We start from the raw sequence: 230686 nt of genomic DNA on the forward strand, positions 1-230686 counted from the left end.
CAAGAGTTATTTTTGATTCATTTGAAGCATCTTTAATTTTAAGATTAAATCCATCCATTAAAATTCTAAAATTACTTGGATCGTTTCTAAGAGAAATGTTTGTATTTCATGTATTAATATTTTGTTCAAGTTTGATTTTAATTTGATCTAAATGTTTTTCTTGAATATTTGATTGAGTTGGTCTATCATTTCAAGTAACAAAAACAGTTTCTGGCGGAGGCATATGATCAATGTAATTTACTTCAAAAAGTTCTGAAAATGTCATATCAAACTTATTTGTATTTTTATTAATACTTAGTGTTCTAAAATACATTTCAGTTGATAAAATTTTTGTTTCAGGTCCAGCAACTATGAAATATTTATTTTTTTCAAATAACGTTAAATCATTAAACATTCTTCTATTTCAATCTGTTGAATATTTAAAATCAGATTTAAAACGATATTCATTAAAATAAACTGTTATTTTTTTCTTGCTTGGAGCAGCGGTTAAGTTTTTAAAACCAATTTTTTTCAATTCATTCAAATTGTAATATTTTGCAGGCATATTAATTTGATAAGGTTTAATAGAATCGTTATCAGAATAAAACGCATTCGAACCTATTACGAAAACACTATCAGGAATATAAAGACTTTGAATAGAAGAATTTTGAAATGCTCCTTCTTGTATTTTTTGAATTTTAGTATCTTTTAAATTAACTGTTTTAAGTTTAGTTCCTGAAAAGGCATAAATACCAATATTTATTAAATTAGGTTGTAATTTTATATATTCTAAACCTGAATTTTTGAACATATCATTTTGAATATAACCAATATTAAGACGATCAAAATTTATGACTTTTTTTAATTTTTTACAATTTTCAAAAATAGCATTTCCTAAACCATCAATATAATAAGTTTTATTTTTATCAAAAAAAACTTCTCTTAATTCTTGTAATCCATTAAAAACTTTATGATTAATGTTTTTTAATCCTGCGGTCTGCGTAAAATCAACTCTAATTATTTTGTTATTGGCGTTAACATATAAATCGCCTTCTATAGAATGCATATGGGCCATATTACTAGAAACAGAAGTGAATGCACCAATTTCAATGTCTGTTACATGAGAGGGTATCATTACATTAACATAAAAATTTTTTCTGGTAGATCATTTTTTAGCAGCAGATTTTTTAAATCCCATAAGACTATTTGTATTATGACTTCCATTAATTTCATATTCTGCTGCAAATGGAGTATAAATGGTACTCATTACACCATTTATCATAGTTTGTATTTCTTGCCCTTCTGCAGGTCAAGAAATATTCTCAAAAGAATCTCTGGTGAATTGTTTTTTCAACACTTTATTCTTCTGAGTAGCATTTAAATTAATAGCAACAGTTGAAGCCAAAACTCCAGTTGTTAATAATAAAGCACTAGTTATTAAAATTATTTTGTTGTATTTTTTCAAAATTTTCCCTTTATTTTTTAAGAAATTACAAATTATATTTTAATATTTTATTTATTTTTCTTATTGTAATAAATATCAAAAAATAATTTCAATAAAAAAATAAAAGATATATATTTTGACAAATATCATCAAAAAATCATCACTTGAATTTTTTAATTTCTTGTGATGATTTTTTAAAAAAATAAATTTTGATTAATAATTTTTATTTGTTTTTTCTTCTTCTTAAGAAGAAAATAATCAAACCAACAATAATTGCAATAACGATGATTGTGCCCACCGTTCCTCCGGCAATTGCAGCAGTATTATTATTTTTTGTTGTTTCTAAATTTTCTTCAGGTTGTTCTGGTCCTGGAGGTGTTGTATTATTGTCTCCACCTTGATCTGGGTTTTGGTTATCTCCTCCACCTTGATCTGGTCCTGGAGGTACTGGATCTGGGTTTTGGTTATCTCCTCCACCTTGATCTGGGTTTTGGTTATCTCCTCCACCTTGATCTGGTCCTGGAGGAACTGGATCTGGGGTTGTAGGGCTAAATTTAAGAACAAAAGGTATAGTTCCAATTGTTTGTACAACCAATTCTTGTAAATAAATTGAAGGGTTTTTTGTCGCTTTGATTTCAAAATTTATTAAAAGATTATCATTATTTGGTTTTTCTACTTTTTCTAATCTAACATCTCAATTAATATCAGTAATTGATAATTTTAAAGCTTTTAAAATTTTGAAATTAGCAAATGGGTCATTTAGATCAATTGTTTTTTGACTCATTTTCTCATTAAAATAAGTAATTTCGGAATTCAATTCACTATTGAAAATTGTTACTTTGTATTCATCATAATTTCCACCGTCAAGTTGATTATTTGTTAAGTTAGAAATTAATGTCATATTTGGAATTAAATTAACACTGCTAGTTGCGGTTAATTTTCCATTAGCAATACTGTTAACAACAGCATTGCTTAATGTAAATGTAGCTGAAACAGTAGATGAATTGATTTTTTCAAAGGTGTCAAGAGTTATTTTTGATTCATTTGATGCATCTTTAATTTTAAGATTAAATACGTCCACTAACATTTTAAAGTTACTTGGATCATTTCTAGAAGCAGGGTTCGCATTTCAAAAATCAATTTCTTTAATAAGTTGTGCTTCGATTTTCAAGTAATTTTTTTCTTGAATTTGAGTTTGAGTTGAAATTTGATTATTAAGTTCAAAAATAGTTTCTGCTGGCGGCATTTGAGCAAAATAATCAATATTATAATTATGTGCAGGTGTGATTGAAGGGAAATCAGATATATCATTCATAACTGCATTTCTAATGTAAGCTTCTCCTGGTAAAGTTTTTGCATCAGGTCCCGCTAATATAAAATATTTAGCTTTTTCTGACATTGATAAAGAATTAAAATTATCTCTAAAATCAACTCCTAGTCCAAAATCAGTTTTAAATTTATTCTTGTTGAAATATACTTTTATTCTTTTTCTAGAAGAAACAGTAGGCTTAAGACCAATAAATTCTAAAAAATCACTCCTATAATTATTTGCTTCCATATTTACTTTGTAAGCATCTAATTTGTTTTTATTTTTATAGAAAGCATTTTTTTCAATATGAACTCAATCAGGAATTCAAGCTGCTTTAATATTAGAATTATAAAAAGCACCTTCTTTAATTCTTTCTATTTTAGTATTGCTTAAATCGGCTGTTTGAAGATTGGTTCCATCAAAGGCGTAAATTCCTATGGTTTTTAAATTAGAAGGAAATTTTATATGTTCTAATTTAACAGCATATTTAAACATGTCATTTGAAATTTCATCAGATTGAAAATTATCAAAGTTAAAAACCTTTCTTAAAGAACGACATTCTCTAAAAATAGCATTTCCCAATCATGTAATATTATATGTTGCATTTTTAGCAAAATAAACTAATTCGAGATTTTGAAGACCATTAAAAGCATTATTATTAATTGCTGATAAATTTTTTGAATTTGTAAAATCAACTCTTAATATTTTATCATTAGAAAGAATATAATTATTTGAATCTGTTTTATGATTATTAGGTAATAATTGATAATTAGAAGTAAATGCTCCTTCATCAATTATTGTAATGTTAGAAGGGATTTCCACATTAATATAATAATTTTTTTCGTTACTAATTCTTTTAATAAATTCGGTTGTAAAACCTTTTAAAGTATTACGATGACCATAAAGCTCAATATCGTAATCTGATATAAATGGAGTATAAATAGTACTCATAACACCGTTTATTTCGGTTTGAATGCTTTTCCCTCTTTTTGGTCATTTAAAATTATTAGAATCTATCGAAGTAAAATTCTTTTTAGTGTTTTTTTGTTTTTTGTTAACATTAGAGTTTAATGTGGTTGTTAAAGTTATAACTGAAATTCCAGTTGACAAAATTAAAAGATTGCCAATTCAAAACTTTTTGTTTATTTTTTTCATTTTTAGATATCCTTGATTTTTAATTTTTAAAATTAATTTAAAGTGAAATTAAAAAGTTATTAAAAATGAAATTATAAAATTATTTTAGCAATTATTATTATTATTTGTTTGTTATCTTTATTTAAAAAAACTATCGGTTAAGAACATAAATATTTTTTATCCGATAGTTTTATATAAATAATTTTAATTAATTTTGATTGTTTTTTCTTCTTCTTAATAAGAAAATTATTAAACCAACAATAACTGCAATAATAATTGCACCTATTGTACCACCAGCAATTGCAGCAGTGTTATTGTTTTTTGTTGCTCCTTCATTATTATCAGGCGTTGGAGGTACTGGGTCTGGGTTTTGGTTATCTCCGCCATCTTGATCTGGTCCTGGAGGAACTGGATTTGGGTTTTGGTTATCTCCTCCACCTGGGTCAGGTGTTGGAGGTACTGGATCTGGGTTTTGGTTATCTCCGCCACCTTGATCTGGGTTTTGGTTATCTCCGCCACCTTGATCTGGTCCTGGAGGAACTGGATCTGGTGTTATAGGACTAAATTTAAGAGCAAAAGGTATAGTTCCAATTGTTTTAATAGTTACTGCTGGTGAATAAGTTAATGATACTAATAATGTTCTAATTTCAAAATTAAATAAAGAAGTATCTGTGTTTGTTTTTTCTACTTTTTCTAATCTAATATCTCAATTAATATCAGTAATTGATAATTTCAAAGCTTTTAAAATTTTGAAATTAGCAAACGGATCATTTAAAATAATTGATTTTTTAGAGATTTTTTCATTGAAAGAAGCAATTTCAGAATTTAATTCTTTTTTAAAAGCCGTTACTTTAGATTCAGCATATTCTCCGCCATTAAGTTGATGATTTGCTAAATTAGAAGTGAATGTTATATTTGGAATTAAATTAATTTCACTAGTTGCAGTTAATTTTCCGTTGGCAATACCATTAACAACAGCATTGCTTAATGATAAAGTTGCAGTTACAGTATTTGAATCACTAGCTTTCACAAAAGAATCAATCGCTAATTGCGCATTTGCAGGAGCATATTTAATATTAAAACCGAATCCATACATTAACATCAGAAAGTTATTTTGATCAGCTCTTGAAGCAACATCTGTGTTTCATTTTTGTATTTCTTTTTCAAGTTGAACTTTTACTTCATTTCAATCTTTTATTTGAAGATTAATTTGAGTTGTTTGTTGATTATGACGCTCGAATATTGTTTCACTAGGTGGCATCTTATAAACAAAATTATTTGCATAATTAAATGATGAAATAAAAGTCGATATATTTTGTTGATGAGTTTCTTGTCATTCTGCAGGTCAAGTTATATTTTCAATAGAATTTGTAGCAAATTGATTTTTAGTCGTTTTTTTATTTTTAGTAGTGTTTAAATTAGTAACAAGAACTGAAGTTAAAGCTCCAGTTGTTAATATTAAAGCACTAGTCATTAAAACTAATTTATTATATTTTTTCAAATTTTATCCTTTATAGTTTATACAAAATAACAATTATATTTTAACATTTTTTTACATACACATATTATATATTTATGTAAAAGTAATATTAAAATTAAAAACTATCACTTGATAAGCAAAGCTTTGCAGGTGATAGTTTTTATTAAAAAATGAATTTTGATTAATTAATTTTAATTGCTTTTTCTTCTTCTTAATAAGAAAATTATTAAACCAACAATAACTGCAATAATAAGAATTGCACCTATTGTACCACCAGCAATTGCAGCAGTATTATTGTTTTTTGTTGCTTCTAAATTTTCTTCGGGTTGTTCTGGTCCTGGAGGTGTTGTATTATTGTCTCCACCTTGATCTGGGTTTTGGTTATCTCCGCCGCCTTGATCTGGTCCTGGAGGAACTGGATTTGGGTTTTGGTTATCTCCTCCACCTTGATCTGGGTTTTGGTTATCTCCTCCACCTTGATCTGGTCCTGGAGGAACTGGATCTGGTGTTATAGGACTAAATTTAAGAACAAAAGGTATAGTTCCAATTGTTTTAACAGTTCCTTCTGGTAAATAAGTTGATGAATTTTCTAATAATGTTTTAATTTCAAAATTAAATAAAGAAGTATCTGTGTTTGTTTTTTCTACTTTTTCTAATCTAATATCTGAATTAATATCAGTAATTGATAATTTCAAAGCTTTTAAAATTTTAAAATTAGCAAATGGGTCATTTAGATCAATTGCTTTTTGAGCCATTTTTTCATTGAAAGAAGCAATTTCAGAATTTAATTCTGTATTAAAATCCGTTACTTTAGATTCGGAATATTCTCCACCATTAAGTTGGTGGTTTGCTAAATTAGAAGTGAATGTCATATTTGGAATTAAACTAACTTCACTAGTTGCAGTTAATTTTCCGTTAGCAATGCTATTAACAACAGCATTACTTAATGATAAAGTTGCAGTTACAGTATTTGAATCATTAGTTTTCACAAAAGAATCAATCGCTAATTGCGCATTATCAGGAGCATATTTAATATCAAAACTAAATCCATACATTAACATAGGGAAGTTTTTTTGATCAGCTCTAGAAGGAACATTTGTATTTCATTTTTGTATTTCTTTTTCAAGTTGAACTTTTACTTCATTTGAATCTTTTATTTGAAGATTAATTTGAGTTGCTTGTTGATTATGACGCTCGAATATTGTTTCACTAGGTGGCATCTTATCAACATAATTAATTTCATAATTAAATGATGAAATAAAAGTCAATATATTTTGTTGATCGAATTCTATATTTCTAAAATAAATATCAGCTGATAAAGTTTTTGTTTCTGGACCAGCCAGTATAAAGTATTTAGCTTTTTCTGACATTGATAAAGAATTAAATTTTGTCGAAGCTGCTGATTGAGAACCCGGGAAATCAAATCTAAATTGATTTGTATTAAAGTAAACTGTAATATTTTTTGCTTTTGTTGGCGCACTTTCTTTAATGCCAATGAAATTTAATTTTTCATCTGTAAAGTATTCCTGTGGCAAGTTTGCATAGTAAGGATTTAGAGAATTAGCAGTAGTAGAAAAAGCGTTTGATTCTATTATTACATTATCAGGAACAAAAACTTTTTGAATTGAAGAATTTTCAAAAGCTGATGCTTTTATTTCTTTCAATCTAGTATTACTTAAATCGATTGAATTAATTTTGGATTCTGCAAAAGCATAATTATCTATAGTTTGCAAAGTGATTGGGAAATCAATAGATTCTAATGCTGTAAATTTAAACATATCTGTTGAAATGTTTGTTGACATAACATTATCAAAATTTAAAACTCTTTTTAGAGAACCACAATTAGTAAAAATACTTGGTTCAAAAGAATTAATTCAATAGTCGCTATATTCATCAAATACGACTTCTTCCAAACTAGAAATTTCACGGAAAGAATTTACTTCCACTGTTGTTAAATTAGTAGAATTTGAAAAATCAGCTCTAATTATTTTATTATTAACAACTGTATATTTATCATTATATGAGCTATGCATATGGGACATATGAGCAGTGTTTGAAGCAAATGCACCGTACATAATAACTGTTGTGCTAGCTGGGATTACCATATTAATATAAAAATTTTTTCTACCATATCACTCTTTAACTTTTTTTATTTTAAGCCCCATTAATGAGTGAACATTACCACTTACGTTGATTTCAAAATCTGATTCAAGCGTAGTATAAATAGTGCTCATTACACCATTTATCATTGCTTGAGTTTCTTGTCCTTCTGCAGGTCAAGTTATATTTTCAAGAGAATTTGTAGCAAATTGATTTTTAGTCGTTTTTTTATTTTGAGTAGTGTTTAAATTAGTAACAAGAACTGAAGTTAAAGCTCCAGTTGTTAATATTAAAGCACTAGTCATTAAAACTATTTTGTTATATTTTTTCAAATTTTATCCTTTATATTTATAAAAATTAACAATTATATTATAACTTTTTTTTACATACATATATTGTATATGTATGTAAAAAGTAATATTAAAATTAAAAACTATCACTTGACAAGCAAAGCTTCACATGTGATAGTTTTTATTAAAAAAATAAATTTTGATTAATTAATCTTAATTGTTTTTTCTTCTTCTTAATAAGAAAATTATTAAACCAACAATAACTGCAATAATAATAATTGCACCTATTGTACCACCAGCAATTGCAGCAGTGTTATTGTTTTTTGTTGCTCCTAAATTTTCTTCAGGTTGTTCTGGTGCTGGAGGTGTTGTATTATTGTCTCCACCTTGATCTGGGTTTTGGTTATCTCCGCCACCTTGATCTGGTCCTGGAGGAACTGGTTCTGGTGTTATAGTACTAAATTTAAGAGCAAAAGGTATAGTTCCAATTGTTTTAACAGTTCCTTCTGGTAAATAAGTTGATGAATTTTCTAATAATGTTTTAATTTCAAAATTAAATAAAGAAGTATCTGTGTTTGTTTTTTCTACTTTTTCTAATCTAATATCTGAATTAATATCAGTAATTGATAATTTCAAAGCTTTTAAAATTTTAAAATTAGCAAATGGGTCATTTAGATCAATTGCTTTTTGAGCCATTTTTTCATTGAAAGAAGTAATTTCAGAATTTAATTCTGTATTAAAAGCTGTTACTTTAGATTCAGCATATTCTCCGCCATCAAGTTGGTGATTTGCTAAATTAGAAGTGAATGTCATATTTGGAATTAAACTAACTTCACTAGTTGCAGTTAATTTTCCGTCAGCAATACTATTAACAACAGCATTACTTAATGATAAAGTTGCAGTTACAGTATTTGAATCATTAGCTTTCACAAAAGAATCAATCGCTAATTGCGCATTATCAGGAGCATATTTAATATCAAAACTGAATCCATACATTAACATCGGGAAGTTTTTTTGATCAGCTCTTGAAGCAACATCTGTGTTTCATTTTTGTATTTCTTTTTCAAGTTGAACTTTTACGTCATTTGAATCTTTTATTTGAAGATTAATTTGGTTTGTTTGTTGATTATGACGCTCGAATTTTGTTTCACTAGGTGGCATATTATTAACATAATTAATTTCATAACTAAATGCTGGAGATATAACCATTTTGTTTGTTTGATCTATTGTTGCATTTCTAAGATATATTGCCGGTGATAAAGTTTTTGCATCAGGTCCAGCCAATATAAAGTATCTAGCTTTCTCACCAAGCATCAAACGATTAAAACCATCTCTAATTAAATTTATATCTCCTGGGAAATCAAAATCAAATTTATTTTTATTAAAATAAACTGTAATGTTTTTCTTTGTTGTAGGTAAATTTTTATTAATACCAATATAATTTAATTTTTCAGTTGTATTGTATTCTTGTGGCAAGTTTATTAAGTATGGATCAATTGAATTGTTTAAAGTTTGAAAAGCATTTTGACCTATTGTTACATTGTCAGGAACATAAAATCTTTCAATAGTAGAATTTTTAAAAGCATTAAATTTTATATCTTTAAGTTTTGTGTTTTCAAAATTAATTGTTTTAAGCTTAGTTCCTTCAAATGCTGAGACATTTACTGTTTCGAAATTAGGTGGTAATTTTATATGTTCCAATGCAGTGTTTCTGAACATATACATAGGAACATAAGTTACTTCAACTCTATCAAAATTTCAAACGTTTTTCAAAGATGTACAATTTTCGAAAGTTGATTGGCCGATTGAATTAACGAGATAATTAGCACGTTTGTTAAATTCAACATCTATTAGTTGACTTGCAGATTCAAAAGCATAGTGACCAATTGTTTTTAATCTTGTTGAATTTTTGAAATCTACTCTAATAATTTTATTATTTACATTAGAACGAAGAGATTTATTTGTACTATTAGATGGCATATGAGCTTCATTAGAAGTAAATGATCCATCATGAATGTCAGTTATAGATGAAGGGATTACTGCATTAATGTAAAAATTTTCTTTAGTAGATCATTTTGTAATAGCTTCAGAAGTAAATCCAAATAAATTATCAATATGAGAAGCACCATAATTATCTTTATCGTATTCTGATACAAGTGGAGTATAAATAGTGCTCATTACACCATTTATCATTGCTTGAGTTTCTTGTCCTTCTGCAGGTCAAGTTATATTTTCAAGAGAATTTGTAGCAAATTGATTTTTAGTCGTTTTTTTATTTTGAGTAGTGTTTAAATTAGTAACAAGAACTGAAGTTAAAGCTCCAGTTGTTAATATTAGAGCACTAGTCATTAAAACTATTTTGTTATATTTTTTCAAATTTTATCCTTTATATTTATAAAAATTAACAATATATTATAACATTTTTTTACTTACATATATTATATATTTATGTAAAAGTAATATTAAAATTAGAAACTATCACTTGATAAGCAAAGCTTTGCAGGTGATAGTTTTTATTAAAAAATGAATTTTGATTAATTAATTTTAATTGCTTTTTCTTCTTCTTAATAAGAAAATTATTAAACCAACAATAACTGCAATAATAAGAATTGTACCTATTGTACCACCAGCAATTGCAGCAGTGTTATTGTTTTTTGTTGCTTCTAAATTTTCTTCAGGTTGTTCTGGTCCTGGAGGTGTTGTATTATTGTCTCCGCCTTGATCAGGTGTAGGAGGTGTTGTATTATTGTCTCCGCCTTGATCAGGTGTAGGAGGAACTGGATCTGGACTTTGGTTATCTCCGCCACCTTGATCTGGTCCTGGAGGAACTGGATCTGGTGTTATAGTACTAAATTTAAGAGCAAAAGGTATAGTTCCAATTGTTTTAACAGTTCCTTCTGGTAAATAAGTTGATGAATTTTCTAATAATGTTTTAATTTCAAAATTAAATAAAGAAGTATCTGTGTTTGTTTTTTCTACTTTTTCTAATCTAATATCTGAATTAATATCAGTAATTGATAATTTCAAAGCTTTTAAAATTTTAAAATTAGCAAATGGGTCATTTAGATCAATTGCTTTTTGAGCCATTTTTTCATTGAAAGAAGTAATTTCAGAATTTAATTCTGTATTAAAAGCCGTTACTTTAGATTCAGCATATTCTCCGCCATCAAGTTGGTGATTTGCTAAATTAGAAGTGAATGTCATATTTGGAATTAAACTAACTTCACTAGTTGCAGTTAATTTTCCGTTAGCAATGCTATTAACAACAGCATTACTTAATGATAAAGTTGCAGTTACAGTATTTGAATCATTAGTTTTCACAAAAGAATCAATCGCTAATTGCGCATTATCAGGAGCATATTTAATATCAAAACTGAATCCATACATTAACATCGGGAAGTTTTTTTGATCAGTTCTAGAAGGAACGTTTTTATTTCATTTTTGTATTTCTTTTTCAAGTTGAACTTTTACGTCATTTGAATCTTTTATTTGAAGATTAATTTGGTTTGTTTGTTGATTATGACGCTCGAATGTTGTTTCACTAGGTGGCATCTTATCAACAAAATTAATTGCATAATTAAATGATGAAATAAAAGTCAATATATTTTGTTGATCGAATTCTATATTTCTAAAATAAATATCAGCTGATAAAGTTTTTGTTTCTGGACCAGCCAGTATAAAGTATTTAGCTTTTTCTGACATTGATAAAGAATTAAATTTTGTCGCAGCTGCTGATTGAGAACCTGGAAAATCAAATCTAAATTGATCTTTATTAAAGTAAACTGTAATATTTTTTTCTTTTGTTGGCGCACTTTCTTTAATGCCAATGAAATTTAATTTTTCATCTGTAAAGTATTCCTGTGGCAAGTTTGCATAGTAAGGGTTTAGAGAATTAGCAGTAGTAGAAAAAGCGTTTGATTCTATTATTACATTATCAGGAACAAAAACTTTTTGAATTGAAGAATTTTCAAAAGCTGATGCTTTTATTTCTTTCAATCTAGTATTACTTAAATCGATTGAATTAATTTTAGATTCTGCAAAAGCATAATTATCTATAGTTTGCAAAGTGATTGGGAAATCAATAGATTCTAATGCTGTAAATTTAAACATATCTGTTGAAATGTTTGTTGACATAACATTATCAAAATTTAAAACTCTTTTTAGAGAACTGCAATTAGTAAAAATACTTGGTTCAAAAGAATTAATTCAATAGTAGCTATATTCATCAAATACGACTTCTTCCAAACTAGAAATTTCACGGAAAGAATTTGCTTCCACTGTTGTTAAATTAGTAGCATTTGAAAAATCAGCTCTAATTATTTTATTATTAACAATTGTATATTTGTCATTATATGAGCTGTGCATATTGGTCATATGAGCAGTGTTTGAAGCAAATGCACCATACTTAATAACTGTCGTGCTAGCTGGGATTACCATATTAATATAAAAATTTTTTCTACCATATCACTCTTTAACTTTTTTTATTTTAAGCCCCATTAATGAGTGAACATTACCACTTACGTTGATTTCAAAATCTGATTCAAGCGTAGTATAAATAGTGCTCATTACACCATTTATCATTGCTTGAGTTTCTTGTCCTTCTGCAGGTCAAGTTATATTTTCAAGAGAATTTGTAGCAAATTGATTTTTAGTCGTTTTTTTATTTTGAGTAGTGTTTAAATTAGCAACAAGAACTGAAGTTAAAGCTCCAGTTGTTAATATTAAAGCACTAGTCATTAAAACTATTTTGTTATATTTTTTCAAATTTTATCCTTTATATTTATAAAAATTAACAATTATATTATAACATTTTTTACATATATATATATATATATATATATGTAAAAAGTAATATTAAAATTAAAAACTATCACTTGATAAGCAAGGCTTCACATGTGATAGTTTTTATTAAAAAATGAATTTTGATTAATTAATTTTGATTGCTTTTTCTTCTTCTTAATAAGAAAATTATTAAACCAACAATAACTGCAATAATAATAATTGCACCTATTGTACCACCAGCAATTGCAACAGTGTTATTGTTTTTTGTTGCTCCTTCATTATTATCAGGCGTTGGAGGTACTGGGTCTGGGTTTTGGTTATCTCCGCCACCTTGGTCGGGTGGAGGAGGAACTGGATCTGGGTTTTGGTTATCTCCGCCACCTTGGTCGGGTGGAGGAGGAACTGGATCTGGTGATATAGTACTAAATTTAAGAGCAAAAGGTATAGTTCCAATTGTTTTAACAGTTCCTTCTGGTAAATAAGTTGATGAATTTTCTAATAATGTTTTAATTTCAAAATTAAATAAAGAAGTATCTGTGTTTGTTTTTTCTACTTTTTCTAATCTAATATCTGAATTAATATCAGTAATTGATAATTTCAAAGCTTTTAAAATTTTAAAATTAGCAAATGGGTCATTTAGATCAATTGCTTTTTGAGCCATTTTTTCATTGAAAGAAGTAATTTCAGAATTTAATTCTGTATTAAAAGCCGTTACTTTAGATTCAGCATATTCTCCGCCATCAAGTTGGTGATTTGCTAAATTAGAAGTGAATGTCATATTTGGAATTAAATTAATTTCACTAGTTGCAGTTAATTTTCCGTTAGCAATACTATTAACAACAGCATTACTTAATGATAAAGTTGCAGTTACAGTATTTGAATCATTAGTTTTCACAAAAGAATCAATCGCTAATTGCGCATTATCAGGAGCGTATTTAATATCAAAACTAAATCCATCCATTAACATCGGGAAATTTTTTTGATCAGCTCTTGAAGCAACATCTGTGTTTCATTTTTGTATTTCTTTTTCAAGTTGAACTTTTACGTCATTTGAATCTTTTATTTGAAGATTAATTTGGTTTGTTTGTTGATTATGACGTTTGAATGTTGTTTCAGTAGGCGGCATATTATTAACAAAATTAATTTCATAACTAAATGCTGGAGATATAATCATTTTGTTTGTTTGATCTATTGTTGCATTTCTAAGATATATTGCCGGTGATAAAGTTTTTGCATCGGGTCCAGCCAATATAAAGTATTTAGCTTTCTCACCAAGCGTTAAACCATTAAAACTATCTCTAATTAAATTTATATCTCCTGGGAAATCAAAATCGAATTGTTTTTTATTAAAATAAACTGTAATGTTTTTCTTTGTTGTAGGTAAATTTTTATTAATACCAATATAATTTAATTTTTCAGTTGTATTGTATTCTTGTGGCAAGTTTATTAAGTATGGATCAATTGAATTGTTTAAAGTTTGAAAAGCATTTTGACCTATTGTTACATTGTCAGGAACATAAAATCTTTCAATAGTAGAATTTTTAAAAGCATTAAATTTTATATCTTTAAGTTTTGTATTTTCAAAATTAATTGTTTTAAGTTTAGTTCCTTCAAATGCTGAGATATTTACTGTTTCGAAATTAGGTGGTAATTTTATATGTTCCAATGCGGAGTTTTTGAACATATACATAGGAACATAAGTTACTTCAACTTTATCAAAATTTCAAACGTTTTTCAAAGATGTACAATTTTCAAAAGTTGATTGACCGATTGAATTAACGGGATAATTAGCCGCATTATTAAATTCAACATCCATTAGCTGACTTGCAGATTCAAAAGCATAGTGACCAATTGATCTTAATTTTGTTGATTTTTTGAAATCTACTCTAATAATTTTATTATTTACATTAGAACGAAGAGATTTATTTGTACTATTAGATGGCATATAAGCTTCATTAGAAGTAAATGATCCATCATGAATGTCAGTTATAGATGAGGGGATTACTGCATTAATGTAAAAATTTTCTTTAGCAGATCATTTTGCAATAGCTTCAGAAGTAAATCCATATAAATTATCAACATGAGAAGCACCAAAATTATTTTTTTCATATTCTGATTCAAGTGGAGTATAAATAGTGCTCAATTCACCATTTACCCGCACGTTGTGAATTTCTTGTCCTTCTGCAGGTCAAGTTATATATTTAGGAGAAATTGTAGCAAATTGATTTTTAGTAGTTTTCTTATTTTGAGTAGTGTTTAAATTAGTAACAAGAACTGAAGTTAAAGCTCCAGTTGTTAATATTAAAGCACTTGTCGTTAAAATTACTTTGTTATATTTTTTCAAAATTTTATCCTTTATATTAAAATTTATAAAATTTATTTTAGCATATTTTAAAGCTGTTACAATTTTTCCATGAAATTTTTAAAAAAAATATTCTTAATTAAAATATTTGTTTTTCATCTCAATATATAAGTCTAATATTTGATCAACGACATCACAAGGTTCTAACATAGAACTATCTATTTCAATAGCATCTTTCGCTTTTATTAAAGGGGCAATTTTTCTATTTTTATCTCTATAATCTCTGTCAATTATTTCTTTATGAATTTCTTCATAAGAAATCTTATCATTGGATTCTTTTAATTCTTCGAATCTTCTTTTTGCTCTAGTTTCTGAAGAAGCGGTCAAAAATATTTTAATATCAGCATTTTTTAAAATAACCGTTCCAATGTCTCTTCCGTCCATTATTACATTATTTTTATTTGCAAGATCTTGTTGTCTTTTTATAAGATAATTTCTAACTTCTGGGATATTAGCTATTTTTGAAGAAAAAATAGACACTTCTTCTGTTCTTAATTCATTAGAAAGAATTACTTTATTTTTATTGTGAGTTAATATAACATTATTTTCATCAAGTTCAATTTTTATTAAATTTTTTGACAAATAATCTATTATTTTGTCTTCTGGTATTTTATTAATTATTAAATGATAAGCAAGCGCTCTATAAAACAGGCCTGTACTAATATACACAAACCCATTTACAAGAATAGTAAATTTTTTAGCAATAGTGGATTTACCAGATCCTGCTGGACCGTCTATTGCTATACTTCAAAATTTATTCTTCATTTTTTTCCTTTATAGCTATTGAGCTAGCAATTATATAATTATGTTCAATGCTAAGAGAAAGCATTAATTTAATATTTTTTAGATTACAAATAGGCGCTCTATTGTGTTCTAATAATATTTCGATTTCAGAGAAAATATATTTATGATTTACAGACTTAATAATTGCTTCTTTTAAAGACCAAATAGAAGCTAAATATATTTTTTTCTTATTCTGTTCTTTGATTTCCAAAAAAATATTATATTCTTTTTTTGTCATAAATCTTTTTGAAAATGAAAGATTTTTTAATTCTTTTCTTGTAAGGTCTATGATATCTATACCGTGTCCAATTATCAACATTTATTTTCTCTCTTATTATTTGAATTATAATCATAAGCAATATGAATACTATAAGTTTAATTTTAACCAATGAAGAAATTAAAAAATATAAAAGTACTTATAAAGATTTTTTAATTTCTAACAAAAATCCAAATGTAAATTTTATTTTGAAAATTAACAATGTAACAATAACGTTTTATTTTTCGAATAAAGTTGTTTTTCAAGGTAAAGACGCCGAAAGGGTCTCTTTTAATTATTTTAATACAAAACAAGAATCAAACAAAACAAAAAACAAAAAAGATTTAAATAATTTTGATTATTTTGTTGGAAGTGACGAGGTCGGTGTTGGAGATTACTTTGGAGGCTTGGTTGTTTGTGCTGTTCTTGTTAATAAAGAGCAAATAAATTTTTTACAAGAATTAGGAATTGATGATTCGAAAAATTTAACTGATAAAAAGATGTTGGAAATATATGAATCTATTAAAAATAAGATAACTCATATGGTTTGTGAATTTGATTCAGAGCAATATAATAAATTTTTTGATAAATATAAAAATTCTCATATGTCTAAAACATTTTTACATCATCAGGCTTTGTCTGCTTTAATAAATAAAAAACCAAATGCTTTTTCTGTTATTGATCAGTATGTTAATGAAGATAAATTCAATGATTATTTAAATAGAATGAATTTGTCATCAATCAATATTAGTGAATTCACTCCAAAAGCTGAGAGTGAATACATTTTCGTAGCAGCGGCTTCTATTATTGCAAGAATACATTTTTTAAAACAAATAGAAAAAATAGAAAAAAAACTTGATGTGCGAATTCCTTTAGGGGCTTGAAATTCAAAAATAGAATCAACTTGTAAAAATATAATTAATAAATATGGTTTTGATAAATTAAAAGAAAATGTGAAACAACATTTTTCGAATACTGAAAAATTAATTAAATAATAAACATATGTAAAGTATTATATATATGTATTTATTTTGCTCAGATGGCGGAATGGCAGACGCAGCTGACTCAAAATCAGCCGGTTAATACCTTGTGGGTTCAAGTCCCATTCTGAGTACCATTTAAAAACCTCTTGATTCAAGAGGTTTTTTTTATTTTATTTTGATTATTTTATTTAAACTTTTTTTGAGTTCTTTTGAATCTAAAATTATATTTTTAGAAAAATTTGTCCAATTAATATCTTTATTATTTGAATTTCTAGCCAAATAATATTCATTCATTGTTTTGTCATATTCTTCAACTTCTGTTTTAACTAATTGAAGATCATACTTTTCATCATAAATTTTATTAAGTTTTGGCTTGATATCAGAATCTTCTTTTGAATGTCCAATGGCTACTGCAATTATTGGAACTATATTATCATTAAGATTCAATACGTCTTTTATAATTTTATTATTTCTGTTAATAGAATAATTAAATCCATAAGATAATTCTAAATAAGAAGCCATAGTAGTAAGATTGTTTATTGATATTCCAATATTTAATAAAGACATTGAGTATTTATCAAATTCAGACATACCTTTAACTTCAACTCTATTCACATCTATACAAAACACAACTAATAAAGAACAAGAAGTAATCATATCATTAGTGCTTATTTTTTCTTTTGTTTTTTTGTCAGTTACAAATATTGCACTAAAGTTATGTAAATTAAACGAAGTTGGTGATAAATTGATTGATTGTTTTAATTCATCAATCATCTCTTTATTTAATTCAATATCCTTAAATAATCTTGAACTTTTTCTTTTTTCTAGTATATTTAAAAATTTCATTTTGTTTTAGTTGCTTTTTTCTCCATAAATTAAATAATATTCTATACTATTATATGTGATATTAAGGAGATAAATTATGAATAAAAGCACTAAAATTCTAACTACCAAAAATGCTTTGTTATTTAGTATATTTGTGTTTTCAATAATGGCAATAGCCGGCATAGTTTTTTATTTTATAGTTAAAGACACTTCAATATTATTTGATGCGGTTTATTCTTGCATCATGATAGTTGGTAGTTTTGTTTCATATTGAATTAAATTTAAATGAAAACCAAAAAGTTCTAAATATCCTTTAGGTGTATTAATAGCAGAAAATCTTTTTGTTTTCTTTAAAATAATAATTTTAACAATATTAAGTTTATATTTTATTTACGATGCAATTATGGAACTTATTTCTGCTATTAATACAGTAAACATTGAAACTCCACCAAAATTTGAATATTATTTAGGTTACACAATCACTTTAGTTCTAATATGTAGTCTTAATGCAATATTTCTTCATATCGGGGCAAAGAAAAATAACAATTCTTCATTGCTTATAATTGAAAGAAACTCAGCCATTGTAGACATGTTGTTTTCATTAACAATAGGTATTGCTCTAACATCAACTTCTTTAGCTTTGAGGGGTATGGAAATAGCTTATATTAATAAAATAAGAGTTATCATTGATAAATCATTATTATTAGTAATAATAATATTAGTTACTCCGCTTTCAATTAGACCTTTATTCCAGGTTATAAATGTTTTATTATTTAGAAAAACTAACAAAGAAATCGAAAGAGAAAATAAGATTAGAGAATTAATAACAATAAATCCTGATAATTTACACATTTATAATTTTTCGGGTGGTATTAAAATATTTGTTTCATTAGATAAAACAAAATTTAAAGATCTTACAGACAAAAAAATAAGAGAAGTAGAATTTTTAATTGAAAAAGAATTTAAAACGTATGTAGAAATTACATATATATTACAACAATAATTAAAAATAAAAAAGACCATTAACAGGTCTTTTTTTATTTTGTAGATACAGCACTTGAAGGTTCTATTTTTTGAATTTTGAAGTATGTTCATAAGAATATTAATAAGAATATAATTCCAACTATTCCAAACATTCCTAAGAATGATCATCAAGGAGCAATAGGATTAATAATAATATTAAATCCTGAAAATACTAATGATGAGAATAGAGATAATATTCCAAATGTAACACCAACTGAAATTGCTAAACCTAATACTAATACAAATAAATAAACTAGCATAAATGAAATAGTGTTTTGTAAGTTATTTAAACCTAATACTTTTAATAAAGCAATTAATCTATTAGCTTCAGAAACTATCATAGTTCCTAACATAACAATAATAATTAACAATGTAGGAATTAAAGCAATAGTTACAAAGGTCATAATATTTGAAACTGTTGAATCAATAGTAGAACCCAGTAAATTATTAACAAATGTAGCATCAACTGATTGAATAGAAATTAATAAAGGACGATCGCTACCAAATGTATCTATTAATCTTCCCATAACTACACCAGCTGATAAATTGACTCTTGATTGAAGACCCTTAGTAATATCAAAACCAACAATTCCGTTAAGTTTGTCCCAATTATTATAAATTTGTTGAGTCGTATCGCCACTTGTTACATCTCTACCTCAAAGTCCAGTTGCTGGACTTAATCCTGAGGGTGAATAAATACTACCAAAATTTGAAACCATTGAAGGAGAAGTTGCCTTTGTGAAATAACCATTAAATGGAACGTATCCTGGTTGTTGTTTTTCTTCTTCTGGAGTTAAAGTATAACCCAATATTTTGTTTGCATATTTTTGATTAGTATAATATTGATTTTCAGATTTTGATGTAGTTATTCCAACTATTTGGAAATTAGCATTAACAAACTGATTTTCATTAGGATGATTGTATTTAGTAATAAATCTATCATATGAATTATAAACATTTGTTGAAAGTCTGTCCCCAACTTTTAATCCATATTTTTTGGCAACAACTTCATTAATGATCATAGGATAGTACTCTTGAGCATTATATATAGTTGGTTCTTTATTTAATAAGTTGTTCATGCTTTCATTTTTATTATTATAAAGAATTAAAAAGTTTGAATTACTCTTAACACCTTGTATATTTGCATTTATTAATTCATTAGTTTTTTCAGAATTAATTTTATCAATGCTTGATTTTAAATAAGTGTAAGTTTCATATTGATTTTCAACAGCAACCACATTCATTCCGATGAAATAATTGTAATTAGTAACTTTACCAAAATTATTTATTGATCAATTTCTAAACAATGGATTTTGATAAAGATTAAACAATTGAACCAATAACGAAACGGCTCTCTTATTAAATTGGAAAGTAGGAGCCCCTAATAATGATTTTTGATTTAATGTTCAAATATATTTTTGTGTTGAAGGATTTATGGTTCTTGAAAATATTCAATTATCATGAGGTTTATTTAAAGTTTCACTTGAAGTGTCTTTAATGTTGTTTCCATCTAATGTTCAAGGTTGACTAATTACTCCTGGTAAATATGATTGGAATAAATTATTTTTTTGAACGTATACAAAGAAATTAAATGCTTGTGTCAATAATTGTTGAGCATAATAATCACTTAAAGAAATAATAGAAGAAGGAGCATAATTTTTAGCAAAATCTCAAGGATTAATATATGAACCTGCAAAGTTAACATTAGAATCTAAAGCCAATTTAGTAAATATTTTATTGTTAAAGAATCTAAGTTTACCTTGTATGTCAGAAACAATATTAGAATTTAATAAGAATAAGTTGTTGTAACTTAAATTGCTATCAAATGGGTATTTTAAAGCTTCTGTATAATCAGAACCATACATAGTTGAATTAGAATTTGGACCATATAAAGGAGTTAAGAATCCTTGGGTTGTTCCTAGTTGAGAAGTAGGAATTACTGAATAATAACCACCTTGCTTAGTAGGTGAATAAAGATTAAAACTATATGTGTATTCTTTATTTCTTTGAGTATAAGAAAGGGCATTACTAAATGAGTTAAGACTTCCTATAATTGTTGAAGTTAATGTAATGAATGCGGTTACTATTCCAGTAAGAATTAAAAACCTTGTAATGTTACCCATCATAAATGTTAGTCTAAATGAGTTAAGACTTCCGGTCTTAGTTGTAATTTTATTAATCATCATTACAAATGCATTCATTCTAAATTCAGAAGATACTGACATAATGTCAGTTGTTTTCTTTCTAAATGTTCAGAACATAACACCAACCAAAACTGAAAACAATATTATGAACAAAATAACAGGCATTATAAAGAACATAAATCACTGTAATGAAGATTCATTTAATGGAGAAGCTCAATAATCAGAAACGATGTTAGTAATTACTGGCGACGTAAAGTATGCAGCTATATACCCTAATACTCCAGCAATTACCGCTGGGAATAAAGCAAAGCAGAAGAACGACATAGATATTTTAAATTTATTAATACCGTTAGCTAATATAATTCCAAAGGTTTGTCTATTTTGTTTAATAATAGATCTTAGTAATGTAGAAACGAAGAATAAAGATAAGAAAGCAATTATTAAACCAACAATCAATGTAACTATAAGAATTATTGTTCTTAAGTCATTAGAGAAATTCATTCTTGTATAAAGTAATTTATTAGGAAGATTTGAATCATCTGTTTTATAAATTAATTTTTTTCCATAATTTTTTAATGTAAAAGCATTAAGCTCATTAATAATATTATTCTCAGTTATTAATGATGTTCCGGGTTCAAAATTCATTAAATAATATTTATTGATTTCAGCACTTGAACTATTTTCGATTCTACTTAAACCAGAACCATTAACATACATTACTCCACTTTTTTTATTATCAAGCAATAATTGCTCGCTAGATAAAGCGGGATATAAAAACTCAGGACTTAATCCATCTCCAATAATTACATATTTAAGAGAGTTAACACTTACTGTATATTTTTCAGGAAGATCGTTCATTCACTCTTTAAAACTTCTATAAAAAGTTGTTTTTCCTGTTTTTAAGGATTTAATAAAATGAGATTTGTATTTTTCTTTGTTAGATGAGTTATTTACTTCTTCTAGATTTAAAGTTTGATTTGAATATGGCAAAAGCATTGCTTGTTCTAAAATATTTTTAGGAACTATTACTTTGTTATTTTTATTGGCCTTCATATAGTTAGAAGATAAAACCGTTAAGAAAGAAGATTTATCTGCATAATCTATCTGAAAAGGAACACCATTAACACCACCAACAGCTTTTATTAAATTAATGGCATTTATAGTGTAACCAAATCCATTGAAATTTATGTTTTGAATAAACATTTTCTGATTTGCTTCATGTAATGTAGGAATATAAAGATTAGAAAATTCTTCAAACGATTTTGGAGGAGTTGCAAGTATTTTATATAATCTTGGAGCATTCATTTTTTCGACATCAAATATATTTCAAAAAGCCTCTGAAGCTATTTTATAAATTCTTGAAAAATCATATTTAATTCAATCATCATAAAACTTTTGTCTTACAGTAGGTTTGCTCATTGAGTTGTTGTATTGATTTATCATTTCATAATTTCATCCAGATAATCTAATATTAGTATCTTCAGAAATAAAATTTGTTATGTCTTTCGAAGGAACGCCCATTCCTTTATTAATAACAACTTTACTAACAGGATTCTGATTAGAGTTTGAAACCAAATTTGCTTTTGAAATAATAAATTTCGAATTATCAACAGAATTAGAATAAACTCCATTTTCTGATTCAACTCAATTTAAATTATGTTTATTGAATTGAACAGTTAAATCATATTCATTTTTATATTCAGTTTCAAAACTAGGATATTTAGTAAATATATTATCTTTAATTTCCTGTGTAATCATATTTTGTAATTTATTAACAGTTTCATTAACTATAGATTTAATATTTGCAGAATTAGGCTTGCCGTTTTTATTCAAAGTATAATTTTCTATAGCTGGTATAGAAATAGTTCCATCGAAATAATTTAAATATTTGCTTTTTAGTTCTGGTAATTCATTAACTTTTTTATATAAAAAATTAACTAAATTATTTTTTGAATTTTTAAAATCTAATTGATATTTTATATTAAAAGTTTTAACTTGTTTTTTATAATCAACAGAAGATAATTTAGTATTAATTTTATTTAGTTCAGGAATGAAAAGATTAGCATCCATATTGTTTTTTATGAACGTCATCATTTTTTCGCCATATGTTTTTATAATTGATGAAGGATCTGTTGGAATAGCATCATCAACACCAAACATAAAATTATCACTAGGATTGAAAAGTTCATTTGATGATAATTTCAATTGACCATATCCATTCGGGATTGTTGAAGTTAAATTTAATGAGTTTTTATTAGTTGTGGGAATAATACCATTTGCTTTTGCACCTTCTTCTGTTAAATAAACAGGAGAATGAAATAAGTGATAATTAGTATTAATAAGATTGACCCCTTCAACTCTAGCAGAACCAAAATTAGAAACACCGATTATTTTTCCTGTTGTGTTATATACAAAACTGTAAGGGTTTGTAGTATAAGAATAAGGATCGGCTATTTTTAATTGCAATTCTTCTGGTGAATATGGTGCTTGACCAACTGTATACAATGAACCATTTTTAAATAATGAAAATAAATCAAAAATGTTAGGACTTGGGTTTGTTGTGTTTTCAACAACAGAAACCGGACTATTGTTTTTATTTTTAATTAAAGAACTTATTACGTAAAATCCTTTTAGATTAAAATTGGGTGTTCCGTTATTTAAATTTATATTAGACATAGCCATTGGATTCATAATATCCATTAGTTTGCCTGTTGGTTTTAAATTTTCAATATTAAGATTTTCTAAAGTTGAGAATGTATTAGTTTGATTATCATTATATACATAATCAACCAAAGTTTCAGAATTTGGAATAGCAGAATAAAGTTTTGGACTATTACCATTTTCTACTATGTTATCATATGATTTTTTTAATTCTATATTTGAAAACGATATAGTTCCTAAAACAAGAATAGACAGAAAAACCAAAGATATTAATTGTATTAATAATATCTTTGTTTTTTTCATCACACGAAGTGAACTTAGAACTAATAATTTAAAAATGTTCATATATCAACTCTTTTTTTATTTTTTTAATTCTAATCTAATTTAAAAAAATCAATTCTCAGCATCTATTTAGAAAATTAACTATTATTAATTATAAATCTTTTTTCTTTATTATTTAATTAAACTTGGGGATTTAAATAATGTATCTTTGGCATTATTGTTCTTTGGAAAAGCAATGCACTCTTTTATTCCATTTAAATCTAACATTATTTGAACTAACCTATCGATTCCTAATGCAATTCCACAATGAGGTGGAACTCCATACTTAAATGCATCTAACAAAAATCCAAATTTAGTTTCATATTCACTTTTAGATAATCCAACAGATTCAAACATCTTTACTTGTTGATCATAATTATCTATTCTAAGACTACCGCCACCAAGTTCTATTCCATTAAGAACGATGTCATAAGAACATGATCTTGCAATTTCTAAATGTTCATCAAAATTTTTCTCAAATTCTTTTGAAGGCTTTGTAAATGGATGATGGGCAGCTTTATATCTTTTATCTTCTTCTGAATATTCAAATAATGGTCAATTTACAATTCATAAAAATTTAAATTCATTAGGATCTGTTAATTTAAACATAGAACCTAATTCATTTCTAACTGCGCCCAATGATTGATTTACTATTTCTTTTTCATCAGCTACTATAAAGACAGTTCCGTTTTTTAAATTTTTAAAATTAAATAAATCATTAATTTCTTCTTCTGAAAGTAATTTTGAAACAGAACCTGACACCTTATTATCTTTTAATTGTAATCAAGCCAATCCTTTGGCTTGATTATCTTTTGCAATTTTTTCTAAATATTTAATTTGTTTTGAATCACAAAAATTATTTTCCAAATACAAGGCTTTAACAGTTTTATTTTTAAAAATATTGGCTTTTGTGTTTTTAAAAATATTTTGAATATTAGTTAATAACATTTCAAATCTAATATCAGGCTTGTCTACACCATAATTTTCTATAGCATAATCAAATTCCATTTTTTGGATAGGTAATTTAATATCTATATTTTTTAATTTTTTAAATATATGTTTTATTAATTGTTCTGTTAATTCTTGTACTTCTTCTTCAGAACTGAAGGCCATTTCAATATCAAGTTGAGTGAATTCTGGTTGTCTATCTTTTCTTAGATTTTCATTTCTAAAACATCTTGCAATTTGAAAATATTTTTCAAAACCTCCAAACATTAAAAATTGTTTAAACAATTGGGGAGATTGAGGAAGAGCATAATAATGACCTTCTTCTTTTTCAAAATTAACTAAATAATCTGCTGATCCTTCAGGAGTTGGTTTAGAAAGAATTGGAGTTTCTATATTAATAAAATCCTTTTTGATTAAAAAATTACTTATTTCATTAATTAATAAGCTTCTAAATTTAAAAATCGATGCAATATTTTCTCTTCTCAAATCTAAGAATCTATTTTTAAATCTAACTTCTTCAAGAGCATCAGTGTTAATGTCAATAATCATAGGAGTTTGTTCAGCAATTGAATATATTTCTAATTCATTGGCTATTATTTCATATTTTCCAGTTAGTATTTTTTCGTTTATGCTTTTTCTTACTTGTAGAACGCCTTTAATACAAACAGTAGACTCTTTAGTTAATTTTAAAGCCTTTTTAAAATTAGGATTTTCTGAATCAAATACAACTTGAACATAATTAAAAGTATCTCTAACATCTAGAAATAATAAATTTCCTAATTTTCTTCTAGTTTTAATTCAACCTTTAATTAATATTTCTTTTTCAATCAAAGAATCATTAATTTCATTTGTATATGTTCTTTTCATTTTAAATTCTTTCTTTAAAGAAATCAATTAATTGATTTCTTTTAATGTTTTCAGTTGTTTTTTCTTTCAGATTTTTAATAGTGAGTTGATTTTCATTAACAAAAACCAAATAATCATATTTTGCTTTTTGAGCAGATTTGAAATGTTTATTTTTATCATTTAAACTAAAATCATTTTCAACTACAAAATTATTTGTTCTTAATAAAGATAATATTTCTAATTCTTCTTTTTTATTATTGGTTTCAGAAGCAACGTAAATAATTTTGTTGTTTACATTAAAAAAATCATTGTTGTTTTCTTTAAGTAACATAATAAATCTTTCAATACCTATAGCAAAACCAAGTCCTTCATTATCAGGGCCTCCTGTTTGTGAAATAAGTTTTGCATATCTTCCACCAGCTAGTATTGTTTCTTTTGATTTTAGTATGTCATTTGTAGAGACAAATTCAAATACTAAACCACTATAATAATCTAATCCTCTGACTAAAAATTCATCAATTTCATAATCAATATTGAATTCATTTAATAAATTACAAATTTCATTAAAATTTTTAATTTCTTCTGTTGAAAGAAATTGGTTTAATTTTGGAGCGTTTTTAACAAACTCCTTCTTAGAATCTACTTTATCATCTAGTATTCTTAATGGGTTTTTTTGTAATCTCTTAATCGAATCTTCACTTAATTCGTTTTTATATTTTGAAAAATATTCTTTTAAAGATTGAACTCATTTATTTCTACTTTCAAAATTTCCTAGATTATTTATTTTTAATTTATAATCACGAATTTTGAAATCGTCAAGAATATTTTTTGCAAACATAATAATTTCAACATCATCATAAATCGAAGATGTTTTTAAGTACTCAACTCCAAATTGATGAAATTCTCTTAATCTTCCGGTTTGTGGTCTTTCATATCTAAACATATTCATTAAATAAAAAAACTTAATAACTTTTGATTGATTTCCGAACATTTTGTTTTCTACATAAGATCTAACAACACTAGCGGTTCCTTCAGGTCTTAAACACATTAATCTATTTGATTTGTCTTCAAATGTATATAGTTCTTTTGAAACTATATCACTAGTTTCACCAACCGCTTTATTAAAAAGATTTGAAGATTCAAAAGTAGGAGTTTTAATTTCACTAAAAGAATAGTTCTTAGCTATTGTTTTTAATTTATTAACGACTAACTCGAACTCTTTGACTTCTTTTCCAAATCAATCGTTAGTTCCTCTTGGTTTTTTGAATTCCATAATAATCCTTATTTATTATTCAACGCTTTATTAAATAATAGTAAATATAGTAAGTTTGGTTTCATAGGTCTAGAAGTAAATTCTGGATTAAAATTAACTGAACAAAATAAATCATTCTTTGAATGTGAAATGATTTCAACAAATTCTCCAGTTTTTCCAATAACTTTAAAATCTTTTGCTTTAAAATCTTCTTCTTTAACTATGAAATTTTTAGTTCTTCTTTCTTTGTTGTATTCAAGGTTTGATTCTTTTTTAGATTCATCTGTTAATTCAATTTTAGCAGAACCTGGATTTAGATCTGTATTGCTATTAATTTTAATTTTTAAATAATTTAAAACATTAAAATGACCTTCAGAATATGAAAGTACTTTAAAGTTGTTTTTTAAAGCAATGTCTATAAATAATTCCGCTTTCTTTTTGAAATCAGAACTTGCAAATCCACCAAATATAAAGATGTCAACATCATCATATTTCTTTTTAAAATCTTTATTAATATCATCAGCTGAAATTCAAACAATTTTTGATTTTATTTTTAATTCATAAGAAGTTAAATTAATAGATTCTAAAACTGAAAAATATGCATCATGCAATGAAACATATTCTCCAACTATAGCAACTTTAAGTTCACTAGTTGGTTTAGTTTTAATAGTTTTAACAAACTTATCTCATTCTTTCATTGGTTTTGTTTTGATATCAATTTTGAAATGAGAAAGAATTTTAGAATGAAAATTTTGATTATAAAATTCAGTTGGTAGAAAATAAGTTGATTCTAAATCCTTAGCAACTAAAATATGTTCTTTGTCAATAGCAGACAAATAACTTATTTTTTCAATAATATCTTTTGGAACATCAAAAGAAGATCTAAGTATTAAGAAGTCTGGTTGAACACCCAAACTTCTTAAATTATTAATAGAGTGTTGTGCTGGTTTTGTTTTTAATTCACCATTAACTACATTCAATGCAATTAAAGGAACACAGTGAGCAAATAGTACATTATTCTTTCCATATTTATGAGCAAATATAGAAAGCGTTTCAAAGAAAGGTATTGATTCAATATCTCCAACTGTTCCACCGATTTCAACAATTATAAAATCAGCTTGAGTTTCTTCAGCTAATTTATAAAACTTATCAATTATATGATTAGTTATTGTAGGAACAACTTGTATAGTTTGTTGTTTATAAACATTATTCTTTTCATTCTCTAGAACTTCTGAATAAATTCTTCCAAATGATAGAGAAGAAGATTTAGTCAAATCCTCATCGATAAATCTTTCATAGTTTCCTAAATCAAGATCAACTGCTCTTCCATCTTTAGTTATATAAATTTCTCCATGTTGCAGGGGAGACAAAAATAAAGGATTAGCATTTAGATATGGATCAAGCTTTTGAATAGCCACTTTAAATCCTTGTTCTTTAAGTAATCTTCCCATACTTGAAGCAGATATTCCTTTACCTAATGAAGAGTAAACTCCACCAGTAACGAATATAAATTTTGTTTTGTCAACTTTCATATCTTTACCTATATATGTATTGAATCATTAAATAGTAATTTTAACACATTATTTAAGAAAATTTGGTTCTTCAACAAAAACTAAATGATTAAATATTCTTTGATATCAAGTTTTAAGAATTGCAAAATTTCTAACTGATAAATTAATATGAACAGATGTGGTTTTTCCATCTTCTTCTCTATCAATTTTTAATAAATTAGTTAACATGCTAAGGTTTTTTTGTTCATTAATTAAAATCTTAGAAAGAGATGAAGTTCATTCAACCTTAAAATCTATTTTGAATTCAAATAAAGCATAATTTCTCATTAATTTTTCATTGTCTCATTCTAGATTGATTGTTTTTCATTTTTTAAAATCTATAAATGAACATTTAACATTGTGAATTTCAATAGAATTTTTAGTAACAATACCTACTATGTTCATTCCTGGAATTTTAATACAACAAGTTGGCATTTTAATAGTTTCAATAATTATTTCTTCTGGATATTTAAAGTATTTCTCACTAAATAATCATTGAGAGAAAAACATTAATAATGATAAGTGAGTTCTCTTAACTTCTTTTTCATCCTTATTAAATAAACCAGCAAAAAATAAATTATTTTTTTTACTAAATTCAACAAAATTCAAAAATTCATCAAAAGAAGAAATTCCAAATAATTCTTTAATTACTTCCAGCGCCCTTTCTTCGCCTACTCATTTATTTTCTAAATGATTCTTAATTTGTAAAAAGAAATTAACAATATTATTTTTAGCAACTTTGTCAACTGAAGTTTGAAATTCAGAAATGAATTTTCTGGCTTTTGTCGTTTTAACAGAACTTATTCAACTTTTACTAATTGTAATAACTTCAGCTTTTGAATATTGAAATTTAAGGCTATCTCCTTGTTCTAAAGTCGAATCAAAAGGACATTGCACACCATTTCTTAATATTCCATTAAGATATATAAACTTATTAGAATCATAAGCAAATGCTTGATCTAAAGCAGTTGTAAACTTGTCAGTAATTACTGACGTCCCATTATTTAATATAAAAATATCAAAAATTTTTCTCTTAGTTTGTTTTTTAATTTCTTCAAAATTTTGTGTAGTTAAATTAAATAAATCACCAAGTTTAACAGAAACCGCATCTGAAATACTTTCGGTTGATAACTCTTTATAATATCAGTGAGCAGCCAAACCTGAGTTGGCAAATCTATCCATTTTTTGTGTTCTAATTTGTATTTCAAGAAAAGTTGAGTTTTCCACCAAAGTAGTATGAATAGACTGATATAAATTAAGTTTTGGATTAGAAATATAATCCTTAAAGGCTTTAGGCAAATATTTAAAATTCAAATGCAATAATCCCAAAACTTTATAACAATGTAAAGGAGAATCAACAATAAGTCTAATGGCATAAATATCATGAATTTCATCGATGTTGTGTGATTTTTGTAATTTCACAAAAGTGGAGTGTATTCCTTTTGTTCTAGAAACCACTTCATATTGAATATCATAAGAAGTTAAAATATCTGAAACCTTATTAGTCATTTCATCTCATTTAACTTGTTTTCTGTTTATTAAACCTTGAATAGTTTTTTTTGTTTTATTGTAATTTTTATTATCTAATACTTCAAAACACAAATCAAGCATTTTAGTTTTAACAGTGTACATACCTAATCTGCCAGCAATATTAGCATAAAGACTAATAGTTTCTTCTGCTATTCTTATTTGTTTCTCTTCTCTTAAATAATGAATAGTTTTAAGATTATGAAGTCTATCTGCTAATTTAACAATCATTGCTCTTAAATCTTTTGTCATAGACATGAAAACTTTAATACCATATTCATTAGATGGTATTATTTGTTTTTCATTTCTGTTTTTTCTTGCAAAATTAGAAACTTTACTCACATAATCAACTAATTTTGTAATAGTTTTTCCAAAAAGATTAGTTAATTCTTCTTCAGAAGTATCTGTATCTTCTATAACATCGTGTAATATGCCAGCTAGTATAGTTTCTGCGTCCATATTTCATTCAATTAAACTCAAAGCAGTTTCAAATGGATGAATTATAAAAGGTTCTCCAGATTTTCTTTTTTGACCAGAGTGTTTTTTATCTGCATAATCAATGGCGAAAGAAATTTTTTCTTCCTCCATTTTTGTTAATTCTAATTTTTTAATATTTTTTAATATTTTGTCTTTATAAATTTGTATTTCTTTTGTCATATTAATTTAATTATAAACTTATTTGTTAGTTAATTGATTTTGGGATAACAAAATTCAAATTATAGAGATTAATAATAAAAAGCAAGTTTATTATTGAAATATTTTGTCTAATCCGCTTATATTGTATTTTTCAATTGTGTCTTTTAGTAATTTCTTATTTGGTTTTTTAAACTTAAAATCATCTGAAGAATATTCTGAAAATATATCAGTTTCAATAGTGGCTAATTCTTTACAAAGGAATGCCATTTCTTTCGAATCATTAAATTTCTTTTGAATAGAAGAACTTAAATCTGTTAAATGATTATAAATATTTTCTATTGAACCATATTCACTAATTAACTTTAGTCCTGTTTTTTCTCCAATGCCCTTAACTCCTACTAAGTTATCAGAAGCATCTCCAACTATTCCCTTGAAATCAGTTATTTGTGAAGGTTTCATATTATTTAATTCTTCAAAATTATCAGAATTGTTTATTTGAATTTGAGTTAATCCTTTTTTAATAAGATGAACTTCTACATCTTTATCAACCAGTTGAAGCATATCTTTATCAGAACTAAAAACAGAAGTTTTTATGTTTTCTTTTTTCATTATTTTGCAAAAAGAACCTATTAGATCATCGGCTTCTTTTGAATTGATACTTAATATATTAAATCCCAAATGATTTAAGTTCTCTTTAATTAATTCTAATTGAGAAACCAATGCTTCTGGCATTGGTTTTCTTCCTGCTTTATAATCATTCAATAATTTGTGTCTAAAATTTTTCTTTTGATGATCAAAAGCTATTAAACAATAATCATAATTATCGTTTTTAAATTTATAAGCAAAATTAAGCATTAATTTTAAAGCATTAACTGGTTGAAGATTATGTTCTATTGAAAATTCAGCTTGAGATAAAGTAGCATAAAATGCTCTATATACTAATGAATTTCCATCTATTACTATTGCTTTTTTCATTATTTCTTAATTTCTAATTTAGATTTAATTGAATCAAAATCTAAAGTATATTTTTTATTTTTCATTATTTCATTTTTAATGATCATTTTAGCTAAATCATTTTCTATATTTTTTTGTATTCATCTACTTAAAGGTCTAGCACCATATTCTCTGCTATAAGCTCTGTTTTTAACTATTTTAGAAACTTCATCAGTGAACTTAATTTCATATCCTTCACTATATGCTCTTAGTTCTAGATCTGTTAATAATTTTTTAGCAATTAATATAATTGATTCTTCTTCAAGTGGATTAAATAATATAACTTCATCAAATCTATTAATAAGTTCTGGTTTTAATCTAAGTTTTAAAGCATCAATAGCTTCTGCCTTTTTGTTTTCTAATATAAGTTCAGAACCTATATTTGATGTCATTATTATTATTGTGTTTTTGAAATTTATTCTTTTTCCTTGAGAATCTTTAATATGTCCTTCATCCAATATTTGTAAGAATAAATTTAAAATTTTTGGATTTGCTTTTTCTATTTCATCAAATAATAAAACAGAATATGGTTTTCTTCTAACGGCTTCTGTTAAATCACCAGCTTGTTCATAACCAACATATCCAGGAGGAGCGCCAATAAGTTTAGAAACAGAATGAGCTTCCATGTATTCAGACATATCAAATCTTATTAATGAGTTTTCATCATCAAATAAGTTTTGAGCTAATGCTTTTGCAATTTCTGTTTTACCAACACCAGTAGAACCCAAGAATAAGAAAGAACCTATTGGCTTATTTGGATTATTAATTCCAGCTCTTCCTCTTAAAACAGCATCTGAAACTAACTTAATAGCTTCATCTTGACCTTTAACTCTTGATTGAATTTGACTCTCAAGATTAAGTAATTTTTCTTGTTCTGATAATACTATTTTATTAAGTGGTATTCCTGTAGCTTTTGAAATAACCTCTCCTATTTCTTTATCTGTAACAGTATCTGATATTAAGTTATTTGAAGAATTAGTTTTTTTAATATGATTTTCAGCATCTTCTAATTTTTTAGAAAGTTCTGGAATTTTGTAATATAAAATTTCAGAAGCTTTAGCATAATCACCTGATATTTGTAATGTTTCAACTTTATTTTTATATTCATCTATTTGATTTTTTAAAACTTTAACTTTTTCTGCTTCTGATTTTTCTTTTAATCATGTTTTGTTTAATTTTTCTTCTTCTGATGTTAAATTGTTAATCTTTTTCTTTATTTCTTCTAATCTTTTTAAAGATTTTTCATCAGTTTCAGATTTTAAAGCAGCTTCTTCGGTTCTTAAATGAATAAGATTTCTTTTAAGATCATCAAGTTCTTCAGGCATTGAGTGCATTTCGGTTTGAACTTTAGCACATGCTTCGTCAATTAGGTCTATAGCTTTATCAGGCAAAAATCTATCAGATATATATCTTTGACTTAATTCAACAGCTTCTATAAGAGCAGAATCTGCTATTTTTACACCATGATATATTTCTCATTTATTTTTTAACCCTCTCATGATAGTTAAAGCCTCTTGTTTTGAAGGTTCAAGAACTAATATTTTAGACATTCTTCTTTCAAGCGCAGCGTCTTTTTCGATATTTTCTCTATATTCTTTAAGAGTAGTAGCACCAATAAGTTTTAGTTCCCCTCTGGCCATCATTGGTTTAAGAATGTTAGCAGCATCCATTGAAGATTGGTTTTTACCCATACCTACAATTTGATGAATTTCATCAATAAACAGAATTATATTTCCATTAGATTTTTTAACTTCTTTAATTATTTGATTTAATCTTTCTTCAAATTGTCCTTGAAAAGAAGCTCCAGCTATTAAAGAAGATAACGTAATTTCTCAAATTTCCTTATCTAATAAATTATCAGGAACATCCTTATTGACAATTCTTTGTGCTAAACCTTCAACAATTGCAGTTTTACCAACTCCTGGTTCTCCAATTAAAACGGGGTTGTTTTTGCTTTTTCTACTTAGAATCTCTATAATTCTTCTTATTTCAGCATCTCTACCAATTACAGGATCCATCTTATTGTTTTTAACTTCTTCGTTAAGATTTCTTCCATAAGCTTCAAGTGGTTTAAATCCTTGACCACCGGTTTGTTTAAATTCCATATTGAATCCTTTCTATTGATTGTGTTAGTTTAAATATATCATATTTTTTATAAAATTAGCACTCTTTTAAAAAAGTGCTAATTATATTTTTTTGATGTTTGTTGAGAATAAAAAGTTGAAATTTGAGTGCTTAATTTTTTTATTTAAATAAATGATTTAAAATTTAAAATTGTAATGCTTTACATAAGGAGAGCACAATGAATAAAAACCAAAAATTAGAATCTTACTATGAAGAACTTAAAAAGTACAACACTGTACAGTTAGTTTGTATTTTCATATTTTTCTTAATAATCCCTATTTTTGTAGCAGTAATATACAACATTATTGCTTCTATTAAGATTATGACTAACCAATATGATGTAAGAGAGTTAGATAATCAAAAAATAGTTTGAGGGATTCTTTCGTTATTATTATTGGGAATAATTGCAACTTTTGTATTTCAAATTAAAATTAAAAATCACTTGAATGATGAATCAAATAATGTTGTTTCAAATTCAAAAGAAGAAACAAATGATAAAGATGATTCTCAGAAACAATTAGAAGGTTAATTAAAAGAAGAAGAATCAAAAAAATAAAAGATTTAATAATACATTTTTTGATTTAATTAATCAATTAATGTATTTTTTTATATATAATTAATTACTAATTACAAAATAGAGGTATTAAATGTCTAGACAAATATTTAGAGCAGAATTTGCTCAGTCTCAATCAAGATTATTAGGCAAATCTTTCATAGTAAGTGGTTTGGGTTTCTTATTGGTTGCTGCAATAGCTGCTCTTGTTAGTTATTTTTTAAGCCATGGCAATATTATTACTTCTATTAATTCTAAAGGGTTCTATTTAGGTGGTTCTCTATTATTAATAGTTGGAATAGTTTGTTACATAATATGAAATTTTAAAAGAAATCCATTAGAAGCTAGTTGAATTTTTATTATATTTACATATTCAACTTACATAATAGGTTTTGGAGTTGGATTTGGATTAATCTTTTCACAATTTAATGGATCACAACTTGCATTCTTATTTGGTTCTACAGGTTCTCTTATATTGTTTGCTGGATTAATTGGTAGATTTGGTAAAGAGAAATTTATGAACAGTTTAGGAAAACTTATTGGAATACTATCAATCTTCTTCTTACTTGTTTCAAGTGTAACAATATTAATAATGTTATTAACACCAATGTATAATTCATCAAGATCATGATGAATGATATTAATTACTATAATAGGAACTTTCTTATCTGTTGGTTATGTGGCATTTGATGTCTACATGATAAGAAAAAAAGAAGAATTTATTAATGCTCATGGAGCAGACATAAACATGAATAAAGCTGTTGCTTTCTTTGGATTTAGATTACTGACTGATTTCTTATATGTATTTACTAAAATGGCATATTGAGCAAGATTAGCTAGTTAATAATAAAAAGCAGATGTATGTCTGCTTTTTTATTTTTTTGAACTAAATTTAACACTACTAATAGCTACAAATAACAACAACATTATAGACATTATACAACCTGAAACTATTGTCATTAGAAATCCGGTTGTCATTTTATTAAAAACACTTAAATCGTTTTCTTCTGATGGTTTGTAATCAGGTTGATTTGGTTGAGGTTCTGGTTCGCTAGGTGGAGTTGGCGGAAGTGGTTTACCATCAGGAGATGGTTGCTGATTATCTGGTTCGCTAGGTGGAGTTGGTGGCTCTGGTGGAGGAACAGGGTTTGATGATGAATTATATACTATTTGCATGCTTATAAGTTTTATAGGTTTTTCAAAAATTATTTTCTGAAGTGCTAAATCAGAAAATCTTTTATCAATAAAATGTGGAAAAAACATGTGAAATGATTTAATCATAACGTCAAAATAAACTATATTTTTTTCAATTCTAAAATTGGCTATATCTGTAATTGCAATTCAATGACTTGAAAGATCATAAACAAATTTAGAAGCATATTCATTTTTAAAATATTCATTTAATTGAGAAGCATTTATTTCTGAAAGACCATTTTTATCATTTACATAATTAGAATTTAAAGAAGTTCCAGCATAAATTTTATTAACTAAATCACGACCTCCAGCCCTAATATCTTTAATATCTGGCACATTAACTTCTTTAAAATTACTTATTGTTAAATTTGTGCCTGACTGGTAAATATCAACAAAATGATTATTTTTATTTTCAACTACAGATAATTTCAATTTCATAGTTTGTCAATTTTGATATTCAACTGCTTTTATATCTAAAATACCAACTTTTATAGGTCGTTTTTGATTAATTTTGAAAAAGAATGGCAACAATGTAAAATCTAAATATTGCAAAATTGGAGTTTGATTTGAAGTTTTTTTATGTACATCTAAATAATTAAGTTCGTTTTTTAACAATTGAAGAAATTGATAATAGTTTATCTTGTTTTGAAGATCGATATTTTTTTTAGTAAAAGAAAAATAAAGACCACCATCAAATATTTCTTTACTAGCATTCTTTATAATTATTTTTTTAGGGCTAAAAATCAAAGAAGAAGAAATTGCAAACAGTGAACTAACTATAAAGAAAAAACATATAATTTTTTTAAAATTTAATTTCATTTTTAACAAACCAAATAAAATTACTTACCCTTCTAATTTTCTTTCAAAACGTCAATAAAGACATCTTGAGGAACATCAACCGCACCTATTGATTTAAGTCTTTTCTTTCCTTCTTTTTGTTGTTCTAATAATTTTCTTTTTCTAGTTATATCACCACCATAACATTTAGCAATAACGTCTTTTCTAAATGATTTAATGGTTTCTCTAGCAATAATTTTACTTCCAATAGCCGCTTGAACTGGAACTTCGAATTGCTGTCTTGGAATAAGTTCTTTAAGTCTTTGAGTGATTAGTTTGCCTTTTCTATATGCAAAATCTTGATGACTAATGAAACTTAAGGCATCTACTTTATTTCCATTAAGCATGATATCAATTTTTGATAACTTTTCAGACCTATAACCAATTAATTCATAATCAAGTGTTGCATAACCCTTAGACAATGATTTAAGTTTGTCAAAGAAAGAATACATAATTTCAGCTAATGGCATTTCATAAACAAGTTTTCTTCTATCGGCATCTATAACTTGTAAATCAATGTAAGTTCCTCTAAATTGATGACACAATTCCATTATCGAACCAACAAAATTATTAGGTAATACTATTTCAAGTTTGACAAAAGGTTCAAATATTTTATCAATATGATTTCTATCTGGTAATTTTGAAGGATTATCTATTCAAATAGTTTCTTTATTAGTTTTAAGAACTTCGTATTGAACACTAGGAGCAGTCATAATAAGTTCTATATTGAATTCTCTACTAATTCTTTCTTTAATAACGTCCATATGTAATAAACCCAAAAAACCACAACGAATACCAAACCCAAGAGCTTGTGAAGTTTCATATTCATATTCAAGAGCAGCATCTGATAAAACAATTTTAGTCATTGCTTCTTTAAGATCTTCGTATTTACTTGTGTCAATAGGATAAAGCCCACAAAAAACCATTGGTTGTATTTTTTTATAACCAGCAAGCGCATCAGTTGCAGAACGCTCGCTTAAAGTGATAGTATCACCAACGCTAACGTCTTTAACAGTTTTAATTGCAGCAGCTACTCATCCAACTTCACCAGCAACTAATTCTTTTTTATTAGTCAATTTAGGAGTTCTTACACCGACCTCGGTAACTATGAATTCTGAATTCAAAGCCATCATTTTTATTTTGTCGCCCGGCTTTAAAACACCATCAACAATTCTGACTAAACAAATAGCACCCTTATATGAATCATAATATGAATCAAATATTAAAGCTCTTAATGGTTTAGAATCGTCAGCTTCTTTTGGAGCAGGGATAACCTTAATAATTGATTCAAGAACATCTTGAACATTTAATCCTGTCTTTGCTGATATTAATGGAGCTTCTGAGCAATCAAGACCAATAGTGTTTTCTATTTCTTTTTTAACTTTTTCAACATCAGCAGATGGAAGATCAACTTTGTTGATTACAGGTATTATTTCTAAATCATTTTCAAGAGCCAAATAAACATTAGATAAAGTTTGAGCCTCAATACCTTGTGCTGCATCTACAACCAATATAGCACCTTCACAAGCAGCTAATGATCTACTAACTTCATAAGTAAAATCAACATGTCCTGGTGTATCTATAAGATGAAAAACATAGTTTTCACCAGCTAAAGAAGTATATTTTAATTGAACAGCATTCAATTTAATAGTTATTCCTCTTTCTCTTTCAATATCCATAGAATCTAGAATTTGGGCTTTCATTTCTCTTTTTTCAAGAGAATTAGTCATTTCTATAATACGATCACTTAAAGTTGATTTACCATGATCAATATGTGCTATGATGCTAAAGTTTCTAATTTTTGATTTATTATTCATTTTAAAGTCTCTTAATAATTTCTTCAATTTTATGAGAAATTGATTTTAAATTCTCATTAAATTGTTTTTCTGAAAATTGGGGATTAATAATACTGTCACTTATAAACTTAATAGCTATGAAATTTGTTTTATTTAAATAAGCAGTTTGAGCTAAAGAAGCAGATTCCATATCAAAAACATTAACTTTTTCAAGTTCTGAATATTTTTTATAATTTCTTTGATTAATAAAAGAATCAGAAGTTCCACAAATCCCTCTTAAAGAATTGCTTTCTACTTCTTTTAACGTTTCATAAATTTTATGAATTTGATTAAATTCAAATTCATAAAATTTATTCATTCTTGGTGTTTGATTAACTTCATAACCAAAATCAATAGCATCAACATCTAAAAATTGAAATTTGTTACATAAATATGCTGATTCTTTTTTATCATAACTACCAGCAGTTCCTATGTTTAATATAAATTCAATTTCATTGAATTTATATAATAAATTGGTTAAACAAATTGTTGCGTTTGTTTTAGAAACTCCACTAAAAGCCAATATTAAATCATCATTTAAATAATAAAAAAGAGTGCTGTTAGCATGATCTTTTTTATATTTGTTCAAATCTATATTTATTTCTTCTTTTAAAGCGATTATTATTATCTTCATATGGTTTTATTATATAAGTTCAATAAGAATTAACAAGAGTTTTTTTATTCTACTAATATTTTAAATTCATCATAAAATTTCTTTTCATAAAAATTCTCATAATCTCCATTAAGCCTTATTGATCATCAAACTTGAACATCTATTCACTTTCTTTCTCTATTGTAGTTAGTTTTAGTGTTCACAATTATCTTTTCTTTTGTAGAATCTTTTAAAAATAATTTAGCAATTAAATTCTTCATATATTCATATACAGCATTATCAATGTAATTTTCTTCTAGTGTTATTTTTTGTAAATTAAAATATTTTACATAGTTTATTAAACTTCTAAAAAAAGTTTTTTTATTAATCTTATCAACCAAATTATAATGAGAATATTTTTTATTGCTCACTACATCTGTTTTGTTTGAATTTGGATCATTTTTGTTGCTTATAGATTGTGATAATGAAAAACAAGACAATACAACCCCTGAACAAAATATCAGTGTAAAAAATCCTGTAGCTATTTTGAATACAACTTTTTTATTTATCATATTTATTTAGTCCTTATAATTGAAAATTTATTTAATAATAATGATTCTGGCAACAATTCTTCTGTGAAAATTAAACGAAAACTTCCAGTATAAGAAATATTTGATTTAATAATTTTTAATCTGACTTCACCAACAGTTTTTATTGGAAAATATATTCCCTCAATTCCTTTTTCACTTAATATTAATTCTTCTTTTTCATAGTCATAGAAAGTTTTCACTCCGAAACTTAAATCGGTGCTATTGTTATTAATAAATTCTGGTTTTTTATTAATAACTAATTTTTTAAATTGATTACTTGTTTCATAGTATATTTCTATATTAACTTCATCAAATGCTTGAAAAATACTTCCAGAAGCATTTGATTTATATAATTGATTTATTTTATCGAACTTAGTTTGCTTATCTTTCATAATTGGATGAAAATAATACATAGGTGGGTTGGTAGTATTATTTGCATAAGCCTTAAAATAATCAGAAGGCAATACTTTAAATTCCATTCCATAATATTTAGACTGAACATCTTTAAAAGTAAGTTCATCTAGCAAATAATTAGCATAATATGTGGACAATGAATAATTATTCATATTACAAAAAATAAACGCAAATCAATCAAGCAATAATTGGGAAATTTGTTTTAACAATTGGTTATAAACAACCATGTCGATAGTTGGTATAAAAGAATAAACAAATTTTTGATCTTTTGATTCATTAAAGACCTTAGAATTTGAAACATCTATTTGAAATTTAGCAACCAAATCATATACATCTCCAACATGTTTATCAATAATAAATGGTATGGATTCAACTGTTGCAAATTGACTCATGAATTTAAGATTAAGAAAATTCATAGGCAAATAAAAGTCTCCTTTTATTTTCAATCTGTATTCAAAATATAAATTTCTATTCACCAATTTAGACTTATAAGAAGAATCAACCAATTCCAAAACAGTTGTTTTGTTGTTTTTTCCAACAAATTGTTTTATATACATAAAAAAACCTTTCACTTATATATATGAAGGGTTTTTTAATTTATTTAATATTTTTTATTACAAATTTATCATTTCATTCTGAAAGATAAAATTTATTATTGTGTTTTTCATCTAATATTCTTTTTATAGTATTTAAATCAAAAACAAATACTTCTTGATTAATATCATTTTCTATTAAACAATTAACTATCAAGAAATCTTTTTTGCTTAAAGAAGTTTTTTTGATAACATTATTAATTTTTATATTTACTTGTTTGTTAATTAAAGTATCAATTCTAGATTTAGTAATAATTATAGGCAACAAATCAGTTTCTCATTTAATATAATCTTCTTTGTTTTCGATTATTTGTTCATTAAGATTCAATTTAATATTATTTAATTCGTTCTTAGAAACAAATGGAATGGAAAGAATTTTATCAAGATTATGTAATAAAAAACTTCTTCTACTTTCTATTTCATCAAAAGCACCTGCTTTTATTAGATTTTCAATAACAACCTTAGATACTGATTTAGATTTAAGAGCAACTATTATTAATATAGGATTATTAAAGTTCTTTAATTCATCTTTTATTTTCATTATTTTTAATATTGTTTCTTTTCCAACAGAAACTATAGAAGATAATGGAAGAATAATGTTATTTCCTTCTAAAGAAAAACTATCAAAATTATTTTTAATACTTGGATTTTTAATATTTATTTTTTGTTCTTTTGTTTCTTTTAAATAGGCTTTGATTTCTGAATTATTAAATTGGTTATAACTCAAAAATATACAAAGCGCTTCTAAACTATAAAAGGCCTTCAAATAAGCCATTTTATAAGAAATAAGAGCATAAGCAATAGAATGGGAATGATTAAATCCATATTTAGCAAATTGAAGCATAGTTTCAAATATTTCATTAGCGGTTTCTTCTTTATAATTATTAACTATAGAAGATTTAATAAAATTTTGTTTTAATTTATTAACTTCTTTAATTTCTTTTTTAGAAATAGCTCTTCTGAAGTTATCTGAAGAAACAGAATCAAACATTGCAATAGTTTTGGTAAGCTTGATAATTTGTTCTTGATAAACAATAACTCCATAAGTAGTATCTAGAATTTCTTTAATTTCATTATTAAAATATTTAATTTTAGTTTTATCTTTTTTGTTTCTAACAAGTTCATCAATAAAACTAGAAGCCCCAGGTCTAAATAAAGCAGAAGTTAAAGAAAGATCCTCTATATTGTTAGGTTCTATTTTTTTTAGTAAATTTCTCATTCCATGAGATTCAAACTGGAATATTCCAGTTGTTTGTGCTTTTTTAAATATGGAAAAAACTTTTTCTTCATTAAGATTTATATTGTCAAGTTTTTTCGAATATCTCATTTCAACTAACTTAATAATTTTATTAATAATAGTAAGATTTCTTAAAGCTAAAATATCAATTTTAATAAGACCGAAATTTTCTAAATATTCCATAGAATATTGAACAAGTTTCTCTCCATTTGGTCCTTTTGTAGTCGGAACTCTGTTTCATATATCATCTTTAGAAATAACAATACCAGCAGCATGTATAGATATTTGTCTTGGATTATTAAGAATTTTTAAAACATATTCAAATAAATATGGATAATCATAATTTATTGAAGAAAAGAATTGATCGTTTTCAATCAATTCAATAAGTTCTTCTCTATTATCAATAGAAATTTTTTTAGAAATAAGATCGATTATTTTTTTATCAATATCAAAAATTCTTCCTACATCTCTAATAGCAGATTTTATTTTAATAGTTGAAAAAGTGATTATGTAAGAAGTTTTGTTTTCTCCATATTTTTTAAAAACAAAATTCAACAAATCATTTCTTTTTTCATCCATCACATCGATATCGATATCAGGCATTGACACTCTATCTTTGTTAAGAAATCTTTCAAATAATAAATTATATTTAATTGGATCAACTTCTGTAATTTCCAAACAAAAAGAAACTAAAGAACCAGAAGCGCTTCCTCTTCCTGGGCCTATTGTAATGTCATTTTTCTTAGCATATTTAACAAAATCACTAACTATTAAAAAATAATCAGAAAAATTTTTTTCAAAAATTACATTTAGTTCATAATCTAATCTATCTAAATATTTTTTATTATTTAATTTGTTTTCATTTAAAAAATCTAAACATAATCTTTTAATAACTATCTTTTCATCCATTTTTAAAAATGTTTTAGAAAATTGAAAAATATTTTTATCAAATTTTGGAAATTCAAAATTGATCTCTGAGATCATATTAATAAAGTTCTTTTTAGAAATTTCATCATAAGAATTTAATTCTTCTTCTGTTAAAAAACGATTTGTATTATTTATATTTTCAAGATCATCTAATAAAATTTTTTTAGCATCTCTTATGCTGTTTAAAATTTTTAAAGTTTTAGAATCATTAAAGTTTTCATATCTAACTTCATTACAAATTATATTTTTCATATGGTTGTTTTGACATACATAAAAATTATTATTATCACACTCAAAATTACCTTTTGTTCTTATGAAAAATATATTTTGCGAATCTAATATCATATTAATTGAAAAATCGATTTCTTCATTAATATGAGAAGAAATTTTAACAACTTCTTGATATCCCTTAAAGTTCTTAGCTATTAATACAAATTTGTTATTTTCTATCTCAACTTCAATTCCTACTATTGGTTTTAAATTGTTTTGAATAGCTTTTTTATAAAATTCAGCAACTCCAAACATAACATTATCATCAATTAATGAAACATATTTTTGATTATGTTTTAAAGCATAATTAATAATGTCATCAATAGATAATGTTGAATTTAAAATTGAATAATAAGATTTAACATTAAGATTAAATAATTTCATCTATATTAACCTTTCTAATTCTTTAATAACTTTTTTAAAATCTTTTCTTTCTTCTAATTTATATCCAGAAGCAAATTTATGGCCGCCTCCATTAAATTTGACAGCAACTGAGTTTACATCATATTCTCTACTTCTTAAAGAGCCTTTTCAGAAATTAGAATCTTCATCAAAATAAAGAATCGTTCAAATTTTTATCTCTTTATATCCAGCCATTAAATTTACTTTGTCACCAAATTTTTTAAGTTTGAATTTTTTGTTATCTTTTTTATTTAAAAAAATATATCCGACTCCTTTTTTGGTAATTCTTATTTTTTTAAATATTTTGTTGTTCAAAACAGATTCTTTATAAGATTTAGTATAAAGATCATTATGTACTTTTTCTTTATTAAGTCCTCTTTGCAACATTCAAGATATTGTTAAAAAAGTTTTAGAATTTACATTTGAATACATAAATCTATTTGTGTCTGTTAAGATTCCATAATATAAAATATTTAATATATTTTCATCTATTTCTAGACCTCAAAACTTAATTAAATTAACAACCATTTCTGTAGCAGAAGAGGTTTGTGGTTCGATTCATTCAATGTCACAAAACTCTTCTACTTGCAGATGATGATCAATTCTTATTGTTTTTTTACATAATCTATTTTTTTTAGAGTAAACTCTTTCTTCGTTAGCAGTATCTACAATAATTCCTAACGAATTTTTTAGAAATTTATCTACAGTTTTTTTAGTTTCTAAATTTCTAAATGTTTCTAAAAAAACATCTTCTCTAACGTCATCATAATCACAAACAATAACTTCTTTACTTTTAAAGTTTTTTTCAATAAAAAGTTTTAATCCAAAAGCAGAAGATAATGCATCTAAATCCGGGTTCGCATGAAAAAATAAAGTGATTTTGTCATGTCTTTGTATTTCATTAATAATAGTATTAAATATCTTCATCAAACACTCCTTTAAACACTTCTATTTTATTCTCTAAAGTGTTATTAAATACAGTTTCTACAAAGTCCAAACTTTCTTCTAATTTAATAGCAGTTTCTAATTTAGGTTTTGTTGTCGGTTTTTTTGGAGCAAATAAAGAACATGAATCATCGTATGGAAGAATAGATAAATCATATAAACCATATTTTCTAGACATTGTAATTATGTCTTCTTTATTAATAGCAACTAAGGGTCTTAAAACTAAATAATTTTCTATTGAAGAATTAATAACTTGCATGCTTTCAATAGTTTGTGAAGCCACTTGTCCTAAAGATTCACCAGTGGCTATAGCATCATAACCGTATTTAATACTAATTTCCTTAGCTATTCTAAAGAAATATCTTCTCATTAAAGTAATTCGATAACTTTCTTTTTCAATATGTCTTATTTCGTCTTGCAATGTGGAGAAATTGCATATAAACAATTTGTTTTTTTGTAATTTTTCATTCATAGTAATATGACTAGCGATTTTTTTAACTTTGTCTAAGGCTTTTTCAGAAGTATGAGGAGGTGTTATAAAAGTTAAAAAATCAACTTTAAGTCCTCTTTTCATCAATAATTTTGCAGCTATTGGAGAATCAATCCCTCCACTTAATAACATTAGAATCCTACCATTAGATCCTATTGGCAAACCTTTTTCACAGATTATTTTATTTGTAAAAATTATAATATTATCTTTTGAAACTTCAATATTAATTAAAAGTTCAGGATTCTTAACATCAACTTTGATTTCTTTGTTTTTTAAAATAACAGCAGCCAGTTGCAACTTAATATCAACAGATGTTAATTCAAATTCTTTAAAGCTTCTTTTTGATTCCACTTTAAAGGATTTAAAGTTATCAAAATTACAAGTTTCAAATATTTCAGATTTCAATAATTCAAAATCATTAATATCATATTCATAAGCTTCTGTTAAATATTGAATGCCAGGAACAAATTTCAATATATTTATGATTTCTTTATCATTTTTAAAATTGTATATCTTAATAAAATCATAAGTATATTTAAGTTTATAATCAAACCCATCTAGAGAATTATTAACATTTTTAACTAATGATTTAATGAATTCATTTCTATTTTTCTTTTTTAAAGTCAATTCAGAATATTTAATATATAAAATTTTATTTCTCATTCTCTAATTCTTTCATAAATCATTCAAGATCTTCTTTTGACAACTCAGGACTAATTCCGTTTTCTATAAATTTCTTATATCATTGTTCAGCTTCTTGAATTAATGGTTTGAAATTTTCTAAATTAATTGTAAAATCAACTAATTGAATTTCTCTATCTTTTATATTACATTTTCTTGGATTGATATAATCTTCTCTTTCAAGAAAAGCAATAGCAAATAAACCCTTTGTTATATTTCTTAAATAACAATAAAGACCAAGTTGCATTTTATATTCATCAGGAACCAAAACATTTCCTTTTGAATCAAATCATTTTTCTTTTTTAGTTCCTTTTGATTTAACAATTGGATGACCTTGTTCATCTTTTTGTAATTCAAACAAATTACCAACTTTTTTGTATTTAAAACTATCGATAGAAGTTGTTTTGATTTCCAACATTGGTCATACAGCATAATCTACATCTCCATCAATATTTATAGGTTCTCCATCAGGAATGCCTCCAAATATTTTAGAAACTTCTTTAAAAACATCAAATTGAACTTTAAAAGGATCATATTGTTTGAATTGAATATCTGTTAATTCTTCAACTCTATTTTTAATTAATGGTTCAATAATGTTACCAGCATCAGCTATCATTTTCTCCATTGGTTCATTATAAATATTAACCATCATCGATCAAGTTTTAACAGGTGTTGAGAAATTATTCATTCCCATTACAGCAGCAAATCTTGAACCTGTAATTTTTTTGGGTTTAAGATTTTTTTTATATTCTTCAGAAAGAACTATTCTATTGTTTTCTAATTTGAAATCTTTATTATTTATTTTTGTAAATGGCATTTTATTTCCTATCTTTAATTTGAAAGTTTTACATTAATATCTATTATTTTTGTTTTTAATTTATATTTTTCTAACAATTTAGAAATATCATAACAAAAAGCTTTTTCTTCAGAATGACCAATATCAACAATAACAATATCGTTTTCTTTTGCATCAATATATTGATGTCAACCAACATCTCCTGTTAAAAAGCAATCTACATCTTTATCAATTAGTTTATAAAGATAATCAGAACCAGAACCGGCCAACAATATTATTTTTTTAACATTTTTATTATCAAAAGAAGAATCATATTTAATAAAATCAAATGATTTTCTTAAATCATCAATAAATGACTTAAGTTGTTTTGTTTCATCTAATTCAAATGAAACAGCATATCTATCTTCAGTTGGTTTTATATCAAAATCTTTTATTTTCTTACTTACATTATAAGATGTTCCAAATTTATAAGCATCATAACAAGTATGCAAAGAAATGTGAGTTATTTTGTGTTCTTTAAGCTTGTTGAATAATTCAATATTTTTTTTGTTTTTTTCTTCTGATTTAAACAAATTCAAAAACAAAGGGTGATGAGTTATTATCACATTAGAATTATTTAATATTGCTTCATTAACAAGATTAGATGTTAAATCTAAAGATATTAAGACATTTGAAACCTCTTCATTTAAATTATCAAATTCATTATTAATTCCACAAATATCTCAATCTTCTTTATTATCAAATTTATATAATTTGTCTAATAAATTAACAAGCTCTTTTTTAATCATTTTTAATTACCTATATTTAATATATGTATTATTATTAAATTTCTTTATATTAATTATATATTTATTTAATTTGTTAATAAATAATAGAACTTTTATTTATAGGATTACTAAAAGCAACACCTATCAATTGAACCTTATTTTTCTTTAAAGCAATACTCAATAAAGATGATGCTACATCGAATACATTGTCATACAAATGTATTTTTTTAGATTTGTTTATAGTTTGATTATGTTCATTTTTAAAATAAACATTTATAGTTTCATAAAACAAATTTTTATCTTTTGTTTTATATAAAAGAACATTTATTATTTCAAATAATTTTTCTTCTACTATTTCAAAACTTATTTGTAAGTTGCTAAATCTATGAGATATACCAACTTGTTTGTTAATAGAATCAGGTTCAATAATATTTGAACCTTGACCTTTAAGTTCTGATAATATTTTAAGAAATTTATTTCCTAAAATATTAGTTGATTTTGATAAATCTTTGAGAAGATCCTTAACATAAAATATGTTTTCGTCATTAAGAATCTTAATACTTTTCTTTCCTAAATATAAAAGTTTAGAAACATCCAAATTATAAACCTTTGCTTCTATCTCTTCTTTAAATAAAGTGCTTATAGAATTTGGTTTTTTAAGTTCGCTAGCGATTTTTGCTAAATACTTTGTGTTTGCTATTCCGATAGATAAGCTAAGTCCTAATCTTTTTTTAACAACCTCTTTAATCTTTGTAGCTAATAATACAGGATTGTCATGATGTTGTTTTAAGTGTTTAGTAACGTCAATAAAACATTCATCAATTGACATAGTTTCAATTTCGAAATTAAAATGCTCTCTTAAAAGATTAAAGAAGGAAATTGAAAACTGAGAATACAAATCATAATTAGGATTTACAATTCTAAGATCTTTACATAATTCTAATGCTTCTCCAACTTGCATGGCAGATTTGACATTATATTTTCTTGCTATGTAATTAGAAGTAGAGATGATGCTTGACTTGGAATTATCAGAAATGACAAATGGAATGTTTTTAAGTGATGGGTTTAGATTTTCTTCAACTGAGGCAAAAAAAGCATCTAAATCTAAATGCATTATTATTTTCATTTTTTAAAATAACCAAAATATTCTTGGTTTTCTTTCTTCTTACCTAAAACTTCTGTTTTGTAAGTATCTATAAGTTCTAAATTATATTCTTTAGATATATTAAAAATATTTTTAATAATTTTTTCTATATCTTTTTCATTTTTTATTTTTCCTTTGAAATTTTTTATTTTAATATTATCAATTTCAAATTGAGGTTTTATAAGAAATAAAAAATGTACATTTTCTTTAATAAGTTTTTTAACAGATTCAAATACATGTTTTAAGGAAATAAAAGAAACATCACACAGGACTATATTTATATCTTTATCAAACTCAATATTAGGAATTGTTTTTAAATTAGTGTTTGATAAATCTAATGTTCTTTTGTCATCTTTAATTTTTTTGTCTAGTTGATCAGTTCCTACATCTAAACAATAAACAAACAAAGCTCCGTTTTGTAAACTAAAATCACTAAAACCACCAGTTGAAGCTCCTATATCTAAAACAACATTATTTTTAAATTCAAATTTTAATAAATGTTTAATGCTATTTAATTTATCTCCAGCTCTTGATACAAATTCTGGTTTTTTTATTATTTCAACATTATCATTAGAACTAATTTCTTGATTAGACTTATTAACTACTTCATTATTAACAATCACAAGATTTCTTTTAATCAAATCTTGTGCTTGAGATCTACTTCTTGTTAAATTATTTGTAGTTAAATAAATATCTAATCTCATAAATTACCTTAATAAATTTAATAATGAATTAGTTTAATTTTATAATGTTAAATGGACAATGAGGAAATAATGAACAAACCCATCATAAACATAGTGTTATATGAACCAGAAATAGTAGGAAACACAGGAAACATCATAAGAAACTGTGTTGCTTTTGATTCACAATTACACCTTATAAGACCTTATGGTTTTTTATTAAAAGACAAGTTCATAAAAAGAAGTTCAACAAATCACTTAGACACTCATAGAATTCATGAGTATGATGATTGAACTGATTTTATGAAAAAAAATAAAAAGAAAAACAATCATTTTTTCTTTTATACTAAAAGAGCAAAAAAAGATCCTTCTAAATTCGATTATTCAAATTTAGAAGCCGACAATATATTTTTAGTGTTTGGTAAAGAGTCTACAGGAATTCCTAAAAGCATCTTAGAAGATAATAAAGATACTTTAGTTAGAATTCCTATGACTAAAGATATGATTAGTTTAAATATAAGCAATACAGTATCTATAGCCACTTATGAAGTTCTAAAACAATTTGATTTCTTTGATTTAGATAAAGAATATAAAAATGACAATGAAGAAGAAAAGATTTTCTAATTCATTGTTTTTTTATTATTTGGTCAAAAAAAATTATTTTAGTTCACAAAAAAAGTTAATTTATTAAAAACAAATTAACTTATTGAATATTTCTCTTAAAAAAATACAATATTTAACAGAAAGGAAAGTAAATCCTTGAATTTTATAGGATGATTATCATTTAATCAATAATTTGAAAATAATTATTCAGTTAAAAAATAAAAAACCTAAGTTGAAAGGATTTACTTTCTACATTTAATTTTATCATATAAAATATTTTTTTAAAAATAAATAATTGTAATATTATTTATTCATCTTAAAAAATTTTCAGAGTTTGAAATATAAATTAAAGAAAACATAATTTCTTACGTATTTAGTATATGAGGTTAGATACAAACATTTAATTTGTGTCTAGCCTCAAATAATAGAAGAAGATTATATTTAAGTCACTCATGCTCTTATTATTAATCAAATACAAACAAACTCCAAACAGCTAGATATAACCCATGATTTAAAAGATTGTGGGTTTTGTTTTTTCAATAAAGATTACATTAAAAAAACCATCTTAATGACGGTTTTTTATTTATATTATTTAGAAGGTCATTTAATTATATTTTGATCTACTCATTTAGTAAACTTAGAAGTTTCTAAATTTCTTTCATAGTATCTCTTTTGAACATTAAATAATTCTTCTTCTTTTTCAATAATTATTTCATCAATTTTTAGAGCTTCATCAGTATTTGATTTATTCTCTTTTTCAAATTTAATTAATTTATCATTTAATGAAATAATATCTTTATTTAGATTAATCATAAGTTCATAATCTGTTTTATTTTCTTCAGATAAATCTTTTGTTCTTAAGTAGAATTCTTTATTTTCATCTAAATCATATTGTTCCAGATTTTTATTTTCAATAAATGAATTTTCTTTAAGTTCTATATTCAGTTTTTTCAATCTTCTCTTGTTTACTTCATACAAGATAATTCCACCAGCTATTATTACTACAAATAGAGGTAAACATATCTCTAAGAATACATAATAAGCTTCTTGTCCCGGATATAATTCAGGAGCAGCTGGTAAATAAGTAGCAAATAATGCAAACAATGTAGAAGCTAATGCAAATCCAGCAATAAGAACTTGTAATCATTTTCATTTAACTTTGAATTCTTTTCTAAGATGTGAAGCTTTGAAAATGAATTTAAAGTATGAAAGTAAGAATATTGTATATCCAACAAAGTATGAAGATACTTGCATAACTACATTACTAATAAATGCAGTATTAGACATAGAAGCAGGAGTTCCTGAAGCCACTGGTTTGTAACCAGCAATTGTGACTATTTCATTCATCGCTTTGTTGTATTCTTCTGTAGTTGGAATTCTAGGAGGAATAACAGTACCATTTGCTTCAGTTGTACCATGTAATATATGATCGAATTTTTCGACAATTCCTGTTATTTGAATTCCTGCATTTGCATTTTGAGTTAAGACGCCAGTTTTTGGGTCTTTAATTCAACCTTGCATAGCATCTGCCATTGTCATGTTTTGATAAACTAATAATTTATCAGGAACAAATATAAATACAGCAAATAATATTATTAAGAATATTCCAACTACCATTGTTAGATTTACATAAACTCCGTTTTTATTTCTTCTTGTAATGAAGTTTGGAGCATGTACTTTTTCAACAGAATAAGCCAAATTAGTTTCTAAATTAGTTGTTCAAACACATGCTTCAACAAATGTTCCAATACCTAATAATAAACTAAAGAATCTTATTCCACCATATAAAGCGTTGTTTGATCCTTGTCCTACAAAACCACCAGTAACTGATGTTACACCAGCATTATCGCCAGCATATCCACTTGCATTAGAACCATTGACAAACATACTTAACATTACTTTAGCAGCATCAGGCCCAGTAGTAATACCCTGAGCGTTGCTTCCTAATATAGCCGTTAATTGTTCTGGTGTTGCATTGTTTAGTTGTTCATAAGCGTCTGCTAATGATTTAAAAGTATGTTGATTAACATGAACTTCACCCACAGACATACTAAACATCATGTATTGAATAATACCGCCAGTAAATGATAACGTTTCAGTTGGAACAGTCATGGATATAAAGATTGATCCAAATACAGCACATAGAAGAGCTACTCCAACAACTATACTAATACCTCTAGTATATGATTTTGAAGGGTTTTTCATTCTGTTAGCAGTTACGGCTGTTAGTTCAACACCATGAACAGAAAACATAAATGCCATAAATGAAGCCATTACAACAGCTGATTTGAATTGTTTAGATAATTCAAATGAAGAGCCAAATTGTTCTAAACTCAAGTGAGCATCTTTTTGAAAAGATTCACCAATTATTCCTAATGGGTTTTTCATTGTTGCTATTGTATAAACAGCAAATGCAGAAACTATAAAGAATGGTAATAATACACCTATTACAACCCCTATTTCTCCAAATCTATGAACTCTTTTTTGACCCAATAAAGATAATCCTAAAATAAGCACTAATGCTAAAACAGCAAACCCGAACATTCCGCCAGATCCTCTAGAATCTGTATAATGTGAAGATAGATTAACTGATGTTGGAGCATTCAATACTGTCCCTAACTTTAATGAGTTAAAAAAGTCATAACCGGCGTTTCCACCTAAAGCAAAACCTCAAGAGGTTAAACTAAATAAGATCATAGCTAAAAAGCCTATTGCTACTTGAAATTGTATTCAAGTAACTAGAAAACCTAATCTAGGTCCAACCATATTTCTAACTCAAGTAAAAATACCACCTTTAGTTCAACCCTTTACAGTGGCCATTTCGGCTGCTGCAATAGCTAAAGGTAAAAATCAACACATAGCAGTGACAAAAGCAAATATAATTGCTATTCATCCAGCAGTTGATAAAGAAGGATAAGTATAAAAAGCTACAATAGCAGAAGATGCTATTAATACAAAAGCAAAAGTAGAAATTTTTTTGTTTTTTGCTAGTTTTTTATTAATTAGTTTTTCTTTTAATTTTAAATCAACCATTTTTTCTCTCCTTTCGATTTTCATATAAAACATAAAATATTATATATTTAAAAATATTTAAAATTGTAAAAAAGACATTTTGATTTTTTTAAATAATTGTAGATATATTGTAATAATATATATACTTTATATTAGGTAAATAAAAAAGTGAGAAAAAATGGGTAGATTAAGACACGATAACACTGCAAAAGATTATTTATTAACTAAAAGCAAATATTTTTTAGATTTAGAAAAATCAAATTCAAAAATAAATAATTATTTCAAAAACAACAAAAAGCTTTTTATAGAAATAGGTATGGGCAAAGGAGACTTTATAATAAAGAACTCAATTGCTCATTCTGATATCAATTATGTAGGAATTGAAAAATTTGAAACTGTAATTGCAAAAGCCTCTAAAAAAATTGAAGAAAAAGAAATAAAAAATTTAATATTAACTAGCATGGATGCTAAGAATATAAATTCTTATTTTGATAATCATTCTGTTGATCATCTTTTCTTAAATTTTTCAGATCCATGACCAAAGAAAAAACATGAATCAAGAAGATTGGTTCATCCTATTTTTCTTAATAAATATTTTGATTTATTAAAGGAAAATTCTTTAATAGAATTTAAAACAGATAATGATAAATTATTTAACTGATTTATAGAAGAAATTGTTATCCAAAACAAAAGTAGTTTTGATATAAAATTTTTAACTACTGACTTATACAAAGAACTCGAAGAAAACCCCAATATAGAAAATTTTGCAACTGAATATGAAACTAGATTTGTTAATTTAAATAAGAATATTAATAAAATTAGTTTCATATATAAAAAGAAGATTAAAATCGATAAATAATCATAGTAAAATTTATATATAAGTATTAATAAATTTAACCCAAAAAATCTATTTTTAAAAATATATTAATTTTGTGGGTTTTAGTTTATAATATTTATTGTGTTCCAAAAGGAAGAGAAAAATTTGGTGCCATAGCCAAGCTGGTAAGGCCAGGAGCTGCAACCTCCTTATCGTCAGTTCGAGTCTGACTGGCACCTCCATTATGCATCCTTAGCTCAATTGGATAGAGCATCTGACTACGGATCAGAAGGTTAAGGGTTCGACTCCTTTAGGGTGCGCCAATATTCGGGAAGTAGCTTAGCTTGGCAGAGCGCTTGCTTTGGGAGCAAGAGGTCGCAGGTTCAAATCCTGTCTTCCCGACCATGGCTGGATAGCTCAATTGGTTAGAGCACTCGGCTCATACTCGAGAGGTTCGGAGTTCGACTCTCCGTCCCGCCACCACGCTTCCATAGCTCAATTTGGTTAGAGCCCCCGACTCATAATCGGTAGGTTACAGGTTCAAGTCCTGTTGGAAGCACCAAATTACCAAAAACATTAGGAAGATTACCCAAGTCCGGCTGAAGGGATCGGTCTTGAAAACCGAGAGGTGGGGAAACCCACGCGGGGGTTCGAATCCCTCATCTTCCGCCATTTATTTATAGCAATCTATTGATTGCTTTTCTCGCGGGTTAGAGCAGTTTGGTAGCTCGTCAGGCTCATAATCTGAAGGTCAGTGGTTCAAATCCATTACCCGCAACCATTAGGTCCTGTAGTGTAGTGATTAACATGCCTCTCTGTCACAGAGGAGATCGCGGGTTTGACTCCCGTCAGGACCGCCATTATAGGCTTCGTAGCTCAGTCGGTAGAGCAACGGTCTGAAGAACCGTGTGTCGGCAGTTCGATTCTGCCCGAAGCCACCATATATAATTTACCCGCCAATGGTGGGTTTTTATTTTGCTTTTATGAATATATATAGTAAAATATTAAAGTTATATGTATATAAAGATATTTATATATGTATAAGTATTACCGCATTTGGAAAGTTAACTATGTTTTATGCATAGTACTTATCTGAAGCGAGTTTCTAGAAAGGTTAAAAATGTTCGCAATTTTTCTAACTGGTGGAAAACAATATAAAGTCCAAAAAGGTGACATAATTTATGTTGAAAAACTAGATCAAGAAGCAGGCAAGGAAGTTACTTTTGATAAAGTATTAATGATTGATTCAGAAATTGGAAGTCCATACTTAAAATCAGCTAAAGTTGTAGCTGAAATTGAAAAACATGGAAAACAAAAGAAAATACGTGTTGTTAAATTCCAATCTAAAAAACATCATCATAAAAGACAAGGTCATAGACAACCTTACACAAAATTAGTTATCAAATCAATTAACAAATAATGATTAAAATTAATTTTTACAAAAATGGATTCCAAGTTTCTGGTCATGCTGAATTTGATGAATATGGAAAAGATATTTTATGTTCAGCAGTAAGTGCAATCATTATTGGTTCTCTTAATTGATTTGATACTGATAAAGTAAACATATCTGTTTTAAAAAACGAAATTAAATTGATATCTAATCTTGAAGATAATAATTCTTTACATTTAATTGAACTTGTAAAGGTTCAAATTAAATCATTAGATTTAATTAAACATAAGGATTACATAATGTTTAATGAATTTAAAGAAATAATTAGAAAGGACAAAAATGAAAAACAATAAATTAGTTTTTATAACTGACCTTCAATACTTTGCTTCTAAAAAAGGGGTTGGTTCAACTAAAAATGGTCGTGATTCAAACCCTAAATATTTAGGAGCTAAATTAGGTGATGGTCAAAGCACTAAAGCTGGTCAAATTATTTATCGTCAAAGAGGTAATAGAATTTACCCCGGCGAAAATGTAGGACAAGGTAAAGATCATACATTATTCGCTTTAAAAGATGGTGTTGTAAAATACACAAGATTTAAAGACGATAAAAGAAAAGTTAGTGTTATCACTACTAAATAATCATAAAGTGGCTTAAACCACTTTTTTTATTGCCTTAAACATAATCAATATTAATGAACATAATTAATTTTGATATTAAAAAAGAAGCCAAGAAGCTTCTTTTTTTAATGTGGATTAAAGTAATCATTTTACAAATACTACAAGAATAGCAAATAGAAGAAGACCCCCAATTGCATATCCTACAATTTCATTAAATTTTAATTTTTTTGATTGCCCTGAGTTTTGGCTATCATTATTACCTTGATCAGGTGTTGAAGTAGAGTTTTTAAAGTTTATTCCAAATTTAATTGTTTCATCTTTAAGTGTTCCATCTTCTGAACCAACAATATTTTTTAATGTAATGTTAAAAGATATTTTGTTTTTATTTGATGGATCAGCAGTTCAATGTTCAAATACTAATTGAGCACCTTCTGGTAAATTAGTAGCTGATAGTTTTAATTCAGAAAGAATAGAACCAGTTTTGAATGAAGTATCTTTTGAAGGGGCTTTATTTCAATCGGTAATATTATTAATTAATTCTTTTCAAAAATTTTTCTTATTAGTATCTAAAACTTTTCAATTTAATTGATGTGTGTTTGTTGCTGTATTATTTGCTATTGAAGTAGTGAATGTTGAAATGGCATTTTTAAAGTTTATTTCAAATTTAATTGTTTCATCTTTAAGTGTTCCATCTTCTGAACCAACAATATTTTTTAATGTAATGTTAAAAGATATTTTGTTTTTATTTGATGGATCAACAGTTCAATTTTCAAATACTAATTGAGCACCTTCTGGTAAATTAGTAGCTGATAGTTTTAATTCAGAAAGAATAGAACCAGTTTTGAATGAAGTATCTTTTGTTTCTGCATTGTTTCAAGCAGCAACATCTCTTATTAATTCAGATTTGAAAGTGTTAATATCAGTATCTAAAACTTTTCAATTTAATTGATGTGTGTTTGTTGCTGTGTTATTTGCTATTGAAGTAGTGAATGTTGAAATGGCATTTTTAAAGTTTATTTCAAATTTAATTGTTTCATCTTTAAGTGTTCCATCTTCTGAACCAACAATATTTTTTAATGTAATGTTAAAAGATATTTTGTTTTTATTTGATGGATCAGCAGTTCAATTTTCAAATACTAATTGAGCACCTTCTGGTAAATTAGTAGCTGATAGTTTTAATTCAGAAAGAATAGAACCAGTTTTGAATGATTCATCATTTGTTTCTGCATTGTTTCAAGCAGCAACATCTTTTGTTAATTCAGATTTGAAGGTGTTAATATCAGTATCTAAAACTTTTCAATTTAATTGATGTGTGTTTGTTGCTGTATTATTTGCTATTGAAGTAGTGAATGTTGAAATAGGAATTGGATTTGGTTTAGGAGGAATTGGTTTATTGTCTCCGCCTTGATCAGGTGTTGGAGGGATTGGTTCTGGTTCTGGAGTTGGAATTTCTGGTTCAATCGGAGGAACTGGATCTGGTTTAGGAGGTATAGAAGGAATGGGTGGTATCGGAATTCAAGGTCTACCTTTTATAAATGAATTAGCTTTATCATCAATTACAGTATATAAGCAAATTAGTTCTTTAAAATTATATTTAAATCTAATTTTATTCTTTGATGCTATATCTTTAACCAATTTGACATCACTTAAAACTTTATCAATTTTTATTGGAGAAGCTTTATATTCTTTTGCAGTAAACATTGAGATTTTCTCTGCTTTTGATAATGATTCAAAAGTTGAAATTGCTTCATCTATAGTAGGGGCGTTCCCAATTAAATTTGTTAAACGTGTTTCGTCAACAGATAGAATTATTTTTTTAACAGTTGGCATAAGATTTGAAGTTAATTCAAAAGAAGCAGGAGTAAAAAAATCAGATGTTATTACATCAACCTTAATATTTCCATTTTGTATTTCTGTTACTTTTAAATCTCTTACATAATTTATAGATTTAATTCTTTTGATTTCTTTTATTTTTGTACATTTATTAAGAAATCAACCCCACTTAGTTGGACCCATGTTCATGATTTTTGATTTGAATTCTTTGTATTTTTTAACTTTAGTTAATAAAAGAAATTCTTTTATTACCAAAGCAGATGGTTCAATTGTAATTTTCGTCTTAACAAAATCTTCATTAGTTCAAACCAAACCTGTTCCATCTTCTAATTTACCTATTCCCATTTCATTAAATGAATTTGCATTCATTAAAGCAGAAGGTAAATTATAAGTTGTTTTAGCTTGTTCTTTAGTCATAGAGCCGGTTTTCTGAATGAAGGCATCTTTATCTACTGAATTTAAAGTATCTGGTCCATAAAAAGATGTAGCGTTAATAAAACCATTAGAACCACCAAAATGAACTAATTTTGTGTCTTTAAAATTAATTTCTTTTCAATTTTGATATGGAAAGGCATCTAATCCAACATCAGTTAAACTTTGTGGAAAATTGACATTATCTTTTAATGTAGTATTAAAGAATGCATTAGCGCCTATGGTTGTTGTTTTAGTTTTTTCAAAGTTTGTTAATTTGTCTAATTTAGATTGACCATTAAAAGAATCATTTAATATAGAAACTAAATTAATAGATTTAGAGAAATCTATTTCAGTTATGCAATCAGGATGACCATTAATAGTAGAGAAAGCAGATTCACCTATTGAAGTAACACTATCTGGAATTATTAAACTAATCTTTCTTTTTTTTGTAGATAATTGTTCATCTAAAAAGGTTTTAGAAAATCCAATTAGTTTTCCGTTACTAATATCTAAATCAGTTAATTTCGTTTTATAAGTTCCAAATTTAGAATTTTGAGTTTTATTTATTGAAAATTCTTTTACACTTTTTTCGCTTCCATTTTTATTGCTTTCTACTTGAATAGCAATAGCAGACACAGATGCAGTAATAGCTGATATTACTAGTAATCCTATTGAAGCTTTTTTGAAATTATTTTTTTTCATTTTTCAACCTTATTCATACAATACATTAAAATAATTTTATAACTAAAAAAAATAAAAAGTAAAAAACAAGAATAAAAGAATAAAAAAAATTATTTTGATTATTTTAAATTTTTTATTTTCTTCCTTGTATAGAGAAAAAATAGCACAATCTATAAAAATTGCGCTATTTATTTTTTTTTAATATTATTTAATTTATATATTAGATATGTTGTTAATTTTAAATGTTTTTAATATTCTTTGTCTATTTTCAGGTTTAGAAAATTTAATCAATTCCTGAATTAAGAAAACTCCTAAAGCAAATAGATAAGGAACAACCAATATTCATGTAGAACTTCCTAAATGACTAACAGTAGACATATTAAACACTTCATCCACTTTTGGAACATAAGTTACTAAAGCAAGTGTCACATAAGAGATCAAGAAAGAACCGATAACATTCATTTGATCTTTGAACTTTTCAGCAAATACAGAACCTGTAGTTCTAAATGAAATAGCATTTGAAGACAAACATAAACCAAGTGTCATAAAAGCCATAGAACTGGCTGTTTTAATTTGAGCACCATAAATTAAATTGTGAACATTGTTTGGTGCAGTTTGAGAAATATTATGTCATATTCATTTGATGTTAAAAGCGTTCATAGAAGCTTCAATATTTGAAGAATATTGTAATGATGTTCCTAAACCAATGTAGAAAGCTAATAATGAGAATGATGTTATAAAGATTGATAATAATGAAATTTTAATCAACATCTTTTTATCTACTATATTAGCATTCATATGTCTAGGTTTAAATGTCATAAGATTTTCTCTAGATTTATTAACTCCAAGAGCTATTCCAGGAAGAGTTTCAGATACTATATTAATTCATAATATTTGCAATGAAGATAGTAAGTTAATACCAAAAACTATCATTCCTATAAATATTGTTAATAAACAAGACAGGTTAGTTGTTAACAATAACATAATAGTATTCTTTATGTTTTGTAAAACTTTTCTACCTTGCGCAACGGCTTCTACGATTGTTGAAAAATTGTCATCTGTCAATATCATATCAGCAGCATCTTTAGAAACTTCAGTTCCTGTTATACCCATGGCGCATCCTATATCTGCTGCTTTTAATGATGGAGCATCATTTACACCATCACCGGTCATACTTACAATCTTTTCTTTAGATTGTCACATTTTAACTATTCTAATTTTGTCTTCTGGATTAACTCTAGCATATACGCTATAGTTTTCAATTTTTTCACTAAACTCTTCATCACTCATCAAAGCAAGTTCAGAACCAGAGACAACTTCAGAATTATCATTTAATATACCAAGCTGTTTAGCAATATAAGAAGCAGTGTTCTTATGATCTCCAGTGATCATAATAGGTTTAATGCCCGCTCCTATACATTTTTCAATGGCTAATTTAGCTTCTGGTCTTATGGGATCCATAATACCAATTAAACCATTAAATGTTAAATCAGATTCTATAGTTTCAAAATCTATTTTTTTAGGTAAAGTATCAAGTCACTTATGAGCAACACCCAATACTCTTAAACCATTGTTTCCTAAATATGAATTTAATTCAACAGATTTATCAACCACTTTCTTATTAGTATCTTTTTTAATAATAGAAAGTATTTGATCAGGAGCTCCTTTAGTTACTACTAAATATTTATTTTTTGTTTTTAATATAACTGACATTAATTTTCTATCAGAATCAAATGGAAGTTCTTCTATTCTTTCATAATTCTTTGATAAGTCTTTTTTTGTAATATTAAGTTTTTGAAGTGCTTCTACTATTGAAGTTTCGGTAGGATCACCTATTAATTCTATTTGACCATCTTCTTTAATGTTGACAACGCCATCAGAACATAAAGTACCTAATGTTAATAATTCTTTATTAGATTTTAAATCTTCTGTTAGATCGGGTTGTTCAACATTTCATGTCTTAACAACAGTCATTTTGTTTTTAGTTAATGTACCTGTTTTATCACTACAAATAACACTAGCACTACCTAGAGTTTCTACTAAAGGAAGTTTTTTAACAATCGCTCCTTTTCTTGCCATATATTTAACTGAATTTGCAAGAATAACCATAACAATAGCTAACAATCCTTCTGGAACAGAAGCAATAGCTAATGCAATAGAGTTGTTTAAAGCCTTATCTCAATTGTCTCACATGCTACCATTGGCACCTACTGACAATATACCTATATATACAAATCATGAAATAATACATATAGCAACTACACCAATACCTATATATTTAGATAAATTGTGTATTTGTTTTTGTAATGGACTCATATATTCGTCTTCATTATCAATTAAAGAAGCGATTTTACCCATTTCGGTTTTCATACCAATTGCATATACTTGTGCGATCGCTCTACCATTAGTAACATTAGTTCCTGAGAACAATCTATTAGTTTGTTCTGCTAATGATGTTATGTTGTTATCTATTTCTTCATCAGATTTTGGAACAGGCAAGGTTTCACCTGTTAATAATGATTCATTAACTTCTAAAGAAGATGAATCAATTATTTTACAATCGGCCACTATTTTGTCTCCAGCATCTATTGACAAAATGTCTCCAACTAATACATTTTCTGAATCTATTTCTATTAATTTACCATTTCTTATAACTTTAGCAATGGTAGAAGACATGTTTTTTAATGTATTTAATGTTTTTTCTGTTTTTCCATCTTGAATTACTCCAAAAATAGCATTACCAAAAACAATTAATAATATAACTCCTACCTCAACAAACATTGTTGCCACTTCAACGGTTGTTCCTTCAGCACCTGAAGAATCAACAGTAAAGTTAATTGCTAAACCTAAAGATATTATTGCTGATATCAACAATAATATTACTAACGGATCTAGAAGTTGTTTTAAGAATTTAATAAAAAAACTTACTGGTTTTTTTGAAATTAAAGTATTCTTACCATATTTTTCTTTTGATTTATTTACTTGTTCTTCGTTAAGACCAAGAGATGAATCTATATCACTAAATTCATGATTGATTTCAAAGTTCTTTTCCTGGAACTCGTTGGAATCAGATTTATTGTTCATTTAATATTTCCTTAATAAAATTATTAGTATATAAATTATATAAGTAAATTTGATATTAAATACAAAATAATAAAATAAAAATAGTTTTGTTTTTCTAGTAAAGTATTATAGAATCTTTATGTGTTAAGCGCTTGTAGCTCAGTAGGATAGAGCATACGCCTTCTAAGCGTACGGTCAGGGGTTCGAATCCCTTCAAGCGTGCCATTTAAAAACCAACAACATGTTGGTTTTTTTTATATAATAAAGTTAATATATTGTTAATAATCTTTTTTTAAACAATATAATTAATATTTAAGTAAACTATCAATTATAAAATAAGGAAAAATATGAATAGTAATAAAAAACTAGATCATAGTTTAATTTCCAAGATTTTTCTTGGAATTTCTATAATACTTACATTAACTACTTTCATAATAATAAATCTTAATTTCTTTAGTAGATTTATTATTTCAAATAGTAATATTGTAGACAACACCATAATTGGCAACAACTATTTATGAAGTACATCAACTGCTAGTGGTAGTTTTCAAGGTATTAAAATTAACACATTTGGAATTTTAACTATTTTTTTAACTGTTGCATCTTTTGTATCTTCAATAGCAACAATAGGTTTATATTTAAGAACTGATAATAATAAGCTTGAAAGCTTTAAAAGAATTTCTCCTTTATTGATATTATTAGCTTTAGTATTAATTTCATTTTTTGCAATATTAGCAATATCTGTTAATAAACAATGATTTAAAACAAGTAATAATAACTTATATGAAAATTTATTCTTCTATAAATCAAAACCAATTTTAGGACGTTCATCAATAGATATTAATAGTTTTTCTAATATTGGTGCAATAACAACTAAAAACATTTGAACTAAAACAACTACAAGCGGCCAAATATATACAGGTATAACTGCATTAATGGTTGTTACAATATTGGTAGCAACTCCAATTATTCTATTTAATGTGTTTAAATTTAAAAGAAAGAACTAAACCTTAGTTCTTTCTTTTTTATATATATTTATATAAAAAAATTTTATATTGTTATAATTATTACAAAACTATTAAAAAATAAATAAAAGAGGTAATTTTGGCTAGTACAAAATTTATGATTGGAAAATCATTATTAGCTAGAACGTTTTTAACGCTTTCGCTATTATCATTAATTTTTGCATTTTTAATAATTAATTTAAATATTTTTAGTGGATTTATTCCAAGTTCTTGACCTAGTTTTTTAAATAATCAATATATTTTCGAACAATCAGTTGACGGAACTTTACAAAATTATTTAGGTGATTTTGGTTGAGCTAGTACTATATCAACCGGACTTTCATTATTATTAACTGCAACGACATTATTATTCTACAAAAGAGCAGCATATACTATCAACAAGTTTGATAAAATTCTTAAACCATTTTGAATTTTAATTTTTGTTGTGGTGTTATCATATTTTATGATTGTCGCTATTTCTATTCTTAAAAAATATGGATTTATAGACAATCTTGGTTATGAAAATCTGTTATTTGAAGGACCACATTCTTCTGTTCAACCACCGGTTGAATCACCAGTTAACCCACCGGTTGAACCACCGGTTGATCCTAATACCAAACCTCCATTAACTCGTGAAGTGCAAAATCCAGAAAATCCAGAAGTTCAATTATCATGATTAAGTATTATTCAATTTAAATTGAAAACACACGGAAACTGAATTAACCCAACAACTTATGGATGAATTTATATTGCTATTGTAATTATTATGTCAATTGGTATGATTGTTTCTACGGTTTTATTCGCTCTAAGAATATTGTTCAGTAGAAACTACATTGAAAAAATTTCTGAATACGCAGAACATCATTATGAATAATTAAAAAAATATGAGTTAGGTTTTATCCTTGCTCATATTTTTTGTTTTATTTATAATAAAAAAATATCTGATTAAACAGATATTTTTATGTATTACATTAAACGGTTGAATCATTCAACAATATAAGCTTCATTAATTTCAACGATTACTTCTTCTCTTTCAGGCAATCTTGTATAAGTTGCTTTTCTATCCTTAGATAAAGTTAAGAAAGGTGCAACATCAATTTTTGAAGCATTAACTAATGGTAAATTTTTTGATTTAGGAGCAATTGATATTACATCATCAATTGAGACTAGCATTGAAGGAATTGAAGCCTTTTTACCATTTAATAGAATATGTCCATGAGTTACTAATTGTCTAGCACCTCTTCTTGTAGGAGCGAATCCTGCTCTAAATACTAATGAATCTAAACGTGATTCCATAATTTGAACTAAGTTAAGAGTTGTAGCCCCTTTAGTCTTAGCAGCTATTGCAAATAAACGACGGAATTGACGATCATTTAAACCATATAGATACATCATTTTTTGTTTTTCTTGTAATTGTTGAGCATAGTTAGATAATTTAATTCTTTTAGCTCCGTGTTGTCCAGGTCTAGTTGTTCTTTGTTTACCAGTTGTAAACTCTTTATTGTTTTCTAATAAAGAGAAACCAAGACGACGAGATTTTTTATAAATACTTTTTGTGTAACGCATTTTTTCATCTTTTCTTTTATTTAAATTTTTAATTCGTACACTAAATAACTCTTATTAGAAATTTGATATTAAAGATTTCGAAATACAGCATTATTTACTATCTAAACAATTAAGTTATCAAATTCTTTTACTAATAATGATATTTTGCTGGCACGCAATAATTATTATATATAATAAAAATCAAATAATTAAAGATTTTATAGTTTAAACTGTAAAATAAAACTATATTCAAAAACAAGAAAGCCCAAAGACAAATGAATAGTCAATTTTTTTCTATACTTATATTTATATTACCAATTGGTCTTTTAATATATTTCTTTGTTAAAAAGAAAAAAGGTAATAATGAAAATTTAAAACCTAAAACAAAAGAAGAAGCAGATGAAGTATGATTAACTCTTAAAAGGTTTTTAAGAGATAAAGGTGAAAATGGGAAAGAAATAATAGATTCTTATGTTGTGAAGAGAGCAGATCCATATGATAGATCTACAATGACAAAAGAACAAAGAGCAGAAGCTAAAGTAAATGATCAAAAACTAAAAGATCTTAAAACCACAAATCCAGAAGAATGAAAAAAACAAACTGATTTCATTAAACAAGACAAAAAGAAAAAAAGACCAGAAATCTATGTTGTTTTGTTCACTACAAAAAATACTAAAACATTAGTAATAGATGAACCAAGAGCTATAGAGTGTGAAGTACAATTTAAAAAGATTTCTAAAAAAGAAAAAGAAAGAAACATAGTAATCAATAGAGTTCTTGATTATGACGAAGAGATGCTTTGAATTTCTCCTATTAAACAAAAAGACGATGAACAATTCCAAAAAGAATTAGACAAGAAAAACAAGAGACAAAAAAGTATTGAAAAAAGAAAACAAAAAGAACTTGAAAAATTAAACAAATCTTAATTTAAGAAGAACATTTAATTTTTGAATGTTCTTTTTTTATTTTCTTAAAATAGTATAATTTAAAGTAGTGTATTTTTATAAATGTAAATTGGAGAATCTATGGCAATCAAAAAAATAATTACTAAAAATTCGTTAGGAATTTCAGCATCCGGACAAACATTATCATTTGAAAAAAGTGACATTATTACAATAATAGGAATGAATGGTTCAGGTAAATCATTATTTTTAAAAAATTTAGCTGAGCAACTTTCTTATTTGGGTAGCAATTCAAAAAACGAGAATATTGAAGTAACTAAACTATTAACAAAAAACGATATCGATTCCATTATTGAAGAAATTTTAAACGAAGAAAGTGTTAAATCCAAATCTAATTTGAAGAAGGAAATACAAAATTTCAGAAAAAAACTTGGAAAAAAAGATAAAACAGAAGAAGAATTTATAAAAGAATTAGAATATTACTTTTTTCAAAAAATTGAAAAAAAAATAAATAACAATAAAGATGATTTTGATGACAACATTTTCAAAAAAATATCTTCTATCATTAAAGAAGAAAAGAATTTTTCTAATAAAACTCAAGAAATAGAAAATGAACTAAATTCTCAAGGAAATGGGGATGTTGTTTGATTCAGAAACTATATTTCCTTATTTAATGAAATGAAGAAATTGATGTCTGATAAAATAGGAAGTATTGTAACCACTTATTTAAATTTATTGGAAAATCATAGTGAGGTTTATTTTAGTGGAAATTTGCAAACTAATAATTACAATTATTACAATCACACAAGAGTTTCTGCTATTTCGTTTCAAAATTTCAAAATTTTATATAATTTTCTTTCAAATTCGACTTGTAAACCAAAAGAATTTATAAAACTGACACCCGATAAAATATTGAAATTAAATAACGATAAAAAATTTCAAGAATCGTTTAAAAGTTGAATTGAATCCTTTATTTCTCAAAAACTTATTTTTTCAATAATTTTTACAAGCAATTATGGAGGAATTTATGCTGATATAAAAATACAAGATTTTTATAGCAAACAAGAGCTAGCATTTGAGGACCTGTCAAGCGGAACAAAAGTTATTTTTCAAATAATGAATCAAATTTCAAAAATTGATAACCAATCTATAATTATTTTAGATGATCCTGAAGTTGGAATGCACCCAATGATGCAAATTAAATTTAGAGCATATCTAGAAGACATTTCTAATAAAACAAAATCAAAATTTATTGTTGCCACTCATTCTATGTTCATGCTTAATAATGGAGATAACACATATGGATTATTAATTTGTGAAAGAAGCGGCAAAAAAGGGGAATCGAAATTAAAAACGAAAGATGAATATTTTAAATCAGGAAATGTATCTGATGATATTCAAATATTTGAAACAATAGAATATATTCCATTTGGCACAAATATCCAATATTCAAACAAAGGTTCTAATATAATCGTGGAAGGAAAAACTGATGTTTTATACATCAAAAAAATGGCTAAATTATTAGAAATAAAAATTCCTCAACAATTACAAGTGATTGAAACAACATCAAGACCATCAGGATTTCAAGGGATGCTTAAAACTAGAGAACATCTTGAATTAAATTATAACTTAAAAAACATTTATCTATGCCCCGATGCAGATGTTGAAGTTAAAGACGAAGATTGATGAAGAAAATTTGAAAAAAAAGATAATTTTGTTCCGATAGGAAAAAACAAAGAATCCATTGAAAGTTATTTTGAAGGAGAAGATGCCAAAAAATACAATGAAAAAAATAAATATAAAAAAGCAAGTACATTTTGAAGAGAAGCTGAACTAGAGAATTTAGATAAAAAAACAATTCAAAATTTCAAAAATTTTTTTAAAAAAATAAATATAAAAATAGGATAGTAAAATGCAAGAAAAATTAATGATAACAAATGGAGAAATAGTACACAATAGAAGATATGAAATAGTTGGTAATGTTTCTATCACTGCTAGTTTAAATACAATAGTTGTAAATTTATATTCAAAAGGTGCAACATTACATTTCGAAATTAAAATTGAAAATAGACAATGACAAGGATTTGGTAAAAAGAATAAAAACATGACATGAAAATGCGTGTACACTAAACTTACAAACCTTACATCAAATTTTTTTAAAGAAGATTCAAAATCAATTTTAGATTCTATAAAAATGTCTTTAATTAGTTTCCCACCATCTGTGTATTCACATTCACAAGACAAACTAATACCGGATTTAGTTGCTTTTGAAATTATTAAAATGATTTCAAATAATGGAGCTTTTGATTTAGTAACTAATTGAACTTCATCAGCCCAAAAAGAAGTTCATAATGATAATGTTTTTTATTCAAACTACAATATGTTCTTTACTGGAACTTTATGTAAATTAAATTAATATTATTAATATTCAAAAATAAGCATTTTGTTTATAATAAACAAAACTTTAATAATATGAAAAAAATAAACAGAATACTATTATCATCTTTATTAATACCAATGATAATTGGTTCTTTTGTTATTTTTATGACAACTGATTATAAATTAACAAAATTCCACAATAAAAAAGCAAAGGTTGGAAATTCTGATAAGTATTTTTCAATTAGCAAAACAAGAGTTGATCTTGGTAATAAAATTAAACCTTTGCAACTTACGTATAAATTTGGTGATGAGTTAATTAATGCAAACAAAACTGGCATTAATGCAACTGATACTCCAATACTTAATCATATTGGACTTAATATATTACCTGCTATTAATTCAAATCCAAATTTAAAAATAGGGATAAGAGAATTAAGAGTAAAAGATTTTCAGAAATGAGATGAAATAGGAATTAAATTCGGAGTTTATGACGGATATACATTAGACTCTCCAAACTATGTTGCAACTTCAGATATAGAAGTAGTTTTTACAAATATAATTCCATTTAAGATAAATGTTAGATTAGGAAGGGCCTGTCCTGGATATATTGATTCTGTCGAAGTTAGAGAATTGGGGCAAGATGAATATATTAATAACATACTTGGACCAAAACCCGTAAGAGAAGAACAAATAAATAATTTGCTTTACAAACAATATGATTATTTTATTAACGGCGTGGGTGCTGAGAGAAATTTTTCATATGAAACTCAAGTAACTGAAATGGAAAAATCAAAGAATACAATTTCTTTCAAATATAGTGTTATAGGTTTTTATGAAATACCATGAAAAGATACCTGATTTGGATATATGGGTCTTTATCACATTAAATTAGACACTCCGGTTCAACCAGTGCCTGGCATACCAAGAAGTACTCTAATATATGATGTTAGATGAATTCCACCAAAACCAGATCCAGTGCCTCCTCCAGAACCTCCTATTATTCCTGAGAATTCACAACCAGCAGATCCCGAAGCGCCAGATAAACCTTCAACAAACCCCGATCTCAATCCTGAACCCTCTCCTACTCCTACTCCAAACCCCGACGATTCTCCAAAACCAACACCAGGAGACGGAGAAAACCCTCTCCCTTCTGAAGGAGAAGGCAGTGGTCAAGGACCCAAACCAGATGATCAAATAAAACCTCCTGTTTTTGGCCCAGATGATGGTCCGACAGCAGATAATTCATTCTCAACAAGCGAAACCATGACTTCAGGTTTTATTATGAGTTTAGTAGCAGCTTGCATTATGTTGTTAATGATAATGTTATTTGTATGCGTTATATGCACTCCATTTGGAAACAAAAAAAGAAGATAATGAATTTTCATTATCTTCTTTTTTAAATGGCGGAAGCATAGAGATTCGAACTCTAGCGCCGATTGCTCGGCCTAACACCTTAGCAGGGTGCCCTCTTAACCACTTGAGTATACTTCCTTGTTTTTATTAACATTGAGATTATAACATATATAAAATTTAAAAAAATAATTCAATTTAGGCAAATTTTCCATAGTATTTATGTATATTTTGATATAAAATAATATTGTCATTGCAATTTAGTTATATGAACCGTGTCAGGCCAGAAATGGAGCAGCACCAGTATCAACGAGATGTGCAATGGCTTTTTTAATTAATTTATATGAAAAATACAGAAAAAATATTACTAATAGACGGAAACAATTCACTAACAAACAACTTTTTTGGTGTAAAAAAAGAACTTAGAGATAAATTTGAAAAAACAAACACACCTCTAACTTTACACATTAGTACAACATTACAAAGATGAATCAATGTAATTAGAGAAGAAAACTATAAAAAAGTTATTGTTGTTTTTGATTCTAAAGAAAAAACTATATATAAGAAAAATATATATACCGATTACAAAAAGAAATCTGAAAAGAAACCACTTTTAGATCAAAGTATTTTACCAACAAAACAAATATTGTCTTGTTTAGGTATTTATAACTTATCAGTTCCTGGTCATGAATCAGATGATGTCATATCTTCTATTATTCGAAATTATAGACACACCAATATCCATATTGATGTATGAAGTGATGATAAAGATTTATATCAATTGGTAAATGACAAAGTTAGTATAGTTCAATATAATAAGAAATCAAAAAAGCTTAAAACCATAAACATTAATGATGTGGAAGATGAAATGGGATTAACACCAAAAGAATACTTAGAATACAAATTTTTGTTCGGTGATAAATCCAATTGTGTTCCAGGAATTCCATTTTTATTTAGAATAGACATTGTTAAAAGTTTAATAAAAAAATATCAAACAATTGAAAATTTACTAGAAGCAAATTCAGAGTTCTCTAAAGAAGAAAGAGACATTATTAGAACAATTTCAAACTATAAAGACATATATGCCTTAAATAAGGAATTGGTAACTTTAATAAGTGATATTAAATATAGAAACTACATTAACAATACTTCTTATAATTTAAATAAATTATATGCTTTATGTAAAGAAAATAAAATAAGCTACAATACAACTAATTCATTAATGAATTATGTATCCGATAAAAAAAAGAAATAATTTAATAAAAAAACACTTTATCTAATAAGGTGTTTTTTTTCATGTCTTTTTAAAAAAATTCTTTATCTCATTTTGAACATTTTACTTTTTGTGAGTGATAAAATTTTATTGTAAAATACTAGATTTTTTAAAAAGAAAGATAAAAATGAAAAAGCAAACAAAAAAAGCATTTTTAATTTCAACATTTTTTTTAAGTACAATAGCAACCTCTGGTTTTTTGCTAAATACTTGAAAAAACACTCAAATTAAAAATGTTAAAATTAATAAAAATACAAAAAATATCGAGCTTGATCTTTCTGTTGCTGTTGACTCAGAAAAATGAAAAAATGATTTCATTGGAACAGAACAGCAAAGAGCAAATAAATTCAATGCTCTATCTATAAAAACAAGATGTAAATATTTAAAAATTATAGGTCATGATCCCAAAATATTCAAAAGCGAAATTTTTGTTAATGAATTTCAATACATAAAAAAACCCATATCATCTGATGTAAATTTTCTTAAAGTTCCATGATCAAATGAATGGGGTTTTAGATTATATCAGACTTATTTTACTAATCCAGACACTGGTGAAATAACGGGTCCAACTATTGATGGACAAGGATATCGTTTAACTTGATTTTATTTTGAATCACAATTACCACAAGACACAGTAATAGAACCAAAAGAAAAGAATTTCAATGATCCTAATACTAATCATTTTCTTATTCAAGCTAAATATGCAAATGAATTAAAAAAGATATTGGAGAAGGAAATTCTTGAATGAAATGGAAATAAACAAATTTCAGAAATAACTGATAAAAAATTCCCATTGTTAAATTTTGGTTTCAATATTGATATAAGAAATTTCACTTCAGATTCTAAACTTAAAATATTAGATTGAAAACTGAAAAACAATAAAGAAATATATGTTCAATTAGAATTAACAGATATTAACAAATGACTTCAAAGAGAGAAAAATGCCTCTATTCAAACATGATCTGTCATTAAATTAGCAGATGATATAAGTTTAAATTCTAACGCAAATCAGATCGATTTACTAAATCAAACTGAATACAATGTTAACACTTTCAAAATGGCTTTACAAAATGAAATTGATAAATTTAATACAATGATGAAAGAATATAAAAGTTATACATATGAATTACCTACATTCAATGTTAATGACTTTCCAATTTTCAAAAAATTAAATTTTAAAATTAATAACATGAACAAAAGAACAAGAATTAATAAATTCTTGAATTATTCATTTGATGAAAAAACAAGCACCCTTAATTTTCAATTAACTGTTGAGAATGTACACAAAACAAATACTAATAACAATTACAAATGAATTAATAAAATAGGAACTTTGGATTATCAAATTAAATTACCCAAATCTACAGATTCTATACTTTCTTCATATTTCCCAACTAATAACGAAGGCATTCGTTTAATGAGTTTTAAAAATATTACTGAAGAAAATTTAAATAAAATAGAGACTCAATTAATAAATGAAATAAAAGAATGGAATTTAAATCCTACTAATAGTTTTAATTCATCGTTATTAAAAGAGTTTGAACTTAAATCAAAAAATATTAAAAAAACTAATGAATTAGTTCTTTCAAATTTTATTTTAGATAAAGAAAAAAAAGTAATTGATTTAAGCATTTTATTGAAAAATAAAAATTCAAAAGAAGAAATTTTATTTCCTATAAAATTCCAAATTGCTTATACAATCATTGAAAATAATCCTGTAAATCCTACACCTCCAAACCCAGTTCCTCCTTCACCTGATCAAGGCGGAGACAATAACACAACCCCTCCAGCACCTGATCAAGGTGGCGGTGACAATCAAACACCAGATCCTGATAATAACGAAGAAACAATAAAGAGAAATAAAACAATTGCTTTTTTTGGAATTGCAACAGGAGCAATTGTCTTTATTGTTATTGTTATACTTCTTTTAATTACGATATTCAGAAGAAGGAAGATGTAAACTATGAAAAATAAAAAAATAACATTCATTTCATCTATAACTGGGCTTTTTGCTATTTCTTTATTGGCAACAACTCCATTTATATATAAAAATAATGAAAAACCAACGATAGTTAAAAATAACACTAATGTAAGTCATGATAATTGAATACATGACAGCTTCATTTATTCAGAACCCTCAAGAGAAAACAATTTAAATAAACCGAATTTAAATAAATTTCCAATTGAGGCAAAATATGCAAATCAATTAAAAGCAATTCTGCAAAAAGAATTAGACGATTGAAATCAAAGTTCTGATTTTTATAGATCTAAACCACATAGATTTCCTTTATCAAGTTATGGTTTTAAATTTAGAATATCAAATTGATTACCAAAATCATCATTACACATTGCAGATTGAAGAATTGAAAACGGTTCAGAAATATATGTAAAAATTGAATATAGATATATTTGAATAAATAATCAAATAAAAGAATTTGATTCTTTATATGCTTGATCTTCTCTAAAATTAAATAACGACATGAACTTTACAACTAATTTGACAAATAATACTTTAGTTGTAAATTATGAAAATAATTATGAATTAAATAATTTAATTGAAGATTACAAATTTAAAATATTAGAAGAACTTAGAAATTATCAAGTCGCTTTTGATGTTTTATCTGATAACGATTCAATGCCTATTTTTGTTGAAAAACAATTTCCTTTATTCGAACAATTAAAATTTAAAATTTCAAACAATAATCAAGCCACAAGAATAAAATTAATAAATGATTTCATGTTTGATAAAGTAACAGATACATTGAATTTTTCATTAAAGGCTTATAACACTTATACTCCAGATTTGAATTTCTCTAGAGAATGAATAAAAAACATAGGAACTCTTGATTTCAAAATTAAATTTAATTTAACAAAAAAAGAAGCTGGTATTAAATCAGAGATTAATACACTTGAAGGTTCATACCATATTTTGAATTTAAATTCAATGACCGATGTTCAACTTGATCAATTCCGTGATGAATTACAAAAAGAAATAGACAAATGAAATGAAATGAAACCTAATTCATTTGATTCTCCAATTCTTAAAAATTTGAAATTAAAATTATCAACAAGTAATTCAAACAATGCGTTAAATATTGTTGATTACAAATTAAACAAAGAAAGCAAGTTTATTACTTTTAAAATTAAAAGTTCAAATCCAAAATTTGAAAATGACAAGTTTAAAGATGAATATGTTTTCTTTAAGGCCTATTATAAAAATAGCAAACCTGAAGTAGTTTCACATTCAAAAAACAAGACATCTATTGAAAAATCATCTTCATTAAAAACTATTACTATTATTACGTTATCAACTATTGTGAGTACAATTTTCATAGGATTATCATTATTCTTAACAATTAACGCAATTAAAAAGAAAAACAATTAATTTTATATTAATAGATAACAACAAAAAACACTCTATATTAAGTAGAGTGTTTTTTTTGTTGCTTAGTGTTTTTTGGCTTTTTCGTAGTGAGATATAGTTATTTCTTTGAATGTTTTAGAAAGACTTAATATGTGAGTTTCTAAGAACATTTCTATTAACATTAAAATAATGTTTTTCAAAGTAGAGAATTTCTTGTTTGCAGAAATGTTAGTTCCTTCACTAGAACTTAAAAATTCTTTATCATTTTCGAATTTTTCAATTGATGCATTAACATGATCATGAATAAGACTAAATCTATTTTTTATAGCAGAAACATCGTTTTCAATTTTTTCTATACTAGAAATAGCATTTGTATAATATGTATCTAAATATCTTTTTTCAAATTCAGCGTCATTTGATGAATAGTGAGGCAATAAATTAATTCTTAAAGCTCTTAATTGTAAGTTTTCAACTGTTTTAAGAAGAGTTCTTACATTGCCTGTGAACATTGTTCTAATTTCTTTCATTGTTTTAACTAATGCAAGATAATCTGGAGCGTTTTTATTTTCAACTCTTGACATTGTTTCACTTAATTCCTGTAAAAGTGAATTAATGTATTCATATGATGGATTGTTTTCATAATATGAATAGAATGTTTTGTCTAAAGTTATAATATCTGCTGATTCTCCAGAATTTGTTGGGTTTATTATAGTAACTTTTAAAAAGTTTGTGTTTGATTGAAATAAAATTTCATTATCTAAATATGCATAATTAGTAGAAATTATTTCTTGAACTTCTTTTTCTTTCTTAATTGCTTTTATGTCTGCAAAAGCATATTGTTTAAGATCAATATTATTTTTCAAACAATATCTTCAAGTAGATTTATTATGAATTATTAGTTTCAATTCCGGTTCTACTTCATTTAAAGTGCTTTCGTTTCATTTCGCTTTTATGATTTTTAACATTATGTGTTCCTAATTCTGTTATTTTGTTTTATATGTTAACAAAAATTTTTTGTTTGTTGATTTTTTTGATATTTTAAAATTGCTTAAAATCATCTTTTCAACTATTTCTTCTATAAATTTTTTCTCATTTTTTATTAGAAGTCATTCGTTGGTTTTAATATTAAATAAATTTATTTCTTTCACATCACTAAAAATGGTTGTATTGTTTTTTCTTTCTTCTTCTGTTATTAAAGAAGTATATTTTTTATCAGTAGATAATTCTTTAATGATATTTATTAAATACAAATAAAAGATAGATTGAAAAATATGTTCTATTTTTAGTTCATTAACACATTTCAATTCGAATATATTTTTTCCATTTATGAAATCAATTCTTCCAACATATTTAATTGAATGAATTTTGTTAGAAGCTTTGTTTTCTAATTTTTTAATATATTCTTTAATTCACACAGAATTACGAAGCAATTGAGAATCAACACCTAGCGATATCTCTAATAATAAAGATTTGTTGAAGTCTATTACTTCAGTGAATCTTTTATCAATAGTTTTATAGTTCTTGAATTTATCCATTCAATCATAATCTTTAATATTTAGATTAGTAATATTATTGTGTAAACCTTCACGTCTTGAAATGTTAAGGTTTGCGGTCATTAATTTTTTATGAACTATATCTGTCTCTTGGTTTTTGGATTTTCTTAATACTCTTTCTAAATTGTTTTTATCATTTAACAATTCAAATCTTATTCATTTTTCGTTTTTTATTGAAATATTTTCTCATATAGATTTATTAATTTTGCTATTTCTTGCTAGGAATTCAAAAAATAAATAATCAGCATTTAAAGCAGATAAACTAACAGTCATCATTCCCGAAAAGTTCAATCCTCTTGTCCTTAAGGTTTCTTTTACTGAAATTTTTCTTTCAGGCTCTTTTAAAACCTTAATTAAATCATATTTATTAATAAGATTTCTTATTTCATGAATAGTTTTTGATTTAACATTTTTCATAAAACTTGTTGCTTCAGTATTTATTGTAATATTATTTTTTATATTGAACAATGGTAAATTTTCAAAATTAATATCAAAAGGATTGTAAAAAATAATATTTTTATCTTTTTTTATCTTTTCAATAAAGTCATTTCCAAGATAAGGCAATATAGGACTAAAACTTTCGACTGGTTGCTGACAAATAAGAATTTCTTTTTTAACTCTTGTTAATCCAACGTAATGAGTATTAGGAAATTCTAAAGGATCTGAATTTTTAGCGAAAAATTTAAAATAATTAGAAGAAAAATCAAGAATAACAACATAATCTCTTTCTCTTCCTTTAGCTTGATGAAATGTAGAAAAAACAATTTTATTTTCTATTTCTTCATCCTTTAAAGCATAAGTATCACTACTAGGATAAAAACACTTATAACCAATTTCACATAATTTGTTTTCTAGTAATTTTGAAGGAGTCTTCTTATTAATGCTTTTAGTAGAAGCGGTCAATATGAAAAAATCTTCGTCTTTTGCCCCTTTTGTTTCTTTAATAATTTTAATTCATTCGATGACAAAATCAAGATCAGTAAAGGAATTCTTAAGAGCACAATAGTGTAATGCTCCTTTATTTTTGTTTATTGAACTTGGTTTAATATATTCTTCTTTAAAACAATACTTATTAATAAAATCACAAACATCCGACGGAACTCTTTGAGACTCAGTTAATTTCAAATTAACGCATTCTTCACCAAGAAGTTGATCAAACATTGTTAAAAATCTTTCATCTGCATCATTATATTCATATATTTTTTGTTTTACATCACCCAAAACTAATCATTTACAATTTTTAGGCTTGGTTTTTTTAATCAATTCAAAATAATATGGAATACAATCTTGCATTTCGTCATATACATATATATCAGCAAATAGTTCTTTAAAATCATCATTTTCTAAACAATCAATCATCTTTTGATCATTGTTTATTTCTCCAATTTTATTAAAAACATAACCAGTATAAGCATGGAAAGTAAATATTTTAATATTTTCTAATCCCATTTCTTTTATTCTAATAGTTGTTTCAACTTGCAATTTTTTGTTGTATGTTAAAACTACTATTTTTTTATTTGGATTTTGTTTAGCTAAAAATAAAATAGTAGTAGTTTTTCCACTGCCAGCTACAGCGTTAACTATTACATTTTTATTATCCTTAACTAAAGCATCAATTATTGCTTGTTGTTCATTAGTCGGTGATATTAACAGTTCTTTTTTCATTAATTTTTTCAGTTTGTTTTTGTGTTTCTAAATATTCAAAATATTTCTTTTCATATATTAGATTTGTTTTTCTTCAATTTATAAGATCATAAACTAAAAATCCAAAGTTGACACATATGAAAGCAGTAGCTAATGATTTGAATCCTTCAAATGGATTTGGATTGTAAGCTTCAAAACCAAACTTAAGACCAATAAATATAATCATTAAACTACCCATTTTAATCAACCCTATAAAAATAGGTTTTAATCAATTTAAATATTTAGTAAATTTCCCTTTATAAGGTTTTTTTGGTAATATAGACAATTTGCTTGAAGCACTTATAGAAGAGAACATCACAGCAAATGACATTATTAAATAAGTTCAATTATCTGATGTTTTAGAAAATAACATATTTTCTTTTACTCCTTGTCATGAAGCCAAATCAGAACGTCCACCAATATAATAATTAAATAGTGGTTCTGCAGTAAATCTAAATATTAATATAGATAAAAGAGTAACAGAAAACACAATTAACATAAGAATTCAATTACTTCTATAAGTAGAATAGAAAACTTCAGGTTTTGATTTATATTTACCTTTTAAATAAGTCAATATTTGAGCAGTCCCAGCAGAGAAGAATGGAATAGGATAAAGTATATAAATATATATTAATTTCGCTAATAAGTAATTATTATGATTCACATTATCAGGATTTGCAGTTTTGGCTGTATATCCCACTAAGAATATAATGATTGTCTTAAAAATCAAAGCAAAAAGACTTACAAATGAAAATCTCAACATTTTTGCAAAGACTTTAAACAATTCTTTAAAATCATGCAAAATATATTTAATACTATATCTGATTTTCAAATATGACGCTATAAACAAGACTAATATTAAATTTAAAACATCACCTACTAATAAACCAATAGTATAACTATAAATACCTATTCCATTAATAGAAGAAGTTGTTAATCCAATAGCAGCAATCATAACAACACTTATTATGTATTGTGCTAATGCAATTAGTGTAGTTTTTCAATTTTTAATTCTATAAAAAATAGTAAATAAAACGGTAGAATTCAGAAGAACTAATAATACAGTTGGAGAAGAACCATATATAAATTGACGTCCAATTTCAGATATTTGATCGTTTTTAATTGAATATGATAAATAAGCATATGACAACCCTATAAAACATGGTATCAATACAATACCAACTAATAAAGAACTTAATAGTTGATATCCAAGTATGTGCTTTTCTTCTAAACTATTAAAATGATTATTTTTCTTTTTAAGAGAAATTAACATTGTTAATAATGTAGTGGTGAACAAGAAACCTATTTGATAAAAAGTGACTAAAAAAGAAGTTATAACACCTAAAGAAATAATTGCATATAAATTAAATTCTTTTGAGATAGGACTTGATGCAATTATCAATGTAATCATTAATGGAAAAGTGCAATTAAAAAAACTAAAAAACAAAAAGAAATAATTTTTAAAGAATAACTTTAAAAATATATTTTTTTTAGGCAGAAAATTTTTAGATTTGTTAACTATATATTTTCTAGAATTATTTAAAACATTCATAAATATCTGATCTCACTAATTATCTTTGATTATTAATATCATAATATCACATTACTAACTTTTAAAATTCTTATTTAATACATAAATTCATTTTATCGAAAAAGGTTATTAGAATAAAAAAATTATTATTTATAATAACTCTTAAAAAGATATAAACTTTACTAATATTTGTGTATAATTTTTATGTTTTTATGGCGATTATGGTGAAGCTGGTTAACACGCCTGATTGTGGTTCAGGTATTTCGCGGGTTCGAGCCCCGTTAGTCGCCCCATATTAAAAAGAAGTTCTTTTAGAACTTCTTTTTTTTATTTATAATAAAGTTCAAGGTTAAAATATGAATAATAAAAATTATGATTCTTCTTCTTTAATGCTTTGTGGAATCTTTTTAAGTTTGACTCTCATTGCAAGAATGATATTTATCAATATTAATATTATTGGTGGATATAGCCCTCAAATACAAATAGTGTTTTATATTTTGGGTCTTGTGTTTATTAACAATTATAAATATAAATTTATGTTTTTTATAATAGCACCTATTAGTTGATTGATGTTTGGATTCTCAGGAAACCCAATATTTGATTATTTATTTTTTGCTTGAGCTTGTTGACCTTTTATTTTTTTAAAAGTTAAATCGAAATGAAATATAATAAATATTATGGTGTTTATGTTGTTAACACAAGCCCAAATGTTTCTTTGAAACATTGTATCTGGTGTCGCTTTTTATAAAGTAACTTGAATGGCTAGTTTTATTATTAATATGCCTTTTAACATTACAAATTTGATCTTGAATACTATATTGGTTTACTCCATATTTTTTTCAGTCAAAGAAAGATTAATAAATGAAAAAAGTAAATTCTTATAAAAAATCTATTGATGTTGGTGATAGATTAATGGTTCATGCTTATAAATATAACGGTTGATTATATAGAATATGAGAATATCCTATCGTGTTAGAAAAAACAGAGGATATGGTTATATTGGCTTTAGAAAAAACTTATGTTATTTCTTCTGAAGAAAAATCGATTAGAACCTTTAATTCAAAAATTGATTATCCCAAATTTTGATTTTTCATTAAAGATGCATGATTTAATGTTCTTGCTTCTGTAGAAAACGAAGGAGTTAAATTATATATTAATTTAGCTAGTCCGTTCATATATGAAGAAGGAGCCATAAAATATTATGATTTTGATTTAGATTTCAAAATTTTTCCCAACAAAAATTGAAAAGAAGTTGATATTAATGAGTTTTTTGAAAATCAAAGAAAATATAAATATAGTAAAAAACTAATCGAAGTTATAACAATGGTAGAAAAAGAAATAGAAACAAAGATAAAATCGAAATATTTTGAAGAAAATTTCAGTAGAAATAAAATACAAGAATTAGAATTAAAATTTTCTACATTCTTAAGAAAGAAAATGTAATATGGAAAATAAATTCTCTCCTCTTAATACTAATAATGATGAAATTAAAAAATATTATGACTCTATAAAAGAAAAAGCTATTTCTTTATTTTCAAATAAAGAGACAAAAGAAAAAGCTATTTCTTTAATAGAAGAAGAATTAGATCAACCCTACATGCCTAATGAAATATTTGAAGATTATAATAATTTATTAAATGAATTTGAATCTTCAATGAAACTAGATAAATTAAAAGAATTACAAAGCAACTATACTGTTCAAAATTTGTTGCAAGATGCAATAATGGGCAAGCAATTTGACTTAGTAATATTCGAACATATCGCTACATCAAACCCCGATGAAATTACTAATTGTATTAACGAGTTAAAGTTATTTTTTATTAACAATAAAATAAAAACTTTTAATAAAATATTTGTTTTAGAAATTCTTAATAGATATGCTGTATATGAAGACTTTGAATTTTTAAATATTCATACAAACAAACTTATTAAATTAAACTCTAAAAACTTTTTAGATATATTTAATAAAAAAGAATACATAGATACATTGAACAACATTAATGATTTAACCCTAAAAGAACCAACAATTACAAATTTTGCAACTGATGTACTTTTACATATCAATAGTTATTTTTTTCCAGAATTTGAATTCAATTCTATAGATCAATTAGGAACTAAAATAATCAATAAAATAATGATTATGATGGGAAATGAAGATTATAAATTTACTGAAGATGAAGATGATAAAAAAATTGATTTAGTTATATCCTCATTATCAGAAGATAAGTAATATTCAAACTTAATTTTTCTTTAATTATTTATATTAACAATTAAAAAATCATCCTTTGTGGATGATTTTTTTATTTTTTTTAATTATTAAAATTATTTATTTTTTGATAATTTCTTTGCAACAAAGACTATTAAGATAATTATTAATAATAACAACATTAAGAAACCGAATGCAATTCCAACAATTTGGGCTTCTGAAAACTTTGAACCGTTAGAATCAGTTGAAGTGTTTTGATTAAGTAAAATTCCATATTCAATCGAAACAGGGGTTTGATTTCCATTTTTTAAAATAATTTCAAATTTATATAAATTTTTATTTTTTGGATCAACAGTAATATTAGTAACTTCTAATTGTGGTTTTTCAGATAAGTTAGTTGCTGAAAGACCTAATTTAGAAAGAACAGACCCTTTATCAAATGTTGAAGTCGAAGTTGCTGATTTGTTTCATTTAGCAATATCAGATTTTAAAAGTTCTTCAAATTTTACTAATTCTTCTTTTGACATGTTTCAATTATCAATAGCAGGATTAATTTTAGTATCTAAAGTGGGTTCACTTGGAACTATAGGATTAAATTTGATTCCAAATTTAATTGTTTTAGATTTAGTGCCGTTTTCAAAATTAGCATTATTTAATGAAATTTCAAATGTATACTTACTTTTATCTGTTTGATCTGGAGTGAAGTTCGTAAATGATAATTTAGCACCGTCAGGTATGTTAACTCCAGACAATTTTAATTTTGATAAAATTGAACCAAAAGTGAAGTTTTCATCTTTATGATTTGTTTTATTTCATTTATCAATATCAGATTTTAAAAGTTCTTCAAATCTACTAATTTTAGTATCTTTCACATCTCAATTTAATTCAAAAATATCTGAATTGGCATTTGAAACATATCCGGTTTGGAATGAAGTATTCAAAGCAGAAGTTTCAAAAATAATTCCAAATACAAGTTTTTCTATAAGTGTTGATGAATTATTTAAAGAAATATCAAATGTAACTCTGTTGGGATTAGTTTGATCTTGAGTAAAGTTAATCGCTAATACAGCACTATCAGGAATATTAGTTCCTTCTAAACCTAATTTAGAAAGAATAGAACCAATTTGAAAATAAGTAGTGTCCTTTGGAGAAGAAACATTTCAAGCATTTATGTCTTTTGTTAATTCTGTTTTAAAGGTTTCAATATTTTTATCAGAAACTTTTCAACTTAGTTCATGAATTCCAGTTGTTTGATCTTTATGTTGTTTAGATGTGAATATTGGTTTAGTTACTTCTGGAGACGATTTGAATGTTATCTCAAAAGGAAGTTTTTTTATAAGTGTTGATGAATTATTTAAAGAAATATCAAACGTTATTTTATTTTTATCTATTGTATCAACAATTCAATTATCAAATACCAATTCAGCGTTTGCTGGTAAATTAGTAGCTGATAGTTTTAATTTAGAAAGAATAGAACCAGTTTTAAAAGTAGCATCTTTTTGAGAAGCAGCGTTTCAAGCATTTATGTCTTTTGTTAATTCTGCTTTAAAGTTTTCAATATTAGTATTTAAAACTTCTCAAGTTAATTTATGATTCGATGTAGTTTGATCAATTAATATGTCTGTTTTAAATGTCGGAACTTGTTGTACAGGAGTTTTAGGTTTAAAGGCAAAAGCATATTCTCCAACTATAATATCTGTTGCATCGTTGTTTAAAGTAACATTTCTTAATGCGCCCATTGCGTTAATTGGTCTTTTTAATCAATCATTAACTGTTATATATTTAGTTTTTTCAAAATTTGTTAATCCATCAAAAATAACTTTTAATTCTGCAGGTTGTTTGTTAGGATAATCAGCTTTTAATTTTTCAGAATGAAAAATTGTTTTAACAGGAGTCTTTTTATCAATTTCACTTTGAGAAGTGAAATCAATTCCATCATCGTTAAATATAGATCAAGCTTTAAAATTTTCAAGAGTAGCTAATGAAGGAGATAAATTAATGTAATGATAATTAAATATAGTTTCAAATGTTCCACTTTTAAATGCATCTGTTTTAAAATTATCTGGAAAATAGAAAGCTGTTTTTACAGACGGATTTGAAAAAGTTTCATTAGTAAAGTTTTTTAAGTTAGTAACATTAGTAAAATCTACAGATGCATTTGCATTTTCAATTTTAGGAATACCACCTATATCAAAATTAGTAATTGTAGAAGGCAAAGTTATATTTATCACATTTGTTCCAAAGAATCCCAATTGATCAGATATAGTAGTTACTTTAGTTTTTTCAAAATCAACTAATTTAGTAAGTTTTGGACAATTTTTAAAATTTCAAGCACCCAAATTAGTTAGAACATCATTAAATTTAACTTCATTTAAAAGAGATAAATCAATAAAACTATTTTGAGGAATTGTTGTTCATTTTGTTGAAGATAAATCAATTCTGATTATTTTCTTTATTGATTCAATATTTGGATTAGAAGTGTTTTTATCACTAAAAACATCTCCCAATATACTTTGAGAATTTGCTGGTAATTTTAAATTAATATATTCTCCAGCATGATTAGTTGCAAAATCAGCAACAAATCCTGTTATAGTTGTTGGAGAGTTAACATCAAAGACAAAATCAGTAGCAGCCGTTGTATAAATTGTGTGTTCTACATTGTTTACTTTTTCCACTTTTTTTTGACCAGGTTCTGGAAATATAAAATCAGTAGCAGGAGCAACAGTTGTAACTTTTGCTGAAGAATATGTATTATTTATTTTTTTAAAATTATGATTTGAGATAGTAGTTGTAGTTATACCAACAGAAGCTGATATTACAGCAGAAAACAAAAAACCTAACGTAAGTGTTTGTTTATTTATTTTTTTCATTTAATTCCTTATTTTATTTATCGATCCACACGACCGATAAAAATTTTTACTTATATTATTCAATATTTAAAATTTCGAAATCTAATTTTAAATAAAAGTATAAAAAATATTATTTAAAATTAATATAAAATTGATTAATAATGATTACCATATTATTTTATATTAAGAAAACAATAATACTTAAAAGAATATTATTTTCTTAATATAAACAAATAAAAATTATGAGTTGAAACGAGAAATTTTCAACTCATAATTAATATTTAAATTATTCTCCAGCAATTGTTCTTAATTTTTTGAAAAGGCCCTTCTTTTCAAGTTTTTTTGCTGTTCTTGTTAATTCTTTGTAAGCGTTTTCTGTTGTTCAATCAAATTCTTTTTTTTCTGCACTGAACTTAAGACCTCAATCTTTTCCATATTTAGGTATAACATGCAAATGAAAATGGTTTATTTCTTGTCCTGCAACATGACCTTGATTAGATAAATAATTAATTCCTCAAGGATCTAATGAAGAGCTTTCTAAAATATAAGAAACTGATTTAGCTAATTCGGAAACGGCTGATAAATATTCAGAAGCACAAACAGCTCAATCGCTATAATGCTTCTTGGGGATAACTAATACATGTCCATCACTTATTGGATTATTATCCATAAAAGCTATGGCATATTTATTTTCCACAATAATATTAGCTTCAATCTCTTTATTTACAATCTTACAAAAAATACAATCCATCTTAGTTTTCCATTTCTTTTAATGCTTTGTTGATTTTGGCAAGTTTAACATCTAGTTCTTCTTTGGCATCAATAATTAAATAATTGATTCCATAATCTTCACAAACACCGACTAAATAGTTTTTGTAAATAGATAATAAGTTTTTGAAATACAATTCGTTTTTTTCAAAATTATCAATTTCAACTTTTCTATTTCTTTGATGAATTCTTTTCTTAAATAATTCTCAATCACCATCAAGTATTACATAAAGTTTTGGTACACCATGATGATATATTAATTCTTTACAAACTGAATCTCATAGACTATTGTAATATAGAAACACACTTGCTTTATCAATGTTAAGTTTTGCAAACAATCAATCTTCAAATATACTTCTATCAAAAATTGTTAAATTTTTATCATTACAGTTATTTTTGAAATTTTCAAATCTATTTAAAACAAAATAAAGTTGAAATAATGAACCGAATAAATTATTATTTGATCTTTCATACATTTTTTCTAATAAAAGCATCATTAAATCATCTTTGTCATCTAATTCAAAAATAATTCTTGAGTCTTTTATTTGAGAATTCAAAGCTTCTGCGATAGTAGATTTACCAAAGGCAATCATACCACCAATAACTATTGAATTCGAAACCTTTATTTTTTTAAAATCAGGTTTAAAATTATCGTTCGTATTATCCATCCTACTCCTTAAAATAATTTTATTTATTATATTCTAATTATTTTTTGTGGAAATATTAATGTAATTGTGTTTTTTTGCATTATTTTCTAAAAGATTTTTATCAAATATTGTTATATCTATAATAGGATTTTTTCTTTTATGTTTTCAAACATGCTGTTGTGTAATGGTTTTAGCTGTTTTAATAAAATCTTCTTCATTATATTTTTCAAGAATCTTCTTTGATAAAGAATACATAAGATTGTTAATAATTTTACTTAATAAATATCCAGATTCTTTTGCATAGAAACAACCTCTTGTAGAAATAGTAGAAACATTTATTTTTTTATTTTGCTTATCAACAGAAATAACTATATTTAAAATACCGTCGTTAGAAAGCGATTTTCTTTCGTCATGAACTTTTTTAGTATTTAAGCTTAATTGTTTTCCGTTAATGTATAAAGCATCAGCATTAATGATCTTATCAGTTTTAGTTAACTCTCCATTTAATAAACTAAGCATTTCACCATTCTTAGAAATAAGAATTTGGTCTGGGTGATATCCTGAATCTACTGCATTCTTTTTAAGACATCTAAGCATTTTATATTCACCATGAATTGGAAATATATATTTAGCCCCAACAGCTTTAAACATTAATTGTTGTTCACTTCTAGTTGCGTGACCAGATGCATGAAGTTTAAATTCGGGTTTATTTTCATAAACACGAATTCCCATCTTATAAATATTGTTTATCATATTTTCAACAGCAGCATAGTTTCCAGGAATAGGATTAGAACTTAATATAACAGTATCTGATGGTTTTAAAGATAATTTAGAATGATTACCTGAAGATAATACATTCATAGCTGCTAATTCTTCACCTTGTGAACCAGTTAGAAGAACTAATATTTCATTATCTTCGTAATTACCAACATCCTTAGCCTGAATAAAGGCACTATCTTTAACTTTTAAATACCCTAATTTTCTACTAATTTTAATATTATTTTCCATAGATCTACCTAGTAGACATATTTTTTTACCAATATTAATTCCGTGAGCAATTAATTGTTCAATTCTATTTAAATTAGAAGCAAAAGTAGATAAGAATATTCTTCCCTTTGCAGAATCCATTAATTCTAATACATTAGAAATAATATATTTTTCTGATTCACTAAATCCAGGAACTTCAGCTGATGTTGATTCACATAATAAAACATCAACACCATCTTTACATAAATTTCTTAATGATATAAAGTCTGTTTCATCACCGTCAGTTGCAAAATCAAATCTAAAATCACCAGTTGAAACAACTCTTCCATTTGGGGTATCTATAACCAAACCAAATGAATCAGGAATAGAGTGACACACTCTAAAGGGACTTATAGTTTTGTTTCCTAATTTAAATGTTTCATTATCACCATAAGAAATGATTTTAGGAGCTTTAACATCTTTATGTTCTGTTAATCTTTTTTCTATTAATTTTGCAGCTAAATGTGGAGCGATAATAACTGGAATGTTAAGATTTCTTAAATAATGAGGAATAGCTCCGATGTGGTCTTCATGACCATGAGTTATAACCATTCCTTTTATTTTGTGCTCTTTAGATTTTAATTCACCATAATTAGCAATTATTCCATCTACACCAAGCATAGTGCTATCAGCAAATTTGATACCAGCATCAATAATAAGAAGATCATCTTTGTCTTCTATTACATAGGTATTCTTTCCAACTTCTTCAAGCCCGCCAAGAGCATATATTAAAGTAGGGTCCTTATTCATAATTTTTATTACCTTTCAATATATATTTATATATTTTTTAATCGATTAGGAAAAACCTGTTGTTGTTATTATATAAAATATATATTTTATTTAAAAAATTTACTTCAATTAAATAAAAAAAATCTGCAAAAGCAGATTTAAAGCATCATTTCATTTTTCAAAGAATCAACAGATTCTGTTTCTTCTAAAAAGTCAGCTACAACAAATGCAAAATCAGTCATAGAAGAAAAACCTCTAACACTTATAACATTATTAGATTTAAGAAGTTCGTCTTCTGCTTTTTTCTTAATAGAAAAATCTTTTTCTCTACCAGCTATTTGATGATCTTGTAATAATCCCATATTCTCTAGGAATTGAGAACTTTCACAAGTTGCAAGAATGAACTTATCTTTTTCAGTTAAGAATTTAGATATATGATGAACAAATTTATTGATTTGTTCTTTATCTTTTGTTGGTCAATTTTCAAACTTAAGTCTTTCAATTCCAGGACCACCTGGGACATAAATAGCATGATATTGTGATAAATTAATTTTATCAAATGTTGAATAACAGCTTATTTTTGAACCAGTTTCTAATATGATTGAGTTTTTCTTTTCAATAGAGATTAAATCAACTGTTATGCCTAATTTTCTTCAAATATAAGTTGGAATGAATATTTCATATTCGTTCATTTCATTAGTTACTATAATAGCAATTTTCTTCATGTAATTTTTTTCCTAAACACTAAATTTTTTATCCATCTCTCTTTTCAAAAAGTTAAAAAGATTTCTTGAATGACTTTTGGTTGGTATCGGTTTTGTTTTTTTCTTTACTTCTTCAGGATGAATAGACTTATAAGATAAAATATATCAACCTTCTTTTGTACCTTTAACTTGAAAGTGATATTTTTGATTTTTAACAAAGAATTTGCTAGGTGTTGTGCTAAAGTCTGTTGTATCTTTCATATAGCATTTTCCAATCATATCTTTGTTAATATCTACTTCAACATGATCATCAAGAAAATTTATAATTTTGCCTGCTGCAATTTCAAATTTTCTATTAGAAATATTTTTTATTTTTTGTTCAAATTTTTTTTTGTATATTTTCATAAATAAATTGTATGGATTACTTTATTAATTATATTATTTATATATACAAAATAAATATTAAAAACAAAAAATTACAAAAGGGAGAAAAATATGAAGCTTTCTGTAATAATAGAAATTCCAAAAAATTCAAAAATTAAATATGAATATGATAGAGAAACTAAAAGAATTGTAGTCGACAGAATTCTTTATGGTTCTACAATGTATCCACAAAATTATGGATTCATTGAAGAAGCATTAGATTGAGATGGAGATGAATTAGATATTCTAGTATTATCTGATCAATCATTTATGCCAGGAGTGCAAGTTCCTACTAGAATAATTGGTGCTATGGAAATGATAGATGATGGTGAAACAGATACTAAATTAATTGGAGTGATTGATTGTGATCCTAGATTTGAACACATTAATGATCTTAAAGAGGTTTCACCACATGTGTTAAAAGAAATAAAAGATTTCTTTGCAATTTATAAAAACCTACAAAACAAAAAAGTAGAAGTTAAAGATTTCAAAGACAAAAATTGAGCAATAAAAGAATATAAAGAATGTGTTCAACTTATGAATGAATATGGAAAAATGAAAAAAGATGATTTTATTAAATCAATGAAGAAAAAACATCCAGAAAAGTATACTAATTAATGATTAATTTAATTATAGAATATTGACAAAATAATGAATTTTTGAATAAATCATTTTTCGATAACAAATTAAAAAAAATAGATAATCTAACTTTAAAAAACTATATTATTGAATATTTTAAATTCAAATATATTTTTACAAAATTATTATTATTAATCTTATCTGGTGTTTTAATTTTTGCTCTCGGATTTGGTTTAAGAGAATTTTTCATTAATTATAGACCAGGAGAAATTGTAGTTAATTATGGAGTTGCCTTTTCAATAGCAGATAGTCAAAATCCAGCTTTTGTTTATACAATACAATCTATACCTGTAATATTTTCATTCATTGGCATCATTGTATTTAAAAACCCACTTAATTATATAGGCCTAAGTTGAATGTTTTTTGGTGGACTTATGAACATAATAGATAGATCTATTTCAACTCCAGCAATCGTCAATGGAAGCAGCACAATTAATGGTGTAATAGATTATTTTCATGCTCCTGGATCTGTTTTTAATATTGCAGACGTATTTATAGTCTCTGGAGTAATAATAGCTATTGTATTAATTGTTACAAATTTAATAATTGCATTCTTAAAAGAAAGAAAACAAGATATAGAAGATGAAAAAGACTTTTTTAAAATTGACAAATAAAGAATATGTTAATAAAAGACTTGACAAATTCTTATCTGATGAATTAAAAATAAGTAGAACAAAATTAAATCAATTTTTTGAAAATGATTTAATTTTTCTTAACTCTAAAATAGCAAAAAAGAAATCCACTTTATCTCTTAATGATGAAATAACGATAAATGAATTAATAGAAGAAAACAATGACAAAAAAGAAATAGAGTTTAAAGAATGAAAAGAAGATCTTAATATTGTTCATGAGGAAGAAAATTTTATTATTGTATATAAAGAAAGTGGAATATTAACTCATACAACTAATTATGAAAATAATAAAACATTAGCTAATAAAATTTATTATCATTTTTTAAAAAACAATATTGAAATTTATGACGATAAATCAAGATTAGGCATTGTTAATAGATTAGATAAAGATACATCTGGATTAATAATAGTAGCAAAAAATAAATTAGCTCTTAAAAAATTATCTGAACTTTTTAAAGAAAATAAGGTTATAAGAAAATATTTTGCAATAGTTCTTAATAATTTTAAAACTAATAATAAAATGTTAATCAATAAACCTATTGGTTATAGAAGAGACTCAAAACTCAAATTAACTACTAATGAACCAAAAAATCCAAAAGAAGCAAGAACTCTTATTGAATTTTCTGAAGATATTAATAATCAATATTCTAAAATAATATGTTCTCTAGAAACTGGAAGAACTCATCAAATAAGAGTTCATTTGCAATCTATAAATCATCCAATATATAATGATCCTATATATAACAATAAAAAGCATCATTCTTCATATGGTCAATTTTTGCAAAATTTCTATTTAGAGTTTATTAATCCTTTTAATAACAAAAATATAAAAATAGAAATAGATATAGACAAAGAAATAAAAGGATTTTTAACTAAAAATGAAATTTAATTTATATATAGATACTACTAACAAAACTTGTATGTTCTCATTATTTGATTTAAAAATGAATTTAATATCTGAATCTTTAACTCCTACTAATAATGATTTAGTTGATAAGGCAATTGAAATATTAGATTCATTCCTAATAGAGAATAAAGCTTCTTATGAAAATATTATTAATATTTATTTAAATTTAGGACCGGGGAGTTTTACTGGTGTTAGAGTCGGTGTTAATATTGCTAAAACTATATGAATGATACACAATAATATAAATATATTAACCTCTAACAATTTAGAAATAATTAGCGAATTCAATAATTTTGTTTTCTTAGATGCAAAATCTAAAAAGCACTATATTGCTAAATACGAAAATAACAAAATAATTATGGAACCTAAAATGATTTCTTCAGATGAACTTAATGAATTTAAGAAAAAAAATAAAATGATTAATGGCGATTTAATTTCTGATGTTGATAAATTTAGAAATAGTTATAAACTATTAAATAAATTTAAAAAAGAAAAACAGTCAGAAATTAAACCACTATATATAAAACCAGCAGTGATTTAGGAATAATATGTTTAAAACAATATTTGATTTTAATAAATATGAAAAAGAATTAAAAAAATACGAAAAAGACTTCTTAAGCATTAATGAGGTTGTTTACAATAAGATGAATTTAAAAAATGAAATAATTTTTGACTGTTCTTTTATATCCTCAAATGAAATAAGAGAAATAAACAAAAACAATAGAAAAAAAGATTATGTCACTGATGTTATTTCTTTTGCTTTTTGAGACAAAGGAATTAAAACACCTTTATTAGGTGAATTGTTCATATGTTATGAAAAAGTTGTTGAACAAGCAAAAGAATATAAACACTCTTTAAGAAGAGAAATATGTTTCTTATACTTACATGGTTTATTACACTTATTAGGTTATGATCATATAGTTAAAGAAGAAGAAGAAATTATGTTTTCATTACAAGATGAAATATTAACTTTACTTCAAATAGAAAGATAAAAAATAATGAACAAATTAAAAATAGGTTATGTAAGTATTATTGGTAAACCAAATGTTGGTAAATCGACTTTATTAAACACTATATTCAATAAGAAAATTTCAATAATAAATAAAAAACCACAAACAACTAGAAATCAAATCGAATCTGTATACAATGATGAAGAATCACAAATAATATTTGTAGATACTCCTGGATTTCACATACCTAAAAATCAACTTGATCATTTTTTAAATAGAGAAATTAGAGATAGTTATAAAAAAACAGATGTTGTTTGTTTTTTAACAGACATTACAAGAAAAATAGATAACGAAGATTTAGAACTTCTAGAAAAATTAAACAAATCAAAAGATGAAGATCTAAAAGTAATTCTTGTAATATCAAAAGCCGAAATGGCAAAACATCAAGAAGTAATTGATGAAAGAACAAATTTTCTAAAGAAAAAATTTAACTTTGATGATATTGTAATGATTTCTGGAAAAGAAAAAATAAATGTTAATAAATTTTTATCTAAAATAAAGCAATTTTTAAAAGAAGATATAGTTTTATACTCAAGAGAACTTAATGGTTCATTAGAAGAAGATGATTTCTTTATAAAAGAGATAATAAGAGAAAAGTGTTTAGACAACCTAAGACAAGAAATACCTTATGGAGTAGCTATTAATATAGATGAAGAAAAATATGAAGAAGAAAAAAATCTATATACTATTAAAGCGACAATCATAGTTGAAAAAGAAAGTCAAAAATCTATAGTTATTGGTAAGAGTGGTTCAATGATTAAAAAAATAGGAATAGCTGCTAGAAAAGAATTATTAAGTATTTATGATTCTAGAATAGATTTACAGTTGTTTGTTAAAATTGAACCAGATTGAAGAAATAGTAGATTAAAACTTAAAGAATTTGGATATTAATATTTAATGGCATTAGAAATATTAAATGGTTATTTAATAAGCAAGAATGATTATGATTTATTTGATGAAATCTTAGTATTTTTAACTAAAACTAAAAAGCTTGTTTTATACTCACAAGGTTCTAGAAAAATAAACTCTAAAAATGCAAGAAATTTAATGTATATGGATTTTTTGGAAATTGAGTGCTTTGTTTCTTCTGATCCTAATAAAATGGGAAAACTTAAAAAAGTGACATCCGTAAGTTCGTTTGAATTTCAAAATTGAAATACTAAAAATTTTTATTTTTTAAATTCCTTAATTAATAAACTTAATATTACTAATGAAAATATTTTTTATTTTTATCAAGAATCATTAAGTTTAATAATTAACAAAAAGAATGATGAACATGTATATATTTATATTCTTATTAATTTTATAAAAAATATAAACTATAAACTTAATTTTGATCAATGTTCCTTATGTCATCAAAATCAGATATTAATTTCTTTCGGTTTAAAAGAAAAAGGCGTAATTTGTATAGATTGTATAACAATCAAAAACACTATATTTGAACCAGAAGAATTAGATTTATTATATAAAATATATTCAAAAAAATTTTATGACGATTCATTAGAAGAAAAATATAATTTGAGGGGGTTATTTTTAAAAATTAAAAAAATATATATAGAATTTATAAAATCAAATAAAGAATTTATTTAAATTATAAAGAAAAAGCAAGCATAATGATGCTTGCTTTTTAATTGTTAATTTATAAAATTAAATACTAGTTATTTCTATTTTCTTTTTTTTCTTTTGAATAAGAAAGAAAATAAAGAAATGATTATCATAAGAACAATAACAACACCAATAATACTAATTATAAATTTAGTAGTATTATTATTTTTAGTTTTATTAACTACAATATCATCACCTGTATTTTCGCCATTCTCTGGTTGTTGAGGATTTGGTTTATTTTCGTTTCCTGTGTCTTGGTTTGGAGGAGTTGGTTTGTCTCCGCCTTGATCAGGTGTTGGAGGAGTTGGTTCTGGTTCTGGAGGGGTTGCATTATTGTCTCCGCCTTGATCAGGTGTTGGAGGAGTTGGTTCTGGTTCTGGAGGGGTTGTGTTATCGCCAGGACCTTGATTATCAGGTGTTGGTGGAATTGGATCAAGTTCTGGAGGGGTTGGGTTATCGCCAGGACCTTGATTATCAGGTTTTGGTGGAATTGGATCAAGTTCTGGAGGGGTTGTATTATTGTCTCCGCCTTGGTCAGGTGTTGGAGGAACTGGATCTGGTTCTGGATTTTTAAAGTTTATTGCAAATTTAATTGTTTTACTTCCCATGCTTCCATCTGATGAATTAACAATATTTCTTAAAATCATGTTGAACGTATATCTATTTGAAGTATCACTAGTTCAAGAATCAAATAGCAATTCAGCGCTTGCAGGTAAATTAGTAGCTGATAGTTTTAATTCAGAAAGAATAGCACCAGTACCAAACGATTCATCTTTTGTTCCTGCATTATTTCAAGCAGTAACATCTTTTGTTAATTCATTTTTAAATGCATCAATATTAGTATTTAAAACATCTCAATTTAATTCGTGAGTGTTTGTTGCTGTATTATTTGCTATTGAAGTAGTGAATGTTGAAACAGGAACTGGATTTTTAAAGTTTATTGCAAATTTAATTGTTTCATTTTTAAGTGTTCCATCTTCTGAACCAACAATATTTTTCAATGTGATATTGAATGATATTTTGTTTGAATCTGTTGAATCAGCAGTTCAATTTTCAAATGCTAATTGAGCACCTGATGGCAAATTAGTAGCTGATAGTTTTAATTCAGAAAGAATAGCACCAGTACCAAACGATTCATCATTTGTTCCTGCATTATTTCAAGCAGTAACATTATCAATTAATTCATTTTTAAATGCATCAATATTAGTATTTAAAACATTTCAATTTAATTCATGAGTGTTTGTTGCTGTATTATTTGCTATTGAAGTAGTGAATGTTGAAACAAGAATTGGGTTTTTAAAGTTTATTGCAAATTTAATTGTTTCATTTTTAAGTGTTCCATCTTCTGAACCAACAATATTTTTCAATGTGATATTGAATGATATTTTGTTTGAATCTGTTGAATCAGCAGTTCAATTTTCAAATGCTAATTGAGCACCTGATGGTAAATTAGTAGCTGATAGTTTTAATTCAGAAAGAATAGCACCAGTTCTGAATGAAGTATCTTTTGTTGTGGCATTATTTCAAGCAGTAACATTATCAATTAATTCACTTCCAAAGGTATCAATATTTGTATTTAAAACATCTCAATTTAATTCATGAGTGTTTGTTGCTGTATTATTTGCTATTGAAGTAGTGAATGTTGAAACAGGAACTGGATTTTTAAAGTTTATTGCAAATTTAATTGTTTCATTTTTAAGTGTTCCATCTTCTGAACCAACAATATTTTTCAATGTGATATCGAATGATATTTTGTTTGAATCTGTTGAATCAGCAGTTCAATTTTCAAATGCTAATTGAGCACCTGATGGTAAATTAGTAGCTAATAGTTTTAATTCAGAAAGAATAGCACCAGTTCTGAATGAAGTATCTTTTGTTGTGGCATCATTTCAAGCAGTAACATCTTTTGTTAATTCGGATTTGAAAGTATTGATATCAGCATTTAAAACATTTCAATTTAATTCGTGAGTGTTTGTTGCTGTATTATTTGCTATTGAAGTAGTGAATGTTGAAACAGAAACAGCAATTGGTGGAAACAATGTTATTTTGTTATTAGAACATTCATATAAACTATTCATTTCAACTTCAAGATATAATTCTTGATTTATTGGATTAATAAAGGCCTTAACTTCTCTTGTCACATCTTCTATTAAAATATCTGAGCTATTAGAAATATAATTTCAGTTAAGGAAACTTCTTCTTTCTGTAGACGATTTATTATTGAAAGTGTTCATTAATGTTTGTCTATCACTATTTGTTGCCTTAAATTTATCAACTAGAGTTTTATCAAATAATCCTTCAGTAATGTTTAATGTTGTAAGTTTTAAATCTTCAGAAGAGAAAAAACCTCCATTTGGCTTTTTAAATCCAATTTTTGCTAATTTAGCAGGATTATTAAAATTTTTCGGTAAATTAAAATAGGCTAAGTTTGAAAAATTTTGCAAATCAGCAAAAGCATTAGCTCCTATTTTTGTTATTGAATCAGGAATATAAAATCCTTCAAATGCAGTATTTCTAAATGCTTCATCAGGAATTTCTGTTATTTGAGTATCCATTAAATTAGTTAAAGTACTCAATGAAGTACAATTTTTAAATGCGCCTCTACCTAAAGAACTTATTCTATTTGGTATATCTAATTCTTCTAATTTTGGAAGATTAGACAATTTTTCAATATGAGTTAAATTAGTGGCTTCTGATAAATCAATTCCCACAAGTTTTTCAAAAAATGGATCATTAAGACCATCAATGCTTATCATTGATGTATTTGTGGGAGCAATAATGTAAAAAAATTGGTTTGGTTTTGTAATATAATCCTTTATTGTTGGACTATTTAAATCAACAACCAATTGTCCATTAGAAGACAATAATTCGTTATCTAATGGAGTATAAATCGAAACATTACCTTTAGGAGTAGAAACAACTCGATTTACGCCCTTTATATAGCCTCCATTATTGTCTCCCTGGTCAGGACCAACTCCCCCTTCTGGAGGAATTGGGTTAGGTGTTGGAATATTTTTTGCAACACTGTTTTTAACAACTATTTGGTTTTTTGCATTTAATACAGTTGCCACACTTGCAACTGAAATTAATGCGACTCCTATTAATCCTGTTAAGATTAACTTAGATTTTATCTTTTTCATTAATTTTATCCTCATTAAATTTAAAAATAGAAATTTTCTATTTTATAAATATAATATTAAATTTTATTGAAAAAAAAATTTTATTTTATTTTTTTATTTTTTTATGTTATCTATATTAATTATAAATTCAATAATTAAATTTTAATGAATTCAACACTTCATAACTTAATTTGGGAATATATAATCATTTTAAAAAGAAGCAAAGTCTGCTTCTTTTTTTGTTTTATTTATTGTTTTTTCATTTTTTCTTGAAGATTAATCAAAGAACAGCAATTATTAATGCAAAAATTGTTATTCCACCAATAGTTCCACCAATAATTGTGGCATTGTTATTGTTTTTCTTTGTGTCTTGATCTGGTGTTTGGCTGTCACCGCCACCTTGGTCGGGTGATGGAAGAGTTGTATTATTATCTCCGCCTAGGCCGGGTGAAGGAGGAACTGGGCCTGGTGTTTGGCTGTCACCGCCACCTTGGTCAGGTGTTGGAGGAACTGGATTTGGATTTTTATTTAAATCAATTGATAGTATTTTTTTATTAGTTGAATATAAGCTATTCATTTCGATTTCAAAATCTAATTTATTGGTTGTAGCATTAAAAGTAGCTATAACATTTCTCATAACATTATCTGGAAAATAAATATCTGAATTACTAAAATTTTCTATTTCGAAAAAATTTACTTTATCTTGAAAAATATAATTATTAAAATTTGATTCTAATATTTTAGGGTCATTGTTTTCGCTAAGAAATTTATTAATTTTATCTAATCTAAAACTAATTTCAAAATTTAATATAGCTAAATCAAAATCATCAAAATAAGAACCAGTTGGTTTCCTCAATCCAATTTTGGCAAATTCAGAAGGTTTATTAAATTTCTCAGGAAGATTAATTGTAACTCTAGATAAAGATGTTCCTAAAAAAGCATTAGTTCCTATTTCGGTTATTTTATCTGGAATAAAAATTCTATAGATATCAGTGTTTTCAAAAGCATTAGATGGTATTTTTGTAATTTTAGTTTTTGATAAATTTGAGATATCTATAAGTGAGTAATTGTTTTTAAAAACTGCAGTTCCAAGTGACTCTAAAGAATTAGGTAAGAAAACATATTGTAAATTTGGTAAATATGACAAACTATCTATATGTTTTAAATTAATAGAATTTGATAAATCAATTCTACATAGTTTATTATAAAATCCACCAGTAGATCCATTAACGCTCAACATTGTTGTTGAAGAAGATGAAATTACATTAAAAAATTGATTTTCGTTTTGGAGTTTTTTTGAAATATTTTCATTATTTGAATCTATAGTTAGAGTTTTTAAATCTAAGAACTCATTATCGAGAGGAGTATAAATTCAAAATTGGCCATTAGGAGTAGAAAACTTTTTATTTTTGCCCTTTTCAAATTTAAATGAATCGTTGTTATAATTATTTAAATATTTAATTTTAGATTGTTTTTGATTATTAAAAATCATTGGAAAAAAAGCAATTGAAATCAATGATATTCCAACTATTCCGATTAAAATTAACTTTGAATTAATTTTTTTCATTTTTATCCTCTATTAAATTTAAAAATTAATTTTATTTATTAAATATTATATCATATTCGTTTGAAAATAAAAAAAAACAACTATATTATAGTTGTTTTTCTTTTTTTAAATTATCACATTCTTTTTTTGTGGAATGATTTATACAATACTGTAATTATTAAAATAATCAATATAAGTGCTCCAATAGAGGCAGAAATGATAAATATCATTTTATATTTTTCTTTTGGAGATTTCAAAGATAATTCTATATTTTTTTGTGAAAGAAATACGTCATTTGCAGGGATAAGATCAAATATAAATTTATCGCCTTTTGTAGAAATTTTAATATCAGTTAATATTGGTTTATTATTAGTTCCTGTGATATCAAAAAAAGCTAATTTTTTCTCTAAAGTTAATTTATTAAAATTGTCAACAACAGCATCAACATTTTCAAATTTAATATATGAATTTTTAAATTTTTCTTTATTTATATTTATTTGTATTGGTTCTGGTGGAACAGGGTCTGGATCTGGTTTTGGTGGAACAGGATCTGGCGTTGGAGGAACAGGGTCTGGATCTGGTTTTGGTGGAACTGGGTCTGGATCTGGTTTTGGTGGAATTGGGTCGGGTGGAGGAGGGGTTGTATTATTGTCTCCGCCTTGGTCAGGTGAAGGAGGAACTGGATTTGGTTGAGGACTTACATATTTCCCATCAAGATTTATCATGGATTTGCTAGATTTAAATAATTTATTGAATGTTGCTTTTAAAACAACTTCGTTATTTTCTAAAATAGCATTAACATCTCTAAGCGTGTTATTTGAAGCATAATAACCATTAGGACTTGTTGGTTCATCTATGTATCATGCAGCAAACATCATTCTATCGCTTAAACTTAATTTATTAAATTTAGATATCAATTCTTGGTTAGATAAAGAAAGATTTTGGTTTTTGAAATCTGAAACCGCAGCTGAATCAAATTCAAAGTTAATTTCTTGTGGTTGGAAATCAGCTTCAGTGAAAGGCCCCGTGCTTCAATTCTTAATTTGTAAACGATTAAAATTTTCTAGATTAACAAATTTATCTGGTAAATTAATTCCAAATCTAGTAAAGGTCGCTCCTGCAAATGCGCCATCTCCAATGTTAGTTAATGAATTCGGTGCAATAAATATTGAAAGCGAAGAATTTGCAGCAAATGCGTTATTTCCAATTGTATTTACTTGGGTATTAAATAAATCAATTGTTTCTAAATTTGCATTCTCAAAAGCTGATTCTGGAATTTCAACAAAAGATTCTAAATTTGATATTGATTTTAATTTTCTTGAATTTTTAAAGGCTCCAATTTCCATTGCACTTCCAGTTCCTGATGGAAAGACAACTTCAGATAAGTTTTTTAAACCTTGAAAACTGCCTATATTTACACCAGTTGCTTGTGAAAAATCAAATCTACAAATTTGATTTGTAATTTGAGTTGGAATTGCAGTAGTTGATTTTGTTTCCTTAGGAGCTAAAATATTAAAAAAAGTATTTTTTTGACCGATTCTACTTTTAATTTTTTGTGATTCTAAATTTATTGTTAAATTAGTAGGATTACTAAAATCACTAGCTTCTAGTGTGTAGATAATATATGTTTGTCCAGCATTCTCAAAATTTTGATCTATTCCAGGTTGAAATTGTCCTGGAAAATTTCTTTTGTTAGTTGTATCAATGTTTTTTGATTCTAATAAAGTGACTGGTTTTGTTTGGTTTTTTGCATTTAATACAGTTGCTACACTTGTCATTGAAACTAATGCTACACCAGTTAATCCCGCTAGGACTAGTTTAGAATTTATCTTTTTCATTAATTTTTATCCTTGTATTTTGTTTCATAAACTTTATATATTTATTTTATAAATCTAAATTATATTTTACTATATTTTTATTTTTTTCTTCTTTTAAATAACAATATTACAATAAGAATAATTAAAAGTAAAATTATTACTCCAAGAAATCCAGCAATTATTACATAAATATTATTAGTTTTTTTGTTATTCTCCTCCGGGATTGAAGGAGTTGGTTTATCTCCACCTTGGTCAGGTGCTGGAGGAACTGGATTTGGTTGAGGGCTTACATATTTCCCATCAAGAGTTATTGAAGTTTTATTGCTTTTAAATAATGAAGATAATGTCGCTTTTAAAACAACTTTGTTATTTTCTAATGGAAACGCTTCAACATTTCTAGCTATTTGATATGAATCATAAGATTGTTCTATGAAAAAAGGCATAGAATAATTTACTCTTTCTTGTAAAGGAAGATTATTAAATTTCATTGCTAATTCTAATGCACTTAAAGGTCTTTGACCTTCAACAGTAGCTCTGAATTTTTTAACTGCTTCTACATCAAATTCAAATCTAGATTCTTCTTTTGGAACAAATTGAGAATCATGATATGCTCCATTTTCTCAATTACGGATTCCCATTCTTACAAAATCATTTAAATTATTTAAATGATTAGGTAAATTGATACCTTCTCTTCTAAATCTAACACCTTTAAATGCATCGTCTCCAACATAACCTAATGAGTCAGGACCAACAAATTGAACTAAATTATAATTATTTAAAAATGCTTGTCTATCAATTGTTTGAATTGTTGTATCTAATAAATTAACATATTCAAAACCACAATCTTGGAAAGCAAATGGTGGAATTCTTTTAATAGATTCATTTAAATTTTTTATAGTTTTTAATTTTCTTGAATATCTAAAAGCCCCTTCTGCCATTATGCTCCCAGTTCCTGATGGAAAGACAACTTCAGATAAGTTTGATAGAGATTCAAAATTACCAATATTTACACCAGTTGCTTGTGAAAAATCAATTATATAAATCTTGTCTTTAAGTCCTTGTGGAATAGGAGTTGTTGATTTTGTTTCCTTAGGAGCCAAAATATTAAACAAGCAATTTGGTTGATTAATATATTTTTGAATATTTACTGAATTTAAATTGATTGTTAAATTAGTTTGATCTGAAAAATCATTTGATTCAAGTGTATAAACAGTATGTGAAACACCATCAATAATTATATTATTAGTGCTTCCTGGTACATATGCGCCTTGATTATTTTCAGTTGTTCCATTATTTCCATTATTTCCTTCATCAGGAACAATTTCTCCTGGAGGAATTGGGTTAGGTGTTGGAATATATTTTGCAACACTATTTTTAACAACTATTTGGTTTTTTGCATTTAATACAGTTGCCACACTTGTCATTGAAACTAATGCTACACCAGTTAATCCTGCTAGGACTAGTTTAGAATTTATCTTTTTCATTAATTTTTATCCTTGTATTTTTGTTTCATAAACTTAATATATTTATATTATAAATCTAAACTATATTTTACTATATTTTTTATATAAAGAAAAAAAACAACCTTTATTGGTCGTTTTTTATTAATATTTAAAAAATCTAATATATTAGTAATCTGTGTTTCTAATTTTTTTTCTTCTTAATAATAAGAATACTAAAAGAACAACTAAAGCTATTACAATTACTGTACCAACAGTACTAGCAGCAATTGCCGCTGTTTGACTATTACTTAAAGTTTTAGGTGGCACTCCAATATAAATACCATCAAGAGTTATTGAAGCTTTATTGCTTTTAAATAATGAAGATAAAGTCGCTTTTAAAACAACTTTGTTATTTTCTAATACAAACGCTTCAACATTTCTAGCTATTTGATATAAATCATAAGATTGTTCTGTGAAAAAAGGCATAGAATAATTTACTCTTTCTTCTAAAGGAAGATTATTAAATGCATTTACTAATTCTACTGCACTTAAAGGCCTTTGGTCTTCAACAGTAGCTCTGAATTTTTTAACTGCTTCTACATCAAATTCAAATCTAGATTCTTCTTTTGGAACAAATTGAGAATCATTATATGCTCCATTTTCTCAATTACGGATTCCCATTCTTACAAAATCATTTAAATTATTTAAATGATTAGGTAAATTGATACCTTCTCTTCTAAATCTAGCACCTTTAAATGCATCGTCTCCAACATAACCTAATGAGTCAGGACCAACAAATTGAACTAAATTATAATTATTTAAAAATGCTTGTCTATCAATTGTTTGAATTGTTGTATCTAATAAATTAACATATTCAAAACCACAATCTTGGAAAGCAAATGGTGGAATTCTTTTAATAGATTCATTTAAATTTCTTATAGTTTTTAATTTTCTTGAATATCTAAAAGCCCCTTCTGCCATTATGCTCCCAGTTCCTGATGGAAAGACAACTTCAGATAAGTTTGATAGAGATTCAAAATTACCAATATTTACACCGGTTGCTTGTGAAAAATCAATTATATAAATCTTATCTTTAAGTTCTTGTGGAATAGGAGTTGTTGATTTTGTTTCCTTAGGAGCTAAAATATTAAACAAGCAATTTGGTTGATTAATATATTTTTGAATATTTGCTGAATTTAAATTGATTGTTAAATTAGTTTGATTTGAAAAGTCATTTGGTTCAAGTGTATAAACAGTATGTGAAACACCATCAGTAATTATATTAGTAGTGGTTCCTGGTACATATACGCCTTGATTATTTTCAGTTGTTCCATTATTTCCATTATTTCCTTCATCAGGAACAATTTCTCCTGGAGGAATTGGGTTAGGTGTTGGAATATATTTTGCAACACTATTTTTAACAACTGTTTGGTTTTTTGCATTTAACACAGTTGCCACACTTGCTACTGAAACTAATGCTATACCAGTTAATCCCGCTAGGACTAGTTTAGAATTTATCTTTTTCATTAATTTTTATCCTTCATTTTATTTTTACCAATTTATTATATAACTTTAAAACATAAAATATATTTTATTTCCCCTTTTTGTTATATTTAAAAAATAAAATAAAATAAAAATCTTTATTTCTATTCTTTATTAAATAATAAAGAATACTAAAAGAGCATTAAAACTATTAAAAAACCGCACTAGCAAACCATTATAAATTACAGCTATTTCATTATGATTTAAGACCAATTGAAGTATATAAACTTTAAAATAACAAACCCAGTATTGTTGTTTCTAATGGCTTTTTTTCTACATTAATTTTATTCAATACATTTAATAAATTTTAAATCTAAAATTTTATGAAAATATTTCAATTTATTGTATTATTTTAATTTCTTAAAATCTAATATTCATAATTTATTATGTTAGATTAAAATATATTTAGTTATTAAACTTATTCAAAAGAAAATGTAAATTATGAAAAAAATAGAACAAAAGGATTTAACAAATCATTTAAAAAATACTGGGTTTGTTTATCAATCAAGCGAAATATATAATGGATTATCAAACTCATGAGATTATGGACCATTAGGAGTTTTATTAAAAAATAATCTTAAAAAATTATGATGAAAAAACTTTGTTACAAAACAATACAATGTTGTAGGAATAGATAGTTCAATAATAATTAATCCAAATGTCTGAAAAGCTAGTGGTCATTTAGATAATTTTTCTGATCCGTTAATAGATTGCAAAGAATGCAAATCTCGTTTTAGAGCTGACAAATTGATTGAAGAATTTAGCAATATTAGTGTCAATGAAAGCACTACTAACGAAGAATTCCAAAAAATCCTTAAATCAGAAAAAATTTCTTGTCCAAAATGTAAAAAAAATAACTGAACAGATATTAGATCTTTCAACCTAATGTTTAAAACATTCCAAGGTGTTGTAGAAAACAGCACAAGCGAATTATATTTAAGACCAGAAACTGCTCAAGGCATTTTTATTAATTTTAAAAATGTACAAAGAACCTCAAGACAAAAAATACCATTTGGTATAGCTCAAATTGGCAAATCATTCAGAAACGAAATTACACCAGGAAATTTCATTTTTAGGACAAGAGAATTTGAACAAATGGAAATTGAATTCTTTATTCATCCAAATGATTATGAAAAAGAATTCAATAATTATCAAAACAAGATAAAAGATTTTTTAATTAACGAATGTTGATTAAAAGAATCAAACATTAATATATATAACCATTCAAAAGAAGAGCTTAGTCATTATTCTGAAAAAACAATTGATTTTGAATATAACTTTATTCATGGTAAATCTGAATTATGAGGCTTAGCTTATAGAACCGATTTTGATCTTACTACCCATGCAGAACATTCAAAAAAAGATTTGAGTTATTTAGATCCCATTACTAATGAAAAATATATACCTCATGTAATAGAACCATCTGTTGGTTTAGAAAGATTAATGTATGCAATATTAACAGAATCTTATGAAGAGCAAACATTGGAAGACGAATCAGAAAGAATAGTTTTAAAACTTCCTTATTCATTAACACCATTCAAAGCTTGTGTTATTCCTTTAACTAATAAATTAAAAGATGAAGCTTTTAATTTATATAAAGATCTTCTAGACTTAGATATAGATATTAATTTTGAGTCAGGTTCTTCAATAGGAAAAAACTATAGAAGACAAGATGCAATTGGAACTTATTATTGTATTACTTTTGATTTTGAATCAAAAGACAATAACACGTTCACTATTAGAAATAGAGATACTATGGAACAAATAAGAGTATCAAAAGAAGAATTAAAGGAAATATTACTAAATAAAAGAAAATAAAGGGCGTAAATAATATTAAATGAGCATTTATACAATAAAACAGAAAATATTATCAACAATTAATATTGTTGATTTAATAAGAAATTTCTTAAGTATAGAAAAAAAAGGATCAAATTATCAAGCAATTTGTCCTTTTCATTCTGATACAAAACCTTCTTTAGTAATATCTGAAGAAAAACAAATATTTACTTGTTTTGCTTGTTCTGTTTCTGGTAATGCTATTAAATTTATTACTAAGTTTAAAAAACTTAATAATGAATTAGAAGCTCTTGAAGAAATTGCTAAAATATTTAATCTTGAAAATCTTTTAATTGATTTAGATAAAACTAAATCTAATTTTGATAAAAACGAATTAAGATTTTATGAAATAAACAACTTGGTTGCTGATTGATTTAATTTCTTTTTATCACAAGATGATGAAGCGTCTAATTATTTAAAATCGAGAAACATAAGCGAAGAAATAATTAAAGAATTCAATTTAGGTTATTCTAAAAAAGAAAGAAACTATTTATCTAATAACTTAACAAATGCAAATGGAGATAGAATAGTTTCTGAAAATGATAGAACAATCTTTAACATTAAAGAAGTTATAGATTCAAAATTAGTCACTATTGATAATTCTTCTAACATGTATGATTTTTTTAGAAACAGATTGATGTTTCCAATTAGAGATATAAACAAGAATGTCGTTGCTTTTAGTGCAAGGACATTAACTAATGAAAATCCTAAATATTTAAATTCTCCAACTTCTAAATATTTCAAAAAAGATGAAATATTATTTAATGAAGATAAAGCTTTTGAAAACATAAAAAACGAGACACTATATATAGTAGAAGGTTTTATGGATGTTTTTTCTCTTTATCATATAGGAATAAAAAACGTGGTTGCCACAATGGGAACGTCGTTTAGTGAAAAACATTTAAAAAAAATAATAAATACCAAAAAAGTAAAATCAATAATATTAGCCCTTGATAATGATGAGGCTGGAAACAGTGCTAATGAAAAAATAGCAAACATTATTAAAAACAAACTCGATCTTTATATTCTTAAAGATTGAGAAACTGAACTTAAAGATTTTGATGATGTTTTATGAAAAGAAGGAGAAGATAAACTTAAAAAAATAATAAACAACAATCTTGATTATTGTTTTAAGCTTATTTTTGAACTATCTAATGATTATGATAAGAATAATAAATCTCAAGAGAAATCTTATAAACAAAAACTTAAAAAAATAATTCTTGATTTTGGTATTGTTGATTATTATGATCAATATTTAAAAACTATAAAAAGTTTTTTTGATATTGAATTAAATTTAGATTCTAAAGTTTCAAACAAAAGAGAAGTTATAAGTTCTTCTGATGATACTCTTTCATATATAGAGAACGATTTAACTGAACTTTATCAAAACTTAGCTGAAAGATTATTGTTTTGATATTTTGCTTTTGATAAAACAGATGAAATATTAAAGAAAAACAATTTAAGTCATTTCTTAAAAATTTATGAAAAAGAATTAAATTTAATTATTAAATTACAAAATAATTTCAAAGGTGATTCAATATTAGATATTGAGACTTCTAAAATTATTGAATTTTTAAATTCTTTAAATGTAACAAAAGAAACAATAAAATTTATTTCTTGATTACATGAAAAAATATTATTTGAGTTTTCAATAAATAAACCTTCTATAACAGAATTAAACAAAGTTATTAAAAGATTAAAAGAATTCGAAAAAAAATGAAAAAAATATAATAGTTTAGAGTTGTTAACAAGCTCTAAACCGAAAACAAAAGAAGAGAAACTAAAACTATGAAAAGTTATAATATCTTAATTTTAGCAATCTTTTAAAAGAGTGCTAATTTTTGTGTTAAAATGATTTCATAGTTAAACAAGCGAGGACTTAATTATGAAAAAAGCTTTATTAATTGCAAGAAACATAGTTCCTTTACCAAAAATGGGACTTTCTCCCATTGTTGTTGGAAGAGAAGTTTCTAAACAAGCAATAAATTACGCCCTTGAACAAGACAATGGAAACATTGTGGTTGCTGTTCAATATGATCTTGACCAAGAAGATTGTGTATATGAGAACATCACACCAACAGGTGTACTATGTAAAATAGTAAAAAAAGAAGAAAACCCAGATAAAGATTACATTGTATATTTAGAAACAATTGAAAGAGTTCATTTAGATTTTTCAAATTTAAATTCTCTAAAATCAATTGTTGAACCATTAATAAATATAACTAAATTTAAATCTACAAATGAAAAGCCAAAAGAAAAAGATATAGAAAATTTTATTGACTATGTAGAAGCTATTAATGAAAACAAAATACCAATAAATGAAAATCTTTTCAAAATAGCTATTGAAAAATTAGAAGAATACAAAACTGATAAAAAAGATTTCTCATATGTAGTAGATTTATTAGGTTGTGCTTTAACAGAAAATAATTATGAAGTTAGAGCTTCGTTGTTGAAATACGACTCAATATCAGAAAGATTAAGAAGTATTTCAACGATTATCTTCTCAAGCCTAAGAACAGATAAAGGCGAAATAGAAACAGATAATGAAATAACTAAAGAATTAAATGCGAACTTACAAAAACAACAAAAAGAATTTTATTTACGTGAACGTTTAAAATTAGTAAAAGAAAAATTAGGTGATATCACTAAAAAAGATGATGATTCAGAAGCCATAAGAGCTGCTATAAAATCTCTTCCTTATCCACAAAACATTAAAGAAAAAGTATTAAAAGAATTAAGTAAATTCGAGACTTCAATGAACTCTAATGAAGCTGGTATAACTAAAACATATATTGATTGCATAATGGAACTTCCATGATGACAAGAATCTGAAGATAATTATGACATTAATGATCTTCAAGCAAAATTAGAAAAAAATCATTATGGTATTAAAAAAGTTAAAGAAAGAATAATAGAATATTTAGCTGCTAAAATAGCAAATCCAGATTCTAAATCTCCTATAATTTGTTTAATGGGCCCTCCAGGAGTTGGTAAAACAAGTCTTGTTAATTCAATAGCAGAAGCTTTAAATAAAAAACTACTAAAAGTTTCTCTTGGTGGAGTTAAAGATGAATCTGAAATTAGAGGACATAGAAGAACTTATCTTGGAGCAATGCCTGGTAGATTAATACAAGGTATGAGAAAAGCAAAAGTTATTAATCCTCTAATATTATTAGATGAAATCGATAAAATGTCTAGTGACCAAAGAGGCGATCCTGCAAGTGCTATGTTAGAAGTTCTTGATCCAGAACAAAATAAGAACTTTAGAGACAATTACTTAGAAGAAGATTACGATTTAAGTAAAGCATTGTTTATAGCAACTGCTAATTACTATGATCAAATCCCTCATGCTTTACTTGATAGAATGGAAATTATTGAATTATCAAGTTATACACTGCACGAAAAAAGAGAAATAGCTATATCTCACTTATTACCAACAGCTCTTAAAGAATCTAATTTACCAAATGATTTTTTAAAAATTAACGGTGAAACATTTGAATACATAATTAACTATTACACTAGAGAGGCTGGTGTTAGAGAATTAACTAGACTAATTCAAAAAATAATCAGAAAAATTCTTGTTCTTAAAATGAAAAAAGAAAAATATGATACTACTATAACTCCTGATAATGTTTCTAAATTCCTAGACAAGAAGATTTATGAAATAACATTAAAAGATGAAAATACAATTCCTGGAATTGTTAATGGAATGGCATATACTTCAGCCGGTGGAGATCTTCTGCCTATTGAAGCAACATTATTTAGTGGTAAAGGTGATTTAATAATCACAGGTAATTTAGAAAAGACAATGTCAGAATCTGTTTCTGTAGCATTAGGATATGTTAAAGCTAATGCTTCTAAGTTTAAAATAAATGAACAACTTTTAAAAGATTCAGATATCCATATTCATGTACCGGCTGGCGGGATTCCAAAAGATGGTCCAAGTGCTGGTGTTGCATTAACTACTGCTTTAATTTCTGCTTTAACTAATAAACAAATTTCAACAAAAATCAGTATGACTGGCGAAATTACTTTAAGAGGAAAAGTAGGAATCATTGGTGGAGTTAAGGAAAAAGTAATATCAGCTCACAGAGCCGGTGTTAGAGAAATTTTCTTACCAATAGATGATGAAAGATTCTTATCTGATATTCCTAAAGAAATATTAGATGAAGTTAAAATTCATTTAGTTTCTGAATATTCAGAAATTTACAACGAAATATTCAAATAATTAATAATTAAAAACTCTTTCTATAAGAGTTTTTTATAATTTAAAAAGAACCTTAATAATGCATATTGAAAAGAATTAATAATGTCAAAAGAAATACTATTAATAAACAAACCAAAACATTGAACATCAAATGACGTAGTTAGAAAAATCAAAGGTATTTTAAAAGTCAAAAAAGTTGGTCATGCTGGAACTCTTGATCCTTTGGCTGAAGGATTATTAATTCTTGGAATAAACGAGGGCACTAAAAAACTAAATGATTTATTAACAAACAATAAAATCTATAGAGCAAATATACACTTCGGATATTACACCTCTTCTTATGATTTAGAATCTGAAGAAGTGTATTTCAAAAATAAGTTCCCGACTCTTAAAGAAATTGAAGAAACATTAAAAAGCTTTCTAGGTGAAATTGAACAATTTCCACCCAAGTTCAGTGCTATAAAAATTAATGGAAAAAGAGCACATGAACTTGCTAGAAACAATATAGATTTTGAAATAAAAGCAAAAAAAGTTTCATTAGAAAATTATAAAATTATTGATTTTAAAAACAATGAACTTATAATTGATATTAAGGTATCTAAAGGATTCTATGTAAGAAGCTTTGCTTATGATCTAGGAATCAAGCTAAACACTTATGGTTGCTTAGCAAAATTAGTTAGAACCCAAATAGGTGAATATAAACTAAACAATAGTTTAGAAATTGGAGAAGTTTATGATTATTGAACTAAATAATAATTTTGATTTAATCCCTGAAAAGACAGAAAAGCTAGCCATTGGTTTTTTTGATGGTCTTCATAAAGGACATATGCTTTTATTTAAAGAAGATGTCGCAAACACTTCAGTATTAACATTTACTAATTTACCCAATAAAGAAAATTATCTATATGATCTTAAAGAAAGAATCAAACAACTTAAAAAAATAGGAACTAAAAATATATTTGTTTATGATGTAGCACAAAACAACATGTCTGCTGATGAATTCATAAATAAAATATTAAAAAAAATAAATCCTAATGAAATAGTAATAGGTGATGATTTCCAATTTGGAAATGATTTAAAAAATGCTAGTTATCTTTCAGATTTCTTTAATGTAAAAATAATAGAGAGAAATAATGAACATTCTTCAACTAGAATTAAATCTTTATTAACAAGCAAAAGAATTCAAGAAGCTAATAGATCTCTTATTTGACCTTATTATCGAAGAGGTGAGGTTTTTAAAAGAAATCAAAAAGGGAGAGAGATAGGCTTCAAAACTGCAAACACAAAAATTGATCCTAAATTAATTGCTCTTCCTTTTGGTTCTTATGTAACAGAAACAATTTTAGATGAAGAATATTATCAATCAGTTACATACATTGGAATGTCTGAAACCGTTGATAATAATAAAATAGCAGACATAGAAACTCATTTAATCAATGTTGAAAAAGAAGATTTCTACAAAGAAAATATTAAGATTAATTTTTACAAATGACTAGCTCCATCTAAAAAATTTAGATCTCTATCAAATCTTGCTTACAAAATTGATTCTTTAATAGAAGAAGCAAAAATATATTTTAAAAATAAATAAAAGAAAATCATTTTATAAACGTATCTAATTAACAGAGGTACTTATAAAATGATTTTTTGTTTTAAATCCAAAATTATAAAAAAAATAAATAAAAATATATTATTAGTAAATATTAACTCGACAAATGTTTTAGTTTGAAACAATCAATTGAAAGATCTAAACAAAAACATAGAATATGAATTCTATTGTTTTGAATTTTTAAAAATAAACAACAAGAATATAATAAACAAATCTTATTATTGTTTTATTGATTTAAACTCTGCTCAGTTTTTTTCAGACTTGTTGGAATTAAATTCGATAGGAATAAAGACAGCAGAAAAAATATTATTAAATTATAAAAACAATAAACTGGAAAAAACTTCATTAAATTTAAATAACAAACAAAAAGATTCATTAGAAAAATATTTAAATATTAAATTCAAAGAGAGAAACAATCAATTTGAAGAAATAGAAAAAGATTTATTGAAATTAGGTTATGAAAAGAAAACAATAACAAATATATTAATTAAAGAATGAGACTCCGTAAAATCAAAATCAAAAAATGAAAAACTTACTTTCTTTATAAAGAGAATAGCTAATGAAATGAAATCAAATAAGACCAAGTAATTTAAATGAATTCATATCTAATGAAGATATTAAAGAAAATCTTTTAATCTATATGAATTCATGTTTAAAAAGAAATGATTCATTAGATCATATTCTTTTATATGGTCAACCAGGCGTTGGCAAGACAAGTCTGGCTTCTGTTATTGCTAATGAATTAAATAGAAAAATCGAATTTGTTCAAGGCGCCTCTATTCAAACACCAAAAGACATATTAAATTTATTTTCTTTGGTTACCAAAAATTCAATTATATTTATAGATGAATTTCATGAAATAAATTCATCATGTCATGAATTATTATTACTAATTCTTGAAGATTTTGTAATAGATATGCAAATTGGCAAGGATATGAATACAAAGAACATAAGAATGAATGTCCCAAAGTTTACTCTAATTGTTAGTACTAATTATTTAAATAAACTTTCAAATGCTTTAATTGATAGATTTTCTATTCAATTTTTTTTAAAAGAATATGAAACTAAAGATATATTTCTAATTATTAAAAATTTATCAATTAGACAAAAATTAAGTTTTGATGAAAAAGAATTAAGAAGAATATCAGAAATTTCTAAAGGTATACCGAGAATAGCTATTAATACATTAAAAAGATTTTATGACTATAAATTATTTAATAATGAAATAACCATTGACTATTTTTTGAAAAAGAACAATATATATAAATACGGACTTAATGAAATGGATCTTATATATTTAAATAGTTTAGATGAAAACAAACCAATAGGTTTAAATACAATAAGTCAAATAACTAATATAAATAAAAAAATAATAGAACTAAAAATAGAGCCCTTCTTATTAAAAATGAAATTAATTAAAAAACTAAACAATGGAAGAAAAATTACTAATAAAGCTATTAGACTCATTAAAGAAACAAAAGACAATAAATGCTAGTAAAATAATATATAAGATAATAAAAAACTTAATAACATTACTAGGAAATGTATATGTCAAAAGAACTTACTAAACAAACTAATGAAAATCAAAAATCATTTATTAACAATAAAGAATTTTTAAAAAAATTAAAATTACTAGAAAAAAGAATTAAAATTTCTATTAACAATTCAATATCTAATTATCAAATCGTCTTTAAACTTTATGATTATGGTTATGATATGTTTGTAGAAAATGATTATATTATTAAAAATATTTTTCTTGATTTTGAACTTTTATTAGATGAATATAATTGTAAAAAAGAACACTTCACTGAAAAAATTCAGAAAAGATGAGTTCATGTATTTACATCTGAAAAACAAGAAATAGAAAATCTTAATGAATCTAAAATAGAAGCTTTTTCATGAACTTACATTTTATTAGAAATGTACATCATTACTTCTCACATATTAGCAGTTTCATTAAATATAAATGACAAAACTACTTATTCAAAATTACAATGAAAATATTCACTTAAATTTGTTAGAAGTTTAAGAATATTAAACAAATGAGTTGAATCTGAAGAAATAATAGACAGAAAAACAATAGAAGACCAAAAGAAACCTCCTCTTTGTTCTACAACTTATAACAAATTACACAAATCATTTAAATCCGTTATAAATGATCATTATCTTTTAGTTTGTGAACAAGATATATCAAAATACCTTTCAAAAGGAAATAACATATTTATGATTATAGCTTTTGTTGTATTAATGATATGTATAACAATTGCAATAATTATTTATTGTACTACACAGCTAAAATAAGCAATTCTAAGCAACTTTATCACATAATTAATATTAAGCACCCAACAATAAAAAGTAAGGTGCTTTTTTATACTTTATGAAAATAAAAAATAGAGCCATAAAATGGCGCTATTTTTAATCTAGTTTAAATTATAAAAATTTCTTGATTTTTTCACAAAGTTCATTTGTGTTATTAATTCATTCATGTTGTTCAACAACAAAAATAGGGAACCCTCTATCTTGAATAAAGAAGTATGTATCAATTTTTTCAACAGCATCAATAACATCGTCAACTTTGCTAAAAGTATTACCAATTATAATTGCAAGTTTAACATTTTTGTTTGATTGATCATAAATTGCAAAATCAATAATTGAACTACCGATATCAAGATTTTTCTTAATAATGTAATTGCCTTTTTTGTTTTCTAATATTTCTTCTAATTTTTCTAGTATAGAAGTACCTAGAGGACTAGGTAAGAATTTCTTAACTGAATCTGAGTTCTTTTCATTTTGTTTATTAATAGTATCACAATAAGTAATAAATGATTTGAATACTAAAGCATTAGGGTTGTTTGTGTTAATTGAGATTTCATCTGAATGAATAGATTTAATAATGATAAGTTTTTTCTTAGCTCTAGTAATAGCAACGTTTAATCTATTTGAACCACCATAAGTAATTAATGGACCGAAGTTAGTTCTTAATTGACCATCTGGATTCTTAGCATATGAAACTGATAAAATAACTAAATCACTTTCATTACCTTGAACATTTTCAAGATTAGTTAATACTATATTGCCTTTAATGAATTTTTCATATAGATCTGGTTTTGATTCTACAGAGTTAAATAATAATTGTTCAATGTATTCTGATTGTTTAATACCAAATGTAACAACAATAATCTTTTCATATTGATCTTTGTATTTAATAATTTGTTTAATAACAGTTTCGGCTTCTTTTTTATTAACATCATCTCAAACACCGTCTACATCAATTACTTCAATACCTGAATCTTTAATTCCGTTATAAGTAGCAAATTTAAGTTGATTATTATAAATATGTTTATTACTAAAAGCAATTAAATCTTTATGTGATGATCTATAGTGATTTTTAAGATTAAATGTATTTCATAATGACACTCTTGCTCTATCTAACAATGAATCAACTTGATCCATATCTGATAGTTTGTAATCTTCGTCATCAACTTTTGCTTTATTAGCAAAGAATGATGTAGGTTTCAATTGTTTATCATCTCCAGCAACTATAACTTTATCAGCTCTATATACTAATGGGTATGAACGTTCTAAGAACATTTGAGAAGCTTCATCGAAAATACCATAATCAAATACTGATCTTTCTAAAGGAATCACTTCTGCAATGATTTCGGGTTTTGAAATTCAAATAGGGAATAATAATCTTAATTCTTTTAAGTATTCAACAACAAATTTTTGAATAGGAGGAAGTAGTCTTCCTTCATTATTAGAAATTTGAAGAATTTCTTTAATTTTTTTCTTACTTGCTTCGTCTGCTTGTGAAACTTTAATTTTAATTGCTTCATAATATTTATCGACAATTAATTCTTCAATTTTAGCTATAAGTTTTTTATTTTTATCTTTTAGTTCATTAATTAATAAGTTGATGTCTGTTTGAAGAACGCCTTGTTCTTGTTGATCTAATACTTTGTTTTCGAAGTCTAGAATTCTTTTAATAACATTAAAGTCTTTGTCATTAATGTTAATGTTAGATAATTGAGCAAATGATTTGTGATCAAAGAAGATTAAATCTTTTTCAAATAATTCTTTCATATGGTTAGCTAATAATCATTCATTAAAGAATAATTTAACGTATTTACCAGCTAAGAAATCTTGATCTTGACTTAGATCATGATATTTAATTGAAGGCAGTTTATTAATCTCTATGAATTTTTTAATAACTTCATATATTTTTAGTTGTTCTTGATCTAAATGTTCATCTTTAGATTTAAGTAATTTAATTTTAACTTCACCAGTTTTAATGAAATGAATTATTGTATGAGCATCAGCTTTCTTTTCATAAGCAGCAATTAATTTTTCTAAATCATGACCGGCTTTTTGTAATTTAGATAATAAGTTGTTTTTACTTAAAATTAAAGAATGTTCTGCAAAGAAATTAGCAAATACTTTTCTATCATCTCAAAGAATATTATTATCTTTTCTTAATGATTCCATTAATTCTTCATCATTTATTATTCCTGATTCTTCGATAAATTTAGATAGGTTTCTATGATGAATTTTGAAGTCTTCATAATTAGTAAAGAAATGATTAATAAAGTTGTCTTCAACTTGTCATTGAACTAAGTTAATTTTTTCTTGCATTAATTGTTTTTCAATATTTTTAATATCTGTTAAATTAAATGATGCTAAGAAGTTTTTATAGTTTTCTAATTTAGTAAATAATTCTTGAACATTAGAAATATTGTATTTAGTATTTGTGAATTCAATATCAGCTAAGAAATCTGTACTTCTTGCAAAGTTTAGAATTTGTTTTTCAATGGATAATACATTTTCAACATATTCTGAATATGTATCATTACTTAATGATTTAAGTTTATAAAAATCAATAATAGTTTCTGAAATATTCTTGATTTTATTTCTTAATTTGTTGAATTCAACAAATTCTTTAGTATTCATGATTTCTTTTCTAATATCAATTTCTTCAGTTTTTGTTTTAGAGTTGAAAACATATCTACTTACTTTTTCACCAAGCTCTTTAATTTTTTCATAGAATTTTTCTTTTTTATCAAGATCATATAGGAATAAAGCAAATTTACCAATTTCTCCTAATCTTTCATAAAGAACATCAAGAGCGGCTTTTTTCTCTGAGATTACTAATGTATTTTTTTGTCTAATAAGAATATTAGCAATGATGTTAGATATAACTTCAGATTTACCAGTTCCTGGAGGACCAAATATAACTGTGTTTTCTTCTAGTGAAGATCTAACAGCATATCTTTGATAAATATTTAATGGATTACCAATTTCAAATAAAGGTTCTTTATTAATTTCGTCTTCAACAAAATTAACATTTTTATGATTTAAAGGTAAATTGAAAGGGTTTATATTTTTTTCAATTAATCTATTTAAATCTGATTTTAATTTTCCACCTAACGGTTCAAAAATACCAACAACAGTTTGATTTTTAACAACAAAACTATCTTCTATAGTAACATCGTCATTCCCAAAATGTTCATATTGAGAAAATTGTTTATCAACATCAATGTCAATACCAAATAATTCTTTAAATTTATCTTTAATCTCTTTTATTGTTTTTAATGAAAGAATTTCTTTATCATCGAATTTTTTATGTAATTCTCTTTTTAAATAAGAAATTAATTTTTCATTAACTATTATTTCTCTATTTTTCTTTTTAAGATAAATACCTGAGTTTTCTTCAACAATTTCAACAGGATAAAAAACTAGAGGAGCAAAGAATGAACCTGTTTCTAATTTAGATTGAAAAATTCAAGTACCAAGAAATAAGGTTCAAGTACTTCTGTCGTTATTAATTTCTTTAGCTTTTTGAGAAATTTTAATTAACTTTTTACTATTTGAAAGAACTTTTTTTGCTAATTTAGCAATAATAATTTTTTTAGCATGTTCTAAATCTTTAACAATTAAATCGAACAACTCTTTATTAATTTGTAAAGATTCAGATTCTAAAGTACTTAAAACTTCTTCTGGATTTCTTGATTCTTTTATTCTAGAAACAAAATCATTTTTACTTAATTTTGTACTAAAAGAAAGATCAGATTTATTTTCTATGAAATTTTTAACTTCTTCTTCAGTAAAGAATTGGAATAAATCAAAATGATTTTTTCCAATTTTTGTTCTAATACAATAATCTCTAGGATTTATTCTTAATAAGTTGGATAATTTATCTTTAATAGCTTTAACATCATTACTTTCCTCAATAAATTCTTTATTTTTACTCATTTGTATACCGCTTTCACTTAATTTTCTTATGTAATATGTGTTTATATATTTTTCTTAACTAATTTATAGTTTTAATTATTACAATAAAAGTAATTATAAAAGAAAAATTTAAAATCAAACCATGAAACAACAAATTTATTTAGGAATTGAGACAAGTTGCGACGAAACTAGCATGAGCTTAGTAAAAAATGGACAAATTTTGAGTCATGTCACTTACTCTTCATCCGATGTTCAATCGACATTTGGTGGAGTGGTTCCTGAGGTCGCAAGTAGAAAACATCTTGAAAGCATTCATGAAGTTTTTTTGAACACAGTTAAAGAAGCTAATTTAAAACCAAATAACATTACTAATATAGTTTACACATCTCATCCAGGTTTAATTGGATGTTTGCATGTTGGTATATTATTTGCTAAATTATTAGCAAAATTAATAAAAGCAGATATCAAGGGTGTGAATCATTTATATGGTCATATATTTTCTGCTTTTATTGATCAAAATCCAAATTTTGAATTTCCATTCTTAGGACTTGTGGTTTCTGGTGGTCACACTTCAACATATTTAGTCAATAGCTTTACAGATATAAAAGCACTAAATGAAACTAAAGATGATGCAATTGGTGAAGTGTATGACAAGGTAGCCAGAAAATTAGGATGAGAATATCCTGGTGGACCAAAGATTGATAATGCATATGATGAGAAGAAAACAAATATTAACTTTCTTAAAAATAATATGTATAAATATGAGTTTAGTTATTCAGGTCTTAAAACATCAGTAATTAACTATATACATAACAAAACTCAAAAAAATATTGAATTTGATAAATTAGAAGTTGCTTCTAGTTTTCAAAAACAAATAATTGATGATTTGATTAAAAAAGTTAATATTGATTTATCAAAACATAAATTAAATAAAATAGTTTTAGGTGGCGGAGTTTCAGCCAATAAATATTTAAGAAGTAAAATAATTGAAATATCTGATAAATCTAATATTCCATTGTTAAAATATACAGGAGACAATGGGGCAATGATTGCCTACTATGGCTATTATAGGAGCAAGTATGAAAAGCAATAAATTATTATTCACTAGTGAATCTGTTGGACCAGGTCATCCAGATAAAATTTGTGATCAGATTTCAGATGCAATATTAGATAAATGTTTAGAAGAAGATCCAAATTCAAGAGTAGCTTGTGAAGTGTTTGCTTCTAATAGATTAATAGTTATTGGTGGTGAAATAACAACCAAAGCTTATATTGATGTTGTTAAGGTTGCTTGAAGCGTTATTGAACCACTAGGATATGGTTCAAATGATTTCACAATAATATCTAATATTAACAGCCAAAGTCCTGATATCTCTAATAGTGTTTCACTAGGAGAAGATATAGGAGCCGGAGATCAAGGTATTGTATTTGGATACGCTTCAAAAGAAACTAAAGAATATTTACCATTAGCAATTGTTCTTGCTCATGAAATTTTAAAAAAACTTAATGTTTTGAGAACCAAAAAAGAATATTCATTCTTAAAAGCAGATATGAAATCACAAGTAACAATTGATTACACTGATGCCAACAATTTAAAAATAGATAATTTCTTAGTTTCTATTCAACACTCTGAAGAAGCAACTAAAGAACAAATACATAACATAGTTTCTAAAACTATGTTAGAAGTTGCAAAAGAAAACAACTTAAATACAGACTTCTTACAAATCATTAATCCATCAGGCAGGTTTGTAATTGGTGGACCAATCGGAGACACAGGATTAACTGGAAGAAAAATAATAGTAGATACATATGGTTCTAAAGCAAGACACGGTGGTGGTTGTTTTAGTGGTAAAGATCCTACTAAAGTAGATAGATCAGGATCTTACTTAGCTAGATATATAGCTAAAAACATAGTAGCAGCTGACATTGCTAAAGAATGTGAAGTTCAAATAGCATTTGGTATTGGTATGCCAGAACCAACTGCTTTATATGTAAATACTTTTAATAGTTCTAAATACTCAGATTTTGAAATCAAAGAAATGATTAGCAAAATTTTTGATTTAAAAGTTAAATCATTTATTGATTATCTGAATCTTAAAGAGACTAAATATTTAAAAACAGCAGTTTTTGGTCACTTTGGAAAAGATTCAAAATTATTCAGTTGAGAAAGATTAGATAAAGTTGATAAAATCAAGAAATACTTTAAGGATAAATAATGGATGTAAGACATATATATAATAATTTTGAATCTTTAATTAATAAAGAAATTCAATTAGTTGGTTTTGTTAAATCTAATAGATTTAATGGAAAAATTGGTTTCATAGAAATTACAGATGGAACTGATATAAGAACAATTCAATTAATTTATAAACCAGAAGTTTCTAAAGATATTGAAAAAATATCTTCAGTTAATACTGGTGATTCAATTTCAATTAAAGGAATTGTTATTAAAACACCTGAAGGAAAACTTCAAAAATTTGAAGTTCAATTATCTGAACTTTCATTATTAAAAGGATGTGATTCTGATTATCCTTTACAAAAGAAAAGACATGGTGTTGAATTCTTAAGAGAAATTGCACATATTAGACCAAGATCTAATATGTTCCAATCAGTCATGAGAGTTAGATCTGAAATTGCTTTTGCTATTCATTCTTTCTTTAAACAAAATAACTTTGTTTGAGTTTCTAGTCCTATCATTACTTCTAATGATGGTGAAGGAGCTGGAGAAGCTTTTAACATATTAGCTGACAATAAAGAATTCTTCAACCAAAAAGCTTCTTTATCAGTTACTGGTCAACTACAAGCCGAAGCTTATGCACAAGCTTTTAAAAAGGTTTATACATTCGGTCCAACGTTTAGAGCAGAAAAATCACATACTTCAAAACATGCTGCTGAGTTCTGAATGTTAGAACCTGAAATTGCTTTTTCTGATTTAGATGAAATGATTAAATTAATAAGTGATATGTTAATTTTCATTATTAATTATTATCAAGAAAACTGTTCTCATGAAATTGCTTATTTTGAAAAAATAATTGATTCTTCTATAACTGAAAGATTAAACAAAATCAAAGAAGTTGGTTTTACAAAAATGAGTTATGAAGAAGCAATTGATATACTAACTAAAGAAGTTAATAAAAACAAAAAGCAATTTGAAGATAACAACATTCACTTTGGTATGGATCTTGGAACAGAACATGAAAGATTCATTAGTGAAAAAGTAATTAATGGTCCTGTCTTCATTTACAACTATCCTAAAGAAATTAAAGCTTTCTATATGAAAGAAAATGAAGACAAGAGAACAGTAGCTGCTACTGACTTATTAGTTCCAGGAATTGGAGAACTAATTGGTGGTTCTCAAAGAGAAGATGATTATGAAAAAATAATCAATGTATGTAAAGAAAGAGGAATGTCTACAGAAGAACTTTCTTGATATATTGATTTAAGAAGATTTGGTTATTACAAATCTTCTGGATTTGGATTAGGTTTTGAAAGACTTCTAATGTATTTAACAGGTGTTGATAACATTAGAGATGTAATACCATTCCCAAGAACTCACGGAGCATTAAAATTCTAATGATTGATAAAAAAGTTTTTAGAAAAGAAAACATTCCTAATTTCTTAACAATCTTTAGAATATTATGTATTCCTATAATTATTACATTAGTGTTAATTCAGACTAGTCCAATAATTTATAAATTTCCTGATGGTTGACCAAATGTAAAAATTAGTGCTTGTCACTTATCTGCATCAATTATATTTGTGATAGCATGTATTACAGACTTTGTAGATGGTTATGTTGCTAGAAAATATAATTGAGTTTCAAAATTTGGTAAATTTTGAGATCCAATAGCAGATAAAGTATTAACCACTTCTATGTTAATAGCATTAACATATTTAGAATTAATTCCAATATATCTAGTCTTAATATTAATAGTTAGAGATTTATTAATGAGTGGAATAAGAATGATGGCAGCAAATGAAAATGTTGTTATACCAGCTAACATTTGAGGAAAAGCTAAAACTTTTGTTCTAATGATAGGAATAATAATTGTTCTATTTATTGGTGGATGAGGAAATGATTGATATTATTATGCAATACAAAACATTTTAATTTTCATTTCAGCAGCATTGTCTGTTATTTCATTAATAATATATGGATATCAATATCTAAAAAGAGGAAAGTTGAAAAATGAACAAATATAGTTTTTTTATAGGTAAAAAAGAATACACAGTTGAAAACACACCAAGAAACTTAGAAGTTAAAAGTCCTATTGACAACAAAACAATTGGGGTTTTACCTCTTCTTGAAGTTTCTGAGATCGATTATGCTTTTAAAACAGCTAGAGAAGCTTTTAAAACATGAAGAAATGTTGATTTTAAAGTAAAGAAAGACTTATTAATCAAGTTTGCAGAATTATTAAAATCAAACACTGAAGAACTTGCTGAACTTTTGAGTCTTGAAATCTCTAAATCAATTAGTGGTTCAAGATCAGAAATTATCAGAACTGTTGATATGGTTTATGATCTTATTAAGGTTTATGAAGATAATTTCTTAACTCCTGATATTTATGATCAAAAAGTTCATGGTAATAAAAATAAGGTTGCTGAGTTCTATTATGAACCTGTTGGTGTAGTTCTTGCAGTGTCTCCATTTAATTACCCAATTAACTTATTAATATCTAAATTAGTACCAGCAATTATGTCTGGAAACACAGCAGTATTTAAACCTGCTTCTCAAGGAGCAATGGTTAGTGTTTATTTAACTAATCTATTTAGAGAAGCCGGTTTTCCTGAAGGGGTTATTAATTGTTTAGTATTAAAGGGTTCAGAAATTGGAAACAAACTATGAGCTCATAAAGATGCTGATGTTATTAACTTCACTGGAAGTACAAATGTTGGTCTTAAAATAGCTGATCATTTCAAAAATAAAACTCTTATTCTTGAAATGGGTGGTAAAGATGCAGCTATTGTTCTTCCAGATGCTGATATAGAAAAAACAGCAGATCAAATAGTTAAAGGTGCTTTTTCATTTAATGGACAAAGATGTACAGCCATTAAAAGAGTATTAGTACATAAAGATGTACATCAAAAACTAGTTTCATTACTAAATGAAAAAGTATCAAATCTTTCTGTTGGACACCCATTAGAAGACACTTACATAACTCCTGTAATTAGCAAACATACTGCTGATAAATACAACAGACTTATAGAAGATGCTTTTAGCAAAAAAGCAACTTCTGTACATAAAGTGAATACTAATGGTTTATTGTTAAGTCCTATTGTTTTAGACAACGTTACTGTAGATATGGATATAGCATGAGAAGAACAGTTTGCTCCTGTTCTTCCTATACTAGAATATGAAAATATTGAGGATGCTATAAGAATAGCTGAAGAAAGTGATTATGGTCTTCAATCATCAGTGTTCTGTAAGAATAAAGAAGACTTTATTAAGATTGCAAAACAATTAACAACAGGAAGTGTTAATTGAAATGCAAGTTCTTCTAGAAGCCCAGACATATTACCTTTCTTAGGTGTTAAGAATTCTGGTTTTAATGTTCAAGGTCTTGTTGATAGTATTAAAACAGTAACTAGATTAAAGGGTTATGTTTTTAATAAATAGTTCAAAATAAAATGATCTCTAGGAGATCATTTTTTGTTTTAATAGAGTGATTTTCAAATTTTTAAAACATGTTTTTTTCATTCTTCTTCTGTTTCAAATTCGCTTCATTTAGCATATAAATCAAATGCTTCTTTCTGCTCCTTTGTTGCATCTAATTTCACAACTTCAAAAATTTTCAAATTTTTTTCCAGCTCATTTAAAAGCCTTTTTAAAGAATTGAAAATTTCTGTGCATTCCAATTTACATTGATCGTGTTGTGTTTTTTTAAAATTCTTTATGTGAATTTTTAAATCATTTAAAATTTTTTCGATTTTTCTTGGTTTGTATAATAAATTATTTAGTTCTTTGTTTTCTTTCAAATTTTGTATAAAACATGAAAATTCAATTAAATTATCAACATCATTATGATTTGAGACATTATTTTTTTTGTTGTAAATATCGCTTACAATTTTTAAAAAATTTTTTGTATCAATTTTAGAAACAATTACTGCTTCGACTCATTGCAAAACTTCTGTTATTTTTTTAAGAATGTATTGTTCTTCATCTAAATTAAAATGTTTTATAGAAAGTATAAAATTTTCAAGATAACTTTTATCGTTTTCCTTATTACATGAATACACAATTCTGTCAAGCTCTCTGATGCTCGGCTTTTTAGTAACAATATTTCCATTGTAAATATCAGAAACAATGCTCTCGAAATAAAATAATGATTGATTTTGGTATTTAATAGGAACACAAGTTCAGATATATTCTCAAGAAAAAGATTGTAAATCAATAAATTTTGTTAATGGAAATTCATCATTATTATCATTTGGTTCAAATTTATTTTTATTCATTGGAAATATAAATATAAAATTATTAATTTGCGAAAAAACAGATAAAAATTTTAATATTTTTCAATTATTATTTTCTAGTCTCTCAATATTATCAATAATAACTAAAACCAATCTGTCTTCTAATGATTTTTCTATTCAATTTAAATATTCTTTTATTTGTTCATTTATATTTTTATCTTTTATTTTTTCAACATTCAAATTTAATAATCGCAAAATTGGAACGAATTGTTTGTTTCAGATTTTTTTTATTTTTTTTCTTGTTAAAAGATCATCAATGTTTTTGTTTTTGTTTTCAATGTTTTCTTCAATATTTCATCTTATTTTTTTTAAAAATTTTTTAAATGTTTTCTTTATTGTTTTGATTAAATGTCTTAAATATCTTGAAAAATTATTATAAAAAAAATCATTTATGGAATTTTTTAAAAACAGTCAAGAATCAAATTGATTTATTCATTTCTGGAATTTATTTTTTCTTACTTTTTTAATATCTATAAAATTAAATAATTTAGAAAATAATTCAGAACAAAAATTATATATTAAATTTTCATCGGTATCAAAAACAAAAGAATCAATATAAATTACATTGTCAAAAAATATTTTAGATTTTTCAATTTTTGACGATTTTGAATCTTTTAATCACCTTCTTCTCTTTTCTATTTCTTTTAATATTTCTATATTGGTAGAATCTTCTATTTTCTTTATTTTATTTTTCAATAATTTAATTTTTCGATCTTTAATTCATTTTCTTTTTTTCCTACAAATTCCTTTAACATCAGAGTTTTTTTTGTCATCCAAAAATTTTTCAAATTTTTCAATTTTACTTTGCAATTCATTTTCTTTTGTTTCATCAAAATATTCAACGAATTTTTCTATAAAATAAGTTTTTCCACTTCCTCATTCGCCGTCAATTATTGTTCAAGGTGATTTTTTATATAATTTTTCAAAATTACATGAAACAAAGGAATGTGGATTGTTTAGTCATTCAAATTCTTTTTTTTCTTCTTCCTTTCTTTTTTCAAAATCAAGATAAGATTTTTCTAAGTATTTAAGAAATTTTATGAATTCTCTTTCAAAGTCTTCTTTTATATGAGCAAATAATCTAATGCTATTATTCATTTATTGATTTCTTTCTTTTAATTAATGGATTTGAATCAAAGTTTTCTGCGTGCAATTCTTCTTCATTAAATCTATCTCAAAATTCTAAAAGATACTTATCAAGCGAATTTTTTATATCGGCTATTTCTATCAAATTATTAAAAAGATTCATTAAAATAGGATTTTCTTTATTGTATTCTTCTTTACTATTTTTTAATTCGTCTAAAATTCTATTTAGTTCATTATAAAAATCTATCAATTCAATCTGAATAAGATTTCATTCATTTTGTCCGTATAATTGTTTAAAATCTTCTGTAAATTTATTGTTTTTTGAAGAAATTTTTTCATATATTGGTTTTAATTGTTCTTTCAATTTTTCTGTATTTCTTAAATTTAGAAAAAACAAATCTTCATTGTATGGATCGTAAATATTTTTTGATGAGTCCATGAATGTAAATCATTCGGTGGATAATTCATTTCTAAGTGAAAAATATCTAACTTCCTTTGCAAAATAATGAGCCAAAGCTTTGATTAAATTCAAATCAGGTTCTATGTTTTTTACTATATTATTTAATTTTTCGTTTATTATTGTGACAAACAACTCTTTGCTGCCTTTAACTTGTTTCATAAAACTACAAACGTTAATTAAAAAATCTTGATTTTGGGGATTCTTGTAATGATCAAGTTTTTTGACAAGTTCTCTAGTAGATAAATTCTTTTCATTTTTTAATCTTGTATTTAAAATTTCTAAATATAAGTCTAATTCATTTGAAATTAATATTTCTTTATAGTTTTGAAGCACGCCTGTATAATCTGATTCTAGTTTAAAACTTACTAAATCAGTAAATTTAGTTAATGGAAATTCGTTATCGTTTTCGTGTTCAAATTTATTTTTATTCATCGGAAATACAAATATAAAATTTTTTATATGAGAAAAAAATGATAAGAATTTAATTATTTTTCATTTATCATTTTCTAATCTTTCTGTATTATCAATAAATATTAATATTATTTTATTTCCTAAATTTTCTTCAATTTTGAGCAAATTTTCTTTTATTTTTAAATTATTTTCTGAAGAGAAAGTTGGCAATTTCATATTTAAAAAATCAAATGATGGTTTAATAATGCATTTATATATTTCTGTTAATGTTTCTTTTATTTCTTCTTTTTTTTGTTCAGATTTATCAAAAAATTTAAACAAATGCTGAAACAATTCCTGACAAAAATTAAAAGTTAAATCTTCATTTCAATTTAACGTTCATGAATCTATATAAATTATATGATCAAAGAAAATAGATTCTTCTTCTTTTTTCGATTTGTTCTCTAATTCTTCATTTTTAACATCAACAAAATATTTTATTAATTCTTCTACAAAATGAGTTTTACCTATTCCTCATCCGCCATCAATAATTGTTCATGGAGATCTTTTATAAGTTTTTTCAAAACAACCTGAAATTAAAGTTTTGTGATTTTCAAAAAAACCATTATCTTGTTTTTCAAGATTCTTTTTAAAAACTTTATAAGACGTTTCAAGAACTTTTATAAATTCTCTTGAAACGTTTTTAAAACTTTCTTCGTTTGTAATTTGTAGTTTATGTATATCTTTCATAATTTCCTTTTTGTAAATTAATTGTAATAATGGTGTTCTATTGTTTTTGATTTAGTTTTACATATTAAATTATACTAAATAAGAAATTCGTTTATTTGTTTAATCTTATTTAGTTAACAAAAAAAATCTCTTAAAATTTTAAGAGATTTTTATTTAATTTCGAAAATTAATAATTATTCAATTCCGAAAAACTTTTTATTGTTTTCTTGAAGTGATGCAAAGAATTTTTTAACTTTTTCTTCTGATCAACCTTGGTTTTTAAAAGCTTCTAATTTTTCTTCAGTTAAAGTAGCAAATTCTTTTCTTTCTTTATCTGTAATAGTAAAGTTTTCATTTTCGATTTTTAATTCTTTATTTTTGTTTTTAAACATAATATAAACTCCTAATTTTGATTATCTAAGAATATAAAAAATTAACTTAATATTTAATTTTTATATTATTGTAAAACAAAAAAAGATTATTAAATTAAAAGTAGTCAAAAAAAGATAAAAAATAATTTAAATAATGGATATAGCACTATATTAATCGTCTAATATATCTTTAAGAGATTCTTTGACTGAATTGTTTTTCTTGAAAACAGATTTTTCTTCATCATAATAATGAAATTGATGCATTTCAATTTTCTCGTTTGTTGGTTTCTGATATTTAAATAAAACAATTTTAATATTTTCATATTTGTTACATTTCATATATTTTTCATAAGCAATTAAAAGATTATTTGTTTTTTCTTCATTATAATCTTGATCTAATGATTTAACCTCTACAAGAATAGTTTTGTTGTTTTTAACAATTACAAAGTCGACAAATGATTTTTTAATTTCGCCATTATTATCTGTATATTCTAAAAAATGTTCTGATCCTAAAGAAGGGAGTCTTGAAAAAAATTGTATATTTTCTTTTTTATCTTTTTTTATTATATCAATCAAAATTTCGCCAAATTTTTGTTCAGGAGCAGAATCTAAATATTGTATATTTTCTTCTTTTTTATTATTCAATTCATCTACTAGTTGAATATATCCATAATTTTCAAGGTTTTCGGTAATTATTTTTTTGGGGTTTTCTTTTTTATCTATTCATACTTCGTAATATTTAGATAACGAAGCTATCTTGTCTAATTTGTAATTAGTTCCTTCATTTTTTCATTTTTCAACAGATGCTTTTTTAAATTCTTCAAGCTTTGCTCTATGAAATTTCATTAAAGTATATTTAACTTTTTCAAAATTAATTTGAAGTTTTTTAGAAACTTCAATCAATACTTCATCAAGTTGAGAAATTAGAAAGATTTTTTCAAGTTCTGATTGCTTATTTATATTTCATATTTTAAGATCAATATAAGTCAACATATAATCTGCAATTGTTGAAGAATCTATTTCAATTTCAGAATATTTAAAACTTTTAGAATTCAAATCTTTTAAAGAAGAAATAAATTCCCCGTTTTCATTAGTAATATATTTTTTAACTTGCTTAATATATTCATTATTAGATTGAATTATAACTTGGCTAGTTTTATCAATTGTTCCTTTATATAATTTTAAATCTTTAAACTTGTCTTTTAAAATATATGTTCTTGAATTTCTTGATGGCATTTGATAACTAGAATATATTCAGTATTTATTAGTTATTTCGTTTCAGGTTTTATCCGGCATCGGATTTCTTAATATTCTTCCTACTGTTTGTTTATTCAAATCTTCAGACGAAATATTCCTCAATTGTAATATCATATTAGCTCTTGGAATATCTCATCCCGTTGCTGGTCCAACTTTGAAAATAATTACATCTATAAGGCTGTCAATTTTACTTGCATATTTAAGAGTTGCTGGTCCAACTTTACTACTTATACTTGGATTGCTGTCTAAATATTTGAGATAAACTAAATCAGCATTTCTTAATTTTTTTTCTAGTAAATTTAAGGTCTTAATATATAACTCTTTTTTAAGTCTTATATTAGAATCATTTGAAACCTGTATTAACAGTGCTGGTCTAATTGTGAATTTTTTTAATTTTCTATATTCTTTTTGAGATTCCTTAAATTTTGCAATTGCAAGATCAATTAATTTTTCTTCAGAATATTCTCCAGATAAATCAGTGGACTCTCTTTCTGGACTCTTGAGAAGTTTTTCATCATCCAAATTCATCATATCCGGAGTTAATTCAATAAGTTTTTTTCTTGAACTCTTAGGTGTTGCAGTCATATCAATTGTGAAAGAAGAGCTTGTTCTCATCAAAGAATCAAAATGCATTAAATCTTCTTTCGTTGCCAATTTAGTTCCTATATGCGCTTCGTCTCTTATAAAAATAATTTGATAATTCCCGTTTTTAGCTCTTTGCAAAAAATTGTTTAAAGTTCCATCTTGCGAATAAAGAGTTTTTTTACCAAAAGAAGAAGTTCCAAAAACAAGAACTTTTCTATCTTTTAAATCAAAATCTTTAATATCTTCTGTTTTTTTTGAAGCAGATCTAGCAGAAGAAGCGGAAACAACATGGTCAATTTCATAATTTTTAAAATCATGATATTTTTTATAATCATTTAATTTTTCTGCAAATTGTTTTGGTAAATCTGCACATGAAACAGTAGCTACAACAACAACGGTTTTCAATTTATTAAAATTATGTTGAAAAATTTTAGAGATAACTTCAGAGATCATGAATGTTTTTCCGGAACCAGTAGGGGCTTTAAAATAAATTCCATTTTTATCAATATCTTCTATATCTTTTGGATATGAAGTTATTTCTATAAATGATTCAACAATTCTTTTAATTGCTTTTTCTTGCGATTTAGTTGCTCTCATTTTTTTCCTCATCAAATTCTTCTAAAGGATTCATTGCTGATAAATCATAATAAAAATCAAGTTCTGATTTATTTTCATCATAACCCAAATATTTAAGTCCATTAAGAGCCTTTTTTTTAAAATTTAAATCAATTTCTTCATCTAATGAAATTTGAGTTGAGTCATCTAAATTTATAACTCTAAGAGAAACATTTTCAAAAATTTTATTTTTTTCAAGTCATTTAAAATCTTTAACTCCATTAGTTCCCTCGCCATTTATTATTCTATATAATCTTTCATATGTCACATCATAAGCGATTTCATTTTCATTGTTTGTACAAAGAATGAATTTCCTATTTCCACCATCTTCTCTATTAAGTTCCATTACTGCTTGTCCGGTCGTTCCAGAACCCGCAAAAAAATCTAGAATTAAACTGTTTTTAGTGGTATGCAAATCAATTAAATATTTTATCAATTTTATTGGTTTAGGAAAGTCAAAAATTTCTTTGGCTCCAAATATTCTTGTTAATTCCTCTGTTCCGTTTTGAGAAATACCTACATCTTCTTTTCTTAAAACACTTATAGGAGAAACCCCATTTTTTACTTCACTTAAAAACATTTTCCTTCTAAGCATTTTTCCTTCTGGATAAACCCTATTATCGGAAATTAAATTTAATAGTTTTTCTTTTGAAAACATTCAAGAATGTCCTTTGCTGGGTTTATAACTTTTTCCTAAATAATGAATTTCATAATCATTTTTAGGATTATATCTGGGCGATAAAAGTCCAATTCTTTGTCAAGGACCTCTGGGATCATTATCTTTATTTTGATATTGTGATAATTGTTCTTTGTTTCTTTTATCAAGATTAACAATAAATTTCTCAGAATTTTTCGCATATGTTAATATGTAATCATGATTTGTAGAAATAGATGTAGAATTGTTTTTTGGTCCTGACATTTTTTGTCAAATTAGATTAGAAACAAAATTTTCTTCACCAAATATATCATCCATTAAAATTTTCAAATAAGCCTGTTCGTTATCATCGATAGAAACAAAAATTACACCATCATCAGCTAGCAATTCATGAGCTAACTTAAGTCTATCCTTCATCATCGTCAATCAACCAGATCTTCCAAATTTATCTTTATATCTAAATTTAGAAGATTTTCCTTCTTTTGAGGAAACATTTCCTTCAGTTTTTGCGGCTTCTGTATTATATGGAGGATCGATATAAATTACATCAATTTTGTTTTCATGTGTTACTTTTAATGCTTGTAAAGCATTATAATTCTCTCCAATTAGCAGTTTGTTTTCATCGTCATAATTAGAATTGTCGTTTGAAACATTAAAACTTCTTTTATTGTCTTCAATTAAAGTAATTAATCTTCCTTTTGCTATTTCAGGAGAATGATCAAAATTAAATCCTCTTTTCTTTTTCATTACCAAAAAATCATATCATGCTTGTGTTTCTTTTTCGGGTGAAGCATTTAATATTTTTTTTATTATTTCTTTTTGGTCTTGATTAAAATATTTTGAATCGTATTCATTTATTTTTTTTAATAATTGTTCTTTTTTAGTCATTTTTTTATTCCGTTAATTATTTTCATAATAATTTTAACAAAATTTAATCTTCAAAATTTAAAATCCATTTTAATTAATTCAAAAAAATTGAATATTTTTTAATAAGTATTTTTGTAAATTTATATTACAAAAGAAAAACCCAGTTAACTGGGTTTATTCTTAATACTAGATTATTTCTTTTCTTTAGTTGATTCTTCTGTATAGTCAGCTTCTTTTTCTTTGTTTTCATCTTTATTTTTTTGCATGTTTTGTGCCATTTGAGATGCTTGAGCAAAAGCTTGTTCTATTTCTGAAACTTTTTTCTCTAGTTCTGCATAGTTTTTATCAGCTAAAAGTTTTCTGATTTCATCTAATTGTTTTTGTAGAGGTTCTTTTTGGTCTGCTGGAAGTTTATCTTCTGATAAAGCTGATTCTAAGTCTAGAGTTATTTTTTCTGCTCTATTTCTTAGTTCTACTTCTTTTTTAAGTTCTTCATCTTTAGATTTGTTTTCTTCAGCTTCTTTTACCATTTTTTCAATGTCATCATCACTTAAACCTTGTGAGTCTGAAATAGTAATACTGTTTTCTTTATTAGTTTTTAGATCTTTTGCTTTAACAGACATAATACCATTAGCATCGATACTAAAACTAATTTCGATTTGAGGTTGTCCAGCAGGAGCTGGGTCGATGCCTGATAATTGGAAGTTACCTAATAACTTATTATCATTAGCCATTGAACGTTCACCTTGAACAACTTTAATGTCAACACTTGGTTGGTTGGCAACTGCTGTTGAGAAGACTTGTGATTTAGTTACAGGGATAGTTGTATTTCTTTTAATTAAAGGAGTTGCTATACCACCCATTGTTTCTATAGAAAGAGTTAATGGTGTAACGTCAATCAATAAGATATCATCAACTTCACCAGATAATACACCACCCTGAATTGCAGCACCCATAGCTACTACTTCATCAGGATTAATTGTATGATTAGGTGTTTTAGAAGTAAGTTCTTGAACCAAATCTTGAACAGCTGGAATTCTAGTTGAACCACCAACTAATAGAACTTGATTAATTTCTGATTTTGATATTTTAGATTCTTTAATAGCATCTTCTACTGGTTTTCTTAATCTATTAACAAGTTCTTTAGTTAGTTCGTTGAATTTAGCTCTTGTAAGTTCTTTTTCAACATTAACTGGACCTGCAGGAGAAATTGAAATGAAAGGTAATAAAATTTGTGTAGACAATTGTCCTGATAATTCAATTTTAGCTTTTTCGGCTGCGTCTTTTAATCTTTGCATAGCCATTTTATCTTTTGATAAATCAATTGAATTATCTTGGTTAATTTCTTTTAACAATCAATCAATAATTGCTTGATCAAAGTCATCACCACCTAAAGCATTATCTCCACTTGTAGAAAGAACTTCAAAAGTTCCTTCTGACATATCTAGAATAGAAACATCAAAAGTACCACCACCAAGGTCAAATACTAAGATTTTCTCTTCTTTGTTTGCTTTTTCTAAACCATAAGCTAGAGCAGCAGCTGTTGGTTCATTAATAATTCTTTCAACTTTTAAACCGGCAATAGTACCAGCATTTTTAGTTGCATTTCTTTGGGCATCATTAAAGTATGCTGGTACTGTAATTACAGCTTTAGAAATTTTTTGTCCTAATTTCTTTTCAGCGAATGATTTAATATAAGATAAGATTTTTGCACTTAATTCTTCTGGTGTTAAATCTTTACCATTTATTTTTGTAGTGTGTTTTGTACCCATGTGTCTTTTAATAGATACTATAGTATTTGGATTAGTGATCATTTGACGTTTAGCAATGTCACCAACTAACACTTCTTCATTTTTAAATGAAATTATAGAAGGTGTAGTTCTTTTCCCTTCTGGATTTTCTAATATAATTGGTTTTTTACCATCCATAACAGCTACAGCTGAATTGGTAGTACCAAGGTCAATACCTAATATGATTTCTTTTGCCATATTACTTTCCTTATTTATCATTTTGTCTTAAAGATATATTAAGTATAACACAAAAATTAGCACTCTTTTAAAAGATTGCTAAAAATTAATTCATCTTATGTAAATCTTTAATGTTTATTCTTCTTATAATAGTTATTAATATGACTAATAAAGAATTTCAAGAATCGTTATTAAAATTAAATAAAAAGAACAACGAAGTTCTATGTTTTATTAATTTTAATAATGAAATTATTTTCATTACATCTAAATTGGAATTTGTTAAAAATTCAAATTTTAATACACTATTAGAAGAAACAAATAGTATTAAACTAGTAAATGAACTATTATTAGATTCTTATATAAAACATAAACCTAAATACAATATTCAGTATTTAGATAAATTGAAGTTTCAATACTTAAAAATTACTGATTCAAATAGTTTAGAAATCAAAACTTCAACTTATTTAAAAAAATATTCAAATTATTATATAGGTTCATTTTCTAACAATGTTTATAAGAGAAATAAACATTATGATAATGAACTAATGAAAAAATATTTAAATAACAAAGAAGAAGTTATCAAAAAATTAATGCTTCTTGAGAAAGAACAAACAGAAAACCTTAATTTCGAAGAAGCTAATAATTATTTCAAACTTATAAATGTTTTAAAAGAAAACTCAGAACAAGAAGAAGCATTCTTTGAAAACATTTATATAAAAGAATTTAATATATTAGTTATTAACTTTTTCATACTCAAAGACAACAAAATAATTTCTATTTATAATTCTTTACATAATGTACTATCTAATGTCGAAGATGAAATATTAATCATTAAAAAATTATTTTTGTCTAACAACAACAATATCAAAAGAATTATACATACCAACAAACAATCAGAAGATCTTATATCTTATTGAGAACAACTATATCTTGTTTCTAAAAAAGAACTAGATAGAACAATAAGAGCTAATAGAGAACTAGAAAAAATATTAAATATTAAAAATATAAATACTATTAATGTTTTTGATATTTCTAATATTAATTTAGAAAATCCAGTAGCTGGTATGGTATCTTATAAGAATTCTATAAAAGACAAATCACAATATAGAAAATACCATTTAACTCCAACATACAATGATAGTGATTATCATTTCATGAAAGAAGTTATTTTTAGAAGATATTCTAAAGAAGAAAATAGAAATATTGACCTCATCATAGTAGATGGTGCAAAATTACAAATACTTGCCGCAAAAGAAAGTCTAGAAAAACTTGGTATATGAAATGATATAAATATCATAGGACTTAAAAAAGACGATAATCATAAAACTCATTCAATAGTTACTAAAGAATTAAAAGAAATAGAATTAGATAAGAAATCGGATTTATTTTATTTTTTAGAAAACATTCAAGATGAGGTACACAGATTTGCAATTAACTTTTTTAAAAAAACTAATTTAAAAAACAAGTTTGTTTCGAAATTTGATTCAATCAAGAATTTAAGAAAAAATCAAAAAGAAGAACTTATAAAAAAATATGTTTCATTTGATAATCTTTTAAATTCTTCTAATGAAGAATTAAAAAATATATTATCAGACAAACAAATAAAACAAATTAACGAATTAAAAAAACACTCTAATTAACTTAAAGTGTTTTTTTATTAATATTTTTTTTATCTCAAACTGAAACTTGAACTTCTGAAATATGTTCTTTATTTAATAAGTACATTATTAATCTACTTTTTCCAATACCACCACCAATAGTTAGTGGTAATTTATTTTTTAATAATAAATCATGATATTTAGAATTAGGAAGCATATTCTTTTTATTAAGCTGATGATTTAATCCTTCAGAATTAACTCTTATGCCCATAGAAGATATTTCAAAAGAAGCATTTAAAATGTCATTTCAAAATAACAAATCTCCGTTTAATGATCAATCATCATATTCAGCTGATCTTGATTCATGAATATATCCTTCATCATCAAAATCTCCTATTCCTATGATAAAGACAGATTTCTTTTCTTTTGTTATCTTATCTTCTCTTTGTTTTACATTTAGTTTAGGATACATTCTTTTTAACTCTAATGCAGTTATAAAGAATAGTTCATTAGGCAATTGATTATTTTTATATGTATCTTTGTTTAAAATAGATTGAGTTTCTAAAATACATTTATAGAGTTTTGAAACTATTTCTTTTAGAAACTCTATGTTTCTATTTTCATTAGTGATTATTAATTCTCAATCTCATTGATCAACATGATAAGAATGAGTAGAATCTAATACTTCATCTTGTCTAATTGCTATCATGTTTGTGTAAATGCCTTCATTTACTTTAAAATTAAATTTATTTAAAGCATATCTTTTTCATTTAGCTAAAGATTGAGCAATTTCTAATTTCTTATTATTAATGACAAACGATAATTCTGAATTTGAATCATTTAAATAATCATTCAAGAAATTACTTTCAAGAATTAAAGGAGCTGGAGATTCTATAAGGTTTAGTTTAGACTCTAATTCTGATTCAAATTTGTTACTAATTTTCTTTATTAATAAGAAGTCTTTTTTAAAGTTCATGATTATCTATTTCATTTAATTTCTGAATTAAATCACTAGTTGTTTTTCTATTTGAATAAGAAGATTGAGCTCTAAATCACGATGGATGATTTTTAAATCTTAAAAGCATATCACCACTACCAGATAAATAGAATGGAGTCGAATTACCTGTTAACTCAATACTTTGTTGAATTGTATCTGTTTTAAGAATTATATCAACTCCTGCTAATTCTCTATATTCTTGCATAATTTTAAAGTCTTGCTCAGAAGTTAGTATAAAGTTAAAACCAAACTTGCTTGATTTTTCTAATAATAATTTAAATAATCTTATTTGAGATTCTGAACTTTTCTCTAAATATTTATTAAAATCATTGATTAATATAAGCTTAGTTCTGATCTTATCTTCATTTAATGAGTTATAAGTTAATACATCTTCTGCTTTTGCATTAATTAATTTCTTTTTAAGAAATTTCATTTCAGATTTAAGAACTTCTAAGTAATTATTTAATTCTTCAACTGACGAAAGTTTGTTTTTTAAATGTTTGTAATCATAAAATTGTTTGAAGTTTTTTGATTCTTCTTCAAAAACAATTAATTCTAATTCTTTTGGAGAATAAGTTAATAAAGCAGAAAGAATTAATTGAGAAATTAACACAACTCTACCTGAACCGTGTTGTCCAAGAATAACTTGTGTAGGATTTTTATATGTATTAATAAACACATCTTGTCTATTAACTGTTTTACCAACTGCAAGTTCTAAGAAATGATTCTTAGGTTTATTTACTAATAATTCTTTAATAGATATTATTCCTTTTTTTGCAAAGATAATATTAAATTCTAAAAGACCATTTTCTTTTGGATTAATTTCTAATTTTGATATTAAGTCATTGAATTTAATTACATTTTCAAATAAAAGAGTGCTTTCAATTATAAGATCCTGATTAGTTTTGTTTAAAACATTAAATTCAATATTAGAACTTTGAAAACCTATAACAAGACCATTAAAAGCGACATTAGAAACTAATTGTTTTAAAATATTCTCTATCTTAATTTTTAGATTATCTGTAACTTCTTTAAGAGCCATAGCATCATCAGAAGAATTATCTTCTAATGAGTTAATGTCATAATAAGTTGGAAGTGGTTCTAATATGTTTGAGTTTTCTTTTGGTTCTTTAGTTTCTTCATTAGAATCTTTTGATTCTTCTTCTTTTGTTGTATTAAGTTCTTCATTTGAAGAAAGCTTAATAAACTTAGATTGTATAAAAGATTTGAATTTAGAATTACGTTTTCAAAGGTATAACATAATTCCAATAGAAATAATAAATACTATTATTATTACAGGAATAATATAAGTAGAAACAGAAACAACAAATATACCTATTAACCCACCTCATGCACTTATAGTAGGATTAAATAAATCAGCATAACTAGTTATATTTTTATAATTGACTAATTGATTAGTTCATATATCAGAATGTCAATCTGATATGTAACCTAAACTATTAGTAGATTTATTTATATAGAATTGATCAAAACTTAAATTTCAAGAAGTATTGTAATAAACCGAAATCGCTGATAAACAAATTGATAAAGATAAAACAAGTAAAAAGAAATAAATGACATAATCTTTTTTAAATATTTTTTGTCTTCATCCCACAAAATTAATAGATAAACAAAATACCATTAAGAATAAATATATTAAGTATTTTGTTCATCCGAATGGAAATGAAAATAAAATACTATCTAAAAATACTCCAACGTATGGAACTTTAAAAAATGAAATAAACAAAAACAATAAAGCAATAGCTGAAAATATGTGCTTTAATATTTGTTTTTCTTTATCACCGAATGTGAATTTCTTTTTATTTTTGTTAGTGTTTTTCATAATCTTATTTTAATTCTAAAACTGAAGGTAAAACAATAGGTCTTTTGTTTAATTTTTTCTCAAACATTTTTGCGAATTGCTTTCTAAAGTTAATTTTTGTTTCTTTCAAATTAATTCTATTTTTTTCAATAATTATTAATTTTGGCATCATATTTATAAATTCTTTTTCAATTTCAGAAATAACAGAATTAGTTTTTTCTGATTCATGAATAATTCCAAAATATCTGAATTTAACATCATTTAAAAATTTTTGATCTTTTTTAGAAATAGCAAATGTTAATAATGCAATACCGTTATTAGCCATTTGTTTTCTTTCATAAATGATGCTTCCACCAGTATCTTCTGATCCTGATCTATTAATTGTTTTTTCTTCTAAAGCAATGGTGTATCTTTTGTCCTTTATTTCACCATTGATTATTTCAAAACCTTCACCATTCTCTAAAAAGATTGTGTCTTTTTTAACATGTTTGGCTTTTTTAATAACTTCATTGTAATTAACTCAATTTTTATATAAACATTGAGTAGCAAAAATGTTTTTTGGTTTTAATAAATTGATTAAGAATTTTTGATCTTCATCTGAAGCTCTTAAAGACATAATAGTTTTTGGCATTACTGCGTTTTCAATGTCTAATTTTGAAACTAAATCTAATAACTTAGCATTCATAGATTCATAGCCAGGAATGATTTCAATTCCCATAATAATAAGATCAGTTTCTTTTGGTTTAATAGTTTCTATTTTGTTTTCAGCATAATAGAACATTTTTTGGAATAGCTGATCTTGATTTTCAGCCATTATTACTATAGCATTTTCTGATTTATCAATTTCAGATACAGGTAAAGTATTCAAGCCTTTAGGATTAAACAATTTATTTTTTATCAATATTTGAAATACATTAATAAAAGTGTTGCTATGAATGATAAATGGCCTTTGCAACTTTTTAGCAATATTAGCTAAAGTAATAATTGAATAAACATCGTTACTATTACACGCAACAATAGTTCTTCCTTTATTTGATTTAATCATTCCTTCATAAAACGATTTGTTTGAATGATTAGGAGTAGTAAATCCTTTGTGGATTCCGGCGTTACCAACTGGCGCTATTAAAGCCAAAGTGTTTTTCTTTACCAATGATGGCAATGAATTCATATCTGAATTAAATGCTAATGTCTTGTCATTATTAACAATGAAATCATCAATATGTACAATAGCACCATCAGGAGTATTAAGAACTCATCCTAATGCATCAGGTATTGAACATGATACTTTAAATGGAGTAATTGATATATCTTTAGAGAACTTAATTTCTTCTAAAGGTTTAACAACTTTAATTTCAGGTAGTTTAGATTTAAGTTGTTTAACTTTCTTATCAAAATAAGTTTTAATAATTGATTTACCGATTTCTGATGTATATAAAACTATAGGAGTTTTTATTTCAAGTAATAAATAAGATAAACCCGCTAAATTTTCAAATGATGGATATCCAATGAATAATCCTTTTATTTGATTTTGTTCTTTTTTAAGAATAGAAAAATCAGGAGCCATCATATTAATTTCTAATGTTTCATGAACAGGAACCTTAATTCCTGAATTAAATAAGAATATAGAAGTATCGACTTGAGTCATAATACAATTCTTACCACGTTCATCTTGCCCACCTAGAGCAAAGATTTTAATTTTAGACATATTATATTTTCCTTGTATTTATAAATAAATATTTTGAATTTGTTTTAAACAGTTGTGTTTATTATATTTTATTATTGAATTGTATTAATAATAATTTAACATATTCTAGAAAATCTATATAATACATAAAAAAAAATTGACCTATAAAAGTCAATCTTTTTTTATATGTTTTATATTAAATAATTATTATTTAACAATTTCAGTAACTGATCCAGCACCAATAGTTCTACCACCTTCACGGATTGAGAATTTTGATCCTTTTTCAATAGCAACTGGTGAAATTAATTCAACAGTAATTGAAGTGTTGTCTCCAGGCATAACCATATCAACACCAGCTTTTAATTCAATAGCTCCAGTAACATCTGTAGTTCTGAAGTAGAATTGTGGACGGTATTTAGTTAAGATTGGAGTATGACGTCCACCTTCTTCTTTTTTAAGTAAGTAAACTTCAGCAGTAAATTTAGTATGAGGTGTAATTGAACCTGTTTTACATAGAACTTGTCCACGTTCAACATCTTCTTTTTTAGTACCACGTAATAAGATACCTGCATTATCACCAGCTTCAGCTGTTTCTAATTGTTTTCTGAACATTTCAATTCCAGTAACAACAGTTTTTTGAGTATCTCTAATACCAACAATTTCAACTTCTTCGTTAATTTTTAGAACACCACGTTCTACACGTCCTGTAACAACAGTACCACGACCTGAAATTGTGAATACATCTTCAATAGCTAATAAGAATGGTTTGTCAACATCACGAGCTGGAGTTGGAATGTATGAATCAACGTTTGCCATTAATTCTTCAACTTTAGCAACTCATTCTGCTTCACCTTGTAAAGCTTTAAGAGCTGATCCTTTAATAACTGGTGTGTTGTCTCCATCAAAACCGTATGAACTTAATAATTCACGGATTTCCATTTCAACTAATTCTTGCATTTCTGCATCGTTCATAATGTCGCATTTGTTTAAGAATACAACCATTTTTGGAACACCAACTTGACGAGCAAGTAAGATATGTTCACGAGTTTGAGCCATAGGTCCATCTGTAGCAGCAATAACTAAGATAGCACCATCCATTTGTGCGGCCCCAGTAATCATGTTTTTAACGTAGTCAGCATGACCTGGACAGTCAACGTGAGCGTAGTGACGTGATTCTGTTTCATATTCAACGTGAGATGTATTAATTGTAATACCACGTTCTCTTTCTTCAGGAGCACTATCGATTGCAGCGTAATCTTTAGCTTCTCCTCCACCATTTTTTGATAAAACAGTACAAATTGCAGCTGTTAAAGTGGTTTTACCATGGTCAACGTGTCCAATAGTAACAATGTTGACATGGGGTTTAGAACGGTCAAATTTTTCTTTTGCCATTTTATTCTCCTAATTTTTTAGATTCAAAATAATTTTATTTGTATTAATTATAAATTACAATATTTAAAATTTTCACCAGAATTGATTAAATTTATCAATTTTAAACAGCAATAAGTTTAAACTGGTGTTTTTTCTGCTGTTTAATAACTATTATTTTTTAGCTCTTGAAGCTACAATTTCTTCTGTAACTGATTTTGGAGCTTGGTCATAATGACTAAATTGCATTACATATTGACCACGACCTTGTGAGAAAGATCTTAAATCGGTTGCATAACCGAACATTTCGCTTAATGGAACTTTTGATTTAATAGTTTGAACCATTCCTCTTTGTTCAGTTCCTTCAATAGAACCTCTTCTAGAAGAAATGTCTCCCATTGCATCACCGAAGTATTCATCAGGAACTGTCACATCAACTGACATGATAGGTTCTAATAATACGATTCCACATGTTTTAGCAGCTTCTTTTAAAGCTAAAGAAGCAGCGATGTTGTAAGCCATACCAGATGAGTCAACATCATGATATGAACCATCAAATAATGTTGCTTTAACATCAATAATTGGATAACCAGCTAATGGTCCAGCTTCCATAGCGTGTTTTAGACCATTTTCAACTTCTTTGATGTATTCTTTAGGGATTTTACCACCAACAATAGCATCAACAAATTCAAAATCTTTATCTTTAGCAGGTTCGAATTTAATCTTAACGTGACCATATTGTCCACGACCACCAGATTGTTTAATGTATTTACCTTCAGCTTCATTTTCAATAGTGAATGTTTCTCTATATGAAACTTGAGGAGCACCAACATTTACATTAACTGAGAATTCTCTTTTTAGTCTATCAACTAAAACGTCTAAGTGTAATTCACCCATACCAGCAATAATTGTTTGACCAGTCTCTTCATTAGAATATGTTTTGAATGTTGGATCTTCTTCAGCTAGTTTTGATAAAGCCAAACTCATCTTTTCTTGATCAGATTTAGATTTAGGTTCAACAGCTAAAGAAATTACAGGTTCAGCAAATTGCATTTTTTCTAAAATAACTTTGTTTTTTTCTTCACAAAGTGTATCACCTGTTGTTGAGTTTTTAAGACCAATAATAGCAGCTATATCACCTGCACCGATTTCATCGATTTCAGTTCTATTATTTGAGTGCATTTTAACAAGTCTTGAAACTCTTTCTTTAACACCTTTAGATGAGTTATAAATATAACTACCTTTTTTAAGTATTCCTGAATAAACTCTAACGTAAGTAATTCTACCAACGAATGGATCAGTTGCAACTTTAAAAGCTAGACCTGCAAAGTTTGCATTGTCATCAGTTTCAATAGTAACTTCTTTGTCATTGTCATCAGTAGCTGTAATAGCAGGAACATCAATTGGACAAGGCAAGTAATCAATAACAGCGTCAAGTAATTTCTTAACACCTTTGTTTTTAAAAGCTGTACCACATAAAACAGGATATATATCTGTGTTAATAACGGCTTTTCTAATACATGATTTGATTTCTTCATTTGTTACTGTTCCACCAGATAAGTATTTTTCCATAACACTTTCTTCAAAAACAACAACGTCATCTATTAATTTAGCTCTTCAAGTATCAGCTAATTCCTTCATGTCTTCAGGAATATCCTTGATTTCAGGATTTTCATCATGCTCACCAGTATAGTAATAAGCTTTCATTTCAATTAAATCGATTAATCCTTGAAAATCAGATTCTGCACCAATAGGATATTGGATAGCAACAGCTTGAACACCTAAACGTGATTTTAATGTTTCTAATGAATATTCAAAGTTTGCACCTGTTTTATCCATTTTGTTAACAAAAACAATTCTAGGAACATTATATTTAGTAGCTTGACGTCAAACAGTTTCAGTTTGAGGTTCAACACCATTTTGTCCATCAAGAACAGCAACTGCTCCATCAAGAACTCTAAGAGAACGTTCAACTTCAACAGTGAAGTCCACGTGTCCTGGAGTATCAATTAAATTAAAGTAGTGGTCTTTTCACTCAGCATAAGTTGCAGCAGCTGTAATTGTAATACCACGTTCTTTTTCTTGAGCCATTCAGTCCATTGTTGAAGCACCATCGTGTGTTTCACCAATTTTATGGTTTTTTCCTGTATGGTAAAGAATTCTTTCACTAGTAGTTGTTTTACCAGCATCAATATGGGCCATAATCCCAAAGTTTCTAAAAGATCTTATGTTCTTCATAAAGATTCCTTATTATCAACGTAAATGAGCAAATGCTTTATTAGCTTCTGCCATTTTATGTGTATCTTCTTTTTTCTTAACTGAAGCACCAATTCCATTAGATGCATCAATAATTTCATTAGCTAAACGTTCTAACATTGTTTTTTCATTACGTAAACGTGAATATTGAGTTAATCAACGTAAAACTAAAGTTTGTTTTCTAACTGGTGTTACTTCTGTAGGAACTTGGAAGTTACTTCCAGCAACACGACGAACTCTAAGTTCTAAGATAGGCATGATATTTTCTATTGCTTTATCAAATACTTCAATAGCAGGTTTTCCTGTTTTTTCTTCAACTAATTTGAAGGCTCCATAAATAATATTTTGAGCTAAACCTTTTTTACCATCGTTCATAATTGAATTAATTAATTTAGTAACCAATTTTGAATTATAAACAGGATCAGGTAAAACGGTTCTTTTTTCTGGTTTTGCTTTTCTCATTATTTGACTCCTTAATTTTCTGCAGCTTTAGGTGCTTTAGTACCATATTTTGAACGTTGTTGACGACGTTTTTCAATACCAGCACAATCTAATGTTCCACGAACAACGTGGTATCTAACCCCAGGCAAGTCTTTCGCACGACCTCCACGGATTAAAACAACACTATGTTCTTGTAGGTTGTGACCTTCACCTGGAATGTAAGCTAATACTTCCATGTTGTTTGTTAATCTAACTTTGGCATATTTTCTTAAAGCCGAGTTAGGTTTTTTAGGTGTCATAGTACCAACTCTAGTACATACTCCTCTTTTAAAAGGAGCAGGGTTTTTGTTAACTTTTTTTCTTAATGAATCGTATGTAGTTAAAAGTGCAGGAGTATTACTCTTTTTCACTTTATCAGTTCTATTATTACGAATCAATTGAGCAATTGTAGGCATGATTAATTTTCCTTTCTAAATATTGACAACTCTGCCGTGTGTATCTTTCTTAAATAACAAAAAATAAATACTAATAAATAATATCATATTTTTATATTTATTTTCATTATTTTATTTCAATATTCTTTTGTTATTTAATGAATGTTTTAAAGTTTCATTATCAGCATAATCTAATGAAGAGTTTAGTGGGATTCCAAAACCTATACGATAGATTTTAATATTGTTGTTTTTTTCTAATCTATTAGTTATATAAGAAGCAGTCATTTCACCATCGTGAGTAAAGCCTGTTGCTATTATTAATTCAGTAATGTTTTTGTTATTTTCTAATCTTGTAAATAAAGATTCAAGATTAGTATGTTGAACCAAAACATTCTTCTTAATAGAAAGATCGCCATAAGTTATGTGATACAATCCATCATAATGACCAGAACTTTCTATTCTGTCTAAATCTTCTGGAGTAGTTACAACACATATAGTATTTTTATATCTTTCAACTGAATTACAAATAGAACACAATTCATTGTTTGAAATATTTCCACAATCTTTACATTTCAATATATTTATATTTGCTTCGACTACTCTTGAAACAAAATTATCAATGAATTGTTTATCTTTATTAATTAAAAAATAAACTCACTTTTTAGCAAGTTTAGTTCCTACTCCTGGTAGTGATTTTAATGCATCTAAAAGATATTCGAATTCTTTTGGATATTTCATATTAATAATTCTAGAATAAGTTTCCCAATCCTGCAGGAGCTACTGAAGAAGTTGCTTTATCTTTTTCTTGTTGAACTTTAGCAATTGCTTCATTAATAGCAGCCTGTATAGAATCAGTAGTCATATCAATATCGAAGTCTTCTTTAACTTCTTCATTAATTTCTATAGATACTATAGTTAAATTACCAAGTATTTTAACTTTTAATAAAGATTTGTAATCATGTACAAATTCTTTCTTTTCAAATTCATCTAATTCTTTTTTAAGTTTTTTTTGCATTTCATTAGCTTGTTGCATTATTTTTTGTATATTCATTTTTATTCCTTAAATATTTAATTTATTCTGTGTCATCTTTAAATATAGATTCTAGATCCTCTTTTAAAGATTTCTTTTCTACTTGTTTAGTAGATTCAATAGTATTTGAAATATAAGTTAAATTATTTTCAATATCTTTAATGTTTGATTTAATTATATTTCTTTTTGCATAATCTAAGAACTCAGTTCCTATTTCTTTAGTAATAGCTATTGTTACATAAGCTTTATTAAATATATTATTTAAAGCATCTTGTAGTTCATTATTCTTTTTAATAAGTTCATTAAATTTTTTTGAAAGTAATTCATATTCAAAAACAAGAATCATTCCGTTATTTGAACAAGCAGAAATTTTTATAATGTCTTTTAGTATTTCTAAATTTTTGTTTATTTTGTTGTTTTCTAAATATGTTTTAAGAAGTTCATTACATGAAGAAGTAAGGTCTTTATTTTTATTAGAGAAAATTTTTAAGAAATCATCTCTTAAAAGATTAGGTTCTTCTTTAATATCACTTAGAAAATCCTTAGAATATGGATTTAATGGTTTTTTAGTAATTATTTCTTTTGTTTCTTGTCTTGTTGTTGTTTTGAATATTGAAGAAATTGAAGGTCTTTTTTTAAAAGTAGCTTCTTGAATAAGAACATTTCTTTGAATTTTTCTATTAGGTTCAGGAATTTCTTGATTATTATTTTCTCTAGTTAGTTTTTGAATAAGTATTTTATAGTACAGAGTTTCATTTTTAAAATTCTTAATTTCTGAATTCGTTTTAACAAATTCATCTATGAAAAAATTTAATTTAACTTCTGTTGTGTTTATATTAGAAATATCATTTACTGAAACTTCTTTTAATAATTGTTCATTATTAGTTTTTAAATACATTAATAAATCAAGAAGTATTTTAATAAGTTCTTCTGTTAATTGTTCAAAATCAACCCCATTAGAATTGAATTCTTCAAACAATTGGAAAGCAGATTCAAAATCAGAATTCAATAGGAATGTTAAAAAATTAAGTTTTTTCTTTTGATCAATTAATCCAAACAATGAACTTAATGACTCAATAGTAATATTCCCAGAACTAAATGAAGAAGATTGATCTAATAAAGATAAACAATCTCTAGCTCCGCCGTCTGATAATTGAATTAATTTTTTAATAGCATCTTCTGTTATTTTTATTTTTTCTTCTTTTGTTACTTTAACAATTAATGCGTTTAAATCTTCAAAAGATATTTTTTTAAAATCATATCTTTGACATCTACTTAATATAGTTAAAGGTATTTTATTAACTTCAGTAGTGGCAAAAATAAACATAACATGTTTTGGAGGTTCTTCTATTGTTTTTAATAATGCATTTCATGCACTATTGGTTAACATATGAGCTTCATCTATAATGTATACTTTTTTGTTTAAAGAATTTGGTAAAAATGGAATATTTTCAATAATAGTTCTAACTTCTGAAACACCATTATTAGATGCAGCATCTAATTCGATAACATCAATAGCTTCTTCTTTATTAATTAATAAACAATTATTACATTTTTCGCAACTATTGCCTTTTTTAGTATTTAAGCAATTAATCGTTTTTGCAAATATTTTAGCTATTGATGTTTTTCCAGTACCTCTTGGTCCAGAAAAAATGTATGCATGATTAGTTTTGTTTTTTTCTATTGATAAAGTTAAAGTTTTAACAATAAATTGTTGACCAACAATGCTATTAAAATTTGTTGGTCTATATTTTCTATATAGTGCTATTTTGTTCATAATACTATTATTATAAATCAATTAATTCTGCTATTTCAATAGATTCTTTTGCAGCCTTTAAATATGCTCTAATTAACCCACCAGCACCTAATTTTATTTTTCCATAATATCTAACAACAAATATACATATGTTGTTAAGATCTTTCTTATCAATAAAAGAATAAATAGGTAATCCAGCAGTTCCTTTTGGTTCGCCATCATCGAAATATTTAACATGTTGAATGTTGTCTTCATTAAATTTATAAGCAAAACATATATGTGTTGCTTTTTTATGAATCTTTTTTAAATTTAAATAATGTTTATTAAATTCTTTTATAGAATTCAAATTAAAAGCATATGCTTGAAATTTCGAATTTTTAATAATTATTTCTTTGTATGATTTTTCTTTTATTGTTTTCATATTATTAGTTATATATTAATTAAAAAACAAAATAGACACTAAATCTATTTTGTTTGTTTTTATTATGGTAATTAGCAAATTAATAAGCTTTAGGCTCATTAATAAGATATGGTGGAGATGAGGGGAGTCGAACCCCTTTCCAAAAACAATTCCAAGTAAAGGTCTACAGTTTATCTAATTTTTCTAAATTAGCAAATTTGAAATTCAAATATAAACTAATTATATTTTTAAAAAAATAAACTTATTCTTATTAAAAGTTTAAGCTTAAACCATTTGCATTAGCAAATTGGTTGATTTCAAATGAAGAAATTTCATTTGTGTTTTTGTTGTTTTTTGCATTTAAAAAAAACCTCGAGCTATAAGGGGCAAACCCCACTGCACTTTAAGATTCCTAATTCCTGTCGAAACCGTGACATCCCCGTTAGAGAAAACAAAAGCCACCTATATTAAAAAAGGCGGCAATATTTTGGACTGTGTGTGGACGACAAGTCGGAGCCACTCACCTGCTAACAATTTAATTATATATTTAAATTAATTATTTTTTAAAATATTTTTATTTTTAGCTTCTGGAGTCTTATTTAAACCTGGCATTCTAAATATTTTTCCAGTTATTGGAATTAATAAATTGGCTGATTCATTAATTTCTATATCCGATATATAAATTTTAAATTCTTGTTTTGGAGTTATTAAAATTTTTGGATCAGAAGTTAAAGAATAAGGATTTTTGGCAATGCAAACATAGTAATTGTTTCTTTTTAATTTAGAAAGTTTTTCTTTTGCTTCTTCAGAATATTCAACACCAGATGCTCTATATGATTCTTTGATTATTCTATTTATTTTAAAATCAATAGAATCTTTTAACTCATATAGAGGTTTAAATTTATCATTTGAAGAAGTCTCAAGTTTCTTATTAATAACTTTACATAATTCAATAGTTCCTTTTGAACCTTCTTTTCAAGCATTAGAAATTTCAAAATCAATATTGTTTGAATTTAAACATTCTTTAAGATATTCTAATGATTCATGATCATCTTCAGCTCTGGCGTTAATAGCACACATAAAATCAATATTATAATTTTCAATATGTTTAATATGAGATAAAACATTTTGAAAACCTAATTCAATCATTTCTTTTTTATTTAAAGAAATATCAGAATGATCAATAATTGATTTTAATGAAATCATTAAAACAATTAAATTTGGAATATTCTTAGATGAAGAAGAAACTATGTTCATAAATTTTTCTAAACCTAAGTCTGCACCAAATCCAGATTCTGTTATTACAATGTCTGATAAATTTAAAGCTTGATTCATTGCGATTATTGAACTTGTTCCATGTGCAATATTTGCAAATGGACCACCATGTACTATAACAGGATTCTCTTCTAAAGTGCTAACGAGATTTGGATAAAAAGCACTTTCAAGAACCTTAATAATACTATTTTCTATTTTTAAATCTTTTATTTTTATTTCTTTATCATCCTTACTATAAGCAATTATAGTATTTGATAATTTTTCTTTAAATTCTTCAACTGAAGAAACTAAACAAAACAATGCCATAAGATCAGAAGCCGCTGTAATATTAAAACTTGAATTGATTATTGTTTCTTTGTTAATATTGTATGAAACGCTTCTTAATGATCTATCATTCATGTCAAGACATCTATTTCACATTATTTTGTTTGGATCAATATTCAAATCAGATTTTTGATAAATTTCATTTTCAATAACTGCTTGTATTAAATTATTAGCAGTTGTTATAGCGTGAAGATCTCCTGTAAAATGCAAATTGATTTTGTCATGAGGAACTATTTGAGCTTTATTAGAACCACTTCCAGTTCCTTTCATACCAAACACAGGACCAATAGAAGGTTCTCTAAGAAGACCAATAGTTTTGTGATTTAAAGCGTTCAAACCATCTACTATCCCTATTAGATTTGTTGTTTTGCCTTCTCCTGTTTTATTAGGACTCATAGCAGAAACCAAAACAAGTTTCGAATTCTTGTTTTGGTTTTTGATTTGTTTTATTTTTAAAATTTCTGAAGTATATAAATCAAAATCAGATATTTGTAAATTATGTTTTTTAATTATGTTTAATATATTTTTTTTCATTATTTAGCTGATACAACTACACTTTTACCAGTTGAAATAGTTTTCTTTGCAAAATATAATATTAAGAAGAAAATACCTACTATTATCGCAACTACTAAAAGAATAATTCCATTTCTTTTATGTGTTTGTTTCTTAATTAGTGTTATTTGTTCTTCTGTAAATATCTCGACACTATAAGTATCTTGCATTAATCTATTTCTAATTCCATTAGTAATAGACAATATACAATGAGACATAAAGATAAGTCCAGCAAATGAACCCAGACCAATTACAATATATTGTAATAAGTTTTTATCAAGATTGGGTCTAATAGCTACAAGGGTTCCAAAAGGAACGCTCGTATCTAGAAAATAAAATACAACAAATGATAATAGTATTGCTAGTCCTGTTAAGAAATAAGCACCAAAGCAGAATCAATTTAGGTTTATATTCATCTTAATATATTTTTTAAATGTTCTTCTAACAAAACCATTTATTTTGGTTGAATCAAATCCTTGAATACTGATTCTTTTGATTTCTTTTCTAACTGAAGAAGATAATGCAACATTATTAAAGAAACATAATCCGCTAAATACTATTGAAAGAGAAGCTAATACATAATAACCAATACTTTCAAAAGCAAAGCTTGTGTTAATTCAATTAGCAGCTCCTATTGAAATTGAGTTCTGTATTGTAGGTAATGTATCAGCAACAACTAAAAATCCTAAGAAAGATAAGCATGCCAATAAAAATACGAAAGAAATTAAAACTCAAAATGTGTTTTTCTTACGTTCAAAAGCAATATATGCTGGTATTTCTCTTGAAAGTTGAATATCTGGTTCAGTGTTTGTTGTAGTTTGATTTTGAACAACATTATTATTTTCAACATTTTGGGGTTGTTGATTATTTGGATTGTTTTGGTTGTTTTCTTGATTGGTATTATTATTGTTGTTGTTGTTCATATTATCAGGAATATGATTTTGAATAATAATAGGACCTGGTTGGTATTGGGGTTGTTGGTTGTTTTGATTAGTATTCTGTTGTGGTGGTTGTTGATATATATATTGTGGAACCATCACTGGAACTTGTTGATATTGTGGAGGAGGAGGTGCAACTGGATATTGCTGAGGATAATAATATTGTGGAGGATATGAATTTTGGTTGTTTTGATTCATTCCTGGATGGAATTGAGGATTAAATCCATTTTGAATATTAAAGTCGTTTGGTTGAGTAGTTAAATTTTGATTGTATGGGTTATTGTTAAAGTTTTGGTTGTTTTGATTCATTCCTGGATGGAATTGATTAAAATTTTGGTTCATTCCAGAATTTTGAAATTGATTAAAGTTTTGGTTGTTGTTAAAATTTTGATTTGGGTTGAAGTTTTGGTTGTTTTGATTCATTCCAGAATTTTGGAATTGATTAAAGTTTTGATTTGGGTTGAAGTTTTGGTTGTTGTTAAAGTTTTGGTTAGGATCGAAATTGGGATTTTGGTTGTTGTTAAAATTTTGATTTGGGTTGAAGTTTTGGTTAAATTGTTCATAATTATTAGCATTTTTTCTGCTATTAATTTTATTTAATGCTTCTTGGTAATAATCATCATTTTCATTAATGTCATAAACATCTTTAATTTTTTCTTCTGTATAGAATTCGTTTACATCGAATTTAGTTTGACTTGGTTTAAAGTAATCATTATCAAAATTAGAAGAATCATTAAATTGATCTCCTATTTCGTTTTTATAATTGTTATCATTAAACTTTTTATTATTTCTTGACATTCACTTCCTTTCTATCACCGCTTAGATATTTAGTGTATGCTTGCTTATGTAAAGCCCACATTCCTGTTATAGTTCCAACAAAAACGAATCAATAAGCTAATATTAATAATATTAACTCAGGCTTACCATTTTTAAACAAACTGTCTATTTGTAAATTAGGGTTTAAATTTGTTGCCCAGGAGTAAACACTTTGAGCACTTATAAATGAAACCGCTGATGCATATATTAAATAAATTGAAGGTATTATTAAACCGTATTTTAAAGTTGTTAATCAATCTTTATTGCTTGTTTGTTTAGATCTCTTACATAACATATAAATTCCAACACCACAATAGGCAATTGGATTAACAATGTGTTCTCACACTGTCTTAAATCAATCATATGTTCCTCAGTCTTTTGTAGAGCCAGTTGCTACATTAGACGGTAATAAAGCAAGATCATAAGTAACTGCTACTACTAATAAATATGAAACTGTTCATATTAATGCTGTATTATTTTTAAATATCTTTGATTTAGGATTAATTAAATATAAAACTACGTATATTAAACATAAAAGATTTGTTTGAACTGTATAGTATTGTAATGAACCAAATCAAATTGAGTATTTAAGAGTAATATGCATTATTTCATTTTGAGTCATTAATGGATTTAAACGATCATGTAAATTGCCACTTTCTGGAGCTCATGTAAAGAAGAACATTGGAGACATTATTATAAAAACAATCATGTATAGTTTGTAATCAACACTATCTTTAGAATTTATTTTTCCTAACTCTAAATCATTTTTAAATAAATTTTTAAGTCAGTTTCAATAAATCATTGCATCTATTCTAGTTGAAAGAACAATCGCATTAAATAAAGAATTTATAGGAATGAACGATAATAATAATGAATAATTAAATTTATCTTCTTTATTGTATTTAAATATTTGATATCCAATTTTTAAAGATCATATAGAGAAAAAAAGATATCACATTATGGCAAACACGCCAATTGATCTATATGTTTGTATATAAATAGGAGTGTCTAATAATGAAGAATAAGAATCTTTAAATCCTAAAATAAATAAGATCAAAAAAACTATAAATAACACAAAAGAGCCAATTGATAAGTTAATTAGCTTTGGATACGTATAGGTCTTTTGATCTATTAATTCATCAAAACACACAAATTTAGACGATTGAAAATAATTTTTGGTAGTTTTTTTCATAATCATATTTATTTTATAACAATAAATAAATATTTTGAAATATTAAGGTCAATATATTACAAGGCCTGTAGTTATTGCACAAATAATAATTCCAATTATTATTCCGAACATTAATACAGCAAGTCTTATGTTTTTTCAAACAAGTGTATTTAAAAATGCATAAGAATAGTTTTCGATTTCTTCCATTGTTAAATCTGTTTTTTCAAATTTGATTAAAATAAAATCTAAGTATTCATGGAATATATTTTTTCTTCTTTTTTTGAAACGAAAAGGAAGAAAATAAAGTCAGAAAAGCTTTCTGCTAAGTTTTTTAAAATCACTATCTTTTTTAAATTCTTGTAATTGAACTTCGGTTTCAGTTAAAGCTCGGCGGCTAAGGTTAAATATTGTTTTCATATTTTTCAAACACTTTCTTAACACTTGATCTTGAATTTGAAGCATATAATTCTTGTTCTAAATGATAACAATAATCAGCTTCTGTAGAACCAATTCTTTTTGCTCTACGAATGTTTCTTAGTTTTAATGCATATAAAACTACACAAATTATTAATGAAGCAAATTCACATGCAAATACAAAACAGAATTGTAATTGAGCAAAATGATGAGTAGCGATTGTGCCATCTATTGTATAGATTGTTTGACCTTCTCTAACCATCAACATTCCATAGAACGTACACAAATGAATAAAACCAATAATAGTTATTATTCAATAACTATGGGTTGTAGTCGATGTATTTTTAGTTCTTAAATAACTAACGACAAGAGGCATAAATGATATAGGTATCAAAAACGCCGCTATCATTACAAATATAAAACTTCACATAGGAATTGGACCATATAATGGATTTAGTGAAAACATACCAGAATTAAATGGTTCATTAATTATAGACATATCAGGCGGTAAATTAAAATTACCGTTAATAAAACTTTCAAAATTCATTTTATTTCCTTTCTATTCTCTATACATTGAATATTCATCATAAGCCGTAATAAAGGCTTGATGGAAATTATTCATTGCAGATTTAATTTTTAGTTCTTCATATTCATCTGGTGTTATACCTAGAGTTTTTGCTCTCAGTCTTCAAACACATCTAACTATTAATGGAAGAATAGAAGTTACTAAACCAATATATTGACCAATAGCAATTGAAATACCTTCATAATAGAAATTGAATACAAGAGGTTTTGATCAATTAACCATTTCATAAGCTATATGATCATAAACAGTTCCCCCAGCAAAATTGAAACTATTTTCTAATTGATGCAATCAAACTTTTGAGTGCTGTAATATCATAGTAAGTTGAACAGCTGTTAATTTTACATCTGATCAATTTTGAGTAGGATTACCAGTGTGACTTAATACGAAAGTTTTAATTTCTTCAAAATTTCTAAAATTTTGATTTGAAAGAAAATGCTCTCATTCTCCATTAGTCATTACTTTGTGAAGTCCGTCTGGTAATGAAATAACTAAAGAAGTTTTAATTCCAGAAGCTAAATCTATACGACCTAATTGATGGAATCAATCGTTGCCGCTTGTTAAATCAAGAAGCGTCATTTTGTCTCCTGAAATTGTAACACCAACTCCATAAGATCCAAAAAGTGCAAAACAAGCAATTAAAATAATAGAAATTGGAATATTAGTATTAACAAATTTTTTATATTTAAAAGCTAAAATTAATTGCGGTATAGCCCCACACCCGATTATTATTGTACCTACGAATGTAAGATACATAGTAAATGCGGTGTATGGAGATATTGAAATTTGATTTGTCACAGTCCCCAATAATAATTGGAGGTTATTAAAAGAGTCCATTTAATCTCCTTATTTTGAAAAATAATAATATATGTATATTATCAACTACTTTTATAACACAAGAAAGCACTTTGAACAAATAAACTTTTACATTATTATTGGTTTATTAAATTAATATAAAAATTGTATCTAACTTTACTAATTTTATTCTCAGATACCATCTTCTTTATTTCACATTTAATCTCGTTATTATGTAAACAATCATTGAATTTACATTTAACATGATTTTCGAAAAAATCGTGTCATCCTTTCGATAATGTAGATTTTGAAAATTGATTTAATTCTATACTTGAGAACCCAGGAGTATCTACAAAAAAGCCGTCTTTATGCGGAATTAAAGATACATTAGTTGTTGTATGCTTTCCTCTGTTTAATGATTTAGAAATATTTTGAGTTTTTATTAATAAATTTTTATCAATTCGATTTAATAAAGTAGATTTACCGACTCCAGAATTTCCAGAAAAACAAACTACTTTATTTTCCAAATCATTAACTATTTTTTTAAAATCTTTTTTGTTATTTAAATCAAAAACTTCATAACCATCATTTTTTAACATCTTAATAAGTTCTTCATATTCTTTAATATCCTCTTTGTTTTTTAGTAAATCAGATTTACTAAAAGCTATTTTTACGTTATTAATATGAATCTCAAAAAACATTAAATAAGTTAATATTAATGAAATATTAAACTTGGGTTCTGTAGTGGATTGAATAAGAATCACTTCATCAATATTAACAACCCTTGGTCTGATTAGTGAATTTTTTCTTTCTAATATTTTTTCAAGTTTATATTCATTATTTATAAAAGACAAAATTACATCATCTCCGACAGTTGGTTTCAAGTCATGTTTATCGTGTCTGAATATCCCTTTAGGTTTGATATATATTTGTTCTTTGGTATCTATTATGTAAAGACACATTAGACCACCAATGAAAGATAGTATTTTTGCTTTTATATTATTTTTCATATTCTTTTTTTAAAATAGATTTTATTTCTTCTAAAGCAACATCAAATTTATCATTAACAACTGAATATTTATACAGTTTGCTTAATTTGATTTCGCCTTTAGCTTGTTTAATTCTATTTTTAATTACGCATTTATCTTCTGTTCCTCTATTTTTTAATCTTTTTTTGAGTTCTCTTATTTTAGGTGGAAGAATGAAAATAGAGATTAAATTATTATTATTATTTTTGTAATGATCAAATATTTGTTTAGCACCATTAACATCAACTTCTATAAGAACGTTTTTATCATTACTTAGAATTCTTTTAATTTCAGAGTGTCTAGTTCCATAATATTTACCGCAGAATTCATTTCATTCAAGCATTTCTTTATTATCTATATACTTTTTAAATTCGTTTTCAGATACAAAGTAATAATCCTTATTATTTACTTCATTATTTCTTGGTTTTCTTGTAGTCATTGAAATGGAGTATTCAAGACCAAGTTCTGGAAATTTCTTTAATGAATTCATAAGTGAGTCTTTACCAACTCCACTTGGTCCACTAATTAAAATAATTTTATTATTAATCATAAATGATTTCTTCTTTCACATTTCAAGTAATTATTATATAAAATTATAAGATAAGTAATAGATTGTGAGAATAGTAAATGAAAAAAAGATTTATAAATAATAATTTAGAACCGAATTCTAATTGATTATGCTTTGATACTAATAAAAAAATTAGAGAAACTTCTAAGGAATTGAAATTTCCTCTAAACAAAGAAGATATAGAGTATATCCAAAAAATGGTTTCATATGTAGACAAGTCATATGCAAATGAAGACAAAAAATACAAAATAAGACCAGGAATAGCAATTGCTGGTTCACAAGTCCATTACATGAAAAAAGTTGCTTATGTTCATTTTGATGATGAAAAAGGAATTGAAAGAGAATTGCTATTTGCAAATCCTGTTATTATTGAAACTTCTTACAATAAAAGTTATTTACCAAGCGGAGAAGGCTGCTTATCTGTTAAGGTGGATAAAAGCGGAATAGTTCCAAGAGCTGAAACTATACACTTTAAAGCGGTTGATATTTATACTGAAAAAGAAATAGAAATAAAAGCAGATGGTCTATATGCTATTTGTTTACAACATGAGATTGATCATATGTTTGGAAAATTATATTATGATCGTATAAATATTTTTAATAAACAATATGTTGATGAAAACTGAAAGAAAGTTAACTAATGAGTAAATACATCTTAACTTTAGATATAGGAACTACAAGTCTTAGAAGTTCTCTTGTTGATAAGAATGGAAACATAGTTGATATCTCTGTATTAGAAATAGATATACTATGTCCAGAGAGCGGATGAGTAGAACAAGATCCTGTAGAAATATGACAATCTCAATTATCAACTATTAAAAATGTATTAAAGAAAAACAAAGTTTTAATTAAAGACATTGCATCAATCGCCATTACTAATCAAAGAGAAACAATAGTTGCTTGAGACAAAAGAACTAATGAGCCCATTTATAATGCTATTGTCTGACAAGATAGAAGAACAAGTGATTATTGTGAATTATTGAAAAAAGAAGGGTATTCAGAACTTATAAACAAGAAAACTGGCCTTCTTGTTGATGAATACTTTAGTGCAACTAAAATAAAATGAATACTAGACAACGTTGCAACAGCTGATGAATTACTTAAATCAAATAACCTAATGATAGGTACTATAGATTCTTGAATAATTTGAAATTTAACAAATTATAAACAACACTTAACAGATGTTTCAAACGCTTCAAGAACAATGATATACAACATTAATACTCTTAAATGAGATGATGAATTATTAAATATTTTTAAAATAGATAAATCCATTCTTCCAGAAGTTAAAGATTCATTAGATGATTTTGGAGTTTGTGATTCAAACATAATATTCAATAAAACTAATTTAGAAATTCCTATCAAAGCAGTTTTAGGAGATCAACAATCTTCAATGCTTGGTCATTGTTGTTTTGAAAAAAATGATATTAAAACAACTTTTGGAACAGGATCATTTACTTCAATCAATATTGGAAACAAACCAATGTTCTTTAATAATCAGATAACAACATCTATTGGTTGAAAAATTAATGATGAAATTACTTATTGTGTTGAAGGTTCGGTTTTTAATGCCGGAACTACTCTTAAGTGATTAAAAGATAATCTTAAATTAATAGATTCATATGAAGATTGTGACTATTATGCTAAAAAGATTAATAATACAAATGTATATTTTGTTCCGGCGTTTACTGGTTTAGGAGCCCCTATTTGAAATACTAAAGCAAGAGGACTAATTATTGGTATTGAAAGAGAAACAAGCAAGGGAGACATTATCCTTAGTGCACTTAATTCTGTTGTCTTTCAAGTGAATCACTTAATTGAAACTTTTGAGAAAGAATTGGGAATTAAATTTAAGGAAATGAAAGTTGATGGAGGAATTTCAAAATCAACTTACATGCTTCAATTTTTATCTGATATTCTAGAAACAAATATAATCAAACCAAAAGATTGCGAAATAACAACTCTTGGCGTTAGTTATTTAGCAGGACTTTCTGTTGGTTTTTGAAAAGACATAAAAGAAATATGTTCTTTAAAAACAGATAAGATTGTTTACAATCCTAAAAAGAACATAAACAAAAAAGAACTTGTTGATAAATGACACAAAGCTTTAAATAGAAGTGTTGATTGAAAAGAATAAAATAGTACAAATAAAAAACCAGTTCTCTGGTTTTTTTGTTTGCAATATTAAAAAGGTTTTAAAGCTTTCAATAATAATTTATTAGTTTCTAATTTATCTTTAATAATAATGAAGTTTTTAGTACTTGGAGTTAAACCTTCAAGTTCTTTTTCAAGTTCTTTTATTTTTTTTGTAACTGATTCAATAGTATGATTTTCATTTGTTCATTCAAAATGAGTGGCCATAAGCTTTGTACTTGACATATTATCATGATAAATAATACCACCAGTACAATAACCGGCTTTCATTGTGCCATCTTCTAAATGAATCTTTACAGGACCAGGAAATACTCTACATACCATGGGCATGATATTATGTTGTAAAGAAACATAACCTTCAGTAGTCAAAATTAGAATTTTTTGAATTTGTTCTTCAAACATAACACCATTATCTGGTGTAATGATTTTAGTTCTTAAAGTATTGCTCATTATTTAGCTTCTAGTTTTTTTGCTCTATTAAATACATCTTGCAATGTATCAGCATATAAGAATGCTTGTTCAGGTAAATGGTCGCATTCCCCATTTACAATTGCTTTAAATCCTTTAATTGTTTCTTCTAATGGAACACTAACACCTGGAACACCATTAAATGCTTCAGCAACGTGTAGTGATTGTGATAAGAAGTTTCTGATTTTTCTAGCTCTGAAAACAATTTTCTTGTCTTCTTCACTAAGTTCATCAATACCAAGAATTGCAATAATATCTTGTAATTCTTCATATTTTTGTAAAATTCTTTGAACAGAGAAAGCAACATTATAATGCTCTTCTCCAATTGATTCAGGGTTCATTAAGATAGAACTTGATTGAAGAGGACTAATCGCTGGGAATAATCCTAAAGAAGCAATTTTTCTATCTAAAACAACTTTAGCATCTAAGTGAGCAAAAGTCGTTGCAGGAGCTGGATCAGTTAAATCATCAGCTGGAACATAAATAGCTTGAACTGAAGTAATTGAACCACTTTTTGTTGAAGTAATTCTTTCTTGAAGATTACCCATTTCATAAGATAATGTTGGTTGGTATCCAGCAGCTGAAGGCATTCTACCTAATAATGAAGACACTTCACTACCAGCTTGAGTAAATCTGAACATATTATCAACAAATAATAATATATCTTGTCCTGATGAATCTCTAAATTCTTCAGCAATTGCCAATCCACTAGCAGCAACATTCATTCTAGCTCCAGGAGGCTCGTTCATTTGTCCAAACACTAATGCCGCTTTATCTAGAACACCTGAGTCTTTCATTTCATGATATAGATCATTACCTTCACGAGTTCTTTCACCAACACCAACGAATACTGATAAACCACCATGGTCTTTAGCAACGTTATGGATTAATTCTTGGATTAAAACTGTTTTACCAACACCAGCACCACCAAATAAACCAACTTTACCACCTTTTGCAATAGGAACTAATAGATCAATAACTTTAATTCCTGTAACAAATACAGTGGTTTCTCCGGTTTGGTCTTCAAGTTTTGGAGGCTTAGATTTAATGGGTCTATATTTAACACCTTTTGGTGCAGGTTTGCCATCAATAACATCACCAACGACATTAAACATTCTACCTAATACTGCTTCACCAACTGGCATCATAATAGGTTTTTGAGTGTTTATAACTTCTTGCCCTCTTTTAAGGCCATCAGTTGAATTCATTGAAATACATCTAACTGTATTATCACCAATTAATTCTGCAACTTCTAAAACAACTTTTTCGTTTTTTGAATTATTTGTTTCAAGAGCATCATTAATAAGAGGAGTAACACCAGAAAAGAATTTAACGTCAACAACTGGACCAAGAATTTGAACAATTTTTCCGTTTTTTGAAATATTCATATTCTACTTCCTTTACTTTTAATTTATTAATATTTATTTTGTGAATAAATTTCTTTATTCGATAATCGATTAAACTTGTTTTTTAAAATATTAATTAATTTCTTTTATTTTTTTTCTTTTTTTGATTTTTTCTTCATGGCACTAAGCGGACTAACAATTTCTATAATTTCATTAGTAATTTGCTCTTGCCTTGCATTGTTGTACTGTAATTTATATTGATAAGATAGTTCATCAGAGTTTTTAGTAGCAGCATCCATTGCCATTCTTCTTGAAGCATATTCAGAAGTTTTAGCTTCAATAAGAGCACCATAGATAACTGTAGCTAAATACTCAGGAATCAAACTAATTAACAATTCATCTTTTTCTGGAGAAAATTCAAATTCATTTAAATTTAAATCAGATGATAAATTATCTAATGTTGATCTGTCAAAAGGTAATAATTCAATTGTTTGTGGTTTTGAAACCATAACGTTGATAAATCTCATAAAATTGATTTCGATTTTGTTTATTTCTTTATCAACTCAAAGTTTTCAAATTTCATCAGCAATATTCAAACAAGCACTAAATGGAACTTTCATATCATTAAATTCATAGTATTTAATGATTGGTGATTCATTTTCGTGTTGAACATTTCAGAAATTATATCCTTGTTTACCAATTTGTATAATTTTGTCATTATTAATTCTTGTTTTTTTATAAATATAGTTATTTAATAATGTGTTGTAAGCTCCACATAAACCAATAGTAGAGTTTATATTAATTGACAAAGTTTTATTTTTACGACTAGTAATATCTAGTTCTTCAATATCAGTTTCTTCATCATCTAATAAGAAACCAACGATTGCATAAAATGTTTGAAAATAATCTTTAACATTGTCAAATAGATCTCTTTGTTTTTTAAGTTTAACAGTTGCTATTAGATTCATAGCATGTGTTATTTTCTTAACTGAATCTACCGAGTTTAGTTTTCTTTTTATTTCGTTTAAATTAGCCATTATTTTTTGCTGCTTTTTTATTTTTCACAAAAAGAACTAAAACTCATGCTGGATAAATTAAACTAAATCCAGTAATAGACATAAATATAATTCCACCAGTATATAGCCCGCTTGTAGCAGAAACAGTTAATGACAGTTTTTTACCACCAACGCTTTGTGGTCCTGATGAATTTGAAGCAGAACTCTCAGATCTTAAGAATGTTAAGTTTTCAATAGCTTGAACATTTCTATAAGGAACAAAGTTAACTAAATCTCTATATGAAGAAATAATATCTCAATTAGGATCTGTTTTATTAGCAAGCATTTTTTGTTTATCAGCTTCAGTTAATTTCAAAGTTTTCTTTGTAGCGATTGGAGTTGAAAGTCATGCTCAGATTTCATTATCTGAAACAACAACAGGGTGAGGATAATCAGCAGTTTTAAACTTCGTAGTTCAAGCATAGTCGCCTTTTTTAATAAATGGAGCTTGAGCAGTAGAAGAAGGAGTTGAATTAACAATACTATAAGTTTTCAACAAATCATTTTTTGTTAAAGGATCAGTAACTGTAAATTCTGTTAATTTATTTTTCTGTGCATTTTCTAAAGCTGAGTTGAAAGCTCTAATTCTTTTATATACTTGATTGTATACATTATTTACCAAACCATAACAAGCACTAACAACTATTAGAGAAACAATAGTTATAAACAAAGAAATAGTTAATGGTAAAAAATGTTTAAATTTTTTATTGTTTTTTTCCATAATTAAATTCCTTTATAAGCTCTTTCTTCTTCTGGTTTGATATTTTCTAATTCTTCTAACTTTTTGATTTCTGCTTTGTCAGTTGGATTGTAATTTATTTCTCTAAAGAAATCTTTAATAACATCTTTAAAGAAATATCTAAATGCTAATCAATTGCCTTTTTTGTCAAATTCTTGAGTTTTTTCAAGCTGAGCTCATAATCTAGTTTCTTTAACTTCTTTTAATAAGTAGTTTTTGAAATCAATTATTTGTTCAAGATTGATGTAATCAATGAACCCTTCTTTAATGGCAAATAATATAACTGATTCTTCAGATGATGAATAAGGCTCATGAATTTTTTGAATCAATAATTTTTGAATCTTTTCACCAGTTGATAAGCTTTTCTTTGTCATTTCATCTAATTCTGAACCGAATTGACTAAATGATTTAAGTTCTCTATAATTAGCAAGACCTAATTTCATAGAACCTGACATTTGCTTAACTGATTTAACTTGAGCAGCACCACCAACACGAGATACAGATAATCCTGCATCAATAGCTGGTCTTTGTCCTGAGTTAAATAATGATGTCATCATAAAGATTTGACCATCAGTTATAGAAATAACGTTAGTTGGAATATAAGCCGAGATATCTCCAGCTTGAGTTTGAATAATAGGTAATGATGTAATTGAACCACCACCATTTTCTTCATTCAATTTACATGATCTTTCTAGAAGACGTGAATGTAAATAGAAAACATCACCAGGATAAGCTTCTCTGCCGGGTGGACGTTTTAATAACAATGATAATGTTCTATAAGCGACAGCATGTGCAGATAGATCATCATATACTATTAATACGTCTTCACCTTTAGATAATCAATATTCAGCAATCGCTGTTGCAGAATAAGGAGCTATATATTGTAAAGATGGCAAATCTGAAGCAGTAGCTGAAACTACTGTAGTATATTCCATTGCTTTATTTTTCTTAAGTTCAGTAATTAAGTTGGCAACTGTAGAATTTTTTTGTCCTATTGCTACATAAATACATTTAACATTTTTATCTTTTTGATTAATTATTGTATCTATTGCAACTGTTGTTTTTCCAGTTTGTCTATCCCCAATAATTAACTCTCTTTGACCTTTTCCAATAGGGAACATAGCATCTATTGATAAGATACCTGTCTTTAAAGGTTGGTGAACTGATTTTCTAGACATTACACCAGGCGCAATTTTTTCAATTGGGAAAAAGTCTGCTGAATCTATTTCGCCCTTACCATCAATTGGTCTAGCATTAGCATCAACAACTCTTCCTAAAAAGTTATCACCCACTGGTACTTCAAAGATTTTTTCAGTTCTTTGTACTTTGTTTCCTTCAAAAATATGTTCATATGAATCTAGCATAATGATACCAACAGTATCTTCTTCTAAATTGAAGGCCAATCCTCTTTCATTATTTTCAAACAAAACTAATTCATTCATCATAACGCTTGATAATCCAGATACTGTTACAATACCATCTTCAACAGATAGAACAGTTCCTTCTTCTTTAAAAAAACGTTTTTCTGTAGCTGAATTTAGATGTGAATCAAATTTCTTAGAAACTTTATTTAAATCAAAGTTTTTCATATATAAATTAGCCTTTCTTAGTGAATATTATTCTTAATCTTATTTAAACGCGCTTTTAAAGTTCCGTCTATAACTTTTGAATCGAATTCAACTTTCATTCCACCAAGAACTGATTTATCTTCAATAAGATTAATAGGTTCTGGAGTAAAGTTATATTTTTTTGACAATATTGCTGCAGTTTCATTAACCAATTTAGTTTCAATTTGATTAGCAACAGTAATATTTAAAGCTATTTTTTTTCCTTGATAATTTATAGACTCATCAGATCAATTATTTGATTTGATTGTTTTTGTAGCCATTATTTTTTAAGATCCTTTATGAATTCTTCTATCATTTTTTTATCTTGAGCAATTGTAACTTTTTTATCAAGTAAAACTTCTGTAGTTTTCATTGCCATTTCTATAATTTGTTTATCAAGATCTTTTTGTGCTTTTTCATAATTTTTTTCGATTATTTTATTTGCATCTGAAATCATTTTTTGAGTTTCTTCATGAACTCTTGCAATTTCTGCTTTTTCATATTTTGAAACTTTTGTATTTGATTCTGCAATCATTTGTTTTGATTTAACAGTTGATGCTTCTGTTAATTGTTTTGCTTTTTCATATTCAGCTTGTGCTAACTCTTTTGATTTAGTTGCTTCGTCAATTTCATTTTGAATAAACGCTCTTCTTTTTTCTAACATTTTGTTTGTTGGTTTTCAAGCCAAGAACATAACTGCTGAAAATAGAATTAACATAGAAATGATTTGAGCAACGAATACTCAAAGGTTAGGGAATACGTTATTAATAATAGCTGGTGGGTTAACACCTTCTATACTTCCACTACATGAAGTTAATGTAGGTAAGATAAGAGTTAAAAGTGAAAATACACCAATAGTGCTAATTATTATTTTCTTCTTTAAATTTGAAGACATTTTCATTTTTACCCTTTCTTATGCAACGAAAATAATTAAAATAGCTACGATCAATGCGAAAATAGCTGAAGATTCAGCAACTGACATACCAACGATCATAGTATTCATAATTTTTGGTTGAGCATCTGGATTACGTCCAGCAGCTATAGCTGCAGACCCAACAGCATAACCAGCTGAGATCCCCACACCTAAACAACCCATCATTGCAATACCTGCACCGATAGATTTACCTAATATATCTAAATTGTTATTACTGTTAACGGCTGCAGTAGCATCTGTAGCTCCTCCAGCATATTGAGCTATATTAGAAAATTGCTCAATTACTTGTGTAATATCTGTCATGATTTATATTTCTCCTAAATTAAATTTTCTTTTTTAAGTTCTTTTAATAAGTTTTCATGTTTTTTAGCATTTTCAAGTGCTAATTTTTTTTCAATTTTTTCTACAATTTGCGGATTATGCTCTTCACCTTCATGAATTTCTTGAGCTCAGTATGTTGATGATAATAACACAAACACACCAGCCTGGATAATTCCGGCAAATAATGTAAAGAATGATAGTAAGAATGGCATCATAATTGTTGCACAAATTAGAATAATACCAATTTGTGGATAGAAGAATGAAGCGCTTCCACTAGTAAATCCTCCGAATGCTCATCACATTAAAGCGTAAATAATTGAACTAGCTGTAACGTGACCTCATAATCTAAATGTTAATGAGATAATCGGAATCATTTTCCCAACGATTTCTAAAGGGTTAATCATAATTGGGATTTTTTTGCCATTAACTTTAATTCTGAATAAGAATTTGTTAAAGTAACTTCATCTTTGGAATTTAACAGCCATAAACTGTGATCCAAATCATGTAGTAAGGGCAAATGTTAATGGAACTGTTAAAGTTGCAGCTGGTTCTTTAAAACCAAATAGAACAATAATGTTTACTGTACCAATTCAAAGAAACACAAATAAAAAGAATGGTGTTAATTTGACATGTCTTGGTCCAATAATGTCTACAACAAGATTTTTAACAAAATCAACAACTCCTGCAATTATTAAAACAAATGCATTGGGAATTTCTGTTGTTTTTACTTTTTTAATTTTAAAATTATAAATTACTAATATAGTTAATAAAAGTAAAGTTGACATACCAATGGCTACAATTACGGGTAAACCATAAATAAGCTGTAGTGGTTTTCAGATTTCCATGTTTTCCTCCTTAAATAATTTATTAGTCTTTTTTATCGGTTGTGTAATTCAAATAAAAATTACAAAACATCATCAATAATATATGACCAACAGTTAAACCTAATCACATTCATAAATTAAACACAGACGAATCAATCATTGACCCATGTACATTTAAAGAAAAATTTGTGGCTCATATGATTAGAAAGGGAATCATATACAAAAAATTAATTCCCATAAAAATGAATACGAATTTTACTCTATTACCTATTTGTTTCACTTTTCTATTGACTAGTATGTAAACAAACATGCCTAAGATACAAAATATTGAAGTTATACTTGTAGTTATTAGGTATGATCAATTTTCAATTACTATTCCAACGATTAATGAAGCAAATCAAGCTATTAAGAAAAAAGACGAGATTATTAAAACTCTTATAAAACTTTTATTCTTAAATTTATTAGAAAATTTCATATTCTCCACCAAGTTAATCGATTTTATTAACTCTATTATATTTTATTAGAAAATAGGTGTAATTTTCATAAAAGATAATTATTATATAATTAGAATATTTAGTACAAAAAAAAATTAACACGTTTGTTGTGTTAATTTTTTTTAAAATGGTGGAGACTATGGGAGTCAAACCCACGACCTCCTGAGTGCAAATCAGGTGCTCTATCAGCTGAGCTAAATCCCCAAATGGTGGAAATAAGTGGGCTCGAACCACCGACCTCACCCTTATCAGGGGTGTGCTCTAACCAACTGAGCTATACTTCCAGTCAACAATGACCATATAGATTATATACTCATTGTGTATTTTATAAAAAGAATTTTAACGTTTTGTAAATTGAGGTGCTCTTCTAGCTCCCAATAGACCATATTTTTTACGTTCTTTTACTCTAGCATCTCTAGTAACTAAACCAAGACTTCTTAGAGTCGGTTTGAATTCAGGATTTACATCTATTAAAGCTCTAGTGATTCCTAATCTAATTGCACCGGCTTGACCAGTGAAACCACCACCATCAACTTTAACAAAAATATCATAACTTTTTTCAGTATCTGTAGCAACTAATGGTTGCATCATATCTTGAATTACTAATTCATTAGGAAAGTAATCTTTTGGAGCTTTATCATTGATTAAAATTTTACCAGTTCCTGGAACCATTTTAACTTTAGCTGTTGAAGTTTTTCTTCTTCCTAAACCTTTAAATTGTGCTTTAGACATAATTATTTAATTCTTTCTTTTAAATTCAAAATTGTAGGTTTTTGTGCTTCATGTTGGTGAACATTTCCATCATAAACAAACATTTTAGTAATAATTTTTCTAGAAAGTTTGTTTTTAGGTAGCATACCCTTAACTGATCTCTCAACTAATTCTTTTGAATATTTAGTAATCATTTCTTCACCAGTTCTTCCTCTGATTCCACCAATATAGTGTGAATGATTATATCATTTTTCTGTTTGTGCTTTATTGCCAGAAAGTTTTACTTTATTGGCATTTAAAACAATAACATAGTCACCACAATCCACATTAGGAGTGAATTCTGGTTTGTTTTTACCACGAAGAATGTTAGCTAATTCAACTGACATTCTTCCTAATATTAAGTCAGTAGCATCAACAACATATCATTTACGTTGTATATCTGCTGCTTCCTTTTTAAGCATAGTAGATTTTTGCATTTTTTTTAATCCTCATATTTTTAACATATGTGGAAATGATGTAACAATTTAATTTTATATAAATTTTTAAATTAAGATAAACTTTTTTAAAAATTTAAAATTAATATTGTTTTTTATACATTTCTTCACCTTTGTCAATAATGTCTTGTGGGGTATCCAAACCAGTACCAGCTGGTATTAATTTTCCTAAAATAACATTTTCTTTTAGACCCAATAAGTTGTCTGTTTGTGTTTTGAAAGCAGCATCTGTCAAGATTTTTTTAGTATCTTGGAATGAAGCAGCTGATAAGAATGATCCTGATTTAGAAGGAGCAGAGTTAAGACCAAATACTTTTGAAGAAATAACTGGTAATTTTTTATTTTGTTCAAATAGTTTTTGAGAAATTTCTTTACAGTGATTAATGTCAACAATTTGACCAGCAAAGAATTTAGAATCACCAGGATTAACAACTAAAGCTTTATTAGTTAATTGTCTTACGATAACTTCAATATATTTATCTGAAATTTCAATACCTTGTGCTCTATATATTTTTTGTACTTCTTTAATAATGTAATTTCTTACTTCTTTAACACCAGCGACTCTTAATAGTTCATTAATTTCAATTGAACCTTCAACAAGTTTAGTTCCGGGAACAATTTCTTGTTTTTCTTCAACTCTAATTTTTCTATCAATAGGTGCTTTATAAACAATTTCGTCATATTTGTTTGAAACCGTAATTGCATATTCTTTATTGTCAGTTGTAATTTTTGAAACTACACCATCAATTTCTGAGATTATTGCTAATTCTCATGGTTTTGGAGGTATACAGTCAAATAATTGTTTTAGACGTTCAAAACCTTGAGTAATATTTGAACCACCAGCAACACCACCAGTATGGAAAGTTCTCATGGTTAGTTGGGTTCCAGGTTCACCAATAGATTGAGCTGCAATTACACCAATTGCGGTTCCGATTTCTATTAGTTTATTAGTTGATAAATCTAAACCAAAACATTTTTGACATATTCCGTGAACATTTAAACAACTTAATGGCGTTCTCATAATAACTTCTTTAATTCCAAGATCAATAATTTCTTGTGCTTTTTCAGGAGTTACATATTCATCCATTGAAGCAACAACTTCATTAGTTTTTGGATTTAATATATCTGTTAATGGGAAACGACCAATTAATCTATCTTTTAATGGTTCGATTACTTCATTATCAGCAGTATTAATCAATTCTGTTAATGTTAGACCACTTGATACATGACAGTCTTCTCCTCTAATAACAACTTCTTGTGTAGCATCAACAAGTTTTCTAGTCATATAACCAGATTTAGAAGTTTTCATAGCAGTATCAGTCATACCTTTTCTAGCACCATATGATGAGTTAAAGTATTCTGAAATTGTAAGACCTTCAATAAATGAATTCTTAATAGGAATTTCAATAGTATCTTTAATAATTTTTGAAGATGATTTTTGATCATAGTTATAAGATTTTGACATCAAACCACGCATACCAGCTAACTGTGTAAAGTTAGAAATGTTACCACGGGCTCCAGAATCTGACATAACAATAATTGAATTGTTTTTGTATTCTTCAGAACTTACAAGTTCTTTAACATCTTCTGTAACTTTGTCTTTAACTTCAGTTCATAACTTAACGATGTTAGTATATCTTTCATCATCAGTATATCAACCTTCTTTAGCAAATTTATTAAATTCTTGAACTTTTTTATCAGCAGCTTCAAAATATTCAAATTTGTTTGTGTATTTAGGAACATCATAGAAAGAGATTGAAGTAGCAGATACCATTGAATAATGGAATCCTAATTCTTTTAATTTATCCATAATTTCAGGAACAACATTTGGTTCTGGATAATCATTATAAAGTCTATCAATAATAACTTCAAGCGCTTTTTTATTGAAAGGATTTTTAATTCCTCTAGCTTTTATTTTGTCATGAATTGATTCACCTTTAAGAACTAATGAATCAACACCCGGACCTTTTAGATCGTTGGGAGCATTGATATATGCAAATTGTGAAGGAAGAATATCATTAAATATCATTTTACCAGGAGTAGTAATTAAAATACCTTCTGAAATGAAATCTTTTTCAGGATAATTTTTAGTTGAAACACCAATTAAACTATGCAAATGAACTTTTTTAAGCATTAAAGCTTTTTTAACTTCATTTAAGTCATTGAATATTAAACCACTTCCTTCTTTATTTTTATCTTCTTTAGATAAATAATAGTTACCTAAAACAATATCTTGTGTAGGAGTAACAATAGGCTTACCATCTTTTGGACCAAGAATATGTCATGAAGCAAGCATGATTGATCTAGCTTCAGCAACAGCTTCTTTAGATAAAGGAACATGGACAGCCATTTGGTCACCATCAAAATCAGCATTAAAAGCTGTAGTAACTAATGGGTGAAGATGAATAGCTTTACCTTCTACCATTTTAACTTCGAAAGCTTGAATACCAAGTCTATGAAGAGTAGGCGCTCTATTTAATAAAACAGGTCTTTCACTTATTACTTTTTCAATAATAGGTCAAATGATTGAATCTTGTTTAGTAATTAAATTTTCAGCAGCTTTAATTGTTGATGCAAATGGAGTTATTTCAACACCGTTGTCATCATATTTTTTAATTAGTTCATGAATAATAAAAGGTTTGAATAATTTTAAAATCATTGTAGCTGGAATACCAACTTCATACATTTTTAATTCAGGACCAATAACAATAACAGATCTTCCTGAGTAGTCAACACGTTTACCTAATAAGTTTTGTCTAAATAAACCTTGTTTACCTTTAAGGTGATTACTTAAAGATTTAAGTGGTCTTTTATCTCTACCTTGTACAGGTTTTTTTCTAGATGAATTATCAAATAAAGCATCAACAGATTCTTGTAACAATCTACATTCGTTATTAATTAAAATGTCAGGAGCGTAGCTATCTTTCATTTTATTTAAACGTTCGTTTCTGATAATAATTTTTCTATAGAAGTTGTTAATATCACTAGTTGTGAATCTTCCACCATCTAATTGAATAATAGGTCTTGAGTTAGGAGGTGTGACAGGAATTACATTAAGAATCATTCATTCAGGTTTATTATCTGATTCTTTTAATCATTTAACAATTTCTAATCTTTTTAATATTTTTTTAGTTTTTGGATCAGTAGAACTTTCAAAAGTTTGTAGTTTTTCTTGGATTTTTGAATATTCTTTATCAAGATCAATTTTCTTTAGCAATTCTTGAATAGCTTTAGCACCAACACCAAATCTAATACCAGTATGTTTGTTAATGAAATCAAAAACTTCTTGAATACTAAAAGGAAGATTCTTTTCAGATAACATAACATCATAAGTCTTAGCTCTTTGGTAATTTAAATCATTTCTACCTTTTTCAGCTAGAACTGATTTAGCAATGTCTTTTAATATACGACGTAGTTTTGATCTTGTTCTAACATTGTTTTTAATAGAAGTTAAATCAACAATTTCTTTTAATTTAAAAATTGATTCATCTTTATACTTGTAATTACCTTCATCAAGAATAATGTAATTAACAAAATAAATTACTTGTTCAACATCTTTATATGAAATATCTAGAAGTAAAGAAATTTTTGAAGGATTAGGTAATTCTTTTGTCATTCAAATATGAGCAACAGGAGCTGCTAATTCGATATGACCCATTCTTTCTCTTCTAACAATTGATTCAGTAATATCAACATGACATTTGTCACATTTATTACCTTTATATTTTACTTTCTTATATTTACCACAAGAACATTCATAATCTTTGATAGGACCAAAGATAGCTTCATCAAATAAACCATCAGTTTCTGGTTTTAATGATTTATAGTTAATAGTTTCAGATTTAGTAACTTCACCATGTGATCATTTTCTAATTCTATCTGGAGATGCTATACCAATTTTTAGTTTTTCAATATTTGAATTTTTCATATTTTTATCTCCTTTAGAAACTTTCATCGTCTAAGTCATCTTCTAAATCAATAGAAGGTGCAAATTCTTTAAGTTTATTTGTTACTTCTTCATCTAAATCTTTAGATGTGTTTAATACATTTTGTGAATCAATAAAATCATTCATATCAATTCTTGATTTATTCTCAGTTTCAACTTCTAAATATAAACCAAGACCTTGTAATTGTTTAGTCAATAATTTGAATGATTCTGGCGTTCTACCAGTCGGAATTTCATGACCTTTAATAATTGCATTATAAGTCATATTTCTACCTCTGACGTCATCAGATTTAATAGTCAAGATTTCATATAAGTTATGAGCAGCACCATAAGCTTCAAGTGCTCAAACTTCCATTTCACCAAAACGTTGTCCACCATTTTGTGATTTACCACCAAGCGGTTGTTGTGTAATCTTAGAATATGGTCCAACTGATCTAGCATGAATTTTGTCATCTACCATGTGATCCAGTTTAAGCATATACATGATACCAACTGCTATATCTCCATCAAGATATTCACCAGTTTTTCCATCTCTTAAAGCAAATTTAGCTTTTGTTTTAATAGGATCAATTCCAGCTTCTATCATAATGTTTTCAAGATCATTTGATTGAACACCATCAAATACTGGTGTAGCAATTTTGAAACCAATGTCTTCAAATGAAAGACCCACTTTATTTAAAGCAATTATTAAGTCAATTGTTTTTACTTTAGTTAATAATTCAGCAAGCGTTTTAGATTTGTTGTCATCTACTAATTTTTTAATAACATTAAATAATTTATTAGCAACATCTATATCCAAACCGAATAATTGAGATAATCTTTCAGCATTATTATTTTCAAACACTAATGCTAATAATTCTTTTTTACCTTTTTCTCTTGCTGCATAACCTAAGTGTAATTCTAAAATTTGACCAATGTTCATTCTAGAAGGCACACCTAATGGATTTAATAAGATATCGATTGGAGTTCCATCATCCATAAATGGCATATCTTCAACCGGAACAATTTTAGAAACAACACCTTTGTTACCATGACGTCCAGCCATTTTATCACCAACTTGGATTTTTCTTTTTTGGATAACATAAATTTTTACTACTTCAATTACATCATCACCAAGTTCGCTATTATTTTCATCTGTATTTTTATATCTTTTAACAGAAGCAACAATACCTTCTCCACCATGTGGAATTTTTAATGATGAATCTTTAAAGTTTTTAGATTTTTCACCAAAGATAACTTGAAGAAGTTTTTCTTCAGGAGGAAGATCAACTGCTCCTTTTGGAGTTACTTTACCAACTAAAACATCACCTTCTTTAACTTCAGCACCAACCATGATGATTCCATCTTCATCTAAATAACGTTTTGCATTTTCAGAAACATTAGGCATTTCTCTAGTAATTTCTTCATCACCATTTTTAGTTTGCAAACATTGAACAGTATATTCATTAATATGAATTGAAGTAAAAGTATCATCTTCTACTAATCTTTCTGAAAGAATAATAGCATCCTCAAAGTTATATCCTCTTCAAGTACTGAAACCAACTAATACATTATTACCTAAAGCCAATTCACCATTTTGCATTGAAGGACCAGTAGCAAGAACTTGTCCTGATTCTACTTCTTCATTCAATTTGATCATTGGAGTTTGAGTAATTGTTGTGTTTTGGTTTGATTTTCTATATTTAATTAATGGATATTTATGTTTTTTTGATTTGTTATCTGTAATAGTAATTTCATTACCATCAACAGCAGAAACTTTACCATCAGTTTTAGATAGTATAGCTAAACCTGAATCGTTAGCAATTTTATATTCACTACCTGTACCAACTCATGGAGAGTAAGGTTTAATTAAAGGAACGGCTTGACGTTGCATATTAGAACCCATCAAAGCACGGTTAGCATCATCATTTTCTAAGAAAGGAATTGAAGATGCAGCAATAGAAACAACTTGTTTAGGTGCAATTTCAACATAATCAATTTGATTAGCACTAAAGATGTTGAAAGAACCACGATAACGAGCAATAATGTTATCTGAAATAATTTCATTAGAATCGTTTAATTCTACAGTTGATTCAGCAATAATAAATTCATCATCTTGTAATGGAGTTAATCATTCAATTTCATCAGTAACTACATTGTTTTTTACAACTTTATAAGGTGTAGTAATAAATCCATTTTTGTCAACTTTTGAAAATAATGACAATGACATAATAAGACCAATGTTCATACCTTCAGGAGTTTCAATAGGACAAATTCTACCATAGTGTGAATAGTGAACATCACGAATATCTAAGTTAGGATCTTCTCTTGAAATTCCATTAGGACCCATAGCAGAAATTCTTCTTTTATTAGTTAATTCACTTAATGGGTTTTGTTGATCAATAAATTGAATTAATTGATATGAGTTAAAGAAGTCTTTAAGAATAATTTGGAAAGGTTTAGTATTAACAATTGATTTAATTGTTGTTTTTTTCACTTTTTCTTCTGTAACTTCAGGATCTGCTACAAAGTGTTCATTTGAAGTACCACCATCAGCAATAGCTAATTTTTCTTTAATGTTTTTCTCTATTCTTAAAATAGCTACATTAATACGACTCTTTAATAATTCATGAATCAATTTAAGTCTTTTGTTACCTAAATGATCAATATCGTCAAATGTACCAATATCGTCTTTTAAGTTATATGCATATGAAATTGTTGATAATAAATCAACAATTGTTAAAGAGTGTGATTCAATTTTTTCATTGTTTGTATGACCAATAATGCTTATTTTTTCATTATTATTTTCATTTTGAGATAAAATTTCAATTTTTTCTAAATCAAAACTCATTATAGGTTTTAAATTTTCTTCTATTGAAAAATCAGTAAATTTAGTTGAAACCTCAAATTTAGATATTGATGATTTTTTAGAATTTTCTTTAAGTTCTTGTACTTTTTCTTTTGTGAATAATTCACCAGCATTAATAATAGGATTACCTTTTGAATCTGTAATATTGTTTGCTGATATTTTTTTGTGAATTCTGTCAAATGTTGTAAGCTTATGATTAAACTTGTAACGACCAGCAGAACTTAAATCATAACTCTTATTATTAAAGAAATGTAAAAGAATAACAGCTTGGTATGAACTATCTTTTTCTTCGTCATTAAGTTGTCCTTCTAATCCCTTAGTAGACAATACTAATTCATTAAATAAATCTTTAGCTGCTTTTTCTGTAATAATTGCATCTAATAAAATTTGATTTTCATCTCTAATTTCATGAGATTTTTTAATGTTATCTTCACTTTCATATTTTTTAATAAGTTCGTTATTTTTATAGAAAGTATATAGTAATTTTTTAAGCTTTCTTTCAACAGGAGAACCTCTTAATAGACATTCTTCTTCATCTATTTCAGTAGAATTTAATTCTTCTGTAATTTCTTTTAACAATGAATCAATTTCTTGATCTTCTAAAATAGAGTTTTTATTGTAAGCTTCATTTTTTAAAGTTTCTTGAATGTAAAGATTATCTTCACCATATATGTTTAAAATGTCTTCTTCAGATAATCCATAAGCTTTTAGCAATGTTGTAGCCATAAAGTTTACAGAATTATCACCTGTAGAAGTTTTAGTTGTAATTTGAATATATTTTTTATCATTAGGGACATTAATTAACATTAATGGACCTTTATGAGGTAATAATTCACAAATGTTACCTTCTAGAATACGTTTTCTAGAATTATTTAATTTAACTTGAGATTTGTTTAATACATACATTCCAGGAGAACGTATAATTTGGGCAATAACAAATTTTTCAATCCCGTTAATTACAAATGTTCCTTTTTCTGACATTAAAGGTACATTTCCAAAATAAATACCATCTGGTTTGTTTGAACCTTTTCTACTTTTAGCAGAATTAACTTCACCAGTTTCGTTGTTGATTAATTGTAATTCAACAAACAATGGACGATCATATGTTTTAGATTCATAACGACATGATTCTTCATCATGTGAAATGTCTCCAAATTTAATTCCATTATAAGTTAAAGTATATTTTCCTTGTGGAGATTTAATAGGAAAAATACTTGCAATAGAGTTTTCTAATTCAACGTTTAAAAACTCTTCAAATGATGCTTTTTGAATTTCAGATAAATCTGGTGCTTCAAAATTATTATTAATTTTAGAATAAGATCTTCTAATAACCTTATTTCCAAATTTTTGCTCTGTAAATGATGCTTTTTTGTTCATGTTGCCTGCTTTTTTTATTACTAAATTATTATGAGATTGTATTTAAAAACACATTTTACTATTATACCACAAATTAAAAGAATAAAAAGTGATAAAAACTTCTCTATTTAGTTAATTTAATTTTTGAATTATTTTTAACTAAAATTCATTCGTTATCATTTTTAATATTTTTAATTATCAAAGCAATAGCTTCGTGTGAAAAATTAAGATCAATAGCCGAAGGTTCGGCTCCTCTTTGAATATATCCAAGAATATTTTTTCTAACAGGAATTGATATTTCTTTTTTTATTTCTGAAATCAAATCATTTAATTCTTCATTACTAAATTCATATTCTTTGAATAAACAAATTAAAGAATTGTTTTCATTATATTTATTAACGATTTCGTTAACTTTTGTTTTTTTATTAATTCTTATTGAATTAAACAAAAAATTGACAGATTCATTTAATATATCATTTGAATATCTACCCATTAATTCAATCATACAAATTGATTTATGAGTGTGTGTTGAATAATTAATTTTAACGATGTCTGATTTTATTTCATTTAATGTCGAATCGAAACCAAGACAATATTCAGATAAATCAAAATCATTATCTATAGTTGCTGGAATAAAGAAAACACTTATTCCACTTTTCCTTAGAAGCTTTGCGGCTTCAAAAGAACCATTTCCACCAACTATTATTAAAACGTCTAGATTTTTCTTAAGATTCTTGATGATTTGTTTTTGTGTATTTTCATTTAAAAAATCTTCAAATCTTGAACAATGTAAAAAACTTCCAGATAAGTTAAAGTGATTATAGTAATTTTTTACATCAGATATATAGTTTCAATTATATAGTCCTTTTAAACCATCTATAAAATATAAAGGTTTAATGTTTGTGTTGTTTATTATTTTAGAGAAGTTTATTAATAGAGAGTTCATTCCGGGTGAATCACCACCCGAAGTTAATATTCCTACTCTCATTCAAACAATTCTCCTCATTCATACATTAATAAATCTTCTGTTTGTTCAATTTCTAAAAATCTGTTGAATTTAGAAATTGAATAAGAACCCAATATTCCCCCAATAGATACTTGTGTCATTTTTGAAGCTATGCAAAGATCTACTAAGAAATTATCTTCTGAATTATAAATATTTGATCCACCAATTAAATTCATTTGATTCATATCTAATAATTTAGAAACTTTAACAATATCAGATAAAACAACAGAATTTGATATTTTTAAAATCGCTCCATTAGAAGTTTTATTTTCTAATTCTTTAGAAATGTTTTTAATATTTCCATTAGTTTCATAATTAGAAACAATTTGAATTTTTCCAAATTTCGATCTTAATTGTTTGTAGTGATCTTCATCAAAATCAAAACCAAAGAATATACTTGGATCTGTTAAATATATAATATTTAGATCTTTGAATTTACCTAAGAAAGATTTAAACTTGGCTTTAGAATCTTTCACTTTAACATCTTTAGAAGTTTCGATTCCAATTCCAATATCTTCAAGATTATAACCAGCATTGATTATGGCTTTCTGAATTTTTTCAGATAGTTCATAAGTATTAACAGAAGTTTCATGCATGATAGCACCGAATTTACCTATTTCATATTCTTCATCTGTAAATTCTTTTAAAAGAGAATTTATAACATTATGTGAAATTTGTAGAGATTCAGCAAAAGATTTTGATTTTTGAGTAATTAATAATAATTTATCAAAATCAGAATCTTTTATTTTTTTATTAGATTCTATAGCAGTTACCAACGGAATAGAATTGTAATACCTTTCTTCATTCTTATATATACTATTTTTAATATATGAATATAAAGAAATGCCTTTATATTTAGCAACAGCTCTACAATAAGCCATAGAAACTACAAGACTAGCATTTGAACCAATTTCAGACATATTGTCGGTTGAATCAAATTGTTTAAGAATTTCATCAAATTCACTTTGTGATAAATTTTGTTTACCAACTAAACTATTTCTAATTTGGTTGTTTATGTTCATTATTGCAGTTAAAACTGATTTACCAGAAAAAATGTTAACGTTTTCATCTAATAAATTATAAGCAATAGTTTTGTGATCGTAATTGTTAGGAACAACAGCAGATCCTTGTACATTATTATTTAATGTAATAATGCATTTAATAGTTGGTAAGCCCTGTAAGTTCAGAACTTGGAAAGATTTAATATCAGTGATTGTCATAGTATTTTACTCAATTTCTAAATCTTTAAATATTCTTTCTAATTCCTCATCAGGAACCGAAATTGAAGATTTTTTGTTTTTAGTTTTATTTAGTTTGACATCGTTTGATTTATTTGATTGTTTGATGCTTTCTCTTTCTTTTCTAACATCACTAAGTTTAGTTTTAAGATCGTTTTTTGATTCTTCAACTTTAACTTCTTTTAGATTTTTAAGTAAAGCTTCTTCTTCTTTGATTAATTCTTTTTTCTTCGTTTTTTGTTCTTTAGAATTTTTTAAAACTTCTTGAAAAGATTCTCTAAAGTTTTTTGTGTTGTTTTTCTTGTTGTCTTTTAAGTTCACAATATTGTTTAGTTTTATGTTTTTTAATAAAGAATATACAAATGTACCAGAAATACCAAATAAGAACAATGAATAAATAACGATAACGAAATATCATCCACCATTTGCATAAACAAATGAATTGTCATAATCTCACATTGCTGTGAATATACCTTTATTTGTAAAGATATTTGATGTACTTAATTTTTGCTGTAATGCAGCAAAATTAAGATTATCTAAATTAGCAACTGTAATATTTGAAGAATTTAAATTATATTTATTTAATAAATTTATAAATTCTGTTTTTTGATTAATTGTAATATTAGCAAAGTCTCAATGAATCATATTAGAAACTTGATCAATTAGTGTTAAGTTATTAAAACTCAAAGGAGGAATCATTGCAAAAACAAATAATAAAAATGATATTGCAAATGATGAATAAACATAAATAGATTTAAATTTCAATTCTTGTTTATTAGTAAATTCATTTTTAGTTTTAGTAAACTTAATTAAAAACACAATTGATAGTAAAAATAATAAAATTGTTATTATTCCGAATATAGAAGGAATGATAGCAATAGAATTATTTAAATTCATCATTGTAAAGAATGATGTAGATATAGCAGTATATGAATTAGTAACAGCATTGGTTGGAATGAATAATAGACCTATAAATATTCATAAAGATAAAATTAAAGAAAAACCAAAAGAAACTTTAAAATTCTTAACGTTTTTGCCCAATACTTTTATTTTATTTTTGTTTTCTATATATTTTTGTGTCATGATAATTCTACTTTATATGTAAATTTTATTTATATATTATACTATTTAAAATTGGTTTTAACAAAGTCAAAATAATTAATAACATTAAGACTTGATCTTCCTATTAAAACTCCATCTATTACATCATTATTTAATATGCTCTGAATGTTTTCTTTAGTGACGTTTCCGCCATAAATAATTTTTGATGATATGTTGAATTCTTTAGATATAAATTCTTTTAGTTTTGAAATAAGATTCTTAATATCATCAATATTTATTTCTTTATTTGATCCTATCATTCATTTAGGTTCATAAGCTAATATTAATGTTTCTTTGAAATTAATATTTTTTAATAATTCTTTTAGTTCTTTTTTAAGAAATTCAAAAGAATCATTAATATTATCAAAATCTTCAATTTCACCAAAACAAACAACAGGTGAAAAATCATTTTCTATAGAATGTTTTATTTTTTGGTTAAGTTCTTCATTAGTTAATTTCAATAATTTAGTTTCTTCAAAATGACCAATAAGAACATTATTGATGTTTAGTTCTTTTAATTGTTCAAAACTAAAAGAAGTTGTGAATGAACCTAAATTATGAGAACCATAATATTGTGAACCAATATTTAGATCTTTGTATTCAGTATTTAAATATTGTAAATAAAGATTATTAGGAAAAACGATGTAGTCGTTTTTAAAAGAATTATTTTTTATTAATTTATTAAGTGTTTCAAAATATTCTTTAGTTTGTTTGAAATCTAAACTAGATTTAAGGTTTGCGTATATTAATTTCATTTATGTAATTCCCTTTAATTTTTAAGATTTTTTATCTATATCTTTTAAAAGTTCATTTATTTCTTCTAATTTGAACATATCAACATTTTTCGAAGAAATTAATTCAGATATTTTTTTTATTTTGAAAGTTTTTTTCAAAAACAGAAGACATTTTTTAAATTTTTGAATATCTATATCTTCTAAACTTCATCCTAAATAATTAAAAAGCGTTTCTATTTCTTTAACTATATTATTTTCAAAATAAAGAAAAAAAGTTGAATCAGCATTATGAGAATCTTCTTCTTGATTTGCAAATTTAAATTCAAAATTTAAATAAAAAAAATTTGAATTTATTTCTTTTTTTATTTTTCTGTTGTCGTGTTTTAAATTTGATAATTCGTTTTTTGTTATTTTCAAGTCTTCAAATCCTGAAGAACAAGGGAGAATTACAAATAATTTTGAAAGATCATAACTAGAAGAAAAGGATATAGAGGTTTTATTAATCTTTATATCCTTCATTTCATTATGTGATTTATATTTTAAAATATCACAATAAGGAATAATGGGTTTATTTGAATTTTTTTCTATTAATTCAAATTCTAAAATTATATTTTCAATTTTCTTTATTTTTTTTATAAGAACTCTTCAAAAGCTGTTTAAATTTAACAACTTACATATTGATAAATCCTTAACTATTTCCTCAATTTCTTTAGAAAATGGATCGAATTTTTTGAATTCATCACTAAAATTAATAAAATTCTCAGAAAAACCATAAAATGCAATTCGTTGGCGTTGTAAATCTTGTGAAATCTTTTTGTAATTCGTTTCAACCGAAGGATTCAAAAGTCGATAAATTTCATAAAATTTTCTAATTTTTTTATATAAAGAATTTCTTAGAAATTCTCTGATCGGCAATGAAAGTGCAATAACTAATGTTATAAGCGACACAATTGCAGTAAATATACCTATTATTATTTCTCTATTCATAAAATAATTATAATATAAAAAATTACCTGACTTAATCAAGTAATTTTTTTGATTTATCTTAACGATTTATCAAATGGAATTCCAATATTTCTAGGAGCTACATTATATTTAGAGAAGAATACTAACCCTAATAATGTAATAGCAAACGGAATCATATGACCTATATTTGTTGGTATAGTTTCTTTGTTATGTTCAAATATTTTTGAAATAGCAGCAAATACAATAGATACTGCAAATATAAGTGGTATTCTTCAAGAACCAGCTATTAATATAGCAAGTGATAAGAAACCAAGACCAGAAACATTACCATTAAAGAATCCAGTATTTTGGAACATATATATTGATCCAGCAAGTCCCGCTAGCATTCCAGAAATTGTTAATGATATTCATTGGTATTTAATAACATTAATACCTTGAGCATCAACGGCATTTGGGTTTGCACCAATTGCTCTTAATCTTAAACCGAATGGAGTATATTTCATTAAAGCTCATAAACCAATTACCAGCAATATAACAACTAACAATAAACATATAGTTGTAATGAAAATACCAGAGTTATTAATTAAACCCAAACTTGTATATTGTGAATTTAGTTTTGGTTGAGTTCCACCAGATAAAACCGGACCTAAAGGTTCAGTTATAAATGTTGCAAGTCCTGCAGTTAATAAGTTAATAGCAGTTCCTGCCACAATTTGATTGGCCTTTAACTTTATGGTTAAAAAACCAAAGAGAGAAGAAGCTAATATTGTTAATACCATAGACAGAATCATAGGTAATGCAAAACTTTCATTACCTAATCTTGGTTGAAGTATTTGGGCAAATATAGTAAATACTAATGCTCCAAATATCATTTGACCATTAATAGAAATATTCGCGATTCCGACTCTTTCACTAAAATAACCAGCCATGGCTCCTAATAATAGAATCATAAAGAAAAGCATTGTTGAATTAGTAATTAGACCCGCACTCATTAATTTGCTCCCTTATTTGAATCGTTTAATATATTTAAAGAAGATTGTATATCTTCTGGGTTAAGTTCAAGCCTGTTAATATCTATTATTGCTTGTTCTTTAATTTCGTTGATTTGTGAAGAATTGTATTTATTTTCTCTTTTTCTATCTATTCTGATTTCAACTTTCATAAGTTGATCTTCTTCATATTTAGATAATTGGTGAATTAAATTATTAAGTTCAATATTAATTTCTTCATATTGTTTTTCTAATAATTCAATATTTGTTATTAATTTATCTTCAACTTTTTGAAATTTATCTCGATTTGAATCATTTGCTTTTTCCATTTTAGATTTTAAGCATTGAAGTTTAAATTTATATCTATGTATTTTATCTTCAATACTATTAGATTTGTAATCCAAGAATCTTGTTTTTTTAATTTTGTAAGATTTTATTGAAGTTTTTTCTTGCTCTAAAATAGCAAGTTTTTTGATTGAAGGATCAATTTTAGAAAGGGCTTTTGAAAGAATTTTATCTTTCTTATAAGTTTTAGAAGCATAAGCTTTATTAAGTTTATACTGAGCAAAAATTTCTTTTCTTCTTGCTTGTGCTTCTCCTAATTCAATTTGCTTATTTTTTTCTAATAAATCAATTTCATATAAGTCAGCTTTTAGATTTGAAACCAAACTATCAAGTTTGTTTTCATATCTTTTATAGTTAACTGGACCACTTGCTCCGTGCAATAATGTTTGTAAATATACTCAAGGTTTAAATCATAATATTACAACAAACAATGTAGCACCTAACATTATAAGACCCATAATAAGTCCACTAAATGTTCCAGGCGTATCTAAAAATGGAGTGGCAGTTTGGAACATACCCATTATGAAAGCAACAGGTAAGATAGCTAATGGATTATTAAGAGCAATTAAACCAATTGCTATACCATTAAATCCTTGAATAGGAACTGCATCAAATATTGTATTAACAGGAATGGCCGGAGCTTTTCCGCTTGTATATAATACATATCCTAATATACCTGCTATTCCTGATGAAATAGCCATAGTACTAATTTTTAAAGCTTTCGTATTATATCCAGCATATGTTGCAGCATCAAAAGAATGACCCACCGCTATAGTTTTTTTACCAAATACTGTATATTTCATTAATGCTCAAGTAGTAACAGCCAATATTATTAAAATTATTAAAGCTGGTAATCATCCACCCAATACTGGATCTGATAATTGAAATTGAGGCATAATATCAATAGAACTTGAAATGGGATTTCCTGAACCATATACTTTACCGCCTTTATAATCTACAATTAATCATTTAACAAGGAAATAAACAATTCAGTTAATTAATATTGATGAAACGACAACATTAACCTTTAAGAAAACTTCTAATAATGATGTTATCGTCCCAACAAGAGCAGCAACTCCGAAAGCAATAATAAACATTAATATTTGTCCACCACCTTGGGCAATTGATAGACCAGAATCTTGAAAGGCCTTTGAAATAACTAGAACAACAACACCAGAGGTTAATAATTGTCCACTTATTCCAATATTAAATGTTCCAACCTTGAAAGCAAAGGCGAAAGCTATACCACCTATACCTAATACTGCTATATTAAAAATCAAGGTATTGTAATCAATAAAAGCTTTGGTGAATAATCCCGAAATTAATCTACCAGGATTATACCCAAGAGCTGTACCAATTAATATAGCAACAATAGTTGCTATAAAAATAGAAATAATAACAGCTAAAGCCGATTTAGTAATAGATTTTCTATTTTTTTTGTAAACAAAAGTTTCTTTTGCAAGATAACTTTTTAACTTAATTTTTTCTTGCATCTCTATTCCCCCGCTGCCATTAATTCACCAATATATTGTCTAGTCATTTTTTGTCTAGTATTGGTTTCTATTATTTTTCCATTTTGCATAACTGATATAGTATCTGCTAGCCCTATTACTTCATCTAATTCATAAGATATTAATAAAACAGCTTTGCCTTTATTTTTTTCTTCAAGAATTTGTTGATGAATAAATGATATAGCACCCAAATCCATACCTCTAGTTGGTTGAACTAAGACAATAACGTCATGTTCTCTATCAAGTTCTCTACCAAGAATTAATTTTTGTTGGTTACCACCAGAAAGCAATCTAGAAGTTGTTGTTCCTCTTGTTGTTCCTCTAACATCGTATTCTTTTATTAATTTTGTTGCATATTTATATATAGCACCAGAATTAATAAAACCAAACTTACTATAAGGAGATTTGTTAATATTTTGTGAAATCGCATTCATAGCAATTGGTCAATCTAATATCAAACCATGTTTATGTCTATCCTCTGGAACATTAGATAAACCTAAATCAAATCTTTTGGCGATTGATTGTTTATTAAGATTTATAGATTCGTTTTCTTTGTGAAGAATGATCTCGGATTTGCTGTTTGCAGACATTAATCCGGAAATAATTAATGCTAGCTCGCTCTGTCCATTGCCTTCAACGCCAGCAATGGCATGAATTTCTCCTGCTCTTAATTTCATATTCAACATAGACACTTCAGAATTTATATCTTCTGATTTTAATTTTATGTTTGAATCTTTATTTTTCATTCTTTGAACAAAATCAGCAAAGAAATCTCCTTTTTGTTGTTTCTTTTTTCAAATGTTATAAAGGTTTAAATCTTTGATTTCAAAAATTGTTTTTGCTTTCTCATAATCAAAAATTGAATCATTCTTAACATTTTCAATTTTCTTACCAACCATGCTAGTTGATATTTCTGAAATTGTTTTAGAAGAAATATCAAAATCTTCTATATATTTTCCTCTTCTAATAATTGTTCCTCTATCAGCTACTTGTTTAATTTCATTAAGTTTGTGAGTAATAATTATTATCGTTTTTCCTTTTTTCTTAAAATCGATTAGCATTTCTAAAAATGATTCGATTTCGTCATCACTTAAAACAGCTGTCGGTTCATCGAAAATTAAAATTTCGGCATTTCTATAAAGTAATTTTAATATCTCTGTTTTTTGTTGTTGACCAACAGTTAATTTTGAAACTTTTTGGTTTATGTTTAAATTAAAATTATATTTATCAACAAGTCTTTGTAAAGTCTTTTTAATTTCAATAATATTTATTGGAGCTAATAACGAAGTTTGCTCATCTCCTAATATTACATTTTCTCAAATAGTAAATTCATCAACTAACTTGAAATGTTGGTGGACCATTCCTATTCCATGTTTAGCTGCATCTTTAGCAGAAGTAAAAATAACTTCTTCATCATTAATATAAATTTTTCCAGAATCTTGTGTATATATTCCAAATAATATTGACATCAGTGTTGATTTACCAGCTCCATTTTCACCTATTAAAGCATGAACTTCATTTGGTTTGACCTTTAAATCAACATTCTCATTAGCAATTACCTTACCACCCAAAAATGTTTTAGTGATTTTATTCATTCGAATTGCATATTCTATTTTCTTATTTTCTAAACTCATATATCAAACTTTCTTTAAACACTTGGTATTTTAATTTTCATTTTTCTATAGAAATCGACCAATCCCATGTATGTTTTTTCAGCATATCCTTGATCTAAAAGAACAGAAGTTGGTGAATTCAATATTTCTTTAATTTTGACGGCATCTGATTGATTGCCTTCTTTAATAAAACCTTTAAGATTAAAATTGGCTCTTTCTTTTCATTTTTCTTGTGAAATTTTATTTTTTAAAATTTCAGGAACTTGTTCAGGCATAACACCATTTTTATAAGTTAAACCTTTAGGTTTAATATATTCTCCAGTTGTTGGTAATCAATAATCATATTTTGTAGCATTATTAATAACAACTTTTTTGTTGTTTTGGAATTTTCAATCATTAGAGGGCACATAAAACATATTCGTTTGCTCAGAAGCTATTTTGAATGTTTCTTGTTTTTGAATTAAAGCAATAGCTTCTTCATATGTTGACGGCGCTTTAGTATTGTTATTCTTTGCAAACGTTTGCATGGCTTTTATGAAGTAAGGAATTCCGGGTTTTGATATTCCTACGTTTCCATTTGATATAGTACCTAAAGAACTATATCCAAAACCACCAATATTATTAATTCCGTTAGTAATTCCATTATTAATATTTTCAATAATTTCTGCTGTCGATTTTTCTAATCTTTTCAAACTACTAAAAGCAATTATATTTGAAGGTGATTTAACTCCTGGAATTTGAATTGGTTTTTCATTTTGAAATATTTTTGTTAAACCAAAAGCAGTATCAACGCCAACTAAAACTGTTTTTGCTTTATAGGATTTGATTAAATTAGAAGCAGATATTATTTGTGGACTATCAACAGGGATTAAACAATTAATTTTTTTCAATAAAAAAGAAGTTATTAAAGTATTTCCTCCGGTTGGACTAAATGTTTGAGCAAAATTAGAATCTATATTTGTTCCTAAGAATATTTGTTTCAAAGGCAACAAATTATTCGCAGCATCAGAAGCTAGATAATTATTAAATCAATCAATTCCATTTTGAAAACCCGACATGTAACTAGTTACAGATGGGTAATTCATACCACCATAAGTGCCTCATGTTAAGTAATTACGATTTGGAGTATCATGTAAAAAATAATCTTTATATTCATTTAAATAAATACCAAGAGCGATTCCTGATATAAATGAACCTTGATCAGTTCTATATTGCATAGTTGCTATTTGACTTGTATAAGGACCATCATATGTAGAATCTAATAATAAAAATCCCGTATTAGAGAATTTCGGTAATTCAAGTGCTTGCTTAACGGGAATTTGATATGTGAAGCCAGGAAGGAGTTCAAGTCTCGCTGAATCTAATATTGCTGAGTAAAAAGATTCAATTAATGAAGAATTTGAATTTTCTGTTGGCTGTTTATAATATTTTCTATATGGGTTTGAGTTTTTAGTTGCATAATAAGAACCAACAACTCCACCAATTATTGCGGCTGTTCCAAGTATACCTAATGTTAATTTAATTTTCTTGCTTCAAATTCTCATTAGATTCTCCTTTTTTGTTAATAAAATAATACCACATAAACTTGTCTATACAACTAATTTATTATTTTTCTAGTGAAATAATTTTTTTCACTCTTTTTAAATGTCTTTCGTTTTGATTTTTGGCCTCAAAAAAAGATTCTATAATTTCTATATTTTCTTCTACAGTTGCAAACTTAGAACTTAAGGCCAATACATTGGCATGATTATGTTCTTTAGCTAAAATAGCCATTTCTTTATTAATAGCTAAAGCTGATCTAATTCCTTTAATTTTATTAGCAACCATATTAACACCATTGCCTGAATAACAAGCAACAATACCAATTGAATCCTTGTCTTCTGAAACTTTCTTAGCAACCTCATAGGCATAATCAGGATAATCAACTGATTCATTAGAAAAATTTCCACAATCAATAACTTCAATGTTTTTAGACATTAAATATTCTTTGATTTTTTGTCTTAAATCAAAAGCGGCATGATCACCACCTATATAAATTTTTTTATTCATCTTTATATCCTTCTAAAAATATTTTAATATCTTTTATATTATTTCCTTCTCTTAAAATTTTTCATTCATCAATATCTATAATTGTAGAAGGTTTCTCTGTTCTTCTTTGAAAAAAATTATCATAAAGAAAAATTTTTTCTTGGTTTTCTTTAAAGATTGTTTTTGCTTCTAATAAATTTTGTATTGGTTTCTCATTACTTATATTTGCACTACTACAATATAAGTAATCAAACTCTTTTAACAATTTCAATAAAAATTTTGAATTTGGCATTCTGTAAGATGTTTTATTTTTTATTATTGTAACTTCTCCAGGTCAAAACTTATTTAAAAATTTTTCTTGTTTTTCATCAAGTTCTTTTAATAAATTTTTATTAGAAATAAATTTTATTATTTTTTTCGAAGGTTCTCTTTTTTTGATTTCATAAAGCAAATCTTTATTAATAGAAAGAATTCCATAAACAGTATCTGTTTGTGTAATTAATGCTTTAGTTTGAAGTTCTTTTTTTATTTTATTTATTTTCATTGTTTTGCTTTTATTATTAATGTTCTATAGTTATTATTTATATCTTTTAAAAATTTATAATTGATTTCTTTTTTAACTTTTAAAAGTGATTCTAGTTTATCTTTTTGATCATATCCAATTTCAAAAATAATGATGAAATTCTTAGACATAAATCTTTGATAATTATTAATTATAAATTCATAATAATATAATCCAAATTTTTTTGCATATAAAGCTTTTCTTGGATCAAATTTATTAAGATTTTTGCTTGTATTATTATCCTTCTTATCAATGTATGGAGGATTAGAAACAAGTACATCTATGTTTTTCATTTTTAATAATGCTTTTTTAAGATCGATATTAATAAAATTAATAGAAGTATTGTGTTTTTTATTATTCTCTAAAGCGTTCATTAATGCTTTTTTTGATTTTTCAAAAGCATAATATATATTATTGTTGTTTATAAGTTCTAAGTTTAAGCAAATTGGTATTATTCCGGTTCCGGTTCCACATTCAACTATTTTCAAAGAATTCTTGTCTTTGATTTCTTTAATTGTGGCTTCTACAAGAAGTTCTGTTTCTTGTCTTGGCATGAAAACCGATTTATGTAAATTAAATTCTCTTTTATAAAAATAAACTTTATTGATAATTCTAGGAAAGGGGATTTTATTTTTAATTATTTTGTTAATCTCTTTAAATATTAAAATTTCTTTTTCAGAAGAAATTTCTTTATTTCTATTAATAATAAAATCTTCTTTTGATTGATAATTTGGCAAATGAAAAAAAAGAAAATCAAACAAATATGATTTGTCTAATTTTTCTTTTTCAAATATAGTTTCTAGTTTAAATAATAGTTCTTGATTTTTCATTATATTTTTAAATCTAACATTAATTCTGCTTGTTCTTCACTTATTAGCATATCTATGATTTCATCTAAACTTCCCATCATTATATGTTCTAGTTTATTTAAAGTCAAATTGATTCTATGATCAGTTATTCTATTTTGAGGATAATTGTAAGTTCTAATTTTCTCAGATCTATCACCTCTACCAATTTGTCCTTTTCTTAAACTTGAAAGTTCCGCGTGTTTTTTAGATTCTTCTAAATCTCAAATTTTAGAACGCAACATCTTCATAGCCGTTTCTCTATTTTCGATTTGTGATTTACCTTCTTGACAAGCAGCAACAACTCCAGTCGGCAAATGAGTAATTCTGACAGCAGACTCTGTCCTATTAACATGTTGTCCACCAGCTCCTGAAGCTCTATATGTATCAATTCTTAAATCAGCGGGATTAATAGTGATTTCAATATCATCTTGTTCAGGAAGAACAGCAACAGTTATAGTAGAAGTGTGAACTCTACCTTTTGATTCTGTTGCTGGAACTCTTTGAACTCTATGAACACCAGATTCAAATTTTAATTTACTATAAACGCTATCGCCAGAAACAGAAAATGAAATAAAACTAAATCCATGTGGTTGTGAATCCATATCTAATATTTTTAATTTTCAATTTTTTGAATCTATATATCTTTTGTAAGTATCAAATAAGTCACCTAAAAATATGGCTGATTCATCACCACCTGCTGCAGGTCTCATTTCAATGATTACATTTTTTTCGTCATTTGGATCATGTGGTAATAAAAGCAATTTTATTTCATGTTCTAATTCAGGAATTTTTGTTTTACATTCGTCAAATTCCATTTGAACTAAATTAATCATTTCTTGATCAGATTCAGTTTTCAACAATTCTTCTGAATTAATACCTTCATCTATTAATGATTTATAAATAAGAAATTGATCATAAACTTTAGTTGTTTGCTTAAGTTGAATATTGATTTCTCTTATCTTGTTGATGTCATCAGAAATAGTTTCTAGAGTTTTACTTAACTCTAAATGCTTTTCAGATATTTTTTTAACAGCTTCAAATAATTTCTTGTTATACTCCATAATACATTCCTTTGTATTTAAAAAGCATTAGTTTCCTAATGCTTTTTATGACCTTAAAAATTAGAAAACTATAAAGATTCAAATCCTTTAACAACTTTAGTTGTTTTAGGTGCTTTTTCTTTTGTTTTTGTAGTTGGTTTGTTTTTTGTATTTTGTTTACCAGCTTCAAATTTTGAAGCTAATTTTTCGGCACGACCACGTAATGATACACCATTGCTCTTACCAATATAAAATGGGTGACATAGTGAACAAACATCAATTGAAACACTTCCTGGTTTTGAAGATAGAATTTCAAAAGTTGCTTTACATGAAGCACATGTATATGTGCAATTATCCATATTTGGATGTATACTTTTCATATTAAAATCCTTTTCTAAAATTTTCTAATTTTTTAAACTAATATATTATAAAGTGTTTTAATGTAAAAAAACCTTTTATTTCAAATTAGTGTACATAGTTTCAAAAATTTGACCAATTTTTGAGTCACTATTTAATTCGATAATACCTAAATTTTCTTGTTGAATATTTAATTCTTTATAACTGCATAACATTCCATTAGAATCATTATTCATTAACTTGCCAGATTTAATTTCTGTTCCGCTTGGCATTATAGAACCAACCTTAGCACAAACTGTAATTAAATCTTTTCTTGCATTAGATGCTCCACAAATTATTTGCACCATTTCTTTATTATCAATTTCAACTAAACATTTTGATAAATGAGTTTCTTTTATTTTTTCACATTCAATTATTTTTGCAACAACAAAATTATTTTGTGGATATTTAGATAAATCAATATCTGTTATTTTTTTAATTTTGTTAATTAATTCTTTTGTTAAATAAACAATTCCTTTTTTAAGATTGAATTCGGTGAGATTGAATAAATTCAATCCTATTAATTCTTCATCTAAATATAAAATTGAGAAAGAAGAATCTTCAATTATTTTGTTTGGTTTTTTGTTTTTTACATTAATTAACAAATTATTATTTGTATAAAAACTAATCATGCTTTTATTATATTGTTATTATTATATATATTGTTAATAATTTGTATAATTAATATTTACTCTATCATTCAAGAGGTAATAATGGAAAAAATAAAATTTTATTTAGATGATGGTTCTAGTTTTGAGCCATATAGAACAAAAGAAACGGGCTTATTCAAAATAGGACTTAATGTTGAAGATGAAGAAGGAAACATTGATCACTATTTTTCAAATATAAATATAGATAGAAAGAAAATATTTGATATTTTAGAAAATGGTCTTTCAATCAAAACAGAACAACCAATTTATGGTGTTGTATTGGAAGAACTTAAAGAAGCCTTAGAAAGCCATGATAAAGTTATCGTTATATCTTTATCAAAAAAGCTTACTGGCTTTCATAACAGTTTAATAGCAATTAAAAAAGAACTTAATAATGAAAATCTTATTATTGTTGACTCGTTAAGTGTCGGAATAAGTGGAAATTGAACACAAGAAGAACTTGAAGATTTAATTAAAAACAACAAAATAAAAACAACTGAAAAAGCAATAAATAGTGCCGTGTCTTCTAGACAAAAGAAAATCTGCGGAGCTGTTATTATTTCAAACCCTAAACATTTAATAAGCGGTGGAAGAATAAAAGGTTTCAAGGGTTTAATAGCAAAAACATTAAAACTTAAATTTGTAGTTAAATTTGATGGTGGTTTAAATTTAGTTGATAAAGATGTTAAACTTGACAAAGCTATTGAAAAAGCAATTATTGCCATAGACAAAGAAATTAACTTCAAAAAGAATGGCATCAAGAGAATTAGTTTCATGAATGATATAAATGAAGAAAATTTAAATGATCTTGTTTATAACGCCATTAAAGATTACATTGGAAAAGATTTTGAATATGTTAACTCATTATTGCCTGAATGTGTTGTATCTCATGTTGGGCTTGATACATTTTCAATACTTATAGAATCTAATAAATAAAAAAAACATTCTTTTAAGGAATGTTTTTTTATTTAAATCAATTCAATTACAAAATAATGTTTTTTGCCTTTTTTGATTACCAAAAATTTATTATGCAATAAATGTTTTTTATTTATTTCAATAGTTTCAGAAGTCATTGATTCTGAATTTATTTTAATTGCATTTTGATTAATTGACTCTCTTGCTTTTTTTCTTGAATCGAATATATTAGATTCCATTAACAAATCAATTAAAGAGTGTTTGATTTCTTTAAGTTGTATTTTTTCATGAGATTTAAAAGCTGATATAAATTCTTCTTTAGTTAATTCTTTAATTTGATCTTTAAATAATAATTCAGATATTTTAATAGCATTTAAATATTTTTCTTCGCCATGAATATTAGTTACTATTTCTTTTGCTAATTCTTTTTGACATAATTTATTTTTAGGATTTTCTTTCATGTCCTTTTCAAGAGAAGTAATTTGTTCTTCAGTAAGAAATGTTAAGTATTTTAATAATTTAATAACATCATTATCATTTTGATTAATTAAGAATTGGTACATTTCATATACTGAAGTTTTGTTTTCATCTAAGAAGATTGCACCTTTTTCTGATTTACCAAATTTTTTACCATCGCTTTTTGTTAATAAATTGATAGTTAAACCACAAGCTAAATTATCTTCGCCTATTTCTTTTCTTATCATTTCAATACCAGTAGTGATGTTGCCTCATTGATCACTACCACCTAATTGAATTGCAATGTTTTTGTTTTTATAAAATTCTAAAAAATCATTTCCTTGAATTAAAGTATAAGCAAATTCTGTAAAGCTAATTCCCGTTTCTAATCTTGTTTTAATAGATTCTTTTTCTAACATGTAATTTATATTTATTAACTTTCCAGATGTTCTTAAAAAATCAAACAAAGTTTGCTCTTTATAAATATCGTTGTTATTAAGAATTTCAACATTTGCGTATTTAATAAGTTGATTAGAAATAGATTGCACATTGTGATTTACAATCTCTGGATTTAGCAAATTTCTTTCAGAACTCTTACCGCTAGGATCGCCAATCATACCTGTTGCTCCACCAACTAAAGCATATGGTTTGATTCCAAATGATTTAAGTCTATTAAGCATTTGAATCATGACATAATTACCCAAGTGTAGACTATCGGCGCTTGGATCAAAACCGACATAAGCAAATTTATTAGATTTTGTTGCTTCTTCAAATTTATCTTTGTTAGTAATATTATTTAGAACCCCTCTTCATTCAAGTTCTTTTAAAAATTTATTCATAATTTTTCCTGTTTATATTTTTAAAAAAAGTAATAATCGCTTGATTATTACTTTTGATATTATTTTTGGTTTGTTTTTGGTTTGTGGAAGTTGTTGTTATTTCTAAAGTTGTTATGTTTAACAAAAACTCTGTTATATTGTCTTCTTTGAATTTCTGGTAATAATGATTCAATTTCTTCATCAGTTTTACCAACAAATTTAGGAGCTTCTTTTTTAGTTTCAGCAACAGCATCTACTAGAACACCAAGAATTAAAGTAATAGATCTTATTGAATGGTTGTTCATTGGAATTACATAATCAATATTATCTGGATCAGCATTTGTATTAGCAAAAGCAATAACTGGAATGTTTAATTTTTTTGCTTCTAAAATTGCATTTCTATCAATGTTTGGATCTATAACAATTAATAATTGAGGCATTTTACGCATTGTACGAATACCACCATAAAACTTCATAAGTTTTTCAGTTTCTCTTGTAATCATTAATTGTTCTTTTTTAGTATATTTTTCAATAGCACCTGTTTTTTTAAGGTTTATATTATCATTAAGTTTTTTAATTGATTTAGAAATGTTTTTAAAGTTAGTTAGAGTTCCACCCAATCAACGTTGTGTTATGTGGAATGTGTCTCCCCTTCTTGCTTCATCTTTGATTAAGTCTTTAATCATTTTTCCATTTGTACCAACAATCAGTATTTTTCCGCCATCGTTAGCAATTTGTTTTACAAAATCATATGCTTCATGTAAAAGTTCTAATGTTTTAACTAGATTAATAACATGATTATTTGAACGTTTAGCATAAATATAAGGTTTCATTTTAGGATTTCATTTTTCAGGTTTAACCCCTATATGAGTACCAACTTGCGTAATTACAGAACCTGAAATTAGAAGTTTTTGTTTTTTTAAAATTGAATTAGCATTGACTTTATTCTGAATTGAATCAGCAGGCGATAGTTTTTTAGGACTATTAGTAGCATTTACAGTATTATTAACTGCTTCAACTTTTTTATTGTTAGTCGAATTTTCCATAGTATGGAATACCTCTTTCTTTTGAATTTTTTTATATTGTTTATTAAAACTTAATAATTATATTAAATTAATGTGTTTCTAATCATTTATTTATTTGATTAGATAATTCTTTTGGATTTTCATGCATTGGAACATGACCAGAATTTTCTAATAAACTAACAGTAAATCTGCTGTTCATTTTTTTAATATGTTCAGAAGATGCTTTTGGATCTATTAAAAGATCTTTAGTAGGAAATATTCATAACGAATTTATTGGATTTCCTACTTCAAATTTTCTAGCATCACCAAAATTTAATGGATGAGCAAGTTTTCAGTATATTTTTTTGAATTGTTTTTTATAAGTCATAAGATGATTAAAAATTTTATCCATTTCTTCGTCATATTTATCACCCAATACTTTTTTAGGATCATGATAAATATATTTTTGAAGATCTTTTATATCATCCATATCTTTATAAGTAACTAATCTCAATGTATTAATAATGTTTGTTGAAAACACACTATTGTGTGAAGATATCATAATTGAAGTTCTAATATAATTAGGTTTTAAGTTGCAAATAGCATTAACAATTGCGCCTCCTAAACTATGACCTATCAATATAATTTTTTTAAGTTCTTTTCTTTCAATGAAATCACAGACATATTCTGCATAACTTTTAATTGAAATATTATTAGATAATTTATCGTTATTAATTCCCATATAAGGTAATTCAACTGAATATAAATCATAATCTGACAAATGTTTCTTATAAAAATCTAGAAATATTTCTGTTGATGATGCAAATCCATGACAAAAAAGAATAGTTCCTTTTGATGATTCTGCTTTTGCTTTTATGTGTATTTCTTTATTCATAAACACCCTTTTAATAAAAAAAATAAAACTACATTGTAGTTTTATTTATTATACAATTTATTATTTTCTTTTTGGAACTGCTTTTTCAAAGTCTTCTTTAACTTCTTTCATGAAGTCTTTGAAAGTAGGATTGTGTTCTTCTAAGATATCATCTCCGTTTTTTGTATCAGGTTCAACACCGTCGCAATATGCTGGTTCGTCTGATAAAGCTACGTCAAGACCAATAATTTGTTCTTCTTTACTTACGTAATATGAGTTAGATTTAACACTAATTTTAATGTTACCTTTTTTAGCATCATCTCATTTTCATTGTTTAATATCTTTTGTAGATATTTTCATTAATCAGAATGTTACATATGTAATAACAAATGTTAATAGTGATATTACCAAGATACCTAATAAGTTAACTCCGAATACTTTTCCAGAACCAAGATAACCTGAAGCTACTAATCCTGAAATTGAAGAGTTAACATCTGAAGAAGCAAATGCTCCTAACAATAATCCCCCTACAATTCCACCAATACCATGAATAGGTCATACTTCAAGAGCGTCTCCAACTTCGACACCTTCGTTGAATTTACCCATTCAGTAACAAATAATTGCACCAACGATTCCAATTACTACTGAAGATCATATTGGAACAAAACCTGCTGCAGGTGTTATTGTGGCCAGACCAGCAATAGCACCAGTTAGCATGCTAATAAGAGATGGTTTCTTTCTAAAGATAGCATCAAATACCATTCACGTTCCCATTCCCATTGCCATACCAATTAAAGTATTAACAAATGAAGACATTCCGACATTTAAGAAGAATGTTTCAACGGCTTTAATATCCGCTGATGGATCTCCGTAAGTAGTAGGCATATAAGTTGCACCACCTGTGTTGAAACCAAATCAACCAAAGAATAATATAGCACCACCAATAGCCACTAATGGAATTGAGTGTGGTCTTAATGATTCTTTTTTCATAATTGTTCTATGTCTTGAATTTAGAACTGCACCAATTGCACCAGCACCACATGTAGCATGAATTACTGTACCACCAGCTCAGTCTATATTTCCAAGTTTAGCTAATCATCCGCCACCTCAAATTCAGTGAGCAGCTGGATAATAAATAAAGATAGAGAAAACTATTGTGTAAATAATTACACCTTTTCATTTAATTCTATCAGCATATGCTCCAACAACTAATGCTGGAGTAATTGCAGCAAAAGCCATTTGGAACAAGAAGAATAATATGAATGGAACACCATTAGCCAAAGTTGTGTTAACTACTAAACCTAAATTTTTAAAACCATCATTGCTTTGGAAAATCAAATGTTTAAACATTGAATATTGAGTAAAATCACCAATGAATCCATTACCAACTGATGGCCCGAATGACAAACCAAAACCTATGAATATTCATAATATAACACCAATTGAAATTGAAGCCATTGTTTGCATAATCATAGTATTAGCATTTTTCTTACGAACTAATCCAGCATAAAAAAATGCAAGACCAGGAATCATAAAGAAAACTAAAGCAGTAGCAATTGCTAACATAACAGTGTTTGAAACACTAATATGAGCCAAAGCGGCCGTTCCGGTTAAAAGCTCTTGATGAGCCTGAGAACCAATTACCATAGTACCTTCCTTTCTATTTTTTTATAATTTATTGAAATTTTGTATTTTAATTAATACTCTTGTATTATATATGTAAAATGAACATTCTGCAAATTAAGAGATAATTATGAATTTAATTTTCATATAATTAATCAGTTTATTAAATTAAGAAATGATAATTAATGAAAAATAATAATTTTATAAATTTTCTAAAACAAGTTCCGCCAGCAACTGGTGGTCTAGCATTAGGACTAGCTTCTTTTGGTAGTTTAATTGATAATCACCTTCACTTTGGTGATACATTTTTTAACAAAATGGGTGGTCCTGTTTATTCAGTAGTTAATAATATAGGTGTTGCAAATCAATGATGAGCATCTATAATTTTCATTCTAATAAGTTGCTCATTATTATCTTTAATATTATTAAAAGTCATAAATCATAAAAATGTTGTAAGAAATGAATTCAATAAACCATTATCTGTTTCTGTTTGACCAACAACATTTATGGCACTTATGTGTCTTTCTGGTTTTATAGCTGGTTGAGGTCCAAAAAATTCAATTAATGGTTTTCAAGTTGCAGGAACTATAATAATGCTCATTTCTATAATAGGACACTTCTTTACTATAGTCATGTTTTTTAAGTATTTAATAAAGAATTACAACTGAAATAGAGATCCTGTTTATGGTTCTTGACTTGTACCAACCGTTGGCATAGTAACATCATGCACTTTTGCTTCAAGATTTAATCAAAACATATTGCCTTCTGCATTTTTTCAAATAATATGATTTATAAGTTTTATAACATTCATAATAGCTACATTGCCATTGTTTTATTCTTCTATTTTCAAAACAAGAATTAAAGATGGTGAAATGGCTTCTTCGATGATATTGTTTGCCCCGGCCAACTTATTACTTGCTGGGTTTTGTCAAAGTTTTTCTGTTGAAAGTCTTTGAAATAATCAAGCAATAGAATATCCAAGCAGTTTTATTACTGCTATGATAATACTATTAACAGCGATTTCATTTACATTTTCTTTATTTATGTTTATGACCCTTGCTAAAGTTTTTAAAACTAAATTTAATTTTGGTTTTGCAGCAATAACATTCCCATTATGTATTGGTGCAACTTCTATGTTATATGTTGCTCAATACTTTCATCAACTTTATATTTCAAACCAAGTAAATATATTGTTTGATATTTCTAAAACATTTGTAATTGTTTCTTACATATTTACAATAGTCGCAGGTTCTGCAATTTTATATGTTTTAATCAGATTCATAATTGGTTTTGTCAAAATACTTAAAAATAACAATATAAATGAAAACAAAATCAAAATAACTTCAAACAAAGAGATGAAATCTTAATTCATCTCTTTTTTATACAACATTCTTAACAACATTAAATTTTCTAAATGTTATTATTTAAATAAAGAACATGACAGAAGAAATATTAATTTAATAATGAAAAATTCAATTATAAATAAATTTAAACTCGAAACAGATATGAAACCATCAGGAGATCAACCAAAAGCAATAGAAGAACTTGTTAATAATATTAACAACGGAATCAAATCACAAGTTCTTCTTGGAGCTACTGGTACTGGAAAAACATTCACAATAGCAAACGTAATTGAAAAAACGAATAAAAAAACATTAATATTGGTTCACAACAAAACATTAGCTGCTCAATTGTATATGGAAGTAAAAGAAATGTTTCCAAACAATAAAGTTGAATATTTTGTTTCATATTTTGATTATTATCAACCAGAAGCATACATACCAAAAAGCGATATGTACATTGAAAAAACATCGATGACAAATAAAGAAATAGAAATGTTAAGACTTTCTACTCTTAATTCATTAGCAGATAGAAATGATGTAATTGTAATAGCTTCAGTTGCTGCTATTTATGCATCTGTTTCAAAACAAGATTTTAATGACTCTAGAATGTTAATAACCAAAAATCAAATTATTAATATTAAAAATTTAAGATTAAGTTTAGTTAAACTTAATTATAAAAGAAACGACACAGAACTTACTCCTGGTACTTTCAGATCAAAAGGAGATGTTTTAGATATTTCTGTTGGTTATGATGATAATTATTTCATTAGAATAAGTTTTTTTGGAGATGAAATAGAATCGATTACAACAATTGATTCTATTAATCAAACAAAAATAAAGGAATTAAATGAATTTAGCATAACTACTGCCAATGAATATATTGTTGGACAAGAAAGATTTAAAAAAGCCCTTGTTGATATTCAAGAAGAATTGGAAGAGAGAATAATTTATTTCAATAAACAAAATAAATTATTAGAAAGTCACAGAATATCAGAAAGAACAAGACAAGATTTGGAATCTTTAAGAGAATTTGGTTTTTGTGCAGGAATTGAAAACTATTCAAAACATTTAGAACAAAGACCAACCGGAAGTACACCTTTTACTATTTTTGATTTCTTTAACAATCCTGATGATTGATTATTAGTAGTTGATGAATCACATATGACCCTTCCACAAGTTAGAGGAATGTACAACACAGATAGATCTAGAAAAGAAACACTAGTAAACTATGGTTTTAGATTACCAAGTGCTTTAGATAATAGACCATTAAATTATGATGAGTTCTTATCTAAAATTAAGTTTTCAATTTTTATTTCTGCAACTCCTAATGATTGGGAAATTGATTATTCAGATAATTATGTAACTAGACAAATAGTTAGACCCACCGGTTTACTTGATCCAAAAATAGAAATAAGACCTAAAGAAGATCAATTTGAAAATCTTATAAAAGAATTAAATATTCAAAGAAAAAATAATGAAAAAACTTTTATTACAGTTTTAACTATAAAATCAGCAGAGTTATTAAGTGAAAAATTAAAAGAAAGGGGTTTTGAAGTTCCTTATCTACATAATGAATTAAAAACATTAGAGAGAGCAAAATTACTTAATGACTTGAGAAAAGATAAATATGAAGGAATTATAGGTATTAATCTTTTAAGAGAAGGATTAGACATTCCAGAAGTTAGTCTTGTTTCTATTTTCGATGCAGACAAGCCTGGATTTTTCAGAAACGACAAATCTTTAATACAGATAATTGGTAGAGCTGCTAGAAACATAAACGGTAGAGTAATAATGTATGCAGATGAAATAACTGATTCTATGAATTCTGCTATTAAAGAAACAAACAATAGAAGAAAAATACAAGAAGAGCATAACAAAAAATACAACATTGTTCCTAAAACAATTATTAAATCAATCAAAGATGATGTTAAGGGTTATGATGAAAACAGTTTATTAAGCAAATTCAAAACTAAAGATGAAAAAGAAGAAAGAAGTAAGATTCTTGAATCTTTCAAAAAACAAATGCTTGCGGCGGCTGATCAGAGAGATTATGAAAAGGCGGCTGAACTTAGAGATATTATTATAAAAATTAATGAAGAATAACAAAAACCAGCTATTGCTGGTTTTTTAATTAATCAAAATTAATAGAATATTGAATGTTAACTTGTCCTTGGAAATTCATTCTAATTATTTCATTTACCGCTTCTCTATCTTCTTCAGTGAATTGATCAAGTTTATCATCATTAAGCATAAGCACAACTCTGTGTCCGGCTGAAAATTTGAAAACATGTACTCTTTCAAATTCATCTGATAATAAAGCAAATATAGCTTTTTCCTTTTCTATAATGTCATCAGTTTTTCTTAACATTAGAGCGTTTACGTTTTGAATTATTGCTTTAAACATTCCAGGAAGTATTGCAATAATAATTGCTATAAGTATTGCTTTAGAAATATAGACTTGATATTGTAATTTCAATAAATCTTCTGTTGGATGAAATAATTGAACCAATACAACAGCAAATCCAATAGCAAATGAAACACCCATATCCATTAATGCCCCATTTCTTTCAGTAGTAAAAATAATAGAATCATTATTCTTTTTAGCTGCCAAATGAAGTAATACAGCATTTAATAAACAGAACACTATTAATATAGAACTATAAATCAAATATATTTTGTAATTTTTAATTTCACTTGGTTTAAAGTCAGTGGGTATTATTTTAGATGTGTGGTATATATCAGCGCAAGCTTCATATAAGAAATAAAGCGATACAAGAATCAATAAGAATGTTTTTAAAAGAGAAAATAAATTTTCTGCTTTTAAAGCTCCCATTGGATAATTTTTTAATTTTGGTTTTCACACATACTTTAATATAAAGATGATTAAACTAGAAATGGCCATCACCCCTGTATATAAAGCATCAAACAATACTGAGGCACTATAATCTGTTAGAACATAGAATATAAAACCCCAAATTGTCATTAAAAAATTAGTAACTATTAAAAATATAAACAAATTTTTAATTGTCAGAATTTTTTTAATATTAAAATTTTTTTTCATAAAATTTAGTTTTTACTTTCTTTTAAAATATTATAAATATTTTCAAATATGTAATATCTAGTTAATAAACCAACACCTTTAACATATGGTGTTGTGGTGTGTATGTCTCTAGATTCATATTGAAAGTCTCCTATTATTTTATTATTAATTCTAGAAATTCCAATATCTATTAACAATTGAGGTTGATTTGATAGATTTTCAAGTTTTATATGTTCTGCTTTTCCTACAGATGAAATAACACAATCATATTGTTGAAATTCTTTTTTGTTAATAACAGACTTTGAATGATAAAGAGAGACAGTTGCATTTTTATGAAGAAGAATTATAGATAAATATTTTCCAACAGTTTTTGATCTAGCACCAACAATTGCTATTTTTTTTGATTCAAGATTATCAAAATGTAAATTTAATATTTCTAAAACCGCCCTTGGAGTTGGTGGAATTTTAGAAATATCACCTTTAACAATATTTAAATAAACTTCTTCTTGCATAAAATCAGGATCAAAAATTAATCCCTCTTTTTTCTTTTGTTCAAAAATTTGAATATCTTTGTTGCTTGCTGGAAGTTGTAAAATAGCCAATGTTGGTTTATTTAAATTACTTAGAAAATCATGAAATTCTTTAGAATTCATTTTCTTTTCTATTAAATTAATACCAATCTCTTTGGAAGTTTCTTTTTTGTATTTAATATATATTTCTGAAGCCCTGTCGTATTCATTTGTTTTTTCATCTTTTATTAAGAAACAATAAAAATCTTTTTTAACGCTTAAAGTGTCAAACTTATTTTTAAGTTCAACAATTTTTTTGTCGTATATTTCTTTGCAATTAATTAATGGCATCTTATTCCTTAATATTCAAAGCTTTTAAAGAATTATTAAAAGAAATTTCTTTTAATTTGTTTTCATCTATGTTTAAATGATTAGCTACAAATTCTATTGTATTTAAAACATAATAAGGTTTATTCATCTTACCTCTAAATGGAACTGGCGCTAAATAAGGAGCATCAGTTTCAAATAAGATTCTATTTAAATTTAATTCTTTTAACATTTCTCTAGATTCATGAGCGTTCTTAAAAGTAACAATTCCTGGTATGGATATATAACATCCTAAAGAGGTGTATTGTTTCATCACTTTAGTGTTTGCACTAAAACAATGAATAATTATATTTAGCTTATCTTTATATTGTTTTAATATTTCAATAGCATCTTCATGAGCTTCTCTAATATGACACATTAAACTTAAATCATATTTAATAGCTAATTCTATTTGTTTAATAAAGCAAATCTTTTGATTTTCTTTATTAGTGTCTTCATAATAGTAATCAAGTCCAACTTCGCCTATTGCAACTATTTTTTTATTAGATAATATTAGTTTCTCTAATTCTTTTATTTCAAAATCAATATTATCTAAATTATTACAGTTTGTAGGATGAATACCTACAGTAGCAAAAATGTTTTTTTTGTCCAATACTTGCTTACTGGCTGTTTTTGAATCTTCCAAAGTACAACCAACAATATTGAATCAAAGATTTAGTTTTTGTGATTCATTATAAATATTTTCAAACTCTTCTATAAGTTCATTTGAATTTGTGTGAGTATGAACATAAAACGCTTTCATTTATTTACCTACACAGAAATTTTTAAACAAGTCGTCTAAAAAATCATATTCTGTTCCCTTACCTAATAGTTCATTCATTTTAAAGTTTGCTTCTTCTAAATCTTGTGCTATTAAATCTAAAGGAATTTGATTTTTAAGTTCTTCAATAATATTAGTAATTTTTGATTTTATAAATTCAAGAACATCAATTTGTCTTTGTGATTGTAAAACTTCTAAGTTAGCATCTTCAAAATCTTTATGTAGAAATATATCTTTAATAGATTTTATCAAAGAATCTATATCTTCATTCTTTGAAGATATGTATATTTCATCTTTAATTAGTTTAGAAGTTATTAAATCTTTTTTAGTAATTATTTTGATAATAGGTTTATTTTTAATATGAGTTAATAAATCTTCTTTGTCATCATTTTCTTTTAAATACAAAATTAAATCTGATTTATCAATTGAAGAGAAAGATTTTTTAATTCCTTCTTTTTCTATTAAATCATTTGTATTTCTAATTCCAGCAGTATCTAAAAGTTTTAATGTAATCCCGTCTAAATTTATAAGAGACTCAACGACGTCTCTTGTTGTTCCCGGAACATCGCTAACTATCGCTTTTTCTTCTCTTGATAAAAGATTTAACAATGTTGACTTCCCTACATTTGGTTTGCCAACTATCGCAACCTTAATTCCTTGACTAATAGGCAAAAAACTTTTTGATCTATTAACCAATAAAGAAATTTCTGTTAATACTTGGTTGCATATTTTAATAGCTTGCTTATCATCGATTTGTGGAACATCATCAAATTCGGGATAATCAATATTAACTTCAATTTGACCTAAAAGCATAAATAATTTTTGTTGAATAGAATTTAAGGTTTTATGAAGCCCACCAGTCAAAGCTCCAATTGCACCTTTGGCAGCATATTTATTTTCAGCATTTACTAAATTATTTATTGCTTCTACTTGTGTAAAATCTAATTTTTTGTTTAATAAAGCTCTTTGTGTATATTCTCCCCTTTGTGCTAACTCACATCCTGATTTAACTAATAAAGAAATTATTCTGTCAGCAATTACAACACCACCATGACAATTAATTTCTACCGTATTCTCTCCAGTATAAGAACGAGGCGCAACAAAAACATTCAAAAGAACATCATCAATAATTTCTTCATTATCGACGATGATGTTTCTTTGAATAGTAAAACCTTCTTCATTAACTTCTTTTTTTAATACTTTATTAATTATTTTAAAAGCATCAGATCCTGAGATTCTAATTACATGTATAGCAGCATTCAATCTAGCTGTAGATAAAGCACAAATGGTTTTCATATTAAACTCCTAGTATTTTTAAAATTTCAAAAAATATTGTAGTTTTGATAGGATTCAAATTTAAGTTCTCATTCAATTTAATTAATTCACTAGCTTGTTCCAATTTAACTTTGGTTTTTAATAAATTAATAGCAAATGAAATTTGAGTATAATTTCATGATTTTAAAATTTCAAGTAATTCCTTAGAATTTTTAAAATTTAATTCTATTATTTTATTTACTCATTTCCTTATTTCAAAATATATAGAGTCTGAATCATTAAACATTTTCAATTTAGACACATCATCAAAGGATTCAAGAATTGAATCTAGATTAACATTAAATTCTTTTGATTTAACGTTTGCTATTTCATAATTAGTATTAAGAGTTATTTTTTCACATCTACTCTTGATTGTTGGAGCTATTTTATTAATGTTATTTGTTCTTAAAATAAAACAAATATTTTGATTTGGTTCTTCAAGTGTTTTTAAAAAGCTATTGAATGCTTGTTTATTTGATTTTTCAAATGAATTAAGAACAACAAATAAGAAAGTGTTTTCATAATTTGTTGTTTTAACAATATTTTGAATTTTCAAAATATCATCTTTCTTAATCATTTCTTCTTCTGTATTTATGTTTATTAAATTTTCAAAAGAATTATTATCCAATTTGTTTTCTAAAATTTCTAAATTGTAATTAGGATCTAAAGAAACTATTTTTTTTATATATTTATTTAAGAAATTATCAAAATCAGAACACTTACTATTTTCAACTAATATTGCATGAATTGGTTTTTTAATATTTTTAATAAAACTATCAATCATATTAAATACTTTCTAAGATTTTTTTAGTTAAAATTTCAACAACTGAATCATAATCTAATGAAGCATCAATTAAAACAAATCTATCTTTATTTTCGTTAGCTAATTTTAGGTAACCATTCCTTGCTTTATTATAAAATTCTAATTCTTTTTCATCTAATCTGTTTTGCTCTCTATTTTCATTTTTGGTTCTAGAATAAGCAATTTTTGGATCTATATCAAATAAGTATGTTTTTTTTGGCATTAGTTTGTTTATAGAAAAACAATTAACATCTATTATTTGCTTCTCATCCCTATTGTTTGTTATTGCTTGATAAACAATAGAAGAATCTACATATCTATCACTAATAACTAAACAATTATCTTCAATTGCAGGAATTATAGTTTTATTAACATGAACAATTCTTGAAGAAGCAAATAAACAAGCTTCTGTTTCAATATCCATTTCTAAATCTCTTCTATTTAACAGAATGTTTCTTATTTCTTCTGCCAACTTGTTGTTATCACCACCAGGCTCTCTTGTAATGAAAATACGACTGAATCTTGATTTAATAATTTCATTTTCTTCAAGTAATTTCACAACACGCTTTAAAACACTTGTTTTGCCAGAACCATCAATTCCTTCTAAAGTTAAAAATATTCCTTTTTTCATTAAATTTTTTCCTTGTTCATATATTTAACCAGTGGTTTGGGAATTGAAATAGTTCCGTCTTCATTTTGATAATTTTCTACAACAGCTGCTCATAATCTGTCAATAGCTAATGAACTACCATTAAGTGTATGTAAATTTTCTGTTTTATTGTCTTCTGATTTTCTATATCTTATTTTTGCTCTATTTGCTTGAAAATCAAGACAATTAGAACATGAAGATATTTCTTTGTAATCATTGTATGAAGGTAATCAAACTTCTAAGTCATATGTTTTAGAACTTGTGAATCCAGTATCTGTTGAACATAACAAAATTTTTCTATAAGGCAAATTCAAATTCTCTAAAACAGATTCTGCAGTTTTAACTATTTTTTCATGCATAGCTTCAGAATTTTCAGGAGTTGAAAATACAACAAGCTCTGATTTTCAAAATTGGTGTTGTCTAATAACGCCTTTTGTATCTCTACCCGCAGATCCCGCCTCACTTCTAAAACAAGGTGTATTAGTAGTATACATTAATGGAAGATCTGATTCTTTTATAATTTCATTATTATAAATATTAAGTAATTGAACCTCTCCAGTTGGAGATAAATAAAAATCGTTTTCTAGTGAAAATAAATCTTCCTCAAATTTAGGCAATTGTCCTGAACCCAATAATGAATTTTTATTAACTATAACAGGAACCATTAATTCCTCAAATCCGGATTCAATATTAATATCTAATGTATATTGTTGTAATGCTCTAAACAACTTGGCACCATCTTTTTTGTAAATAACAAATCTAGAACCAGCAATTTTCGTTGCATTTTCAAAATCAATGATATCTTTTTCTTTTGATAAATCCCAATGAGATTTAGGTTCAAAATTAAATTTAGTTGGAGAAGAAAATTTTGAAATTTCTACATTGTCTTTTTCAGATTCTCCATAAACAACATCATTTTGCAATATATTAGGTATATTTAACAAACTGTTATTTAATTTTGTTTCTATTACTAAAAGTTCTTTTTTATATTTTTCAAGAGTTTTTTTAATTTCTAAAACTTCTTTTTGAGATTTCTCGGCTTTTGAAGTGTTTTTTTCTTTAAAATAAATAGCAATTTCTTTTGATATTTGATTTTTTTTATTATTCAAAGATTCAATAAGAGCTAATTTTTCTCTATACTCAATATCTATTTCAAGAGTTTTTGATAATATTTTAGAATCAAATTTTCTCTTTTTTAGATTTTCTTTTAAAAAATCCAATTCTTTTCTAAGTAGTTCTAATTTAATCATTGATTTTCCTTATTAAAAAAAATCGAGATTTAAATATCTCGATTTATTTTCGTATTTATTATTTAGTAGAAGGTTTTGGTTTAGAATCTTTTTTAGATTCTTTGTCGTCTTTTTTATTTTTTTTAATTTTTTCAAATTTTTCTTTTTGAATCAAAGCTTCCTCAGGAAGTTTCATATTTTCATGAATGTAATCAATTTGAGATTTAACAATTGTTTCAAGAAGAATCAATGTTTCTACAATAAGATCCATTTCTTTTCTATTATTCTTTACAGCTTCTTTTGCTTTTGCATATTCTGCTTTAATGATTTTATCAATTGCTACATCAAGTTCATTTCCAGTTTGTTCACTGAATAATTTTAAATGTGGTGTTGGGCCTTCAGAGGGCACAAATTGTGTTAATCCTATGTTATCGTCCATACCAAATTGAAGAACCATTGCTCTTACAATATTTGATACTTTATATAAATCGTTTGAAGCACCTGCGGTAATCATATCTTTACCAAAAATAACTTCTTCTGCAGCTCTACCACCCAATAACATTCTTACATTTTCAAGTAATTCTAATTTTGTCTGAACTTGTTTTTCTTGTTTTCTAGGAGTATTTAGTGTATAACCAGCAGCATTACCTCTAGGTACTATTGTAATTTTTTCAACAACATCAGAATTATCTGTTGTTAATCCAACAATAGCGTGTCCAGCCTCATGATAAGCAATTTGTTGTTTTTCAAAATCAGTCATAACTCTAACTTCTCTTTGAGGACCACCTATTGTTCTATCAATAGCTTCATCAAGATCATTAATAGAAATTGCTTTTCTATCTTCTCTAACAGCCAATAGAGCGGCTTCATTAAGAACGTTTTCTAATTGAGCACCACTAAATCCTGGTGTTCTTCTAGCAATTTCAAGCATATCAACTTTTTTAGAAACATTTTTATTTCTTGCATGAATTTTTAATATTGCAGTTCTTTCTGAGATATCAGGAAGAACGACTTGAATATGTCTATCAAATCTACCGGGTCTTAAAATAGCATCATCTAACACATCTAAGTGGTTAGTGGCTGCTATAACAACAACTCCGGCAGATGGTGAAAAACCATCCATTTCAGCTAATAATTGATTAATAGTTTGATCAGCAGCACCGCCACCGCCGCCAACTATATCGTTTTTACCACGTTTAGCTGCAACTGAATCAATTTCATCAATAAAGATTATAGAAGGTGCATTTTTTCTAGCTTTTGCAAATAAGTCTTTAACTCTTTTGGCACCAACACCAACTAGCATATCATCAAACGATGAACCAGAAACTGGGTAGAAATTACATTCTGCCTCACCAGCAACCGCTTTGGCTATTAATGTTTTACCAGTTCCAGGAGGACCATAAAGAATTACACCTTTTGGACTTCTAGCGCCCATTGCTTCATATTTTTGTGGACTTTTAATAAAATCAACAACTTCGATAAGTTCTTTTTTAACTTCAGAAATACCAGCAACATCAGAAAATTTAACTTTTGTTTTCGTAGGTTCTGCTGTTGATTTACCAATTCCAAATATAGAATTAGCTCCAGCACCCATTGATTTTCTAGTTAAGAAGAAAATTAAAGTTATAGTAATTACCAAAGTAATAATAGGTAATAATGAACTAACAAGTGCATATCAATTGAAACCAGCTGGTTCAAAATCAATCTCATCAGCAAGATGATCAAGAAAATTAGCAAGACTATTTGTAATAATTGGTTTTTGTTGATCAGCCGGTGGAGTAGTTGGTTTTTCAGGTGTTCCTGAATTATTATTTCCTTGTCCATTTGGGGGAGTAATTCCAGTTGGGGCTTTAACAACTGGTTTATTAGGAGTTGGTGGCGGAGTAGGAGTCGTGTTGTTAACACCAGGTATAGAAGCAGTTAAAATATATCCATTAAATCTAAATGAATAATTTGAGGTATTATTTTCAATTGACGGAATTTCATAATTAATTTTTATTTTATAAGGCAAGGCGTTTCCATTTTTAATAAAAATGTCTGCACCCTTCATTCCATAACCAGAAGAGACAAAATAAGCTTTTAATAAATTTTCTGGAGTTAAATTAATGTTTAAATTCCCAGAAGAAATAGTTATAGGTTGAGAGCCTGTAACTTTGTATGGAATTTGTTTATTAATTTCTTGTCCACCAATTTTTAGAGTTACTCCTTCTTTTGGTAGTTCAATAAATGTTTTTCTATTTGAACTTCAAACAGAAACACCAATAATAATTCCAATTATAGTAATTATGGTTACTCAAATAATTGATTTTTTAATAACTGATTTTTTATCTTTTGCTTTTTCTTCACTTGATTGGTTTGGTTCTGATAAAGATTTAGATTTCTCATTGTCTTTATTTAATTTTTTTTCTTCTATTTTTTCAAAAAAATTAAAAGCAATTTTTTTAATAATACTCATAATAACCTTATTCTTTTGTGTATATTTTTTCTTTAAGAATTCCAATAAATGGAAGATTTCTTAATTCTTCTTTGTAATCTAATCCAAATCCAACTATAAATACATTTGGAATTTCAAAGCAAGAATATTCAGCGTTCAATTCGACTTTACGACCTTCTTTTTTATCTAGCAATGTTAATATTTTAACATTTTTAGCACCACGTGAATATAAATACTCCACTATCTTTTTAAGTGATCTTGCTGTATCAATAATATCTTCGATTATTAATATTTCTTTATCAACAATATCTCGTTTGATATCTAATGTAATAATTGGTTCAGAGGTTGCTGAAGTTTCTCCATTAAAACTACTTATGGCCATAAACTCAAATTCACATCTAATATTTAATTTAGGTATCAAAGAACCATAAAAAGGAATGCATCCTTTTAAGATTCCTAAAAGTATTGGTCTTTTGTCTGAATAATTAGTATTTACTCATTCTGCAGCTTTGTTAATTCCGTTATTGATTTCTTCTTCTGTTATCAAAATTTTGTCTATTAAATCATCAACTTTTCTCATCTTGTTAATTTTAAAGAATACTCGCTATTCCTTAGGCCTTTTTAAAATATCATATTATTAATAATATTATCAAAAATAAAAGTACTTTATATAAGTAAATTGATATTTTACAGAATTTTTTTTAAATATTTTCCTGTATGTGATTGTTCTGATTTAATGGCGACCTGTTCTGGTGTTCCCGAAGCCACGATTTGTCCGCCTTTATCTCCACCATTAGGGCCTATATCTATAATGTGATCTGCCATCTTTATAAGATCAAGATTGTGCTCAATTACCAACACACTATCTCCATTATCAACTATCTTATTCAACACACCAATAAGTCTAGAAACATCTTCAGAATGAAGACCAGTTGTGGGCTCATCTAAAACATACAAAGTTTTTCCGGTTGGTCTTCTCTGTAAGAATTTAGCAAGTTTTATTCTTTGAGCTTCACCACCCGATAAACTAGTAGAAGTTGAACCCAATTCTAAATAACCAAGACCAACTTCTTGCATTAAATATAGTTTTCTATGAATAGATGGAATGTTTTTAAAAAATTCTGTTGCTTCATCAATAGACATTTTTAAAACATCATAAATTGATTTTGATTTATATTTAACGTTTAAAGTTTCTTCGTTGTATTTTCTTCCATTACACTCTTCACATGTAATATTTACAGATGGAAGAAAATGCATATCAATCTTGATGATTCCATCGCCTTGACATTTTTCACATCTTCCACCCTTTACATTGAAACTAAATCTTCCTTTTGAATATCCCTTTTCTTTCGCATCAGGAACACTAGCAAACACATCTCTTATATCATCAAATAAACCAACATAAGTTGCTGGGTTTGATCTTGGCGTTCTACCAATCGGTTCTTGTGAAACCTGTACTAATTTATCAATATGATTTGCTCCAATTAAATCTTTGTATTTTCCTGGTTTTTCAAAAGCGTTAAAATTACTTTTAATAATCGCTTTAACTAATACATCTAAAATTAATGTAGATTTTCCAGAACCAGAAACGCCAGTAACAACTACAAATTTACCTAAAGGCAATGTTAAGTTTACATTTTTTAAATTGTTTTCTGATGCTCCTTTTAAGATTATCTTCTTACCATTCCCAGATCTTCTTCCTTTAGGGGTTTCTATTTTTCTTTTTTTAGATAAATATTGACCTGTTATAGATTTGTCATCATCCATAATTTCTTGAGGCGTACCCTTTGAAACAATGTAACCTCCATTTTTTCCAGCTCCAGGACCTATATCAACTATATAATCAGATTCCAACATTGTTTCTTCATCGTGTTCTACCACTATTAATGTGTTGCCCAAATCTCTCATAGTTTTTAATGTGTCTATAAGCATTCTATTGTCTTTTTGGTGAAGACCAATAGAAGGTTCATCAAGAACATATAAAACACCAGTAAGTTTAGAACCTATTTGAGTAGCCAATCTTATTCTTTGTGCTTCACCACCAGATAAAGAGGCCGCTGTTCTAAACAACGTTAAATAATCAAGACCAACATTTATTAAGAAGCTTAATCTATCTATAATTTCTTTTAATGAAAGTTTTGCAATTTTTTCTTGTTCTGGAGTTAGTTTTAACTCTAAGAAAAAATCCAATATTCCTTTAATGTCTTTACGTATTAATTCAATAATATTTACTTCATTAATACGAGCACTCAATGCAGAAAGATTTAGTTTATCGCCCTTACATTTTTTACATGTTTTTTCAGAAATATATTTTGAATAATATTCTCTATTGTGTTTTGACGTTGTTTCTTCGTGTCTTCTTTTTATAAGTTCCAAAACACCTTCAACATAATCTTTTTGTTCGTATTTTCTTCCGCTATCAGATACTAGTAAAATTTCAATAGGCTCTTCTGAACCATACATTAATATACGAACTTGATTTTCGTCAAGTTCTTTAAATGGAATATCTGTTGGAATATCATAATGTTTTATTAGAGTTCCATATTTTTGTCAATCAAGATTTGTTGTATTAACAGTATTTTTGAAAAAATCTATAGCTCCACCATCTATTGTTAAATTTGGGAATGGAACCATTTTTTCAATGTCTGGTTCATATGTAAATCCTAACCCTCTACATCCATCACAAGCCCCCATTGGAGAATTGAAAGAAAACAATCTTGGTTCAAGTTCTGGAATACTAAAATTACAAATATTACATGAATAAGATTCATTAAAATAATATTCTTCTGTTTCATTCAAAATTATTATTTCACCGTTTGATGTTTTTAATGTTGTTTCAACAGAATCACTAATTCTTGATTTTGTTTGTTGATCTAAATGCAAAACAACTCTATCAACTATAACCTCAATAGTGTGTTTCTTGTTTTTTTCTAATTTTATTTCTTCGTCTAGTGTTTTTATTTCACCATTTATTCTTAATCTTAAAAAACCTTCTCTTTTTAATTTATTAAGAACCTCTACATGACTGCCTTTTTCTTGTTTTACAATGGGTGATAATAATTGAAGTTTAGATTTTTCTTCTAATGAGAAAATAAAATCCACTATTTGTTTAAGAGTTTGTGTTTTTATGGGTCCATGATTATTTGGACATATAGGAGTTCCAATTCTCGCAAACAAAACTCTCAAATAATCATATATTTCAGTAACAGTACCAACAGTAGATCTAGGATTATGTGAAGTTGTTTTTTGATCAATGGCAATACTTGGCGATAATCCCTCTATTGAATCAACGTCTGGTTTTTGATTACCTCCCAAGAATTGTCTAACATAACTTGATAATGATTCAAGATATCTTCTTTGTCCTTCTGCATATATTGTATTAAAAGCTAAAGAAGATTTTCCAGAACCAGATAAACCCGTTATAACAATTAGCTTGTTTTTTGGCAAAATTAAATCAATATTTTTAAGATTATTCTCTCTTGCACCTTTAATAATTAATTCATTTTTTTTCATTTTGAATTCCCTTGAAAATAATAATATAACAAAAAAAGCTTTCACTTGTCTTTTTTGTGTTATAACCTTTATTGAACCCTTAGAAGAATTATCTTTTGATGGTTTCCATATTAAGAAAACATTTTAATTATTTATCTTATTTTTGATAGTTTTTACTCATAAAATTTAATTTATAATTTTATACATCATTAGATATTATTCTATATTAGAATTAAATATCTATTACACACACATACCTTAGGCGAGAGCCTAATTCATAAACATATACACACACAAAAAAAACCAGCCTTTTATCCTGCTGGTTTTTTTATTGTTTATAAGTTTTTGTAATTATTTAAAAATTTCTGAATTATCATCAAAAACTATATCTTTAGTTTTATCTTTTAAATTCAATTCAAATGAAGAGTTATTAATTATTCTGTTTAAGAAAATTTTATCTTCATTGGTAAATTTAATTCAATCCTTAGAAGGGACAATTGTTTTTTCTAGAAAATCAAGTTGTTGATTATCAAATGGATTTTCGTTGAAGTTGAAATCAAATGTTGTTTCTGCGTTATTAATAGTAAATATAGCCTTGACAACATTTAACGAAATTAATCTAACCATTGCATTAAACATCTTATCAGCATCATTAACATAAATATTTAATGGTGACTTTTGTTCATAAGCTCTAAGATTAACTCCATCTTTAAGTTTTGAAGTTAAATCTAAATGTTTGGTTCAACCTTTGTCCATATTTTGAACAATGATAGACTTTATTTGTTCTCCAAGACCAAATTCGCTATGAATTTCTTCTAATTTTTCATCTAATTTATTAGAAATTATTTCTTCTAGTTTATTAGTAACATAAGAAATCTTAAAGCTATTAAAATCAGATTTATTAATAACTATTTTTCCAAATATATCATTGTTAACTTCTTTTAACAAATTAGCAATATCCACAGTATCTTTATTTACGGGGTCGACATTTTTCTTAACAAATGATTCAATGATTTTCTTTGCCATTTTTTTAACAATTTCATTTAAATCATTAGATAACAAAATGTTATCTCTTTGTTTGTAAAATAATTCTCTTTGTGAACTCAATACATAATCATAATCAATTAATGATTTTCTAGTGTCATAATTAAGAGATTCAACTCTCTTTTGAGTATTATCTAATAACCTAGTAAAGAACTTCAAATCAATAGCTTCTTCTGAAATTTTATCACTAGCTTTATCAAATTTATCTAGGGCAAATCTTTTAAATAGTGAATCTTGTAAACTAATGAAGAATCTTGACTCTCCAACATCACCTTGTCTTCCAGCTCTACCTCTTAATTGATTATCAACTCTTCTAGATTCATTACGTTCAGTTCCTATAACATAAAGACCGCCAACTTCTCTAACTCCCTCACCAAGCTTAATATCAGTTCCTCTACCGGCCATATAAGTTGCGATAGTTATTCTTCCTAATTGACCAGCAGATTCAATAATTCTAGCTTCTTCAGCATGATTTTTAGCATTAAGAACATAATGTGGAATATTAAGTTTAGTTAATAAAATGTGTAAAATTTCTGAATCTTCAACAGCGGCTGTACCAACTAAAATTGGTTGTCCGGTTTTATGTCTTTTCATAATTTCTGCAACAATATATTTTCATTTTATTTTTTTAGTCTCAAAAATGAAGTCTGGTTGATCAATTCTTAATAGCGGTTTGTTGGTTGGTATTTTAACAACAACCATATTATAAATATTTAATAATTCTTCAGCTTCTGTGGCAGCGGTCCCAGATACTCCAGAAAGCTTTTTATAAAGTCTAAATAGTGATTGATATGTAATAGTGGCAACAGTCACATTTTCTGGTTCTATTTCAACATATTCTTTTGCTTGTATAGCTTGATGAAGTCCAGCACTATAAGTTCTACCCTCCATAATACGGCCAGTAAATTGATCAACCAACACAACTTCTTCTGTTTGTTTTTCTTGATTTTTTCTAACGATATATTCAACACCGTTTCTAAAAATATGAATTGCTCTAAGCGCATTAGTTATTTTATGAACTAAACCACTAGACTCCATGTCATAAATATTTTCTATATTAAAATATTTTTGAGCTTTATCAACACCATATTCACTAAGATTAATTGAGTGAGATTCTTGATCGATTGTATAATCATCATCTTTAAGAGTTTTAACAAATTTATCAGCTTTAACATAATCATCTACAGTTTCATCTGGTTGTCCTGCAATAATCAATGGAGTTCTAGCTTCATCAATCAAAACAGAATCAGCTTCATCAACTATGGCAAAGAAAAGTTCTCTTTGAACTTTGTCTTTATAATCTGAAACCATGTTATCTCTTAAATAGTCAAATCCCAATTCAGAGTTTTGAACATAAGTAACATCTTTTGCATAGTTTATTCTTTTTGTGTTTTCATCCATTGCAGCAGTAATAAAACCACAACTTATTCCAAGCTTACTTAATACTTCTCCAGCGAATTCAGCATCACGTTCAACAAGATACTCATTAACAGTAACTACTTGAACTCCTTTTTTATATAAAGCATTAACAAAAGCAGCAAGAACTAAAGTTAAAGTTTTACCCTCTCCGGTTAACATTTCAGCAAAGTCTCCAAAATGAACTATTAAAGCACCAATTAATTGAACTTTATATGCTTTCATTTTATATGTTCTAAAGAACATCTCTCTTACAATGGCAAAAGCTTCAACTAGATATTCATCGATTGAATTACCCGCTTGAAGTTTTAGAACTATATTGTCTGTTTTGTTTCTCAATTCGATATCAGATAAATGTGAAACATTCATTTCATATGACATTATTTCATTAGCTAATTTATTTGCCTTATCTAATATTCTTGTTTGAGGAAGTAATTTTTCAAATACTTTAAATCTCATTTTAAAATTACTCCTGGCCTCATGGCAATTCATCAACAAGTTTTGGTTTCTTGTTTCTTACAAGTTGGTTTATTTGACCATCTTTAATTTTAATTACCAATGTTCCCAATTCTTGAAAAATTGGGTTATGAGTAACTAATATAACTGTTGTTTTGTGGTTTTTATTAATATTAACAAACTCTTTAAGAACCATTTTAGACATTTCTTCATCAATAGCACCAGTTGGTTCGTCACCAAATAATATTGTGGGATTTTTAGCAAAGGCTCTTGCAATAGAAACTCTTTGTTGTTGTCCACCTGAAAGTTCATGTGGGAATTTATTTAAATGTTCTTCCATTCCTACAGATTTAAGAATTTCATATACATCTTGTTTTTTGGAAACATCAGATTGAAGTTCGGCTCCCATACCAACATTTTCTTTTACTGTTAAATTGGGCAATAGACCATATTGTTGAAATACATAACCAATATGATCTTTTCTGAATTCTGTAAGTTCTTTATCTTTAAAAGTAATCAGGTTTTTTCCATTAACATTTATAACACCAGAAGATGCTCTATCAAGACCAGAAATAATATTCATCAAGGTAGTCTTACCAGAACCAGAAGGACCAAGAATGATAACAAAATCTCCTTTTTTAATTTCTAGATTTACACCTTTTAAAATTTTTGTAACTATATATCCATTAGTATAATATTTAACAACATCTTTAAGTTCAATAATGTTTTCAGGATTAGAAAAAATTATATCTTTTGAGCCCTGATGAGGTTTATTAAGTTTTTCTATTTCTTTCAAACGATCTTTCAAAGCTTGCTTATCTTCTTTAGATAAGTTTTTAAAGCTTTTCTTTTGTTGTTTTTGTTTTTCTTTTTTAGTTAAAGCTGCTTCTTGTTTTAATTGTTTTTCGCTTTTTTCTAAAATTTCTTTTTCAATGTTGTTTGTTTTTTCTTTAGTTTTGTTCATATATATCCTTAACAATAAGAATCGTAAGCACTTTATATTAATTTTAATAAAGTTTATTGCTTTATTTTAATTAATTTACATTTTATTAATTAGTATCTATAATTATATATTTAATATATATATAAAAATATAAATTGAAATCACTTAAATAAATAGTATAATTTTTTAGTATATAGTAACCTGATATATACCAATTTTAAGAGCGTGTGGAAGAGATGGTTACTCTCGTTATTACACCACGTAATGAATATCACAAGAAATGAGGTATTGCAAATGGCTCCAAAAGCAAAACAAAAAGAAATAGTTAGAATTGCAAAAATTCAACTTATCGGCGGCCAAGCTAAACCAGGTCCTGGATTAGCTTCAATAGGTATTAACATGGGAGAGTTTACTAAAGCTTTCAATGATAAAACCAAAGATAGAAACGGCGAAATTGTTCCTACAATTATTACTGCTTACAAAGACAAATCATTTATCTTTGAAATCAGAACTACTCCAGTTTCTATATTATTAAAAAAAGCAGCTAATATAAAAACAGCTGGAAAAGATCAATCTAAAGATCTTGTTGCTACAATTTCTAAAGAAAAAGCCTTAGAAATTGCTAAATACAAATTAACAGACGCTAATGCATATGACGAAGAAGCAATGTTAAGAATGATAGCTGGTACTGCTAAACAAATGGGAATCAAGATTGAGGGTGTTGACCCAATAGTTCACAAAGGTGGTAAATAATAATGGCTAAACTTTCTAAAAAAATGAAAAACAATCTAAAGTTAGTAGATCCAAAAAAACTATATCCATTAACAGAAGCAATTACATTGGCTCAAAAATCATCAATCTCTAAATTTGATGGTTCAATTGATTTGGCTGTTAAATTAAACTTAGATACTACTAAAGTTGAACAACAATTAAGAGGTTCTATATCTCTTCCTAATGGTAATGGTAAAGATATCAAAATATTAGTTATTGACGAAGATGCTAAAGAAGCTGATGTTAAAAAAGCAGGTGCTACATATGTTGGCGGTAAGTCAATTATTGCAGAAATCGAAAGTTATATTAATAAAATTGATTTAATTATTACTACACCAAAAATGATGCCTTTATTAGCAAAACATGGTAAAGTATTAGGTCCTAGAGGATTGATGCCAAACCCAAAAATAGGAACAGTAACTCCTGATGTTATTAAAACAACAGAAGAATTTGCAAAAGGTAAAGTTGAATATAGAACTGATTCATTTGGAAATATTCACTTAAGCGTTGGAAAAGTATCGTTTGATGCTAAAAAAATAGAAGAAAACGTTAAAACCGTCTTATCTCTAATTAAATCTAAAAAACCAAGCACAGTAAAAGGAACATATATCCAAAATGTTTCATTGTCTCCAACTATGGGGTCTGGTGTTAAAGTTATTATTGAAAAATAATTAAGAAACTTTAAAATAAAAAAAAGAGCTTTAAAAAGTTCTTTTTTTTATTTGTCTTTTTTAAATAACAAGTAATAAGAAAGATAACCGAATCCTATGGTTACCAAACCAACAAGTGCTGATATACCAAAAATAAATATTCATTCTGAAGATTCTTTAACAGAAACCTTGATGTCATTTCATTCCGGTGGAATAACGGGACTAGTTCCTTCTGGTTTAGTTGGTTGATTTGGATTTGCTGATTGGTTGCCACCAGATTCTCCTCCAGTTCCTTCTCCAGAACCACCTTGACCACCTTGATCAGGAGAGGGAGGAAGAAAATTATAACCCCCTTTAATCACAATGCTAACTAGTTTGTGAGATGCATCTAAAGGAGTTGGGTTTTTTGTTCCCTGTGGAACAAATCAAACACTTTCACGAACACTTATTTTAGCGCCCCTAGGAACAATATCAAAAATTAAATCACCTGCACCAATCTGTCTTGGATTTATACCAATTATGTGATATTTGTAACTAGCTAAACCAAAATATTTCTTTGAAAGAGCTTCTCAAAAATTAGGCAATTGATTTTGCAAAGGTATTTTTGAATCATATTCATCCATTAACATCACATCATCTGTACTTAAAGGAAAACCATCTGGATAATTAGTTAAAAAATAATTTGAATTTCAATAGTCACTTGGTAGAGTTTTATCCGCCAAAGCAGGATCAAAACCAGAAACAGTAATTCTCTCTGAATGGGCTGCAATCTCTTCTTTTGAACCTATGGTGTTTTTATTTCTTCATGTAAGGTCTATAGAAAATGAAATTTCTGTTTGAGTATTAAAATCAAGTGCAACATCTGCGATTACTACTCTATGTATTTTAGAATCAAAAGAAGCAGATGTAGAAATCAGTTTAACCCCTATTTCTTTTAGTAATTTGCTTGTTGGAATTAAAAGACCACTTGAATCTCATGAACTAACTTCAGAAGTCAGTTCAGCTAAATATGTTGCAACACTATATGTTGCTGGTGCTTTTGCTGTTTTGTTTATTTGAATACTGTAAATACTATTAGCATTGTTGACTGTATTAGCAAAATTTTGAATATTGTTTTCTCTAGTACCCAAAAATATCATTGGAATTGAAAAAGCCATAATAGATAAAAGAGTAATTTTTGTTTTAGTAATTTTCATTTTTATTTTCCCTTCTATTTATTTTTAAATAAGGCTTTACCAAATGGAGAAAGCATAGCAACTGAAATAATTAATAATAGGAATGAAATTAATGACATTATTGCAATCGCAACAGCCTCGCTTCCAGTTACTTTATTTTCAATATTAGAACTCATTCCAGTTATACCGGGTTTTGTATCGTTCGGATCGCCTTGTGGTGGTGGATCTGGTTGAACTGGTTGATCGGGTTTGTGATCTGGTTTATCTGATGGTGTAGAATCATCAGGAACTGTTTGATCTGGGTTTGCAGGGGGTACGCTGGGATCGTTATTGTGAATTGGTCAAACAACAGTGACATTAGTAAAGTCGTTTATTGGATTTTCAAAATGTATTTGGTTTTGAAAAAGAATAGTTCTGATTTCACCGTTATGATCTTTTCATTTAGTACCCACAAAAGATATGTGAAACGTAACATAGTAGTCACCCTTTATAACTTGTTTTAAAGTTGGTGAAACAACTCAATTTTTTGTTAAAAAACCATAAAAGTGTTCAGTTATGTTTTTTCATGCTCCCGGGCCTTGTTTTTTAGGACCTAATTTTGGATCAAAAACTTCTAATTTTCCTATATCGTTTGCATTAAACTCTTGTGGGCTTATTTTAGGAAATCTTTTAGAAATATCAGATTGTGCAATTAAGCCTTTTATGTTAATAATGGCAGAAGTATCCCTTCCACTTCCTAATGTTCTAGGAAATAGTCCAACTCTAAAACTAATTTCTGTTCCAGTGTAGTTAGATCAAACATCATTAACGGTTAATGATCATTTCACATTTGCTGGTAACGAAGTTGGTAATTTGGCAATTTTTAAACCTAGTTGATTTAAAAGTTTTGTATCAAGTGTGGCGACCGCATTATTCGGTGTTTTTTCAAAAAGATTAGAAAAAATTTCAACTTCTTTGTATAACTGAGGTATTATTTTGATTGCGCTCGTTTTGCCTCCAAAATCAAAGATAGTTTTTTTGAAGTTAATATTATTGGTTGTATTATTACTTTCGTTTTGATTAATTAATGTTTGGTCCACGGCCTTAGCATATCTTTCAACTAATTCCTTGTTCACAACATTATTAGATAACAAAACACCAGTCGTTGCTGTTAATGCTGTCAAAGCGACCGTTGAGGATAATAATACTTTTTTACCGAAATTCATTTTTACACCTTAAATATATTATTTAATTCATATACATTATTTATATATATTTTATAATTTTTTTGAGATTTATACTTAATTAATATATTAATCAATATGAATAAAACAAAAACAAGAACCAAAATTCTTGTTTTTTTATTTATTAAACTTCACAAATTTATGATTTTGAACAATAACTATGTCGCCATTATTTATGTTTTTATAATCAAAAGATTCTAATGTTTCTTCCAATTGCTCTTCGACGTTTAAACCCTCTAAAATAATTAAATTTTTTTCAATATAAACACCAGAAACAACATATTTTTTCTTTCAAAAAATCATACTATTTTGAGGTCCTAAATTCTTTAACAATGTTGCCATATCCCTTATTGTTATTATTAACAGTTGGGTTTTGCTTAACTCAATTATTCAAAGGTTCTCATTTTTTAACTATCACATCTATTTCTTTTGTCGTGTCCTTTGGGTTGTCTCTAATAATCTCTTCTCTAGTTTTTCCAAACTTTCTTGTTCCCTTGATCATATCAACACCAATGTTTTTTCTTTTTAATGTTGCTGCATATCTTTTTATAGGATCTACATCAGGAAGTGTATATTTATCATTATCACCAGCAGAGATTCAAACTTCATTTGGATCAACTAATTCATTAATAAAATATTCACTATTAGATCCATTAGTAAAACTTCCGTGATGTGGACTTTTTAATATAGTGGCTTTAAGTTCTTTCATATTTTTAGCGGGTATTACACGCTCTAATCATTTATCGTCTTTGTTACTACTTGTTCCACTAGCCAAATCACCAGTATAAAGAATAGATTCCGAACCTCATTGAAATTTGTTAATTAGACTTCAAGCATTATGATCAGTTGGAAATGCTGGGGCTTGTGAAGTTCCAATTATGGAAAAGAAATTTCCTTGACCAAAATCAACAATATTTATATTTTCTCTTTGACTTCAATCTCTCGAATCCTCAAAAGTAACTTTTTTATCTCTTAAAGCACCAAGTGCTTTTTTGGCAGTCACAGTTAAATTTTCGTGTTTCAAACCATATTGTGCTTCACCGAAATTAAATAAAACAGTTGAGTTTTTAAAAGTAATGTCTTTTTTTAATGGTTTATTGCTTCTATCAACTAGAGTTTTAATAGCTCCAATATGATCAAAATGCAAGTGAGTTATAACTAACAAATCAACGTTTTTAACATCATAAGTTAATAACTCATCAACTAAAGATTCCTTTACAACATTTGAGGATTGATTTTCCACACCAAAATCTATTAATATATTAAAATTATCTTCTTTGGTTTTAAAATCAGCATCTTTGCTAACTTGAACAAGACCAGCATCACCTTGACCAACGTCAAATTGAACAGCTCTTGCTTTCGATAAAGCAGTTGTTTCAAAGTTTATTGTTTTTGTGTTTGAAGTTACTGGTTTTTCTGTAACAATTGGTGGTGTTGAGATCTTGCCAAATTTCTCATAAGCAAAATAACCTCCTACACCAATAACAATTGAAAGTATAAGACCAACTATACCACCGCCTAAAGTTTTCTTTTTCATTTTAATTATCCTTATTTTTTAAATAGATTGGCTTTTATACAGAATTCCAAAACAATAAATAAAATGCCAACAAATGTCAATGTTAAAGTTATTCAATTATGTCTATAAAAAATATTTTTAAAGACTTCTTTATTTTTCTCATTTGATTTTACATATTCAACTAAATTCAAAATTCCATAAATTAATGTATAAAACAATATACCTCATGAAATACCAGCAGATATTGCAAAACCTAACATACCAAACAATATTATTATTCCAAGTATTGGGATATCTATCTTTTCTTTTCAATTAAAATTTTTAATTTCAGATATCATCATTATTCCAATAACAATAACTATTGGAGCAGTAACTGGCTGTAGTTGTCCTATTGTTGGATTTCCTATTGGCATTAAGGGTCCTATCAATGGATAAAAAGCAATAGATAAAGCAAATAAACTAGCAGTTATAACAGAAGCCAGTCCTGTTCTTGCCCCTGCGGATATTCCTGCACCAGACTCAACAAAAGTAGTTACAGATGAGTTTAGTAACAAAGCCCCACTAATTGTGCTAGCTCCATCAACATAATTAACTCTTTGAATTCATTTATTATTTATTTTTGGGTTTTTATCATCTATCAATTTGGCTTCATTTCCAAGAGCGATAATTGTTCCTGATGTATCAAAAAAATCAAAATATAAAAATGTGAATATAGCAACATAAGCAGCTGGTGATGAAAAAGTAGAAGATCAAGTTTTTGAAGAAAACAACTGATTATACAATCCACCAAAATGACCAAAATCAGAATAATTCTTTAACTGAAAGGCCTCTTCTAATCCAGAATTCATTAATAATGAATAATTTGTTCCCTTTAATATTCCATAAGTCATAGAAAGCATAATTACAGAAACAATTACCATTATTAAAAAAGAATATTTAACTTTACAAAAATGTAAAACAATACCTATAACCATACTAAGTATACCAACAATAAGCATCGGATATAAACTATGCAAAGGAGAACTGGGTTTAAAAATTCCCCCAATCTCTGTAGGTGCTCCTACAACTTCGGTTGAATTAATTAACCCAAGACCAGAAAGACCTATGAACGCCATAAAAAAGCCAATCATAACATTAAGTGATAACTTAAAGTTTTTTGGTAACAATTCTAATAATTTTTTTCTAAATGGTGTTACAACCACGATCGCGTATAAAATACCAGATAGCATTACACAAACAAGCGCTTGAAAATAATCTAATCCAAAACCACTTGAACTAGCAACAGTAAATGTGAAGAAGGCGTTTAGTCCCATTCCGGGAGCCAATCCAATCGGAACATTCGCAAATAAGCCTATTGCCATTGTTCCCAAGAAAGATGATAAGGCAACGCCCAAGAAAAGAGGCCCTATTGCAGAGGAATCAATTCCAGTTGAATTAGACAACATTCCCGGATTAACAGCCAATATGTACATCATTGCCAGAAATGTTGTGACTCCACCTATTATTTCTTTTTTAATTGTAGATTTTCTATCCGAAATCTTAAAAAAACTATCTATTTTTTTAGTCTCGAACTTCAAACTCTTAATAGAGGACATTTTTCGTTCTCCCAAATACAAGATAAATTTATTGTATAGTATTTTAAGTTCAAATTTATTAAATTTTTATTTAAAATAAAAACATCAAAGGCAATAAAAAAATGACCGAAATTAAAATAAAAGAAAACGATGTTGGGAAAAGAATAGATAATTTTTTATCGAAATGTTATCCTACAATTTCTAAGGTTCTAATATTCAAATTAATAAGAACAAAAAAAGTTAAATTAAATAAAAAAACAGTAAAAAACGATACAAGATTAAATCTCGATGATGTAATCACAATATACTATCATCTAGAAAAAGAAGAGAAAGACGCTTCTTTTTTAAGAGCCAACAAAAAGCTGACCGTTGTTTATGAAGATAAAAACTTAATAATAATTGACAAACCAGTTGGTTTAATAGCACACGAAGATGCTACACACATTTACGATACAGCAATCAATAGAATCAAAAAATATCTACACGAGAAAAAAGAGTATGATTTTCAAAATGAAAATATATTCTCACCAACTCTTGTTAATAGATTAGATAGAAACACTTCTGGATTAATGATGGCAGCAAAAAATAGTCAAGCCTTAGAAGAACTTAATTATTTAATAAAAAATAGATTAGTAGAAAAAACATATTACTCGATAGTTCATGGGAATTTTAATAAACAAACATTAAAAACAAAACATTATTTATTAAAAGACGAAAAATTTGTAAAAGTTTATACAAAACAAATAAAAGGTTCAAAAGAAGCTATTACTGAATTTAGTTTTGAAGATTCCATAAGAAACTTTACATTATTAAAAATAAACCTGATAACAGGAAGAACACATCAAATAAGAGCTGTTCTTAATTTTTTAAACTTCCCAATTTTAGGAGAACAAAAATATATAAGAAAAGGTTTCACGAAATTACAAAAAGAATTCAAACACCAAATTCTTTTGGCTCAATCAATAAAGTTCAAAGAAAATAATTTAAAACTTCTTTCTTATCTTTCAAATGAAGAATTCGAATTAGATTATTCAGAACTTTACAAAATCATGAATTATTTAGATTCTAAATAATGTTCTTCGAAAAGCTTCTTAATTTTTCTATTCACGTGATTAAGAAAACTTTTTGTAATTTTAAGACCATATTCTTTTTCTAAAATTACCACTAATTTAGACAAACTCTCTTCGGGATATTTTTTAAGACAAGAAATATATTTCATTTCCTTATCATTAAATTTTCTCAACAAAAATCTGTTAGCTAATTTTTCCACTCTGTCAAGAGTGTCATTATTTGATTTAACTGTTTTTTTAATATTAGAAATTTCTAAATTATTTAATCTTTGAAGTGAATTATAAAAATCTCTAGTTATTCTGAAATCTTCAAATTTATACATATTTTCTTCGGTATTCATAAGTTTTAAAATATCAGAAATATCATCAAAACTTTTAAAATAAAAGGTGTTTTTGTTTCTTCTGTTAATTTTCTTGTGATCCAATCCAAATTCCGACATGATAAATTCAAATATTTTAGAGACTTTATCGCTCTCTATTCTAAATTCCAAATGATTAGAACTAGTCACCGGATTACTTAAACTTCCCGAAAAAAGAAATAACGAAGAAATAACAGCCCTTTTGCAACACTCTCTTGATAAATCAAAATCGAAATCGAATTTATCAAACAAATCTTTTGATGAAGAAGAAAATTCAAATCTCATCATATATATATTTCTTTGATCTTGTATGCTTTTAATATTTGATAAAAAAACATCGTTTCTGGTTTCAGAAACATATAATTTTAAGTGTTTTTTTATAAATTTAAAACTATTCAAGAATTTACTTTTCAATTCTCAAACTATTTTGTTTTCTTCTCAAGATATTTGTGCATTGTTCATTAATGCAATTTTTAACATATTTAAAAAACAGTGTTCTTCGTATTCCAAAGAACATATTTCTTTTTTAACTATTTCACTAAAACTTATCTCTTTTATTTCGTTCATTTTTTACTGAAAATATAGTCCTTTGCAGCCAATGCAGCTACAGTACCATCTCCCACAGCTGTTGATATTTGTCTAGTCTTTTTAAACGTGATATCACCAGCAGCGTATATTCCGTCATACATTGTTTTCATATCTTCATCAACATCAATAAATCTTGTTGTCTCAGACAATATACTCTTAGAATTAACCAAGGGAGAAACCGGTAATAAACCAATGAAAACAAAAACACCAGCAACCTTGATTTCTCTTTTAACTTTTGTGTTTTGGTTTTGAATTGTAATAGATTCAATATCCTTATCACCATTATAAGAAAGAGTGTCAGATTCCATTATTATTTCAATGTTTGGTTTTGATTTCATTATTTCAACAGCTCTAGCTTCAGCTTTGAATTCTTTTTTATTTGAAATAACATAAACTTTGTCAGTTACGTTAGATAGATATACAGACTCTTCCACAGCAGATAATCCACTACCTATAACAACGACTTCCTTACCTTTGAATAAAGAACCCTCACAAACAGCGCAATAACTTATACCTTTGTTATCAAATTTCTCAAGACCTGGAATTTCTAATTTTCTGTTTTTCATACCCGTACTAATAAGTACAGTTTTTGTTAATATAGATTCTCCTGATTTTGTCTTAACAACTCAAAGATCATCTTCTTTGACTACATCAACAACTTCTTGCATTTGAAACTTAACTTCATTTTTTGCAGTTTGTTCAAACATTTTAAAAGCTAAATCAGCTCCAGATATAGAACTGAACCCCGGATAGTTTTCAACTATTCCGGTAGTAGCAACTTTACCACCTGGATTTTCTTTATCTAGCATCATTACACTAAGGTTGGCTCTTTTTAAATAAACAGAAGCTGACATTCCAGCAGGACCGGCTCCAATTATTACACAGTCAAAACTTTTATTATTCATAATTATCTCCTTGCATAAAATATTTTTTCACTATTTTTTCTTAAATTTCTTTCATCAAAGAAAATTTCTTTGAATTTTCTTTTTTCAACATTATCAATTAATCATTGTTTAAAAATTTCAAACAATTTATAGTCTCTCAATTTATCTGCAATAAATTGTGAATAAATGACCAAGAATAACCCTGTAGCCATTAATAAACCATTTAATATAAAGGTTCCTTCAAATTTAAATAAATGAAATCTTTGAGATTCTAAAATAGACCTAGTTATTCCATAAAGAACGAAATACATTCCACTAACAACACCTATCTTTATATTTCTGTTTCAAGGTAACAAGAAATAAAGTATACAGAACGAAATTATTCCAGCAAAAGAAGAATATAGAAATAATGGTTGATATATAACACCATTAACAATGTTGCTGTTAGGATTTAAGCCGGTCGTTATTTCAGATACATGAGCAATCATCCCACCATAAACTCCAGGCATTAATGTTTTTAATCAATGGAGATCTCCTGGTGTGGATGCTAAACCGAACAATTCACCATTAAAGAAATTACCTCATCTTCCAATCGCTTGTCCAAATAAGATAGTAGGAATCATAGCATCTGCATACACTCATAAACTAGGTCTTCTAATATAAACCTTTCCATCTTCTATTACCCTCTTGTGATATTTTTCGTTTTTCAAAATTAACCAAAAGAATATAACAGCAGAGAGCAATCCAAATACAACACCACCCTGGACAGCCATCCCGCCAGTTTTAAAATCAAAAAACGTAGACCAATCCGTGACACCATTCGCGTCTGCGTTATTTCCCATTAGGAAAGATCACAATCTAGCCCCCAGTAAAATCATAGGTATTCCTATGAATATAAAATAAAACGCAGGATCAACCGCAACCTTATATCTTCATTTAATAGCAATCAAATAAATAACAATCGCCGATGCATAACCTATTAAAGTAAAAATAGCATATCATCTAATTTCCAATCCAGCAACTCAAAAAGCTACACCGAATGCGCTGTTTCCGAAGGGATTTAAACCATCTGGAGACATATTTCCCCTTTCTTTTCTTTTTCTAAAAAATATTAGAACTTATTTCAAATTATATTAAGTTTTAATTAATATATTTGAAATAAATAAAAAAATCCGTTTTGCTGATTAAACAACAAAACAGAAGATAACCAATGATCATTACTTTTCTTTTTTTCTCTTAGCTAATGATTCAACAAAATAACTAGCAGAATCAAAGCCATTATTTATTTGTTTAAAGTTAGCGACCGCTGTCTCTACAATATCAGCCATATTTCTACCTGGTATAACGGGTATTCTGAAAAGTCTTATTTTTTTTCCTTCAAGTTCGTAATATTCCTTTTGAACACCAACTCTATCTGGTGTTCTTGGATCATATTTTGATTCTTTTATCAACTCAATAACAACTTCTATCGTTGTCTGATTTATCATTTTTTCAATACCAAATGTTTTGGAGAAGGATAAAACTCCAAGACCTCTAATTTCTATGAAATCCTTAGAAAGTTCAGAGGCGTTGGCGTATATTTTATTACCAACTCTTTTTATATCCACAGCATCATCGGCAATAAAAATGTGTCCTCTTTTTATTAACTCTATTGTAAGCTCGGACTTACCAACACCAGAATCACCAATCATCAAAGTTCCTACACCGAATATAGAACTTAAACAACCATGAATCATAGAAGTTGAAGAAATCATAGATATTAATCAATTCGAAAGCAATAAGTTCAAATCATAAATCGAGTGTTTGCTTTTAATTATAGGTATATCAAATTTAGAAGCAACTTCTAGCAAAGTTTCATCCCTTTCAAAATTAGGTCCATAAATAATCAATGGAGGATTAAGTTTTAAAATTTGTGTTAGTCTCTTTCTTTGAATTGATATAGACATTGTTTTAAGATACCTTGATTCTGTTGAACCTAAATAAACAATGTCAAAAAGCTCTTTATATATAATAGCGCCAGAAAGCTCTAAGCCCACTCTGTTAAAATCGGTTGATTTTATTTCTCTATTTAAAGAATCATTATTCAAAACAACTTCCAAATCAAACTCTTCCACAAGATCTGAAACCATAGGTTTTTTGCTCATAATTTTATCCCTTTCTTGAATACACCATTTTCTTATCGACAACGATAATAGCCTTATTATCCTCCAATCTATAATGATTGGTTTTTCTAGCATTTATAAATTGTAGTATTGATTGTATTTTATTCTTATTTATTCTTTCTTCTCCGTTAAATCTAAGAAATTTATAAATTAAATGAAACTTATCTTCTTCTTCAAATGTTTTGAAAACACTTAAAGAGAATTCATCTTTTTGTCAAAACCCAAACCAAGAAGATATTTTCTTTTCTCTTTTTTCATTACTTTGATTGAAATCTAAAACCTCTTTTATTTTTTTTTCGAATTCATCTTTTGTTCATTTTTTGATTTCTGTTCTTATTTTGTTTCTAGAATAAATTTCTGATTCATTACTTTTGTCGTTTCAATACTTTATATTGTTCTCTTTGCAATACTCTTCTAATTGAAATTTTCTATATCCGAAAAGAAGTGGTCTAAAAACTTTTAAAGATTTTCAGTTAGAGTATTCTTTAATTCCTAAATATAACGTCTTTGAGTTTCTTCTTTGTTGATATATAGCGGTTTCCAAAAAATCATCTAAATGATGAGCTATTAAAATTGTTTTTATTTCGTGTTTATTAGACATTTTTAAGAAAAAATCATACCTTATTCTTCTTGCTAGATTTTGAAAATTTTCACCGTTATTGTATTCAAATTCGTCTACAATTAATAATTCAAAAACTTTATTATTTTTTTTACAGAATTCTTCTACTGTTATTTGCTCTTGATCCGCTTGTTCTCTTTTTTTGTAATTAACAAAACAAACAACAGAAATTTCGCTTGAATACATATGAAGCATAGCCATTGAGTCGGGTCCACCACTTACCGCAGCTAAATATTTATTTGATTGCATTGTGTTTTGACATGACCTTTTCAAAATCTTCTAAAATAAAATCATAAGCAGCTATTGATGCTTTTTTGATAGCACTGTTTATCATTTTGCTTTCCTCGTTGTTAAATTTCGATAAAACATATTTCTTTGTTTCAAATTTCGGTTTTCCAATACCTATTTTAATTCTTTTAATTTCTGTTGTTTTCAACAAATCAATTATGTTTTTAATTCCATTTTGACCACCGGACGATCCTTTTCTTTTCACTCTAATATTTCCGACAGGGGTATCTAAATCATCATAAACAACCAATATATCTTTTGTGTCTATTTTAAAAAACTTTGAGATATTCAAGACAAACTCTCCAGATAAGTTCATATAGGTTAAAGGCATCGCAAAAACAACTTCTTCACCATTTATAGAAACTTTAGTGAATTTGCCTTTGAATCGTTCTTTGTCACAATCAACATTAAGAGTTGATAACATGTTGTTAATCACCATAAAACCAACATTATGTCTTGTATTTTCGTATTCTTTGCCTGGGTTTCCAAGACCAACTATCATCTTCATTATCAACACCTTATCAACACGTTTTAAACGTTTAATTTATTTTTTCATATATAGTATAAATATATATAATGATTATATGTTGTTAATCAATAATCAACAAATATAAATAACATAATAATAATTTAAAGATAAATTAAAGATGAAAATAATTTTAAACAAAGTAAAATTTTTAAACAATTTAAAAAAAGCTAATTTAATCGTTGGGAATAATTTGAATATGAACCCTAATTTAAATTCGATTTTATTAAGTGTTGAAAATAATCAAATAGAATATGTTTGTACAAATGGCCAATCAAACCTTAAATTGAAACAAGAAGACGGATTTGAAATAATTGAAGAAGGTAAAATTTTATGCAGACCTAGAATAATGATTTCTGTTATTTCAAAATTAAAAGAAAAAGATTTGGAAATATGCAAAGTTGATGATTCGATCATAAGAATAAAAACTGATTCATTTGAATGTCAAGTCAATATATTGGATGAAACTATATACCCGATATTAAATTTTGATTACAGAGATTTTAATAAAGTAACTTTTAAAATCCAAGAATTAGAAAATGTTATTTCAAAAGTTTCATCTAATGTACTACAGAATGTAGAAGTCACAAAACCATTAATCGCCATTCACTTTCAATCTTCTGAAGATAATGATTCCATTGAAGTTATTGCGACTGATGGATTTAAAGTTTCTAAACTAACGTTAGACAAAAAAGAAGAACCTTTGAATTTATTAATAGAACCCAATATGATCAAAACAGTCAAAAGCATAATGGAAGATCAACAAATAGAGATATTGTTTAAAAACAACATGATCATTTTTAAAGATAATGTCTCTGTAATAACTTATAGAATAATCGACGGTTCATTCCCTAACGTGCATGCTGCTTTTGAGCATCCGGTGATAACAAGTTTTGTGTTAGATAAAAAAATAATTATTGATGCTCTTGATAGAGGTTCGTCTTTTGTGTCTGGAGAAAAAACACCATCTGCCAAATTGTTATTAGGTAATAAGAAAATGGATATTAAATTCGAATCTTATGAATTTGGTAACTCAGAAGAACAAATAGAAATCAAAACCTTAGAAGGAGAAGCGCTTGAAATAAATCTAAACGCACATTTCTTGATTTCTATATTGCGTACATTCGAAAATGACGAAATCGAGTTTAATTTCTCTGGCAAATCGAAACCATTGGTTTTAAAGGACCTTAGAGATAAAAGTTTCGTTCAATTGATGCTCCCTACTAGGTTTTAAAAGTCATTGAAAATAACCCTATTATTTGATATAATAAAGGTAGTAAATATGAAACAGCGTGATATTAAGAGAATAAAGATAACTAGTGAGTACATTACACTAGGACAATTATTGAAATATGCAGGAATCATAGAAAATGGTTCTATGGCTAAAAGTTTTCTTTTTGAAAATGATGTTTATGTAAATGACGAATTAGAAAATAGAAGGGGGAGAAAAATTTACAATGGCTTTGTCATCGTTATAAATGGTGATGAATATTGTATTTTTTCGAATTAACCAAAATGTCAAATAAGAAATATGATAGTGAGAGTATTAAGATCCTTAAGGGTCTTGAAGCTGTAAGGACTCGTCCCGGTATGTATATCGGTTCAACAAACACTCAAGGATTGCATCACATGATCTGAGAAATCGTTGACAACAGTATAGATGAAGTTGTTGCTGGTTTTGCACGATATGCTTCTTTGCAAATAAATAAAGATGGTTCTATTACCGTTGAAGATGATGGTCGTGGAATTCCTATAGATATACATGAAGAAACCAAAAAATCTGGTGTTGAAACTGTTTTAACTGTTTTACATGCTGGTGGAAAATTTGATAACGAATCTTATAAAATTTCTGGAGGATTGCATGGTGTTGGTGCTTCAGTTGTTAACGCTTTAAGTGAATGATTCAAAGTTTGAGTTGCTAAAGAAAACAAAGAACACTACATCGAGTTTAGAAATGGTGGTATCACACAAGCTCCACTTAAAGAGATAGGTTCTACTGATAAAGAACATGGTACAAAAATTTCATTCTTCCCTGATTATACGATTATGGAACAATCTAAGTGAGAAGAAGAAAAGATAATGAATAGACTTAAAGAACTTGCTTATTTAAATAAGGGTTCTTTAATCAAGTTTGTTTCTGAAAATTCTAATATTACCAAAGAATGAAAATTCGATGGTGGTTTAAAAGAATATGTTAGAGATCTTAATGAACAAAAAGAAAAATTCACCGAAGAAATCATTTATGGTGAAATAGAGCAAAAAGTTCCGGTTATGATAAGTAATAGAGTTGAAGCTGAAAAATCATATTATCAAATTAAATGTGAAATTTCATTTCAATACAATAAGACTTACAATCCTTCTATTCATTCTTTTTGTAATAATATCAACACTACAGAGGGTGGAACTCATGAAGATGGCTTTTTACACTCTATAGTTAAGTGCGTAAATAAATATGCTGCAAAAAATAAATTAGTTAAAGACCCAGCTGCTGAAAAAGTAACGAAAGAAGATGTAGTTGAAGGTTTAACCGCAATCATTTCTATCAAACACCCTAACCCACAATATGAAGGTCAAACTAAGAAAAAACTTGGTAACTCAGAGGTTAGAAAATTTGTTATAGATGTAACAGAAGAAATATTTGAAAAATATTTATTAGAAAATCCAGAAGATGCGGATTTGATTGTTAAGAAAGTTTTCTTAGCAGCTGATGCTAGAAAAAAAGCAGCAAAAATCAAAGAAGAAACTAGAAGAAAATCTCCATTTGAATCTAACTCACTTCCCGGAAAATTAGCTGATTGTTCTTCAAGAGATTCAAGTATTACAGAACTTTATATAGTTGAGGGTGACTCTGCTGGTGGTAGTGCTAAATCTGGTAGAGAAAGAGAATTTCAAGCTATATTACCTTTAAAAGGTAAAATTCTTAATGTTGAAAAAAGTAATTACGAAAAGATTTTATCTAGTGATGAAATCTCTTATATAATAACAGCTATCGGAACTGGTGTTCTTGGTAATTTTGAAACTGAAAAGTTACGTTATAACAAAGTTATAATAATGACTGATGCTGATGTTGATGGTGCTCATATTAGAATATTACTTTTAACATTTTTCTACAGATACATGAAAGAGCTTATAACTGAAGGGCACGTTTATATAGCGCAACCTCCTTTATATAAGTTTAGTGTTGGCAAGTCAATTTCTTATGCTTATTCGGAAGAAGAATTAAGCAAATTAAAAGAAGAGGCGGGAGATTCTAGGTTCAATATACAAAGATATAAAGGTCTTGGTGAAATGAATCCTGAACAATTGTGAGAAACTACAATGGATCCTGTAAATAGAATGCTTTTAAAGGTTAGTGTTGAAGATGCTATAGCCGCTGATAAAGCATTTACATTATTCATGGGAGATGATGTTGCTCCTAGGAAAGAATACATCGAGAAAAACGCTAAATATGTTAAGAACATCGATGCGTAATTAGGTGGATAAAATTAATGAAAAAAACTTATAAAAAATTAACCACTGAGGATATCAAGAAACAACTTGATGAATCTTCAGTTAATGACTTGCCGATTACGGACGAATTACAAAAATCTTTCTTAGACTACGCAATGTCTGTTATAGTTTCTAGAGCTTTACCCGATGTTAGGGATGGTTTCAAACCGGTTCATAGAAGAGTTCTTTATGCTGCTTATGGTCTTGGAATGTTTGCAGAAAAACCTTATAAAAAATCAGCTAGATTAGTTGGTGAAGTAATTGGTAAGTATCACCCGCATGGTGATTCTGCTGTTTATCAAACAATGGTTAGAATGGCCCAAACTTTTAGTATGAGATATTTACTTGTTGATGGTCATGGTAATTTTGGTTCTATTGATGGTGATAACCCAGCTGCTATGAGATATACTGAAGCTAGACTTTCTAAAATTTCTGGAACCATTCTTGAAGATTTGGACAAAGATACAGTAGATTTTGTTGAGAATTATGATGGTAATGAGCAAGAACCAAAAGTTTTACCAGCTGCCTTTCCTAACTTGTTAGCAAATGGTACTAATGGTATAGCTGTTGGTATGGCTACCAATATGCCTCCTCATAATTTAAATGAAATATGTAGTGCAATTAAGGCTACGATAGAAAATCCAGAAATCGATGTTGATGGATTGATGGAGCACATTAAGGGACCTGATTTTCCAACTGGTGGTGAAATCCTTGGCGATGAGGGTATAAGAAATTACTTCAATACGGGTAAAGGAAGTGTTCCTATAAGATCGAAAGTTGATTTTGAAGAACTTCCAAACTCAAAAACAGCTATTGTTGTTTCTGAAATACCTTATATGGTTAATAAAACAAATTTAATCGAAAAAATTGTTTCTTTGGTTAAGAGTGATCAAATTAAAGAAATTTCAGATCTTAGAGATGAATCTAATAGAGAGGGTATAAGGGTTGTTATAGAACTTAAAAGGGATTCTATTCCTGAAATCGTTCTTAACAAGTTATTTAAATCTTCTCAATTGCAAGTCAACTTCTCTGTGAATAATCTTGCATTAGTT

General features: G+C 26.3%; 183 protein-coding genes, 15 tRNA genes and 2 other RNA genes (2 of these 200 running past the window's edge). 68 read left to right on the forward strand and 132 right to left on the reverse strand.

What is annotated here, in order from left to right; all coding sequences use genetic code 4:
* The 9 genes from AC27EK_RS00835 to AC27EK_RS00875 form a co-directional block, all read right to left on the reverse strand.
* Positions 1-1444: the 5' portion of a leucine-rich repeat domain-containing protein gene (locus tag AC27EK_RS00835; protein ID WP_487231473.1), read on the reverse strand. The gene continues 812 nt to the left of window position 1, outside the view; 1444 of the gene's 2256 nt are visible here — the first part of the coding sequence; its start codon is at positions 1442-1444; the stop codon falls past the left edge of the window.
* 202 nt (positions 1445-1646) lie between these two features.
* Positions 1647-3887 carry a leucine-rich repeat protein gene (locus tag AC27EK_RS00840; RefSeq protein ID WP_487231474.1) on the reverse strand — a complete coding sequence of 747 codons (2241 nt, stop codon included), beginning with the start codon at positions 3885-3887 and terminating at the stop codon, positions 1647-1649.
* Positions 3888-4074: 187 nt separating this feature from the next.
* Complete coding sequence (locus tag AC27EK_RS00845; protein ID WP_487231475.1) at positions 4075-5367, reverse strand: proline-rich domain-containing protein; 1293 nt, start codon at positions 5365-5367, stop codon at positions 4075-4077.
* Between the two features lie 170 nt (positions 5368-5537).
* On the reverse strand, positions 5538-7778 hold the full coding sequence (locus AC27EK_RS00850) for a leucine-rich repeat protein (RefSeq protein ID WP_487231476.1): 2241 nt from the start codon (positions 7776-7778) through the stop codon (positions 5538-5540).
* 171 nt (positions 7779-7949) lie between these two features.
* Positions 7950-10112 (reverse strand): leucine-rich repeat domain-containing protein, encoded by a 2163-nt coding sequence (locus AC27EK_RS00855; RefSeq protein ID WP_487231477.1) that lies wholly within the window; start codon positions 10110-10112, stop codon positions 7950-7952.
* A gap of 168 nt (positions 10113-10280) precedes the next feature.
* Positions 10281-12500 carry a leucine-rich repeat protein gene (locus AC27EK_RS00860; RefSeq protein ID WP_487231478.1) on the reverse strand — a complete coding sequence of 740 codons (2220 nt, stop codon included), beginning with the start codon at positions 12498-12500 and terminating at the stop codon, positions 10281-10283.
* A 166-nt stretch (positions 12501-12666) separates the two neighbouring features.
* Positions 12667-14862 carry a leucine-rich repeat domain-containing protein gene (locus AC27EK_RS00865; RefSeq protein WP_487231479.1) on the reverse strand — a complete coding sequence of 732 codons (2196 nt, stop codon included), beginning with the start codon at positions 14860-14862 and terminating at the stop codon, positions 12667-12669.
* Between the two features lie 93 nt (positions 14863-14955).
* Positions 14956-15645, reverse strand: a complete 690-nt coding sequence (gene cmk, locus AC27EK_RS00870) for a (d)CMP kinase (RefSeq protein ID WP_487231480.1) — start codon at positions 15643-15645, stop codon at positions 14956-14958.
* Positions 15635-15982, reverse strand: coding sequence for a phosphopantetheine--protein transferase domain-containing protein (locus AC27EK_RS00875; protein ID WP_487231481.1), 348 nt, complete (start codon positions 15980-15982; stop codon positions 15635-15637). Before AC27EK_RS00875 ends, cmk begins: the two co-directional genes overlap by 11 nt.
* 41 nt (positions 15983-16023) lie before the next feature.
* Here AC27EK_RS00875 and rnhC point away from each other — a divergent pair, with 41 nt between their 5' ends.
* Together rnhC and AC27EK_RS00885 are read left to right on the forward strand one after the other, a co-directional pair.
* Complete coding sequence (rnhC, locus tag AC27EK_RS00880; RefSeq protein ID WP_487231482.1) at positions 16024-16914, forward strand: ribonuclease HIII; 891 nt, start codon at positions 16024-16026, stop codon at positions 16912-16914.
* Positions 16915-16952: 38 nt separating this feature from the next.
* Positions 16953-17036, forward strand: a tRNA-Leu gene (locus tag AC27EK_RS00885).
* Between the two features lie 31 nt (positions 17037-17067).
* Here the strand turns inward: AC27EK_RS00885 and AC27EK_RS00890 are convergent.
* Positions 17068-17748, reverse strand: coding sequence for a nitroreductase family protein (locus AC27EK_RS00890; protein ID WP_487231483.1), 681 nt, complete (start codon positions 17746-17748; stop codon positions 17068-17070).
* Positions 17749-17824: 76 nt separating this feature from the next.
* Here AC27EK_RS00890 and AC27EK_RS00895 point away from each other — a divergent pair, with 76 nt between their 5' ends.
* Positions 17825-18730: a cation efflux transmembrane domain-containing protein gene (locus AC27EK_RS00895; RefSeq protein WP_487231484.1), complete on the forward strand. Its 906-nt coding sequence runs from the start codon at positions 17825-17827 to the stop codon at positions 18728-18730.
* Positions 18731-18764: 34 nt separating this feature from the next.
* On the opposite strand, the gene AC27EK_RS00900 is transcribed toward AC27EK_RS00895, so the two are convergent.
* The 7 genes from AC27EK_RS00900 to AC27EK_RS00930 form a co-directional block, all read right to left on the reverse strand.
* Positions 18765-23900: an ABC transporter permease gene (locus AC27EK_RS00900; RefSeq protein ID WP_487231485.1), complete on the reverse strand. Its 5136-nt coding sequence runs from the start codon at positions 23898-23900 to the stop codon at positions 18765-18767.
* A gap of 108 nt (positions 23901-24008) precedes the next feature.
* Positions 24009-25691 (reverse strand): aspartate--tRNA ligase, encoded by a 1683-nt coding sequence (gene aspS / locus AC27EK_RS00905; protein ID WP_487231486.1) that lies wholly within the window; start codon positions 25689-25691, stop codon positions 24009-24011.
* A gap of 1 nt (position 25692) precedes the next feature.
* Positions 25693-26943, reverse strand: a complete 1251-nt coding sequence (gene hisS / locus AC27EK_RS00910; RefSeq protein ID WP_487231487.1) for a histidine--tRNA ligase — start codon at positions 26941-26943, stop codon at positions 25693-25695.
* Positions 26944-26951: 8 nt separating this feature from the next.
* The gene (gene pyrG, locus AC27EK_RS00915; RefSeq protein ID WP_487231488.1) at positions 26952-28454 is read right to left on the reverse strand and encodes a CTP synthase; all 1503 of its coding nucleotides are present in this window, start codon (positions 28452-28454) and stop codon (positions 26952-26954) included.
* A 48-nt stretch (positions 28455-28502) separates the two neighbouring features.
* A complete protein-coding gene (locus AC27EK_RS00920) occupies positions 28503-30656 on the reverse strand; it encodes a RelA/SpoT family protein (RefSeq protein ID WP_487231489.1) in 2154 nt (717 codons plus the stop codon).
* A 90-nt stretch (positions 30657-30746) separates the two neighbouring features.
* Positions 30747-31610 carry a 5'-3' exonuclease gene (locus AC27EK_RS00925; RefSeq protein ID WP_487231490.1) on the reverse strand — a complete coding sequence of 288 codons (864 nt, stop codon included), beginning with the start codon at positions 31608-31610 and terminating at the stop codon, positions 30747-30749.
* Positions 31610-33733, reverse strand: a complete 2124-nt coding sequence (locus tag AC27EK_RS00930; RefSeq protein WP_487231491.1) for an ATP-dependent Clp protease ATP-binding subunit — start codon at positions 33731-33733, stop codon at positions 31610-31612. Before AC27EK_RS00930 ends, AC27EK_RS00925 begins: the two co-directional genes overlap by 1 nt.
* Positions 33734-33930: 197 nt before the next feature.
* Here AC27EK_RS00930 and AC27EK_RS00935 point away from each other — a divergent pair, with 197 nt between their 5' ends.
* Both AC27EK_RS00935 and AC27EK_RS00940 read left to right on the forward strand, forming a co-directional pair.
* Positions 33931-34281 carry a hypothetical protein gene (locus tag AC27EK_RS00935; RefSeq protein ID WP_487231492.1) on the forward strand — a complete coding sequence of 117 codons (351 nt, stop codon included), beginning with the start codon at positions 33931-33933 and terminating at the stop codon, positions 34279-34281.
* 118 nt (positions 34282-34399) lie between these two features.
* Positions 34400-35149: a Bax inhibitor-1 family protein gene (locus AC27EK_RS00940; protein WP_487231493.1), complete on the forward strand. Its 750-nt coding sequence runs from the start codon at positions 34400-34402 to the stop codon at positions 35147-35149.
* A 29-nt stretch (positions 35150-35178) separates the two neighbouring features.
* Here the strand turns inward: AC27EK_RS00940 and AC27EK_RS00945 are convergent, their stop codons facing one another.
* The 12 genes from AC27EK_RS00945 to AC27EK_RS01000 form a co-directional block, all read right to left on the reverse strand.
* Positions 35179-36318: a hypothetical protein gene (locus tag AC27EK_RS00945; protein WP_487231494.1), complete on the reverse strand. Its 1140-nt coding sequence runs from the start codon at positions 36316-36318 to the stop codon at positions 35179-35181.
* 32 nt (positions 36319-36350) lie between these two features.
* Positions 36351-38153 (reverse strand): translation elongation factor 4, encoded by a 1803-nt coding sequence (gene lepA, locus AC27EK_RS00950; RefSeq protein WP_487231495.1) that lies wholly within the window; start codon positions 38151-38153, stop codon positions 36351-36353.
* A gap of 1 nt (position 38154) precedes the next feature.
* The gene (locus tag AC27EK_RS00955) at positions 38155-38805 is read right to left on the reverse strand and encodes a 5'-methylthioadenosine/S-adenosylhomocysteine nucleosidase (protein ID WP_487231496.1); all 651 of its coding nucleotides are present in this window, start codon (positions 38803-38805) and stop codon (positions 38155-38157) included.
* Between the two features lie 44 nt (positions 38806-38849).
* Complete coding sequence (locus AC27EK_RS00960) at positions 38850-39335, reverse strand: hypothetical protein (RefSeq protein WP_487231497.1); 486 nt, start codon at positions 39333-39335, stop codon at positions 38850-38852.
* A gap of 2 nt (positions 39336-39337) precedes the next feature.
* Positions 39338-40324, reverse strand: a complete 987-nt coding sequence (locus tag AC27EK_RS00965) for a hypothetical protein (protein WP_487231498.1) — start codon at positions 40322-40324, stop codon at positions 39338-39340.
* A gap of 40 nt (positions 40325-40364) precedes the next feature.
* Positions 40365-43178 carry a DNA polymerase III subunit alpha gene (gene dnaE / locus AC27EK_RS00970; RefSeq protein ID WP_487231499.1) on the reverse strand — a complete coding sequence of 938 codons (2814 nt, stop codon included), beginning with the start codon at positions 43176-43178 and terminating at the stop codon, positions 40365-40367.
* Positions 43179-44123: a DHH family phosphoesterase gene (locus AC27EK_RS00975; protein ID WP_487231500.1), complete on the reverse strand. Its 945-nt coding sequence runs from the start codon at positions 44121-44123 to the stop codon at positions 43179-43181.
* A complete protein-coding gene (thiI, locus tag AC27EK_RS00980; RefSeq protein ID WP_487231501.1) occupies positions 44110-45294 on the reverse strand; it encodes a tRNA uracil 4-sulfurtransferase ThiI in 1185 nt (394 codons plus the stop codon). Before thiI ends, AC27EK_RS00975 begins: the two co-directional genes overlap by 14 nt.
* Positions 45284-46129: an MPN551 family DNA-binding protein gene (locus AC27EK_RS00985; RefSeq protein WP_487231502.1), complete on the reverse strand. Its 846-nt coding sequence runs from the start codon at positions 46127-46129 to the stop codon at positions 45284-45286. Before AC27EK_RS00985 ends, thiI begins: the two co-directional genes overlap by 11 nt.
* A 14-nt stretch (positions 46130-46143) precedes the next feature.
* On the reverse strand, positions 46144-46896 hold the full coding sequence (locus tag AC27EK_RS00990; protein WP_487231503.1) for a Nif3-like dinuclear metal center hexameric protein: 753 nt from the start codon (positions 46894-46896) through the stop codon (positions 46144-46146).
* A 73-nt stretch (positions 46897-46969) separates the two neighbouring features.
* Complete coding sequence (locus AC27EK_RS00995) at positions 46970-48001, reverse strand: Y-family DNA polymerase (RefSeq protein WP_487231504.1); 1032 nt, start codon at positions 47999-48001, stop codon at positions 46970-46972.
* Entirely contained in the window at positions 47992-48723 is a 732-nt protein-coding gene (locus AC27EK_RS01000) for a TlyA family RNA methyltransferase (protein WP_487231505.1), read from the reverse strand. Before AC27EK_RS01000 ends, AC27EK_RS00995 begins: the two co-directional genes overlap by 10 nt.
* A gap of 69 nt (positions 48724-48792) precedes the next feature.
* On the opposite strand from AC27EK_RS01000, the gene AC27EK_RS01005 reads away from it, so the two are divergent.
* Positions 48793-49323, forward strand: a complete 531-nt coding sequence (locus AC27EK_RS01005; protein WP_487231506.1) for a tRNA (cytidine(34)-2'-O)-methyltransferase — start codon at positions 48793-48795, stop codon at positions 49321-49323.
* Positions 49324-49890: 567 nt separating this feature from the next.
* Here AC27EK_RS01005 and AC27EK_RS01010 read toward each other — a convergent pair.
* Positions 49891-52335 (reverse strand): amino acid permease, encoded by a 2445-nt coding sequence (locus AC27EK_RS01010; RefSeq protein ID WP_487231507.1) that lies wholly within the window; start codon positions 52333-52335, stop codon positions 49891-49893.
* Positions 52336-52492: 157 nt separating this feature from the next.
* On the opposite strand from AC27EK_RS01010, the gene trmB reads away from it, so the two are divergent.
* From trmB to rpmA, 13 genes are all read left to right on the forward strand, one after another.
* The gene (gene trmB / locus AC27EK_RS01015; protein ID WP_487231508.1) at positions 52493-53173 is read left to right on the forward strand and encodes a tRNA (guanosine(46)-N7)-methyltransferase TrmB; all 681 of its coding nucleotides are present in this window, start codon (positions 52493-52495) and stop codon (positions 53171-53173) included.
* Positions 53174-53298: 125 nt separating this feature from the next.
* Positions 53299-53373: transfer RNA gene (locus AC27EK_RS01020), tRNA-Cys, on the forward strand.
* Positions 53374-53377: 4 nt separating this feature from the next.
* Positions 53378-53454: transfer RNA gene (locus AC27EK_RS01025), tRNA-Arg, on the forward strand.
* A gap of 5 nt (positions 53455-53459) precedes the next feature.
* A tRNA-Pro gene (locus tag AC27EK_RS01030) sits at positions 53460-53536 on the forward strand.
* A gap of 1 nt (position 53537) precedes the next feature.
* Positions 53538-53614: transfer RNA gene (locus tag AC27EK_RS01035), tRNA-Met, on the forward strand.
* Between the two features lies 1 nt (position 53615).
* Positions 53616-53693 (forward strand) — tRNA-Ile (locus AC27EK_RS01040).
* Positions 53694-53710: 17 nt separating this feature from the next.
* Positions 53711-53803, forward strand: a tRNA-Ser gene (locus tag AC27EK_RS01045).
* A 32-nt stretch (positions 53804-53835) separates the two neighbouring features.
* Positions 53836-53912: transfer RNA gene (locus AC27EK_RS01050), tRNA-Met, on the forward strand.
* A 3-nt stretch (positions 53913-53915) separates the two neighbouring features.
* Positions 53916-53991 (forward strand) — tRNA-Asp (locus AC27EK_RS01055).
* 5 nt (positions 53992-53996) lie between these two features.
* Positions 53997-54072: transfer RNA gene (locus AC27EK_RS01060), tRNA-Phe, on the forward strand.
* A gap of 179 nt (positions 54073-54251) precedes the next feature.
* Entirely contained in the window at positions 54252-54551 is a 300-nt protein-coding gene (rplU, locus tag AC27EK_RS01065) for a 50S ribosomal protein L21 (RefSeq protein WP_487231509.1), read from the forward strand.
* A complete protein-coding gene (locus AC27EK_RS01070) occupies positions 54551-54874 on the forward strand; it encodes a ribosomal-processing cysteine protease Prp (protein ID WP_487231510.1) in 324 nt (107 codons plus the stop codon). The genes rplU and AC27EK_RS01070 overlap by 1 nt, the downstream gene beginning before the upstream one ends.
* Complete coding sequence (rpmA, locus tag AC27EK_RS01075; protein WP_487231511.1) at positions 54861-55160, forward strand: 50S ribosomal protein L27; 300 nt, start codon at positions 54861-54863, stop codon at positions 55158-55160. The genes AC27EK_RS01070 and rpmA overlap by 14 nt, the downstream gene beginning before the upstream one ends.
* A gap of 114 nt (positions 55161-55274) precedes the next feature.
* Here rpmA and AC27EK_RS01080 read toward each other — a convergent pair whose 3' ends face one another.
* The gene (locus tag AC27EK_RS01080) at positions 55275-58088 is read right to left on the reverse strand and encodes a leucine-rich repeat protein (RefSeq protein WP_487231512.1); all 2814 of its coding nucleotides are present in this window, start codon (positions 58086-58088) and stop codon (positions 55275-55277) included.
* A 192-nt stretch (positions 58089-58280) separates the two neighbouring features.
* Positions 58281-61151 carry a cation-translocating P-type ATPase gene (locus AC27EK_RS01085; RefSeq protein WP_487231513.1) on the reverse strand — a complete coding sequence of 957 codons (2871 nt, stop codon included), beginning with the start codon at positions 61149-61151 and terminating at the stop codon, positions 58281-58283.
* Between the two features lie 127 nt (positions 61152-61278).
* Between AC27EK_RS01085 and AC27EK_RS01090 the strand changes: the two genes are divergently transcribed.
* The 3 genes from AC27EK_RS01090 to AC27EK_RS01100 all read left to right on the forward strand — a co-directional run bounded on the left by AC27EK_RS01090 (position 61279) and on the right by AC27EK_RS01100 (position 63008).
* Positions 61279-61355, forward strand: a tRNA-Arg gene (locus tag AC27EK_RS01090).
* 122 nt (positions 61356-61477) lie between these two features.
* On the forward strand, positions 61478-62137 hold the full coding sequence (locus tag AC27EK_RS01095; protein ID WP_487231514.1) for a hypothetical protein: 660 nt from the start codon (positions 61478-61480) through the stop codon (positions 62135-62137).
* A gap of 97 nt (positions 62138-62234) precedes the next feature.
* On the forward strand, positions 62235-63008 hold the full coding sequence (locus AC27EK_RS01100; RefSeq protein ID WP_487231515.1) for a hypothetical protein: 774 nt from the start codon (positions 62235-62237) through the stop codon (positions 63006-63008).
* Positions 63009-63100: 92 nt separating this feature from the next.
* Here the strand turns inward: AC27EK_RS01100 and rpsD are convergent, their stop codons facing one another.
* Positions 63101-63700 (reverse strand): 30S ribosomal protein S4, encoded by a 600-nt coding sequence (gene rpsD / locus AC27EK_RS01105; protein WP_487231516.1) that lies wholly within the window; start codon positions 63698-63700, stop codon positions 63101-63103.
* Positions 63701-63954: 254 nt separating this feature from the next.
* On the opposite strand from rpsD, the gene AC27EK_RS01110 reads away from it, so the two are divergent.
* The 4 genes from AC27EK_RS01110 to AC27EK_RS01125 all read left to right on the forward strand — a co-directional run bounded on the left by AC27EK_RS01110 (position 63955) and on the right by AC27EK_RS01125 (position 68334).
* A complete protein-coding gene (locus AC27EK_RS01110; RefSeq protein ID WP_487231517.1) occupies positions 63955-64605 on the forward strand; it encodes a DUF5385 family protein in 651 nt (216 codons plus the stop codon).
* 99 nt (positions 64606-64704) lie between these two features.
* Positions 64705-66489, forward strand: coding sequence for an AAA family ATPase (locus tag AC27EK_RS01115; RefSeq protein ID WP_487231518.1), 1785 nt, complete (start codon positions 64705-64707; stop codon positions 66487-66489).
* A gap of 4 nt (positions 66490-66493) precedes the next feature.
* A complete protein-coding gene (locus AC27EK_RS01120; RefSeq protein ID WP_487231519.1) occupies positions 66494-66997 on the forward strand; it encodes a hypothetical protein in 504 nt (167 codons plus the stop codon).
* A 56-nt stretch (positions 66998-67053) separates the two neighbouring features.
* Entirely contained in the window at positions 67054-68334 is a 1281-nt protein-coding gene (locus AC27EK_RS01125) for a hypothetical protein (protein WP_487231520.1), read from the forward strand.
* Between the two features lie 27 nt (positions 68335-68361).
* Here AC27EK_RS01125 and AC27EK_RS01130 read toward each other — a convergent pair.
* Positions 68362-68451, reverse strand: a tRNA-Ser gene (locus tag AC27EK_RS01130).
* Positions 68452-68552: 101 nt separating this feature from the next.
* Between AC27EK_RS01130 and ffs the strand changes: the two genes are divergently transcribed.
* The 4 genes from ffs (at position 68553) to AC27EK_RS01150 (ending at position 72968) form a co-directional block, all read left to right on the forward strand.
* Positions 68553-68649, forward strand: an RNA gene (ffs, locus tag AC27EK_RS01135) — signal recognition particle sRNA small type.
* A gap of 4 nt (positions 68650-68653) precedes the next feature.
* On the forward strand, positions 68654-69565 hold the full coding sequence (locus AC27EK_RS01140; RefSeq protein ID WP_487231521.1) for a hypothetical protein: 912 nt from the start codon (positions 68654-68656) through the stop codon (positions 69563-69565).
* A 145-nt stretch (positions 69566-69710) separates the two neighbouring features.
* Positions 69711-71543, forward strand: coding sequence for a hypothetical protein (locus AC27EK_RS01145; protein ID WP_487231522.1), 1833 nt, complete (start codon positions 69711-69713; stop codon positions 71541-71543).
* Positions 71544-71546: 3 nt separating this feature from the next.
* Positions 71547-72968 carry a hypothetical protein gene (locus AC27EK_RS01150; protein WP_487231523.1) on the forward strand — a complete coding sequence of 474 codons (1422 nt, stop codon included), beginning with the start codon at positions 71547-71549 and terminating at the stop codon, positions 72966-72968.
* Positions 72969-73030: 62 nt separating this feature from the next.
* On the opposite strand, the gene AC27EK_RS01155 is transcribed toward AC27EK_RS01150, so the two are convergent.
* Genes AC27EK_RS01155 through AC27EK_RS01165 form a run of 3 tightly spaced genes read right to left on the reverse strand, consistent with a single transcriptional unit; the run spans position 73031 to position 77735 of the window.
* Entirely contained in the window at positions 73031-73912 is an 882-nt protein-coding gene (locus tag AC27EK_RS01155) for a hypothetical protein (protein ID WP_487231524.1), read from the reverse strand.
* 18 nt (positions 73913-73930) lie between these two features.
* A complete protein-coding gene (locus AC27EK_RS01160) occupies positions 73931-76165 on the reverse strand; it encodes a UvrD-helicase domain-containing protein (protein WP_487231525.1) in 2235 nt (744 codons plus the stop codon).
* Positions 76134-77735 (reverse strand): hypothetical protein, encoded by a 1602-nt coding sequence (locus AC27EK_RS01165; RefSeq protein WP_487231526.1) that lies wholly within the window; start codon positions 77733-77735, stop codon positions 76134-76136. The genes AC27EK_RS01160 and AC27EK_RS01165 overlap by 32 nt, the downstream gene beginning before the upstream one ends.
* A gap of 194 nt (positions 77736-77929) precedes the next feature.
* Between AC27EK_RS01165 and AC27EK_RS01170 the strand changes: the two genes are divergently transcribed.
* From AC27EK_RS01170 to AC27EK_RS01185, 4 genes are all read left to right on the forward strand, one after another.
* Positions 77930-78007: transfer RNA gene (locus AC27EK_RS01170), tRNA-His, on the forward strand.
* A gap of 63 nt (positions 78008-78070) precedes the next feature.
* Positions 78071-78598: a hypothetical protein gene (locus tag AC27EK_RS01175; RefSeq protein WP_487231527.1), complete on the forward strand. Its 528-nt coding sequence runs from the start codon at positions 78071-78073 to the stop codon at positions 78596-78598.
* Positions 78576-79157: a DUF402 domain-containing protein gene (locus tag AC27EK_RS01180; protein WP_487231528.1), complete on the forward strand. Its 582-nt coding sequence runs from the start codon at positions 78576-78578 to the stop codon at positions 79155-79157. Before AC27EK_RS01175 ends, AC27EK_RS01180 begins: the two co-directional genes overlap by 23 nt.
* Position 79158: 1 nt before the next feature.
* Positions 79159-79944: a DUF3196 family protein gene (locus tag AC27EK_RS01185; RefSeq protein WP_487231529.1), complete on the forward strand. Its 786-nt coding sequence runs from the start codon at positions 79159-79161 to the stop codon at positions 79942-79944.
* A gap of 92 nt (positions 79945-80036) precedes the next feature.
* On the opposite strand, the gene AC27EK_RS01190 is transcribed toward AC27EK_RS01185, so the two are convergent.
* The 6 genes from AC27EK_RS01190 to AC27EK_RS01215 all read right to left on the reverse strand — a co-directional run bounded on the left by AC27EK_RS01190 (position 80037) and on the right by AC27EK_RS01215 (position 87048).
* Positions 80037-82790, reverse strand: coding sequence for a leucine-rich repeat domain-containing protein (locus tag AC27EK_RS01190; protein WP_487231530.1), 2754 nt, complete (start codon positions 82788-82790; stop codon positions 80037-80039).
* Between the two features lie 265 nt (positions 82791-83055).
* A complete protein-coding gene (locus tag AC27EK_RS01195; RefSeq protein WP_487231531.1) occupies positions 83056-83520 on the reverse strand; it encodes an HIT family protein in 465 nt (154 codons plus the stop codon).
* A gap of 1 nt (position 83521) precedes the next feature.
* The gene (locus tag AC27EK_RS01200) at positions 83522-84205 is read right to left on the reverse strand and encodes a deoxynucleoside kinase (RefSeq protein ID WP_487231532.1); all 684 of its coding nucleotides are present in this window, start codon (positions 84203-84205) and stop codon (positions 83522-83524) included.
* 33 nt (positions 84206-84238) lie between these two features.
* On the reverse strand, positions 84239-85960 hold the full coding sequence (locus AC27EK_RS01205; protein WP_487231533.1) for a ribonuclease J: 1722 nt from the start codon (positions 85958-85960) through the stop codon (positions 84239-84241).
* 137 nt (positions 85961-86097) lie between these two features.
* A complete protein-coding gene (locus AC27EK_RS01210) occupies positions 86098-86664 on the reverse strand; it encodes a DJ-1/PfpI family protein (protein WP_487231534.1) in 567 nt (188 codons plus the stop codon).
* Between the two features lie 12 nt (positions 86665-86676).
* The gene (locus AC27EK_RS01215) at positions 86677-87048 is read right to left on the reverse strand and encodes a hypothetical protein (RefSeq protein WP_487231535.1); all 372 of its coding nucleotides are present in this window, start codon (positions 87046-87048) and stop codon (positions 86677-86679) included.
* Positions 87049-87138: 90 nt separating this feature from the next.
* On the opposite strand from AC27EK_RS01215, the gene AC27EK_RS01220 reads away from it, so the two are divergent.
* Genes AC27EK_RS01220 through AC27EK_RS01250 form a run of 7 tightly spaced genes read left to right on the forward strand, consistent with a single transcriptional unit; the run spans position 87139 to position 91844 of the window.
* The gene (locus tag AC27EK_RS01220; RefSeq protein WP_487231536.1) at positions 87139-87684 is read left to right on the forward strand and encodes an inorganic diphosphatase; all 546 of its coding nucleotides are present in this window, start codon (positions 87139-87141) and stop codon (positions 87682-87684) included.
* The gene (locus AC27EK_RS01225) at positions 87684-88319 is read left to right on the forward strand and encodes a signal peptidase II (protein ID WP_487231537.1); all 636 of its coding nucleotides are present in this window, start codon (positions 87684-87686) and stop codon (positions 88317-88319) included. The genes AC27EK_RS01220 and AC27EK_RS01225 overlap by 1 nt, the downstream gene beginning before the upstream one ends.
* Positions 88288-89226, forward strand: a complete 939-nt coding sequence (locus AC27EK_RS01230) for an RluA family pseudouridine synthase (RefSeq protein ID WP_487231538.1) — start codon at positions 88288-88290, stop codon at positions 89224-89226. The genes AC27EK_RS01225 and AC27EK_RS01230 overlap by 32 nt, the downstream gene beginning before the upstream one ends.
* Complete coding sequence (tsaB, locus tag AC27EK_RS01235; protein WP_487231539.1) at positions 89216-89785, forward strand: tRNA (adenosine(37)-N6)-threonylcarbamoyltransferase complex dimerization subunit type 1 TsaB; 570 nt, start codon at positions 89216-89218, stop codon at positions 89783-89785. The genes AC27EK_RS01230 and tsaB overlap by 11 nt, the downstream gene beginning before the upstream one ends.
* 7 nt (positions 89786-89792) lie before the next feature.
* Entirely contained in the window at positions 89793-90236 is a 444-nt protein-coding gene (gene ybeY, locus AC27EK_RS01240; protein ID WP_487231540.1) for an rRNA maturation RNase YbeY, read from the forward strand.
* A gap of 6 nt (positions 90237-90242) precedes the next feature.
* Entirely contained in the window at positions 90243-91145 is a 903-nt protein-coding gene (era, locus tag AC27EK_RS01245; RefSeq protein WP_487231541.1) for a GTPase Era, read from the forward strand.
* Between the two features lie 6 nt (positions 91146-91151).
* Positions 91152-91844: a DNA repair protein RecO C-terminal domain-containing protein gene (locus tag AC27EK_RS01250; RefSeq protein WP_487231542.1), complete on the forward strand. Its 693-nt coding sequence runs from the start codon at positions 91152-91154 to the stop codon at positions 91842-91844.
* A gap of 74 nt (positions 91845-91918) precedes the next feature.
* On the opposite strand, the gene AC27EK_RS01255 is transcribed toward AC27EK_RS01250, so the two are convergent.
* The 5 genes from AC27EK_RS01255 to AC27EK_RS01275 all read right to left on the reverse strand — a co-directional run bounded on the left by AC27EK_RS01255 (position 91919) and on the right by AC27EK_RS01275 (position 101310).
* Positions 91919-94999 carry a leucine-rich repeat protein gene (locus AC27EK_RS01255; RefSeq protein WP_487231543.1) on the reverse strand — a complete coding sequence of 1027 codons (3081 nt, stop codon included), beginning with the start codon at positions 94997-94999 and terminating at the stop codon, positions 91919-91921.
* Between the two features lie 223 nt (positions 95000-95222).
* Positions 95223-96545, reverse strand: coding sequence for a leucine-rich repeat protein (locus AC27EK_RS01260; RefSeq protein ID WP_487231544.1), 1323 nt, complete (start codon positions 96543-96545; stop codon positions 95223-95225).
* Positions 96546-96655: 110 nt separating this feature from the next.
* Complete coding sequence (locus AC27EK_RS01265; protein WP_487231545.1) at positions 96656-98362, reverse strand: leucine-rich repeat domain-containing protein; 1707 nt, start codon at positions 98360-98362, stop codon at positions 96656-96658.
* 77 nt (positions 98363-98439) lie between these two features.
* Positions 98440-99825, reverse strand: a complete 1386-nt coding sequence (locus AC27EK_RS01270) for a leucine-rich repeat domain-containing protein (protein ID WP_487231546.1) — start codon at positions 99823-99825, stop codon at positions 98440-98442.
* Between the two features lie 144 nt (positions 99826-99969).
* A complete protein-coding gene (locus AC27EK_RS01275; protein WP_487231547.1) occupies positions 99970-101310 on the reverse strand; it encodes a leucine-rich repeat domain-containing protein in 1341 nt (446 codons plus the stop codon).
* A 456-nt stretch (positions 101311-101766) separates the two neighbouring features.
* Between AC27EK_RS01275 and AC27EK_RS01280 the strand changes: the two genes are divergently transcribed.
* From AC27EK_RS01280 to AC27EK_RS01315, 8 genes are all read left to right on the forward strand, one after another.
* On the forward strand, positions 101767-103143 hold the full coding sequence (locus tag AC27EK_RS01280) for a glycine--tRNA ligase (protein ID WP_487231548.1): 1377 nt from the start codon (positions 101767-101769) through the stop codon (positions 103141-103143).
* 19 nt (positions 103144-103162) lie between these two features.
* Complete coding sequence (gene dnaG / locus AC27EK_RS01285) at positions 103163-104971, forward strand: DNA primase (RefSeq protein WP_487231549.1); 1809 nt, start codon at positions 103163-103165, stop codon at positions 104969-104971.
* 75 nt (positions 104972-105046) lie between these two features.
* A complete protein-coding gene (gene lon, locus AC27EK_RS01290) occupies positions 105047-107389 on the forward strand; it encodes an endopeptidase La (protein ID WP_487231550.1) in 2343 nt (780 codons plus the stop codon).
* 81 nt (positions 107390-107470) lie between these two features.
* Positions 107471-108121, forward strand: coding sequence for a tRNA pseudouridine(55) synthase TruB (gene truB / locus AC27EK_RS01295; RefSeq protein WP_487231551.1), 651 nt, complete (start codon positions 107471-107473; stop codon positions 108119-108121).
* Positions 108102-108956, forward strand: a complete 855-nt coding sequence (ribF, locus tag AC27EK_RS01300; protein WP_487231552.1) for a riboflavin biosynthesis protein RibF — start codon at positions 108102-108104, stop codon at positions 108954-108956. Before truB ends, ribF begins: the two co-directional genes overlap by 20 nt.
* Positions 108957-109004: 48 nt before the next feature.
* On the forward strand, positions 109005-109562 hold the full coding sequence (locus tag AC27EK_RS01305) for a hypothetical protein (protein ID WP_487231553.1): 558 nt from the start codon (positions 109005-109007) through the stop codon (positions 109560-109562).
* Positions 109534-110469 carry a Holliday junction DNA helicase RuvB C-terminal domain-containing protein gene (locus AC27EK_RS01310; protein ID WP_487231554.1) on the forward strand — a complete coding sequence of 312 codons (936 nt, stop codon included), beginning with the start codon at positions 109534-109536 and terminating at the stop codon, positions 110467-110469. Before AC27EK_RS01305 ends, AC27EK_RS01310 begins: the two co-directional genes overlap by 29 nt.
* 53 nt (positions 110470-110522) lie before the next feature.
* The gene (locus AC27EK_RS01315; protein WP_487231555.1) at positions 110523-111275 is read left to right on the forward strand and encodes a hypothetical protein; all 753 of its coding nucleotides are present in this window, start codon (positions 110523-110525) and stop codon (positions 111273-111275) included.
* Between the two features lie 129 nt (positions 111276-111404).
* Here the strand turns inward: AC27EK_RS01315 and AC27EK_RS01320 are convergent, their stop codons facing one another.
* Positions 111405-115223, reverse strand: a complete 3819-nt coding sequence (locus tag AC27EK_RS01320) for an AAA domain-containing protein (protein WP_487231556.1) — start codon at positions 115221-115223, stop codon at positions 111405-111407.
* A gap of 121 nt (positions 115224-115344) precedes the next feature.
* Between AC27EK_RS01320 and tsaD the strand changes: the two genes are divergently transcribed.
* The 5 genes from tsaD to AC27EK_RS01345 are packed head-to-tail and all read left to right on the forward strand — an operon-like array spanning position 115345 to position 120822.
* Complete coding sequence (tsaD, locus tag AC27EK_RS01325) at positions 115345-116295, forward strand: tRNA (adenosine(37)-N6)-threonylcarbamoyltransferase complex transferase subunit TsaD (RefSeq protein ID WP_487231557.1); 951 nt, start codon at positions 115345-115347, stop codon at positions 116293-116295.
* Complete coding sequence (gene metK, locus AC27EK_RS01330) at positions 116282-117418, forward strand: methionine adenosyltransferase (protein WP_487231668.1); 1137 nt, start codon at positions 116282-116284, stop codon at positions 117416-117418. The genes tsaD and metK overlap by 14 nt, the downstream gene beginning before the upstream one ends.
* The gene (gene asnS, locus AC27EK_RS01335; protein WP_487231558.1) at positions 117418-118776 is read left to right on the forward strand and encodes an asparagine--tRNA ligase; all 1359 of its coding nucleotides are present in this window, start codon (positions 117418-117420) and stop codon (positions 118774-118776) included. The genes metK and asnS overlap by 1 nt, the downstream gene beginning before the upstream one ends.
* Positions 118776-119405 (forward strand): CDP-diacylglycerol--glycerol-3-phosphate 3-phosphatidyltransferase, encoded by a 630-nt coding sequence (gene pgsA / locus AC27EK_RS01340; RefSeq protein WP_487231559.1) that lies wholly within the window; start codon positions 118776-118778, stop codon positions 119403-119405. The genes asnS and pgsA overlap by 1 nt, the downstream gene beginning before the upstream one ends.
* Complete coding sequence (locus tag AC27EK_RS01345; RefSeq protein WP_487231560.1) at positions 119392-120822, forward strand: aldehyde dehydrogenase family protein; 1431 nt, start codon at positions 119392-119394, stop codon at positions 120820-120822. The genes pgsA and AC27EK_RS01345 overlap by 14 nt, the downstream gene beginning before the upstream one ends.
* A gap of 38 nt (positions 120823-120860) precedes the next feature.
* Here the strand turns inward: AC27EK_RS01345 and AC27EK_RS01350 are convergent, their stop codons facing one another.
* From AC27EK_RS01350 to dnaK, 6 genes are all read right to left on the reverse strand, one after another.
* The gene (locus AC27EK_RS01350) at positions 120861-122774 is read right to left on the reverse strand and encodes a P-loop NTPase fold protein (RefSeq protein WP_487231561.1); all 1914 of its coding nucleotides are present in this window, start codon (positions 122772-122774) and stop codon (positions 120861-120863) included.
* The gene (locus AC27EK_RS01355) at positions 122767-124362 is read right to left on the reverse strand and encodes a P-loop NTPase fold protein (protein WP_487231562.1); all 1596 of its coding nucleotides are present in this window, start codon (positions 124360-124362) and stop codon (positions 122767-122769) included. Before AC27EK_RS01355 ends, AC27EK_RS01350 begins: the two co-directional genes overlap by 8 nt.
* 173 nt (positions 124363-124535) lie before the next feature.
* On the reverse strand, positions 124536-124733 hold the full coding sequence (locus tag AC27EK_RS01360) for a hypothetical protein (protein WP_487231563.1): 198 nt from the start codon (positions 124731-124733) through the stop codon (positions 124536-124538).
* 150 nt (positions 124734-124883) lie between these two features.
* Entirely contained in the window at positions 124884-127151 is a 2268-nt protein-coding gene (locus AC27EK_RS01365; protein WP_487231564.1) for a DEAD/DEAH box helicase family protein, read from the reverse strand.
* The gene (locus AC27EK_RS01370) at positions 127138-128712 is read right to left on the reverse strand and encodes a site-specific DNA-methyltransferase (protein ID WP_487231565.1); all 1575 of its coding nucleotides are present in this window, start codon (positions 128710-128712) and stop codon (positions 127138-127140) included. The genes AC27EK_RS01365 and AC27EK_RS01370 overlap by 14 nt, the downstream gene beginning before the upstream one ends.
* A 170-nt stretch (positions 128713-128882) precedes the next feature.
* The gene (gene dnaK / locus AC27EK_RS01375; protein ID WP_487231566.1) at positions 128883-130679 is read right to left on the reverse strand and encodes a molecular chaperone DnaK; all 1797 of its coding nucleotides are present in this window, start codon (positions 130677-130679) and stop codon (positions 128883-128885) included.
* A 140-nt stretch (positions 130680-130819) separates the two neighbouring features.
* On the opposite strand from dnaK, the gene AC27EK_RS01380 reads away from it, so the two are divergent.
* Positions 130820-132298, forward strand: coding sequence for a hypothetical protein (locus AC27EK_RS01380; protein WP_487231567.1), 1479 nt, complete (start codon positions 130820-130822; stop codon positions 132296-132298).
* A 1-nt stretch (position 132299) separates the two neighbouring features.
* Here the strand turns inward: AC27EK_RS01380 and AC27EK_RS01385 are convergent, their stop codons facing one another.
* From AC27EK_RS01385 to gmk, 20 genes are all read right to left on the reverse strand, one after another.
* The gene (locus tag AC27EK_RS01385; RefSeq protein ID WP_487231568.1) at positions 132300-133232 is read right to left on the reverse strand and encodes an amino acid--tRNA ligase-related protein; all 933 of its coding nucleotides are present in this window, start codon (positions 133230-133232) and stop codon (positions 132300-132302) included.
* On the reverse strand, positions 133222-135096 hold the full coding sequence (locus AC27EK_RS01390) for an FtsK/SpoIIIE domain-containing protein (RefSeq protein WP_487231569.1): 1875 nt from the start codon (positions 135094-135096) through the stop codon (positions 133222-133224). The genes AC27EK_RS01385 and AC27EK_RS01390 overlap by 11 nt, the downstream gene beginning before the upstream one ends.
* A 4-nt stretch (positions 135097-135100) precedes the next feature.
* Positions 135101-136780, reverse strand: coding sequence for a ribonuclease J (locus AC27EK_RS01395; RefSeq protein ID WP_487231570.1), 1680 nt, complete (start codon positions 136778-136780; stop codon positions 135101-135103).
* Positions 136781-136966: 186 nt separating this feature from the next.
* Entirely contained in the window at positions 136967-138151 is a 1185-nt protein-coding gene (gene tuf / locus AC27EK_RS01400) for an elongation factor Tu (RefSeq protein ID WP_487231571.1), read from the reverse strand.
* Between the two features lie 150 nt (positions 138152-138301).
* Complete coding sequence (fusA, locus tag AC27EK_RS01405; RefSeq protein WP_487231572.1) at positions 138302-140365, reverse strand: elongation factor G; 2064 nt, start codon at positions 140363-140365, stop codon at positions 138302-138304.
* A 12-nt stretch (positions 140366-140377) separates the two neighbouring features.
* Positions 140378-140845, reverse strand: a complete 468-nt coding sequence (gene rpsG / locus AC27EK_RS01410; RefSeq protein WP_487231573.1) for a 30S ribosomal protein S7 — start codon at positions 140843-140845, stop codon at positions 140378-140380.
* Between the two features lie 11 nt (positions 140846-140856).
* Positions 140857-141279 (reverse strand): 30S ribosomal protein S12, encoded by a 423-nt coding sequence (gene rpsL, locus AC27EK_RS01415; protein ID WP_487231574.1) that lies wholly within the window; start codon positions 141277-141279, stop codon positions 140857-140859.
* Positions 141280-141390: 111 nt separating this feature from the next.
* Complete coding sequence (gene recR, locus AC27EK_RS01420) at positions 141391-141996, reverse strand: recombination mediator RecR (RefSeq protein ID WP_487231575.1); 606 nt, start codon at positions 141994-141996, stop codon at positions 141391-141393.
* A gap of 10 nt (positions 141997-142006) precedes the next feature.
* Positions 142007-142309 (reverse strand): YbaB/EbfC family nucleoid-associated protein, encoded by a 303-nt coding sequence (locus AC27EK_RS01425; protein ID WP_487231576.1) that lies wholly within the window; start codon positions 142307-142309, stop codon positions 142007-142009.
* Between the two features lie 22 nt (positions 142310-142331).
* Positions 142332-144065 (reverse strand): DNA polymerase III subunit gamma/tau, encoded by a 1734-nt coding sequence (gene dnaX / locus AC27EK_RS01430; RefSeq protein ID WP_487231577.1) that lies wholly within the window; start codon positions 144063-144065, stop codon positions 142332-142334.
* Between the two features lie 10 nt (positions 144066-144075).
* Positions 144076-144465: an IMPACT family protein gene (locus tag AC27EK_RS01435; protein ID WP_487231578.1), complete on the reverse strand. Its 390-nt coding sequence runs from the start codon at positions 144463-144465 to the stop codon at positions 144076-144078.
* 109 nt (positions 144466-144574) lie between these two features.
* Positions 144575-144885, reverse strand: a transfer-messenger RNA (tmRNA) gene (gene ssrA, locus AC27EK_RS01440).
* A 111-nt stretch (positions 144886-144996) separates the two neighbouring features.
* Entirely contained in the window at positions 144997-146577 is a 1581-nt protein-coding gene (locus AC27EK_RS01445) for a formate--tetrahydrofolate ligase (RefSeq protein WP_487231579.1), read from the reverse strand.
* Entirely contained in the window at positions 146577-148331 is a 1755-nt protein-coding gene (locus AC27EK_RS01450; RefSeq protein ID WP_487231580.1) for an MSC_0882 family membrane protein, read from the reverse strand. Before AC27EK_RS01450 ends, AC27EK_RS01445 begins: the two co-directional genes overlap by 1 nt.
* Complete coding sequence (locus AC27EK_RS01455) at positions 148318-149541, reverse strand: DUF1600 domain-containing protein (RefSeq protein WP_487231581.1); 1224 nt, start codon at positions 149539-149541, stop codon at positions 148318-148320. Before AC27EK_RS01455 ends, AC27EK_RS01450 begins: the two co-directional genes overlap by 14 nt.
* 42 nt (positions 149542-149583) lie before the next feature.
* The gene (locus AC27EK_RS01460; protein WP_487231582.1) at positions 149584-149937 is read right to left on the reverse strand and encodes a hypothetical protein; all 354 of its coding nucleotides are present in this window, start codon (positions 149935-149937) and stop codon (positions 149584-149586) included.
* Complete coding sequence (locus AC27EK_RS01465; protein ID WP_487231583.1) at positions 149921-150481, reverse strand: hypothetical protein; 561 nt, start codon at positions 150479-150481, stop codon at positions 149921-149923. The genes AC27EK_RS01460 and AC27EK_RS01465 overlap by 17 nt, the downstream gene beginning before the upstream one ends.
* 12 nt (positions 150482-150493) lie before the next feature.
* Positions 150494-151354 (reverse strand): hypothetical protein, encoded by an 861-nt coding sequence (locus AC27EK_RS01470; protein ID WP_487231584.1) that lies wholly within the window; start codon positions 151352-151354, stop codon positions 150494-150496.
* 95 nt (positions 151355-151449) lie between these two features.
* On the reverse strand, positions 151450-152322 hold the full coding sequence (gene rsgA / locus AC27EK_RS01475) for a ribosome small subunit-dependent GTPase A (protein WP_487231585.1): 873 nt from the start codon (positions 152320-152322) through the stop codon (positions 151450-151452).
* On the reverse strand, positions 152312-152890 hold the full coding sequence (gmk, locus tag AC27EK_RS01480) for a guanylate kinase (RefSeq protein ID WP_487231586.1): 579 nt from the start codon (positions 152888-152890) through the stop codon (positions 152312-152314). Before gmk ends, rsgA begins: the two co-directional genes overlap by 11 nt.
* 77 nt (positions 152891-152967) lie before the next feature.
* Between gmk and def the strand changes: the two genes are divergently transcribed.
* Together def and glpK are read left to right on the forward strand one after the other, a co-directional pair.
* Positions 152968-153549 (forward strand): peptide deformylase, encoded by a 582-nt coding sequence (def, locus tag AC27EK_RS01485; protein ID WP_487231587.1) that lies wholly within the window; start codon positions 152968-152970, stop codon positions 153547-153549.
* Entirely contained in the window at positions 153549-155045 is a 1497-nt protein-coding gene (glpK, locus tag AC27EK_RS01490; RefSeq protein ID WP_487231588.1) for a glycerol kinase GlpK, read from the forward strand. Before def ends, glpK begins: the two co-directional genes overlap by 1 nt.
* Positions 155046-155092: 47 nt before the next feature.
* On the opposite strand, the gene AC27EK_RS01495 is transcribed toward glpK, so the two are convergent.
* The 9 genes from AC27EK_RS01495 to AC27EK_RS01535 all read right to left on the reverse strand — a co-directional run bounded on the left by AC27EK_RS01495 (position 155093) and on the right by AC27EK_RS01535 (position 162377).
* Complete coding sequence (locus AC27EK_RS01495; RefSeq protein ID WP_487231589.1) at positions 155093-155512, reverse strand: hypothetical protein; 420 nt, start codon at positions 155510-155512, stop codon at positions 155093-155095.
* Positions 155512-156918, reverse strand: a complete 1407-nt coding sequence (gene atpD / locus AC27EK_RS01500) for a F0F1 ATP synthase subunit beta (protein ID WP_487231590.1) — start codon at positions 156916-156918, stop codon at positions 155512-155514. The genes AC27EK_RS01495 and atpD overlap by 1 nt, the downstream gene beginning before the upstream one ends.
* Positions 156919-157022: 104 nt before the next feature.
* Entirely contained in the window at positions 157023-157913 is an 891-nt protein-coding gene (gene atpG, locus AC27EK_RS01505) for an ATP synthase F1 subunit gamma (protein WP_487231591.1), read from the reverse strand.
* A complete protein-coding gene (locus tag AC27EK_RS01510) occupies positions 157906-158652 on the reverse strand; it encodes a hypothetical protein (RefSeq protein WP_487231592.1) in 747 nt (248 codons plus the stop codon). The genes atpG and AC27EK_RS01510 overlap by 8 nt, the downstream gene beginning before the upstream one ends.
* A 2-nt stretch (positions 158653-158654) precedes the next feature.
* On the reverse strand, positions 158655-160259 hold the full coding sequence (gene atpA / locus AC27EK_RS01515; RefSeq protein ID WP_487231593.1) for a F0F1 ATP synthase subunit alpha: 1605 nt from the start codon (positions 160257-160259) through the stop codon (positions 158655-158657).
* Between the two features lie 17 nt (positions 160260-160276).
* Positions 160277-160558: a F0F1 ATP synthase subunit delta gene (locus tag AC27EK_RS01520; RefSeq protein WP_487231594.1), complete on the reverse strand. Its 282-nt coding sequence runs from the start codon at positions 160556-160558 to the stop codon at positions 160277-160279.
* Positions 160558-161178 carry a F0F1 ATP synthase subunit B family protein gene (locus AC27EK_RS01525; RefSeq protein WP_487231595.1) on the reverse strand — a complete coding sequence of 207 codons (621 nt, stop codon included), beginning with the start codon at positions 161176-161178 and terminating at the stop codon, positions 160558-160560. The genes AC27EK_RS01520 and AC27EK_RS01525 overlap by 1 nt, the downstream gene beginning before the upstream one ends.
* Positions 161179-161190: 12 nt before the next feature.
* Entirely contained in the window at positions 161191-161415 is a 225-nt protein-coding gene (locus AC27EK_RS01530; RefSeq protein WP_487231669.1) for an ATP synthase subunit C-like protein, read from the reverse strand.
* A gap of 113 nt (positions 161416-161528) precedes the next feature.
* Positions 161529-162377 carry a F0F1 ATP synthase subunit A gene (locus AC27EK_RS01535; protein WP_487231596.1) on the reverse strand — a complete coding sequence of 283 codons (849 nt, stop codon included), beginning with the start codon at positions 162375-162377 and terminating at the stop codon, positions 161529-161531.
* A 287-nt stretch (positions 162378-162664) separates the two neighbouring features.
* On the opposite strand from AC27EK_RS01535, the gene AC27EK_RS01540 reads away from it, so the two are divergent.
* Positions 162665-162880, forward strand: a complete 216-nt coding sequence (locus AC27EK_RS01540) for a hypothetical protein (protein ID WP_487231597.1) — start codon at positions 162665-162667, stop codon at positions 162878-162880.
* A gap of 98 nt (positions 162881-162978) precedes the next feature.
* On the opposite strand, the gene AC27EK_RS01545 is transcribed toward AC27EK_RS01540, so the two are convergent.
* From AC27EK_RS01545 to ytpR, 21 genes are all read right to left on the reverse strand, one after another.
* Positions 162979-163054 (reverse strand) — tRNA-Ala (locus AC27EK_RS01545).
* 3 nt (positions 163055-163057) lie between these two features.
* Positions 163058-163134: transfer RNA gene (locus tag AC27EK_RS01550), tRNA-Ile, on the reverse strand.
* Positions 163135-163189: 55 nt separating this feature from the next.
* Positions 163190-163582, reverse strand: coding sequence for a 30S ribosomal protein S9 (gene rpsI / locus AC27EK_RS01555; RefSeq protein ID WP_487231598.1), 393 nt, complete (start codon positions 163580-163582; stop codon positions 163190-163192).
* A gap of 2 nt (positions 163583-163584) precedes the next feature.
* Positions 163585-164037, reverse strand: a complete 453-nt coding sequence (rplM, locus tag AC27EK_RS01560) for a 50S ribosomal protein L13 (protein ID WP_487231599.1) — start codon at positions 164035-164037, stop codon at positions 163585-163587.
* Between the two features lie 100 nt (positions 164038-164137).
* Positions 164138-167983, reverse strand: a complete 3846-nt coding sequence (gene rpoC / locus AC27EK_RS01565; protein WP_487231600.1) for a DNA-directed RNA polymerase subunit beta' — start codon at positions 167981-167983, stop codon at positions 164138-164140.
* Between the two features lie 13 nt (positions 167984-167996).
* Entirely contained in the window at positions 167997-172226 is a 4230-nt protein-coding gene (gene rpoB / locus AC27EK_RS01570) for a DNA-directed RNA polymerase subunit beta (protein WP_487231601.1), read from the reverse strand.
* Between the two features lie 103 nt (positions 172227-172329).
* Entirely contained in the window at positions 172330-173193 is an 864-nt protein-coding gene (locus AC27EK_RS01575; protein WP_487231602.1) for a 6-phosphofructokinase, read from the reverse strand.
* Complete coding sequence (locus AC27EK_RS01580; RefSeq protein ID WP_487231603.1) at positions 173184-174431, reverse strand: enolase-like domain-containing protein; 1248 nt, start codon at positions 174429-174431, stop codon at positions 173184-173186. The genes AC27EK_RS01575 and AC27EK_RS01580 overlap by 10 nt, the downstream gene beginning before the upstream one ends.
* 6 nt (positions 174432-174437) lie before the next feature.
* Positions 174438-175532 carry a hypothetical protein gene (locus AC27EK_RS01585; RefSeq protein ID WP_487231604.1) on the reverse strand — a complete coding sequence of 365 codons (1095 nt, stop codon included), beginning with the start codon at positions 175530-175532 and terminating at the stop codon, positions 174438-174440.
* A 41-nt stretch (positions 175533-175573) separates the two neighbouring features.
* A complete protein-coding gene (locus tag AC27EK_RS01590) occupies positions 175574-176305 on the reverse strand; it encodes a triose-phosphate isomerase (protein WP_487231605.1) in 732 nt (243 codons plus the stop codon).
* Between the two features lie 21 nt (positions 176306-176326).
* Positions 176327-177271 (reverse strand): hypothetical protein, encoded by a 945-nt coding sequence (locus AC27EK_RS01595; protein ID WP_487231606.1) that lies wholly within the window; start codon positions 177269-177271, stop codon positions 176327-176329.
* Between the two features lie 53 nt (positions 177272-177324).
* Positions 177325-178242: an ABC transporter permease gene (locus tag AC27EK_RS01600; RefSeq protein ID WP_487231607.1), complete on the reverse strand. Its 918-nt coding sequence runs from the start codon at positions 178240-178242 to the stop codon at positions 177325-177327.
* Entirely contained in the window at positions 178242-180077 is a 1836-nt protein-coding gene (locus AC27EK_RS01605) for an ABC transporter permease (RefSeq protein ID WP_487231608.1), read from the reverse strand. The genes AC27EK_RS01600 and AC27EK_RS01605 overlap by 1 nt, the downstream gene beginning before the upstream one ends.
* A 2-nt stretch (positions 180078-180079) precedes the next feature.
* On the reverse strand, positions 180080-181729 hold the full coding sequence (locus AC27EK_RS01610; RefSeq protein WP_487231609.1) for an ABC transporter ATP-binding protein: 1650 nt from the start codon (positions 181727-181729) through the stop codon (positions 180080-180082).
* 14 nt (positions 181730-181743) lie between these two features.
* Entirely contained in the window at positions 181744-183252 is a 1509-nt protein-coding gene (locus AC27EK_RS01615; RefSeq protein WP_487231610.1) for a BMP family ABC transporter substrate-binding protein, read from the reverse strand.
* Between the two features lie 61 nt (positions 183253-183313).
* Positions 183314-183757 carry a ribose 5-phosphate isomerase B gene (gene rpiB / locus AC27EK_RS01620; RefSeq protein ID WP_487231611.1) on the reverse strand — a complete coding sequence of 148 codons (444 nt, stop codon included), beginning with the start codon at positions 183755-183757 and terminating at the stop codon, positions 183314-183316.
* Positions 183750-184280, reverse strand: a complete 531-nt coding sequence (locus AC27EK_RS01625) for a Sua5/YciO/YrdC/YwlC family protein (RefSeq protein WP_487231612.1) — start codon at positions 184278-184280, stop codon at positions 183750-183752. The genes rpiB and AC27EK_RS01625 overlap by 8 nt, the downstream gene beginning before the upstream one ends.
* Complete coding sequence (locus AC27EK_RS01630; protein WP_487231613.1) at positions 184271-185128, reverse strand: HemK/PrmC family methyltransferase; 858 nt, start codon at positions 185126-185128, stop codon at positions 184271-184273. Before AC27EK_RS01630 ends, AC27EK_RS01625 begins: the two co-directional genes overlap by 10 nt.
* Entirely contained in the window at positions 185128-186207 is a 1080-nt protein-coding gene (gene prfA / locus AC27EK_RS01635; RefSeq protein ID WP_487231614.1) for a peptide chain release factor 1, read from the reverse strand. Before prfA ends, AC27EK_RS01630 begins: the two co-directional genes overlap by 1 nt.
* A gap of 68 nt (positions 186208-186275) precedes the next feature.
* Complete coding sequence (gene rpmE / locus AC27EK_RS01640; RefSeq protein WP_487231615.1) at positions 186276-186566, reverse strand: 50S ribosomal protein L31; 291 nt, start codon at positions 186564-186566, stop codon at positions 186276-186278.
* Positions 186567-186641: 75 nt separating this feature from the next.
* Entirely contained in the window at positions 186642-187214 is a 573-nt protein-coding gene (ytpR, locus tag AC27EK_RS01645) for a YtpR family tRNA-binding protein (RefSeq protein WP_487231616.1), read from the reverse strand.
* An 81-nt stretch (positions 187215-187295) separates the two neighbouring features.
* On the opposite strand from ytpR, the gene AC27EK_RS01650 reads away from it, so the two are divergent.
* Positions 187296-188168, forward strand: coding sequence for a DegV family protein (locus AC27EK_RS01650; RefSeq protein ID WP_487231617.1), 873 nt, complete (start codon positions 187296-187298; stop codon positions 188166-188168).
* A gap of 32 nt (positions 188169-188200) precedes the next feature.
* Here AC27EK_RS01650 and tyrS read toward each other — a convergent pair whose 3' ends face one another.
* The 4 genes from tyrS to AC27EK_RS01670 all read right to left on the reverse strand — a co-directional run bounded on the left by tyrS (position 188201) and on the right by AC27EK_RS01670 (position 192946).
* Entirely contained in the window at positions 188201-189442 is a 1242-nt protein-coding gene (gene tyrS / locus AC27EK_RS01655) for a tyrosine--tRNA ligase (RefSeq protein ID WP_487231618.1), read from the reverse strand.
* 59 nt (positions 189443-189501) lie between these two features.
* Complete coding sequence (gene rpsB / locus AC27EK_RS01660; RefSeq protein WP_487231619.1) at positions 189502-190467, reverse strand: 30S ribosomal protein S2; 966 nt, start codon at positions 190465-190467, stop codon at positions 189502-189504.
* Between the two features lie 67 nt (positions 190468-190534).
* The gene (locus AC27EK_RS01665) at positions 190535-191320 is read right to left on the reverse strand and encodes an alpha/beta fold hydrolase (RefSeq protein WP_487231620.1); all 786 of its coding nucleotides are present in this window, start codon (positions 191318-191320) and stop codon (positions 190535-190537) included.
* Between the two features lie 60 nt (positions 191321-191380).
* Complete coding sequence (locus tag AC27EK_RS01670; RefSeq protein ID WP_487231621.1) at positions 191381-192946, reverse strand: ammonium transporter; 1566 nt, start codon at positions 192944-192946, stop codon at positions 191381-191383.
* Positions 192947-193107: 161 nt separating this feature from the next.
* Between AC27EK_RS01670 and AC27EK_RS01675 the strand changes: the two genes are divergently transcribed.
* Both AC27EK_RS01675 and uvrB read left to right on the forward strand, forming a co-directional pair.
* On the forward strand, positions 193108-194289 hold the full coding sequence (locus AC27EK_RS01675) for an SLAC1 family transporter (protein WP_487231622.1): 1182 nt from the start codon (positions 193108-193110) through the stop codon (positions 194287-194289).
* 96 nt (positions 194290-194385) lie between these two features.
* Entirely contained in the window at positions 194386-196368 is a 1983-nt protein-coding gene (uvrB, locus tag AC27EK_RS01680; RefSeq protein WP_487231623.1) for an excinuclease ABC subunit UvrB, read from the forward strand.
* 28 nt (positions 196369-196396) lie between these two features.
* Here uvrB and AC27EK_RS01685 read toward each other — a convergent pair whose 3' ends face one another.
* The 12 genes from AC27EK_RS01685 to AC27EK_RS01740 all read right to left on the reverse strand — a co-directional run bounded on the left by AC27EK_RS01685 (position 196397) and on the right by AC27EK_RS01740 (position 212761).
* Positions 196397-197326 (reverse strand): cation efflux transmembrane domain-containing protein, encoded by a 930-nt coding sequence (locus tag AC27EK_RS01685; RefSeq protein WP_487231624.1) that lies wholly within the window; start codon positions 197324-197326, stop codon positions 196397-196399.
* A 5-nt stretch (positions 197327-197331) separates the two neighbouring features.
* Positions 197332-198165: a Rossmann-fold NAD(P)-binding domain-containing protein gene (locus AC27EK_RS01690; RefSeq protein ID WP_487231625.1), complete on the reverse strand. Its 834-nt coding sequence runs from the start codon at positions 198163-198165 to the stop codon at positions 197332-197334.
* Between the two features lies 1 nt (position 198166).
* Positions 198167-198943 (reverse strand): TatD family hydrolase, encoded by a 777-nt coding sequence (locus tag AC27EK_RS01695; RefSeq protein WP_487231626.1) that lies wholly within the window; start codon positions 198941-198943, stop codon positions 198167-198169.
* A complete protein-coding gene (mnmE, locus tag AC27EK_RS01700; RefSeq protein ID WP_487231627.1) occupies positions 198944-200257 on the reverse strand; it encodes a tRNA uridine-5-carboxymethylaminomethyl(34) synthesis GTPase MnmE in 1314 nt (437 codons plus the stop codon). It abuts the gene before it with no gap.
* Between the two features lies 1 nt (position 200258).
* Positions 200259-201059: a DNA polymerase III delta subunit-related protein gene (locus AC27EK_RS01705; RefSeq protein WP_487231628.1), complete on the reverse strand. Its 801-nt coding sequence runs from the start codon at positions 201057-201059 to the stop codon at positions 200259-200261.
* A gap of 1 nt (position 201060) precedes the next feature.
* Positions 201061-201708 carry a dTMP kinase gene (gene tmk, locus AC27EK_RS01710; RefSeq protein ID WP_487231629.1) on the reverse strand — a complete coding sequence of 216 codons (648 nt, stop codon included), beginning with the start codon at positions 201706-201708 and terminating at the stop codon, positions 201061-201063.
* On the reverse strand, positions 201708-202976 hold the full coding sequence (gene serS, locus AC27EK_RS01715) for a serine--tRNA ligase (protein ID WP_487231630.1): 1269 nt from the start codon (positions 202974-202976) through the stop codon (positions 201708-201710). Before serS ends, tmk begins: the two co-directional genes overlap by 1 nt.
* 58 nt (positions 202977-203034) lie before the next feature.
* Positions 203035-205410: an ATP-dependent zinc metalloprotease FtsH gene (gene ftsH, locus AC27EK_RS01720; RefSeq protein WP_487231631.1), complete on the reverse strand. Its 2376-nt coding sequence runs from the start codon at positions 205408-205410 to the stop codon at positions 203035-203037.
* Between the two features lie 7 nt (positions 205411-205417).
* On the reverse strand, positions 205418-205969 hold the full coding sequence (gene hpt / locus AC27EK_RS01725; RefSeq protein WP_487231632.1) for a hypoxanthine phosphoribosyltransferase: 552 nt from the start codon (positions 205967-205969) through the stop codon (positions 205418-205420).
* A 107-nt stretch (positions 205970-206076) separates the two neighbouring features.
* Positions 206077-208902: an excinuclease ABC subunit UvrA gene (gene uvrA / locus AC27EK_RS01730; protein WP_487231633.1), complete on the reverse strand. Its 2826-nt coding sequence runs from the start codon at positions 208900-208902 to the stop codon at positions 206077-206079.
* A 330-nt stretch (positions 208903-209232) separates the two neighbouring features.
* Positions 209233-211800 (reverse strand): preprotein translocase subunit SecA, encoded by a 2568-nt coding sequence (secA, locus tag AC27EK_RS01735; RefSeq protein WP_487231634.1) that lies wholly within the window; start codon positions 211798-211800, stop codon positions 209233-209235.
* A gap of 7 nt (positions 211801-211807) precedes the next feature.
* Positions 211808-212761, reverse strand: coding sequence for an ABC transporter ATP-binding protein (locus AC27EK_RS01740; RefSeq protein WP_487231635.1), 954 nt, complete (start codon positions 212759-212761; stop codon positions 211808-211810).
* Positions 212762-213034: 273 nt separating this feature from the next.
* Here AC27EK_RS01740 and rplK point away from each other — a divergent pair, with 273 nt between their 5' ends.
* Together rplK and rplA are read left to right on the forward strand one after the other, a co-directional pair.
* A complete protein-coding gene (rplK, locus tag AC27EK_RS01745) occupies positions 213035-213493 on the forward strand; it encodes a 50S ribosomal protein L11 (protein ID WP_487231636.1) in 459 nt (152 codons plus the stop codon).
* Between the two features lie 2 nt (positions 213494-213495).
* Entirely contained in the window at positions 213496-214182 is a 687-nt protein-coding gene (rplA, locus tag AC27EK_RS01750) for a 50S ribosomal protein L1 (protein WP_487231637.1), read from the forward strand.
* A gap of 47 nt (positions 214183-214229) precedes the next feature.
* Here the strand turns inward: rplA and AC27EK_RS01755 are convergent, their stop codons facing one another.
* From AC27EK_RS01755 to AC27EK_RS01775, 5 genes are all read right to left on the reverse strand, one after another.
* On the reverse strand, positions 214230-215357 hold the full coding sequence (locus tag AC27EK_RS01755; RefSeq protein WP_487231638.1) for a hypothetical protein: 1128 nt from the start codon (positions 215355-215357) through the stop codon (positions 214230-214232).
* 14 nt (positions 215358-215371) lie between these two features.
* Positions 215372-216541 carry a hypothetical protein gene (locus tag AC27EK_RS01760; RefSeq protein ID WP_487231639.1) on the reverse strand — a complete coding sequence of 390 codons (1170 nt, stop codon included), beginning with the start codon at positions 216539-216541 and terminating at the stop codon, positions 215372-215374.
* Positions 216542-216676: 135 nt separating this feature from the next.
* Complete coding sequence (locus AC27EK_RS01765) at positions 216677-216862, reverse strand: hypothetical protein (protein ID WP_487231640.1); 186 nt, start codon at positions 216860-216862, stop codon at positions 216677-216679.
* 1 nt (position 216863) lies between these two features.
* Complete coding sequence (locus tag AC27EK_RS01770; RefSeq protein WP_487231641.1) at positions 216864-218096, reverse strand: ComEC/Rec2 family competence protein; 1233 nt, start codon at positions 218094-218096, stop codon at positions 216864-216866.
* 11 nt (positions 218097-218107) lie between these two features.
* Positions 218108-219670, reverse strand: coding sequence for a solute carrier family 23 protein (locus tag AC27EK_RS01775; RefSeq protein WP_487231642.1), 1563 nt, complete (start codon positions 219668-219670; stop codon positions 218108-218110).
* A gap of 101 nt (positions 219671-219771) precedes the next feature.
* On the opposite strand from AC27EK_RS01775, the gene AC27EK_RS01780 reads away from it, so the two are divergent.
* Entirely contained in the window at positions 219772-220722 is a 951-nt protein-coding gene (locus AC27EK_RS01780; protein WP_487231643.1) for an RluA family pseudouridine synthase, read from the forward strand.
* Here the strand turns inward: AC27EK_RS01780 and whiA are convergent.
* The 6 genes from whiA to pth all read right to left on the reverse strand — a co-directional run bounded on the left by whiA (position 220704) and on the right by pth (position 226127).
* Positions 220704-221645 carry a DNA-binding protein WhiA gene (gene whiA, locus AC27EK_RS01785; RefSeq protein ID WP_487231644.1) on the reverse strand — a complete coding sequence of 314 codons (942 nt, stop codon included), beginning with the start codon at positions 221643-221645 and terminating at the stop codon, positions 220704-220706. The genes AC27EK_RS01780 and whiA overlap by 19 nt on opposite strands.
* Positions 221633-222571 (reverse strand): NAD(P)/FAD-dependent oxidoreductase, encoded by a 939-nt coding sequence (locus AC27EK_RS01790; protein WP_487231645.1) that lies wholly within the window; start codon positions 222569-222571, stop codon positions 221633-221635. Before AC27EK_RS01790 ends, whiA begins: the two co-directional genes overlap by 13 nt.
* 2 nt (positions 222572-222573) lie before the next feature.
* Complete coding sequence (gene lgt, locus AC27EK_RS01795) at positions 222574-223629, reverse strand: prolipoprotein diacylglyceryl transferase (RefSeq protein ID WP_487231646.1); 1056 nt, start codon at positions 223627-223629, stop codon at positions 222574-222576.
* Between the two features lie 138 nt (positions 223630-223767).
* Complete coding sequence (gene hprK, locus AC27EK_RS01800; RefSeq protein WP_487231647.1) at positions 223768-224694, reverse strand: HPr(Ser) kinase/phosphatase; 927 nt, start codon at positions 224692-224694, stop codon at positions 223768-223770.
* Positions 224695-224698: 4 nt separating this feature from the next.
* Positions 224699-225580 (reverse strand): tRNA lysidine(34) synthetase TilS, encoded by an 882-nt coding sequence (gene tilS, locus AC27EK_RS01805; protein WP_487231648.1) that lies wholly within the window; start codon positions 225578-225580, stop codon positions 224699-224701.
* Positions 225567-226127: an aminoacyl-tRNA hydrolase gene (pth, locus tag AC27EK_RS01810; protein ID WP_487231649.1), complete on the reverse strand. Its 561-nt coding sequence runs from the start codon at positions 226125-226127 to the stop codon at positions 225567-225569. The genes tilS and pth overlap by 14 nt, the downstream gene beginning before the upstream one ends.
* Positions 226128-226266: 139 nt before the next feature.
* Here pth and AC27EK_RS01815 point away from each other — a divergent pair, with 139 nt between their 5' ends.
* The 4 genes in view from AC27EK_RS01815 to gyrA are tightly spaced (at most 48 nt apart) and all read left to right on the forward strand, a layout consistent with a single transcriptional unit that may run on beyond the window.
* Positions 226267-227379 (forward strand): DNA polymerase III subunit beta, encoded by a 1113-nt coding sequence (locus AC27EK_RS01815; protein ID WP_487231650.1) that lies wholly within the window; start codon positions 226267-226269, stop codon positions 227377-227379.
* Positions 227380-227427: 48 nt separating this feature from the next.
* A complete protein-coding gene (gene yaaA, locus AC27EK_RS01820) occupies positions 227428-227655 on the forward strand; it encodes a S4 domain-containing protein YaaA (protein ID WP_487231651.1) in 228 nt (75 codons plus the stop codon).
* A gap of 5 nt (positions 227656-227660) precedes the next feature.
* Positions 227661-229616, forward strand: coding sequence for a DNA topoisomerase (ATP-hydrolyzing) subunit B (gene gyrB / locus AC27EK_RS01825; protein ID WP_487231652.1), 1956 nt, complete (start codon positions 227661-227663; stop codon positions 229614-229616).
* A gap of 17 nt (positions 229617-229633) precedes the next feature.
* Positions 229634-230686: the 5' portion of a DNA topoisomerase (ATP-hydrolyzing) subunit A gene (gyrA, locus tag AC27EK_RS01830; RefSeq protein ID WP_487231653.1), read on the forward strand. Its footprint extends 1431 nt past the window's final position; only the first 1053 of its 2484 coding nucleotides appear in the window; the start codon lies at positions 229634-229636; its stop codon lies off the right edge, out of view.

Source organism: Ureaplasma rhincodontis, assembly GCF_057537535.1.